199 protein-coding genes and 7 tRNA genes (2 of these 206 running past the window's edge) are annotated in these 230,686 nt (G+C 36.2%); 104 read left to right on the forward strand and 102 right to left on the reverse strand.

Annotated elements, in window-relative coordinates; translation table 11 throughout:
• The 9 genes from ACFSQS_RS06630 to ACFSQS_RS06670 all read right to left on the reverse strand — a co-directional run.
• Positions 1–183 carry the beginning of a VOC family protein gene (locus tag ACFSQS_RS06630; protein ID WP_388015987.1) on the reverse strand. 234 nt of this gene lie to the left of the window's left edge, so the window shows 183 of its 417 coding nt (coding positions 1–183); it begins with the start codon at positions 181–183; its stop codon lies off the left edge, out of view.
• 140 nt (positions 184–323) lie between these two features.
• Positions 324–503, reverse strand: coding sequence for a hypothetical protein (locus ACFSQS_RS06635; RefSeq protein WP_388015990.1), 180 nt, complete (start codon positions 501–503; stop codon positions 324–326).
• Between the two features lie 234 nt (positions 504–737).
• Positions 738–1,505, reverse strand: coding sequence for a pseudouridine synthase (locus ACFSQS_RS06640; RefSeq protein ID WP_388015993.1), 768 nt, complete (start codon positions 1,503–1,505; stop codon positions 738–740).
• Positions 1,506–1,524: 19 nt separating this feature from the next.
• Positions 1,525–2,364, reverse strand: a complete 840-nt coding sequence (locus tag ACFSQS_RS06645; protein ID WP_388015996.1) for an alpha/beta hydrolase — start codon at positions 2,362–2,364, stop codon at positions 1,525–1,527.
• Between the two features lie 184 nt (positions 2,365–2,548).
• Positions 2,549–3,520 (reverse strand): YitT family protein, encoded by a 972-nt coding sequence (locus ACFSQS_RS06650; RefSeq protein WP_388015999.1) that lies wholly within the window; start codon positions 3,518–3,520, stop codon positions 2,549–2,551.
• A 70-nt stretch (positions 3,521–3,590) separates the two neighbouring features.
• Positions 3,591–4,151, reverse strand: a complete 561-nt coding sequence (locus tag ACFSQS_RS06655) for a hypothetical protein (protein WP_388016002.1) — start codon at positions 4,149–4,151, stop codon at positions 3,591–3,593.
• A gap of 68 nt (positions 4,152–4,219) precedes the next feature.
• Positions 4,220–5,761: a helicase HerA-like domain-containing protein gene (locus ACFSQS_RS06660; protein ID WP_388016005.1), complete on the reverse strand. Its 1,542-nt coding sequence runs from the start codon at positions 5,759–5,761 to the stop codon at positions 4,220–4,222.
• Between the two features lie 72 nt (positions 5,762–5,833).
• Entirely contained in the window at positions 5,834–6,562 is a 729-nt protein-coding gene (locus ACFSQS_RS06665; RefSeq protein ID WP_388016008.1) for a hypothetical protein, read from the reverse strand.
• Between the two features lie 49 nt (positions 6,563–6,611).
• Positions 6,612–7,385: a hypothetical protein gene (locus ACFSQS_RS06670; RefSeq protein ID WP_388016011.1), complete on the reverse strand. Its 774-nt coding sequence runs from the start codon at positions 7,383–7,385 to the stop codon at positions 6,612–6,614.
• A gap of 132 nt (positions 7,386–7,517) precedes the next feature.
• On the opposite strand from ACFSQS_RS06670, the gene ACFSQS_RS06675 reads away from it, so the two are divergent.
• Entirely contained in the window at positions 7,518–8,147 is a 630-nt protein-coding gene (locus ACFSQS_RS06675) for a 7-carboxy-7-deazaguanine synthase QueE (protein ID WP_388016014.1), read from the forward strand.
• Between the two features lie 105 nt (positions 8,148–8,252).
• Here ACFSQS_RS06675 and ACFSQS_RS06680 read toward each other — a convergent pair whose 3' ends face one another.
• Positions 8,253–8,798, reverse strand: a complete 546-nt coding sequence (locus ACFSQS_RS06680; protein ID WP_388016017.1) for a DUF2911 domain-containing protein — start codon at positions 8,796–8,798, stop codon at positions 8,253–8,255.
• 251 nt (positions 8,799–9,049) lie between these two features.
• On the opposite strand from ACFSQS_RS06680, the gene asnB (ACFSQS_RS06685) reads away from it, so the two are divergent.
• Complete coding sequence (gene asnB, locus ACFSQS_RS06685) at positions 9,050–10,714, forward strand: asparagine synthase B (RefSeq protein WP_388016020.1); 1,665 nt, start codon at positions 9,050–9,052, stop codon at positions 10,712–10,714.
• 311 nt (positions 10,715–11,025) lie between these two features.
• On the opposite strand, the gene ACFSQS_RS06690 is transcribed toward asnB (ACFSQS_RS06685), so the two are convergent.
• The 4 genes from ACFSQS_RS06690 to ACFSQS_RS06705 form a co-directional block, all read right to left on the reverse strand.
• Positions 11,026–11,658, reverse strand: coding sequence for a response regulator (locus tag ACFSQS_RS06690; RefSeq protein WP_388016023.1), 633 nt, complete (start codon positions 11,656–11,658; stop codon positions 11,026–11,028).
• The gene (locus ACFSQS_RS06695; protein WP_388016026.1) at positions 11,651–13,612 is read right to left on the reverse strand and encodes a tetratricopeptide repeat-containing sensor histidine kinase; all 1,962 of its coding nucleotides are present in this window, start codon (positions 13,610–13,612) and stop codon (positions 11,651–11,653) included. Before ACFSQS_RS06695 ends, ACFSQS_RS06690 begins: the two co-directional genes overlap by 8 nt.
• Positions 13,613–13,817: 205 nt before the next feature.
• Positions 13,818–16,223, reverse strand: coding sequence for a T9SS type A sorting domain-containing protein (locus ACFSQS_RS06700; RefSeq protein ID WP_388016029.1), 2,406 nt, complete (start codon positions 16,221–16,223; stop codon positions 13,818–13,820).
• Positions 16,224–16,272: 49 nt separating this feature from the next.
• Positions 16,273–18,831, reverse strand: a complete 2,559-nt coding sequence (locus ACFSQS_RS06705) for a T9SS type A sorting domain-containing protein (RefSeq protein WP_388016032.1) — start codon at positions 18,829–18,831, stop codon at positions 16,273–16,275.
• A 463-nt stretch (positions 18,832–19,294) separates the two neighbouring features.
• Here ACFSQS_RS06705 and ACFSQS_RS06710 point away from each other — a divergent pair, with 463 nt between their 5' ends.
• The 16 genes from ACFSQS_RS06710 (at position 19,295) to secDF (ending at position 35,801) form a co-directional block, all read left to right on the forward strand.
• Positions 19,295–21,238: a tetratricopeptide repeat-containing sensor histidine kinase gene (locus ACFSQS_RS06710; RefSeq protein ID WP_388016035.1), complete on the forward strand. Its 1,944-nt coding sequence runs from the start codon at positions 19,295–19,297 to the stop codon at positions 21,236–21,238.
• Positions 21,238–21,981: a LytR/AlgR family response regulator transcription factor gene (locus ACFSQS_RS06715; protein ID WP_388016038.1), complete on the forward strand. Its 744-nt coding sequence runs from the start codon at positions 21,238–21,240 to the stop codon at positions 21,979–21,981. Before ACFSQS_RS06710 ends, ACFSQS_RS06715 begins: the two co-directional genes overlap by 1 nt.
• 173 nt (positions 21,982–22,154) lie before the next feature.
• Positions 22,155–22,913, forward strand: a complete 759-nt coding sequence (locus ACFSQS_RS06720) for a hypothetical protein (protein ID WP_388016041.1) — start codon at positions 22,155–22,157, stop codon at positions 22,911–22,913.
• 114 nt (positions 22,914–23,027) lie between these two features.
• The gene (locus tag ACFSQS_RS06725) at positions 23,028–23,966 is read left to right on the forward strand and encodes an NAD-dependent epimerase/dehydratase family protein (protein WP_388016043.1); all 939 of its coding nucleotides are present in this window, start codon (positions 23,028–23,030) and stop codon (positions 23,964–23,966) included.
• A 9-nt stretch (positions 23,967–23,975) separates the two neighbouring features.
• Positions 23,976–24,311 carry a hypothetical protein gene (locus tag ACFSQS_RS06730; RefSeq protein WP_388016046.1) on the forward strand — a complete coding sequence of 112 codons (336 nt, stop codon included), beginning with the start codon at positions 23,976–23,978 and terminating at the stop codon, positions 24,309–24,311.
• Between the two features lie 119 nt (positions 24,312–24,430).
• Positions 24,431–25,369, forward strand: a complete 939-nt coding sequence (locus ACFSQS_RS06735) for a nuclear transport factor 2 family protein (RefSeq protein WP_388016049.1) — start codon at positions 24,431–24,433, stop codon at positions 25,367–25,369.
• Between the two features lie 146 nt (positions 25,370–25,515).
• Positions 25,516–25,872, forward strand: coding sequence for a RidA family protein (locus tag ACFSQS_RS06740; protein WP_388016052.1), 357 nt, complete (start codon positions 25,516–25,518; stop codon positions 25,870–25,872).
• A gap of 4 nt (positions 25,873–25,876) precedes the next feature.
• Positions 25,877–26,050 (forward strand): hypothetical protein, encoded by a 174-nt coding sequence (locus ACFSQS_RS06745; RefSeq protein ID WP_388016055.1) that lies wholly within the window; start codon positions 25,877–25,879, stop codon positions 26,048–26,050.
• 20 nt (positions 26,051–26,070) lie between these two features.
• Positions 26,071–26,202, forward strand: coding sequence for a hypothetical protein (locus ACFSQS_RS06750; RefSeq protein WP_388016058.1), 132 nt, complete (start codon positions 26,071–26,073; stop codon positions 26,200–26,202).
• Between the two features lie 126 nt (positions 26,203–26,328).
• Positions 26,329–26,481, forward strand: coding sequence for a nuclear transport factor 2 family protein (locus tag ACFSQS_RS06755; protein ID WP_388016061.1), 153 nt, complete (start codon positions 26,329–26,331; stop codon positions 26,479–26,481).
• A gap of 326 nt (positions 26,482–26,807) precedes the next feature.
• Positions 26,808–27,002: a hypothetical protein gene (locus tag ACFSQS_RS06760; RefSeq protein ID WP_388016064.1), complete on the forward strand. Its 195-nt coding sequence runs from the start codon at positions 26,808–26,810 to the stop codon at positions 27,000–27,002.
• A 510-nt stretch (positions 27,003–27,512) separates the two neighbouring features.
• On the forward strand, positions 27,513–29,462 hold the full coding sequence (gene gyrB / locus ACFSQS_RS06765; RefSeq protein ID WP_388016067.1) for a DNA topoisomerase (ATP-hydrolyzing) subunit B: 1,950 nt from the start codon (positions 27,513–27,515) through the stop codon (positions 29,460–29,462).
• Between the two features lie 152 nt (positions 29,463–29,614).
• Complete coding sequence (locus tag ACFSQS_RS06770; protein WP_388016070.1) at positions 29,615–30,625, forward strand: DUF6588 family protein; 1,011 nt, start codon at positions 29,615–29,617, stop codon at positions 30,623–30,625.
• 231 nt (positions 30,626–30,856) lie between these two features.
• Positions 30,857–31,783, forward strand: coding sequence for a malate dehydrogenase (mdh, locus tag ACFSQS_RS06775; RefSeq protein WP_388016073.1), 927 nt, complete (start codon positions 30,857–30,859; stop codon positions 31,781–31,783).
• A 72-nt stretch (positions 31,784–31,855) separates the two neighbouring features.
• Positions 31,856–32,470 (forward strand): hypothetical protein, encoded by a 615-nt coding sequence (locus tag ACFSQS_RS06780; protein WP_388016076.1) that lies wholly within the window; start codon positions 31,856–31,858, stop codon positions 32,468–32,470.
• 337 nt (positions 32,471–32,807) lie between these two features.
• Positions 32,808–35,801 (forward strand): protein translocase subunit SecDF, encoded by a 2,994-nt coding sequence (gene secDF / locus ACFSQS_RS06785; RefSeq protein WP_388016079.1) that lies wholly within the window; start codon positions 32,808–32,810, stop codon positions 35,799–35,801.
• A 302-nt stretch (positions 35,802–36,103) separates the two neighbouring features.
• Here secDF and ACFSQS_RS06790 read toward each other — a convergent pair whose 3' ends face one another.
• Positions 36,104–37,060 (reverse strand): calcium/sodium antiporter, encoded by a 957-nt coding sequence (locus tag ACFSQS_RS06790; RefSeq protein ID WP_388016082.1) that lies wholly within the window; start codon positions 37,058–37,060, stop codon positions 36,104–36,106.
• 302 nt (positions 37,061–37,362) lie between these two features.
• Here ACFSQS_RS06790 and ACFSQS_RS06795 point away from each other — a divergent pair, with 302 nt between their 5' ends.
• The 5 genes from ACFSQS_RS06795 (at position 37,363) to ACFSQS_RS06815 (ending at position 43,693) form a co-directional block, all read left to right on the forward strand.
• Positions 37,363–37,722 carry a BlaI/MecI/CopY family transcriptional regulator gene (locus ACFSQS_RS06795; protein ID WP_388016085.1) on the forward strand — a complete coding sequence of 120 codons (360 nt, stop codon included), beginning with the start codon at positions 37,363–37,365 and terminating at the stop codon, positions 37,720–37,722.
• Between the two features lie 2 nt (positions 37,723–37,724).
• Complete coding sequence (locus tag ACFSQS_RS06800) at positions 37,725–40,262, forward strand: M56 family metallopeptidase (RefSeq protein ID WP_388016088.1); 2,538 nt, start codon at positions 37,725–37,727, stop codon at positions 40,260–40,262.
• Positions 40,263–40,390: 128 nt separating this feature from the next.
• Entirely contained in the window at positions 40,391–40,612 is a 222-nt protein-coding gene (gene yidD, locus ACFSQS_RS06805; RefSeq protein ID WP_388016091.1) for a membrane protein insertion efficiency factor YidD, read from the forward strand.
• Positions 40,613–40,765: 153 nt separating this feature from the next.
• Positions 40,766–43,060, forward strand: a complete 2,295-nt coding sequence (locus ACFSQS_RS06810; protein WP_388016094.1) for a type IA DNA topoisomerase — start codon at positions 40,766–40,768, stop codon at positions 43,058–43,060.
• Positions 43,061–43,087: 27 nt separating this feature from the next.
• Complete coding sequence (locus ACFSQS_RS06815; protein ID WP_388016097.1) at positions 43,088–43,693, forward strand: DUF1684 domain-containing protein; 606 nt, start codon at positions 43,088–43,090, stop codon at positions 43,691–43,693.
• A 243-nt stretch (positions 43,694–43,936) separates the two neighbouring features.
• Here ACFSQS_RS06815 and ACFSQS_RS06820 read toward each other — a convergent pair whose 3' ends face one another.
• The 5 genes from ACFSQS_RS06820 to ACFSQS_RS06840 all read right to left on the reverse strand — a co-directional run bounded on the left by ACFSQS_RS06820 (position 43,937) and on the right by ACFSQS_RS06840 (position 47,971).
• Positions 43,937–44,398 carry a DUF2335 domain-containing protein gene (locus ACFSQS_RS06820; RefSeq protein ID WP_388016100.1) on the reverse strand — a complete coding sequence of 154 codons (462 nt, stop codon included), beginning with the start codon at positions 44,396–44,398 and terminating at the stop codon, positions 43,937–43,939.
• 1 nt (position 44,399) lies between these two features.
• Positions 44,400–44,624 (reverse strand): hypothetical protein, encoded by a 225-nt coding sequence (locus ACFSQS_RS06825; protein ID WP_117174494.1) that lies wholly within the window; start codon positions 44,622–44,624, stop codon positions 44,400–44,402.
• 379 nt (positions 44,625–45,003) lie between these two features.
• On the reverse strand, positions 45,004–46,422 hold the full coding sequence (gene aspA, locus ACFSQS_RS06830; protein ID WP_388016104.1) for an aspartate ammonia-lyase: 1,419 nt from the start codon (positions 46,420–46,422) through the stop codon (positions 45,004–45,006).
• 146 nt (positions 46,423–46,568) lie between these two features.
• Complete coding sequence (gene crcB, locus ACFSQS_RS06835) at positions 46,569–46,934, reverse strand: fluoride efflux transporter CrcB (protein WP_388016107.1); 366 nt, start codon at positions 46,932–46,934, stop codon at positions 46,569–46,571.
• Between the two features lie 8 nt (positions 46,935–46,942).
• The gene (locus tag ACFSQS_RS06840) at positions 46,943–47,971 is read right to left on the reverse strand and encodes an SRPBCC family protein (RefSeq protein WP_388016110.1); all 1,029 of its coding nucleotides are present in this window, start codon (positions 47,969–47,971) and stop codon (positions 46,943–46,945) included.
• A 177-nt stretch (positions 47,972–48,148) separates the two neighbouring features.
• Between ACFSQS_RS06840 and ACFSQS_RS06845 the strand changes: the two genes are divergently transcribed.
• Positions 48,149–50,188, forward strand: a complete 2,040-nt coding sequence (locus ACFSQS_RS06845; RefSeq protein ID WP_388016113.1) for a dipeptidyl-peptidase 3 family protein — start codon at positions 48,149–48,151, stop codon at positions 50,186–50,188.
• A 248-nt stretch (positions 50,189–50,436) separates the two neighbouring features.
• Here the strand turns inward: ACFSQS_RS06845 and ACFSQS_RS06850 are convergent, their stop codons facing one another.
• From ACFSQS_RS06850 to ACFSQS_RS06875, 6 genes are all read right to left on the reverse strand, one after another.
• The gene (locus ACFSQS_RS06850) at positions 50,437–53,820 is read right to left on the reverse strand and encodes a T9SS type A sorting domain-containing protein (RefSeq protein ID WP_388016116.1); all 3,384 of its coding nucleotides are present in this window, start codon (positions 53,818–53,820) and stop codon (positions 50,437–50,439) included.
• A gap of 142 nt (positions 53,821–53,962) precedes the next feature.
• Positions 53,963–55,531 (reverse strand): T9SS type A sorting domain-containing protein, encoded by a 1,569-nt coding sequence (locus ACFSQS_RS06855; RefSeq protein ID WP_388016119.1) that lies wholly within the window; start codon positions 55,529–55,531, stop codon positions 53,963–53,965.
• A 105-nt stretch (positions 55,532–55,636) separates the two neighbouring features.
• Positions 55,637–56,494, reverse strand: a complete 858-nt coding sequence (locus ACFSQS_RS06860) for a hypothetical protein (RefSeq protein WP_388016122.1) — start codon at positions 56,492–56,494, stop codon at positions 55,637–55,639.
• A gap of 81 nt (positions 56,495–56,575) precedes the next feature.
• Entirely contained in the window at positions 56,576–57,199 is a 624-nt protein-coding gene (locus ACFSQS_RS06865; protein ID WP_388016125.1) for a response regulator, read from the reverse strand.
• Between the two features lie 113 nt (positions 57,200–57,312).
• On the reverse strand, positions 57,313–59,148 hold the full coding sequence (locus ACFSQS_RS06870) for a tetratricopeptide repeat-containing sensor histidine kinase (RefSeq protein ID WP_388016128.1): 1,836 nt from the start codon (positions 59,146–59,148) through the stop codon (positions 57,313–57,315).
• Between the two features lie 34 nt (positions 59,149–59,182).
• A complete protein-coding gene (locus ACFSQS_RS06875) occupies positions 59,183–59,857 on the reverse strand; it encodes a hypothetical protein (RefSeq protein WP_388016131.1) in 675 nt (224 codons plus the stop codon).
• A 410-nt stretch (positions 59,858–60,267) separates the two neighbouring features.
• On the opposite strand from ACFSQS_RS06875, the gene ACFSQS_RS06880 reads away from it, so the two are divergent.
• Positions 60,268–60,654 carry a pyrophosphohydrolase domain-containing protein gene (locus ACFSQS_RS06880; protein WP_388016134.1) on the forward strand — a complete coding sequence of 129 codons (387 nt, stop codon included), beginning with the start codon at positions 60,268–60,270 and terminating at the stop codon, positions 60,652–60,654.
• 154 nt (positions 60,655–60,808) lie between these two features.
• Here the strand turns inward: ACFSQS_RS06880 and ACFSQS_RS06885 are convergent, their stop codons facing one another.
• Positions 60,809–61,873 carry a branched-chain amino acid aminotransferase gene (locus ACFSQS_RS06885; RefSeq protein WP_388016137.1) on the reverse strand — a complete coding sequence of 355 codons (1,065 nt, stop codon included), beginning with the start codon at positions 61,871–61,873 and terminating at the stop codon, positions 60,809–60,811.
• 93 nt (positions 61,874–61,966) lie between these two features.
• Between ACFSQS_RS06885 and ACFSQS_RS06890 the strand changes: the two genes are divergently transcribed.
• From ACFSQS_RS06890 to ACFSQS_RS06900, 3 genes are all read left to right on the forward strand, one after another.
• Positions 61,967–62,470, forward strand: a complete 504-nt coding sequence (locus ACFSQS_RS06890) for a DUF4920 domain-containing protein (RefSeq protein WP_388016140.1) — start codon at positions 61,967–61,969, stop codon at positions 62,468–62,470.
• 1 nt (position 62,471) lies between these two features.
• The gene (mnmD, locus tag ACFSQS_RS06895) at positions 62,472–63,182 is read left to right on the forward strand and encodes a tRNA (5-methylaminomethyl-2-thiouridine)(34)-methyltransferase MnmD (RefSeq protein WP_388016143.1); all 711 of its coding nucleotides are present in this window, start codon (positions 62,472–62,474) and stop codon (positions 63,180–63,182) included.
• 81 nt (positions 63,183–63,263) lie between these two features.
• The gene (locus ACFSQS_RS06900; protein WP_388016146.1) at positions 63,264–64,169 is read left to right on the forward strand and encodes a TIGR01777 family oxidoreductase; all 906 of its coding nucleotides are present in this window, start codon (positions 63,264–63,266) and stop codon (positions 64,167–64,169) included.
• Between the two features lie 227 nt (positions 64,170–64,396).
• Here ACFSQS_RS06900 and ACFSQS_RS06905 read toward each other — a convergent pair whose 3' ends face one another.
• From ACFSQS_RS06905 to pepT, 3 genes are all read right to left on the reverse strand, one after another.
• Positions 64,397–64,621: a hypothetical protein gene (locus ACFSQS_RS06905; RefSeq protein WP_388016149.1), complete on the reverse strand. Its 225-nt coding sequence runs from the start codon at positions 64,619–64,621 to the stop codon at positions 64,397–64,399.
• Positions 64,621–66,168, reverse strand: coding sequence for a tetratricopeptide repeat protein (locus ACFSQS_RS06910; RefSeq protein WP_388016152.1), 1,548 nt, complete (start codon positions 66,166–66,168; stop codon positions 64,621–64,623). The genes ACFSQS_RS06905 and ACFSQS_RS06910 overlap by 1 nt, the downstream gene beginning before the upstream one ends.
• A 111-nt stretch (positions 66,169–66,279) precedes the next feature.
• Positions 66,280–67,518 (reverse strand): peptidase T, encoded by a 1,239-nt coding sequence (pepT, locus tag ACFSQS_RS06915; RefSeq protein WP_388016155.1) that lies wholly within the window; start codon positions 67,516–67,518, stop codon positions 66,280–66,282.
• Between the two features lie 125 nt (positions 67,519–67,643).
• Here pepT and ACFSQS_RS06920 point away from each other — a divergent pair, with 125 nt between their 5' ends.
• Positions 67,644–68,678 carry a quinone-dependent dihydroorotate dehydrogenase gene (locus tag ACFSQS_RS06920; protein ID WP_388016158.1) on the forward strand — a complete coding sequence of 345 codons (1,035 nt, stop codon included), beginning with the start codon at positions 67,644–67,646 and terminating at the stop codon, positions 68,676–68,678.
• Between the two features lie 83 nt (positions 68,679–68,761).
• Here ACFSQS_RS06920 and ACFSQS_RS06925 read toward each other — a convergent pair whose 3' ends face one another.
• Positions 68,762–70,687 carry a M43 family zinc metalloprotease gene (locus tag ACFSQS_RS06925; protein ID WP_388016161.1) on the reverse strand — a complete coding sequence of 642 codons (1,926 nt, stop codon included), beginning with the start codon at positions 70,685–70,687 and terminating at the stop codon, positions 68,762–68,764.
• Between the two features lie 105 nt (positions 70,688–70,792).
• Complete coding sequence (locus ACFSQS_RS06930; protein WP_388016164.1) at positions 70,793–71,752, reverse strand: T9SS type A sorting domain-containing protein; 960 nt, start codon at positions 71,750–71,752, stop codon at positions 70,793–70,795.
• Positions 71,753–71,854: 102 nt separating this feature from the next.
• On the opposite strand from ACFSQS_RS06930, the gene ACFSQS_RS06935 reads away from it, so the two are divergent.
• Positions 71,855–72,718, forward strand: coding sequence for a hydroxymethylglutaryl-CoA lyase (locus ACFSQS_RS06935; protein ID WP_388016167.1), 864 nt, complete (start codon positions 71,855–71,857; stop codon positions 72,716–72,718).
• A gap of 237 nt (positions 72,719–72,955) precedes the next feature.
• On the opposite strand, the gene ACFSQS_RS06940 is transcribed toward ACFSQS_RS06935, so the two are convergent.
• A complete protein-coding gene (locus ACFSQS_RS06940) occupies positions 72,956–75,208 on the reverse strand; it encodes a TonB-dependent receptor family protein (protein ID WP_388016170.1) in 2,253 nt (750 codons plus the stop codon).
• Positions 75,209–75,571: 363 nt separating this feature from the next.
• On the opposite strand from ACFSQS_RS06940, the gene rpsU reads away from it, so the two are divergent.
• The 18 genes from rpsU to ACFSQS_RS07030 all read left to right on the forward strand — a co-directional run bounded on the left by rpsU (position 75,572) and on the right by ACFSQS_RS07030 (position 91,709).
• Positions 75,572–75,766: a 30S ribosomal protein S21 gene (rpsU, locus tag ACFSQS_RS06945; RefSeq protein WP_388016173.1), complete on the forward strand. Its 195-nt coding sequence runs from the start codon at positions 75,572–75,574 to the stop codon at positions 75,764–75,766.
• 243 nt (positions 75,767–76,009) lie between these two features.
• Complete coding sequence (locus ACFSQS_RS06950) at positions 76,010–76,906, forward strand: tyrosine-type recombinase/integrase (protein WP_388016176.1); 897 nt, start codon at positions 76,010–76,012, stop codon at positions 76,904–76,906.
• Positions 76,907–77,005: 99 nt separating this feature from the next.
• Complete coding sequence (gene hpf, locus ACFSQS_RS06955; protein WP_388016179.1) at positions 77,006–77,308, forward strand: ribosome hibernation-promoting factor, HPF/YfiA family; 303 nt, start codon at positions 77,006–77,008, stop codon at positions 77,306–77,308.
• 102 nt (positions 77,309–77,410) lie between these two features.
• A tRNA-Thr gene (locus ACFSQS_RS06960) sits at positions 77,411–77,484 on the forward strand.
• Between the two features lie 242 nt (positions 77,485–77,726).
• Positions 77,727–77,808, forward strand: a tRNA-Tyr gene (locus ACFSQS_RS06965).
• 242 nt (positions 77,809–78,050) lie between these two features.
• Positions 78,051–78,123: transfer RNA gene (locus ACFSQS_RS06970), tRNA-Gly, on the forward strand.
• Between the two features lie 70 nt (positions 78,124–78,193).
• A tRNA-Thr gene (locus ACFSQS_RS06975) sits at positions 78,194–78,265 on the forward strand.
• A gap of 71 nt (positions 78,266–78,336) precedes the next feature.
• Positions 78,337–79,524 (forward strand): elongation factor Tu, encoded by a 1,188-nt coding sequence (gene tuf, locus ACFSQS_RS06980; protein WP_388016182.1) that lies wholly within the window; start codon positions 78,337–78,339, stop codon positions 79,522–79,524.
• Between the two features lie 120 nt (positions 79,525–79,644).
• Positions 79,645–79,717 (forward strand) — tRNA-Trp (locus tag ACFSQS_RS06985).
• A gap of 147 nt (positions 79,718–79,864) precedes the next feature.
• Entirely contained in the window at positions 79,865–80,059 is a 195-nt protein-coding gene (secE, locus tag ACFSQS_RS06990; protein WP_388016185.1) for a preprotein translocase subunit SecE, read from the forward strand.
• A 17-nt stretch (positions 80,060–80,076) separates the two neighbouring features.
• On the forward strand, positions 80,077–80,631 hold the full coding sequence (gene nusG / locus ACFSQS_RS06995; RefSeq protein ID WP_388016188.1) for a transcription termination/antitermination protein NusG: 555 nt from the start codon (positions 80,077–80,079) through the stop codon (positions 80,629–80,631).
• A gap of 74 nt (positions 80,632–80,705) precedes the next feature.
• On the forward strand, positions 80,706–81,143 hold the full coding sequence (gene rplK, locus ACFSQS_RS07000) for a 50S ribosomal protein L11 (RefSeq protein ID WP_388016192.1): 438 nt from the start codon (positions 80,706–80,708) through the stop codon (positions 81,141–81,143).
• A gap of 19 nt (positions 81,144–81,162) precedes the next feature.
• Complete coding sequence (gene rplA, locus ACFSQS_RS07005; RefSeq protein WP_388016195.1) at positions 81,163–81,852, forward strand: 50S ribosomal protein L1; 690 nt, start codon at positions 81,163–81,165, stop codon at positions 81,850–81,852.
• Positions 81,853–81,872: 20 nt separating this feature from the next.
• The gene (rplJ, locus tag ACFSQS_RS07010; RefSeq protein WP_388016198.1) at positions 81,873–82,394 is read left to right on the forward strand and encodes a 50S ribosomal protein L10; all 522 of its coding nucleotides are present in this window, start codon (positions 81,873–81,875) and stop codon (positions 82,392–82,394) included.
• A 64-nt stretch (positions 82,395–82,458) separates the two neighbouring features.
• A complete protein-coding gene (gene rplL / locus ACFSQS_RS07015) occupies positions 82,459–82,833 on the forward strand; it encodes a 50S ribosomal protein L7/L12 (protein WP_388016201.1) in 375 nt (124 codons plus the stop codon).
• 178 nt (positions 82,834–83,011) lie between these two features.
• Positions 83,012–86,824 (forward strand): DNA-directed RNA polymerase subunit beta, encoded by a 3,813-nt coding sequence (gene rpoB / locus ACFSQS_RS07020; RefSeq protein WP_388016204.1) that lies wholly within the window; start codon positions 83,012–83,014, stop codon positions 86,822–86,824.
• A gap of 79 nt (positions 86,825–86,903) precedes the next feature.
• The gene (rpoC, locus tag ACFSQS_RS07025; RefSeq protein WP_388016207.1) at positions 86,904–91,205 is read left to right on the forward strand and encodes a DNA-directed RNA polymerase subunit beta'; all 4,302 of its coding nucleotides are present in this window, start codon (positions 86,904–86,906) and stop codon (positions 91,203–91,205) included.
• A gap of 186 nt (positions 91,206–91,391) precedes the next feature.
• The gene (locus ACFSQS_RS07030; RefSeq protein ID WP_388016210.1) at positions 91,392–91,709 is read left to right on the forward strand and encodes a DUF3467 domain-containing protein; all 318 of its coding nucleotides are present in this window, start codon (positions 91,392–91,394) and stop codon (positions 91,707–91,709) included.
• 168 nt (positions 91,710–91,877) lie between these two features.
• On the opposite strand, the gene ACFSQS_RS07035 is transcribed toward ACFSQS_RS07030, so the two are convergent.
• Entirely contained in the window at positions 91,878–92,105 is a 228-nt protein-coding gene (locus ACFSQS_RS07035; RefSeq protein ID WP_388016212.1) for a (4Fe-4S)-binding protein, read from the reverse strand.
• Positions 92,106–92,239: 134 nt separating this feature from the next.
• Entirely contained in the window at positions 92,240–93,826 is a 1,587-nt protein-coding gene (locus ACFSQS_RS07040; protein WP_388016215.1) for a peptide chain release factor 3, read from the reverse strand.
• A 128-nt stretch (positions 93,827–93,954) separates the two neighbouring features.
• Here ACFSQS_RS07040 and idi point away from each other — a divergent pair, with 128 nt between their 5' ends.
• The 4 genes from idi to ACFSQS_RS07060 all read left to right on the forward strand — a co-directional run bounded on the left by idi (position 93,955) and on the right by ACFSQS_RS07060 (position 95,425).
• Positions 93,955–94,494 (forward strand): isopentenyl-diphosphate Delta-isomerase, encoded by a 540-nt coding sequence (gene idi / locus ACFSQS_RS07045; RefSeq protein WP_388016218.1) that lies wholly within the window; start codon positions 93,955–93,957, stop codon positions 94,492–94,494.
• Positions 94,478–94,888: a 6-pyruvoyl trahydropterin synthase family protein gene (locus ACFSQS_RS07050; protein ID WP_388016221.1), complete on the forward strand. Its 411-nt coding sequence runs from the start codon at positions 94,478–94,480 to the stop codon at positions 94,886–94,888. Before idi ends, ACFSQS_RS07050 begins: the two co-directional genes overlap by 17 nt.
• Before the next feature lie 132 nt (positions 94,889–95,020).
• A complete protein-coding gene (locus tag ACFSQS_RS07055; protein WP_388016224.1) occupies positions 95,021–95,290 on the forward strand; it encodes a hypothetical protein in 270 nt (89 codons plus the stop codon).
• A 61-nt stretch (positions 95,291–95,351) separates the two neighbouring features.
• Positions 95,352–95,425 (forward strand) — tRNA-Thr (locus ACFSQS_RS07060).
• A gap of 148 nt (positions 95,426–95,573) precedes the next feature.
• On the opposite strand, the gene ACFSQS_RS07065 is transcribed toward ACFSQS_RS07060, so the two are convergent.
• Positions 95,574–96,281, reverse strand: a complete 708-nt coding sequence (locus tag ACFSQS_RS07065) for a DUF4369 domain-containing protein (protein WP_388016227.1) — start codon at positions 96,279–96,281, stop codon at positions 95,574–95,576.
• Positions 96,282–96,881: 600 nt separating this feature from the next.
• On the opposite strand from ACFSQS_RS07065, the gene ACFSQS_RS07070 reads away from it, so the two are divergent.
• On the forward strand, positions 96,882–97,547 hold the full coding sequence (locus ACFSQS_RS07070) for a M15 family metallopeptidase (protein WP_388016230.1): 666 nt from the start codon (positions 96,882–96,884) through the stop codon (positions 97,545–97,547).
• Between the two features lie 58 nt (positions 97,548–97,605).
• Here the strand turns inward: ACFSQS_RS07070 and ACFSQS_RS07075 are convergent, their stop codons facing one another.
• A complete protein-coding gene (locus tag ACFSQS_RS07075; protein WP_388016233.1) occupies positions 97,606–97,956 on the reverse strand; it encodes a DUF6249 domain-containing protein in 351 nt (116 codons plus the stop codon).
• A gap of 142 nt (positions 97,957–98,098) precedes the next feature.
• Between ACFSQS_RS07075 and ACFSQS_RS07080 the strand changes: the two genes are divergently transcribed.
• Both ACFSQS_RS07080 and ACFSQS_RS07085 read left to right on the forward strand, forming a co-directional pair.
• Positions 98,099–98,689 (forward strand): RNA polymerase sigma factor, encoded by a 591-nt coding sequence (locus ACFSQS_RS07080; RefSeq protein ID WP_388016236.1) that lies wholly within the window; start codon positions 98,099–98,101, stop codon positions 98,687–98,689.
• A complete protein-coding gene (locus ACFSQS_RS07085; RefSeq protein ID WP_388016239.1) occupies positions 98,670–99,083 on the forward strand; it encodes a hypothetical protein in 414 nt (137 codons plus the stop codon). Before ACFSQS_RS07080 ends, ACFSQS_RS07085 begins: the two co-directional genes overlap by 20 nt.
• Before the next feature lie 66 nt (positions 99,084–99,149).
• Here ACFSQS_RS07085 and ACFSQS_RS07090 read toward each other — a convergent pair whose 3' ends face one another.
• The 6 genes from ACFSQS_RS07090 to ACFSQS_RS07115 all read right to left on the reverse strand — a co-directional run bounded on the left by ACFSQS_RS07090 (position 99,150) and on the right by ACFSQS_RS07115 (position 104,503).
• Positions 99,150–100,391, reverse strand: coding sequence for a DEAD/DEAH box helicase (locus tag ACFSQS_RS07090; RefSeq protein WP_388016242.1), 1,242 nt, complete (start codon positions 100,389–100,391; stop codon positions 99,150–99,152).
• A gap of 32 nt (positions 100,392–100,423) precedes the next feature.
• Positions 100,424–100,804: a hypothetical protein gene (locus tag ACFSQS_RS07095; RefSeq protein ID WP_388016245.1), complete on the reverse strand. Its 381-nt coding sequence runs from the start codon at positions 100,802–100,804 to the stop codon at positions 100,424–100,426.
• Positions 100,805–100,955: 151 nt separating this feature from the next.
• Positions 100,956–101,591 (reverse strand): MOSC domain-containing protein, encoded by a 636-nt coding sequence (locus ACFSQS_RS07100; protein WP_388016248.1) that lies wholly within the window; start codon positions 101,589–101,591, stop codon positions 100,956–100,958.
• A gap of 31 nt (positions 101,592–101,622) precedes the next feature.
• Positions 101,623–102,618 carry a UDP-3-O-(3-hydroxymyristoyl)glucosamine N-acyltransferase gene (gene lpxD, locus ACFSQS_RS07105; RefSeq protein WP_388016251.1) on the reverse strand — a complete coding sequence of 332 codons (996 nt, stop codon included), beginning with the start codon at positions 102,616–102,618 and terminating at the stop codon, positions 101,623–101,625.
• Between the two features lie 62 nt (positions 102,619–102,680).
• The gene (locus ACFSQS_RS07110; protein ID WP_388016254.1) at positions 102,681–103,853 is read right to left on the reverse strand and encodes an LETM1-related biofilm-associated protein; all 1,173 of its coding nucleotides are present in this window, start codon (positions 103,851–103,853) and stop codon (positions 102,681–102,683) included.
• A gap of 74 nt (positions 103,854–103,927) precedes the next feature.
• Positions 103,928–104,503, reverse strand: a complete 576-nt coding sequence (locus ACFSQS_RS07115; RefSeq protein WP_388016257.1) for a superoxide dismutase family protein — start codon at positions 104,501–104,503, stop codon at positions 103,928–103,930.
• 123 nt (positions 104,504–104,626) lie between these two features.
• Between ACFSQS_RS07115 and hemN the strand changes: the two genes are divergently transcribed.
• Entirely contained in the window at positions 104,627–105,991 is a 1,365-nt protein-coding gene (gene hemN / locus ACFSQS_RS07120) for an oxygen-independent coproporphyrinogen III oxidase (protein WP_388016260.1), read from the forward strand.
• Between the two features lie 83 nt (positions 105,992–106,074).
• Positions 106,075–106,908: a universal stress protein gene (locus ACFSQS_RS07125; protein ID WP_388016263.1), complete on the forward strand. Its 834-nt coding sequence runs from the start codon at positions 106,075–106,077 to the stop codon at positions 106,906–106,908.
• A gap of 89 nt (positions 106,909–106,997) precedes the next feature.
• Here the strand turns inward: ACFSQS_RS07125 and ACFSQS_RS07130 are convergent, their stop codons facing one another.
• The 8 genes from ACFSQS_RS07130 to ACFSQS_RS07165 form a co-directional block, all read right to left on the reverse strand.
• A complete protein-coding gene (locus ACFSQS_RS07130) occupies positions 106,998–107,699 on the reverse strand; it encodes a sulfite exporter TauE/SafE family protein (RefSeq protein ID WP_388016266.1) in 702 nt (233 codons plus the stop codon).
• 11 nt (positions 107,700–107,710) lie between these two features.
• The gene (locus tag ACFSQS_RS07135) at positions 107,711–108,157 is read right to left on the reverse strand and encodes a FixH family protein (protein ID WP_388016269.1); all 447 of its coding nucleotides are present in this window, start codon (positions 108,155–108,157) and stop codon (positions 107,711–107,713) included.
• A gap of 99 nt (positions 108,158–108,256) precedes the next feature.
• A complete protein-coding gene (gene ccoG, locus ACFSQS_RS07140) occupies positions 108,257–109,681 on the reverse strand; it encodes a cytochrome c oxidase accessory protein CcoG (RefSeq protein ID WP_388016272.1) in 1,425 nt (474 codons plus the stop codon).
• An 83-nt stretch (positions 109,682–109,764) separates the two neighbouring features.
• Entirely contained in the window at positions 109,765–110,700 is a 936-nt protein-coding gene (locus ACFSQS_RS07145; RefSeq protein ID WP_388016275.1) for a cbb3-type cytochrome c oxidase N-terminal domain-containing protein, read from the reverse strand.
• Positions 110,697–110,882 carry a CcoQ/FixQ family Cbb3-type cytochrome c oxidase assembly chaperone gene (locus tag ACFSQS_RS07150; RefSeq protein ID WP_388016278.1) on the reverse strand — a complete coding sequence of 62 codons (186 nt, stop codon included), beginning with the start codon at positions 110,880–110,882 and terminating at the stop codon, positions 110,697–110,699. The genes ACFSQS_RS07145 and ACFSQS_RS07150 overlap by 4 nt, the downstream gene beginning before the upstream one ends.
• Before the next feature lie 5 nt (positions 110,883–110,887).
• The gene (ccoN, locus tag ACFSQS_RS07155) at positions 110,888–113,062 is read right to left on the reverse strand and encodes a cytochrome-c oxidase, cbb3-type subunit I (protein WP_388016281.1); all 2,175 of its coding nucleotides are present in this window, start codon (positions 113,060–113,062) and stop codon (positions 110,888–110,890) included.
• Positions 113,063–113,067: 5 nt separating this feature from the next.
• Positions 113,068–113,256 (reverse strand): cbb3-type cytochrome oxidase assembly protein CcoS, encoded by a 189-nt coding sequence (gene ccoS, locus ACFSQS_RS07160; RefSeq protein ID WP_388016284.1) that lies wholly within the window; start codon positions 113,254–113,256, stop codon positions 113,068–113,070.
• Positions 113,257–113,579: 323 nt separating this feature from the next.
• Positions 113,580–115,955: a heavy metal translocating P-type ATPase gene (locus tag ACFSQS_RS07165; RefSeq protein WP_388016287.1), complete on the reverse strand. Its 2,376-nt coding sequence runs from the start codon at positions 115,953–115,955 to the stop codon at positions 113,580–113,582.
• Positions 115,956–116,061: 106 nt separating this feature from the next.
• Between ACFSQS_RS07165 and ACFSQS_RS07170 the strand changes: the two genes are divergently transcribed.
• Positions 116,062–116,739: a Crp/Fnr family transcriptional regulator gene (locus ACFSQS_RS07170; protein ID WP_388017215.1), complete on the forward strand. Its 678-nt coding sequence runs from the start codon at positions 116,062–116,064 to the stop codon at positions 116,737–116,739.
• Positions 116,740–116,772: 33 nt separating this feature from the next.
• Here the strand turns inward: ACFSQS_RS07170 and ACFSQS_RS07175 are convergent, their stop codons facing one another.
• The 11 genes from ACFSQS_RS07175 to ACFSQS_RS07225 all read right to left on the reverse strand — a co-directional run bounded on the left by ACFSQS_RS07175 (position 116,773) and on the right by ACFSQS_RS07225 (position 133,146).
• Positions 116,773–118,716, reverse strand: a complete 1,944-nt coding sequence (locus ACFSQS_RS07175) for a S9 family peptidase (RefSeq protein WP_388016290.1) — start codon at positions 118,714–118,716, stop codon at positions 116,773–116,775.
• Positions 118,717–118,718: 2 nt separating this feature from the next.
• Entirely contained in the window at positions 118,719–121,925 is a 3,207-nt protein-coding gene (locus ACFSQS_RS07180; RefSeq protein WP_388016293.1) for a VPS10 domain-containing protein, read from the reverse strand.
• Between the two features lie 62 nt (positions 121,926–121,987).
• A complete protein-coding gene (locus ACFSQS_RS07185; RefSeq protein WP_388016296.1) occupies positions 121,988–122,536 on the reverse strand; it encodes a PepSY domain-containing protein in 549 nt (182 codons plus the stop codon).
• Positions 122,537–122,612: 76 nt separating this feature from the next.
• A complete protein-coding gene (locus ACFSQS_RS07190) occupies positions 122,613–123,185 on the reverse strand; it encodes a YdeI/OmpD-associated family protein (RefSeq protein ID WP_388016299.1) in 573 nt (190 codons plus the stop codon).
• A gap of 5 nt (positions 123,186–123,190) precedes the next feature.
• Entirely contained in the window at positions 123,191–124,843 is a 1,653-nt protein-coding gene (locus tag ACFSQS_RS07195; protein ID WP_388016302.1) for a M1 family metallopeptidase, read from the reverse strand.
• A 47-nt stretch (positions 124,844–124,890) separates the two neighbouring features.
• The gene (locus ACFSQS_RS07200) at positions 124,891–126,240 is read right to left on the reverse strand and encodes a M28 family peptidase (RefSeq protein ID WP_388016305.1); all 1,350 of its coding nucleotides are present in this window, start codon (positions 126,238–126,240) and stop codon (positions 124,891–124,893) included.
• A gap of 124 nt (positions 126,241–126,364) precedes the next feature.
• Complete coding sequence (locus ACFSQS_RS07205; protein WP_153266933.1) at positions 126,365–128,173, reverse strand: acyl-CoA dehydrogenase family protein; 1,809 nt, start codon at positions 128,171–128,173, stop codon at positions 126,365–126,367.
• Between the two features lie 190 nt (positions 128,174–128,363).
• Positions 128,364–129,557, reverse strand: coding sequence for an acetyl-CoA C-acyltransferase (locus tag ACFSQS_RS07210; protein ID WP_388016308.1), 1,194 nt, complete (start codon positions 129,555–129,557; stop codon positions 128,364–128,366).
• Positions 129,558–129,769: 212 nt separating this feature from the next.
• Positions 129,770–130,129 (reverse strand): four helix bundle protein, encoded by a 360-nt coding sequence (locus ACFSQS_RS07215; protein WP_388016311.1) that lies wholly within the window; start codon positions 130,127–130,129, stop codon positions 129,770–129,772.
• Between the two features lie 148 nt (positions 130,130–130,277).
• Positions 130,278–132,686 (reverse strand): 3-hydroxyacyl-CoA dehydrogenase/enoyl-CoA hydratase family protein, encoded by a 2,409-nt coding sequence (locus tag ACFSQS_RS07220; RefSeq protein WP_388016314.1) that lies wholly within the window; start codon positions 132,684–132,686, stop codon positions 130,278–130,280.
• Between the two features lie 10 nt (positions 132,687–132,696).
• Positions 132,697–133,146, reverse strand: coding sequence for a MarR family winged helix-turn-helix transcriptional regulator (locus tag ACFSQS_RS07225; protein WP_388016317.1), 450 nt, complete (start codon positions 133,144–133,146; stop codon positions 132,697–132,699).
• Between the two features lie 156 nt (positions 133,147–133,302).
• On the opposite strand from ACFSQS_RS07225, the gene ACFSQS_RS07230 reads away from it, so the two are divergent.
• On the forward strand, positions 133,303–134,322 hold the full coding sequence (locus tag ACFSQS_RS07230) for a glycosyl hydrolase family 18 protein (RefSeq protein WP_388016320.1): 1,020 nt from the start codon (positions 133,303–133,305) through the stop codon (positions 134,320–134,322).
• A gap of 27 nt (positions 134,323–134,349) precedes the next feature.
• On the opposite strand, the gene ACFSQS_RS07235 is transcribed toward ACFSQS_RS07230, so the two are convergent.
• Positions 134,350–136,113: an AMP-dependent synthetase/ligase gene (locus ACFSQS_RS07235; protein ID WP_388016323.1), complete on the reverse strand. Its 1,764-nt coding sequence runs from the start codon at positions 136,111–136,113 to the stop codon at positions 134,350–134,352.
• 440 nt (positions 136,114–136,553) lie between these two features.
• Here ACFSQS_RS07235 and pflB point away from each other — a divergent pair, with 440 nt between their 5' ends.
• From pflB to ppdK, 3 genes are all read left to right on the forward strand, one after another.
• Entirely contained in the window at positions 136,554–138,779 is a 2,226-nt protein-coding gene (gene pflB, locus ACFSQS_RS07240) for a formate C-acetyltransferase (RefSeq protein WP_388016326.1), read from the forward strand.
• Positions 138,780–138,895: 116 nt separating this feature from the next.
• Complete coding sequence (gene pflA, locus ACFSQS_RS07245) at positions 138,896–139,609, forward strand: pyruvate formate-lyase-activating protein (RefSeq protein ID WP_388017218.1); 714 nt, start codon at positions 138,896–138,898, stop codon at positions 139,607–139,609.
• Positions 139,610–139,964: 355 nt separating this feature from the next.
• A complete protein-coding gene (ppdK, locus tag ACFSQS_RS07250; protein ID WP_388016329.1) occupies positions 139,965–142,694 on the forward strand; it encodes a pyruvate, phosphate dikinase in 2,730 nt (909 codons plus the stop codon).
• A gap of 103 nt (positions 142,695–142,797) precedes the next feature.
• Here ppdK and ACFSQS_RS07255 read toward each other — a convergent pair whose 3' ends face one another.
• The 6 genes from ACFSQS_RS07255 to ACFSQS_RS07280 all read right to left on the reverse strand — a co-directional run bounded on the left by ACFSQS_RS07255 (position 142,798) and on the right by ACFSQS_RS07280 (position 153,478).
• Positions 142,798–144,363, reverse strand: coding sequence for a sulfatase family protein (locus ACFSQS_RS07255; protein WP_388016332.1), 1,566 nt, complete (start codon positions 144,361–144,363; stop codon positions 142,798–142,800).
• A gap of 7 nt (positions 144,364–144,370) precedes the next feature.
• On the reverse strand, positions 144,371–146,215 hold the full coding sequence (locus ACFSQS_RS07260) for a sulfatase-like hydrolase/transferase (protein ID WP_388016335.1): 1,845 nt from the start codon (positions 146,213–146,215) through the stop codon (positions 144,371–144,373).
• A gap of 163 nt (positions 146,216–146,378) precedes the next feature.
• A complete protein-coding gene (gene purL, locus ACFSQS_RS07265; RefSeq protein ID WP_388016338.1) occupies positions 146,379–150,128 on the reverse strand; it encodes a phosphoribosylformylglycinamidine synthase in 3,750 nt (1,249 codons plus the stop codon).
• A 113-nt stretch (positions 150,129–150,241) separates the two neighbouring features.
• Complete coding sequence (locus tag ACFSQS_RS07270; protein WP_388016341.1) at positions 150,242–151,102, reverse strand: fructosamine kinase family protein; 861 nt, start codon at positions 151,100–151,102, stop codon at positions 150,242–150,244.
• An 88-nt stretch (positions 151,103–151,190) separates the two neighbouring features.
• Positions 151,191–152,264 (reverse strand): endonuclease, encoded by a 1,074-nt coding sequence (locus ACFSQS_RS07275; RefSeq protein ID WP_388016344.1) that lies wholly within the window; start codon positions 152,262–152,264, stop codon positions 151,191–151,193.
• Between the two features lie 2 nt (positions 152,265–152,266).
• Entirely contained in the window at positions 152,267–153,478 is a 1,212-nt protein-coding gene (locus ACFSQS_RS07280; protein ID WP_388016347.1) for an RsmB/NOP family class I SAM-dependent RNA methyltransferase, read from the reverse strand.
• Positions 153,479–153,576: 98 nt separating this feature from the next.
• Between ACFSQS_RS07280 and ACFSQS_RS07285 the strand changes: the two genes are divergently transcribed.
• Positions 153,577–154,635 carry a WD40/YVTN/BNR-like repeat-containing protein gene (locus ACFSQS_RS07285; protein ID WP_388016350.1) on the forward strand — a complete coding sequence of 353 codons (1,059 nt, stop codon included), beginning with the start codon at positions 153,577–153,579 and terminating at the stop codon, positions 154,633–154,635.
• Between the two features lie 99 nt (positions 154,636–154,734).
• On the opposite strand, the gene ACFSQS_RS07290 is transcribed toward ACFSQS_RS07285, so the two are convergent.
• Both ACFSQS_RS07290 and ACFSQS_RS07295 read right to left on the reverse strand, forming a co-directional pair.
• A complete protein-coding gene (locus ACFSQS_RS07290) occupies positions 154,735–155,274 on the reverse strand; it encodes a DUF4136 domain-containing protein (protein ID WP_388016353.1) in 540 nt (179 codons plus the stop codon).
• 156 nt (positions 155,275–155,430) lie between these two features.
• A complete protein-coding gene (locus ACFSQS_RS07295; RefSeq protein WP_388016356.1) occupies positions 155,431–155,598 on the reverse strand; it encodes a DUF5522 domain-containing protein in 168 nt (55 codons plus the stop codon).
• A 119-nt stretch (positions 155,599–155,717) separates the two neighbouring features.
• Here ACFSQS_RS07295 and ACFSQS_RS07300 point away from each other — a divergent pair, with 119 nt between their 5' ends.
• From ACFSQS_RS07300 to hemL, 4 genes are read left to right on the forward strand one after another with little or no spacing between them, the layout of a single operon-like run.
• Complete coding sequence (locus ACFSQS_RS07300) at positions 155,718–156,056, forward strand: hypothetical protein (RefSeq protein ID WP_388016359.1); 339 nt, start codon at positions 155,718–155,720, stop codon at positions 156,054–156,056.
• Positions 156,046–156,957 carry a 1-aminocyclopropane-1-carboxylate deaminase/D-cysteine desulfhydrase gene (locus ACFSQS_RS07305; protein WP_388016362.1) on the forward strand — a complete coding sequence of 304 codons (912 nt, stop codon included), beginning with the start codon at positions 156,046–156,048 and terminating at the stop codon, positions 156,955–156,957. The genes ACFSQS_RS07300 and ACFSQS_RS07305 overlap by 11 nt, the downstream gene beginning before the upstream one ends.
• A 4-nt stretch (positions 156,958–156,961) precedes the next feature.
• Positions 156,962–157,774 (forward strand): glucosaminidase domain-containing protein, encoded by an 813-nt coding sequence (locus ACFSQS_RS07310; RefSeq protein ID WP_388016365.1) that lies wholly within the window; start codon positions 156,962–156,964, stop codon positions 157,772–157,774.
• A 4-nt stretch (positions 157,775–157,778) separates the two neighbouring features.
• Positions 157,779–159,065, forward strand: a complete 1,287-nt coding sequence (gene hemL / locus ACFSQS_RS07315) for a glutamate-1-semialdehyde 2,1-aminomutase (protein ID WP_388016368.1) — start codon at positions 157,779–157,781, stop codon at positions 159,063–159,065.
• A gap of 102 nt (positions 159,066–159,167) precedes the next feature.
• Here the strand turns inward: hemL and ACFSQS_RS07320 are convergent, their stop codons facing one another.
• The gene (locus ACFSQS_RS07320; protein WP_388016371.1) at positions 159,168–159,629 is read right to left on the reverse strand and encodes a Spy/CpxP family protein refolding chaperone; all 462 of its coding nucleotides are present in this window, start codon (positions 159,627–159,629) and stop codon (positions 159,168–159,170) included.
• A 75-nt stretch (positions 159,630–159,704) separates the two neighbouring features.
• Positions 159,705–161,219 carry a hypothetical protein gene (locus tag ACFSQS_RS07325; protein ID WP_388016374.1) on the reverse strand — a complete coding sequence of 505 codons (1,515 nt, stop codon included), beginning with the start codon at positions 161,217–161,219 and terminating at the stop codon, positions 159,705–159,707.
• Positions 161,220–161,531: 312 nt separating this feature from the next.
• Between ACFSQS_RS07325 and yiaA the strand changes: the two genes are divergently transcribed.
• The 3 genes from yiaA (at position 161,532) to ACFSQS_RS07340 (ending at position 163,817) form a co-directional block, all read left to right on the forward strand.
• Positions 161,532–162,008 carry an inner membrane protein YiaA gene (yiaA, locus tag ACFSQS_RS07330; RefSeq protein WP_388016376.1) on the forward strand — a complete coding sequence of 159 codons (477 nt, stop codon included), beginning with the start codon at positions 161,532–161,534 and terminating at the stop codon, positions 162,006–162,008.
• A gap of 212 nt (positions 162,009–162,220) precedes the next feature.
• Positions 162,221–162,532 carry a hypothetical protein gene (locus ACFSQS_RS07335; protein WP_388016379.1) on the forward strand — a complete coding sequence of 104 codons (312 nt, stop codon included), beginning with the start codon at positions 162,221–162,223 and terminating at the stop codon, positions 162,530–162,532.
• Positions 162,533–162,542: 10 nt separating this feature from the next.
• Positions 162,543–163,817: a DUF2157 domain-containing protein gene (locus tag ACFSQS_RS07340; protein ID WP_388016382.1), complete on the forward strand. Its 1,275-nt coding sequence runs from the start codon at positions 162,543–162,545 to the stop codon at positions 163,815–163,817.
• A gap of 142 nt (positions 163,818–163,959) precedes the next feature.
• On the opposite strand, the gene ACFSQS_RS07345 is transcribed toward ACFSQS_RS07340, so the two are convergent.
• The 3 genes from ACFSQS_RS07345 to htpG form a co-directional block, all read right to left on the reverse strand.
• Positions 163,960–164,916, reverse strand: a complete 957-nt coding sequence (locus ACFSQS_RS07345; RefSeq protein ID WP_388016385.1) for a transketolase family protein — start codon at positions 164,914–164,916, stop codon at positions 163,960–163,962.
• 36 nt (positions 164,917–164,952) lie between these two features.
• On the reverse strand, positions 164,953–165,798 hold the full coding sequence (locus tag ACFSQS_RS07350; protein WP_388016388.1) for a transketolase: 846 nt from the start codon (positions 165,796–165,798) through the stop codon (positions 164,953–164,955).
• A 267-nt stretch (positions 165,799–166,065) separates the two neighbouring features.
• The gene (htpG, locus tag ACFSQS_RS07355) at positions 166,066–167,976 is read right to left on the reverse strand and encodes a molecular chaperone HtpG (RefSeq protein WP_388016391.1); all 1,911 of its coding nucleotides are present in this window, start codon (positions 167,974–167,976) and stop codon (positions 166,066–166,068) included.
• Between the two features lie 289 nt (positions 167,977–168,265).
• Between htpG and ACFSQS_RS07360 the strand changes: the two genes are divergently transcribed.
• From ACFSQS_RS07360 to lipB, 3 genes are all read left to right on the forward strand, one after another.
• A complete protein-coding gene (locus ACFSQS_RS07360) occupies positions 168,266–169,270 on the forward strand; it encodes a 3-oxoacyl-ACP synthase III family protein (RefSeq protein WP_388016394.1) in 1,005 nt (334 codons plus the stop codon).
• Positions 169,271–169,604: 334 nt separating this feature from the next.
• Positions 169,605–169,763: a YqaE/Pmp3 family membrane protein gene (locus tag ACFSQS_RS07365; RefSeq protein ID WP_388016397.1), complete on the forward strand. Its 159-nt coding sequence runs from the start codon at positions 169,605–169,607 to the stop codon at positions 169,761–169,763.
• Positions 169,764–169,844: 81 nt separating this feature from the next.
• Positions 169,845–170,555 carry a lipoyl(octanoyl) transferase LipB gene (gene lipB / locus ACFSQS_RS07370; RefSeq protein ID WP_388016400.1) on the forward strand — a complete coding sequence of 237 codons (711 nt, stop codon included), beginning with the start codon at positions 169,845–169,847 and terminating at the stop codon, positions 170,553–170,555.
• Positions 170,556–170,581: 26 nt separating this feature from the next.
• Here lipB and ACFSQS_RS07375 read toward each other — a convergent pair whose 3' ends face one another.
• The 8 genes from ACFSQS_RS07375 to rsfS form a co-directional block, all read right to left on the reverse strand.
• Positions 170,582–171,736 carry a hypothetical protein gene (locus ACFSQS_RS07375; RefSeq protein ID WP_388016403.1) on the reverse strand — a complete coding sequence of 385 codons (1,155 nt, stop codon included), beginning with the start codon at positions 171,734–171,736 and terminating at the stop codon, positions 170,582–170,584.
• 313 nt (positions 171,737–172,049) lie between these two features.
• Complete coding sequence (locus ACFSQS_RS07380) at positions 172,050–173,492, reverse strand: sulfatase (protein WP_388016406.1); 1,443 nt, start codon at positions 173,490–173,492, stop codon at positions 172,050–172,052.
• Between the two features lie 227 nt (positions 173,493–173,719).
• On the reverse strand, positions 173,720–173,986 hold the full coding sequence (locus tag ACFSQS_RS07385) for an acyl-CoA-binding protein (RefSeq protein ID WP_388016409.1): 267 nt from the start codon (positions 173,984–173,986) through the stop codon (positions 173,720–173,722).
• Positions 173,979–174,635, reverse strand: coding sequence for a phosphatidylserine decarboxylase family protein (locus ACFSQS_RS07390; RefSeq protein WP_388016412.1), 657 nt, complete (start codon positions 174,633–174,635; stop codon positions 173,979–173,981). Before ACFSQS_RS07390 ends, ACFSQS_RS07385 begins: the two co-directional genes overlap by 8 nt.
• On the reverse strand, positions 174,625–175,446 hold the full coding sequence (locus ACFSQS_RS07395; protein WP_388016415.1) for a phosphatidate cytidylyltransferase: 822 nt from the start codon (positions 175,444–175,446) through the stop codon (positions 174,625–174,627). Before ACFSQS_RS07395 ends, ACFSQS_RS07390 begins: the two co-directional genes overlap by 11 nt.
• Positions 175,447–176,055 carry an LUD domain-containing protein gene (locus ACFSQS_RS07400; protein WP_388016418.1) on the reverse strand — a complete coding sequence of 203 codons (609 nt, stop codon included), beginning with the start codon at positions 176,053–176,055 and terminating at the stop codon, positions 175,447–175,449. It lies immediately after the preceding gene.
• A 117-nt stretch (positions 176,056–176,172) separates the two neighbouring features.
• Entirely contained in the window at positions 176,173–178,137 is a 1,965-nt protein-coding gene (ftsH, locus tag ACFSQS_RS07405; RefSeq protein WP_388016421.1) for an ATP-dependent zinc metalloprotease FtsH, read from the reverse strand.
• Positions 178,138–178,144: 7 nt separating this feature from the next.
• Positions 178,145–178,516, reverse strand: coding sequence for a ribosome silencing factor (gene rsfS / locus ACFSQS_RS07410; RefSeq protein WP_388016424.1), 372 nt, complete (start codon positions 178,514–178,516; stop codon positions 178,145–178,147).
• 93 nt (positions 178,517–178,609) lie between these two features.
• Here rsfS and ACFSQS_RS07415 point away from each other — a divergent pair, with 93 nt between their 5' ends.
• Positions 178,610–179,338 (forward strand): biotin--[acetyl-CoA-carboxylase] ligase, encoded by a 729-nt coding sequence (locus ACFSQS_RS07415; RefSeq protein WP_388016427.1) that lies wholly within the window; start codon positions 178,610–178,612, stop codon positions 179,336–179,338.
• A 28-nt stretch (positions 179,339–179,366) separates the two neighbouring features.
• Here the strand turns inward: ACFSQS_RS07415 and ACFSQS_RS07420 are convergent, their stop codons facing one another.
• Positions 179,367–179,762: an SRPBCC family protein gene (locus ACFSQS_RS07420; protein WP_388016430.1), complete on the reverse strand. Its 396-nt coding sequence runs from the start codon at positions 179,760–179,762 to the stop codon at positions 179,367–179,369.
• A gap of 81 nt (positions 179,763–179,843) precedes the next feature.
• A complete protein-coding gene (gene pyrE, locus ACFSQS_RS07425; RefSeq protein WP_388016433.1) occupies positions 179,844–180,488 on the reverse strand; it encodes an orotate phosphoribosyltransferase in 645 nt (214 codons plus the stop codon).
• A 130-nt stretch (positions 180,489–180,618) separates the two neighbouring features.
• Here pyrE and ACFSQS_RS07430 point away from each other — a divergent pair, with 130 nt between their 5' ends.
• On the forward strand, positions 180,619–181,200 hold the full coding sequence (locus ACFSQS_RS07430; protein WP_388016436.1) for an NUDIX hydrolase: 582 nt from the start codon (positions 180,619–180,621) through the stop codon (positions 181,198–181,200).
• 163 nt (positions 181,201–181,363) lie between these two features.
• Here ACFSQS_RS07430 and ACFSQS_RS07435 read toward each other — a convergent pair whose 3' ends face one another.
• Positions 181,364–182,275, reverse strand: a complete 912-nt coding sequence (locus tag ACFSQS_RS07435; protein WP_388016439.1) for a DUF5655 domain-containing protein — start codon at positions 182,273–182,275, stop codon at positions 181,364–181,366.
• Positions 182,276–182,403: 128 nt separating this feature from the next.
• Positions 182,404–184,137 (reverse strand): M14 family metallopeptidase, encoded by a 1,734-nt coding sequence (locus ACFSQS_RS07440; protein ID WP_388016442.1) that lies wholly within the window; start codon positions 184,135–184,137, stop codon positions 182,404–182,406.
• A gap of 207 nt (positions 184,138–184,344) precedes the next feature.
• Here ACFSQS_RS07440 and ACFSQS_RS07445 point away from each other — a divergent pair, with 207 nt between their 5' ends.
• A complete protein-coding gene (locus tag ACFSQS_RS07445) occupies positions 184,345–184,719 on the forward strand; it encodes a hypothetical protein (RefSeq protein WP_388016445.1) in 375 nt (124 codons plus the stop codon).
• Positions 184,720–184,824: 105 nt separating this feature from the next.
• Positions 184,825–186,471, forward strand: a complete 1,647-nt coding sequence (locus ACFSQS_RS07450; protein ID WP_388016448.1) for a SulP family inorganic anion transporter — start codon at positions 184,825–184,827, stop codon at positions 186,469–186,471.
• Positions 186,472–186,802: 331 nt separating this feature from the next.
• On the opposite strand, the gene coaD is transcribed toward ACFSQS_RS07450, so the two are convergent.
• Both coaD and ACFSQS_RS07460 read right to left on the reverse strand, forming a co-directional pair.
• Complete coding sequence (coaD, locus tag ACFSQS_RS07455; RefSeq protein ID WP_388016451.1) at positions 186,803–187,258, reverse strand: pantetheine-phosphate adenylyltransferase; 456 nt, start codon at positions 187,256–187,258, stop codon at positions 186,803–186,805.
• 98 nt (positions 187,259–187,356) lie between these two features.
• Positions 187,357–188,337 carry a D-alanine--D-alanine ligase gene (locus tag ACFSQS_RS07460; protein ID WP_388016454.1) on the reverse strand — a complete coding sequence of 327 codons (981 nt, stop codon included), beginning with the start codon at positions 188,335–188,337 and terminating at the stop codon, positions 187,357–187,359.
• A gap of 415 nt (positions 188,338–188,752) precedes the next feature.
• Here ACFSQS_RS07460 and ACFSQS_RS07465 point away from each other — a divergent pair, with 415 nt between their 5' ends.
• The gene (locus ACFSQS_RS07465) at positions 188,753–189,313 is read left to right on the forward strand and encodes a PASTA domain-containing protein (RefSeq protein WP_388016457.1); all 561 of its coding nucleotides are present in this window, start codon (positions 188,753–188,755) and stop codon (positions 189,311–189,313) included.
• Between the two features lie 39 nt (positions 189,314–189,352).
• Positions 189,353–190,390, forward strand: a complete 1,038-nt coding sequence (locus ACFSQS_RS07470; protein WP_388016460.1) for an RluA family pseudouridine synthase — start codon at positions 189,353–189,355, stop codon at positions 190,388–190,390.
• A gap of 252 nt (positions 190,391–190,642) precedes the next feature.
• On the opposite strand, the gene ACFSQS_RS07475 is transcribed toward ACFSQS_RS07470, so the two are convergent.
• The gene (locus ACFSQS_RS07475; protein ID WP_388016463.1) at positions 190,643–191,653 is read right to left on the reverse strand and encodes a glutamine synthetase beta-grasp domain-containing protein; all 1,011 of its coding nucleotides are present in this window, start codon (positions 191,651–191,653) and stop codon (positions 190,643–190,645) included.
• A gap of 256 nt (positions 191,654–191,909) precedes the next feature.
• Between ACFSQS_RS07475 and ACFSQS_RS07480 the strand changes: the two genes are divergently transcribed.
• The gene (locus tag ACFSQS_RS07480; RefSeq protein WP_388016466.1) at positions 191,910–194,096 is read left to right on the forward strand and encodes a glutamine synthetase III family protein; all 2,187 of its coding nucleotides are present in this window, start codon (positions 191,910–191,912) and stop codon (positions 194,094–194,096) included.
• Between the two features lie 58 nt (positions 194,097–194,154).
• On the opposite strand, the gene ACFSQS_RS07485 is transcribed toward ACFSQS_RS07480, so the two are convergent.
• Positions 194,155–194,451 (reverse strand): DUF805 domain-containing protein, encoded by a 297-nt coding sequence (locus tag ACFSQS_RS07485; protein WP_388016469.1) that lies wholly within the window; start codon positions 194,449–194,451, stop codon positions 194,155–194,157.
• Between the two features lie 126 nt (positions 194,452–194,577).
• Here ACFSQS_RS07485 and ACFSQS_RS07490 point away from each other — a divergent pair, with 126 nt between their 5' ends.
• Together ACFSQS_RS07490 and ACFSQS_RS07495 are read left to right on the forward strand one after the other, a co-directional pair.
• The gene (locus ACFSQS_RS07490) at positions 194,578–195,081 is read left to right on the forward strand and encodes a metallophosphoesterase family protein (protein ID WP_388016472.1); all 504 of its coding nucleotides are present in this window, start codon (positions 194,578–194,580) and stop codon (positions 195,079–195,081) included.
• A gap of 143 nt (positions 195,082–195,224) precedes the next feature.
• A complete protein-coding gene (locus ACFSQS_RS07495) occupies positions 195,225–195,653 on the forward strand; it encodes an FKBP-type peptidyl-prolyl cis-trans isomerase (RefSeq protein WP_388016475.1) in 429 nt (142 codons plus the stop codon).
• A gap of 254 nt (positions 195,654–195,907) precedes the next feature.
• Here the strand turns inward: ACFSQS_RS07495 and ACFSQS_RS07500 are convergent, their stop codons facing one another.
• A complete protein-coding gene (locus ACFSQS_RS07500) occupies positions 195,908–196,318 on the reverse strand; it encodes a DUF4293 domain-containing protein (RefSeq protein WP_388016478.1) in 411 nt (136 codons plus the stop codon).
• A gap of 197 nt (positions 196,319–196,515) precedes the next feature.
• On the opposite strand from ACFSQS_RS07500, the gene rho reads away from it, so the two are divergent.
• Both rho and ACFSQS_RS07510 read left to right on the forward strand, forming a co-directional pair.
• Positions 196,516–198,153 carry a transcription termination factor Rho gene (gene rho, locus ACFSQS_RS07505; protein WP_388016481.1) on the forward strand — a complete coding sequence of 546 codons (1,638 nt, stop codon included), beginning with the start codon at positions 196,516–196,518 and terminating at the stop codon, positions 198,151–198,153.
• A gap of 319 nt (positions 198,154–198,472) precedes the next feature.
• Positions 198,473–198,901 carry a hypothetical protein gene (locus ACFSQS_RS07510; RefSeq protein ID WP_388016484.1) on the forward strand — a complete coding sequence of 143 codons (429 nt, stop codon included), beginning with the start codon at positions 198,473–198,475 and terminating at the stop codon, positions 198,899–198,901.
• Between the two features lie 18 nt (positions 198,902–198,919).
• On the opposite strand, the gene ACFSQS_RS07515 is transcribed toward ACFSQS_RS07510, so the two are convergent.
• The 4 genes from ACFSQS_RS07515 to proS all read right to left on the reverse strand — a co-directional run bounded on the left by ACFSQS_RS07515 (position 198,920) and on the right by proS (position 201,423).
• Entirely contained in the window at positions 198,920–199,282 is a 363-nt protein-coding gene (locus tag ACFSQS_RS07515) for a hypothetical protein (RefSeq protein ID WP_388016487.1), read from the reverse strand.
• A gap of 158 nt (positions 199,283–199,440) precedes the next feature.
• Entirely contained in the window at positions 199,441–199,692 is a 252-nt protein-coding gene (rpsT, locus tag ACFSQS_RS07520; protein ID WP_388016489.1) for a 30S ribosomal protein S20, read from the reverse strand.
• 29 nt (positions 199,693–199,721) lie between these two features.
• Positions 199,722–199,793: transfer RNA gene (locus ACFSQS_RS07525), tRNA-Glu, on the reverse strand.
• A 151-nt stretch (positions 199,794–199,944) separates the two neighbouring features.
• On the reverse strand, positions 199,945–201,423 hold the full coding sequence (gene proS / locus ACFSQS_RS07530) for a proline--tRNA ligase (protein ID WP_388016492.1): 1,479 nt from the start codon (positions 201,421–201,423) through the stop codon (positions 199,945–199,947).
• Between the two features lie 100 nt (positions 201,424–201,523).
• On the opposite strand from proS, the gene ACFSQS_RS07535 reads away from it, so the two are divergent.
• The 5 genes from ACFSQS_RS07535 to cysS all read left to right on the forward strand — a co-directional run bounded on the left by ACFSQS_RS07535 (position 201,524) and on the right by cysS (position 207,092).
• A complete protein-coding gene (locus ACFSQS_RS07535; protein ID WP_388016495.1) occupies positions 201,524–202,555 on the forward strand; it encodes a hypothetical protein in 1,032 nt (343 codons plus the stop codon).
• Between the two features lie 32 nt (positions 202,556–202,587).
• Positions 202,588–204,117, forward strand: a complete 1,530-nt coding sequence (locus ACFSQS_RS07540; RefSeq protein ID WP_388016498.1) for an OmpP1/FadL family transporter — start codon at positions 202,588–202,590, stop codon at positions 204,115–204,117.
• 317 nt (positions 204,118–204,434) lie between these two features.
• On the forward strand, positions 204,435–205,112 hold the full coding sequence (folE, locus tag ACFSQS_RS07545; protein WP_388016501.1) for a GTP cyclohydrolase I FolE: 678 nt from the start codon (positions 204,435–204,437) through the stop codon (positions 205,110–205,112).
• Positions 205,113–205,199: 87 nt separating this feature from the next.
• Positions 205,200–205,457: a four helix bundle protein gene (locus ACFSQS_RS07550; protein WP_388016504.1), complete on the forward strand. Its 258-nt coding sequence runs from the start codon at positions 205,200–205,202 to the stop codon at positions 205,455–205,457.
• 153 nt (positions 205,458–205,610) lie between these two features.
• Positions 205,611–207,092 (forward strand): cysteine--tRNA ligase, encoded by a 1,482-nt coding sequence (cysS, locus tag ACFSQS_RS07555; protein WP_388016507.1) that lies wholly within the window; start codon positions 205,611–205,613, stop codon positions 207,090–207,092.
• Positions 207,093–207,250: 158 nt separating this feature from the next.
• On the opposite strand, the gene secA is transcribed toward cysS, so the two are convergent.
• The 5 genes from secA to ACFSQS_RS07580 form a co-directional block, all read right to left on the reverse strand.
• Complete coding sequence (gene secA / locus ACFSQS_RS07560; protein WP_388016510.1) at positions 207,251–210,604, reverse strand: preprotein translocase subunit SecA; 3,354 nt, start codon at positions 210,602–210,604, stop codon at positions 207,251–207,253.
• Between the two features lie 174 nt (positions 210,605–210,778).
• On the reverse strand, positions 210,779–211,000 hold the full coding sequence (locus ACFSQS_RS07565) for a DUF2795 domain-containing protein (protein ID WP_019387375.1): 222 nt from the start codon (positions 210,998–211,000) through the stop codon (positions 210,779–210,781).
• A 445-nt stretch (positions 211,001–211,445) separates the two neighbouring features.
• Positions 211,446–212,018 carry a cob(I)yrinic acid a,c-diamide adenosyltransferase gene (locus ACFSQS_RS07570; RefSeq protein ID WP_388017221.1) on the reverse strand — a complete coding sequence of 191 codons (573 nt, stop codon included), beginning with the start codon at positions 212,016–212,018 and terminating at the stop codon, positions 211,446–211,448.
• A gap of 236 nt (positions 212,019–212,254) precedes the next feature.
• Positions 212,255–213,028: an O-methyltransferase gene (locus tag ACFSQS_RS07575; RefSeq protein ID WP_388016513.1), complete on the reverse strand. Its 774-nt coding sequence runs from the start codon at positions 213,026–213,028 to the stop codon at positions 212,255–212,257.
• Positions 213,029–213,166: 138 nt separating this feature from the next.
• Entirely contained in the window at positions 213,167–215,029 is a 1,863-nt protein-coding gene (locus tag ACFSQS_RS07580; protein ID WP_388016516.1) for an ABC-F family ATP-binding cassette domain-containing protein, read from the reverse strand.
• A gap of 106 nt (positions 215,030–215,135) precedes the next feature.
• Here ACFSQS_RS07580 and ACFSQS_RS07585 point away from each other — a divergent pair, with 106 nt between their 5' ends.
• The 15 genes from ACFSQS_RS07585 to asnB (ACFSQS_RS07655) form a co-directional block, all read left to right on the forward strand.
• The gene (locus tag ACFSQS_RS07585) at positions 215,136–215,930 is read left to right on the forward strand and encodes a polysaccharide biosynthesis/export family protein (protein WP_388016519.1); all 795 of its coding nucleotides are present in this window, start codon (positions 215,136–215,138) and stop codon (positions 215,928–215,930) included.
• Positions 215,931–215,932: 2 nt separating this feature from the next.
• Positions 215,933–218,404: a GumC family protein gene (locus ACFSQS_RS07590; protein ID WP_388016522.1), complete on the forward strand. Its 2,472-nt coding sequence runs from the start codon at positions 215,933–215,935 to the stop codon at positions 218,402–218,404.
• A gap of 31 nt (positions 218,405–218,435) precedes the next feature.
• The gene (locus tag ACFSQS_RS07595) at positions 218,436–219,329 is read left to right on the forward strand and encodes an ABC transporter permease (protein ID WP_388016525.1); all 894 of its coding nucleotides are present in this window, start codon (positions 218,436–218,438) and stop codon (positions 219,327–219,329) included.
• A complete protein-coding gene (locus tag ACFSQS_RS07600; protein WP_388016528.1) occupies positions 219,326–220,600 on the forward strand; it encodes an ABC transporter ATP-binding protein in 1,275 nt (424 codons plus the stop codon). The genes ACFSQS_RS07595 and ACFSQS_RS07600 overlap by 4 nt, the downstream gene beginning before the upstream one ends.
• 15 nt (positions 220,601–220,615) lie before the next feature.
• Entirely contained in the window at positions 220,616–221,422 is an 807-nt protein-coding gene (locus tag ACFSQS_RS07605; protein WP_388016531.1) for a polysaccharide pyruvyl transferase family protein, read from the forward strand.
• Positions 221,423–221,478: 56 nt separating this feature from the next.
• A complete protein-coding gene (locus tag ACFSQS_RS07610; RefSeq protein WP_388016534.1) occupies positions 221,479–222,426 on the forward strand; it encodes a glycosyltransferase family 2 protein in 948 nt (315 codons plus the stop codon).
• A gap of 8 nt (positions 222,427–222,434) precedes the next feature.
• A complete protein-coding gene (locus ACFSQS_RS07615; RefSeq protein WP_388016537.1) occupies positions 222,435–223,382 on the forward strand; it encodes a glycosyltransferase family 2 protein in 948 nt (315 codons plus the stop codon).
• Between the two features lie 38 nt (positions 223,383–223,420).
• On the forward strand, positions 223,421–224,674 hold the full coding sequence (locus ACFSQS_RS07620) for a UDP-glycosyltransferase (RefSeq protein ID WP_388016540.1): 1,254 nt from the start codon (positions 223,421–223,423) through the stop codon (positions 224,672–224,674).
• Entirely contained in the window at positions 224,674–225,804 is a 1,131-nt protein-coding gene (locus tag ACFSQS_RS07625) for a glycosyltransferase family 4 protein (RefSeq protein WP_388016543.1), read from the forward strand. The genes ACFSQS_RS07620 and ACFSQS_RS07625 overlap by 1 nt, the downstream gene beginning before the upstream one ends.
• The gene (locus tag ACFSQS_RS07630; protein WP_388016546.1) at positions 225,804–226,886 is read left to right on the forward strand and encodes a glycosyltransferase family 2 protein; all 1,083 of its coding nucleotides are present in this window, start codon (positions 225,804–225,806) and stop codon (positions 226,884–226,886) included. The genes ACFSQS_RS07625 and ACFSQS_RS07630 overlap by 1 nt, the downstream gene beginning before the upstream one ends.
• Before the next feature lie 63 nt (positions 226,887–226,949).
• Positions 226,950–227,957, forward strand: a complete 1,008-nt coding sequence (locus ACFSQS_RS07635) for an N-acetylneuraminate synthase family protein (RefSeq protein ID WP_388016549.1) — start codon at positions 226,950–226,952, stop codon at positions 227,955–227,957.
• Positions 227,954–228,580, forward strand: a complete 627-nt coding sequence (locus tag ACFSQS_RS07640; protein WP_388016552.1) for a hypothetical protein — start codon at positions 227,954–227,956, stop codon at positions 228,578–228,580. Before ACFSQS_RS07635 ends, ACFSQS_RS07640 begins: the two co-directional genes overlap by 4 nt.
• Before the next feature lie 2 nt (positions 228,581–228,582).
• Positions 228,583–229,737 (forward strand): UDP-N-acetylglucosamine 2-epimerase, encoded by a 1,155-nt coding sequence (neuC, locus tag ACFSQS_RS07645; RefSeq protein ID WP_388016555.1) that lies wholly within the window; start codon positions 228,583–228,585, stop codon positions 229,735–229,737.
• Between the two features lies 1 nt (position 229,738).
• The gene (locus ACFSQS_RS07650) at positions 229,739–230,437 is read left to right on the forward strand and encodes an acylneuraminate cytidylyltransferase family protein (RefSeq protein ID WP_388016558.1); all 699 of its coding nucleotides are present in this window, start codon (positions 229,739–229,741) and stop codon (positions 230,435–230,437) included.
• Positions 230,437–230,686, forward strand: the 5' portion of a protein-coding gene (gene asnB / locus ACFSQS_RS07655; protein WP_388016561.1) for an asparagine synthase (glutamine-hydrolyzing). The gene runs 1,457 nt beyond the window's last position; only the first 250 of its 1,707 coding nucleotides appear in the window; the start codon lies at positions 230,437–230,439; its stop codon lies beyond the right edge, outside the window. Before ACFSQS_RS07650 ends, asnB (ACFSQS_RS07655) begins: the two co-directional genes overlap by 1 nt.

Here is a 230,686-nt window from a genome sequence, read left to right on the forward strand (position 1 = left end):
ATTGGTGAGCAAATCACTATCTGTTTTTGGTTTGTAATGAATAACCAATTGATGTCCAAAAAAGTTAAAGTCTATCCAATGGTCGCTGCTTCGCCCTTCTTCACAATTTAAAATATCCCGATAAAACGTTCTGCAAGTTTGTAAATTATAAACGGGAATTGCTAAATGAAAAGGAGTTGGCATATTAACATTTATTTTATAGAGATGTTAAATGTACTGTTATTTCTGGTTTTTCTGTTGTTTAATGGCGTAATAAATGGCAATTCCTATGGCAAAAATAATGGCCACGGCTATGGCTACGATGCTTCCTATATTCATAATATTTAGTTTTTAGCACATTCAATTTTCCAGGTTGGGAATATTACCGATTCGGTTTTATCAACCCATTTATAGCCTAATTTGCTAATGTGGTAAAAGGTCAGTCGGTAAAAACCATCTGTTCCGTTTGGCGCTTTTTGTGCTTTGTAATGTACTATTTTATCATTTATTTTAGGCCTTCCCAAACGGGAAATTTGAAAAAAGGTTTTTTTTGAGGGATACAGGTGCATATACCAGCGGCCGCTAGCTGCAATAAACTGCCTATTGCTACCAGAGTGCGAACCATCTGGTTTAAGCGTTTCAGTTTAACCTTAGCTCATAAAACCGAAATTTGTTATTTAGATTCCCGATTTTTCGGGAATGACTTTAATCGCTTCGTAACAAAGGAAACCCCGAGGCACAATCTTGAGGAATTTTTATTAATCTGTTTTCTTTCTTGAAACTTGCACTTTAGGGTTAAAGGTTTTCTTCGAGTCGCTTATAAGGCTTTGCAATTCGTTAAACTCGTCTTGTGTTAACTCTCTATATTTGCCAACTGGCAAATCGAGTTTAATATTCATAATCCTGATACGTTTAAGGGTTTGTACTTGGTAAGTTAGATACTCGCACATGCGGCGAATTTGCCTATTTAAACCTTGGGTTAAAATAATGCTAAAGGTATGCGAGTTTATTTTTTTTACCACACATTTGTTGGTTGTTTTACCTAAATCTTCAAGATAAATACCACCAGACATTCTATTAATAAAGGTTTGCGATATGGGTTTATCAACTGTTACAATATATTCTTTGTCGTGGTTGTTACTGGCCCTAAGAATTTTGTTTACAATATCGCCATCGTCTGTTAAAAGTATTAAGCCTTCGCTGGGTTTGTCTAGTCTGCCAATAGGGAAAATGCGTTTTGGGTAGTTAATAAAATCAATAATATTATCTTTTTCAACACGCGTATCGGTAGTGCACACAATGCCAACGGGTTTGTTAAAAGCTAAATAAACAAAGTTTTTTTGGTTGTTTTTTATTGCTTTGCCATCAACATGTACTACATCGTTGGGTGCAATTTTTGTTCCTTTTTCTGGTACTTGGCCATTAATGGTAACTCTGCCAGCTTCAATAAGTTTGTCTGCTTCTCTGCGCGAGCAATATCCAGCTTCGCTTAAAAATTTGTTTATACGTTTTAATGCTTCGCTCATGGTGTAAAAGTAAGATTATCTACTGTTTTAAAAATGTAAGTATGTGCTGGTGTACCTCGTCGCTGTTTAGTGCATGTCCGTAACCAACGGTTGGCACCAACTTACTGTTTTTTAGGTTTTCATGGATGGCTTTTGAGTCGTTAAAAGGAATGATACGGTCTTTTTTATCGTGAATTATCAAACCTTCAACTTGTATGGAAACACTATGTTTTGCTGACGAAAATGATTCTGGAGGAGCGCCAAAGCGTTTAATAACCAAATCTTCAAGCGCATTGATTACTTTAGAATTGTAGTTTAATAGATTGGTGTAGTTTTTAAAAATATCCTTAAATTCATTAGGAGCCCCAAGCAATATCATTTTCTTTAAACTTGCCAATTGGTATTTTTTTTGAAAAAAGATCGAAGCCATACCACCTACCGAGTGCCCTATAATTATTTCTGGTTGAAATTTTTTAGAGACCTCGTTTATAAACTCAGCATACAAAATGGCGTTAAAGGTGTCGCCTCCAGAGTTTCCGTGAGCTGGCGCATCTAAAGCAACAATGTTGTAGTGGTGTTTTTGTAACACCGATATAAGGTTTTTCCATCTAGCCGAATTGCTTTCCCAACCATGAGCCAGTAAAATGGTTTTTCCTTTAGCGGCCCATTGGTAGGTTGTTATTTTTAAGCCATCATGCTGCAATTCTAAAGTTTTGGCAGATTTTAAAAACGCCCTTTGGTTTGGGGTTAGCTTACCTTTTCTTGGTGTTGCAAAAAGTGCCATGGCCTTGTTTGCAGCATAGCTTTTTGAGACGTGGCTGCTTGTGTTTATTAGCTTGCCAACTATTTTTGGTAGGGCTTTTTCAATTTTCTTTTTCATGTTTTGCGTCTCTATTTTATAGATTAGCTTTTTTTAAACCACCGTTTACCCTTAAACAATAAATGGCTTTATGTGCTTTGTTTATTTACAATAGGCGTTGGTTGTTTTTACAAGACCCCGTTTATATTTTAAGCTTAAAAAGTGATTTTAAAAACCAAACTATTCGGGTTTGGTTTTTTTAATATTATTTCATTGGTTTCTTCTTAATCATCCCACCTTTTAAATCTTTAACAACGCCCATTATAACAAAGGCTTGTTCGTCTATTTTATCGATTTCGGTTTGTAATTTAGCCAATTCCAATCGGGTTACTATGGTGTAAATAATGTCTTTATCGTAACTTTCTCCATTATTGCCAAAGCCGCCTTTTCCGGCATAAATGGTACAGGCACGCCCTAGTTTTTTTGTAAGCATGAGCCTTAATTCTTCATGTTTATTGGAAATTATGGTTACGCCCACATATTCTTCAACACCATCTACAACAAAATCTACCGTTCTGGCTGCAGCTAAATAGGTTAAAATGGCGTAAAGTGCGGTTTCTAAAGATAAAAAATATGCACCAAAAGAAAATATTACGATGTTAATTAAAAATAGCACATCGCCAATGGTAAGTGATAATTTTCTTCCTAAATAAATTGCTAAAACCTCGGTACCGTCAATAACACTGCCGCCTCGCATAGACATGCCTATGCCCAAGCCTAAAAAGAAACCGCCAAAAACAGCAATAAGTAATTTGTCTTCTGTTATAATAGGATACTCTACAAAATGTGCAACAAGAGCCAGAAGCGTAATAGCGGCCACACTTTTTAAAGCAAATTTAAGGCCTATGGTTTTGGAGGCAAGAAACAGAAAGGGGAGGTTTACCACAACTAATAATATGCCAAAATTTATTGTGGTTATGTGTTCTAAAAGTAGCGACATACCCGTGGCTCCGCCATCTATAAACTTGTTTGGCAGCAAAAAGCCTTTTAGCCCAAACCCTGCGGAAAACACGCCAATTATTATAAAAATGTATTCTTTTATGGCATGCGATAATTCTACCCGCAATTCTTTAACCGTTGGTGCTATATCGCTGTTGTTTGCTGTTTTGGTTTTGTGTTTACCCTCAAGTCTTTTGCGAGCAATGTTTACTAAAAGCTTTGAGATGAAAGGGTTCATGTTTTTTTAGGATTTTAATTTTTTTATTTTGCCCGTTGGCAATTGAAACCATTGGCTCGCTCTGTTGAATTTATATTTTGCTCCAATTTAAGAAAAAATACTTCACTTTGGCATGATCTGGAATATGGGTTGCTTCAATGTTTAAATCCATATCGAAACGCAGGTTTGCAGGCAGCTCTTTTTTATCTATGGTAAAGGCAGCGTTTATGTCGTTTACAGAAACCACGATGGCATTTATTAAATTATCGATTCTGGTAATTTTATAATTGTTGGCAATGTCTTTAAAGGTGCTTAGCGTGGTTATGTTTTTATCGGTTTTATATCGGGCATCGAAAATTTGAACACTTTCGATAACCGAGGTTGAATCTAGAGCTCGTTTTGGTGTTAATGACAAAAGTTTTTTGCCACCTTTTTCAAAAATTTTTATGTCGTTCACATTACCTGTAAATTCATCGCCACTAATAAATTTTACAATAGAATCCTTACTGAAAACTTGTTCTAGATCTTTAACTTGGGTAGAGTCTGTTAATAATCCAATGTGATGTTTGCCAATTTGAAATGGGTCTTGCTCCTTTTTGCAACTGGTTAAAAACAAGGTTAAGATAATGAGGCTAAAAATGGGTTTGTTCATTTGTTTATTTTGATTTGTTTGTTATTGTTATTGTTATTGATGAAGATGACGATATGCTAACCGTTAGGTTATTTTTTAAGGACCTTGGTTAAAATACCAAAAACACTTCTTATAAAAGTAGCGCTTGTAAGTACTTTAACTACGGGATTCATTCGAGTGCTTTTTCGTCTTGTTGATGAGGCACGTTGTTTAGATTCTGCTTTTTTAAGTGCTTCTTTTTCTTGTCTCGCTTTTTCTTTGGCTTCTTCGGCTTCGGCTTGTTTTATTTTTTCGTTAAGCATTTCGTAAGCACTTTCTCTATCAATGGTTTTATTGTATTTTTTTACCAATTTAGATTCAGATAGCAAATGGCTCAATTCGCTATTGGTTAACACATCCATTCTGCTCATGGGTGCGCGCATCATGGTAGCGGCAAGTGGTGTTGGGCGTCCTTTTTCGTCTAAAGCCGAGACCAGAGCTTCGCCAATACCTAATGATGTTAGGACTTCTGTAGTATCGTAATACTCCGAATCCGGGTAGTTTTGAGCGGTTAGTTTAATGGCTTTTCTGTCTTTTGCCGTAAAGGCCCTTAAAGCATGCTGCACTTTTAAACCTAACTGACTTAAAACAGCTTCGGGAACATCGGTTGGGTTTTGGGTTACAAAATACAGCCCGACACCTTTACTGCGAATGAGTTTTACAATGCTTTCAATTTGATTTAAAAGTGCTTTTGAAGCTTCGTTGAATATTAAATGCGCCTCGTCAATAAACATAATAAGTTCTGGCCTGTCGATATCGCCTTGTTCTGGGAAGGTTGAATAAATCTCTGCCAATAAACTCAGCATGAACGTTGAAAATAGCTTAGGTCTGTCCTGTATATCGGTAAGTCTGATGATGTTAATGTAGCCTCTACCGTCATCATCAACTCGTAATAGATCGTCAACTTCAAAAGAGGTTTCGCCAAAAAACAAATCGGCACCTTGTTGTTCCAGCTCTACAACCTTGCGTAAAATAGCACCTGTTGATGCTGTTGATATTCTGCCATAAGCTTCTGTAAATTCTTTTTTACCTTCGTTGGTGGCATATTGCAATATTTTTTTAAAATCCTTTAAATCGAGAATGGGGTATTTATTATCGTCGCAATACTGAAAAATAACAGCCACCACACCAGATTGGGTTTCAGATAAATCTAAAATTCTCGAGAGTAACACAGGACCAAATTCACTTACGGTTGCCCTTAGGCGAACGCCATCTTGTTCAGAAAGGGTTAATATTTCAACGGGAAATGATTTGGCTTCAAACGGCAACCCGATTTTTTCGTGGCGTTCATCAATTTTAGGATGTCCAGGACTTGGTTGTGCCAATCCGCTTAAATCGCCTTTAATGTCCATAAGCAAAACGGGGATGCCCTTATCACTTAAATTTTCGGCTAAAACCTGTAGCGATTTTGTTTTGCCCGTACCCGTAGCTCCAGCAATTAATCCATGGCGGTTCATGGTTTTTAAAGGAATTTTTACATGTGCACCTGTAACGGTTTCGCCATTTAACATGGCAGCTCCAATAGGAATGAAATCGCCTTTAGTGGTGTTGCCTTCGGTTATGTATTTAAAAAAAGTATCCTTGTTACTCATGCTTTAAAAATTTGCATAAAAGTACAGGAAAAATGAAGAAGAAAAAAATAGGGTATTATGTAAAAAACCGAGTTATTTTATCTTTTCAATATAAATATTTGAGGTGCCAACACTCCTTAAACGTGCAGGAGCAGAATTGCCGCCTCTAATGGTTTGTACACTAATGGTTTGTCCAGCAGTTATGTTGAAAACTTCGGTGATATGTAGCGATGCTTCTGTGTTTCCGGTACTATGGTGTCTTACATAGCCTGTATTGGCAATGGCACCGGTTGGTGTACCGTTAATGGCTATTTGGGCCTCAACCGAAACTCGCGTATCATTATTTCCACCTATTGTTGGAACTCTATAAGCAATATTTGCTGTAATTCTATAACGCCCTGTGGTATTTATAGTTAGGGTGTTTCCTGCAACGCTGTATAAACTTGGGTCATCATTCCAATCTAACGCACCAAAAATTTGGATGTTGGTATAAGCTGCAGAGTTTATGTTTGCAGTTGTATTGGTGTTGCTATATTTTACAGAAGCATTATGTGAAATCTTGTTCCATTCAGGAAGAAGTGGTGTGCCAAAATTAAACTGAAACTCATTCAAATCAGTGTTATATACCACTAGTCCATTTGCAGGATTGGTTATTGCATTAATTTGAACGGTTGTAAGTCTGGGGATAAGAACGCCTTTGTCCGTAGATTCAACATCAAGAATGGATGATGTGTCTGGGTTTGTCGTGCCAATACCAACCTGTGCCGTACTGTAGTAATAACTGCCGCATAACAGCAACATTAAAAAAACTGATTTTTTCATTTTGATAGAGAGATTGAGAGAGAGTTATTTTTTGTTATAATAGCTCATTTTATCTGTACGCTTGGTAAATTACAACTATGTTTTCTGTTCGGTGGCTAACGTTTATGGTAAAACCATCACTGTTAAAACTAGTTACCGATGCCGCAGTTAGTCCTAAATTGTCGCCATTTTGGTTGGAATATCTAATGCCAATAGCTTGCGAACTTGATGCGTATCTTGAAATATCGTTAATAGAATTGCCGCTACCACCAATATATATAACCTGTTGGTCAATGCTACCGTAATTAGTGGCGTAACCTTGCATAGAACCAAAAGCGTTTTGTAAAGAGCGGTCATTGTTGCCAACACCGTTGTCGGCATTAATATTATAGCTTTCTACATTGGCATGGGCAGAGAATTTTATTGCTGTTGGCCTAAAAGGCAGACCTGTAATGGTTTGGTGCCCCGTACTGGATATTATAAATTTGCCAATATAGGTTGTAGGCCCTAAATAAGCCCCGGCATCTGTTCCAGGGTTAATTATATTGTCTGCATCAGCACTAACAGAATTAGAGATTAGCGGAACCCAATTTGGTGCATGCGTTGTGCCAGAGTTGTACTCGAACCGGTTTGTTGTAGAATTGTAAATAACCAGGCCATTTGCCGGTGTTGTAACGGCATTTCTTTGTACTGTTGTAAGCCTTGGTATTAGTACGCCTTTATCAGACGATTCAACATCGAGAATAGACGATGCATCAGGGGTTGTGGTACCTATGCCTACTTGTGCGGTACTGTAATAATAACTGCCACAAAGCAGCATTATTGAAAACGCTATTTTTTTCATTCTTTAGAGAGATTGCGGTTAGCAATTTACTTGTAAGCTAGGGATTACAAATATATTGAAGTTTATTTGAATTTCAAAATATAAAATATAAATTCGAGGAATGTGTATATTTGCTCGATGTTATAACTTGTTATGGATAAAGAAACACAATTATTAGTCGATAAGGGCGAAATGCTACCTTTAATGGAAGAGTTTTACACCATTCAAGGCGAGGGTTACCACAAAGGCACCGCGGCATATTTTATTAGAATTGGGGGCTGCGATGTGGGCTGCCATTGGTGCGATGTAAAAGAAAGTTGGAATGCCGATTTGCACCCACCAACCGAGACTAACAAGATTGTAGAAAATGCCAAAAAGTACAGCGATACTATAGTAATAACAGGTGGCGAACCCTTAACTTGGGATATGACGCTTTTAACCAATAAGCTTAAAGCTGAAGGCTTGCAAACACATATTGAAACCTCTGGTGCTTATAAATTAACCGGCACTTGGGATTGGATTTGTTTATCGCCAAAAAAAATAAAATTGCCCACCAACGAAGTTTACGAAAAAGCGCACGAACTAAAAGTGATTGTTTATAATAAAGACGATTTTCGCTTTGCGGAAGAACAAGCAGCTAAAGTAAATAAAGACTGCATTTTATATTTACAGCCCGAGTGGAGCAAACGCGATAAAGTCGTGCCCCAAATTGTTGACTATGTAATGCAAAACCCGAAATGGAAAGTGTCTTTGCAAACGCACAAATATTTGAATATTCCATAATTTCAGTATTCAGTCTTTGGTTTTCGGTCCTAAGTAATCTATAAAAAATGTTCCAACGGTATAAAACTATTGGAACATTTTATTTTGTCTAACGTCTAGCGCGACTTACTTAGTAAAAGGAACAGTTAGCCGTACAGTGCCCCAACCCAAATGCATGTTTACACCATTGTCTGCCTTATCAAAAGCAATTGAGAACGCTTCAATAGATTCTTCTGATGAATTTAAGGGAATCGACAAACGCGCTACATCATTAGCTTCGTTGTAAAAATAAGAACCCCAAACATTTACGTCTGAGCTTATTATCGCAGTACATTCTTCTTCCCCCGGGATTAAATAAAATGTATAAGTACCCGCTTTTACAGGAGTATTTCCTAATTTCATGTCGGTATAAAGTGTTAATTCTGCAGCTTCATTTGCACCCGTTCTCCAAACTTTTCCAATTGGTGCTAAAGTGGCTAAATCTCTACCTTTAAGTTGCGGTCTGCTATAAACAATCTTTATTAATTTGTTAGCGTTTTTATAATCCGTTGGAAATGCCGCAGCATCCATTGGGCTTTTATCTAATTTACTGAATTTTTGGGCATTTACACCTGTTGTTAAAAGCATAACAAAGGCAAAAGCAATGGTTGTGATAAGTGTTGATTTTTTCATAATGATTTTTGAGTTTTAAGAATAATTTAAAGATAATGAGATATTGTCTTAATATTTTTATAAAAGTCGTTTCAGAATGTTAAAGTTTACAATCTTTAAGAATAGCTTTCTAAAATTTAACATTATAGTTTCATATTTATACTAATATTCAATAATTAGTTTTAAATTAAAGCTAATTATTCACTTTGTGTTTTTATAATAAAACTATAATAGCATTTTTGTATCGTTAATTAGAATAAAAGATAAAGATTATGTGTGGAATTGTATGTGCATTCGATTTAAAACAGAAGGCTGAAGATTTAAGACCCCAAATATTAGAAATGTCTAAAACCATTCGCCATCGCGGGCCAGATTGGAGTGGTATTTATAGCAACGATAAAGCTGTTTTAGCACACGAGCGTTTAGCTATTGTAGATCCGGCCTCTGGTAAACAACCTTTATTTAGCGAAGATAAAAAGCTTGTTCTTGCCGCAAATGGCGAAATTTATAACCACCGAGAGTTACGCAAACAGTTTGATGGCAAATACAACTTCCAGACCCAAAGCGATTGCGAAGTTATTTTAGCACTTTACAAAGAAAAAGGGGTTGGTTTTATTGATGAAATGAATGGTATTTTTGGATTCGCCATTTACGATGCAGAAAAAGACGAATACTTTGTGGCAAGAGACCACATGGGTATTATTCCGCTATATATTGGTTGGAATAAAAACGGAACATTTTATGTCGCTTCAGAATTAAAAGCTTTAGAAGGTGTTTGTACTAAAATAGAATTATTTCCTCCAGGACATTATTTATCAAGTAGAGATGGCGAATTTGTAAAATGGTACAACAGAGAATGGACAGAATACGATGCGGTTAAAGAGAACGAAACCAGTATTAAAGAAGTAAAAGAAGCACTTGAGGCTGCGGTGCACAGACAATTAATGAGTGATGTGCCTTATGGTGTATTGTTATCGGGTGGATTGGATTCTTCGGTAACTTCGGCAATAGCAAAAAAATATGCAGAGAAACGTATAGAATCTGATGACACTCAAGCGGCTTGGTGGCCACAATTGCACTCGTTTTCAGTAGGATTGGAAGGCTCACCAGATTTAGCTGCGGCAAAAAAAGTAGCCGATCATATTGGTACCGTGCATCATGAAATAAAATTCACAATCCAAGAAGGTTTGGATGCTATAAAAGACGTGATTTATAACATTGAAACTTACGATATTACTACGATCCGTTCGTCAACTCCCATGTATTTAATGGCAAGGGTCATCAAATCAATGGGTATTAAAATGGTATTGTCCGGCGAAGGCGCCGATGAGATTTTTGGAGGCTATTTATACTTTCATAAAGCACCAAATGCTCAAGAATTTCACGAAGAAACCCTGCGTAAATTAAACAAGTTGCACATGTACGATTGTTTAAGAGCCAACAAAAGTTTAGCCGCTTGGGGAATAGAAGGGCGTGTACCATTTTTAGATAAAGAGTTTATTGATGTGGCCATGCGCATCAACCCAAAAGATAAAATGATTAATGGAGAGCGCATGGAAAAATGGGTGATTCGTAAAGCTTTTGAAGACATGATTCCAGAAAGCGTAGCATGGAGACAGAAAGAACAATTTAGCGATGGCGTTGGCTACAGTTGGATTGATACGTTGAAAGAATTGGTTGAAAAAGAAGTTACTGATGAGCAACTACAAAACGCTTCATTCCGCTTTCCAATTAATACACCTTTAAACAAAGAAGAGTATTATTACAGAACTATTTTTGAAGGGCATTTCCCGAGTGATGCGGCTGCATTAAGTGTTCCGCAAGAAGCAAGTGTAGCTTGTAGCACAGCAACGGCTTTAGAATGGGATGAAGCCTTTAAAAACATGAACGACCCATCGGGTAGAGCCATTGCCAATGTGCATGATGAAGCGTATTGATAAAACAAAAAATTGTAAGCTTAAAAAACGCAATAAGTTTTGATGGTTAAATTGGTATTAATCCCTGTTTTAGCATTCGTATCTATTTGTTAAAAATACGGATAGATTGAAAAGCAGATACTAATCATTTTAAGTAAATATTTTATTAAAGACTTCAAGATCTCGCTTATGCGGGATTTTGTTGTTTTTGTAAAAAAATCAGAAATAAATAATTTTTTAAAACCAAACTATTCTCGTGGCACAACCAACGGGAAGTTTTAGATTAAAGCAATTAGCAAATTAATCTATTTCAATATTTAGCAATATCGTATTCAGTTTAAAAGGCCTTTTGTAAACGCTTCTTTAATAAGCCCCGCGGTATTGCGAACACCAAATTTTTGAAGCAGGTTTTTTCTGTGGCTTTCAACGGTTTTAGTGCTTATAAACAATTTTTCTGCGATTTCGTTATTGGTTAATTCTTCCGAGATGCACTTTAAAATCTCTTGTTCCCTACGAGTCAATTGCGGGATAAACGACAATGTTTGAATTCCAAAACTTTCATTTAGTAGCTTGTCCTTTAATATTTTTGGCAAATAGGAGCTTCCGGAATATACTGTTTTTATGGCTTCTATAAGTTCGTCTTTACTGGTGTTTTTTAATAGATAACCTTTGGCGCCATTGCGCATCATGTTTTTTATAAAACTGGTGTCGTTGTAGTTGGACAATCCTATAATGGCGATTTTTGGGTATGTTTTTGTAATAAAACCACACAATTCAATACCATTGTTTTTTGGCAGGTTTATATCGAGCAATAATACATCTGGAGTTTCTGTAAGTAAATAATCAAGTAGTGCTTTTCCGTTGTTAAACGTATTGGAAACTGTTATGCCAGCACATGCTGCCAACATGGTTTCTATGCCTTTTAGCACCATAGTGTGGTCGTCTAAAATAACTACGTTAATCATCTTTTAAATTTTTGGTGTTAATATCGATGGTAAATGAGGTGCCATTGGAGTTTGTCTCTACAAACAAGTCGGCATTTAAAAATGCAATTCTGGATTCAATATTTTTTAAACCTAGGCCTTTATAGTCTTTTGAGCTGTTAAAACCAATACCATTATCTTCAACGGTAATGTGCATGTTCTCGTTATGTATATTGACCTGAACAAGTGCTTTTGTGGCTTGGGCGTGTTTTACAATATTGGTTACCAATTCTTGTATTATTCTATAAATAGCGGTTTCGGCTTCTTTGCTGAGCTTTACATACGCCCCATAATATTGAAAATTGATTTTAGTTGGATTTGAGTTCGATATTTTTGAGCAAAACTGTTGAAGTGCCTCTATAAGATTAAAGCTTTGCAACGATGGTGGCACTAAGTTTTGTGATATGTGCCGTACCTGTTCGATAACACGGTCCAGCATGTTTATGGCCTCGGTATATTCTTTTTTTTCCTTTTGAATGAATTTATCCTGGTTTACAGAAGTAAACTTGTATTTTATGGCAGATAAATCGCCGTTTATGCCATCGTGTAAATCTTGTGCGATGCGTTTGCGTTCTTTTTCTTCGCCATCAATTAAAGCCTCTAATTTATTAAGTTCTTTTTGTGCTGTTAGCGTTTCAATTCTTTTGTTTTTCAGCTTTTCCTGTTGTTTGTAAAATAGCCAAATGCCAAGGCTTAAAATTAGAAACAGCGAGCCGCCAAGTAAGGCCAAATGAAATTCGCTTTGCTTTTTAAGTATTGTGTTTTCTTTTAGGTTTAATGCTAATTGCTGTCTGGCAATTTCTTCGTCCTTAATTTTGCTTTCGTACTTAATTTGCAGATCGTTAATGCTTTTTAAGTTCTTCTGTTGGTATATGCTGTCTTTGTAAGCTGTGTATTTTTTGTAATGAAATAGTGCTTTTTTGCTGTTTTCGATTTCAGAATAAAGCTTATATAAATTAAACTGAATAGTTTGATTTATAGATTTAGACTCTGGTTTTAACAGAAGGGCTTCTTTAAGATAGTGTTCGCTTTTGCGATAGTCCTTTAGGCACAAATAAGCCTCACCAAGTTTAAAAATGGTTTCAAGCTGTTCTTTCTTAAAACCGTGTTTTAACTGAAGCTTGTTAGCTTTATCCAGGTTTTTTAAAGCATCGTGGCATTGGTTCTTTTTTAACATTAAACTCCCCATATTCACATAATTTATGGCAACGCCCCATACGTTATTTGTTTGGGTGTCTAGCTGCAGGGATTTTTTATGGTTTTTTAACGCTAAATCGTAGTTTCCTTGTAGGCTATATACGTTGGCCAAATTGCTATGGGCATTAGATAGGCTGCTAAGGTTTTTAAGTTCTTCATGGATTTTTATGGCCCTTTTGTAGCTATTTATGGCCTTGGGGTAATCTTTTAGGTTTTTTTGTAAAACGCCTATGGTGTTAGATACAAAACCGATGCTTTTTTTATCGTTCAAATCCTCATAAAATGTTAAAGCCAGATAATACTGTTCCAACCCTTTTTTGTAGTCGCCTTTATCGGAGTAAACCACGCCTTTTTGGTAGGCACTATTTGCAATGTTAAACGTGTCCTTTTGCTGGATTGCATACTGGTAATAAGCGTTTAAATACCGTAGTGCTTTTTCGTATTCGCCATTTTTTCTGTAGAGTACCCCAAACCCGTATTTGGAAATGGCAATGCCTTCTTCATCTTTAATATTGCGGCGTATGGTGTAGGAGGTGTCAAGGTACGATTTGGCCAGATTAAGGTCTATATCTAAATAAGCCCAAGCTACATCATTGTAATTTTTGGCTTTTTCGCTTAGCGTTTTTGCAGTATCTATTACTTTTAAAAGGCTGTCGATTTCGGGCGTTGTTTTTTGTGCATAGGCATATTGAAAGCTATAGATAACCAACAGGAGGCAATATGTTATGGGCAGCTTCATGTAATGCTTGTTTTTTCTAAATCGTGTCGTCTTAAAAACATCCGGTTGATTCAAATATAGCAAATGGTTGTATTGCGAGTGGTCTTTACGTTTAAACCAAAACGTTTTAGACCACCTTCGCAATAACGCTATTAATCAATCTATAAACGGGTTTATCTAAAAATAAGCTTTTTTTTCATAATTAACGTGGCACTTGTACATAGGGTTAGTTTACCACCAATTTTTTAACCACGTTTTTTTCTTCAATGTAAATATTCAATATATAGATGCCAGAGGCTAAATGGCTAATGTTAAACGTATTGTTTTCAGATGAAGGTAAAGGCATTCGCTTTCCTATTAAATTGTATATTTCAATAGAGGTAATGTCTTTTTCTAAAGATGTTTTTATGGTAATGCTGTGCGTTGCGGGATTTGGATATAGTTTTGTTTTGTTTGCAAAATCAAGCTCCGATGTGCTTAATGTTGAGCAGTCTTCACTAAAACTGGTTTGCTCATCGATACCACCGGATAAATTTGCCGTGGCATAGGTTGCATCATCCACTTCAATACACAACAGGTTTTGATTGTTGGTTGTAATGATTTCTTCAAGATTAGCGGTATTACCGATTTTTAAGTTAAGTGTTTCCAGATCGTTGTTGGAAAAGTATATTCCGGTTAGCGCGGTGTTTGCTCTTAAATCGGCATGTTTAATTTTATTGTTACTGCAGTCTAAAAGTTGAATCGCCGTAAAATCTTCAATGCCCGTAAGGTCTGTAATGTTTTGGTTTGTAACCGATAATGCTGTTATCTTGTTAATCTTTTCAGTTATCACATAGTTATCCAATGCACCGGAATCGTATTCCAAATCGATAAGGGCTTGTTCAAAATTATCATCGGGTATGTAGGTCTCATCATAACGGCAATTTTCACTAAAACTGGTATGTGGGTCAATTTGTGTCCAATTGGTTTCAGAGTAGCTTGCATCATCAACTTCTATGCAGTAAAGGTCGGGGTTGTTGAATGCATTAAAAAATTCAAGGTTAATGTTGTTTCCGTTTTTTACATCAAGGCTCGTTAATGCGTTGTTTGCGCAAAGCAACTGTGTTAATGCTGTATTCTTACTTACATCAATACTTGTTAATTGGTTATTGTAACAATCTAAAACGGTTAAAGCGGTATTTTGACTAACATCCATATTGGTCAATTGATTACTGTTACAAGAAAGCGTAGTTAAGGCTGAGAAATCTTCTATTCCGGTGAGGTCTGCAATATTATTGCCAGCAATCTGTAATGAGGTTACTGAGTTTATATTTTCCGTAAACACATAATCGTTTAATGGGCCAGAGTCGAAACCTAGATCGATAAGGGCTTGTTCAAAATTATCATCTGGGACATAGGTTAGGGTGCTGCAATCTTCACTAAAAACGGTCTGTGAATCAATATTGATCCAGTTGGCGGACGAGTAAGCTGCATCATCAACCTCTACACAAAAAAGATCCGGGTTATTGTTAGCGTGAAAGTTATTTAAGTTTGTGTTGTTGCCATTTTTTACATTAAGGTTGGTTAATGAGTTGTTGCGGCAGTTCAAAGTATATAGTGCAGTGTTTTGGGTTACATCTAAACTTTCCAATTGGTTATAACTGCAGTTTAGGTTGCCCAAAGCTGTGTTTTGGCTTACATCTAAGCTTTCTAGTTGGTTATTGCCGCAAAGTAGAACGCGCAAAGCTGTGTTTTGGCTTAGGTTTAAACTCGTTAATTGATTGTCTTGACAGCGAAGAGAGGTTAAAGCCACAAAATCTTCAATACCCGTGAGATCTGATATATTTCTACTTAAAATACTTAAAGATGTAACAGAGTTAATGTTCGAGGTAAGTACATAATCGTCCAACGGCCCAGAATCGTAACCCATATCGATAAGGGCCTGTTCAAAATTATCGTCTGGCACAAAGGTTACTGCATTGCAATCTCCACTAAAAAAGGTGTGGGAATCTATATCTGTCCAATTGTTTGAAGCATAAGCTGGATTGTCTACCTCGATACAGTAAAGGTCTGGGTTGTTAGTGGCGTTAAACAATAAGAAATTGGTGTTGTTGCCGTTTTCTACATTAAGGCTGGTTAATTGGTTGTTATCGCATTTTAAATTGCGTAATGTTATATTTTGACTAACATCTAAACTTTCCAATTGATTGCCTTCACAATATAAAGAATTTAAGCCTGTGTTTGCATTTAAAGATAAACTTCTGATTTGATTGTTTGAGCATTGAAGTGCTCCCAAAAACACGTTTTGGCTCAAATCTATATTGGTTATATCATTATTAGCGAAGGTCAAGGATTCTAAAGCTGTATTTTCACTTACGTCAAGACTTGTAAGTAGATTATTGTTGCAATTGAGAACGGTTAAGGCTTCAAAATCTTCAATACCCGTAAGATCCAAGATATTTTTATTGGAAACATCTAAATTGCTTATGGAATTAATCTCACCTGTAAAAACCCAACCATTAATTGGTACTTCATCATATCCTAAATCAATTAAGGCCTGTTCGAAACGACTGTCGGGGATTGAGGTTAATTGTGCAAAAATAGGGGTGCAGTTTAAGCAGATAATGGAAAATATTAGTATAATGGTTTTCATCTTATTATGATTTATTAGTTTGATTTTGATTGAACTTGAATAGAAGCTATTAGTCAACAATCAGTTTTTTGATAATGGTTTGTTCTTCAATCCTAATGTTCAGCAAATACATGCCTGAAGGCAAATGGCTGATGTTTAATGTGTTGTTTTCAAATGAAGTTAAAGGCATCCGTTTTCCCAACAGGTTATATATTTCAATAACCGTTATGCCTTTTCCCATGGGCGTTTTAATGGTAATATTGTTGGTCGCAGGATTTGGGTACAATTGGAGGGCGTTTGCTATTTCAAAATCTGTTGTGCTTAATGTTGCGCAGTCATCGCTAAATACGGTTTGGGCGTCGATATTAGTCCAATTGGCATCGCTAAAAGCAGCGTTATCTACAGAAATACAGTTGAGATTGGGATTGTTGGTAGCGTTAAAAAACGGATTGCTTATTGCTGTGTTGTTGCCGTTTCTAAGGTCTAAATCTGTGAGCAGATTGGTGTTGCAGTTAACATTTATTAGTCCAGTATTATTTGAAAGATCCAGGTTTGTAATCTGATTATTTTGGCAGGTTAGTGCTTCTAAATCTAAATTATTGGAAAGGTCTAGGCTTGTAAGTTGGTTGTAAAAACAGCCCAATGTTTTTAACGATGTAAGGTTGGAAACATTTAAGCTGGTCAATTGATTGAATCCACATATCAAACTTTCCAAAGCCACAAAATCCTCAATGCCAGTTAAATCTGTAATGCCTAGGTTCTGGATGTTTAAAGACGTTACAGCATTAATAGAGGCAGTTGGTACATAATCGTTTAATGGCGCCGTATCGTAACCCAGGTTTATCAGCGCTTGTTCAAAATTATCGTCAGGAATATACGTTTGTGGTGCGTTGCAATCTGGACTAAAATTGGTCTGTGCATCAATATTGGTCCAATTAGCTTCAGAATACGCTACATCATCAACAGAAATACAGGTGAGGTTTGGATTTGAAGTGGCGTTAAAATCAATTATTACCGTATTATTTCCGTTTCTAACATCCAAATTAGAGAGGTTGTTGTTTTGGCATCGTAAAGTTGTTAGTGCATTGCTGTTCGATACATCAATGGCCGTAATTTGATTGTTGTTGCAGAATAATTTTTCTAGTGTTGTGTTGTTGGTTAGATTCAACACGGACAAGCCGTTGTTTGCGCACCTTAAATCTTTTAAAAGGGTATTGTTCGATACATCCAAAGCAGAAATACTTGGGTTGCTGGTTACCCTTAACTCCTCTAAAGCTGTATTTTTTGATAGATTAAGGTTTGATAAATCGTTGCTATCACAATATAAAACCTTCAAATTAGAGTTACTGTTTAAGTCAAGACTTGTAATGCTATTTGAGTTGCAGTTAAGTTCCTCAAGCAGTAAGTTCTTGCTAACATCTAAAGCGGTAAGGTTGTTTGATGCGCAAATAAGTGTCTTTAGGTTGGTAAGCGTGCTTAGGTTTAAAGTCGCAGATCTTATGCTGTTAATGCTGCAGTTTAATGTTTCAAGAGCTGTAAAATCTGCAATACCGGTAAGGTTGCTTATATTCTTAGCAGAAATATCCAAAGAGGTAATGCCATTAATATTAAAAGTAGGCACTTCGTCGTCCAACGGGCCAGCATCATAGCCTAAATCTATAAGTGCTTGCTCAAAATTATCGTCGGGTACAAAGGTTGTAACATTGCAGTCAAAGAAAAACGCTGTTTGAGAATCAATAGAGAACCAAGTGGTATTGGAATAGCTTTCATCATCCACAGATATACAATTTAAATCAGGGTTGTTTGTGGCGTTAAATTCGTTGTTGGCCATTTCGGTATTATTGCCATTTCTTAAATCTAAACTGGTTAATTGATTATTTTGGCAAAAAATACTGTTTAAGGATGTGTTTGCCGAAAGATCTAAACCTGTAAGGTTGTTGCTGCTGCAATCCATATCGATAAGTTTGGTGTTATTGTTTAAGCTTAGTGTGGTAAGTTGATTGTCTGATAAGCCTACCGTTTCTAAGTTAGGGTTTGTTGTAATGTTTATGGCGCTAATACGATTGTTGTTTGCTAATAGGTAACTTAAATTTGTGCAACCATTGATAAATAAACTGGTAAGCTGATTGTTGCTGCAGTTTAGGTCGGTTAAATAGGTGTAATTGATAAAATTTAGAGACGTTAAATTGTTGCCGTTGCAATTTAATATTTGAAGATTATTATTTGTAGTTAATCTAGTGAGTGAATTATTATTGCAACTCAGGACTTCCAGGGCTGTATTTGCTGAAACATCTAAACTTGTTAAAGCGTTTGCCGTACAAAAAAGGGTTTCCAGCAAGGTGTTTTGGCTCAGATCTAAACTCGTAAGTGCATTGGCATTGCAGTTTAAAGAGGTTAAAGCCGTAAAATCCTCAATTCCTGTAAGGTCCGCAATGCCTTTGTTGAATACGCTTAAGGTCGTAACCACCGAAATATTGCCAGTAAAAACCCAACCGTTAATTGGAGCGGTATCATAACCTAAATCAATTAGTGCCTGTTCGAAATTGGGGTCGGGTATTGTGGTTAGTTGGGCAAAACTATTGGTGTTGCTTAAACAAAAAAGAAAAAATAGTAGTGTAATTTTTTTCATGGTATTGGGTTTTAAAATTTCAGTAAATAGCTATGGTGCTAAATTCAAAATTTGTAAAACACAATGCATCAGTAAGAATATGGGTTTTTAAATATCAGGGAAAACCCTAGTTTTTACATATAAAATCTTTGGTTTTTTTTTCAGAAAAGAATTTAGGGTTTTAACAAATAAATCCGAATTAAATCTCATTATCATAACACTTCATCATTAATTCTGCTGTTAATTTCTAAAGTTCTATAATTATTCTTTAGGTGTTTTTTTGAGTTATGGAAGGAGATTTGTAAAAATTTGAACCGTAAAATGCTTCAATAGTTTCTTGACTCTTATTTAAAGTTTTTTTTGATGGATAGAAACTAATGTTATATTTATTACAAACATTGAATAATTTTAAATAGGTTTTTGCTATTTTTTTATTAAATTTAACCATCTCCAAGTCTTTAATTAATAGCATTAAAAAAGACTTATGATTAAAAAAACACCTTCAACTAGTACATTATTTTTAGTATTTCTACTTTTCTGTTTCCTTAATGCTTCTGCTCAAAACCATTCCAAAAAAACTATTGATAGTCTTTCGCAGGAACTTAATCTTGAGAAAAACCAAGATAAAAAGTTAGAAATCCTTAACGATCTCGTTGATCTCGCTTTTCAATCCGATTTGAATTTAGCTAAACGATATGCTAGAAAGGGTGTCCAATTGGCCGAACAAAGCCAGCATAAAATCTGGCAACCTAAATTTTACGAAATGCAAGGCAGAATGCACGCCAACCTCTTGGAACTAGATTCGGCATCCATCAACTTTGATAAAGCTTTAAAAGGTTATACAGAAATAGATGACAAAAAAGGGCAGGCCACCACCTATTTTAAAATAGGCTGGGTACATAAACGGCAAGGCAATATTGAAGCAGCCTTAAAGGTAGATTTAAAAGCCCTAAAACTCATGGAGTCCATAGATGATAAATTAGGAATTGCTGGTGCCTACAATCGAATTTCGGAAGATCTAACTAAACAAGGCCGACTTGAAGAAGCCTACGAATATGCACTAAAAACCATTACCCTGTGTAAAAAACAAAACTTTAACGAAGAACTAGCTTATGCCTACACCGCTGCTGGAGATACCCAAATAGCTATGGGAAATAGTGAAGCTTCTTTTGGATATTTTGATGAAGCTCTAAATTTGGCAAAATCACTTAATTTTTCCATTTTCGATATTATAAATTTCTCAAATAATCGAGCAAATGCTTTAAAACGTATGGGGAAATACGATGAAGCTAAAGCGGCATACGAAACGGCATTATCTACAGCACAAGATGTAAATTATGGCAATGCCATATATGTAATTACGGCCAATTTAGGCGAAATTAATTTGCTTTTAGGCAATTATGAAGCCGCCTTAAAATATCAGTTGCAAACAGTAGCCACACAAGAATCTCAAGGCGATGTGTCCAATTTAACAGAAAACTACCATCATTTAAGCACTATTTATGAGAAATTAGAGAATTATCCGTTGGCCTTAGAGTTTCAAAAAAAAGCGCTGGTTATGCGCGACAGTACGGCAAAAATAGAAAGCGACAAAACCATGTCTGCTTTAATGACGCAGTTTGAAACCGAAAAAAAAGATCAGACCATTAATGCCCAAAACACCCAAATAGCACAACAACGGAAAACACAAATGCTTTATATTGCCATTGCAACTATTTTTGCTTTGGGCTTATTGGGCATGTTTTTTAGTTTTAAAAATATTAGAAAAAAACGTGAGGCTTTACAAACTTTAAATGAAGCACTCGATGCCAAAAACAGACAGAATGAATTGTTGTTAAAAGAAATTCACCATCGGGTAAAAAATAATTTAGAAATGGTAAAGGGGTTAATAGCCTTACAGTCTGCTCATTTGGAAGATTCGGCAACTAAAGATGCCATGATTGCGAGTCAGAATCGAGTGCAATCCATGGGGATTATTCACCAAAAACTCTATCAAGGTACTAATTTAGGGGCTATAGAAATGAAAGACTACTTCCTAAATTTAGGCGATGGTATTTTAGATTCTTTTAATGCAGAAAATAGGGTGCAAATAGAATGTATCATGGAGCAATTGGAATTGGATGTAGATACAGCTGTTCCCATAGGTTTAATAGTTAACGAGTTGTTAACCAATGCTATAAAGTATGCGTTTCCAAACACAGAAAACGGTATAATATCCATTCAATTAGAGCAACAATCAAATAGCACGCTTCACTTAAAAGTAACCGACAATGGTGTGGGGAAAGTTTTAGGCGGCGTACCAAAAGGCACTGGTTTTGGGTCCCAACTCATTCAGCTATTAACCCAGCAGCTAAATGGCACTATGCAAGAAAATAACGAAAAAGGCACATCGGTTTCATTTCAATTTAAATACCAAAAAGCAGCCTAATGGAGCAACCTGTAAAAATATTAATTGTAGAGGACGAGATGGTTATTGCTGCCAATATTTCATTGCAGCTTACCAATCTTGGTTATGAGGTTACTGGCATTATTCCTCGAGGCGAAGAAGCACTTCTGCATGTAAAACAAAATCAACCAAACATTGTTTTAATGGATATACAGTTAAAAGGCAGGCTTGATGGTGTGGAGACCGTTAAAATGATGCAGCAGGATTTCGATATTCCAATTATATATTTAACGGCAAATGCCGATGACGACAACTTCAACCGTGCCAAAGCAACGCATCCTTATGCTTTTATTTCTAAACCCTTTAAAAAATTAGATTTAAAACGTGCTATAGAGTTAACTATAAATCAGTTTAAAGCTAAAGAAAACAATGGCGATCCGTCTCAAGATATACCTATTTCGCCATTTATTTTGAGCGATTGCATTTTTGTTCGCCATCATGAAAAAATGGTTAAAGTGGATATTAAAGACATACTTTATATTGAAGCAGAGCGTAATTATTGCCGAATTCACTCTAAAGACAAAGAATACCTTTTGGTAATGACGTTAAAGGACATGGATGAAAAATTGCCAAACAAACATTTTATACGTGTGCATCGCTCTTTTATTATAAACCTTTCGCAAATTGACGAAGTTGCCACAAGCCATATTGTTATTGCCAAAAAAGCTATTCCGTTAAGTAAGACTTTAAAAGAAGAATTGCTTAATAGACTGCAAACTATTTAGCAATACGTTTCCTGTTTTTTTATTTATTAGCCTTCGATAAGTAAAACGATTGCTTCGGACAGAATATGTGCTGTTTCGTCCTAAACTGGTTTGTTTTGATGTTGATTATCAGTTATTTAGTTGAAGAATCAATAGTGATTCTTAATTAATTAACCATTTTAACGCTATTAATCATGAAAACCATTAAAACCACCATTTTGTTAGCCGTTCTCTTAATGCTAACACCAATCCTCTCGAATGCACAAAACCAATCGTTTTGGGTTCATGAAGACCAAGTAAAACCATCAAAACAGGCCGAATACGAAAAAGTAACCAAAGACTTTGTAGAGGCTTGTAAAAAACACGAACTAAAAGATGCAAATTGGGCAGCAGCTCGAGTAGATAACGGCACTTATATAAGTATTGTACCCATTGAAAATATGGCCGATTTTGATAAAAACCCACTTGCACCTTTAATGGAGAAAATGGGAGAAGAAAATTTCAGGGCTATTTTTAAACGATTTGATGCCTGTTACGATAAACATGGCGACTATATGGTCCATTTAATAGAAGACCTCTCGTATATGCCAAATGGTTTAATGTCTAATACGCCTGGGAAAGATTACCGCAAATGGCATTACCTTTATGTAACGCCCAGTAATGCGCAAGCACTTCACACAAAAATAAAAGAAATAAAAGCCCTTTATGAGAAAAAAGGTTCTAAGGAATATTTTAGAATGTACCGTAGTGGATTTGGCACCATGGGCGACTATTATCTGGCTTCTGTTTCTGCAAAAGACGAGCAGTCTTACGCAAAAACATCAGACGAAAACGATACGCTTTTAGGTGCAGAGGGTAAAAAATTGTTTTCAGAAATGTTTATCCTTCTCGATAAATACGAGGTAAAAACCGGTAGAATGAGACCAGACCTAGCTTATACAGCAAAACAATAACCAACCAAACCAAAACCTACTGGGGCATTTGTTTCGGTAGGTTTTAAAAAAAATAAAGTTTAATAAATCCCACACCATGGTTGTCGTAATCAAGTCCATAAAAATAAATATATCATGAAAAAAGTTGGCATCATTGGTGGTTCAGGATTTATAGGAAGCCACATTACCAAAATATTTTTAGAACACGGCTTCGAGGTTAAGGCTTCAACAACAGATATTTCTAACGAGAATAAATATAAGCACTTAATGTATTTAAAAAATGCTGAAAACTTACATATCTGCGAGTTAGATGTAACGCACAAACAGCAATTAAGTGAGTTTGTTTCAGATTGCGATATTTTAGTGCATAGTGGCACACCGTTTCAGCTTGACTTTAAAGATGCAAAAACCGAATTGATTGATCCCACCATTAAAGGAACCGAAAATTTCTTAGAGGTAGTTAAGGGGGTTTCAACGGTTAAAAAAGTGGTTGTAATAGCATCGGTTGCGGCATTTAACACCAATTTTCCTTTGCCCCCAAGCGGAAGAAATCAAGCCGATACTTTTAATGAAACCGATACGCCTTTTATGAGTGCAGACAGCCATCCGTATGCCCAGGCAAAATTTATGGCAAACCAAACAGTAAATAATTTTATTGCTAAACATACTCAACTCGATTTCGAAATTACCAGTGTTTCGCCAGTTGCCGTTTTTGGTAAATCGTTGTCGCAAAGAGCAGATTCAACATCAACGGGCTTGCAGTATGTAATAAAAAACAACCTAGTGCCCAATGCCTTCATACAAATGCTTTATGATATTGATGCAGAAATGGCTATTGTTAACGTAAAAGATGTTGGGTATAGTGTTTATAAGGCTGCGACAATTTCCGGATTACACGGTAAAAACTATTTGCTTAGTAGTGAAAGTTACCCCATTTCAGATGTGGGATTAATGCTGAATAATAAAGCATCAAAAAATTCACCTAAAGTCATTTATCAAAATCAAAAGGCAGTACAAGGCTTGGGTGTAACTTTTCAATCAGTAAAACGAACATTACAAGATTATAACTCTTAATTAGTTACCATGAAAAACGAATTAACCAAATGGACAAAAGCAGAGCTCAAAATTTATATTCTGATGCTTTGCGCCAAAATAGACAATGACGAATCTGAAGAAGAAATGGCTTTGATCAAGTCTAAAACAGATCAAGAAACCTTTAATAAGTTGTATAACGAATTTTCTTGTGATGAAGAAGATAGGTGTTTTGAGAAAATTGAAGATGCCATTAACCATCACGAATACTCACCAAAAGAGCTTCAGGAATTAAAACAGGAAATTTTAGAAATCTTTCATTCAGATAAAAAATTCCTAAATAAAGAGCGCTATTTAGAAAAAGTATTTGACAACATTTTATATTAAAAATGATGGAAACCAAAACAATACAACCTTTAGCACAAAACATACAAATGTTCTGAATAAGAAAGGAAACAGAATTATAACTAACCCGTCTGCTTAAGCAGGCATAAATTTAAAACAATATGAAAAAAATAATTTTAATGCTCGTCTTAATGGGCTCAACTATCGCCTTTGCCCAAAAAAAGAACGGAACGGTTTATATAGAACATCCAGCTATAGATGTTGTTGAAACTTACACCAAGGCTTTTGTAAGTGGCGATACCACAAAAATAGCCAGTTTATTAACCAATGATTTTAAAGCTTACAACGGGCTTTCTACCAATCCAAACGCTAAGGGAACAGAAAAAGCAGCCTTTATTAAAGGGGCTTACCGTTGGTTTAACGAGTTGGATTATTTTTCTATAGCCGATTTCCCTGGTGCTTATCCAGATGCTATCCAATATAAAAAAGACAATAAAGACGATGTGGTATGGGTGCAAACCTGGGATATGCTTAAAGGTGTTCATAAAACCACAGGTGTAAAATTTTCATCGCCCATGCATCGGCTTTTTGTGGTGAACAAAGACAACAAAATCCAAACAATTATCAACTATTTTAACCAAAGTATTTTTACCGAATTCAGACAAAGTTTTTCAGACAGAACCAACGGTACCATTTATAATCACCACGATAATATAAATACCATTCGAAAAGCTTTTTATGCCTTCGAAAATTTAGATGTGGACAAATGCATGAGCTACTTTAGCGACGATGCTACATTTTACGATATTAATGATGAATTTGGAGTGGTAAAAAACAAAGCAGAAGCCAAAGCAAGCTGGCAACAATTCTTAAACGATTTTGAAATAAAAAATATGGAGATGGTAGGTTACCCCGATTATCTGGAATACGAGTTGGACAATGGGCGCGAGGTGTTGTCGTGGTGGAATTATCATTTGGTGCGTAAATCGGACAAAAAAGAAATGCAATTGCCTTTACACGCCAGCAGTAGTTTTGATGCCGATGGCAAAATAACCTCCCACATACTCTACTATAGCCAGTCCTTGTTAAATGCTAAATAAAGCTTTGTAATGACTTAATGTAAATTTAATTTAAAACGGCGTAAACAGTTTTTCAAAAAGGATGTATTGTTTCAGCATAAAACAACAAAAAGATGAACATTTAAAACATACTAAAAAAACAGAGATTAATAAATAAGAATATGGTAATGATGAAAACAAAACTTGTATTACTAGGAATTCTTTTAATCACTACAATTTCAGTTTTAAGTTGTAATGAAAAAGTAAAAGAAGTTACACAAGAAGAAAATATTGAGGCCATTGCACATTTTAAAAGCGAAACACCAGAATATTTCCTATTACGGCCAGAAGTAGAAAAAGCCTATGGCTATTCGCATGCGGTAAAAATCGGGAATTCCATTAAAATATCGGGAGCTGTAAGTATGGACGATGAAGGCAACCCAACCGCCATTGGCGATTTGGAACAACAAATGAAAAACTGTTACGCCGATTTAGAAAAAATCTTAAAACATTACCATCTTAAAACATTACCGCTGCACGTTTAACGATGTGGTTAAGGAAGATATTTTTACTACAGATATGCCAAAGTTTTTAGAAGCGGCTGCCTATAGAACTAAAATTTACACCGAACAATTCCCAACAGGTTCTTGGCTTGGCGTAAAAGAATTGGCAATTCCAGAATTTATGATAGAAATTGAACTGGAAGTGCATAAAGCTAATTAATAAATCAACTAAAAAAAATCATGAAAAATAACAAAAACATCCAAATTATTGATAAGATTTATAAAGCATTCGCAGCAGGCGATATACCTACGGTTCTCGGCAATGTGGCCTCCCCCAACATTGAATGGAACGAAGCCGAAGGAAATAGATAAGCAGATGGCAATCCATATCGAGGTCCAGACGCTATTTTAAACGGTGTATTTGCACGTCTTGGAGCCGACCACTAGTATTTTAATTTAGCAGATATCGAACTGCACGATATCAGCAACAATAAAGAGTTGGCTACTTTAAGATATGATGCAAAAAATAAAGCAACAGGCAAAGCCTATAACGCCCAAGCGGCTCATTTATGGGCATTTAATAATGGAAAAGTTATCGCTTTTCAGCAGTATGTGGATACCAAGAAATTGGCTGATGCAGAGCAAAAATAATAGGGTTTAAGAAAATAAAATTTGTAAAAATGAAAGCGCTAAAATTGATTAAAAGAATTAGTTAAAAGTAAGATTTTACGATGTAAACATAAGCTAAAAACAACTAAAGCATTTTTTCAAATAAGAGTTATGGCTTTATTAAACCGCATTAAACATCATAATCATAATAGATGTAGCCTAAAATGCAAATCTAAAGGCCGGCAAGCAGGAAACCGACAAGAGTAGGCTCTAATAAATAAATTCAAAAATTATGAAACAAACCATTGTAACCAGACACAGAGTAGGCAATTTTAACACTTGGTTAAACGGTCTTCAAGACAGACTTGATGCATTCGCACCTGCTATATCCAGCCCTTAAAACCTTTCAGGATACCGACGATCCAAATTCCATAGTATTGATAATGGAAGTTACCGATATGGAAAAATTTAGATCCATTTTAAATAATCCATCACTAAAAGTTAAAAAAGATAAGCACACGGTGTTAGAACCTATAACCGTATCCATGCCGGTTAGCTTTTAAACACAGGCTTTTGTGGTAAAACCAACCCAATATTAATTCGTTTAATCGAAAAAAAAATCCTCGAGGCTCTGTCTTGGGGTTTCCAATATCCATAAGCGTTTAGAGTTGTTTTCCAGATCCTTAATAACTATCGGGACTACCTCCAAGATAGTCCATTTCAAGAAATTTTTATTAAAAGCATTAGGGTTTATCTTCAAAAAAACTAAATTGCGCATAGTGCCAAAGGCAGCCATTATATTAGGCGTAAAAAACACCCTTAAACACGTTTTTGTATATTTTTGGGTTTTAACTCTATATTTAAAATCACCCAAATCAATTTTAATGCACTTTTTAGCTGTTTTAAGGCGTTTTTAGCTTAATTAACAAATTGTTGATAATTATTGCATAAACCCGTTAAAAAGCTTTTAACAGAGTTTATAATTTTGTATCTTTGTTTGTATTCAAGAGGATGCTTTAAAGAGTGTCCTTTTTTGTGAAAAAAATTCAGAACTAGATTTTAAAAAACATAAAATGAGCGAAAACAAAGAAGAATTCAACAAACATAATTATTCGGCAGATAGTATTCAGGCCTTAGAAGGTATGGAGCATGTGCGTATGCGCCCATCTATGTATATCGGCGATGTAGGTATTCGAGGCTTGCACCACTTGGTTTACGAGGTTGTTGACAACTCCATTGATGAAGCTTTGGCAGGCCATTGTAACAATATTACCGTTATTATTAATGAAGATAACTCGATAACTACCGAAGACGACGGTCGTGGAATTCCTGTAGATTTGCATAAAAAAGAAGGCGTATCTGCACTCGAAGTGGTTATGACCAAGATTGGCGCCGGTGGTAAGTTCGACAAGGATTCGTACAAGGTTTCCGGAGGTTTGCACGGGGTTGGAGTTAGCTGTGTTAATGCGCTGTCCCAATCTCTAAAAGCAACGGTTTACCGTGGCGGAAAAATTTACGAGCAAGAATACGAGCGAGGTAAGCCCCTGTACCCCGTTAAGCAAGTGGGCGAAACCGATAAGAGAGGAACCACAGTAACCTTTAAGCCCGATTCTACAATTTTTACCCAAACCTTAGAATATAGCTACGATACCTTGGCCAGTAGATTACGCGAATTAGCGTATCTTAACAAAGGTATAACCATGCACCTAATTGATAAAAGAAACAAAAAAGAAGATGGCGAATTTGAAGGCGAAACTTTTCATTCTAAAGAAGGGCTTAAAGAATTTATAAAATACCTAGATGCCACTCGCGAACCTTTAATGAAAGACGTTATTGCTTTTGAAGGTGAAAAAAACGGAGTGCCAGTCGAGGTGGCCATGGTTTACAATACATCTTATGCAGAGAATTTACACTCTTACGTAAACAACATTAATACACACGAGGGCGGAACGCACTTATCGGGTTTCAGACGCGGCTTAACCCACACCCTTAAAAAATTCGCCGATGGCTCTGGCATGTTAGATAAACTAAAGTTCGATATTGCCGGAGACGATTTCCGCGAGGGCTTAACAGCCATAATTTCGGTAAAAGTACAAGAGCCTCAATTTGAGGGCCAAACAAAAACCAAATTAGGCAACAGAGAAGTATCTGCGTCGGTAAGTCAAGCCGTTTCAGAGATGTTAACCGATTATTTAGAAGAGCATCCAGACGATGCCAAAACCATTGTGCAAAAAGTAATTCTTGCAGCCCAAGCACGTCATGCCGCGCAAAAAGCACGCGAAATGGTACAACGTAAAACCGTAATGAGCATTGGTGGTTTACCCGGAAAACTAAGCGATTGCTCCGAGCAGGACCCTGCAAAATGCGAAGTGTTCTTAGTAGAGGGAGATTCGGCAGGCGGAACCGCAAAACAAGGCCGAGATAGAGCATTTCAAGCCATCCTTCCGCTACGCGGAAAAATACTTAACGTTGAAAAAGCCATGCAGCACAAGGTTTTTGAAAACGAAGAAATTAAAAATATATTCACAGCATTGGGTGTAACAATTGGCACCGAAGAAGACAGTAAAGCCTTAAACCTTTCAAAATTACGTTACCATAAAGTAGTGATAATGTGTGATGCCGATATTGATGGTAGCCATATTGCAACTTTAATATTAACCTTCTTTTTTAGGTATATGAAAGAGCTTATTGAAAAAGGACATATTTATATTGCAACACCACCTTTGTATTTAGTTAAAAAAGGTGCTAAAAAGCAATATGCTTGGTCTGATAAAGAACGCGACGCTATCATAAAAGAGTTTGGAGAAAGTTCAAAAATACAACGCTACAAAGGTCTTGGTGAAATGAATGCAGAACAACTTTGGGATACCACCATGAACCCTGAGTTTAGAACCATGCGCTTAGTGCAAATAGATAACGGTACCGAAGCAGATAGAATTTTCTCAATGTTAATGGGAGACGAAGTGCCGCCACGAAGAGACTTTATTGAAAAAAACGCCCTATATGCCAATATTGATGCGTAATTAGTTAATAGAAATAAATTTTTATTTAATCCTGATATTTTAATGTATCAGGATTTTTTTTATAAAAAATATCGCTTAAGTGTGAAATTTTATCGATTAAATGGTGTTTTTATAAAATCTTTATTACATTTGTCCTAACCAAATTTATTACAATGAAAAAATTAATGCTACTTACGTTGTTTTGTATAACAACTCAAATATCAAAAGCCCAAGAATTAGAAAGTATATTATTGGCCGCAAGAAGCGATGCCAATAAGTTAACAGCAGCTTATGTAAAACCAGCCATGACAGGTTTAATTTATGGAATGAACAGCGGCTGGTACCATACGGCTAAAGTTCATAAAAAATTGGGGTTCGATATTTCTATAGGCTTAAACGCCTCAATGGTTCCTAAGCAAGACGAGCTAATTACTTTTGCCAATTTAGGGCTAAGAAATATTACATCGGCTTCTTCAACTAGCCCCAGTCTTGCAGGCTCTGGAGATGGAGCACAAATGCTTGTAGGCACTACGGTTCAAGGTCAAGCTGTTACCGCTTCTTTTGCAATGCCCTCAGGCATTAAAGACGACCTACCTGTAAATGCGGTGCCAGCCCCTGCTGTTCAAGTAAGCTTGGGCTTGCCTTATAAGTTTGATGTTATGTTGCGTCTAGTGCCAGAAGTAGGTAGCGACGATGTAAAAGGAAAATTATTAGGCCTAGGGCTTAAAAAAGAAATAACAAGTATTTTTGGGCCATTGGATAAATTGCCTTTGCATGTCTCTTTATTAGCAGCATATACTTCAAGCAATGTTAATTACAACATGGACGGAACTTCAATTCCTGGGCAAAACCAATCGGCAAATTTTAAATTAAATTCTTTTACAGCACAAGCCATAGCATCGTTAAACTTCCCAATAATTAACATATATGGAGGTGTAGGTTACAGCGGTGGCAGTTCTACATTGAAAATGCTGGGAACTTATAATTTAGAGTACACGCCCGTAGCAGCAGGCCCAACAATTACAGAGTCCATAACAGACCCGTTAAATCTAGATTTTAAAGCCAGCGGGCTAAGAACAACTTTAGGGCTAAGATTAAGTCTTGGGTTTTTTAAAATTTTTGCAGATTATACACTTCAGGAATACAATACAGCATCGGCAGGAATTGCATTTAGCTTTAGGTAATTTACGTGTTTAAATATTTAGTTCGTTTTAAAGTGCAGGGTATTAGTCCTGCACTTTTCATTTGCCTTAATTTTAAATAATTTATGGTTTAACAACGTATAAATTCATACTTTTGTTAATCAAGTCTTAAGAGTTTTAAAAACAAACAAAAGTCATGTTTTAAATCAATATAAATAATGACTTTTAACTAGAATTTATAACCCATTACAAATCATTTAAAAACATAAATTTATGAAAGTTACAGTAGTAGGAGCAGGTGCAGTAGGCGCAAGTTGTGCAGAATATATTGCGATTAAAAATTTTGCCTCAGAAGTTGTTTTGTTAGACATTAAAGAAGGCTACGCCGAAGGTAAAGCAATGGATTTAATGCAATGTGCATCTTTAAACGCTTTTGATACTAAAATTACAGGCGTTACAAATAATTATGGCAAAACGGCAAACAGCGATATTTGTGTTATTACATCGGGTATTCCGCGTAAACCGGGAATGACTCGCGAAGAATTAATTGGTATTAATGCCGGAATTGTAAAAACAGTAGCATCAAGTTTAATAGAGCATTCTCCTAACACCATTATCATTGTGGTAAGCAACCCAATGGATACCATGACGTATCTGGTTCATAAATCAACAGGTTTGCCAAAAAACAAAATTATAGGAATGGGAGGCGCTCTGGATTCGGCCCGTTTTAAATATAGGTTAGCCGAAGCCATGGAAGCTCCAATTAGCGATATAGACGGCATGGTTATTGGCGGGCATAGCGATACCGGAATGGTGCCATTAACCTCGCATGCTACACGTAACAGTGTAAAAGTATCAGAATTTTTAAGCCTAGACAGATTAAACCAAGTAAAAGAAGATACCAAAGTTGGTGGAGCAACACTAACCAAATTGTTGGGCACCTCTGCTTGGTACGCTCCTGGAGCTGCGGTTTCCGGATTGGTACAAGCCATAGCCTGCGACCAAAAGAAAATGTATCCCTGTTCAACCTTGTTAGATGGTGAATACGGTTTAAACGATTTGTGCATTGGCGTACCCGTAATATTGGGTAAAAACGGTATTGAAAAAATAGTCGATGTTCCCTTAAGCGATGCAGAAAAAGCACACTTACAACAAAGTGCAGAAGGCGTAAAAAAGACTAATGGTTTACTGGATCTGTAAGATTAAGCATTGTAAAATAGATATTTATGTAAAGACTGTAGAAATACAGTCTTTATTTTTTATATTTGGCGCATGAAAGCAAAATGGAGCATTGGTGCTTTAATAATTATACTTAGCCTGTTTGGAGCTTTAACCCAGCAACAGGTACCGTTGGCAAATCAAGAAATTGTCCTTCAATTTACAGATGCTTCCATAACAGCTAAAGCCAGCCAAAACACCATAGCCATTGTAAAAAGGCAACTGCAGGATTTAGGGGTAAGCAATATTCAAATCAAGGAAAAGGAAAGCAGAAAGCTAATTATTACCTATTATAGCGATACCGATATTGAAAGTATAAAGGCAACGTTTTCAAAAGAAAAAAATATCACTTTAGATTATGCTTTTAGCCATCAAAATAAAAACTCTTCAAATCTTCCTTTTGATGAAAATACCGTTAGCTATAATCTCGATATTTACGAAATCCAAAACGGCAGCGGTGCAGAGTGGGATTTAAACGGTATTTCCGTTATTGAGCCTAAACAGGACACCAACAGACTTAGCAAGCCAAACAGCTATGCTTTTTTTAACACCGTAAACATTAACCATAAGGTAAAAAAAAACACTGGTAAAATACATGGCAATGTAGCTATTGCACTGCACAGCACTTCATACAAAATACCACAGGTTAGGGCAGGCCCAATGGTATAAGCCCAAAAAATATTGGTCGAGTTTTAATATTGCGCTTGTTTAAAGTCCTATATTTCTTAATAAACCATAGAAACCGTATAGGTAACAGGTTGTTAAACAAAACCAATTCGCCTTACAAATTATACTAAAAAAGGACTGAATTAGCTAGAATCGACAAAGGGCACCAACAAAAAACATCAAAATTATTAAAACATAAAAATTGTAAGAATCAGCGATAAAATTCTATATTTGCTCGATTTTTAAAATAAATGAATTTTTGGGCAAGGTTAAAAGCCTTGCAAATCATTAAACTTGTTATTCCCGCCAAGGCGGAAAATCAAGACATAAAAAACACAACATGCAAAACAAAGGATTAGTAAAACTGTTTGCGCTTTTATTCGGTTTGGTAAGCATTTATCAATTATCATTCACGTTTAAAGCCAATCAAATTGAGAGTGAAGCCCAGGAAATCGCTATAAATAAAATAGCAGATACAGAGGAGAACTACAGGGCAAAAAGGAGTGCCGAAGAGGCAAATTACCTAGAGTCTAAAGCCACCGATACCGTTTATAATTTATTGGGCGTAGCCAAATTTACTTATAACGAAGTGAAGCAAAAAGCCATGAATCTTGGGTTAGACTTAAAAGGCGGTATTAACGTAATCTTGCAAGTATCGGTTAAAGATATCTTAAAAGGGTTGGCAAACAACACCAAAGACCCTGTTTTCAACAAGGCCCTTGACGATGCTACAGAACTTCAAAAAGATAGCCAAAACACTTATCTGGAAGACTTTTTTATAGCTTTCGATAAAATAAAGGGCGATACAAAACTAGCTTCGCCAGATATATTTTACACCAAAGCCTTAGATGGTGAAATAGATGGCTCTATGAGTGACGACGATGTAAAAGGCATCATTAGAACCAAAATTGACGAATCCATTGTATCGGCTTTCGAGGTACTGCGCAAACGTATCGACGAGTTTGGGGTAACTTCGCCAAACATCCAGCGTTTAGGAAACTCGGGGCGTATTTTGGTAGAATTGCCAGGTGTTAAAGATGTTGAGCGTGCAACGGGATTATTGCAAAGTACCGCACAATTAGAGTTTTGGGATGCTTACAAAGGCGAACAGTTCTTTCCGTTTTTGGTACAGTCCAACGAGGTTTTAAAGGATATTGTTAAAGTTGATGAGGTTGCCGATGATGCAGAATCGCAAGATGAAGAAAACGCCGAAGACTCTCAAATCGATGCCCTTTTGGGAGAGGCCGAAACCGATTCTACTGCGGTTGCCACGGTAAACCCACTATTCGATTTAATTAAAGGCCAAGGCTACCAAGGTGGCCCGGTAATAGCACGTTTTCTGTCAAAAGATAAAGAAACGGTTTTAAATTATTTAAGCTTGCCACAAGTTAGGGCTTTGTTGCCAGCAGAGCAGCGCTACACAAAATTTGCATTTGGCAAACCAGATAAAGATAGCGAACTGGTAGATTTATATGCTTTGGTAGGTAACCGCGAAAACGTACCACCATTAAGTGGCGCAGTTGTTACCGATGCCCGTAACCAATTTGGACCTACTGGAAAATCTGAAGTATCTATGCAAATGAATGCAAAAGGTGCTAAGATTTGGGAAGAAATGACGGGTAAGGCTTACACCCAAGGCAGTCAAATCGCTATTGTATTAGATAACATTGTATATTCTGCCCCTGGCGTAACTACAGGACCAATAGCAGGCGGAAGTTCGTCTATTTCAGGCGATTTCACTTTAAACGAAGCCATAGATTTGGCAAACGTACTTCGTGCGGGTAAATTACCGGCATCGGCAGATATTATTCAAAGTGAAGTTGTTGGTCCCTCATTAGGTCAAGAAGCTATAGATAGTGGCACCAAATCGTTTATGATAGCCTTGGCATTGGTATTGGTTTGGATGTTTTTCTATTACGGAAAAGCCGGCGGTTTTGCAGATATAGCTATGCTATTAAACATCTTATTGATATTTGGTATTTTATCAGGTTTAGGAGCTGTTTTAACATTGCCAGGTATTGCAGGTATTGTATTAACCATTGGTATGTCGGTTGATGCCAACGTACTTATATTTGAGCGTATTCGCGAAGAGTTGGTAAAAGGCAAAGGCCAAAAAGAAGCTATTAAAGATGGGTTTAGCAATGCCTTATCATCTATTTTAGATGCAAACATTACAACCGGTTTAACCGCTTTAATATTGTTTATTTTTGGTACAGGCCCAATCAAAGGGTTTGCAACTACCTTGTTAATTGGTATTGGTACCTCTTTATTTACTGCCATATTCATTACCAGGTTATTAGTGGACTGGTATATAAACAAAGGTGGGAAATTGGATTTCTCAACTGCATTAACCAAAAACCTTTTCAGAAATATCAATATTGAATTCTTAAAGAAGCGTAAAGTTGCCTTTATTATTTCAGGAGTATTTATATTGGTAAGTTTAGGATCGTTATTTACAAACGGATTGGATCAAGGCGTAGATTTTGTTGGAGGAAGAACTTACCAAGTGCGTTTTGCGCAAGATATTAGTGCTACCGAAATTACCGATGTATTATCGCAACCTGAAGTTTTTGGTAGTGCAGACGCAAAAACCTTTGGTGATGCCAATCAGTTAAAAATCACAACAAAATATAAAGTAAACGAAACCGGAGCAGAAGTTGACGAAGAGCTAAGAAAAGCACTCTACACAGCATTAATACCACATTTGGAAGGCGTAACTTACCAAGATTTTATTAGCGATGCCGATACAAAAACAGTTGGATTAATGAAGTATTACAAAGTAAGCCCAACGATTGCCGATGATATTAAACAAGCATCATTTTGGGCCATTTTAGGCTCTTTAATTGTTGTGTTCCTATACATTTTAATGCGATTTAAGAAATGGCAATACTCGCTAGGTGCTGTAGCGGCAGTTTTCCACGATGTGTTAATTGTATTGGGCGTATTCTCGTTAACTTACAAGTTTATGCCGTTTAGTATGGAAATAGACCAAGCCTTTATCGCAGCCATACTTACCGTTATTGGGTACTCTTTAAACGATACGGTGGTAGTGTTCGATAGAATTCGTGAGTTTTTTAACGAGCACAGCTCCTGGAAATTCAATAAAGTAGTAAACGTATCGTTAAGCAGTACATTAAGTAGAACGCTAAATACATCGTTAACCACCTTAGTCGTGTTATTGGCCATCTTTATTTTTGGTGGCGATTCTATTAGAGGCTTTATGTTTGCCTTAATAGTAGGTGTTATTGTGGGTACGTATTCATCGTTGTTTATAGCAACTCCAATAATGTACGATTCTGTAAATAAATTAGAAGGAAAAAAGAAGAAAGACTAACTCAAATTTTTCTTTATGTAAAGAAGCCTATCGTGTTTTAACCGATAGGCTTTTTTTATTTATAATCCCTGGTATATTTCAATAAAAATAATACCAAGAGGCAGTAGTGGTTTAGAGTTGTCGAAATAAAAATATGTTTTGGCACCAGCTACCTTGAATGGGTGAGAAGTAACGAGAACCCATTTAAAGTTTAAAAATTAGTATTCTCGATAAAAATTTAATTATTGTGGTATTACCCAAATAAAGTTAAAAAACTATTATGTTTTGGCTTTGGTGGACTACATAAACTTTTAAGAGTTGTATTAAAACTTACTTTTGGTAAATACTAAAAACATAAATATACCATAGGCAAATACCAGCAAAAAGCCTTTAATTCTGCCAATTTGCATACGCTTTGGTATAAAAATCATGGGCAACAATACAAAAGCGAAACCAAGCATCCAATAAATTTGACTTGCCATTATTTCTGGACTGTCTTTAGGAATAGGAATAGGTTTTACAATGGCAGTTAACCCCAATACAGAACCAATGTTAAAAATATTAGAGCCTATTAAATTGCCAAGAGATAGTGCTTTTTCTTGTTTGGCGGCTGCAATAACCGAAGCCGCTAATTCAGGTACACTGGTGCCAATGGCAATAAGCGATACACCAATAACGGCTTCGCTTACGCCAATTGTGGTTGCAATGTCTTTTGCGCCGTTTACCAGCCATTCGCTACCAAAATAGAGTGCCGTTGCTCCAATTAACAGCCATAAGCCAATTTTAAAATTGGATACAACTGCTAAACTGTCGTCCACATCTTCTACAGCATTGTCTTTTTTTGTGTTTCGTATAAATATGAGCATTAGTACAATAAGACCTGCAAATAAAATAGCGCCTTCGAAGGCCGATAGCAAACTGTCGTTTACTAGAAAATAATATGCTGCTGCAGAAAAAAGCATCATAGCGGGCCAGTTTAGTTTATAAAACGATTTATCTACGGCTATAGAGCCAACCATGGCGGTTATGCCCAATACCAAACCAATGTTGGCAATATTAGAGCCCACCACATTGGTAATGGCTATTGCCGGAGACCCTGAAAGTGCCGCCTGTAAACTTACCAACAGTTCTGGAGCCGAGGTTGCAAAAGAAACCACAGTCATGCCTATTACCATTTTAGAGATGCTAAACTTAAATGATAAGGCTACCGAAGCGCGTACCAAAAACTCGCCGCCCACAACCAACAAAACAAAACCAAGGATAACCAAAAGGATACTCATAAATATTTTTTTTGCGAAGATAATATAACAATTTACGATTTACGATTTTTGATTTATGATTTTTAAAACAGGTTCTGAGAACTTAAAAATTAGTTAAATAACTACTAATGTAGTTGTATAACTATAAAAATAGTTATATATTTGTGTTGCGTTAGGGATAGAACGGCATGTTTGAGCTCGCCGCTCCCGACGCTTCGGGAGAGGAAGCGAGTAGTGATAGCCCGACCCCTTTTTTGGGGAGACGCCCAAATAAAAATCAATACCATTTTCGTTTTCACGGAAATGAAAAACATACCTGTAAAATGCAAAAACTAACAAATAAAGAGGAGGAAATTATGCATATTCTATGGAAGCTCGAAAAGGCTTTTGTAAAAGATGTACTTGCTGAAATTAAAGATGATAAACCGCATTACAACACCTTATCTACCATTATTAGGAATTTAGAAGACAAAGGTTTTGTGGCTTACAATGCTTACGGAAAAACGCATCAATACTACCCAGTTGTTACTAAAGAGGATTATAAAAAACGGTTTATGATGGCGGCCATTGATAATTATTTTAACAACTCGTACAAAAATATGGTATCGTTTTTTGCCAAAGAAGAAAAGATAAGCGTGGATGAGCTTAAAGAGATTATTGCGTTAATTGAAAAACAAAAATAGCCATGGAATATTTACTTAAAGCAAGTGCCCTTATTGCTATTTTTTACCTGTGTTATAAGTTGTTTTTGCAACGCGATACTTTTTTTGAAAGCAACCGTTGGTTTTTATTGATTGGGCTGGTTGCCGCTTTTGCATTGCCTTTTGTAGTCATTCCTATTTATATTGAATACACGCCGATGCCTATCCAAAATTTTGTAATAAATGATGCTTATAGCGTCGTTGAAGCTGCTGAAGACCCTTTTAATTTTTGGCAATTGGGCGCTATTGTATATGTAGTTGGCGTGCTTTTATTTTTCATTCGGTTTTTAGTGCAATTAGGGTCTTTAGCCTTACTTATTGCAAAAAATAATAAGTACAAACAAAACGGATTTACTTTTATTGAAACCCAAACCGAAACACCACCTTTTTCGTTTTTTAAATGGATTGTTTATAACCCAAATACATTTAATAAAGACGAATTACAGCATATTATCGCGCATGAAAAAGTGCATGCAAATCAATACCATTCCATTGATATTTTAATATCGCAAATGGCATCTATCGTGTTTTGGTTTAACCCTATTACGTGGTTTTATAAAAAAGAGTTACAGCAAAATCTGGAGTTTATTGCCGATTATAAAGCGCAAAACCAAAGCTCTTGCAAAAAGAGTTATCAGCATTTATTACTAAAAACAAGTGTGGCTAATCATCACACGGCATTAACCAATAATTTTTATAATTCATTAATCAAAAAACGAATCGTTATGTTACACAAATCAAAATCCAAAAAAATCAATCTTTTAAAATATGCTTTGGTTCTGCCTTTTCTCACCCTGTTTTTAATGGGGTTTAATACGGAAGAGGTTTATGTTGAAAAGGTTTCAGAGAATAATAGCTCAACTAATATTACAAACAAAGTAGAGCAGCAGGAAATCTCTAAAGAGAGTGATAGAATAAAAATTATTTTCAGAAAAAATCTGTCTGATAAAGATTTAAAAAAAATCAAAAAAAAGTTACAGAATATGGATGTCGTTTTTACGTATAGTGAGTTAAAACGAAATACAGAAGGCGAGATTGTAAAAATTATTGCAAAATTTGAAACCGAAGGTGGTAGTTGTATATATAATAGCGATCAATCACCAATCGAACCTTTTTATTATTTCAAGCACGAAGAAACTTGCGGAGTTGGAGGTATTGAATACATAAAAACAGTTAATGATGAATTTGATTTTAAAAACTCCAAAACCTTAGACTTTGGCAGTAGTAAAAACACACATAATTCTAAAACGCAACCCAAGCGAACTACAGCAAAACAAAACCCTAAAAATCAAGAAATTAAACCGTTTAGCGTAACCATTACCAAAAACTTTACCAACAACGATTTTAAAGACGCCATTAAAAGAGGAAAAGAGAAAGGCGTAACGCTAAAATTCAGTAAAATAAAACGGAATACTAAAAATGAAATCATTGGTATTTTTGCAGAATTTAAAACCGAAAACGGATCTGGAAATTACACCATAAATAGTGGTAAGCCTATTCATTCATTTGCTTACGAGCAGGATAACGAAAGTTTTGGTTTTGCTGGTGTATCACAAAATAACGTAAAAGTTAGTGAATATTATGGCAATCTTAAATTTAAAGAAGGCAACAAGGTTATTTCTGCGGATAGCATTATATTCAATAAAAAGCATGTTAACGGCATTTTAGTTTATACAGATTCAATCAAATCAAAATCTAATCCTTGGAAAATATCTGTTGGTAGAAATGTAGCGGATTCTATTAATGCAACACCTTTAAAAACCGTGGTTGGTCATCAAACTTCAAATTCGATAGTTTTTGGCAATTCTTTAAAAGTAAAAAATGGCGTAAAGCCACTTATTCTTTTAGATGATTTAGAAATACCTGAAGAAGACCTGAATGCTATTAATCCTAATGAAATAGAATCAATCACTATACTAAAGGATAAAAAAGCTACCGCATTATACGGCGACAAAGCAAAAAATGGTGTAGTTATAATTGAAAGTAAAAACAATCAAAATTATAAAGTTAAAACAGGAAGGCCTTTGCATGAACCTAAAAACTCTTGGAAAATAGCGTCAAAAAGAAATAATAATGTTGTTTTCGCTACTAAAGACACAATCTATTTTAATGAAAAACCTAGTCTATTACAAGAAATTAAAAATGGTTATAAACATCAACCATTATATATAGTTGACGGAAAGGAAATAAATAAAAAAGAATTCAATTCTATTAATGAACAAAACATTGAATCCATTTCACAACTTAATAGTGAAGATGCAGTAAAAAAATATGGTCAAAAAGGCAAACACGGAGCTATAATACTAACAATAAGAAAGATTAGCTCACCAAAATCTATTGTAAAAATAAAAGATACAGCTTTATACATATTAGACGGCAAAGAAATTAAAAAAGATAAATTTGAAAGTATTGATCCCAACGATATTGAAAGCGTTAATGTCGTTAAAGGTGCTTCAGCCATAAAAAAATACGGCAAAAAAGCCAAAGATGGTGTGATAGAAATTACTATAAAACAAAAATAAAACTAGCTTTTTCGCACCTAATCTTTACCTTGTAATTAGCAGTAATTATTTACAAGGTTTGCCGAGTAAAAATATGTTTATAACTTAGCGTAATTATTCTAGCACGATAATTGCGCTTTGTTTTACTAATGAAAAAACTACTTATTGCACCCTTTTTGTTTTTAATAGCGATATATCAAATGTTTATATCGCCATTAACTCCAGCAACTTGTAGGTTTAACCCAACCTGTTCTCAATACGGTAAGGAAGCCTTAAAGAAACATGGTGTTTTTAAAGGTGGTTGGCTGACCATAAAACGTATATTTAAGTGTCATCCTTGGGGAGATTCTGGTTACGATCCTGTGCCTTAAATAATCGTTTAGAGCGCTTTAAAAAACCAAATAAATAGATTTTTTAAGTCTAATAATAATTGGTTAATAACTCCTAACAAATCCCTTAAATAAACAGTATCAAAATGCTTATTTTGCATCGTTATATTACATCGAAACAATAGAAATTTAAGCATGAAAGTCTGTATTGCCGAAAAACCAAGTGTAGCCCGCGAAATTGCGTCTGTTTTAGGCGCAAATACCAAGCGCGAAGGTTTTTACGAAGGCAATGGCTATGCCGTAACTTATACTTTTGGGCATTTATGCACGCTAAAAGAGCCTAACGATTACAAACCCTATTGGAAAAGCTGGGATTTAAACAATCTGCCCATGCTACCCGAAAAATTCGAAACTAAAGTGGTTGCAAATTCAGGCATACAAAAACAGTTTAAAATTGTAAAAAGTTTATTTGATAAAGCCGATGTAGTTATAAATTGTGGCGATGCGGGGCAAGAAGGCGAACTGATACAACGGTGGGTAATGAACGAAGCAAATTATAAAGGCGAAGTACAGCGTTTATGGATTTCGTCGCTAACCACCGAAGCCATTAAAGAAGGTTTTGAAAACCTAAAACCAGCAACCCAATACGATAATTTATACTACGCAGGATTTTCCAGAGCCATAGGCGATTGGTTGTTGGGCATGAATGCCACCAGGTTATACACCGTAAAACACGGCGGTTATAAACAAGTATTATCGGTTGGTCGTGTGCAAACACCAACCTTGGCCATGGTTGTAAACCGATTTAAAGACATTGAAAACTTTAAGCCACAACCCTATTGGGAGTTACAAACCCTATATCGCGATACGCTTTTTAGTTATGAAGACGGGCGTTTTCTTAAAAAAGAAGACGGCGAAGCTTTAGCCAATAAAGTAAAGGAAAGCGATTTTGAAATTGAGTCTATTACCAAAAAAAAGGGTAAAGAATATGCCCCAAAACTGTTCGATTTAACAGGACTGCAAGTGTATTGCAATACCAAGTTTGGGTTTTCGGCCGATGAAACCTTAAAGATTGTCCAAAAGTTGTACGAGCAAAAAGTAGTAACCTATCCCAGAGTAGATACCACTTTTTTGCCAAACGATGTATATCCAAAGGTTGCTGGGATTCTTCAAAAACTAACCAATTATTCAAAATTAACACAACCGCTTTTAGCTAAAAAAATAAAAAAATCGAGTCGGGTTTTTAACGATAAAAAAGTTACCGATCACCATGCCATTATCCCTACGGGTATTCAAATAAATTTGCAATATAACCAACAACAAGTTTACGATATTATTGTAAAACGATTTATAGCGGTTTTTTATGATGATTGTACGGTATCGAACACAACGGTTTTGGGGAACGCAGCAAAAGTAATTTTTAAAACTACGGGAAAAGAAATTATAGAAAAAGGCTGGCGCATCGTTTTTGAAAACCCGAATGCTAAAGAAAAAGAATCGGGTATTTTGCCAACCTTTACAAAAGGCGAAAAAGGTCCACACGAACCTTCGTTTTTAGAAAAAGAAACCAAACCACCCAAGCAATTTACCGAAGCCTCGTTATTGCGCGCTATGGAAACCGCTGGCAAACAGGTGGACGATGAAGAGTTGCGCGATTTAATGAAAGAAAACGGTATAGGGCGACCATCAACCCGAGCCAATATTATAGAAACACTTTTTAGGCGGCAATACATAAAACGGAATAAAAAACAAGTACTGCCAACGGTAACGGGTATTCAGTTGATAGATACGATTCAAAACAAATTATTAAAATCGGCCGAATTAACAGGCTCCTGGGAAAAGCAATTAAAAGATATTGAAAAAGGTGAGTTTAGCGCAGCCGCTTTTATAAAAAACATGAAGCGTATGGTAGATGCCTTGGTGTACGAAGTACGTAGCGAAACCAAGCGCGCCAACATTTCGCAAGCAATCGTAATAAAAAACAGAGCCAAAAAACCAGCAACCAAAAAGCAAGCCGGAATTACTTCCCAAATTTGTCCTAAATGTAAAAAAGGACAGCTTGTTAAAGGAAAAACCGCCTACGGTTGCAGTGCTTTTAAATCGGGTTGCAACTTTGTACTGCCATTTAAATTCGCCAATAAAAAAGTATCAGAAAAACAATTTATAAGATTACTGGAAAAAGGAAGCACCGTAAATTTAAAAGGCTTTAAAACAGAAGCCGGAACTGTTGAGGGTTTGCTTCGGTTTGATGAGGGTTTCAACTTAAAATTAGAACCTAGATCAACTTCCGCGAAAGCGAAAACAGACGAATTAATTTGTCCGAAATGCAAAAAAGGAACCGTTATAAAAGGTAAAACCGCTTACGGATGCAGTGCTTATAAATTAGGATGCGATTTTAAAATGACTTTTGATGCCGTACGAGCGAAAATAAAAGGGCAAACACCAACAAAAGAATTGGTGCATCGTATTTTAAAAGAGAGTGTGCCTTAGTGAGTTTGATAATTAATTTTTAAATAGATGAAGAAATATATTTTATGGATAATAGTTTGCGTAACATTTTACAGCTGTGCCCAGGGTAAAAAGCCGGTTTTGGGCGAAACCGAACACCAGAAAGCGCAAAACGCTTATTTTAAAGATGCCACAACATCGCCTTTAAAAGATAAAGACAGAAAGCAATTTAAGGGATTGGATTTTTTTAAGTTCGATTCTACTTACGTGGTTACCGCACGTTTTAAAAGAACACCAAACGAACCCATTTTTAAAATGAAAACCACCACAGATAGAACACCAGAATATGTTAAATATGGCGAGCTGAATTTTAATTTAAAAGGAAAAAATTTTAAGCTAAATATTTACCAAAACCAAGGATTGATAGAAACCGAAGGTTACGAAGATTATTTGTTTCTGCCTTTTTTAGATGAAACCAACGGCTTGGAAAGTTATGGTGGCGGACGCTATATTGATGCCAGAATACCCAAAGGCGATACCATAATAATAGATTTTAACAAAGCTTATAACCCATATTGCGCTTATAACGAAAAATATTCTTGCCCCATAGTACCACGTAAAAATTACTTAAAAACAAGCATTGAAGCTGGTGTTAAAGCTTTTGGGAAGTATTGAGGTTTTAGGGGTTCGTTTACCGGTTTAGGCTATGAGCTGTTGCGTGAATTTAGCCAAAACCGTTACAAGTACAAACTGAAATAGGAAAAATCAGAGATTTTTCCGTGTAGGCACAGACCTAGCAATAAATTATTGCCGTTGTTGCCAACTGTACTTTTAAATCAGTTTAGACGTTCATTGACATACTGAAAACTTTGTTTTTTTCGAGGGAAGGCAGATTGCTGACAGTAGGAAGCAAAAGAATTACTCTTTATCTTTAGATTGGAATATTTTACCTAAAACAAAGATACTGGCAAGTCCAATTACTGTTGTAGTTCCTAATGCTATTGCAAGAGTTTCGTGTCCTTCTGTTGCTAAATAAACAGTTGAAGCAATACAAAGAAGGGCTAAAGTAAAACCAAAAATTTGACCACGACCACTTTGTTTTATTTGTTTTTTTATAGCAAAATCTTCTAAATTCATACGATGTTTAGATTGATTTTCTGCCATTTTAACAACTCTTTCAGCACCGTCTTTTACTACATTATTATATTGTTGTAAAACTTCTGGTGAAGGTAATGGTCCACTAAAACTTCTTTTGATAGTAAGAACAGAAATTATTTTTTCCTTTTTCTCTTCAGAAATTTCAGGGTCGTTTAATATTTCTTGTATTTCTTGAGGAATATCATCTTCTTCTTCGTTGATTGGGTCTAAAGCTTCTGACATTTTATTTTAAGGAAAGTTCTTTTTTAACGTTTTTGATAGCTTTTTCAATGTCTTGTCCGACTACTCCCCAATCTGATTGTATAGCTTTAAAATCAGCTTCTAAAGAAGTCTTTGAGGTATTAAACTTATAGTAATTACCAAATACATTAAAAGCACTACCCATTCCAATAAAAAATGAACTTTTAGGGAATAAGAAATCAGTTCTGTACTTACGAATTTTAGTCATTTTTAAAACTATTATTTGTTTATAAGTTTGTTGTATTTGTTAATACAAAGTTACAATATAATAAAATATTATTTATTTAATTATAAGTTAAATTATATGTAAGACTATTTAATACCTCATAAGGTACATTATTTAATTCATATATTAAAACGTTATGTGTTAAAGTATATTATAAATTATATCCGCAAACAAGCAAAAAAAAGCGTCGGAAAAAATAAAGAGATTTCAGTAAGTCAGATTATTGGGTGCGAGTAAATTAGTATTGTTGCCAATGGTTCGCGGATATGCGCCTGTTTCAATGGCTTATATCCGACGGTAAACCAAGATAGCTGAAATTTTTTACAAAGTCAAGTTTTACGGCCAAACTAATGTTATGGCATTACTTATGTAAAGTCGCCGTATATTTAGGATGCATTAAATTATCTGCACTTAAAATTTTATCTAATTCTTCTTCAGAAAGCAGCTCTTTCTCGAGTATCAATTCCCGAATAGATTTTCCGGTAGCAACCGCTTCTTTTCCTATAATATCGCCCATGTGATGACCAATGTACGGGTTTAAGAACGTTATAATTCCTACTGAATTGAACACCATTTGTCTTGTATGTTCTGCATTGGCGGTAATGCCCGAAACGCATTTATTGGCCAATGTTATGCAAGCATTTGATAATAATTCTATAGACTCGAACATGCATTGTGCAATTACAGGTTCCATAACATTTAACTGTAATTGGCCAGCTTCGGCAGCAAAAGATATGGCCACATCGTTACCAATTATTTTGTAGCATACCTGATTTACAACTTCTGGGATTACAGGGTTTACCTTTGCAGGCATTATGGAAGATCCGGCTTGCATTTCTGGTAAGTTAATTTCGTTTAAACCGCAGCGGGGACCAGAGGACAATAATCGTAAATCATTACAAATCTTCGATAATTTTACAGCGGTTCTTTTAAGGCCTCCAGAAATCATAACATAAGCACCACAATCTGAAGTGGCTTCAATTAAATTTTCTGCCTTTACAAAACTGGCCTTTGTGTATTGTTGAAGAAAACCAATGGATAATTCTGTAAAACCTTCGGGTGCATTTACGCCTGTGCCAATGGCTGTAGCTCCTAAATTCACTTCTAAAATAAGATCGCGACAACGTTTCAAGCTTTTGGTTTCTTCTTTTAGATTTGCAGACCAAGCTCCAAACTCATCTCCTAAAGACATGGGTACGGCATCTTGTAACTGTGTTCTGCCCATTTTCAAAACGTTTTTAAAGTCTGCCGCTTTTTTGTCTAATGTTGTAGTTAACACATTTGTTTTTTCCAGTAAGTGATTAATGTAATAATAAATGGCAACCCTAAACCCTGTTGGGTAGGCATCGTTTGTAGATTGCGATCTGTTTACATGGTCGTTGGGGTTTATAATATTATAACTCCCTTTCTCGTATCCTTTTAGCGTTAAAGCAACATTGGCAATAACTTCGTTAGTGTTCATGTTTACCGAGGTTCCAGCGCCACCCTGAAATACATCTGATGGAAAGTACTTAACGTACTTTTCTAGGTTTTCCAGTATTTCATTACAAGCTTCAATAATCATGTCTGCTTTATCTGCTGGAATTGTGCCTATTTCTTTATTTGCAGCTGCACAAGCTTTTTTTGTAATAACCATGCCTTTTATAAAAAAAGGATAATCGCCAATTACAGATTGCGATATTTTAAAATTATTTACGGCGCGTTGGGTATGCACGCCATATAATAAATCGTTGTTTAGTTTTAAATCGCCTAGTAAATCGGTTTCTATTCTTGTTTTCATGAGGTCTTATTTTTTATTATATCTTTTTTAAGATTTTATGGTTTAATTGAAGCTAGCAAAACCCTGTAAATCCTTAACCCAATAATGCGGGTTGTATATTGGTTTTGCAGCTATATTCTTGTAGTATTTAATAATGGGCACATGTATCATTTTACCAAAAAGAGCCCTAAAAAAACGGCCAAAAAGCCTATTGCAAAACTCGCAATCGTGTATAAAGCAAAGCTTGTAAAATCGCCAGATTTTAAAAATACATGGTTTTCGTAAGCAAAAGTAGAAAAGGTTGTAAAGCCACCGCAAAACCCAGTTGCCAAAAGCAAGGTCTGGCTTTGGGATAAGCTGTTGTTTTTTGCGGCCAAACCTAAAATTATACCAATAAGCAAGCTGCCAATAATGTTTGCGGCAAATGTGCCGTAGGGTATTCCTGTTTCGGTGGAGTTTAAATATTTACCAATTATAAAGCGTAACATGCTCCCAAGGCCACCGCCAACAAAAACCAATACTAGTTGCTTCATTTATTTAGTTATTCTTTTATAGGAATATAAATTTCGGTTACCCAATTGGCAGGATTGGGTACATTGTCGGGGTCTGTTTGGTAAATTTCAAAAGGAAACATATCCGATTGCTGTATATTGTTTTCCGCTACATGTTTCTGTGCAGCTTCCCAAGCCTTTGGTAGGTTGGTGTAATTTCCTTTTAAGGTAGTTTTTAATGCTTTGGTTTTGGGCATATAACCACAAAGTACCTTGCTGTCTCCAGTTACCGTAATTTTGTTTTGTACGGGTATTGCCTGACTCATAATAATACCGCTTTCGGCAGCATCCATGTTGTGGTAAATGGTAAAAGGCATGCCTTGTTGTTTAATGGATTGGCTAGCCATAAAACGCATAATGTCTCCGTATTGTTGGCCCATTATTTGGCTAATGTTGGCTCCGGTGGCCGAGGTTGTTTTGTACATGTAAAACCCGCCGCCATATTCGGTAATGCCATCAATGGTTACAGAGTATTTTTTCATGTCTGCATTTATAATGCTATCTAGCTTAAATAGGCCTCTTTCAAAATCTGCTGCTGTGTTTTCTTCAATAGAACCAGCAAATGTGGTGTACATTTTGGTCATAAAATCTTGCTTGCCTGTCATGTTCCAGGTTACTTTGGTGCCGGCATCGGTGTTTTCAAAAAACCAGTTTATATTAGATCGAGACTCGAAAGGTTTAATAAATTCAATATGTTGGCTTATTTTTTTGTCAGTTTCAACAGCAATGGTTTTCATGTTGCCTTCGCCTAAAATTTCACCATTCCAAGCGTAATTACCGTCAACTCCAGATGTTTTTTTGCCAAAATTTAACTCTGCGTTGGGCTCTTTTTCTATCCAAGGCGAAAAATCGGGCCAGTTCTTAAAGTCGTTTACTTTGTTAAAAATCATAGATTTGGGCGCTTTAATAACCGTACTTCTCGAAAAATCGAATTCATTGGGCTGTACAGCAACATAAATGGCCGTTCCTATTATACCTATAAGCAATAAAAACAGGATGTATTTTAGTGTTTTCATCATAAAAAATTATGCTAAATATTAAAATTCAAATATAATCATTTTAATCTTTGATTAATAAATTATTACCTTTACCGCTCTAAAATTTTATATTCGGCAATCGAAATGGTTTTTTTTGAATAATCACTATTTTCTGAATTTAACTTGTCTTACAGTACAGTATATCTAAAATTAATATAAATGAAACTAAAAACAGTATTAAGTATTGCTTTAGCGGCAAGCTTTTTGTTATCCTGCGGAAATAATACATCCAAAAAGCACAGCGATACCCAAAACCAAAAAGAAACCACGGCATTTAATTACACCGTCGAGCAATTTGCCGATATTAAAATATTGCGTTATCAAATCCCCGGTTGGGAGCAACTCACTTTAAAAGAGCAAAAGTTGGTGTATTACTTAACCCAAGCAGGTTTGGCTGGTAGAGATATAATGTGGGACCAGAATTACCGGCACAATCTAAAAATAAGAAATGACTTAGAGCAGGTCTATACCAATTACAATGGCGATAAAACGACTGATAATTGGAAGGCTTTCGAGGTGTATTTAAAACGGGTTTGGTTTAGCAATGGCATTCATCACCACTATTCCAACGCTAAGTTGAAACCCGAATTTTCTTCAGACTATTTAAAAACATTATTAGCTGAAACCAATGTAACTTTAGAAGGTGAAGCTTTTGAAGTTATTTTTAACGATACCGATTCCAAAAAAGTAAATCAAGCCAAGGGAGTTGATAATGTAGCACTTTCGGCAGTTAATTTTTATGGGCAAAATGTAAGCAATGCCGATGTTGAAAGCTTTTATAAGGCTAAAGTGTCGCCAAATCCAGAAAAACCATTGTCCTACGGATTAAATTCCAAGTTGGTAAAAGAAAACGGTGTGCTAAAAGAACGCGTTTATAAATCAGGAGGCCTTTACGGATCTGCTATAGATGAAATTGTTAAATGGCTGGAATTGGCAAAAGGGGTTGCCGAAAATGAAGCACAAGGAAATGCCCTTGGGTTATTGATTGATTATTACAAAACCGGCGATTTGCAAACCTGGGACGATTACAATGTAGCGTGGACAGCAGCTACCCAGGGCAATGTAGATTATATTAACGGTTTTGTTGAAGTGTATAACGACCCATTGGGTTATAGGGGCTCTTATGAAAATATCGTTCAAATAAACGATTTTGATATGTCTCAAAAAATGAAGGTTTTGTCGGACAACGCCCAATGGTTTGAAGATAATTCGCCCTTAATGGAAGCACACAAAAAGAAAAATGTAGTTGGCGTTACCTACAAAGTAGTAAACGTAGCCGGAGAGGCTGGCGACGCCTCACCAAGTACGCCAATAGGTGTAAACCTGCCAAATGCCAATTGGATACGCGCAGCAGTTGGTAGCAAATCGGTGTCTTTGGGCAACATTATAAATGCTTACAACAATGCAGGTAGTACTGGACGATTAAAAGAATTTGTGCACGATGATGAAGAATTAAAATTAGAAGAAGCCCATGGGCAATTAGCCGATAAATTGCATACCGCACTGCACGAAGTTATCGGGCACGCCTCGGGGCAATTGAACCCTGGCGTTGGAGAAACCAAGGAAACCCTTAAAAATTACGCCTCGACACTTGAAGAAGGTCGAGCCGATTTAGTAGCCCTTTATTATCTATATAACCCGAAAATACAAGAATTAGGATTGGTTAAAGATTGGAGAGCCATAGGAAAAGCCGCTTTTGATGGCTATATAAGAAACGGATTGCTAACGCAGTTAATCCGTTTAAATTTAGGCGACGATGTTGAAGAAGCGCACATGCGCAACAGGCAATGGGTATCGGCTTGGGCATACGAAAAAGGAAAAGCCGATAACGTGATTGAAAAGGTAACACGCAACGGCAAAACCTATTTTAATATTAACGATTATAATAAATTGCACGATTTGTTCGGGCAATTATTACGCGAAACACAACGCATAAAATCTGAAGGAGATTATGCTGCCGTAGAAGCTCTGGTTGAAGGTTACGGCGTAAAAGTAGATCAAACCATACACGCCGAAGTATTGGAAAGGAACAAGCAGTTTACATCGGCACCGTACAGCGGCTTTGTTAATCCTGTTTTAGTTGCCCAAAAAAATGAGGCTGAAGAAATTACAGCCATTAAAGTTATCCAACCAGAAACATTTGCCGGCCAGATGTTAGATTATAGCAAAAATTATGGTTTTTTACCAGAAGTGAATTAATTAAGTGTTATTAATAATTCCGATTAAAAACAGAATCTTATTTTTCAAGGTTCTGTTTTTTTGTTTACGCTAAAAGCTAAAAGAATTAAATTAACAATAATAAGTATGGCTATAATTAACAGTATTTTCATGCCTTTAGTTTGTTTGTTATTTAATAGATGCAACTTTTAACAAAAGGTTGCGTTAAATATTAACATTTATTTATATAACAGTTAAAAATGGTTTTTTCCTACTCTAAAATCTTTAATTTAATTCTTTATTATACGCTTAATTATGGTTTTATCAGTTGTTTTTATTTTTAATAGATACATGCCAGAATTTAAGTTGCTAACATCAACTACCGTTATTTCAGATGGTAGTTTTAACTTTAAAACCTGTTTTCCGGCCATATCAAATAGGGTGGCCTGTTCCGCATCCGTATGGTTTAGCTTGATGTTTAAAGTATTTGATACGGGGTTGGGGTAGATTTTTATGGTGTTTATTTCATTTTCATCAACACTTAAACTTCCAATGTTTAGGGTAATGGGCTGTCTTTTTATAATCATGTCCGGCACATCAGCATTTTTTATTTCGCAATGGTAAACACCGCTATCGGTAACTTGGGCGTTAACGATAAGGTATGTATCGCTGTTGGCATTTTCAGTTAACGCCACGCCATCTTTAAACCATTGGTAGTTGTTTGCCGTGAGCGCGGTTTTTTTGGTCATTCCTTTTGCTACCGTTGGTATTTCGGTAAGGGTTAACGTGATGTCGTCGCCTATAGCGGCCGTTGTTTCAACGGGCGGGTCTGTGGTGAATTGCGGGTTAAATCTAAAGTCTGGAATATTGGCTTGGTATGTCGCAAATTCATCAGCTATATCTGTAAATTTAAAGAAATTGTCTTGCATCCAAAGTAGCTCTAGCGGCAATGCTGTTAAGTCGGGGAAATCTCCAGAAAACGCACTGCTATTATATTCTGAACTTGAACCAACAGAGCCTTGTAAATATAAGCGTTTTAACTTTGTAAGGTTTTGAAAAGAAGTTGGGATTGTGCCTGTTAATCCGTTTTGGTTTAGCCAAAGGGTTTCAAGATTTACCAAATTCCCAATTTCAGGAGGGATAGGGCCGGAAAATGTATTTGGTGATAGATCCATGTGAGTTAATTTGATCAGGTTTCCAATTTCTGGAGGGATGTTTCCTGTTAATTGATTTGTAAAAAATCCTAAATATGTTAACTCTGTTAAGTCTCCAATTTCCGGAGGAATACTTCCCGTTAGGTTATTATTACCTAAATTGAGGTTTGTAACACGGTTAGAGCTATCAAGTGTAATGCCATGCCATAATTGCAATGGTTTGGTGTTGTCTAGCCAATTGCTGTTGTCGGTCCAATTATCGCCATTTGTACTGTTGTAAATGGCTACTAATGCATTATAATCCGGATTTTCGTTAGGCGGAATGGTAACTAGGTAAGTACCAAGCCCAAAACTTAAATTAAAGACTAATGTATTATATGCAACACAGTCGTACACACCAAGTTGGCTCGCCGTAATATTCGAGATTCGAAGATTTGGTTGTGTAGGATCTGTAATATTGGGGTATGAATTTATATCGATTGGTGCCCCGTTAAAATACCATTGGTACATGGTGTTTGCTCCCGAAACTATTTCAGAAGAAAAATCTATTGAATCTCCTATACTTATAAATTTAACAGAAACTTCAGAAACTGTAGAATTGATAGGTTTTTGAGGAAAGTACACATAACCAACACCTAATTTATCTTGATAATTGGTGAAAGAGGGTTCTAAATCTGCGAATCGGAAATTGTTTTCACTTATATAAACATAATCAAGGTTTATATTGGATGAAATATCTGGAACAAGTCCCGCTAAATTATTAGCCCAAAGTACAAGGCCGCCAAGTTGGGTTAAGTTGGTTATGGATTGTGGAATGCTTCCTGTAAGATTGTTGATACCAAGTTCTAAGTTGAATAAATTAGAAAAGTTGCCTATTTCATTGGGAATTTCACCTGTTAAATTGTTGTTGTTTAAATATATTGATGTTACCCTAGAGTTGCCATCGCCCAATAATGTGCCTAAACCGTACCACGTATTTATAGGTTCATCGCTTAGCCAATTGGTGTTGTTGGTCCAATTATCACCATCCGTAGCGTTGTAAAAAGCGACCAAAGCATCGTATTCTGGGTGTAAAGCGGGTAGTCTATTGAGCGTAGTAATCCCAGTTCTCATAGTTAACCCAGTAACTAATGTATTAAATGCATAACAAGAATAAACTCCCATCTCGTTTAGCTGTACATTTTCCAATTCCAATGAAGTAGAATTAGCTCCACTTATAGCTTCAGAACCGAAAAACCATTGGTAGTATGTGTTTAAGCCACTTACAGGTGCAGAATTTAGAGTTATATTATCTCCTACATTTAAAGTTTGTTCCACAATGTAGTTCGCTTCTGGATTTTTTTGGGGTGCATAATAAAATTGAGCAATGTTGTTTTGGTATAATGTAAATTCATCCTCAAAATCCCCAAATTGGAAATTGTTGTTATCAAAAGTTAGCACAAACAAGCTCTGCTGGGTAAAATCGGGAATGTTCCCACTTAAGTTATTAGCTCCCAAAGCCAATCTTGTTAAGTTTGGTAATGTGGTTAGCTCGTTGGGTACATTTCCAGATAGGTTGTTTAAAGCGAGGTCTAACCATTCTAAGGTTTGAATATTGCCAAGCGTTGAAGGGATTGCTCCTGTTAAATTGTTCTCTGCCAAATCGAGAAAAGTGAGGTTGGATAGGTTGCTTATCAAATCAGGAATAGTACCATCAATATTATTTTGCCTTAAATTAACACTTGTTACACGCCCATTTGTTTCGGTAATACCGTACCAAGTCGATAGCGGTTTAGTGGTATCGAGCCAATTGGAGTCATTATACCAGCTATTGCCATTTAAAGCATTATACAAAGCAACCAATGCATCATAATCTGGATGATTTTCATAGGTTAAACAATCTGGGTTGCCATCGGCATCCATATCCACATATGCAGGGTCTGCCTGTTGTGCGGTTTCGTAGAACTCTATTTTATCAATTACCATATCTACTGTAGACAATCCGAACTCTAATCTCAATCTGAATTTATTACTTGTATGTGTATTAAAGTTAACATAAAAATTATTGAACGTTAAATAAGACCAATTCGATGTGAAATTATAATGGTTATTGAAATGCCTATATACCCCATTTTCATCAACTAAAACCCATCTTAAGGCATCGCCGTCCACATTTCCAATTCTTTTAACAGGGATTTTAAAATTATACGCTACGCCTTCTTCTAAAATAAATTCTTCGGAAAAAATAACATGGTTTTCAAAAGTACTGGCATTAGGTGCTGTAACGTAAAGTGATTTACTACCGTGCAGAATATTATTTGCGTCTTCATTTAAAGAAAAAAACGATTGATTTTGCGGAATGCTCCATCCTGTGAAATTGGACTCAAAGCTCAAATTACCAATTTTTGAAGAGGCTACGTTTATGCATGGATCGATACAATCTAGTACACCGTCGCCATCTGTATCAATATTTGGACATTGGCTCCAGGAGGCTGTTTGACAAAGAAGGGCAAAACTGAAAAAAAGTAAAAATCGTTTCATAACGAGAGGGTTTTAATAGTTAAAAAATTATTGTTAATAGCTACGGTAAACCTAGTTAAATACTGTGCACAAAAAAATCCCCAGTACTGGGGATTTTGTTAACCTTCGTCGAAAACTTTAACGATTAACGGTAAGTTATGGCTTATTGCTTTATGATGCGTTTTATAGCCATCTCGTTTCCAGACCGTAATTTAAGCAGGTACATGCCTTTTGATAACCCTGAAATGTCAATGGTTTTATTTGGTGATTTAATTTTTGAAATAAGTTTTCCGGTTACATCGATAATCTCAACAGATTCTATTTTTGTTTTCGAAATGATATTTACATGATTTTTAGCAGGGTTTGGGTAAATAGCGGTGCTTAAAACCGCATCAATAGAATTTACGGACAACGTGCTTTTATCCACTTTAAACAACCAATAATCGGTATCTCCAATTGGGGCTTCGGTATTGTCGCCGGATAAATCATCTACCGACGATACAACAACGTAATTGCGATCGTTGGTCTCAACTATTTGCTCGGGATATTCGGTTGAGTTTGTACCATAGGTTTTATCGGCAATAAGGTTTCCGCTGGCATCCAATTCTATCAGCCAAATATCGCTGCTGTTGCTATCTTCGGTTTTATCGCCAGAAATAGGGGATAGTGTTTCTGCAGCAAACACATAACCGCCACTGGTTTTTTCGAATCCATGGGGTGTGTATTCGTCATCCGATCCGCCAATGGTGTTTTGCCATTGTATATCGCCGGTGCTATTTGTTTTTATAAACCAAAGGTCCCAACCGCCATTTGTGTTTTCTGTTTTTTCGCCACCGATATTGGAATCTGAATCTCCAGCTAAAAGGTAACCACCATCTGCGGTAGGTATTAAAGCCGAAAGTGCGGTAACCGAATTTGATGTGCCACCAAAGGATTTTTGCCAATCGATAGTATTGGTGCTACTGACTTTAACCATCCAATAATCTTCATTATTGCTGGAGTTAACGGTTTTGTCGCCAGAAATACCCGATTCGGCGATAACGCCAAGAACATAGCCGCCGTCTGGGGTAAGTACAATGCTCATAACTTCTTCATCGGCATCGCCGCCAAAAGTCTTGTCCCAAAGCAAGGTGCCGGTGCTGGTTATTTTTATGGTCCAGGCATCTGAAAAGCCTCTTGAGTTTTCCGATTTATCGCCAGATATGTTTGAGGCTGAGTCGCCCGTGATAAGCAAATCGCCAGTCGTTGTTTCCTTTATAGCAACACCAAATTCATAATCTGAACCCCCAAAGGTTTTGTCCCAGATTTTAGTGCCGAAACTATTTATTCTAACAATCCAAAAATCGAAATCACCTTTTGAGTTTTCAGATTTATCGCCGGAAATATTAGAGTTGGAGTCGCCCACTATAACAAAATCGCCATTTGCAGTTTCAATAGCCGAAACAGGATAGTCGTTTCCGCTACCACCAAAGGTTTTATCCCATTGTACAATGCCAATGCTGTTGGTTTTAACGATCCAAAAATCGGAGTTGCCTTTTGAGTTTTCAGACTTATCGCCCGATATACCAGACTCTGAGGCGCCCACGATTAAAAAACCGCCATCGGAAGTGTGGATAACATCTTCAACATCATCATAAGTATTGCCACCAATGGTGTTTTGCCAGATTATTTGGGCGTTTGCAGTAAAAACCGTTAAGGATAACAAGGTTAAAAAAAGTAATAATCGCTTCATAATGAGAGGGTTTTATAGATTAATGTTTATAGTTTCTCAAACTTATGAAATGATATAAAGTGAAAAAATCCCCAATATTGGGGATATTTGGATTGTTTGTTAAAATTATTTTTTTAGAATATTCGAAGAAAAACGATAAGTGAACGAAATAAATGGATTAAATCTGTAATATTCAATATTTACAGTAGATTTATCAACTGCTTCGCTAAGTTCTTGACCAACGTTGTATAAGTTGTTTAAACGTTTCTGTTTGTGTAGTGAAATGCCTCCTGTGATAAAAACATTCTGGCCAATATAATAGGAGCCTCCAATAAAAGCTGAAATATTTTCAGTATCAAACCCTATTCCGCCTGTTGGAGCAAATCCGCTATCTTTTTCAAGATTGATAAAAGAAAATTGTATTAGCGGAATAATTTGTAAAATTTCTTGGCTGCCATCCCTTTTTATTTTAAAAAGATCACCATCTTTAACTGTTCTATAGGTATCTTTATTGATTAAAAAGTTTGAAGAAATACCCACAGAAGAAATCCATTTTTTATTTTTCAAACTATTGTAAGTTATTTTAATTTCTCGAACTAATTTGTTGGTTTCAACACTCATTATTTGAACGACAACTTCAAATTTTGTTCTGTTCTTAATTTCAAATTCAAAAAACCTTTCGTACTCAAATTTTATTGTATCAAATTGATTCTCTTTTGTAAATTCATTTTTATCGATTTCTAATGGAGGCTCTACAAAAATAGTTTGCTCCTGTTTTATATTTATATAATGAATATTATTATCAATTTTACCATAAACTTTTAACTTGTACTTTCCTTTTTTTAAAGTTTCTTCAATGTTATTGGCTATATCATTAAGATTGACAGCCAAATTAATGGTCTCATTTTTTTTCTCTTGGATTTTTGATTTTTGCGCATTCGAAATGATGGTCGAGAATAATACAAGAAATAGTAAAGTTTTCATAATGGATTGGTTTTAGTTAATGACTTATCCCAAATATCATGAAATACTAAAAGCCAAACCATCCCCAATACTGGGTAAATCCTAAAACCTGTATTTCTTCTCCAGCGCATAGCGCATCAATTCGCCTTTGCCTTGTAGCCCCAGAATACGCACCATGTTTTTACGGTGGGTATCGACGGTATGTATGCCTATAAACAGTAAATCGGCGATTTCGCGCGAGGTCTTGCCTTGGGCTATAAGCTCTAAAATTTCTATTTGGCGTTTTGTTAAAAGGCCTTTCTTTTTGGTGGGGCTTTCTTTGTTTAAGGCATTGGTGTTAATGTGGGCATCGAAATAATTATCGCCTTTTGAAACTGTTATAATGGCTTGGAGCACTTCTTTTAACGATGAGTTTTTTAAAATATACCCCGATGCGCCGGCATCCATCATTTTCTGTATCGCTTCAATCTGGTCGAACATGGTAAAGGCCAACACGTAAATTTCCGGATACTTTTTTTTAATTTGCCTTGTGGCCTCGATACCATCCATTTTTGGCATCCTAATATCGGTTAAAACCACATTGGGCCGTTTTTTCTCCACAATTACCAAAAGGGCTTCGCCATCGTTGGCTGTTCCCACAATAGATATTCCGTCTTCGTATTCCAAAAGCAGTTTTATGCCATCAATAAGCGATTGGTGGTCTTCGGCTATGGCCAGTCGTATCATTTTGTTGGTTGTTAAGTTTCTATGTTTATAGTTTGTTGCTGGGTTATTCGAAAATTAATGTTTAGCATTTTAAAATTCCAAATTCCAAATTCCAAATTCTTCAATCGTAAATCCTATAAAGGGATATCGATTATTATGGTGGTGCCTTTATTGAGTTCAGATTCTATGGTCATGTTGCCATTTAGGTGCTCTACGCGCTTATCGATACTGCTTATGCCCATACCTTTTTTGGTTTTGGTAATTTGGCTTGGGTTAAAGCCTTTGCCGTTATCTTCTACCATAATGTTTAAGCTCTCGTCGTGGTTGGTAATGTGTATGGTGGCCTCGGTAGCGTTGGCGTGTTTAATAATGTTGGTAATGAGCTCTTGTACAATACGGAAAATGGTAAGCTCCAAACTGTTTTCCAGCCTGTTTTCCAATCCGTGGTCTATAATATCGATAGTGATTTTATTTAAAGCCGAAATCTTATCGGCCATTTCGGTTATGGCTTTTAAAAGGCCTTGTTTGGCGATAACGCCCGAGTTTTTGGCATGGGCAACGCTTCGTACCTTATTATAGGCCTCATCGATAAGTGTATTGGTTTTTGCGTAAAGCTCGGGCGTTTGTTTGTCTTTAAGCGCGTTAAAATGAAGCTTTACGGTTGCCATGAGTCCGCCCAAATCGTCGTGCAGGTCGTTGGCGATGCGCTGGCGTTCTTTTTCTTGGCCTTCTATCATGGCATCGATGCTCAATAGCTCTTGCTCTTTTAAAACGGTGGCCAGTTTTTGGGTTTCCAGGGCTTTTTCCTGTTCGGCGAGTTTTTGTTTTTTGCGGGTGTTTTTTTGGATGAGGAAGGCGGTGATGCCACCAAAGAGCAAAAGTAATGCAGCTATGGTTAAATATGTTTTTTTCTGCTGTTGTTCTTTTTCAACACTAATCTTTAATTCTAAATTCTCTCGTTCTTTTTTTTCAGTTTCATATTTTATATTGTATTCTTCTACCTTTTTAAGCAATTCCAAGCTGTTAATTGAGTCTTTTAAGATTTCGTGTTTTTTACTGTATTCTAAAGCCTTGATGTAATTGTTGTTTTTCTTGTAAAGGTTTGAAAGATCTTCAAAAATATAAGACTGCATTTTTAAATTGTTGGATGCGTCTGCATATTGTTTTGCTTTTTGATAGTATTTAATGCTTAAATCGTGGTTGTTGTTAATACTGCTAATTACCCCTTTGTTAAAGTAAAGACTTGTCAAACCTTGTGTGCTCATATTGTGTTTTAAGGCTTGGTTAAAATATTTTTCAGCCGAATCGATTTCTTTTAATTGGCCTAAATAAATACCGCCTATGTTTTGTAATATTGAACCGCTTATCTTGGAAATAGGCTTAATGCTGAATGCCTTTTTATAATAAAACAATGCCGAATCGATTTGGTTTACAGCACTAAAGTAAGTGCCCAAATTATTGTAATTATAAACCAAGTTAGCAGTATCGTTAAGGTAAGCTAAATTAGGCGTGTTTTTTTTTAGATAATAATAGTTCTTGCCTTGTTTGTTTAGCTGCGCATACGAGGATGCTATTTTTTGATACACTTTGGACTTTAATTGTATTGAACTAAAATCGTCTTTTTCCAAAAATTTTAAAGCCGACAGGAAATAGTATATCGCTGAGTCTTTGTGCGTTTCAAGCAGCCTATGGATATTGCCCAAACAATAATCTAGATTGGCTTTTTCAAAATCGGGTAAATCTGAATAGTTTTTTTTTGATTCGTACAAGTATTTTTTTGAATCCGTTTTGTTAATCCAAAAGGAATTTTTAAACAATTCTATATATATATCGTGATTTTCAACATTTGAGAATGGATGTTTTTTTAAGCTGTTCTCTAAAAGCGTTATTGCTTTTTGGTGCTGTTTTGCTTTATAAAGTACCTTGGCTGAATCTATTGTTTTTTCGAATACCGTTTTTTGTCCGAACATCAAGTTTGAAAAAAAAAGTAGATATATAAATGTTTTAATTTTCAATCTTAGGTAAATTATTTTTATCTGGATCATTAGGTACTTCATTTGTTGTTGTTGCTATACCTGTTCTTTCGTTAAATATTTGGTGGTCATCATCAGTCGTAACTTCAGTCTCTTCGCTAGTAAGCTTTGGTTTTAACTTTATTTTTAAGATTTCTGCTTTATTTCCAGAAATAAAAGATTCAAACGCCTTTTTTGCTTCTTCATGATTTTCAAAATTGGATGGATCCAAATCAAATGAAATTAACTGAGAATTTGGAGAGTCTTCGTACTTAACAATATATATCAGAGTGTTTTTTGTATGCCTTCTTTTTTTTGTAAGATATCTTTTTAATACAATTGATTCAATTTTGCTTTTGAAGGCAACAAAAGTAATTTTGTAACCTAATATTTCTGTACTATCACTATTATATTTTATTTTAACGCTAGTTACATAGTCTAAGGGTTCTAGTTTTTTACTGTTACCCAAATCTGTAATAGTTGCACTAGAAACTTTATGGCTTAATTTAAAATCACCTAAATTTTCCCTTTGTTTTTTTAGTGTATTTAAAATTTCTGTATTCTGCTTTTTAATAAACTCCAAATCCTCTTTGCAGCAATTTTTGCACGACTGCATTGTGGTTAGCATTAAAGACAATAAAAATGCTATATGTAACTTGGTTTTCATGGTGGTTGGTTTTGGTTTAACAAGTGTAAATCTCTAAAAAATAAGATTTTAAAAACATACCCAATACAAGGTATATTCTCCTTTAAGTTAGAGAAACCAAATACTTACAACTCAAAACATCGGCAAAAAGCAAATAAAACCGAAGACGCGTTTTATTTTAAAAAGAATTTAATGGCAGCAATAAACAATATAAACGAAATAAAAGCAAGTAACATCCAAGAGCTACCTTTGTAAAACCGTTTGTGCAGTTTCAAATCTTTACGGTAAGTGTAGCCAATAGTAATAGCAAACGCAATAAAAAACAAAATCCCGAAAACAATTTGACCCGTACTAAACATATCGTTATTTTTATGCAAATTTAATGAAAACAGAGATTCCCAACTGCGTGGGAATGAAAAAAAAGATTATTGATGAAAAATAAAATAGAAGCCGTAAAAGCCTTCCATACCGCTTTTAAAATAGGGCATAGTGAAACGCCTAAAGCCGATTTGGGATTAGCCAAAAACATACTGCGCTACAAATTGATGCGCGAAGAAAACGAAGAATATCTAGAGGCCGCAAACAACAACGATTTGGTTGAAGTTGCCGATGCACTTGGGGATATGCTTTATATTTTATGCGGCACCATTATAGAACACGGTATGCAGCATAAAATTGAAGAAGTATTTGATGAAATTCAAAGAAGCAATATGAGCAAGTTGGGCGAAAACGGAAAACCCATTTACCGTGAAGACGGAAAAGTGCTTAAAGGGCCCAATTATTTTAAACCGAATATTGAAGCTATTTTAAAGAAATAGATATAACGCCTTTTCGACTTTCTGAATTTACTTGTCTAAACTAGTTTCAGTATTTTAGAACCTTAGAAAAAGACATGATTAAAAAAAGAGAAGTTAAAAACACTTCTCTTTTTTTAATTCGTTTGAGTACCGCCTTCCTTTTGGCAGGGGTTTCTTAAACTTTATAACGCCACCCAAACGGGTCTTCACATTTATTGGTTTGTATATCGGTAATACGTTTCTTTAAAAAACCGGCATAGGTGTTTTCTAATTCAGGCAACTCAAAATCTTCATCTTTATAACCAAAACCTGCTATAGGCGAAATAACGGCAGCTGTACCTGCGCCAAACATTTCTTTTAACGAGCCATCTTTTGCAGCAGCAACCACCTCGCTAACTGTTATTTTTTTTACTTCAACATTTAGGCCTTCGGCTTTAGCCAATTCAATAATGCTTTTGCGGGTTATACCATCTAAAATACGGTCGCTTATTGGTGCTGTAATTAAGGTGTCTTTTATCCTAATAAAAATATTCATGGCACCGGCTTCTTCAATAAACTCGTGCGTGTTATCGTCGGTCCAAATTACTTGTTGGTAGCCTTTTTCAATAGCTAGTTGCGTGGGGTAAAATTGTCCGGCATAATTACCGCCCGCTTTAGCAAAACCAACACCGCCGTTGGCAGAGCGCGAGTATTTTTCTTCAATTAAAACCTTTAGTTTACCGGCAAAATAAGCTCCCGAAGGCGCTGTGGAAATTAAAAATTTATATTCGTCTGCTGGCGAAGCATGAAACCCTTTGCCTGTGGCAAAAATAAATGGCCTAATGTACAGCGAGCAGCCTTCTTTTTTTGGTATCCAATCGCTATCAACTTTCAATAAAGCTTTTAAACCTTCCATAAAATACGCTTCAGGTAGCTCTGGTATGGCAAGGCGTTTTGCCGAAATGTTCAAGCGTTTAAAATTATCTAAAGGCCGAAACAATAAAATGTTGCCATCTTCATCTTTATAGGCCTTCATCCCTTCAAAAATAGACTGTCCGTAATGAAAAATCTTAGCAGAAGGATCTAAGGTAATTGGCCCATAAGGCACTACTTTTGGGGCATGCCATTTTCCGTCTTTGTAATCGCACTCCAACATATGGTCTGAAAAAACATGGCCAAATTGCAAATTGTCAAAATCTACATTGTTTATGGTTGTTTGGTCTGTTTTTATAACCTCTATGTCATTGATTAAAGTATTCATAATTTGAGTTGTTTATGGTACAAATTTAAGTAAAACGGAATTAAAAATGATATATTTGTAATAAATCGTTTAAAAACAATATACACATTACAAATGAAACCTATTACCTTATTGATTATTTGCGTTTTTCTGTTAAATTCTTGTAAAAATAAAACCGAAAACCCAGAGCCAAAACCCGTTATAGCCGAAAAAATTAGTTATAAATCTTTTGGAGACAGCATAATTGCAGACGATGCCATTGCAGCAAAATCTATGGCTTCTCATTATAAAACCATGGCTGTTGGGGATAGCATTGATGCTAAAATCACAGCAACCGTTAAAAAAGTTTGTCAAGCAAAAGGCTGTTGGATGACCTTGGATTTGGGCGAGGACGAAGAGGTTATGGTAAAGTTTAAAGATTATGCTATTTTTATGCCAAAAGATATTGGTGGGAAAGAAGTAATTATAAACGGTAAGGCTTATGTAAAAGAAGTATCGGTAGATGAACAGCGCCATTATGCCGAAGACGAAGGGCAATCTGCCGAAGCAATTGCAAGCATTACCAAGCCCAAAAAAACGTATTCTTTTGAAGCCAATGGCGTATTATTAAAACAATAGTTTGCAGCGCGACATTATAATAACTGCCGATGGCTCGTTAACCATTCATTTGCCCGAATGGAACGAGCAATACCACTCTAAACATGGTGCCATTCAAGAGGCTTACCATGTGTTTATAAAACAGGGTTTGCATCATTTATGCCATCCTGAACTTGTTTCTGGGTCTTATCCTGTAAGTCAAAATGAACAAAGTAATAATATATCAATATTAGAAATTGGTTTCGGTACCGGTTTAAACGCTTTTATTACGTTGTTGGAAGCTGAAAAATTGAATATTTCGATTGATTATTATGGAGTTGAAGCATATCCTGTTTTAATGAATGAAATCAATCAACTAAATTATCCACAAGAATTGAATGCTCAAAATGAAGCGTCAACTTTTACTAAACTACATGAAGTTTTTTGGGAAGCACCTCATAAAATCACACCTCATTTTTCAATAACAAAGCAAAACCGGTTTTTCTCAGAAATAAAAGAAAAAGAAAGTTATAACATTATTTACTTTGATGCTTTTGGAGCGCGCGTGCAACCCGAATTATGGACAGAATTAATCTTTAAAAACATGTACAACGCTTTAAAGCAAAATGGTATTTTGGTAACCTATTCTGCAAAAGGCAGTGTAAGGCGAGCCATGGAAAACGTTGGTTTTAAAGTAGAGCGGTTACCTGGGCCACCCGGAAAACGTGAAATGCTGAGAGCTACAAAAAGTTAAAACCCCGTTAAATCTGTTAAACACAATATAAATGTATAGCTATTGGAATTTACATTTTGTAACTTTATGTAAAAAGAAATTATGCGCGTTTTAATAACAGGAGCAACAGGATTGATAGGGCAGGAGATTGTTAAACTTTGCCATAAAAAAAGCATTGCTGTAAACTACTTAACCACAAGTAAATCTAAAATTGTAAAGGTTGAAAACTACCAGGGTTTTTACTGGAATCCTAAAACACAAGCTATTGATGCAAGCTGTTTTAAAGGAGTTGATGCTATTATTCATTTAGCAGGTGCAACCGTTTCAAAACGATGGACACCAGTTTATAAAAGAGAAATTCTTTCCAGTAGAATTGAAGGCACGCAGTTATTGATAAATGCTTTAAAGGGCGAAACACATAGTATAAAACAAGTGGTTTCGGCAAGTGCCATTGGAATATATCCAGATTCTTTAATTCATTATTACGACGAAACTTTTAATGATTTTGATGATTCGTTTTTAAGCAATGTAGTGCAACAATGGGAACACGCTGTTGATGGGTTTTCGCAAGTGGGCATAACCGTATCTAAAGTTAGGATTGGTTTGGTGTTATCAAATAAAGGTGGTGCTTTGCCAGAAATGGTAAAACCCATAAAATTTGGTTTGGGTGCTGCTTTTGGTAGCGGAAAACAATGGCAATCGTGGATACATATTAACGATTTGGCCCGTGTATTTTTATATATTTTAGAAAATAAATTAAGCGGAGTTTATAATGGTGTGGCACCAAACCCAGTGACTAATTTAGAGTTAACCAAAACCATAGCTAAAGTATTGGGTAAACCTTTGTTTTTACCGAACATCCCCAGATTTTTTATGAAACTGGTTTTAGGCGAGATGCATACTTTGCTGTTTGATAGCCAACGGGTAAGCTCTAAAACAATTGAAGATAAAGGCTTCCAGTTTAAAGCGCACCATTTGCAACCAGCTTTAGAGGGGGTGTTGGAGTGAAAAAGGAAGTGTCTTTGAAGGTTCGTTTAACGGTCTTGTATATGGCTCGTAGCGTGCAAATTAGCGATTACTTTTCGGTTAAGCACGAGCCGAATTTTTTAATTTTCTTATTATCTTTTCTTTTCAATAAGCCAAATTAAAAAATTTGGCGGACTTGCAAATTATGCCTTAACTTTGAATTAAGCAACTAACTAGCTATGAGCTATATACGTTGTTAGCAAACGTATTTATTTCCGAAGTATGTCGTTTTCTATTTGCTTTCTTAATTTTGCATTAACGTCTCTAAAGTCAGTTTCGTTTAGATTATATTTCTTTAATTCGTTTTCTAATTTCTCCCAACAATCTCGAACATATTGATGCTTGTCAAAATGTAAAGGTGCTTCTGAAATCATATTTCCAACAAGTGGCTTTAATTCCGACCAATATTTCTTTCTGAATTCCGAATTATCCATTAATTACAATATCTTTTTATTTCTGTGTATGCTTCACTTTTTCCTAATTCTCCTGCTCGTGATAAATCTTTACAACCTAATTCTTTTTCATTAAGTTTTATATGAGATAAACCTTTAATGTAAAGCGTGTTTGCATTTTCTTGAATTTTAATCGCTTTGGTTGCATCATTTATTGCCTTTCCATATTCTCCAGTATTATAATAAATCTCTGCTCTTGTATCCCAAATATACCATTTGCCCTTATCCAACTCAAGTGCTTTTGTTACAAATGGAATTGCTTTCTCAAACTGTTTTAATCCGACATAGGAATAAGCTTTATTATTATAAACTGTTGCTAAATCATAGTTTTGACCTTTTGGATCTCCTTTTGTTATTAATAAATCATAATCGCTTATTGCTCCATAAAAATCGCCAACTTCAGATTTAGCCATAGCTCTGTAAAATAAAAAATCAGGTAATATTTCTTTATTAGTTTTCGCAGATTTGGTAATATCTGAAATTGCTTCACTATAATTTCTTGACAAATAGTTTGCTGTTCCTCTTAATCCATAAAGTAATTCATTTCCTTCGTTACCAATAGATTTATCAATTAATGCAATTCCTTCTTTGTATTTTCCGTTTTGCAGTAATTTGTAAATGGCTTGTAAATCAACGTTTGGTTTTGAATTACCACTTTTATTTAACGGTTTGGTTTCTTGTTTTTGTCCTGAATATGGATTTTTATAATAATTTTTATTCTTTATACTTTCTAAATATTGTTCTGCTGGCTCAAAGTCTTTTACTTTCTTTAGATATTTTTTAGCTTTTTTGTAATCGCCTTTGAAGTAGTAACCTAGTCCGTGAAAATAATTAGTCAAATTATTTGGTGTCCAAATACTTTCTGATGTGTAAATCACATTACTATATTGATTGCTAGACATCATATTTTTATAATATTCAGTCAATTCGTTAAACATATCTTCTCGCCACTCTGATTTTTTACCCATTATTCTGTCACATTTAACAGACATATTATAAGCATCAATTATTCTGTCTTTGTGATAATATGCAACGCTTTTAATTTGATAGGCTAATGCAAAATTTGGTTGAATTTTTAATAAACTATTTGCATCTCCAATTGCGGAATCATAATTACCATTGGATATGTTTTCTGTTGCTCGTTTAGAAATTGTAGTTATAGCTTTTATTTTCAGATTAGTAATATCTGTATTTGAGTAACCACCACTTGCAAAATCAACAAATTTTGGTTTTGCTGTTTTATATCTTGTTCTGTTTGTTGTTGTAGATGAATTTGAAGAATTGTTCGATTTTCTGGCACTTAAACCCATTTGAAAACCACGATTGTAACCATCAGTATAACTATCGGAACTTTCTCCAACTTTCGGAATAGGTGCAATTGGTGGAATTGGGTCAATACAACCAACTCCTTGGTCTTGACAATATCCTTTTTTATATCCTGTATTAAATCCGTTTGTGAATTTATTTTGAGCGAACAAAAAATTCGCTGTAAGAAATAATGTTATGATAAGTAATGTCGTTCGTTTCATATGTTTGCTAATGGTTTGCGGATATGCGCCTGTTTCAATGGCTTATATCCACCGTTAAACGAAGTTAGTTAATTTTTCTGACAAAGTCAAGTCTAAAAAAATAAAAACCATCTACCTCTCAACCGCCGTTAGCTCCGCAATTTTACAAATCACTTCGGTGGCTTTTATCATACTTTCAACGGGCAGGTACTCGTAACGCCCATGAAAATTATGTCCGCCCGCAAAAATATTAGGGCATGGTAATCCCATATAGCTTAGCTGCGAGCCGTCGGTACCACCGCGAATGGCTTTAATTAGCGGCTCAATATCCAATTGTTTCATGGCTTCTTCGGCAATATCAACAATATGCATTACGGGCTCTATTTTTTCTTTCATGTTGTAATATTGGTCTTTTATTTCCACCATAATGGCTTCGGTGCCGTATTGCGAATTAAGCTCGTTTGCCAATTTTTCAAATAAGGCTTTTCGAGCCTCGAATTTTTCTCTGTCGTGGTCGCGAATAATATATTCTAAAACAGTTTCCTCAACTTTCCCGCTCATATTGCTTAAATGGAAAAACCCTTGATAACCTTCAGTGTGTTCGGGGGTTTCTAATCTGGGCAGCGAATTAATAAATTCGGTAGCGATGTACATGGAATTTATGAGTTTACCTTTGGCATATCCGGGATGCACAATTTTTCCTTTCACTTTTACTTTCGCACTGGCGGCATTAAAATTTTCGTATTCCAGTTCGCCAATTTGACTGCCATCCATGGTGTAGGCCCAATCTGCACCAAACTTTTTCACATCAAATTTATGTGCACCACGACCAATTTCTTCATCTGGCGTAAAACCAACGCGTATTTTGCCGTGTTTAATGTCTGGGTTGTTAATTAAATATTCCATGGCCGAAACAATTTCGCAAATACCCGCTTTATCGTCGGCACCCAAAAGCGTTGTGCCATCGGTAGTAATTAAGGTTTGCCCTGTGTATTGGCGCAAATCATCAAAATAATCTGGCGATAATACAATGTTTTCTTCTTTATTTAATAAGATATCGCCACCGTGATAATTCTCAAAAATCTGTGGCTTTACATTGGCACCCGTAAAATCTGGTGAGGTATCAAAATGCGCAATAAACCCTATGGTTGGTACCTCGTGTTCTACATTACTTGGTAGGGTGGCCATAATATAGGCGTTATCGTCAATAGTTACCTCTTGCATACCAATTTCTTTAAGCTCTTTGGCTAATTTGTTGGCTAAATCCCACTGTTTTTTTGTGCTTGGTGTACTGTTTGAATTGGGATCGGATTCGGTATCAATAGTTGCGTAACTAATAAACCGTTTTATAAGGCGTTCTTTTGAAATCATTTTATAGTAGTTTGAGTGAAATAATTAATAGCTCATTATGGGTATAAAGTTACGACTTATAAGTTTTTTAGCTTTTAAATTGCCCATTTTTTTAAATAGAATTACTTTTGCGCAAATATTGACTGATGTACAAATTATTACTGCGCCCGCTATTCTTTTTATTCGACCCCGAAAAGATTCATCATTTTACGTTTTCGTTAATAAAATTCACTTCTAAAATACCTGGATTTGCTTCCATATTTAAAAGTTTGTATGTGGTAAACGATAAACGATTAGAACGAAAATTATTCGGTTTAACTTTTAAAAACCCAGTGGGATTAGCAGCAGGTTTCGATAAAAATGCGGTGCTTTACAACGAGTTGGCAAACTTTGGGTTTGGGTTTATTGAAATTGGTACGGTAACGCCAAAGGCCCAAGCCGGCAACCCCAAAAAACGATTGTTTAGATTGAAAGATGACCAAGGCATTATTAACCGCATGGGTTTTAATAACGAAGGGCTACAAGCTGCAATTACGCAATTAAAAAAAAATAAAGGCAAACTGATTGTTGGCGGAAATATTGGTAAAAACACGCAAACAAAACCTGAGGATTACACCAAGGATTATTTGGAGTGCTTTAATGCCTTGCATCCTTTTGTTGATTATTTTGTGCTAAATGTAAGCTGCCCAAATGTGGGAAGCCATGCCAAGTTAAACGATAAAGATTATTTGGAGGAATTGATAGGTGACGTACAAAAAGCGAATACAGATTTTGAAAACCAAAAACCCATCCTATTAAAAATTGCACCGGATTTAAACGATAATCAGTTGGATGAAATTATTCAATTGGTTGCCGATACCAAACTAGATGGCGTTATTGCCAGCAATACCTCGATGGATAGAAGTAATTTGAAAGCCACTAAAGAACAGTTGGAAACCATTGGAAATGGTGGTTTAAGCGGGCAACCCATAAAAGAAAAAAGTACGCAAACCATTAAATATTTATCTGAAAAAAGCAATAAAGCCTTCCCTATTATTGGTGTTGGCGGTGTACATTCTGCCGAAGATGCGCTCGAAAAAATACGTGCAGGAGCAGATTTAATTCAAGTTTATACGGGCTTTATTTATGAAGGCCCGCGATTGATTAAAGCGATAAACAAAGCGATTTTAAAAGAAAGCTGATTTATTTTTTTCTTTAGGAATTGATGTTTTTGAAACTTACTTTTTTTGGAATTTAGAGTTTTCCTTTTTTGTAATTTCAATATTTATTTGATGATTTTTTTTAGAACCCTTGACTTGCCATCATTTAAAATAAGCAGGTAGGTTCCAGAAGATAAACTGCTCACATCTATGGGGCGATTTGAAACTGTACCAGATAAAAACGTTTGCCCCACTAAATTAGAGATTTCATAGATTGAAACTAGTTCTGTATCATTAGCCTTTATATAAAGCAAATCATTTTTAACAGGGTTTGGATACACTTTAAACATCTCGTCTGATATTGGTATGTAAATGGTTTTAATAAACACATCGTCTATGGCAATATCGCCTTCCCAACTGGAACCTCTAACAGCTCTAAATCTAACTTTTATAGTTTGATTTGTGTACTGTGATAAATCGACAGATTTGGTTAAAAACGCATCACTTTGATTGTTTTGCTGGCTTCCAATAATAGCAGGAATTACATCATTAATATAGCCGGTTTCGGTTTTTAAATCTACGTGCAATGCGCCAATGCCATTTCCAAACATGTGGTAGGCAAATTCAAGTTCAGAGTTTTCTTTATCAATCGTGAAACAAGGCGAAATAAATTCGGTTACATCGCCCGGTTCTGCTCCCGATGCTTCGGCGTAAATGTATTTTCCTAAAATTTCATTGGATGAATTGTCATTATTTGGACCGGTGTTTTCTGTTGCTGTTTCGCCAAAATTAACATGCCAGTTATACCCGTTTTTTGATGCATCTTTGGTAGTCCAACCTTTATCGCCCGCTATCTTAAAATCATCAAAATCTTCGTTTAGCCAATGGGGTTGTGTGCCAACTTTAATATATTGCGAATAGGTTTTACTTATAGATTTCGCTTTGTTTGAAACTCGTAGTGTTACATCGTAAATCCCAGTATTAAAAGTATGTGTTGGGTTTTGGGTAGTATAATCTATTAAGCCATCAGAATTTATATCCCATTCCCATTTGGTTATATTTTTGCAATTGCTTTTAAACTGCACGGTTAAATCTTCGTTACAAGTTTGGCTAACATTAGTTGTGAAATCGGCATTAAACGATGGGCAGGACAAATAGCTTTTGTTTGTTATAAAAAAGGCATACATACGCGCTAATTGTTGCTGAGTAAAATGGGTTCGGCATCCTTTTTTAGCGTACGACATGATGTTTTGTGTGTCTGGATTAAATACATTTCCGTTAGCATCGGTTTCTGTTCCGGTATATTCGCAAAAATTATTTACGTTTTGGTTTGTAAGCATGGGGTCTGCAGGTGTATCGCATATACCATCGCCGGTGGTGTCGCAGTTACTGCCATCTGCCAACTCGGTTGTTAAGCTGTCGTTTTTTGGTCCGTGGGTATGGATTAACGAGAAAAAATGCCCCATTTCGTGCGCCAATGATGAGCTGTTGGTAGCACAATCGTTTTTTATAACAATAATATCTTTTTTTGTTTCATTATTGCTATAACCACAAATGCTTTCGTTGGAAGTGTTTAAAACATAATCCGTAAAATATATATTTATTAATCCGGTAACATTGTTTTTTTCTATAAGGTTTTCTTCATCGTTTTTGCTGTATTGGCATAAGGTATCGCTATCAATATAATTTATTCCATCGCATAAAAAAAATTCCATAAAGGCATCTTTGTAGATGTTGTTTAGATTGGAAATAGCCTCGTTTAATTGAGTAGCACTTATTCCGCCAGAACCATCGGAATGTCTTATAATATGGGCTTTTACAGGAATGGCGTTTACGGTTTTGGCAAAAGTACTGCCTTTGCTGTGTTTAGCATTTAAAAATTCTTGCTCTACCGTTTTAAGCTGAGGCTTTATTTTTTGAAAGTTTTTTAAGTATGCTTCAGAAGTTATAGTGCCACAATTGGTTTCTGCATTTTGACTGTGAAGAATACTGCAAATTGTAAGGCATACAAAAGAAAAAAGATATTTAATTCTTGGGGCTAAAATATTCATTTGGGGCAAACATTTTTTCAAATGTATAGCGATAAGAATATTACAAACAATAAAAACGTTTAAGCGTTAAGTTTTATCGGTTAGATTAAAAAAAACACCTCGTTTTTAGTTAATTACCAACTTTTTGGTGGTGGTGCTATTGGCTGTTTTTATATTTAAAAGATAAACGCCTTTGTTTAAATGTGTTAAATCGATGTTTAATTTCGAGAGCCCTTTTTTAACCGGAATATCTTTAACCAATCGCCCTAAGATATTGTAAATTGAAGCAGATATTAAATCTTTGTTTTTAAGGTTTGAAAGTGTTATTTTTCCTTTTGAAGGGTTTGGATGAATTGATACATTTTCTAAATCGTTAATATTATCAAGACTTAAAGTGGAATCTATGTAATTAAAGGTAACCGTACCAATTCTGTGGCTCATATTGGTGTTCACGCCATCAAAAGGCGCCATGTCTAATAGGCTTGTAATAACGTCCTTCGGATTTGTAGCTGCATTATTTCCAGAATAGCCGTTGCCTTCTTCTGTACCTGCATCGTACGGAAACACATCAACGGTATAAGTGGTTTTCCATCCGTTGTTTATGGCATGGTTTCCGGACCTTAAATTTTCGCTATTAACGGCTATAAACCAATCTGGACTGGGGGCAATCATTGAAGCAAGACTCACGAAAGGATAATCTGAACTTACCTGGATACTTGTTGTAATGGTGCCTTGTGCCGCATTTAAACCGTTGCCAATTATAAATTTATCGGCATCTGTATTTGCGGTTACTTCACTTTCAAAAGCACTAGTGAGACCTTCTTCTGCTATCAATTCTATTCCAGCCGAGGCCGCTGTTCCCATTTCTAATATCGAGTTTGCGGTTTGGTGCGTAGCAATAGCTATGGGCGACCAATGCGGATTGCTTGGTAAGGGGATGCTGCTTATGCCATTAGTGGCATCTGCTGCGGGAGTTTCCCAAAAACTCTCAAAAACAATAGTGTAATTGGCAATACTTTGGGCGTAGAAATTAGGTGTAATAAGTAAGCACAGTACTAAGACTGTATGAGAAGTAAAGTTTTTCATGAGAATTGTAGTTTATTGGTTTTATAATGATTTAAGTCTTATTAAATTACTGCACCTTACAAAATAATAGTATTTTTATCGTCCATTTTTTTTTTGATGTCAATGTCTAAAAAAGTAAAGATAATCGAGTGCCCGCGCGATGCTATGCAGGGTATAAAAACGTTTATTCCAACGGCTAGTAAAGTGCAATACATTCAATCGTTACTGCGCGTGGGTTTCGATACCATAGATTTTGGTAGCTTTGTATCGCCAAAAGCCATACCGCAAATGGTTGATACCGGAGCGGTTTTATCGCAACTCGATTTAAGCAAAACCATTAGTAAATTGTTGGCCATTGTTGTAAACCAAAGAGGAGCTACAGAGGCATCCATCCATAAAGAAATAGATTATTTAGGATACCCGTTTTCAATTTCAGAAAACTTTCAAATGCGGAACACCCATAAAACTATTGCCGAATCTATATTAATTTTAGATGATATTTTAAACCTAGCAGATAAAACCAATAAAGAAGTGGTGGTTTATATTTCTATGGGATTTGGCAACCCTTATGGCGACCCTTGGAATGTTAATATAGTGGGCGAGTGGACGGAGCGTTTACATAAAATGGGGGTAAAGATCTTATCGTTAAGCGATACGGTTGGCACATCGATTCCTGAAAATATTAGCTATTTATTTTCTCATTTAATACCACAGTATCCGCATATAGAATTTGGTGCCCATTTGCACACTACACCAAGCACTTGGTTTGAAAAGGTAGATGCCGCCTACAAAGCGGGATGTTTACGTTTTGATGGTGCCATACAAGGTTTTGGAGGCTGCCCCATGGCCAAAGACGAACTTACAGGCAATATGCCAACCGAGAAACTATTGTCTTACTTTACCTCGCAAAAAAACAATAGTTTAAACGCACTTAGTTTTGAGAGCGCTTACAACGAAGCTTCAAAAATATTTAATAATTATTACTGATTGAAATAAAACGCAGACAAAGGCATAATGGAACATTTTGACCAGAAATTATACAATTTAAAACCCCTGCAATCGAATACACTTTGCAGGGGTTTATTTTATTAAGTTCTTTATTAAACAATAAAACGGTAATGATATGCTATTACAGGCTAAAAGGCGTCAATGCCAAAGCAAGCCTACAGTGGTTTCCGCTATATGTTTTTTAGTTTTAATAGCTTGTAACTTGTAATAGCGTTATTAAAATTTAAACTCAAAACCGCCATAAATTCCAAAGGGGTGTCCAGGTCTTAAACCAGAAGGCGTTCTTGACACCGCATAGGTGTTGTCTAATAAATTCATAAGGTTAGCAGTTAGGTTAAACTGCTTTGCAATGTTGTATTTGCCCGATAAATCCAGGATAAAATAAGAATCTACTTTTTCGTTGCTTGGAATTGCTCCAGTACCGGATTTTGTTCTAAACTCTCCGTTGAACCTTGCATTTAAATTTACTTCAAATTTAGAATGCTCTAATGAAATTGCAGCATTGAATTGATTTTTTGGTATATAAGGCATTTCATCTCCAGAGGTTACAGTGCCCCACAGTCTGTTAGAGCTCCCAAAGTCGTTTAAAAATTCTGAATTAGTATATGTGTAAGCAAAAGAAATTGGTAGGGAAAACGTGCTGTTAGGGTTTGCTAAGTTGTAGTTTAATAATAATTCCAGTCCGTTCACTTTTACTTCGCCTGCATTAAATTGATCTAAAGAACCCGATCCGCCAGATGCTGCAAGGTCGCTGCCTAAAAGGTTGGAATAATCGTTGTAGAAACCAACAATCTCCCCTCTTAGTTTGCCTGTATTAAAACGGGTTCCTAATTCGTAATTTATACTTTCTTCTGCCTTTTCGCCATCTCTATTTCCAGGAGGCGAGAAGCCTTTGTGAACGCCACCAAATACTGAAATATTATTGTTAAACTTATAGTTAGCGCCCATTCCGGGAATAAAAATAGAAACTGTATTTTCCCTGGTTTGTAAATTAGTAGCAGTTCTATTTACATCGTTTTTACCAAAATCTTCTCTGTTTAAAGCGATGTTTTCGTACCTTAAACCAGGTGTAAAGGTCCATTTGTTGTGTTTTAATTTGTAGGTTATAAAAGAAGCTAAAGCTTTTGCACTACTAATTCTATTGGCATCTGTTCCGGGGGTTCCGGCAGTTGTTAAAGTTAAAATTCCAGTATTGGAAATGCTGTAGTTATCTACCCATTGAAACCGGTCTTCTTCATCATAGTGGTACCTTAGGCCAATTTCAATATCGTGAAAAGTATCTCCTTTGTACCAATGGTAATCTAATTTTGTTTGGATACCTTGTGCATAGTATTTTCTGTTGTTTGCTTTAATACCCAATACATCTGCTGCAGAATTTATGCTGCCCGTTACCGTGTTGAAATGTCCCGATAGTGTTGTTGGATCATTTAAAACATTAGCAATAGATTGCTTATCGCCGTTAAAGGTAACATCGTTTAACTTATACCAATTTCTTGCAAAGTTGTTGCGATATAAATTAGTGGTAATTCTGAAGTTTTTAGAAAACTCCAAGTTGTGTGTTAGCACATATTGGGTATGGTCAGTAGTCATTTTATCATGGTTTGAAGCAGGGTATCGAGAAAACGGATTTTTATTGAAATCTTCTTCAGACAAGCCTAAATACGTTTCATTTCCATTTTCATCAGAGTACTGAAACTTGAACTCAATATTTTGTTTTACGGTAGCATTCGCAAACAAATTGGCACTCAATTTTGCAACAACATCATTTTTGTTAAAACCAGTATTTTTTTCGCTAGGTAAAGTTTTAAAACCATCTGAACCATAATTTAAATATTCTACCAAATAGCCAAAGGTTTTGTTTGCCCCACCAATCTTTGCGTGCAGTTGGTTAGAATTAAAACTACCATAACTTGCTCTTATTTTGCCAGAAAATTTGTTTGGTATTTGTGAAGAAACCATGTTAATTGCTCCGCCACTGGTAAAAGGGCCGTATTGTACTTGGCTACTGCCTTTTAAAATTTCTACGGCTTCCATTCTTGCAATAGTAGGAAAATAGTAAGCCGCAGATGCGCTGTAAGGTGCCGGGGCGGTTAAAATACCGTCTTCCATAATGGTAATTTTCGAACTTCTTCCCGGAGATGTACCTCTTAAACTAATGTTTGGTCTTAAACCAAAGCCATCTTCTTGGTACATATTAACGCCAGGTACGATACTTAAAACTTTATGGATATCTGTTGAATTAAATTTTTCGAGTTCTTGAGACGACAGATAAAATGCGGAGCCGGTTCTGTGTTTTGCTACATATTTACTGCCTAATATTTTGTTTGTAGAAATTAATACCTCATCTAATTTTTGAATGGAGTCTAATTGGTTTTTTAAGACTTTACTTTCTTTTTGTTGAGCAGAAATAGTAACCGCAAATAGAGAGGTTAAAACTAATAATTTTGTCTTGATTTTATTTAGTTTCATTATAAATAGGTTTAATTTTTGGGCAAATATAAACCTCAATTTTAAATCAGCAAAGCTTATTTAGAATAAATAAAAATAATTTTTTTAATGATTTGATAATTAATATTTTATAATTAAAATTTTTGCTTATCTTTCTTTTTGGTTTTAAATTATTTTTAGATTTCTTCAATACCTCACAATTAAAATCGTCTGGTAATGTGGTTTAATATTCGTCTATAAACGCAATTAAATTTTTTTGTTTGTTGAGATGAATAATGCTAAGAAAACGGCTTAGAAAAATACCATTTTATACGCTTGGAAATTCTAAATTACTTTTTATATTTGCACCCTTAAAAATTCTAAAAGAGAGGAGGTTAAGATACTATGTTAATAATACCGGTAAAAGAAGGAGAAAATATAGATAGAGCGCTAAAGCGTTATAAACGTAAATTTGTAAGAACAACCATTAAGAACCAATTGCAAGATCGCAAACAGTTTAACAAGCCATCCGTTTTACGAAGAGCTCAAATACAAAAGGCGCAGTACATCCAGCGCTTAAGAGACGCAGAAGAGGTATAGTACCTGTCGCTTAATAAATTTAATCCCGCAAAAAAGCGGGATTTTTTTTGTCTAATATTTATTCTACGCACATATTGCAGTGCAAGCTTAATAAATAGGCTTTGTTTAAGGTTGTAAACAGCGGTAACGGCTTTTGTTAATCTGGGTTAAATACGGTTTGTGCCTGCGAATTAACCAAAGTGCAAATCATATATCTGTTTCAAAAAAAATTGTATCTTGAACACAGAATTTTGAATATATTATATGTCCTTTAAATCATTCGCAGATTATTTATTGTTGGAAAAAAACTATTCGGCATTAACCGTAAAAGCTTATCTAAACGATTTAGAAACTTTTTCAGCATTCATAACAACCGAATACGGTACCAATTCCATCAATCAAGTTAATTACCCGCAAATAAGGCATTGGATAGTTTCTATGGTAGAAAGCAAACTGTCAAACATAAGTATAAACCGAAAAATATCGGCATTAAACACCTATTATAAGTTTCTTTTAAAAATTGGTGCAATTAAAACCAATCCGCTTTACAAGCACAAAGCTTTAAAAACAAGCAAAAAAATCCAAGTCCCTTTTTCAGAAGATGAGGTAAAGGCGGTTTTAAACAATCTGCATTTCGATAAGGATTTTGAAGGCATTCGCAACAAGCTAATTATAGAATTGTTTTACACAACCGGAATACGGCGTATTGAGCTAGTGCAGCTCAAGCTTGCACATGTAGATCTGGCAAACAAAACCTTAAAAGTATTGGGCAAAAGAAATAAAGAGCGCTTCGTACCGTTATTAAACTCTGTAGCGCAGACCTTAAGTAATTATATAATTTCAAGAAGCAACTTAGAACAAATCACAGATAACGATATGCTGTTTTTAACGAAAAAAGGAATTAAAATATACGAAACACTTGTTTACAGAATAATAAATGAGTATTTTAGTTTGGCATCTTCAAAGGTTAAAAAGAGCCCGCATATATTGCGGCACTCCTTTGCAACCCATTTGCTTAACCAAGGTGCTAGTTTAAATGCAGTAAAAGAACTCCTGGGGCATTCCAGTTTAGCAGCAACACAAGTTTACACGCACAACAGTATAAAAGAGCTTAAAAAAACACATATTAATGCACACCCAAGAAGCGAAACCAAAAAATAAAAGTATGTAATGAGCCAAAAGAAACCTTTTAGAACCAACTAATTAAACCAAGTACAGGCCATTTGCATCTAGCCAATTATTAACCTAAAAAAATAACAGATGAAAGTAAACACACAATCAGTTAATTTCAACGCAGACCAAAAATTAATAGATTTTATCCAAAGACGAATGGATAAGTTAGACATGTATTATGATAAAGTTATAAAATCTGATGTTTATTTAAAAGTAGAAAACACAAGTGGTAAAGAAAATAAAATATTTGAAGCCAAGGTAAGCGTGCCCGGAGACAGTTTTGTGGTAAAAAAGCAATGTAAAAGTTTTGAAGAAGGTGCAGATATGGCAATTTCGTCCTTAGAAAGGCAGCTAAAAAAGCGAAAAGAAAAATTAAGAGCACATTTATGAAAAAAATTTATGAAAAAATGTTTTGAATAAAAAAATAAATCTATACATTTGCAGTCCGTTAGAAATAGCGGGCTTTTTTTATGCTAAAAAAGTGTAAAAAACGCCGATGTAGCTCAGCTGGCTAGAGCAGCTGATTTGTAATCAGCAGGTCGTGGGTTCGAGTCCCTCCATCGGCTCTAAAATATTGAAATGCGAGCAGGAAGTTGAAAAAAGTATAGTGTATATTTTTTTTACTTGAGAAGAGATGTTTATTCTGAGCGTAGTCGAGGGAAGTCCTTTATCGGCTTTTTGATTTCTGCGAAAGCAGAAAGCACGAATAGGAAAAGCAATAACTGCTTAGAAGGTGTTCTTAAAAAAAAATATTGATAGTAGCATTTTAAATTCAGTTTTTTTGAATTTTTTAAAATGTAAATAGATTGGGGAGATACTCAAGCGGCCAACGAGGGCAGACTGTAAATCTGCTGACTATGTCTTCGCAGGTTCGAATCCTGCTCTCCCCACAATTTTGAGCGTAACGCTAAAAGAGCGCCTTAAAGGTGTTTCCGAGGCTTCGGGGTTGCTCCCCCGGTAACGATTTTTGCGCAGTCGAAAATTAAGAAATCCAAAAGTAAAGCAAGTTTATAGATTTGCTGTTTTTTTTTTGGAACCGTTCATGTAAGTAATGGGTATAATTTGATTAGATTCTTAAATCAATCTACAGGTTTTTCGAAATTTGGTTTTGTTGGGGTTTTTTCAAAAAATTGCGAGAGTAGCTCAGTTGGTAGAGCGTCAGCCTTCCAAGCTGAATGTCGCCGGTTCGAACCCGGTCTCTCGCTCTATAAATTTACGAATTACTAAATGCGATTCACGAATCGTAAATCTTGAATCGGCAATCGTAAATAAATTGCCGGTGTAGCTCAGGGGTAGAGCGTTTCCTTGGTAAGGAAGAGGTCACGAGTTCAAATCTCGTCATTGGCTCTATATTAAGGAGTATAGCAAAGAATACACTAATATTATTATATAACTAAGATTAAAATTATTTAAAAAACATGGCAAAGGCAACTTTCGATCGTTCAAAACCACACTTAAATATTGGTACAATTGGACACGTAGATCACGGTAAAACAACTTTAACTGCTGCTATTACTAAAGTATTAGCTGATGCAGGTTTCTCAGAAGCAAGATCATTCGATCAAATTGATAATGCACCAGAAGAAAAAGAAAGAGGTATTACAATTAATACATCTCATGTAGAATATCAAACAGAAAATCGTCATTATGCACACGTTGACTGTCCAGGTCACGCCGATTACGTTAAGAACATGGTAACTGGTGCGGCACAGATGGATGGTGCTATCTTAGTTGTTGCTGCAACAGATGGTCCAATGCCGCAAACTCGTGAGCACATCTTATTAGGGCGTCAAGTAGGTATTCCTCGTATCGTTGTTTTCTTAAACAAAGTAGATATGGTTGATGACGAAGAGCTTTTAGAGCTTGTAGATATGGAGGTAAGAGACTTGTTGAACTTTTACGAGTACGATGGCGATAACGGGCCTGTAGTGTCTGGTTCTGCTTTAGGCGCACTTAACGGTGAGCAAAAATGGGTTGATACAGTATTGGAGTTAATGAAAGCTTGTGATGAGTGGATTGAAGAGCCAGTACGTGATATGGATAAGCCTTTCTTAATGCCTATTGAAGATGTATTCTCAATTACTGGGCGTGGTACTGTTGCCACAGGCCGTATTGAAACTGGTGTAGCTAACACTGGTGATCCTGTTGAGATTATTGGTATGGGAGCTGAAAAGTTAACATCTACCATTACAGGTATCGAGATGTTCCGTCAAATTCTAGATAGAGGTGAAGCTGGAGATAACGCAGGTATCTTATTAAGAGGTATTGAGAAAACTCAAATCTCAAGAGGTATGGTAATCTGTAAACCAGGTTCTGTAACACCACACGCTAAATTTAAAGCAGAGGTTTATATCCTTAAAAAAGAAGAAGGTGGACGTCACACACCATTCCACAACAACTACCGTCCACAGTTCTACGTACGTACAACAGACGTAACAGGAAACATTGCGCTTCCAGACGGTGTTGAAATGGTAATGCCCGGAGATAACTTAACTATTACTGTTGAGTTGATTAACACTATTGCAATGAACGTAGGTTTGCGTTTCGCTATCCGTGAAGGCGGTAGAACAGTAGGTGCAGGACAAGTAACAGAAATTTTAGACTAAACATTAGTTTAATAAATATAGAGCTTAAGGTATTCCGATTTATTCGGAATGCCTTTTGAATTATATTTAAGGGTTTAGCTCGTCCCAATAGCTATCGGGAACTAGTTAAATGTCCAAAACACGGGTTTAGCTCAGTTGGTAGAGCACTGGTCTCCAAAACCAGGTGTCGGGAGTTCGAGTCTCTCAACCCGTGCTAAGCAAAAGCAGTGTGGCAAGAAGCAAAACCTGCCATATTTGGTAAAGGTGACTTTAAGTCCAAAGCGGCGCACCTTAAATTAAATTTGAGTGTGCAAACAAAACAATTGAAAACATTTCAATTTACATTAAAAGAAATTATAAAATGGCTGGAATTGTAACTTATATAAGAGAATCGTTCGGAGAACTAAAAAACAATGTATCGTGGCCTACTTGGGCAGAAGCACAGAGTTTAACGGTTTTGGTAGCTGTGTTTTCTATTATATTTTCTCTTGCTATTTGGGGTGTAGATACTGTATTTAGCAAAGTTATTACAGCTTACTTTCAATGGATTAAATAACGATAAAAGGAAAATTTATGTCTGAAGTAAGCGAAAAAAAATGGTACGTTGTACGTGCAGTTAGTGGTCAAGAAAACAAAATAAAAACCTATATCGAAAACGAGATTGCTCGATTAGGCCTTCAAGATTATGTTGACCAAGTATTGGTACCAACCGAAAGAGTAGTACAAATTCGGAACGGAAAAAAAATACACAAAGAAAAAGTGTTTTTCCCGGGTTACATTATGATACAAGCTAATTTAACAGGCGAAGTTCCCCACATTATAAGATCGGTTACCAATGTTATTGGTTTTTTAGGTGAAACAAAAGGAGGCGATCCGGTACCGCTTAGGCAGTCTGAAGTAAACAGAATGTTAGGTAAGGTTGACGAGTTGGCCGTAGAGGAAACCGCTCACGTTGCCATTCCATACACTAAAGGCGAAACCGTAAAAGTTATTGATGGCCCATTCAATGGATTTGATGGTACCATAGAAAATATAAACGAAGAAAAGCGTAAACTTGAAGTCATGGTAAAGATTTTTGGAAGAAAAACCCCATTGGAATTAAGTTATATGCAAGTTGAAAAAGTATAAACAGTGTTACATTCAGATAGATGAAACTTTCGCTTCCATAAGAAAGATATCATCGTAAAATTAAATTATTAAAAATGGCAAAAGAATTAGGTAAAGTAGTTAAGTTACAAGTTCGGGGAGGTGCTGCGAATCCGTCGCCACCGGTTGGACCCGCTTTAGGAGCTGCTGGTGTTAACATCATGGAGTTCTGTAAGCAATTCAATGCCAGAACCCAAGATAAGCCAGGTAAAGTATTACCCGTGGTTATATCTGTTTACAAAGACAAATCGTTCGACTTTGTAATCAAAACTCCACCAGCAGCAGTTCAATTAATGGAAGCTGCAAAAGTGAAGAAAGGGTCTGGAGAGCCAAACCGAAAAAAAGTAGCTAAAGTTTCTTGGGATCAGATTAAAACCATCGCAGAAGACAAAATGGTAGATTTAAATGCATTTACCGTAGAATCTGCAATGAAAATGGTTGCTGGTACCGCAAGATCAATGGGTATAACCGTAACAGGGCAATTCCCTAATTAATCTATTAAAGACATTTAAAATGGCAAGATTAACAAAAAAGCAAAAAGAAGCTGCAGCAAAAATAGAAAAAGGGAGAATTTACTCGCTTGATGAAGCATCTGCATTAGTAAAAGAAATTACTAATACAAAATTTGATGCCTCAGTTGATATAGCTGTACGTTTAGGAGTAGATCCTCGTAAAGCAAACCAGATGGTAAGAGGGGTTGTATCCCTTCCTCATGGTACAGGTAAAGATGTAAAAGTTCTAGCATTGGTTACACCAGACAAAGAAGCCGAAGCCAAAGAAGCAGGTGCAGATTACGTAGGTTTAGACGAATACCTTGATAAAATCAAAGGTGGTTGGACCGATGTAGATGTAATTATCACCATGCCTAGTGTAATGGGTAAGCTAGGGCCTTTAGGCCGTGTATTAGGCCCTCGTGGTTTAATGCCAAACCCAAAAACAGGTACGGTAACTATGGATGTTGCCAAAGCGGTAACTGAGGTAAAAGCTGGTAAAATCGATTTTAAAGTAGATAAAACCGGTATTGTACACGCCGCTATCGGAAAAGCATCATTCAGTGCCGATAAAATTGCTGGAAACGCAAACGAATTATTAACAACATTAATTAAACTAAAACCAACAACTGCAAAAGGGATTTACGTAAAAAGCATATTCATGTCTTCTACCATGAGCCCTAGTATAGCTGTTGATCCTAAAATTGGTTAATTAAGTTAACACTTTAAATTATGACAAGAGAAGAAAAATCACAAGTAATTGAGGAATTAACTGCACAATTAACCAACAATGCAAATATCTATTTAACAGATATTTCTGGATTAAACGCAGGTATAACCACAGATTTACGTCGTGCTGCTTTTAAAGCAAACGTGCAAATGGCAGTTGTAAAAAATACATTACTTGAAAAAGCAATGGAAGCTTCAGATAGAGATTTTGGAGACCTTCCATCGGTATTAAAAGGAAATACATCGGTAATGTATTCTGAAACTGGAAACGCTCCAGCTAAATTAATTAAAACCTTCCGTAAAAAATCTGACAAACCTTTATTAAAAGGTGCTTTTATTGAGGAAGCGGTTTATTTAGGCGACGATCAACTAGATATGTTAGTTGATATCAAATCTAAAGAAGAATTAATTGGAGAAATAGTAGGTTTACTACAATCTCCTGCTAAAAATGTTGTGTCTGCGCTTAAATCGGGCGGGGCAACAATTGCCGGAGTTATTAAAACCCTATCCGAAAAAGAAGGATAGTATTAACAAGTACGCACTTATTACAAATATATTATTATTACAAAATTATTAAAACGATAGAAAAATGGCAGATTTAAAAGATTTCGCAGAACAATTAGTTAACCTTACGGTAAAAGAAGTAAATGAGTTAGCAACTATATTAAAAGATGAGTATGGTATCGAGCCTGCTGCTGCTGCTGCAGTTGCTGTTGCTGGTCCTGCTGGTGGTGGTGAAGCTGAAGAAGCTCAAACTGAATTTGATGTAATCCTTAAAGCCGCTGGCGGTTCTAAATTAGCAGTTGTAAAATTAGTTAAGGAATTAACGGGTCTTGGTTTAAAAGAAGCCAAAGGTTTAGTTGACGATGCACCAAGTGCAATTAAAGAAGCAGTTACCAAAGACGAAGCTGAAGCCCTAAAAGCTCAGTTAGAAGAAGCAGGAGCCGAGGTTGAGCTTAAGTAAGCTTAACATCTCAAAAACACAAAGGTTTAGGTCTGGAGCATACGCTTTGAGGCCTAAACCATTTTGCGTATATAATCTATACCAAAAAAACCTCTAAAACAACCCAACTGGTTGCAGGTTGTTTTTCCAGTGTTTAAAAGCACTATCACTATTTTTTTAATCATAATTCCGTCCATTGATGTTATCAACACAAGCTGAAAGATTAAATTTCTCGTCTATTGTTAATAGAACAGAATATCCAGATTTCTTAGATATTCAGATAAAATCCTTCCAGGATTTTTTCCAGTTAGAAACAAAATCAGAAGAAAGAGGAGATGAAGGTCTTTACAATACCTTTATGGAAAACTTTCCAATTACAGATTCTCGTAATCAATTTGTCCTAGAATTTTTAGATTACTTCGTAGATCCACCAAGATATGCCATAGAAGAGTGTATTGAGCGTGGGCTTACCTACAGCGTACCGCTAAAAGCAAGGTTAAAGTTATATTGTACAGACCCCGAGCACGAAGATTTCGAAACCATAGTCCAAGATGTATATTTAGGTACCATACCTTACATGACTCCATCTGGTACGTTTTGTATTAATGGCGCAGAACGTGTTGTGGTATCGCAATTACACCGTTCACCTGGTGTGTTCTTTGGGCAATCTTTCCATGCCAACGGAACAAAATTATATTCGGCAAGGGTAATCCCTTTCAAAGGCTCTTGGATTGAATTTGCTACAGACATCAACCAAGTGATGTACGCATACATTGATAGAAAGAAAAAATTACCAGTAACAACATTATTCAGAGCCATCGGTTTTGAACGCGATAAGGATATTCTAGAGATTTTCGATCTAGCCGAAGAAGTAAAAGTCTCTAAAACCGGACTAAAAAAATATTTAGGACGCAAGCTTGCAGCACGTGTACTTAATACATGGCACGAAGATTTTGTTGACGAAGATACCGGAGAGGTTGTATCTATCGAACGTAACGAGATCGTGCTTGATCGTGATACGGTTCTAGATAAAGAAAACATTGAAGAAATTCTTGAAGTCGATGTAAAAACCATCCTGTTACATAAAGAAACATCAGAACAGGGCGATTATGCCATAATTCACAACACGCTTCAAAAAGACCCCACAAACTCCGAGAAAGAAGCCGTTGAACATATTTACAGACAATTGCGTAATGCCGAACCACCAGACGAGGAAACGGCACGCGGTATTATAGATAAATTGTTCTTTAGCGACCAACGATACTCTTTAGGAGAGGTAGGCCGTTACAGAATGAACAAAAAACTAGGTCTAGATATTGGTATGGACAAGCAAGTGCTTACCAAGGAAGATATCATTACCATTATAAAATATTTAATCGAGCTTATCAACTCCAAAGCAGAGATTGACGATATCGATCACCTATCAAACCGTCGCGTACGTACTGTTGGCGAGCAACTATCTCAACAATTTGGTGTTGGTTTGGCTCGTATGGCACGTACCATACGTGAGCGTATGAACGTTCGCGATAACGAGGTCTTTACACCAATAGATTTAATTAACGCAAAGACACTATCGTCTGTAATTAATTCTTTCTTTGGAACAAACCAGTTGTCTCAGTTTATGGATCAAACCAATCCATTAGCCGAAATTACACATAAACGCCGTTTATCTGCACTAGGCCCAGGAGGTTTATCACGAGAAAGAGCAGGCTTCGAGGTGCGCGATGTACACTACACGCATTACGGAAGACTTTGCCCTATTGAAACACCAGAGGGACCAAATATTGGACTTATATCTTCACTTTCTGTATTTGCAAAAGTGAATTCTATGGGATTCATAGAAACTCCATATAGAAAAGTTACCGATGGGGTAGTTGATATTAAAAACGAGCCAACCTATTTAAGTGCTGAAGAAGAAGAAGAAAAACTAATAGCGCAGGCAACCGTAAAAGTTGACGAAAAAGGAACCATACTACACGATAAGGTAATTGCAAGAATGGAGGGCGATTTCCCTGTAATAGAGCCCAACGAATTACATTATACCGATGTGGCACCAAACCAAATTTCGTCTATTTCGGCATCTTTAATACCCTTTTTAGAGCACGATGATGCCAACAGAGCCTTGATGGGATCAAACATGATGCGCCAAGCTGTACCTTTATTACGAGTAGATGCACCAATAGTTGGCACAGGTTTAGAACGCCAAGTCGCTTCAGATTCCCGTGTATTAATTAATGCCGAAGGCAATGGAGAAGTACTTTATGTTGATGCCAACGAAATTCAAATCAAATACGAACGTACCGAAGATGAAGCTAAAGTAAGCTTCGATAGCGACATTAAAACATACGAATTAGTAAAATTCAGAAAAACAAACCAAGGGACCTCTATAAACCTAAAGCCAATTGTGGTTAAAGGCGACAAAGTTACCAAAGGCCAAGTTTTATGCGAAGGATACGCTACACAAAAAGGAGAACTAGCTTTAGGGAGAAACATGAAAGTGGCCTTTATGCCATGGAAAGGTTACAATTTTGAGGATGCCATCGTGATTTCAGAAAAAGTAGTTCGCGAAGATATTTTTACATCGATACACATAGACGAGTACTCTTTAGAAGTTAGAGATACCAAATTAGGCAACGAAGAGTTAACCAACGACATCCCTAACGTTTCTGAAGAAGCTACCAAAGATTTAGATGAAAATGGTATGATCCGCGTTGGAGCCGAAGTTAAACCTGGTGATATCCTTATTGGTAAAATTACACCTAAAGGAGAGTCTGATCCAACACCGGAAGAAAAACTATTGCGTGCCATATTTGGCGATAAAGCGGGCGATGTTAAAGATGCCTCTTTAAAAGCCTCGCCATCTTTAAACGGTGTAGTAATAGAAAAGAAATTATTTGCCAGAGCAGTAAAAGATAAACGTAAACGCGCTCAAGATAAAGACGATATTTTACAATTAGAAGGTATTTATGATGCTAAATTTGATGCTCTAAAAGAAGTTTTAATAGAAAAACTATTTGCCATTGTAAATGGAAAAACAGCACAAGGTATTTTTAACGACCTAGGTGAAGAAGTGTTGCCAAAAGGCAAAAAATTCACACTTAAAATGTTAAATGCCGTGGACGACTATGCCCACTTGGTATCTGGAAAATGGACCACAGACGAGCACACAAACAAACTTGTTGCAGACTTAATCCATAACTACAAAATTAAGGAAAACGATTTGCAAGGTGCTTTGCGTCGCGAGAAATTCACCATATCTGTAGGAGACGAGCTACCTGCTGGCATCATTAAATTGGCTAAAGTTTACATTGCCAAAAAGCGCAAGCTTAAGGTAGGCGATAAAATGGCAGGACGCCATGGTAACAAAGGTATAGTAGCACGTATTGTGCGTCAAGAAGATATGCCGTTCCTTGAAGACGGAACACCAGTTGATATAGTATTAAACCCTCTTGGTGTACCATCGCGAATGAATATTGGTCAGATTTACGAAACCGTTTTGGGTTGGGCTGGTCAGAAATTAGGTCAAACTTATGCAACACCAATTTTTGATGGAGCAGAGATTGACCAAATTAACGAACTAACCGATGAAGCTGGAATTCCACGTTACGGACATACTTATTTATACGATGGTGGAACAGGACAACGTTTCGATCAGCCAGCAACCGTTGGTGTGATTTATATGCTAAAACTTGGGCATATGGTTGACGATAAAATGCACGCACGTTCTATAGGACCTTACTCATTAATTACACAACAACCGCTTGGTGGTAAAGCACAATTTGGTGGTCAGCGTTTTGGTGAGATGGAAGTTTGGGCACTTGAAGCTTATGGCGCATCAAGTACCTTACGGGAAATTTTAACTGTAAAATCTGATGATGTTATTGGTCGAGCCAAAACTTACGAAGCAATTGTAAAAGGCGAACCCATGCCAGATCCAGGATTACCAGAATCATTCAACGTACTTATGCACGAATTGAAAGGTTTAGGATTAGACATCAGATTAGAAGAGTAAATTTTAATAGTCTCCAGTAAGCAGTAGGCAGTTAGCAGTAACTGAGTACTGAGAACTGAAGACTGAAGACTAAAAAAACATGGCAAGAAAACAAGATAAACATACAGTAAAGAGATTTAATAAAATCTCCATTGGTTTAGCATCACCAGAATCTATTTTAGCAGAATCTAGAGGAGAGGTTTTAAAACCAGAAACTATCAATTATCGAACTCACAAACCAGAACGAGATGGTTTGTTCTGCGAGCGTATTTTTGGCCCCGTAAAGGACTACGAATGTGCTTGTGGTAAATATAAAAGAATCCGTTACAAGGGTATAGTTTGCGACCGTTGTGGTGTAGAAGTAACCGAAAAGAAAGTGCGTCGCGATAGAGTAGGGCATATTAACTTAGTTGTTCCTGTAGCTCATATCTGGTACTTCCGTTCGTTACCAAACAAAATAGGGTATTTATTGGGTTTACCATCTAAGAAATTAGATATGATTATTTACTACGAACGTTACGTAGTCATCCAACCCGGTAATGCAAAAAACGAAGAAGGCGAGCCGTTGCAAAAAATGGATTTCCTTACAGAAGAAGAATACCTTAACATTTTAGAAGAGCTTCCTCAAGAAAATCAATATTTAGATGATTCTGATCCTGAGAAATTTATTGCTAAAATGGGAGCAGAGTGTTTAATTGAGTTATTGGCAAGAATAGATTTAGAAGCGTTGTCTTACGAATTGCGCCATAAAGCTAACACTGAAACCTCTAAACAACGTAAAACCGAAGCCTTAAAACGTTTACAAGTTGTTGAGGCTTTACGCGAATCTAACAATAACAGAGAAAATCGTCCAGAATGGATGATTATGAAGGTGGTGCCCATTATTCCACCAGAATTACGTCCGTTGGTGCCTTTAGATGGTGGTCGTTTTGCAACATCTGATTTAAATGATCTTTACCGTCGTGTTATAATCCGTAACAACCGTCTTAAAAGACTGGTTGAAATCAAAGCACCAGAAGTTATTTTACGTAACGAAAAACGTATGTTACAAGAATCTGTAGATTCTCTGTTCGATAACACACGTAAATCATCAGCAGTAAAAACAGATTCTAACAGACCCTTAAAATCATTATCCGATTCATTAAAAGGTAAACAAGGGCGTTTCCGTCAAAACCTTTTAGGTAAACGTGTAGATTATTCGGCACGTTCGGTAATTGTTGTAGGGCCAGAATTAAAATTATTTGAATGCGGATTGCCAAAAAATATGGCAGCAGAGTTATACAAACCTTTCGTAATCAGAAAATTAATTGAAAGAGGCATTGTAAAAACAGTAAAATCTGCAAAGAAAATTATAGATAAAAGAGAGCCCGTAGTTTGGGATATTTTAGAAAATGTTTTAAAAGGACATCCCGTACTTTTAAACCGTGCTCCTACATTACACCGTTTGGGTATTCAAGCTTTTCAACCAAAATTAATTGAAGGAAAAGCCATACAGTTGCACCCCTTGGTGTGTACAGCATTTAATGCCGATTTTGATGGCGACCAAATGGCGGTACACCTACCCTTAGGGCCAGAAGCTATTTTAGAATGCCAGTTGTTAATGTTGGCATCGCACAATATATTAAACCCCGCAAATGGTTCGCCGGTAACCGTACCTTCTCAAGATATGGTACTTGGCCTGTATTACATGACCAAGTTGCGCAAATCTACCCCAGAAGTACCAATAAAGGGCGAAGGCCTAACATTCTATTCTCCAGAAGAAGTTGTTATAGCTTTTAACGAGAAACGTGTAGATTTGAATGCTGGAATAAAAGTACGCACCATAGATATTAATGAAGATGGTAAGCTAGATAAAATGATTGTAGAAACCACAGTTGGAAGAGTGCTATTTAACCAGCACGTACCACAAGCGGCCGGATACATAAATCAAGTACTTACCAAAAAATCGTTAAGAGATATTATCGGTAATATCCTTAAAGTAACATCGGTTCCCGAAACCGCAGACTTCTTAGATGCCATTAGAACTTTAGGATTCAAATTTGCATTCCAAGGTGGTTTATCATTCAGTTTAGGCGATATTATTATTCCACCTGAAAAACAAGGTATGATAGATAAAGCCAATGGTTTAGTTGATGGTATTACAGGCAACTACAACATGGGGCTTATTACCAATAACGAGCGTTACAACCAAGTTATTGACATCTGGACATCTACAAATGCAGAGTTAACAGAATTATCAATGAAACGTATTCGCGAAGACCAACAAGGATTCAACTCGGTATTTATGATGCTGGATTCTGGAGCACGTGGATCTAAAGAACAAATCCGTCAGCTAACCGGTATGCGCGGATTAATGGCGAAACCAAAAAAATCCAATGCAGGTGGAGGCGAAATTATCGAAAACCCGATTCTTTCAAACTTTAAAGAAGGACTTTCAATATTAGAATACTTTATCTCTACTCACGGTGCACGTAAAGGACTTGCAGATACCGCACTTAAAACTGCCGATGCAGGTTACCTAACACGCCGTTTGGTTGATGTGTCTCAAGATGTTATAATTAACACAGAAGATTGCGGTACTTTGAGAGGTGTCGAGGTTGAACCTTTAAAGAAAAATGATGAAGTTGTTGAAACTTTAGAAGAAAGAATAGTAGGTCGTGTATCTTTAAACGATGTTTACAACCCGTTAACAGACGAGTTGCTGGTAGCTGCTGGCCAACTTATTGAAGATGATATTGCAAAAGCTATTGAAGCATCACCTATAGATTCTCTAGAAGTGCGTTCTGCATTAAGTTGCGAGGCCCTAAAAGGCATTTGTGCTAAATGTTACGGCCGTAACTTGGCCACAGGCAAAATGGTACAACGCGGTGAAGCCGTAGGTGTTGTTGCAGCACAGTCTATTGGAGAACCCGGTACGCAGTTAACCCTTCGTACATTCCACGTGGGTGGTATTGCGGGCAACATTTCAGAAGACAGTAAATTAGCCGTTAAATTCGACGGTGTTGCCGAAATAGAAGATTTAAAAACCGTTAAAGGACAAGATAACGAAGGTAACGAAGTGGATATTGTGATATCCCGTACTTCAGAGCTTAAACTAACAGACAAGAAAACAGGTATTGTTTTAAGCACAAACAACATTCCTTACGGTTCAACCATTCATGTTAAAAACGGACAAGAACTGAGCAAAGGCGATGTGGTTTGTATGTGGGATCCTTATAATGGTGTTATTATTTCTGAATTTGCTGGTAAAGTGAGATATGAAAATATTGAACAAGGCGTTACCTACCAAGTTGAGATTGACGAACAAACCGGTTTCCAAGAAAAAGTAATAGCAGAATCTAGAAATAAGAAATTAATTCCTACACTTCATATTGAAGACGGAAAAGGTGAAACCATTCGTTCATACAATTTACCTGTAGGCGCTCACTTAATGATAGACGATGGCGAAAAAATTAGTATTGGTAAAATATTAGTTAAAATACCTCGTAAATCTGCAAAAGCTGGAGATATTACAGGTGGTTTACCACGTGTAACCGAGCTGTTCGAAGCCCGTAACCCTTCAAACCCAGCAGTAGTAAGTGCTATTGATGGCGTGGTATCTTTTGGCAAAATCAAGCGTGGTAACCGCGAGATTATCGTAGAATCTAAATTAGGCGATGTTAAAAAATACCTGGTTAAGCTCTCCAATCAAATTCTAGTACAGGAAAACGATTATGTAAAAGCAGGTATGCCACTATCAGACGGTTCTATAACACCAAACGATATTTTAAATATCAAAGGGCCTTCGGCAGTGCAACAATACTTAGTTAACGAAGTACAAGAAGTATATCGTTTACAAGGTGTGAAAATTAACGATAAGCACTTCGAGGTTGTAGTAAGACAGATGATGCGTAAAGTTAGAATAATTGATTCTGGCGATACTATTTTCTTAGAAGATCAACTGGCTCATAAAGCAGATTTCATTAAAGAAAACGATGAAATCTTCGGAATGAAAGTGATTGAAGACGCAGGAGACTCTACAAACCTTAAAGCTGGACAAATAATTTCACCGCGCGAGTTAAGAGACGAGAACTCTATTTTACGTCGCGAAGACAAAAACCTTGTAGTGGCAAGAGATGCGCAACCCGCAACCGCAACACCAATATTACAAGGTATTACAAGAGCATCGTTGCAAACAAAGTCGTTTATATCTGCGGCATCGTTCCAAGAAACCACCAAGGTTCTTAACGAAGCGGCCGTTGCAGGTAAAGTTGATGCTCTAGAAGGGCTTAAAGAAAATGTAATTGTAGGTCATAGAATTCCAGCAGGAACAGGAATGCGAAACTATAAGGACATTATTGTAGGGTCTAAAGAAGAGTTTGACGAAATGATGCAAGTAAAAAAAGAGTTAAATTATAATTAAATGAAACTCAGGTTTTGTAAGCTTAGGCGAAGCAAAACCTGCTAGTTGAATTTATCCCAACGCAGGTTGGGATCTTTTTAAAAGATAATAAAAAGTCCTGCTAAAATATAGTAGGACTTTTTTACTTTAATAACAATATATAAATAAGACTTCCGCTTTCGAGGAAGTGAAAAAATAAAATTTTCAATGGCTGAAGAAAAAGATAAGCAAAAACAAGGTCAAATAAATATTGAGTTAGACGAAAAGGTGGCAGAAGGTACATATTCTAACCTTGCTATAATAAACCATTCGGTATCCGAGTTTGTTGTAGATTTTGTTAATATTATGCCTGGTGTACCTAAAAACAAGGTGAAATCCAGAATTATTTTAACACCACAACATGCCAAACGTTTGTTAAAAGCCTTAGGTGATAACATTAACAGATTTGAAAACGCTCATGGCGAAATTAAAGACTATGAGCAACCACCAATACCGTTAAATTTTGGGCCAACGGGACAAGCATAAAATAAAAGAGGCTCTGAATAAACCAAGGCTTAGCGTTATGTTTTGCAAAACCAGAAAATTATTCTAGCTTTTTTTAGATACAGGCTACGTCTTAGGTTGTGCTTAAGCGTGGCGAAATGTAAATCCAGACAAGTAGTATGCAAGATGCTGCTTATTTTGGTTTTGGCACTAAGCTACTTCTTTCTTTAAATGAAATTGTAAAGCACCGGAAGGGCAGCGCTTTATTTGGTTTATGATGCGTTCGGTTTCTGAGCCTTCTAAATTAATCCAAGGAATAACCGATGTTCTAAAAACATCCGATAATCCATTGGCACATTTTTCGGCATGTATGCAAACACAGGGTTCGTAGGTAACCGTAATGTCATTGTTGCTGTATTCATTTTTGTAAGATTCCATAGATTTTCACGTTTTGGGTTATGAATTTCTAATAATTATTTTCTGAAGAGGGAATCGCTAAATATTAAATTCTCGGAATGGATAGGCTAATTTTATCAATATGTGAATAGAATCAAAAAATATTCGTTTATTTGTTAAAATTCAGAGGTGAAATGAAATTTTATATTCGGATACTTTTGTTGTGTCATCTGTAATGAAAAAGCCGAATCTGCTAAAAACACCAATTGGTTTTGCTTGTCTTTGGCCAAAAAACGCTGTTTTACCCTAACAAATTCTTTGTACTCGTCGCTATTCGAATTTTCCGGATCTACCCAGCAGGCCTTAAATACATTTAAGTTTTCGTAGGTACATTTTGCACCGTATTCGTGCTCTAACCTGTATTGTATCACCTCGTATTGCAGTGCACCTACGGTGCCAATTACTTTTCTGCCGTTAAGCTCTAAAGTAAATAATTGCGCCACACCTTCGTCCATTAATTGATCGATACCTTTGTAAAGCTGTTTAGATTTTAAGGGGTCGGCGTTATTGATGTACCTAAAATACTCGGGCGAAAAACTTGGAATACCTTTATAATTAATGTTTTCGCCTTCAGTTAAAGTGTCTCCAATTTTAAAATTCCCGGTATCGTGCAAGCCAACAATATCACCAGGATAAGAGATATCTACAATTTCCTTTTTCTCTGCAAAAAATGCGTTGGGACTGGAGAATTTCATTTTTTTCTTGTTCCTAACATGCAAATAAGGTTTGTTTCTTTCAAATTTACCCGACACAATTTTAACAAAGGCCAAACGGTCGCGATGGTTGGGATCCATGTTGGCGTGAATTTTAAAAACAAAACCAGAAAATTTATCTTCATCAGGTTTAACCATGCGTTCTTCACTTTGTTTTGCTCTTGGTTTTGGGGCAATGTCCACAAAACAATCCAATAGTTCGCGCACCCCAAAATTGTTAAGAGCCGAACCAAAGAATACGGGCTGCAGGTTTCCTTGTAAATATTCGTCTTTATTAAAGTTTGGGTAAATACCGTCAACCAATTCAATTTCCTCGCGTAAAGTATTGGCGGCCTTTTGGCCCACTAAGGAGTCTAATTCAGCAGAGGACAAATCTGAAATCTCAACCGTTTCCTCAATATCCTTTCTGCTATCACCGCTAAACAAATTAATGTTTTTCTCCCAAATATTGTAAATGCCTTTAAAATCGTAGCCCATCCCAATTGGGAAACTTAAGGGCACTACCCGAAGTCGCAGTTTTTGTTCAATTTCATCTAAAAGGTCAAACGCATCTTTCCCTTCTCTATCCATTTTATTTATAAACACAATCATGGGAATGTTGCGCATACGGCATACTTCAACCAGTTTTTCGGTTTGCTCTTCAACACCTTTTGCCACATCAATAACCACAATTACGCTGTCAACGGCAGTTAAAGTCCTAAAGGTGTCTTCGGCAAAATCCTTGTGGCCTGGGGTATCTAGAATATTAATTTTAATGCCGTTATACTCAAAGGCTAAAACAGAAGTAGCAACAGAGATACCACGTTGGCGCTCAATTTCCATAAAATCGCTCGTCGCCCCTTTTTTAATTTTGTTGCTTTTTACGGCGCCCGCTTCTTGAATGGCGCCACCAAACAGCAATAATTTTTCGGTTAAGGTGGTTTTACCAGCATCTGGATGCGATATAATCCCGAAGGTTCGCCTACGTTCAATTTCTTTTAAAAAACTCATATAAATACTATAAATGGGTTGCAAATATACTATTAATAGTATCAATAAAAATAATTGTAATCCTGCTCTTTTTTATTTTATGAAATCATTAGCGAAATTTAAAAAATTACTTGGTATTTTTGTTAGATATGAAAGAAGAACAGGTAATACTAGTAAACGAAAAAGACGAACAAATTGGTTTGATGCCTAAAATGGAAGCGCACGTAAAAGCGTTATTACATCGTGCATTTTCAGTATTTATTTTTAATGATAAAAACGAACTCATGCTACAGCAACGCGCCCTGCACAAATACCACACGCCTGGGCTTTGGACCAACACCTGCTGTAGCCACCAGCGAGATGGCGAAAGCAACATTGAAGCAGGAAAGCGCCGCTTATTTGAAGAAATGGGCTTTGTAACAGAGCTAAAGGAAACCACATCGTTTATTTATAAAGCCCCTTTTGATAATGGTTTGACCGAACACGAATTAGACCATATTATGGTAGGCCACTACAACAAAAAACCAAACATTAACCCAGACGAAGTGGCATCGTGGAAATGGATGCCATTGGAAGAGGTTAAAACCGATATAGCAATGCAACCAGAGCTTTATACAGCATGGTTTAAAATTATTTTCAGTAAATTTTACGAACACATAAACGTTGAAAATTATGAAAGTAACAGTTAGTAGAAAAGCACATTTTAATGCTGCTCATAGATTATACAATGCCGATTGGACAGATGCTCGAAACGCCACCGTTTTTGGTAAATGTGCAAACCCTAATTACCACGGCCATAATTACGAGTTAATTGTTTCGGTTAAAGGCGAAATACATCCTGAAACAGGCTTTGTTATGGATATGAAAATTTTAAAGCATATAATACAAACCGAGGTTGAAGAACAATTCGATCATAAAAATTTAAATGAAGAGGTACAGGAGTTTAAAACACTAAACCCAACGGCCGAAAATATTGCCGTGGTTATTTACAATAAAATAAAACCAAGAATAGAATCTCAACTAGATTTAGAAATTACACTTTACGAAACACCGCGTAACTTTGTAACCTACTCTGGAGAATAGTATTTGTACAACCTGATTTTGTTATAAAACAATATATTTTATCCATAAAAAACACCTTTATTTTATAACGCGTTATTAAGCACTAATGTTTAATAATTTGCTTATTTTTGCACTTAAATTAAATTAGAAATTATGGCAAATGTTAGAAACCTAAAGAAAGATATAAACTATGTTTTGGGCGATATTATCGAAGCGGTTTATGTTTGGGAATACGAAAACACAGATAAAGACACCAAAACAAGCGAAGCGATTATTGACGAAGCAATTGAAACCTTTGACAGCTTAATAGCCAAAGTAAATGCTAAAGATGTTGAAAACCCAAAAGCACACTTTAAGGCTATTAATGCAGAGCTAGAAGAAAAAGGGCGAGCATTAATTGAAAAGATCAATAAACTCGGATAAATTTTTATCGGCACATTTGTAAAATTTGTTATAAATTTTATATTTGCAGCCGAAAAAATACGCCGATGTAGCTCAGCTGGCTAGAGCAGCTGATTTGTAATCAGCAGGTCGTGGGTTCGAGTCCCTCCATCGGCTCTAAAATATTTGAAAACGCAAAGGCAATTCCCATACAGGTTTAATCAATTAATTTAAAACGAGAAGTTTATCCTGAGCGCAGTCGAAGGGAGTCCCTCCATCGGCTCTCAAAAAAAAGTCTTTAGAAATCTAAAGACTTTTTTTTGAGCTATTTTTTGTTAGTATTCGATTTTTTTATTCCATCGATAAAAATCTGTAATTCCTTTCCGTATTTTGAATTTTTAACCTTTGGTGTTAAAGCTTTGTTTATGGTGTCCAGAAAATTAATACGGGCGTTGTAAATTTCGGTTAGCGCCAGGTAAGGTGCTACTTCGCTGTCTTTATTGTTTAAGGCAAAGTTAACCGTGTACAAATACTTTCGTTTTAATAAGCCGTTGTTTTCAGTTTCAATGGCATTGAGTTTTGCGGTATCCCCACTTTTTTGAGCTTCAAATTTTTCTACTATTAAATCTAAATTCCTCTCATTTAACCTAGAAATCATCGCTTTATATTCTTCCCATTTGCTGTGTTGGGCAGAACCTTTAATTTTGGCGTCAAACACAAAGTTTTTCAATGTGGTATTAATTTCTGTAATTCCCTTGTCTGCAAAAAAAGCTATCGCCTCGTCTTGGTTGCTGTTTTTGTTTAAAAACAAATAATACATTTCAGGTGAATCTAATGGAGTAACTAACTCAAACTCTGCATTTCCGTTTACAATAACAGAATCTAGCGTTACTAATGTAGTGTCTTTTATTTTTTTTAGGTAAACGGTTCCTTTTTTCAAGCCCTTAATATTTGCTTTAACAATTAAGTCTGGTTGTTCTTTTGCACACCCAAGAATTAAAATAAGCAAGGCTAAAATTGGCAGTTTCTTCATGTTTTTTTTAGATTTTTTTTTTGTGCTAGCAAATATCTTATAATTATATTTTAAATACTAGTGGCGCATAAAAATTTATGGCATTTAAATAATTGTTAAAAATAAGTTAATATCTGTTTTAAAATTTTTTTGGCATAAATATTGCTAATTAAAGAATTGTATATGCATTTTATATAATGGTTTATCGAGTGGTTACTTTAAACTTAAAAATGCAAATCATATTTTTGGTTGGTTAGTTAGTAAAAAAGCACCTTAATAAAGGTGCTTTTTTTATATGTATTTATGTTTTTTATCGATGAAATGCGTCTTTTCATCTTATAATGTTAAAATTATATGTATTTCGTCGATTTATTAAGTTTTTTGCCGATGTTATATTGTTAATAATTATATATTTGATGTGTACTAAATAAGATACTTTTTAGTTCAATGGATTAATTAATTAATATTTGCATTATGTTGTTGATATAGAGACCCTAAATCTACTACGTAATTAAAAAAAAGCAAATTGAAAAGAAACCGAGTTTGAGGGAACTCGGTTTTTTTGTGCTTCAATTTTAAGTATAAATTTATTTTGTATAAATTAGCTTATAATCATTCTCTATGAAATTTTTTTCAACCCTATTTTTATTACTAATTAGTTTTTTGTCTTTTGCACAATTGCCCGAAGGATTTACCTATGTAAAAGATAGTATCCCTGATTTAGATGTGGAATTAAGATACAACACATCAAATAATTTTGTTGGTAAACGTGTTGATGGTTATCATTCAAATAAGCTTATTTTAACCAAACAAGCAGCTCAGGCTTTAAAGATGGTTCAAGAAGAATTACAACGTAAAAACCTATGCTTAAAAGTTTACGATGGTTACAGACCGCAACAAGCTGTAAATCATTTTGTACGATGGGCTAAAATTTTAAATGACACCATTAATAAATCTGTTTTTTATCCGAAGGTTAAAAAAAGAAATCTATTTAAAGCGGGATATATTGCAAGTAAATCTGGGCATAGTAGAGGCAGTACAGTTGATTTAACAATTATTGACAGCAATACAGGAAAGCCTTTAGATATGGGGAGTGTGTATGATTTTTTCGGACAAGAATCTTGGGTTAATTATAATGGTATTACCAAAAAGCAAAAAGAAAACCGGCGGCTTTTGCAAACCGTTATGTTAAAACACGGGTTTAGAAACTACCCAAAGGAATGGTGGCATTTTACCTTGAGAAACGAACCGTTTCCTAAAACGTATTTTGATTTTCCTATTGAATAAAAAAAGCGATTCAATTATATTTTGAAACGCTTTTTCTTTTTTTGATTGATGAGTTTTATTATTCTTTATCTACATGCTTTTTTGTTTGCGTAAAACCGATGTACAATCCAATGCCAGCCATAAAGAAAATAAGTGCTGGATATATAGCATCCTCATCTAAAGTTGTATAGCTTTCTAAAATGGAAGCAATAAAAACTCCTAAACCAATTCCCATTAATAAAAAAGCTAAATTAATTACTATAACTTTCCATGATGAGCCAGTTCGTTTGCTAAAACTAAAAATACTTGCGTCTGCACCTTTTTCTATAAGTGCTAAACGCTCTTTGTTTCTTGTTGATAAGTATAAATAAAATATTCCAAAAATGGCTAAGAACAAACTTATTGGGATAATTACTTCTGTTGCGTGCATAATGTTTCGTTTTTAATTGATTAATTTTAATGTGTTCATAGCTTATGACGATTCGTTTTTAATTTAGGTTACAGTTTTTTTAATAAATATTTTTTTCAGAGATGTGTAACCTAAAACAAAATATTGTCGTCTTACTTAAATAATGACCACCAACAACGATCAATATTATATCAGCCAAATTATAAATGGCGACACTAATGCATTTTCTGTTTTAGTAGATCGTTATAAAGACTTGGTGTTTACTTTAGCGTTGCGTATGCTTAAAAATAGGGAAGAAGCCGAAGAGGTTTCGCAAGACACCTTTATTAAAACCTATAAAGCGTTGCATAAATTTAAGGGCGATTCTAAATTTTCAACATGGATTTATAAAGTTACTTACAATACCTGTTTAGATAGATTGAAGAAGAATAAAAAGCATTTTAACGATGTTGCTATTGATGAATTTACCGAGCATCAAATAAAAACAATTGATAATGCTTTAGATAGAATGGAGCAACAAGAGCATAATAAAATCATACAAGATTGCTTAACTTTGTTACCAAATGATGATAGTTTTTTACTGACATTATATTATTTTGAAGCACATTCTTTAGAAGAGATTTCTAAAATAGTTGGTATCACAGCTAATCATGTAAAAGTGAAGATTTTTAGAAGTCGGAAAAAATTAGCGACTATTTTGAAAAGTAGATTAGAACCAGAAATAATTGAATATTATGAAAGAGAACGACAATAAACACTTAGATAATTTTACTAAAAAGATTGTTAAAAAGGCTGCTTTAGAAAGTCCTTCAATTCATTTTACTTCAGAAATAATGTCTCAAGTATCGGCATTAAATGATAAAAGTATTACGGTTTATAAACCTTTAATATCAAAAAAAGTTTGGGCTTTAATTACTCTAAGTTTTGTGGTGCTTTGTGTTTATTTAATTTTAGGAACAGAAACAAAACAAGAGAGTTGGTTTAGTACTTTAAATTTTAGTGCTTTATCAAGCAGCAAATTTACAAATGCTTTATCTGGTTTTACAATGTCTAAAACTTTAATGTATGCTATTGTGTTTTTCGGGTTGATGTTTTGTATTCAAATACCATTTCTTAAAAATCATTTTGATAAACGATTCGAAGTATAGTTGAATTAATTGTTTTTTATCTTTATTCTAACATCTAACAGCGAAGTGGTCTTGGTTCTTTTTTAATTAATACCAACGTTTCTTTTTCTTTTTTGAAGCTTCACTTTTACGTCCTTTTTTGTGCTTGCTTCCTGTTTTTTTCGATTTGTGGATAATTGGTTTCGCCTTTGGGTCTAACGGATATGGATGATTTTCTTCAGTAGGTATTTGAACATTTATTAATTGCTGAATTTTTTGCACATAACTTTTTTCATCAGCAGAACACAACGCATAAGATATACCTGTTTGTCCTGCGCGCCCCGTTCTTCCTATTCTATGCACATAAGTTTCTGGTACGTTTGGCATATCAAAATTTACAACAGCATCCAATTCATTGATATCAATACCGCGTGCCGCAACATCGGTTGCTATTAAAATATTTACATACCCGTTTTTAAACTTTTTTAAAGCCTCTTGCCTTAAATTCTGTGCTTTATCGCCATGAATGGTTTCAACTTTATAACCATTTTTTATAAGCGTTTGCTCTAATTTATCAACCCCAAATTTGGTGCGTCTAAAAATAAGAATATTGCCTTTTATGGTGTTTCGGAGTAAATGTAAACACAATTCAATTTTATTGCGCTTTGGTACATAATATAAAACCTGACTCACATTTTTTGCAGCCGACGAGATTGGGGACACTTCAACACGCTCGGGCGATTTTAAAATAGTATTGGCAAGCTGCTCCACTTTATAAGGTATTGTTGCTGAAAACAATAATATCTGTTTTTCCTCAGGACACAAACGCTCAATCTTTTTAACATCATCAATAAAACCCATGTCGAGCATTAAGTCGGCTTCATCTAAAACTAAGGTTTCAACATAATCTAAATTAACAATGTCCTGTTTATGCAAATCCAGCAATCGCCCCGGTGTGGCAATAAGAATGTCAACGCCCTTTTTTAATACATCTTTTTGAGGCTCGATAGACGTGCCGCCATAAATTACCGTAGAGCGTAAATTGGTGTTTTTGCCATAAACCTTAAAATTTTCATTGATTTGAATGGCTAACTCTCTTGTTGGACTTACAATAAGCGCTCTAATTTTTTTGCCTTTTTTGGGCGCATCTTGTTTATCAAACAACAATTGTAAAATGGGTAGGGCAAAAGCAGCTGTTTTTCCTGTGCCGGTTTGTGCAGAGGTAATCACATCTTTTTTATTTAAAACAAGTGGAATGGTACGTTCTTGTACCAAAGTGGGATTGTCGTAACCAGCTTCGGCAATGGCTCTTAAAAGTGGTTTGTTAAGTTTTAAATCTTTAAATGACATTTATAATTATTTGCAGCAAAGATAGGTGAAATTTAAGCGATGGCTTTTTTTATTTTCATGACATTCCACGCGCTATTTACCGCAATTAATTTGGTTGGTTTTAAGCGGTAATCGCCTAAAAAATCCCAATCAAATTCTTTGTGTAGTTCTGATATCTCTTTTTTTGTAGTGCCATTTGGGTAAAACACCCATATAATTGAGTTGTCTGATATTCTTGGAAACAGGGTAAGCATTTCATTAATAAAAGCTTCTTTGGTTTGCGTAAATACCAAAGCGCATTCTACATAAGATGTTGTAACTATAGATCCGGAATACGCAATGTCATCAAATGCATTGGCAAAAGATTCTGGTTTGTTTAAGATATAAACATCATTGTGTTTATCGAGCTTTAGTTTTTTAATTAAATTCCGCATAGCTTAAAGATACAAAAAATCGGAATAATTGAGTTATGTATTTGTTTAGCTTTTTTTTTGGGGATGGCTAAAACGGGAGATGGCTATTGCTTTTACAAACTATTTTATAATAGAGCTAAAACCCTGTTACCGAAATCGGGATTAATGTGGGTTAATTTACAAATAACGCTAATTTTTCTCTTTTGCTTTGTGGCAAAGCTTCATTTATAATTGCTAATTTTAGTAGTGTTTCGTTTTTTTCTTTGGCATGGATTAACTTAAAAAGCTGTGCAGTTGTTAAGCTGTTTTTTGCTTGTTGCTCAAGCTTAAATTTATCGCCATTGGTAACAAAGCCTTCCTTTAGGACACGAACATAGGTTCCAGGAAAACCATGATTTATAAATTGTTTTAAAACATGTTGTGTTCCAAACTTTACACCAAATTTAAAACAAGGTTCTCTGGGTTGTGTTATTTGAACTAAAGCGTCTCCAATTTTAAAAATATCGCCAATAAAAAGTTTGTTTTCATCTAAATCTGTTACGGTCAAATTTTCACCGAACATGCCATAATTCCAACTTAAATTTGTGTATAGTTTTTTCCAATAGCCGTAGTGGTTTTTAGAAAATAAATAGCAGGCTTTGTAAATGCCACCGTGTACTTTTCTATCTGAAATTACATCGCCCTTTACAGCTTCTTTTTCTAAATAAATTGGGGTATTGGTTGGTGTTTTATAGATGCCAGTTTGGAATTTTTTTCCGCTCCAAACAATGGTGGTTGGTTTTGCTATGTTGGTGGAAGTGATTTTCAAAACAACAAAAAAGTTAAATTGCACGTTTTTTTTATTGGTTTTTCATAAAACGCCTAACAGCAACCCATTGTTTTAGCATATCCCGGGCATTTTGTGCAGGGTACCCTAAAACGGTTTCTCCAGCTTTTACATTATTCATAACACCAGATCCGGCGCCAACGGTGGCACCAGACTCAATTGTGGTGTGGTCTTTAATAGAGGCGCTTCCGCCAATAATAACACCATCGCCAAGGGTTACAGATCCAGCTAAACCACTGTGTCCTGCCATTATACAAAACTGCCCCATTACGCTATTGTGGGCAATTTGCACAAGATTGTCTATTTTACAGCCGTTGCCAATAATGGTAGAGCTAAATTTAGCCCTATCTACACAGGAGTTGGCGCCAATTTCTACATAATCGCCAATAATTACATTACCGATTTGAGGGATTTTTACCAGCCCTTTGCCGTTGTCGCTTGGGCGATATCCAAAGCCATCGGCTCCAATACTTACATTGGTATGAAAAATACAGTAGCTGCCAATAATGCAGCGTTCTCTAATTACAGTACCAGACCACACGATGGAATTATTGCCAATAGTGGTTTCATCAAAAACACAAACATTTGGGTATAAAATAACATGGTTTCCTAGAACAACGTTTTTACCAACATAACAGTTAGCACCAATTTTACAACTGTTGCCAATGGTTGCAGTTTTATCAATTACTGCTGTTGGATGGATATCGGTTTCAAACCCTGGTGTTTCCGGATTGAATAATTCTAACAATTTGGCCATGGCTAAATCTGCATTTTTTACTTTAATTAAGGCACGATTATCGCTTGGTTCAACGGTTAAATTATTATTTATAATAGCTGCACAAGCTTTAGATTCTGCCCAGAGTTTAGCATATTTATTGCTTCCTATAAAGGTAATGTGGTTGCATTTTGCGTTTAGCAATTCTTCTGGCCCATCAATGTGTTGGTCTGTGTGTCCTATTAATTCGCCTTTTAAAATGTTGTTAATATCTGTAATCGTGTAAGCTGCCATTTGTAGTTTTGTTGGTTAGATAGTTGTAAATCTAACCGAAATAAAACAAAAAACACGTCTTTTTACTCTTCAATTCTATTTTCATCAAACGCCGATGGTAATAATTTTGGTATAAATTTAACCACTAAGGGTAGCAATAAAGCACCGCCGGGAAGCAAAAAAATGGCAAGACTAGGTATGGATTTAAAAATATCTATTAGTTGCTCTTGTACTTTTTTTTGCTCTTCTTTGTTTAAATCCCTAATGGTAGATTGAGAAATAAGTACCATAAGTTCTTTGCTGTCTTTAAGTTCTTGGTACAAGCGTTTACTGTTTCTAGAAATTAACTTGGTTACCATTTTGCTGGAGTTGTCGTAAAAACTCTTAACTATGTTTTTAGAGCTTAACAGCGCAATATTGTCTTTGTTTATGGTGTAAAATTGATTGACTGATTTAATGGATTGATTTACCTTTTTTGGGCTTATATTTAAGTCTTTACCTAATTTAACAAGGAATTGTTGCTCGGTTTTATCGATGGTGCAATCGCTCCAAGTAGCCATACAAGCTAAATCTAAAATATACTGTTTTTCTTGAGGTGTTTTTAAAATACCAATAGCATCATTATAAGATATGTGCGCGTTGTTTTGGTACCTTAATGAAGACTCGAAAAGCTTTATCAAACTTTCGTCGTATTGATTTATTGTGGTTTTGGATTTTAAAACATTTAATGATATGGCTTCTATGGCAGCCTCTAAATTTTTTATGTAATCTATAGAAACACACCCCTTGTTTAAAAACTCTTGATAGGCCAACACATCAACAAACAACAAGGCGTTAATAATAAAATAGTTGAAATTTTTAGTAAAGATGTTAGCGTCTATTTGAATACGCTTATGAAATATTTTTTCTAGTTGTTCGCTTGATTTTTTACCGCCTATAAGATCTTGGAAAAACGAGATTTTAAGTTCGTTGATGCTAGTGTAAAAACGAATGGCACTACCAATAAATGAAACATTGGAGTTGGATTTTTTATGTGTATGCAACAGGCTAATGCATAAATTGGTTTTGCACAACTCGTCTTCGGTAAGATCGGTTTTTTTTATGGCTTGTAATACTACGCTTAAATTGCTACCGTAAATAAAGCCACTATCTCTTAAGGCAGTATAAAACGTTTCTTCGTTATGCTTTAAAATAGAATTGTTTTTTGCTATTTCTTGCAGCAATTTCTTTACCCAACCTTGAGCTGACGGATTCATAAAAACTAGAGTTTAGCGTTTTTTAAAACAAAAAGCGGCTTGCAAAGGCATTTTTTAAAAAGACCGGCTTTATTTTATTCTATAATACCCGCGCAACTTACTCTTGCACCTGCGGCACCCGATGGCTGCGACGTAAAATCGTCTGCTCCGGCATGTACAATAAGGGATTTGCCAATAATGTTTTTGGTGTTATCTTCGCAACCTATGCACCATTGGTCTGTAGAGAAAGTAACGGTGCCGTTACCGTTTGCGTCGGCAGTAAAATTGCCAATATCGCCTTTGTGATAACCTGTGGCATCGCCCCATTTCCCATGGGGTTGTGCGGTAGGGTTCCAGTATCCGCCAGCAGAGGTGCCATCATCCGAAGTACAATCGGCCTTTTCATGAATGTGTATGGCGTGGGTACCAGGTTTTAAGCCCTCAATAATAGCAGTTAGGGTTACTGTACCGTTTTCTTCGTTAAAAACGGCGTTACCAGAAACATTGCTGTTGCTTTTTGCTTGCAAAGCTATTTTAAGTTTTTTTGGCTTAACGGTTTTTTCTTCTTTTACAACAGTTTTATCTTCAGGGTTTACGGTATTTTTTTTATCATTTTTACATGTAAAAAAGCTTAATGTTAAAGCTAGAAATAGGATGCTTGCTTTTTTCATTTTATAAAATTTTTTATTTATCCGAAAGTTAAGTTAATAATTAGCTAATTGCAAATATTCTAAATGACATAAATCATATTTTAAATTTGAGTAGTTTTGTAGCTTTGTTAAACAAATTAAGGTATGATAAGCAAATTAGTAAATAAATACAATATTGCTGGGCCACGGTACACAAGTTATCCAACGGTGCCTTATTGGGATAATGATACGTTTTCGTTGGAAAAATGGAAAACGTCTTTAGCGACTTCGTTTAATGAAAGCAATTCTAAAGAAGGTTTAAGCCTTTATATACATTTGCCTTTTTGCGAAAGTCTGTGCACCTTTTGCGGGTGTAACAAGCGTATTACAAAACAGCATACTGTAGAGTCGCCTTATATAAAAGCCGTTTTAAAAGAGTGGTATTTGTATTTAGAATTGTTTGACGAAAAGCCAATAATTAAAGAAATGCATCTTGGTGGTGGTACACCAACTTTTTTTAGTCCAGATAATTTAAAACTTTTGATTAATGGGATTTTAAAGGATTCTGAATTAGCCCAAAATTACGAGTTTAGTTTTGAAGGCCATCCCAATAACACCACCCAAGAACACCTGCAAGCGCTTTTCGATGTTGGGTTTAGGCGGGTAAGTTATGGCGTGCAAGATTATAACGAAACCGTACAAAAAGCCATACACAGAATTCAACCTTTTGAAAACGTAAAACGTGCTACAGCATTGGCACGAGAGATAGGGTACACATCGGTTGGGCACGATATTATTTTTGGTTTACCGTTTCAAACTCTAGAGCACGTAAAAGAAACCATATTAAAAACCAAAGCCTTACTACCAGATAGGTTGGCATTTTACAGTTATGCCCATGTGCCTTGGATAAAAGGCAACGGGCAACGCGGTTTTAAAGATACCGATTTGCCAGCGGCAGAATTAAAACGAGCGCAATACGAATTGGGCAAAGAATTGCTTGCTCAAGCCGGTTACCACGAAATAGGAATGGACCATTTTGCATTGCCCTCAGATAGCCTTTACAAATCGATGCAAAACGGTAGTCTGCACAGGAACTTTATGGGCTATACAGCATCTAAAACACAGGCTATGGTTGGTTTGGGTGTGTCTTCAATTAGCGATAGTTGGTATGGTTTTTCTCAAAACGAAAAGCGCATTGAAGACTATTACGAGTTGCTAAAGCAAAACAAAATACCAGTTTTTAGAGGGCATATTTTAAACGAGGAAGACTTGATTATAAGAAAGCACATACTTAATTTAATGTGCCAGTTTAAAACCAAATGGGCGCCAGATTATCTCTATTTTAAAGAACTGCCTGATGCGCTTTTGCAATTACAGGAAATGGAAGACGATGGCCTGCTAACCATAAGCTCCAATAGTATTGAAGTTACAAAAAAAGGACAAGCATTTGTTAGAAATATCTGTATGGCGTTCGATGTGCTATTACAACGAAAACAACCCGATGTGCAGTTGTTTTCCATGACGGTTTAATAGAAAAGAATACCTCGGTTTTTTCGAGTTGCGAATAAAAAATATCATTCCTGAAAAATCTGGAATATTAAAAAAAAAGACTTATGAAAAAAATTATTGTACCTATAGATTTTTCAGAACATTCAGAGTTTGCTTTAAAAGCAGCAGCTAAATTGGCTAAAAAAAACCAAGCCGAAATTTATGCTTTACACATGCTAGAGCTATCTGATGCGATACTTGCCAAAACGCCAGATTCTATTCACCCAGAAGCTTTGTTCTTTTTGAAATTGGCCGAAAAAAAATTCAACGAATTTTTAGATAAAGATTATTTAAAAGATATAAAAACCGTTCCTGTAGTCAAGCATTTTAAAGTTTTTAGCGAAGTAAACTATGTGGCAGAAAAGCACAACGCAGACCTTATTGTTATGGGTTCTCATGGCACTAGCGGCGTAAGAGAATTATTGGTAGGCTCTAACACAGAACGCGTGGTTCGCAATGCGAATGTCCCGGTATTGGTTGTAAAAAACGATTTAGACAGGATAGATTTTAAGCAGGTTGCATTTGCCTGCGATTTTTCTGAAGAATCTATAAACAGCTATTTAAAAGCCACAAGGTTATTTGACGAAATGGGAACCAAAATGCACATGGTTTACGTGAATCTGCCCAACGACAGATTTAAAAGCTCTTTGGAAATTGAGCATCTAGTGGTTAATTTTTTTACTAAAGCCCATGGTAATCTAGATCGCATAAAAGATGTGCATTACGTATCTGATTACACCGTTGAAGATGGTATTTTAAATTTTTCAACAAAAATAGGAGCAGACTTAATTGCCGTAGCCACCCATGGCAGAAAAGGCTTGTCTCATTTCTTTCAGGGCAGTGTGGGAGAAGATGTTGCAAACCATTCCACTTTACCTGTTATTACTTTTAAAATATAATTAGAATTTTTTTAGTAATAATTCTTTTTAGAAGAAAATGGGGCTGTTAACATTTTAGCTACTCTTTTTTAAAATTCATTTTAACATGGTTAATGGCACCCAATAGCACTTGAAACCGTTTCGGTAATTGGAGCAGGAGAGAGGTACGGAATACCTAAACCTAAACCTCTAATAATAAATAGCAAACCTATTACAACAACAAAAACAGGAATCACTTTTTGTATGCGCTGTTTAACAGAGGTGTTTAAAAATTTTCCTAAATAAATGGCTGATGTCATTAACGGAACGGTGCCTAAACCAAACAACAGCATGTACAAACTACCTTGCAAAGCATTAGCTGTTGTAATAGAGGCAAAAACTGCCATATAAACTAATCCGCAAGGTAAAAATCCGTTTAAAAAACCAATGGTTAAAAAGGTATCGGCGGTTTTCTTTTTTAAGGCTTTGCCTAAGGCCGATTTTACTTTAGAAATGATATTATAAACAGGTTTGGAGAAGTTATATTTATTAAACGTTTGCACGGGAATTAGCACGATAACAATCATTAAAGCACCTATTACAATAGATAGTTGTTGTTGCAGCCCAAAAATATAAAGGCTTTTGCCAACCAACCCAAAAACCAATCCTATTATGGAGTATGCCAATAATCTACCAAAATGATAGAGTGAAATTTGTATAACTTTTTTAGTAGAATTACTCCGGTTAACGGGTAACATAAACGCAATAGGGCCGCACATACCAATACAATGAAAACTTCCTAAAAGACCCAATATAAGTGCAGACCAAAGCATGGTTTTGTAGTTTAATACACAATTTCTTTTTTGTAGAGAAACGATTTTCCGTTATATTGCCAATCTACTTTAATGTTCCAACGACCATCCAACAAACGCTTGTCAGGTATGAGCAAATTATGGTTAGACAGTGATATAACGGTATCAAAGTCAAATTGTTTGTTAGATGGTCTATATAGGAACACTTTTCCGGTTATATTTTCAGCTTTTAATGTTTCAGGAAACATGATAACAATGCCATTGTCTGTCTTTTTCCAATCTACATTGGTTGCTAAGGCATTTGCGTTTTTTTGTTTTTCAATATCTTTTTGAACCTTAAGTTCTTGTTTATAATAATCTTCAGTAACTAAATCGTGGTAATATTTTTCATCTGTGTGCATGGTAATAATAAAGTACATGATAAAGCTTATAAAGCCTATAAACGCTAATACTATTCCTGTTCCCCAATTAATTTTCATAATCTTATCTTCCTGCGAAAGCAGGAATCTCTTTTAATTAATTTTTATTTTTTCAATTGAGTGGACTGCCTACAGAAGACTGAACACTGCTAACTTGTTTTATTTATAACTTCTTGGTGCTAAAAAGTTTACCGTTGTGCTTTCAATTAGCATATCGCCACTATAAACATCGATTGTTAACTTGTTTTTATCGCCTTTTAGGTCGTTTTTATCAATTTCAACAAACAGGGTGCCTTCGGCTAAGCCCTGTTCGGGAACCACAAAATTATTAGTAGCCGAAACTAATTTTATTTCGCCATTATATTTTCTGAGCTTAAAGCTTATATTACCAATTTCATTGGAGGTTTTATTAACTAATTTATAGGTAAATACATTGCTAATAATGTTACCTTCCTTATGCTCGTAGAGTTGCCCGGGCAAGCGTAATATTCTGGCTTCAACATCGTTACGTAAGGATAGCATTCCTATTAAGACACCTATTAAAATAGTGAGTACGGCTATGTAGCCTTTCATTCTGGCGGTAAGCTTAAATTTTTCTTTTTTCTCTATTTCATTTTCGCTGGCATATCTAATTAAGCCTTTTGGCAGGTTAATGCTTTCCATAATATGGTCGCATTCGTCAATACAAGCGGTACAGTTTACGCATTCTAATTGTGTGCCGTTTCTAATATCTATTCCTGTTGGGCAAACGTGTACACATTGTAGGCAATCTATACAATCGCCATGGCCTAGGGCGTTGCGGTCTTCGTTTTTTCTAAATTTTTTTCTGCCTTTTTCGCCTTCGCCACGTTTATAATCGTAAGCTACAACTATAGATTTGTTATCTAGTAAAACCCCTTGCAGTCTACCGTAAGGACAAGCAATAATGCAGACTTGCTCTCTAAACCAAGCAAATACAAAATAAAATACCGCAGTAAAAATTAATAGCGGGAATAAGGTGCCCAAGTGCTCTAAGGGGCCGTCTTTAATGTATTTTATGAGCCGATCGCTGCCTATTAGATAAGCCAAAAATATATTGGCTATTAAAAAGGAAATAGCTAAAAATATAAACCATTTTAAAATGCGCTTTCTTATTTTTTCGGCATTCCATTTTTGTTTGTCTAATTTGCGTTGTTTGTTACGGTCGCCATCAATCCAATATTCAATTCTACGAAAAACCATTTCCATAAAGATGGTTTGCGGGCATATCCACCCACAAAAAATTCGTCCAAATCCAACGGTAAAAAGGGCAATAAAAATAACCCCGATTAACATGGAGATAACAAATAGATGAAAGTCTTGCGGCCAAAACGGAAATCCAAAAATGTTATAGCGGCGTTCTAAGATGTTAAACATTAAAAACTGGTTGCCGTTAATTTTTACAAATGGTGCCGCAAATAAAAAGGCCAGTAAAATATAGCTAACTATTTTGCGGTTTCTGTAAAAACGGCCACTTGGTTTTTTTGGATAAACCCACGCACGTTTACCTTCATCGGTTAGTGTGCCAATGGTGTCTCTAAATGATTCGTTTTTTGGAGCTTTCAAGGTTGATGTTTTTTATTGATCCCTGAGGTTTTAAAACCTTAAGAGAGACTTGGGTTTTTATGGCCAATTGGGCATTGCATAGTTTATTGCACTTGTGTTGAATCACTAGGGGTTTCTTGTGTTTCAGTTGTAGCTTTTGGATTATTGGGGTCTATCCAAATATCGCCCTCGGGTGCTTTAGGTTCTGCGGGCGAGGTGCCTTGAAATTGTAAAACATAACTTGATACCTGGGCAATTTCCAAAGGCTTTAAACTTTGTTTCCAAGCAATCATGCCTTTTCCGGCTCGCCCACCTTCAGATACGGTTTTAAACACATTTTTAATGCCACCGCCTGATATCCAATGTTCGTCGGCTAGGTTTGGGCCAATACCGCCACCTCCATCGGCTTTATGGCAGGCTATACAGTTAACTTCGTAAATGGTTTTCCCCGCATTTAAATCGGAGGCCTCGGTTAACAGCTCGACAGTATTAATATCGACTAGGTTTTTGGCTGTTTTTTTATAGGCTTCAATATCTATCTTGGCCTGTGCTAATTTAGCTTCTAGTTCCTGGTATTGGTTTTCGCCGTTAAACACGTGGTATCTTGCCAAATATACTGCAGCAAATACTATGGTTGCATAAAACCCCCATATCCACCAAGGCGGAAGGTTGTTATCTAGTTCTTTTATGCCATCATAGTTATGGTCTAAAATAATTTCGTGTTCTTCTTTAATGGGTTTTTGACCCAATAATTTTTTGTAGAGATTATTTATCCACTTAAATTCTGGTGCTTTACTTCGTTTTGCATCGTATCTTGCTTTGCCTGCTTCATCTAGACTTTGATACAGAATATTATCTACCGAAGCCACAATAGATTCAATGCCAATAAGCACCAATAGTACTAATAATAAAAACAGTAGTACTATGGGTTGTTCCATAAATGCTGGTTTGTCGCCAGAGTCGATAAAATATTCTACAAGTCCGAAGATTATAAAAAATACAACAGGAACTCTAACCCAAGATGGTATTAAATTTTTCATAGTTCAGTTTGGTTTTGGTTATCTAAAGGTAAGTTGCTTACTTTTTTTATATAGTCTTTTTTTGCGGTAAATACCCACCAAAACAGGACTACAAAAAAGATGAAAAATATAAGTAAGGAAATAATTGGGTATATTTCTATGCCTGCAATACTTTCCATATGGTTTTTAACAAATTTTAGCATGATGTTTAATTTTGAGCGGTTTCTACATTAATATCTGTTCCCAAGCGCTGTAAGTAAGCTATTAGGGCTACTATTTCGCGATTGCGCATTTCTACAAAATCTTCGCCACCTGAAGCTTTGTCGGCTTCGTAAGTTTTTGCAAAATCTGGGTCGGTATAAAGGTTTTTTTCAATTTGGGTACCTTGTTCTAACATGTGTTCTTGGGCGTTCGCAATATCTTCATCTGTATAAGGAACGCCAAGTTTTACCATGGTTTTCATTTTGGTTTCTGTGTTGGATTTATCGAGCTCATTTCTAATTAGCCACTGGTACGCTGGCATTATGGAGCCAGAAGATGTGGTTTGCGGATCGTACATATGGCTTAAGTGCCAGTTGTCTGAGTATTTGCCACCAACACGATGTAAATCTGGGCCTGTACGTTTACTTCCCCAAAGGAACGGATGGTCGTAAACAAATTCTCCGGCTTTTGAGTATTCGCCATAGCGTTCTACTTCACTTCTAAACGGGCGAATCATTTGCGAGTGGCAGCCCACACAACCTTCGCGGATGTATATGTCGCGGCCTTCAAGTTCTAGTGGCGTATAGGGTTGCACACTGCTTATGGTTGGAATGTTAGATTCTACCATTATGGTTGGTACAATTTGAACAATGCCACCAATTAAAATAGCTACAGTAGCCAATATGGTTAATTGTATGGGTTTACGCTCTAACCAGGTGTGCCAGCCTTCGCCTGCTGTACGGTGTTTTGATACGTTTTGTAGTGCAGCAGCTTCGGCCAATTCGTCTTCTACTTTACTGCCATTTTTAATGGTTACAATAATATTGTAAACAAGAATTAGCATACCTACAATAAACAGGGTTCCTCCAATGGCACGCATCCAGTACATGGGTATGATTTCTGAAACTGTTTCTAGGAAATTACCGTAAACTAAGGTGCCATCAGGATTAAATTGTTTCCACATACTGGCCTGAGTAAAGCCGGCAACGTACATAGGTAAGGCGTACATAATTATACCTAAAGTGCCAATCCAAAAGTGTAAATTGGCCAAGGGGATAGAGTGTAATTTTGTTTTAAATAGTTTTGGTACCAAGTAATAAATCATTCCAAAGGTTAAAAACCCGTTCCAAGCCAATGCACCAACGTGAACGTGGGCAATAATCCAGTCGGTAAAGTGTCCTATGGCATTAACGTTTTTTAAAGATAGCATAGGGCCTTCAAAAGTAGCCATACCATACCCCGTAATGGCCACGACCATAAATTTTAAAACAGGGTCTGTTCTAACTTTATCCCATGCTCCACGTAGTGTTAACAATCCGTTTATCATACCGCCCCAAGATGGCATTAATAGCATCACAGAAAATGCAACACCAAGGTTTTGGGCCCACTCTGGTAATGCCGTGTATAATAAATGATGAGGTCCTGCCCAGATATATATAAAGATTAACGACCAGAAGTGAACAATAGACAATCTGTACGAGTAAACCGGTCTGTTTGCCGCTTTAGGAACAAAATAATACATTAATCCTAAAAACGGTGTGGTTAAAAAGAACGCTACCGCATTATGCCCGTACCACCATTGTACCAAGGCATCTTGTACACCTGCGTACACCGAGTAGCTTTTCATGGCGCTAACAGGTAATGCTAAACTATTAAAAATATGGAGCACCGCAACTGTTACAAATGTGGCAATATAAAACCAAATGGCAACGTATAAATGGCGCTGTCTTCTTTTTAAAATAGTGCCAATTAAATTCCAGCCAAAAACCACCCAAATAAGTGCAATGGCAATATCGAAAGGCCACTCTAATTCGGCATATTCTTTTGATGTTGTATAGCCCAAAGGTAGGGTAATGGCGGCACCAACAATAATAAGTTGCCATCCCCAAAAGTTTATTTTACTTAAAGCATCGCTAAACATTCTTGCCTTTAGCAAACGCTGTGTGGAGTAATAAACACCTGCAAAAATAGCATTACCCACAAAGGCAAAAATAACCGCATTGGTATGTAATGGCCTTAAGCGACCAAAGCTTAACCACGAAATGTCGTCGGTTAGGTTAGGGTATAAAAACATGAATGCTAGTAATAAACCTACTAGCATTCCCACAACTCCCCAAAGCATGGTTGCATAAAGGAAATTTTTAACGATCTTGTTATCGTAATGAAACTGTTGTACTTCCATAATAATTAATTGGTCTTTTTGGTTTTTAACGTTGGTTTAGGTTGTTCTTTTACAAGTTCGTCTTCAAAAAGCATGCGAACAGAAGGTGTGTAGCTGTCATCAAATTGCCCTTTTTTTACCGCGTAAATAAATGCCGCAAAAAACACGATAGCAACAACAATGCTGATGCTTAATAAAATATATATAACACTCATACCTATTTGAAGTTATGTTTCAAAATTAATTTTTAACACTTTTTAAAAACATGATTTTTGTCATGTTTCTTTCACTTTTTATTTGGGCGTTACCCTTTCGGGTCGGGCTTTTCGCTATATCTTTTTTGTGCTAAACTTGTTTCAGTATCTTAACAAGTTTGTTTTGCATATTTTAATATATACCACAAAACAAACTTATAGTTAAGCACAAAAAAGGATGCCGCTACAATCCCTAACGCGCTCATTTGCCAAATCTGGTTTTTTATCGCAGCCTCTGTTAGCTTTTGTTAAAACCTTAATGAGGCTTCGTAATGCATGATAATCTATTTTAATTTTCGCCCCAAAACATTGGTGCAAATCGTTGTAAAAACTACAATGCTTATAGAACTTAAAGGCATTAATATAGCCGCCACAACCGGAGATAATTTACCAGTAACAGCAAAATATAGCCCTACAATATTATAAATAAACGACAATATAAAACTCCATTTTATAATTTTTATGGCCGATTTAGATAGTTTTATAAAGTTAAACAATTGATTAAACTTTGAAGCATCTAAAATAGCATCGCAAGCAGGCGAAAATACGTTTACGTTTTCAGAAATGGCAATGCCCACATCGCTTTGCGCCAAGGCACCGGCATCGTTTAGCCCATCGCCAATCATTAAAACTTTTGCCCCTTCGGTTTGGTGGTATTTTATGTACTCTAATTTATCTTCTGGTTTTTGGTTGAACAACAATTTGGTTTTTGTTGGCAATATTTTTTTTAAATGATCCTCTTCACCAGCATTATCGCCAGAGAGAATCACAAGATCGTAGTCTTTTTTTAAGGTGTTGAATAACTGAGACAAGCCTTTTCTGTAGGCATTGTAAAAGGTAAATTTTCCTTTGTAATTATTGTTTGTGCTAACGTGTACTGCTGTGTTTAATGTTGCGGTATCTGTGGCAAAACCAACAAAAGGCGCAGAGCCTACTTTAATATGTTCTTGGTTGTATTTTGCTTCAATACCTTTGCCTAAGTGTTCCTTAAAAGTATCTAACGATACTATGTTATGTTCGCTTAAAATATTGTATAACGACCGGCTTAACGGATGATTAGACCCTCGCAACGTGCTTTTTAAAAGCGATTCTTCAGTTAATGAAAGTGCTTCGCCTTCATAATTAACAGACGTTTCTTTGTTTACTGTTATCGTTCCGGTTTTATCAAAAATAATGGTATTTATTTTTGCTAATTGTTCTATAACATTGGTGTTTTTTAAATAGAATTTCTTTTTCCCTAAAATACGTAAAATATTTCCAAAAGTAAAAGGCGCAGACAATGCAATGGCACAGGGGCAAGCAATAATTAAAACCGATGTAAAAACGTTTAGGGCTTTGCTGGAATCTGCCATTAGCCAATACGAGGTTGCTACCAGGGCAATTAATAAAATAGCGATTGTAAAACGTTTGCTTATGCTGTTTGTAATATCTGTAAATGCTAAGGTTTTATCGGTTTTAAACACATCGTTACTCCAAAGTTGGGTAAGGTAACTTTGCTCAACCGATTTTAAAACATCAACCTCAATCGTGCCATTAAGTTGTTTACCGCCAGCAAAAAGTTTATCGCCAGATTTTTTAGAAACCGTTTTAGATTCGCCCGTAACAAAACTGTAGTCAATCCGCGCGTTTCCTTTTATTAAAATACAATCTACCGGGATTAACTCTTCGTTTCTAATAAGCAAGCGGTCGCCTTTTTCAATGTCGTAAACTTGGGTCGATTCTTCTTTGCCTTCGTGAGTTATCTTTGTAATTCCTATGGGGAAATACGATTTGTAATCGCGCTCAAAAGATAAAAACGAATAGGTTTTTTGCTGAAAAAACTTCCCTAAAAGCATAAAGAAAATAAACCCTGTTAAGCTATCGAAAAAGCCAGAGCCTATGTCGAGTATTATTTCTGCAGTACTTCTTAAAAACAAAACCGAAGCCCCAAGTGCTATGGGCACATCGATATTTAAAATTTTAGAACGAAGCCCTTTGTATGCCGAAATAAAATACCCTTGAGCCGAATAAAAAACCACCGGCAGTGAAAAGGCGAACATGAGCCATCTAAAAAGGTGCTTGTATTGTTCTATCCAAAATTCGCCCACTTCAAAATACTCTGGGAAAGACAAAAACATAACGTTGCCAAAAGCGAAACCTGCAACCCCTAATTTGTAAATAAGCGACCTATCGATTTCTTTTTTACCAACGCTGTAATCGTCTAAGCTTATATAGGGCTCGTAACCAATGCTGCTAATTAGCGTAACCAGTTTTTTTAAGCTTATGGTTTTGGGGTTATAAGTAATTCTAACGCTTTTTTTTCCAAAATTAACCAAAGATGAGCTTACCGAAGCATTCAGTTTATTCAAGTTTTCCAGAACCCAAATGCAGGAACTGCAATGAATGTTTGGAATGTACAAATTAACTATCTGCGTATCGCCATCGTTAAATTCCAATAATTGCTCAATAATTTTCGGGTTTTCTAAAAAATTGTATTTGCCCTCAACATCTTTTGGTGTGCTGCCGGGAGCTTGTTGTAAATCGTAATAACAGGTTAAATTATTTGTAGAAAAAATGTCGTAAACCGTTTTGCAACCATTACAGCAAAAGGATTTGTTGTCAAAAGTAATATTAGAGAAAGTAGCATCTAAACCACAATGAAAACATGTGTTTTTATTCATTTAATTTGCTCATTTATACCTTTTGTAAAGGTGTAAAGTTAGTGGAAATTTTAATATGATATTTGTCATGTTTTCATTATTTTTACACAAATATGAAATATTTTATATGGGCAAGTGCGAACAGTGTATCATAAAGCAATTTAACTCGCTTAAGGCATTAACAACAAGCGAGTTGGTGCGAATTTCTGGTTGTAAAACATCTATGAAGATTAAAAAGGGCGATGTTATTTTTGAAGAAGGTGAAACCATAAATGGTGTGTATTGTGTAAAAGATGGTATATGTAAATTATCAAAATTAAGTGCCAACGGCAAAGACCAAATTGTTAAAATGGTTGTTAAAGGGCAACTGTTGGGCCAGCGCTCACTTATCTCAGACGAAAGTTCTAATCTGCAAGCGGTAGCCTTAAACGATATGGAAGTTTGTTTTATTCCTAAAAGTGAAATTATTAACGATTTACAAAACAACTCAAAATTTTCGTTTGAAGTTTTAAAAGAAATGGCCAACGATTTAAAGGAAGCAGACGATGTTATTGTTAATATGGCACAAAAATCTGTGAGAGAACGATTGGCAGAAGCCTTAATTTATATTCACGATAGTTTTGGTACTAACCCCGATGGCACATTAAGTGTTTTACTCTCCAGGGAAGATTTTGCAAATATTGTGGGTACAGCTACCGAATCGGCCATTAGGGTGCTCTCACAATTTAAACGGGAAGGCTTAATTGCCACCATAGGCAAACAAATTAAAATTGAGGATATTGATGGGTTAAAACGTGTGGAATAAAAAAACGCTCTGAAAATTTTCAGAGCGTTTTTTTTAGGGTGTTTCTGCTTCAATTTCCTTTGATGGCATTTCGCCATCAATAGGCTTGTTTTCTTTCTTAAGATACGTATCTAAAAACTTAAGGATACTGCTGTAAGCTTCAATTTGGTTTTCTTTTTTAACAAAACCGTGGCCTTCATCTTCAAATAAAATATATTCTACGGGCACACCGTTTTTGCGAACACCTTCAACAATCTCATCAGATTCTACTTGTAAAACCCTCGGGTCTTTTGCGCCTTGTAGCACAATTAAAGGTTTGGTTACTTTATCGGTATGGAATAAAGGCGAAATTCTGCGTAATCTAACAGAATCTGCTGTATGCGGATTTCCCAATTCTTTATAAAGCGCATCTTTAAACGACTCCCACCATGGCGGAATACTTTTAAGCGTACGTATCCAGTTTGTAACGCCAAATATATTAACGCCCACGGCAAACTCTTCTGGGGTGTAGGTTAATGCAGCCATCGTCATATAACCACCGTACGAACCTCCCATGATACCAATTTTGTTGGCATCTATTTCTGGTTGGGCGGCTAACCAATTTTTACCTTCAATACAGTCTTGTAAATCTTTTTCGCCATGGTTTAAGTCGTCCATTTGAAAAAATGTTTTTCCATAACCGCTACTTCCGCGATTGTTTACGGCTAGTACAGCATAACCATGATTGACCAGATACTGGGTTAACGAGCTAAAATTTTGTCTGCTTTGACCGCCAGGACCGCCATGAACCAAAACCAAAGCAGGAACCTTATGGTTTGCCGATGCTTGATGCGGTAAATAATAAATAGCCGGAATTTCTACACCATCAAAAGACTTATATCTTATCACTTTAGCTGTAACCAAATGGTTGGCATCAATGTCTTTGTTTAGTACATCGGTAAGTTGGATGAGTACTTTGGTTTCGAGATTATAGCTAAATAAATTTGACGGACTGTTAGAGCCACCAACATACATACGCATCATGGTTTCGTCTCTGGAAAAGCCAACACTAGTTACGCTACCGTTTTTAAAATCTGGTAGTTCTAGGTTTTTTCCCGTTGCCATTTCCTTAATTTCTATGGTGTTTTTGGCATCTTCGTTTATAAAACTTACCATATATTTTTCGTTGTGGGTAAAATAGATGCCGTTTATATCCCAAGATTTCTCCATTACTTTTTCTTTTTCGCCAGTGGCGATATTGTATTTCATGACATACGAAAACTCCGAGCCATCGTCGGTTGTGTAATAAAGCGTTTCATTATCTAAAGTGAAATCCTGTACGGCATTTGAACTTTGGTTTTCGTTTATTTTCTTAAGCGATTTGTCGGTTCTGTTAAAAATAAAAATATCGCTATCGTTGGTGTTTATCGTTTTGCTTAGCGCGAATAAACTTTTGTCGCTTGAAATGGCATTGATGTTATAGCCTTTATCATTTTGATAAATTAACTTAGAAGACATGTTGCTAATATCCATTTCGTAAACATCCATAAAGCGCTTGTCTCTTTTGTTAGAGCCGTAAGCAAAACTTTTACCGTCGTGTGCCCATCCGTAAAATAAAGCCCTTGCGCCTTTGTCGGGTGTAAGTTCTGTTATTGTGCCATCGGTATCGCGCATATAAATATGGTAAATTTCATCGCCATTGCCATCGGCTCTGTAAAGCATGCGCTCATCGTTTGGGAAATATGAAATGGCAAAAACGGATGAAGAATCTGATGCTGTAATGGGCGTAAACTCACCACCGGTTGCAGGTACGGTGTACATGTTGTAAATACCAGACCGATTGCTGGAAAAGAGTAATTTTGAATTGTCTGGAGAAAAACTCCCACCGCTAACAGCTTCGTTGTCCATAAACTGTTCTATGGTGTATTGCTTTAAATTTAAAGCAACTTCTTTTGTTTCATGGTCTTTTTTGCAGCCAACAAATAAAACTAAAAGGATTAGGCTTAGTAATTTATTCATAACTAATTTAATTTAAATGATTTAGTGGTTTTAAATGGCGATAAGTTAATGGTTTCCATTGATTCTTTATAAGTTTTCCAATCGTTATTAAAAAAGGTGTTGGTTTTAGCTAGGCCATTCTTTAAAGCGTTTTTGGCATGTTCGATTAATGTGTTTTCGGTTGAGGTTAGCCCATTTTGCCTTGACCTCACATAAGCATTTGCCAAACGGATGCGTTGATTAATGTTAACTTCCGGATTGCGTGTAATGCCTTGGCGTTTATCTTCTTTTCCCAAATATAAAGCAATTAAATCATCTATTTTTTTTATAATGTCTTTTGAAGCTTTTATTTCATTTTTATATTTTTCTTTGTCTAAATTTTTAAGGTCGGATTGATATTTTTTTGAAACATTTTTGCTTTCAACCAATTGTTTAACAGCATCTGCCATAAGTTGAGATAGACTTTCAATATCTTTTGAAACTTTATAAATTTCGTCGATACTGCTTTGGGTTATGTTTAGGCGCGGATCGCTTTTTACAGTAATCATTTCCTCTGAAGTTTGATCTCCAAAGTGCATCACAATTTTATAAATACTAGGTTTTACTTGTACGCCACCGTTTTCGCTTTTACTTTTTCTAATGGTTCTCGATGGTCTGTCGGGACCTTTTTCGTCCATATTCCAAGTCCATTTATGAATACCGGTTTCTTTCGGTGCTTTTTGTTTTAAAGTCCGGATTAAACGCTTGCCGTCGTAAATTTTCATGGTTATAGAGTCCCACTTGATTTTGGTTTCTTCTTTTTTAGATGAATCGTTATCTTTTTTATCATCATCTTTTTCTTCGTTAGAAGCTTGTTTGTCATCAACTGATATGTAATATGATATTTGTGCGCCTCGTTTTCTGTTTTGGGCATTGTAGAGCGCATCTGCACCAAATCGGCTTCCCGTGGGTTGTTGATAGGCTGCTTGATAGGAGATTGGAGGCGAGAAAAGTTCTAGCTTTTTACTTAAAAGTTGCTTGTTTTTTGCCAGGTCTCGTAGTGGGCGAATATCGTCTAAAACCCATGCAGCACGACCAAAAGTGCCTATTATTAAATCGTGCTCGCGCGGATGGATTACTAAATCCTTTACTGATACGGTTGGAAAACCCGCAGTCCATTTTGTCCATGTTTCTCCAGCGTTTAATGAAATATATAAACCGTCATCGGTTCCTAAAAACATGAGGTTTGGTTCTTCGATATCTTCAACAATTGCTAGTGTGTAGCTTTTAACATCGTTGGCATTAACAATGCGTTTCCATGTTTTGCCATAATCTTTGGTGCGATAAGCATACGGTGTATAATTAAATCGCCTGTAATCGTTGGCGATTAAAAGGGCTTCGCCTTTGTTTTTGTTTGAAGCTTTTATTTGCGCAATCCAACTTCCTGCGGGTAAATTTTTTATGTTTTTGGTAACTTCGGTATAGCTTTGTCCTCCATTTTGGGTAATGTGTACCCGACCATCATCTGTACCAATCCAAAGCATATCTTTTTCAATAGGCGATGGTTCAATCACTAAAATGGTACAGTAGTTTTCGGCACCGGTGGCATCCATGGTTAATCCGCCGCTTTCACTTTGTTTTAGTTTTTCAGGATTGTTGGTGGTTAAATCGTTTGAAATGAGTTTCCACGTTAAGCCTTTATCCGTCGATTTATGAACAAACTGACTCCCGAAATATAAGGTGTTATTATCAAAAGGATCAATATTTATGGCCGCATTCCAATTAAATCTAAGTTTAACATCGGCATCCGGATGCGTTGGCCTAACTGTGTAATTGTTACCTGTTTCGGCATCATAACGACTTACATATCCTTGTTGGCTCATTGACCACCCAAAGCGCGAATCTTCTTTATCCGGCACCACATCAAAACCGTCGCCAAAACTAATTTCTTGCCAATAACTGTTGCGAATGCCTTGTGCTTTCCATACATAGGCGGGGCCTTTCCACGATCCATTGTCCTGCATGCCACCATAAACATTGTACGGAATATCGTTATCAATATTTATATGATAAAATTGAGCGACAGGCAGATTGCCAATAAACCGCCACGATTTACCACCATCTCTTGTAATGTTAAGTCCGCCATCATTCCCATCAATTATAAAATTACCGTTTTTGGGATGAATCCACCACGCGTGATGGTCTGGATGCACGCCATTATTTACATAGTACGCAGGCATGAGTTGTGTGAAATTCTTGCCACCATCTTCTGAAACATTAACGTAAGTGTAAATGGAATACACACGATTTTCGTTTTGCGGATCGACATAAATTTCAGAATAATAAAACGGACGATCGCCAATATCGTTTTTATCGTTTATTTTTTTCCATTTAAAACCGCCATCCTCACTTTTGTAAAGCGCATTTTTTTTGGCTTCAACCAAAGCATAAATTATATTGGGCTTGTTTGCGGCTATGGCTATGCCCATGCGTCCTAAGTTTCCTTTAGGCAAACCGTCTTGGTCTGTGATTTTTCTCCAAGTTTTTCCGCCATCGTGCGTTATGTGCAAACCAGAGCCTTCTCCACCCGAATTAAAAAACCAAGGGTCGCGTTTATGTTCCCAAAGAGCAGCAATTAATTTGTTGGGGTTTGTAGGATCCATTACCAAATCTGCAGCACCGGTTTTGTTGTTTGCAAAAAGGATTTTGTTCCAAGTTTCGCCACCATCGGTTGTTTTAAAAACACCACGTTCTGGATGTTCGCCCCACGGCGAGCCAATTGCGGCAACATAAACCGTATTCGCGTTTGTGGGGTCGATAATAACACGATGAATATGGCGTGTGTTTTCCAGCCCCATAGATTTCCAAGATTTGCCACCATCGAGCGAACGGTAAATGCCATAACCACCGTTTAGGCTATTTCGCGGGTTTCCCTCACCAGTACCTACCCAAATTACACTCGGATTGGATTGTTGAACGGCTACAGCACCAACGGAAGCTGTTACTTCGTTATCAAAAATAGGATTCCAGGTAATGCCACCGGAAGTTGATTTCCAAAGACCGCCAGAAGCAGTGCCAACATACATGATATCTGGGTTTTTATGGACTACATCTATGGCGGTAACACGACCGGACATACCGCCGGGACCGATGTTTCTGGGTGCCATGTTTTTTACTAGGTCTATTGAGAAATCTTGAGCAGAAAAACTAGAAAAGCACAATAGTGCCACTAGAGTAATGAGTTTTTTCATTTTACATTTGGTTTAAGTTTTAAAGTTAATAAAAACCAACTGTATATGCTCTAAACTTACTGCTAGCTTTTTATTTTTTTTATTTGACGGGGTTTTAACCATAACCAAAAACCACTAAACGACAGCAGTATTAGCGCCAATGAGGTTGCCGTAGAATATATCAGTTTTAATGGTTTGGATTGGTTTTTAAAAAGGTAATCTAAAATGGAACCTTCATGAATCATCTCGATAATATCTGCTGTTCGTTGTTTTTCAGAAATAATTTGACCCGAGTAGCAGTCTATTTGTAATTCTGTAAAATGATTTTCAAAACGTACTTTGGCTGTGCCCTTATTGGGCCGATAATCAATTCTGTTGATTTCAGACGATAGATTCATTTTTTCAATATATGCAACCGCATTTTTTTTAATGACATCTAAAGAAATTAAATCCCGATTATTGGCAAAAGATTTTTGGGTGCTGGGTTTAAATTGAAGTTGGTCCTTCCAAGCAAGAAGCAAACCTGTAGCTCCCATTATAAACATAAACACAACAAACGGTACCGCAACAAACCGATGCAGTTTTCGGTAAATTCTAGATTGTTTTGCTAATGTTTTGGTTTTTGCTTTCAAAAAAACAGGAGATTTAAAGCTGCCGAAAATAAGAAATTAAAACACGTTTATTCTTAAAGAGTTGTTAAGAAACTTATTACCAACCGCCTCTATCTTTAATATTTGATTCGCAAAGTCGTATAATTTCTGCTATGCGTTTTTCTCTTGTAGCCTCTCTTTTCGCTTGGTTTAACCAATACAAATACCCCTTTCTGTAAGACGGTGCAAAGTTTTTGTAATGGTTAAACGCTTGTTTGTTTTTATTGAATGCGTTTTGAAGTTCTTTTGGAATCACCTCATTTTCAACATCATCTAAGGCCGTCCATGACCCATTTTGTTTTGCGATTTTAATTATTTCAAGACCGCTTTGATGCATTAAATTTGAAGCCTTCAACTCAATAATATATCTTTTGTTTAAAGCGCTCCATACACTTTTTTGGTTTCGTGGTGTAAAGTATTGTCGCCGTTTTCCGTTGCCCAAACTTTTTACGGTTGAGTCGATCCAACCATAACAAAGCGCCACTTTAACGGCGTCTTCCCACCGCATTGAGGCTTCTTTGTTTTCAACTTTATAAAAAATAAGATACACGCCTTTTACCGAGCTATGGTTTTGGTGTAACCATTCGCGCCATTCGGTATCGGTTTTAAAATAAAGCTCGGGGAGTTTCATGGAGATTAAAGCTTTTTTGCATTAACGTAAAAATTTCTATTCACTATTAAAGGCGGGTTACTAGTCTTTAAACGCTTTGTTTTCCAATCTGCTTTCGGAAATAACCATTGCTGCTCATTTTCTATTTCTACTTGAATGGGCATATCAAAACCATCAACAATATTTATCCAACGGTATTTTAGTGCTTTATTGTTAATCTCATATTCTAAAGTTGGTATTTTCGTGGTTCTTAAATATTGATTAAAAAATTCGGTTAAATCAATGCTGGTTTCTTTAGATAGAAAATCTTCTATTTGTTGCGTGGTTACCGTTTGATGGTAGAACGTTACGTTCATTTTACGTAAAATTTGTCTCCATTTTTCATCATCTTCAATAAGTTGGCGCAAGGTATGCAACATGTTGGCGCCTTTGTAATACATGTCTGTGCCCGATCCTTTTTTGTTAACACCGTAAAATTTCCCGATGATGGGTTTGTCGTTAACAATGTTTTTTCGGGTGCCGATGACGTAATCTGCCGAGGCTTCCTTTCCGTAGTAATAATCCAGAAACAGGTTTTCTGAATAGGCTGTAAAGCTTTCGTGAATCCACATATCGGCAATGTCTTTATTGGTAATGCTGTTGGCAAACCATTCGTGGCCGGCTTCGTGGATAATGATAAAATCGAATTTTAAACCCCAACCGGTTCCCGACAAATCGTTGCCCAAATAGCCTTTTTTGTACTGATTGCCGTAGGTTACAGAGCTTTGGTGCTCCATGCCCAAATAGGGCACTTCAACCAGTTTAAAGCTATCGGCATAAAAGGGGTATTGCCCAAACCAATGCTCGAAGGCTTCCATCATTTTCGGGGCATCTTTAAAATGAGTTTTGGCTTTTTCAAGGTTATCGCGCAGCACGTAATAATCCATGTCCAAGTTGCCTGCCATACCATCGTAAACCTCTGAAAAGTTAACGTAATCGCCAATATTCATATTAACACCGTAATTATTGATTGGGTTTTTTACAAACCAATGGTAGGTTTTGGTATCGCCAATTTGCTCGATTTTACGCAATCTGCCATTAGAGATATTCATTAATTTTGAAGGCACGTTAACGCTAATGAGCATGCTATCAACCTCATCGTACATGTGGTCTTTATTTGGCCACCAAACACTCGCGCCCAAACCTTGGCAGGATGTGGCAATAAAATGGTTGCCATTGTTGTCTTTTTTCCAAGAAACACCACCATCCCATGGGGCACGAATAGCTTCCTTTGGTACGCCTTCGTAATACACGGTTACACTATTAATACCGCCTATGTTTTGATTGTCGATTAGTGTGATAAAATGCGCGTTTCCGTCGTGTTTTATGTTTAAATCTTTTCCGTTTTGAGTGGCTTTTGTGAGTTTTAAAGGTGGTTGCAAATCGATTTGCATCACGGAATGATTCTTCAAAACTTTATATTGAACGGTGTTTTTTCCTTTAATGGATTTTTCATCGGGATTTAATTTTATATCTAAATGATAATAGGTTAAATCCCACCAAGAACGTTCGGGAGTAATGCTTCCGCGTAAGGTATCTTGCCTTGTAAATTGTTGTTTTTCTGATGATGCGTCTTGTGCTTCAATTGAAACAAACGAAACTATTAATAAGATTATTAATAAACGGAAGCCGTAATTCATGAGTTTAAATTTTGCTTAAAATTAATTAAAAAGAAGTTTAAACGAGTTCAATCTCTAAATATTTTGTTTGGAAAAACCACTACGCTTTCAAAACCGTTTTCTCCAACCGATGCGATACCAAAAAAGTAATTGTCAATCACTATCCCATTTAAAGTAAATTCTGAAACATCTCCAACATAACGGCTGTAATCCCAAGTAGGCGATGTGGTTTCTCGCCAATAAATTTTATAACCTATGGCGCCATCAACCTTATCCCATTTAAACTTTACCGATGGCTGTACAATACCGCCAATGGCCACATTGTTTGGTTGCGGAGGTGCAGCGGCTAAACTCGCCATATTTATGGCGTTTACCGCAGTTAGTTTTTTGGCATAATCAAAATTAACATGCTCGATAACATCGCCATATTTTATGCCGTTTTCTTCGCGAATATCTTGATGCTGTTGGGTGTAGTTTTCGTGTGCTTCCATAATTCTTATCCCCGCAAAACCCAAGTCGTTAAAAGGTCTGTGATGTCCGCCCCTGCCAAATCTATCCAATCGATAAACCATCATCGGGTTCATTTCCGGCATGTAGGTTTTTGTGGTTTTATGTATGTATCTCGCCAATTGGCGTGAAATACCATCGACTTCGCCACCGTAAAAACGGCGTAATTGCCGTTCTCTTTCGGTTTCTGTTGGAGGCACAGGTTCGGAGAAAATTCTAAATGTTCTATTATCGATTACACCATCAACACCTTTAATGTTTCCAATCATATCATTATTTAAAACGCCAATAATATTCCAGCCTTTTTCTTGCGCATATTTTGCTAATCCTGCACCACCAAAAAGCCCTTGTTCTTCGCCAGAAAGTCCGACATAAATAATGCTATTTTCAAATTTATATTTAGATAAAACCCGAGCCGCTTCAATGGTGCCTGCCATACCAGAGGCATTGTCGTTTGCTCCGGGCGCATCGGTAGTAAAATCCATAGTATCACTGGCGCGCGAATCAATATCACCACTCATAATAATATAACGATTTGGGTATTTTGTGCCTTTTTGAATGGCCACAACATTAACAACCCAAGCATCGTGCGGCACTCTGCGATTTCCTTCTTTTGTAACAAAATCCTTTTGGTAAAAAACCTCTAAACAATGGTTGCAATCTTTTGAAATGGACTGGAATTCAGATTTAATCCAACGTCTTGCTGCACCAATACCTCGTGTGTTTGAAAGCGTGTCGCTAAAGGTGTTTCGAGTGCCAAAATCGGCTAGGGTTTGGATATCTTTTTGAATACGTTCTGCTGAAACAGCTTCAATAATATCGTAAATTTTTTGATGGGTTTGCGAAAAAGAAGTAAATGCAATTAAGCAAAAACTGAAGTAAGTAACTAATTTTAGAATGTGTTTGTGCATAATTAAAATTGAAAATTATTTGTTTTAATATGGAGATTAAAGATAGTAAAATAAAAAACGCCTCAGAACATTGGTCCCGAAGCGCTTTTAACATTTGAGTTAGTCACGATATGTTTTTAGTAAACTAAAAACAATATTTATTTTCAGCCTTTACTTTTTCGGCTATCTCAATACGCAAATCTACAATATCTGGGTAGTTTTGGTATTTTGTAAAACGTTTAAGACCCATGAGCATCATGCGTTGTTCATCACCTTCAGCAAAAGAAATAATGCTTTCTTTTCCTTTTTCTTCAATAATATCTACCGCTTGGTATAGATATAATTTAGACATGGCAATTTGAACCGACTGCGAAGCTTCGCCAAAACGCTTAACATTCTTTTCGGTTCTTAAAATCGCCGATTCTGCCATATAGATTTCAATTAAAATATCTGCAGCTGCGATTAATAATTGTTGGTGTTCTTCAAGTTGAGGTCCAAATTTTTGAACGGCACCACCAGCAACCATCAAGAAGGTTTTTTTCAACTTCTTAATCATTTCTTTTTCTTCTGAAAATAACTCAGAATAATCTGGGGTTTCAAACGATGGTATGCCCATTAATTCTTCTTGCACTTTTTGAGCAGGACCTAATAAATCTACATGGCCTTTCATCGCTTTTTTCACTAGCATACCCACACATAACATGCGGTTAATTTCGTTTGTGCCTTCGTAAATTCGTGTAATCCTAGCGTCTCTCCAAGCGGCTTCCATAGGTGTGTCTTCAGAAAAGCCCATGCCTCCAAAAATTTGAATACCTTCATCTGCGGCATTTTGTATGTCTTCAGAAACGGCCACTTTAAGTATGGAGCACTCAATGGCGTATTCTTCGACGCCTTTTAATTCGGCTTCTTGGTGAGAATTTCCGGCAGCTTCTCGCAATGCAATGCGGTCTTCAATGTTTTTGGCCGCTCTATAGGTTGCAGATTCGCCTACGTAAGCATTCGTTGCCATTTCGGCTAATTTGGTTTTTATAGCACCAAAATTTGCGATAGGGGTGTTGAATTGCTTGCGTTCGTTGGCGTATTGTACTCCAGTTGTTAAGATACGACGTTGAGAATCTAAACAGGCCGCAGCCAATTTAATACGACCCACGTTTAATGCATTCATGGCTATTTTAAAACCTTCACCACGTCCTGCCAGCATGTTTTCTGCGGGAATAACAGTATCATTAAAGAATACTTGACGTGTTGATGAGGCGCGAATACCTAATTTGTGCTCTTCTTCACCCATAGTGATACCATTCGGGTTGTTTTTGTCGTATTCTACAATAAATCCTGTGATGTTTTTATCGTCTTCAATTCGCGCAAAAACAATCATGACGCTACAAAAACCGGCGTTTGAAATCCACATTTTTTGTCCGTTAATCTTATACGTCTTACCATCTGCAGATAACTCGGCTGTAGTTTTCCCAGAATTCGCATCAGATCCCGCACCTGGTTCGGTTAAGCAATAGGCACCAAACCACTCGCCAGAGGCCAATTTTGGAACGTATTTTTTCTTTTGTTCCTCTGTACCATAGAGTGTGATAGGTAAGGTTCCAATACCAGTATGCGCACCAAAGGCCGTACTAAATGAACCTGTTCCAGACGAGATATAATCGCAGGTTAATACGGTAGATACAAAGCCCATGCCTAGACCGCCATAGGCTTCAGGTACAGCTACACTTAAAAAACCCATGTCACCAGCTTTACGCATCACCTCTTCTGTTAATGCATAGTCTTTTGCTTCAAATCGTGCTTTATGGGGTATGATTTCTCGGTCGTTAAATTCTATAACCGATGCTTTCATCATGTTTTGCTCTTCGGTAAAATCTTCCGGAGTAAAAATGTCTTCGCAGTTGGTTTCTTTTACAAGAAATTGTCCGCCTCGTAATAAATCTTTTTCTTTTGATTCCATTTATTCTTAGTATTAAGTATGCAGTACAAAGTATTAAGATTTTCCAGCTGAAAAGTTATTGTCTTTGTACTTAAATACAAGTTGCGTTGTTATTTTATTAATTCTTTTTCCTCAATATTTATATTTAGTATCATGTATAAATTTCAAGTACGAAGTTCTTAATACTTCATACTAAAAATCTTAATTCTGTTTATTTCAAAAATTCAAATATCCCACAGGCGCCTTGACCCGTACCCACACACATGGTTACAGCACCATATTTGCCTTGCATGTTTTGTTTGCGCATTTCATCAAAGAGTTGCACCGATAATTTAGTGCCGGTACAGCCTAGTGGATGTCCTAATGCAATAGCACCACCATTTACGTTTATAATATCTGGGTTTAGGTTTAACTCGCGAATAACTGCTAAAGACTGAGATGCGAAGGCTTCATTTAATTCTATAAGAGATAAGTCCTCTTGTTTTAAACCCGCTTGTTTTAATGCTTTTGGGATGGCTTTTACTGGGCCAATACCCATGATTCTTGGTTCTACGCCTGCTGCAGCATAACTGACCAAACGTGCAATGGGTTCAAGATTTAATTCTTTAACCATGTCTTCACTCATAATCATAACAAAGGCAGCACCATCACTCATTTGCGACGAGTTTCCTGCGGTTACACTACCGCCTGCAGCAAATACTGGTCGTAGTTTTGCCAAAGCTTCCAGACTGGTTCCGGCACGAGGGCCTTCGTCTTTAGTAACGGTGTAAGACCTTGTTGCTTTTTTTCCGTTGGAATCAATATAGGTTTCATCTACTGTAATCGGTACAATTTGCTCTTGAAAACGATTTTCAGCTTGCGCTCTCAACGCTTTCATGTGCGAATGGTAAGCAAACTCATCTTGGTCTTCACGGGAGACTTTAAATTGCTTAGCAACGGCTTCAGCCGTATTTCCCATGCCCCAATAATAGTCTTCGTGTCCCGCTTTTACGGTATCGTAGTTTAATTCTGGTTTAAAGCCTGTCATAGGTACGGCACTCATGCTTTCGGCACCGCCTGCTATAATACAGTCGGCCATCCCAGCTTGTATTTTTGCTGTGGCAATGCCTATGGTTTCGATACCCGATGCACAAAAACGATTCACGGTTACTCCAGGAACATCCACACTATCTAATCCAATTAATGAAATAAATCGTGCCATATTTAAGCCCTGTGCACCTTCTGGCATGGCGTTTCCAACAATAACGTCGTCAATACGTTTTTTGTCTAAATTAGGAAGTTGAGTCATCATGTGCTGAATGGTTTCAGCAGCTAGTTCGTCTGTTCTTTTAAAACGGAACACGCCTTTTGGCGCTTTACCAACTGCGGTTCTGTATGCTTTTACGATGTATGCTGTTTTGTTCATAGTTTTTGTTATTGGAGTCTAGAATCTAGATGACTAGAAATTAGACTTATTCTCTTTTTATTTATTTTAATGAGTCTAGATTACTGGAAGTCAGGCTGTTTTTTTTTTTTATTATCATTCTGTTTTTTTGTCTAGTTTCTAATAGTCTACGTTCTAATAGTCTAGTTTCATATAGTCTATGTTCTAATAGTCTAAACTCTAGTGTCTATTAATTAGTCACCCAAATTATCAATAAACTTTCCTAATATTTTTTGAATTTGTAATACTTTATTTTCTAATTCTTCAAACGTATTTTTGTCTAAATAGCCTTCATTATAAGAAACAATTAATTGTGTTTCCCATTCAAAAGCAGAACCAAGACTATTTTCAAGATATTTTTTAAAATGTCTTTCGGTACTTTTGCTAGAACCTTCCGAAATGTTTGAAGGAATAGAAACAACACATCTGTTCATTTGACTAATAAGATTATATCTTTCAAAATCAGGGAAAGTTCTAGTTAATCTATAATTATCTTTCACAAGGGAAATTCCATCTTGCCATACTTTTAATTTTTTGAAATTGTGTCGTCCCATAGATTTTTTTAGATTATAGACAACTAGAAACTAGACTGATATTTTATTATTTGTTTGTCTAAGTTCTGTTCATCTAGACTCTAACTGTTTAGTTGTGTAGACTCTAGCTATCTAGATTCTAGTTATCTAGACTCTAGCTGTCTTAAGTCTAATTCCTCAACGGTTTCCCTTTAGTCAACATATGCTGAATCCTCTCCAAAGTCTTACGCTCTGTACACAAACTTAAAAACGCCTCACGTTCCAAATCCAATAAATACTGCTCTGTGACTAAGCTGGGTTCAGATAAATCGCCACCTGCCATAACGTAGGCTAGTTTGTTTGCTATTTTCATATCATGTTCCGAAATATAATTACTGTCTTGCATGGCATCGGTTCCTACTAAGAACATTCCTAAGGCTTGTTTACCAAGTACCTTAACATCTTTGCGTTTTAACGGTTGCGTGTAACCCATATCGGCCATAAGTTTTGCATGTTGTTTGGCAACGGCAATTTGGCGGTCTTTATTAACAACAACGATATCTTTTCCTTTTTGAAGGATGCCTAAATCGAATGCTTCGTAAGCCGAAGTGGCTACTTTTGCCATACCTATGGTTAGGAAGTACTCTTGAAGCACATTTAACTTGACATCGCCTTTTTTGAAGGTATCAGACGCTCTTAAAGCCATTTCTTTAGAACCTCCACCACCAGGAATCACACCAACACCAAACTCAACCAATCCGATATAGGTTTCTGCTGCTGCCACTATTTTATCGGCGTGCATGGATAATTCACAGCCACCACCAAGGGTCATCCCGTGTGGTGCGGCAACGGTTGGAATGGCGGAATAGCGCATGCGCATCATCGTGTCTTGGAAGTATTTGATGGCCATGTTTAACTCATCATATTCTTGTTCGACAGCCATCATGAAAATCATACCGATATTGGCACCAACCGAGAAGTTTGCGGCTTGATTACCAACTACCAAACCTGCGAAATCTTTCTCGGCCAAATCAATCGCTTTATTTAGTCCGGCTAATACGTCGCCACCAATAGTGTTCATTTTCGATTGGAACTCACAGTTTAATATGCCATCGCCTAAATCTTCAATTACAACTCCTGAGTTTTTAAATACTTCAGCTGTTTTTCTGATATTATCTAAGATGATGAAACTGTCTTGACCTGGTATTTTTTCTTGTTTTTTCGAAGGAATATCATACGCATACGTTGCACCCTCTTTAACGGTATAGAAGGATGTACTCCCGGTGGCTAACATCTCGTTTACCCAAGCGTTAGGTTCTAAGCCTTCGGCGCGCATCATTTCGATGCCTTTTTCCACACCAATGGCATCCCAAATTTGAAAAGGACCGTGTTCCCAGCCAAAACCAGCTTTCATGGCATCGTCAATCTTGTATAAATCGTCTGAAATTTCAGGAATACGATTGGAGACGTAAGCAAATAATGCCGCGAAACTTTTACGGTAAAATTCACCTGCTTTATCTTTTCCATTTACTAGAATTTTAAAACGGTCAACCACTCTGTCTACAGTTTTTGTTAACTCTAAAGTGGCGAATTTAGCGCGTTTGGCAGAACGGTATTCTAAAGTGTTTAAGTCTAGTGATAAAATCTCTGAAGTACCATCGTCTTTTTTAATTTTCTTGTAAAACCCTTGTCCGGTTTTACTTCCTAGCCATTTGTTTTCCATCATGGTGTTGATGAAATCTGGTAATTCAAACAACTCTAAACGCTCGTCGTTCGGACAGTTTTCTCTAATCCCGTTGGCCACGTGAACTAGCGTATCTAAGCCAACCACATCGACCGTTCTGAAGGTTGCCGATTTAGGACGACCAATTACGGGGCCAGATAATTTATCGACCTCTTCAATGGTTAAATCTAAATCTTTAACGGCGTGAAATAAACTTTGAATACTAAAAATTCCGATTCGGTTTCCAATAAAAGCAGGAGTATCTTTAGCTACTACCGATGTTTTTCCTAAGAATTTTTCCCCATATTCATTTAAGAAATCTAAAACAGCTTGATCTGTTTTTGGGCCAGGAATAATTTCAAATAATTTTAAGTAACGCGCAGGATTGAAGAAGTGCGTGCCACAGAAATGCTTCTGGAAATCGTCACTTCGTCCTTCGCTCATAAACTTAATAGGAATCCCAGAAGTGTTCGAAGTAATTAGAGTCCCAGGTGTTCTGTGTTTTTCTAACTTTTCAAAAACTTGCTGTTTAATGTCTAGTCTTTCGACTACAACTTCCATAATCCAATCGACATCTTTTACTTTGGCGATATCGTCTTCAAGATTTCCTGTAGTGATTCGGTTGGCGAAAGAAGGATGATAGAGTGGTGCAGGCTTCGATTTTATAGCGGCCGCTAAAGCATCGTTAACGAGTCTGTTTCTAACTACTTTGTCTTCCAAGGTTAAGCCTTTAGCTTTTTCTTTATCGGTAAGTTCTCTAGGTACAATGTCTAATAATAAGACATCAACCCCAATATTGGCAAAATGGCAAGCGATGCCGCTTCCCATAATTCCAGATCCAATAATTGCTATTTTTTTTATTCTTCGTTTGCTCATGGTATTTTAACTACTTAGCGTTGTTTTGATTGTATATTTTTTTGTTGGTTACCATAGAATTAATGAGTTCGGCAACCTCGTAAAAACTATTTAGTTTTTCTTCACAAATGTTTTTTTTAATAGTTTCGTTAAAGGTGAGCACTTTCTCTTTGGAAAAGTCTCTTTTTTCCCTGCCAAATTCGGTTAAGTGGATAAGTACGCTGCGGCCATCGTTAGGGTTTGATTTCCGTTCAATTAAGCCACGCGCCTCCATGGATTTAAGTATTCTTGATAAACTTGTGGCTTCCATTCCCATTTTTGGTCCCAATGCTGTTGAAGGTGTACCGTCAATAGGGTCTATACTTAACAATGTAAAGGCAACTGCCATGGTGGCATCAAATTTTGAGGCTTCTTCGTTGTACATTTTTTGAACGGATAACCACGTGGTTCTTAATACGTAATCAATAGTTTTTTCTTTCATTTGCGAGAGGTTGGTGGCTCAAATATATAAAAATTTACTATGCACGCATAATAAATTAAGTAAAAAATAATCCTATTGTTTTAAAAAAATAGGTTTTAATGTTTTTATGTAATTAAATAATATCTTTGGTTTGAATGTATTCTGAAAAAAACTTGAATGAAAAATAGCACATTATTTTTTTGTATATCGTTTTTTTTGATTGTCTCTTGTAGTAAAGATGATTTACCTGTAGATGAAGATTTGCCAACACAGAACAAAACAGCGATGGTAGTTGGTTATTTACCATATTACCGATTTGCTTTAAGCGATAAAATTGAATATTGTAAGCTTACCCATTTGAATTTAGCATTTGCAAATCCTGATAGTAACGGTAATATTATTATGGAGTCTATTACCAAAGTAATGGCTGATGCCAAAAAAGCAAATCCAAACATAGTTATTAGCATTTCTTTGGCTGGTGGTGCCTTAACTGCAGTGCAGGCCACTAATTGGTCCAATTTAATTGATGTTCCGGCTAACCGACCTGCGTTTATTGAAAAACTTGTAAGCTATGTGCTTGATAATAATTTAGATGGTGTTGATGTAGATTTAGAGTGGAGCCATGTTACCTCTGGTTACAGTGATTTTGTAATAGAATTAGGTGCTGCACTAAATGCGCACAATAAATTAATAACAGCTGCTTTTCCGCAAACACGGTACAGTAATGTTACCGATGCCGCATTACAGGTTTTCGATGTTATAAATATTATGTCCTACGACGCTACGGGGCCATGGCTGCCATCGTTTCCGGGGCAGCACAGTTCGTTGAATTTTTCAAAAGAAGGCATTGGTTTCTGGAATAATACCGTTGGCATATCTGCAGAAAAACTAACTTTGGGCGTTCCGTTTTACGGTTATAACTTTGTAGATTCTGCAACAGTTAACTCGGTTACTTACAACCAAATGGTTAGAGATCATGTTAATAATGCCAATTTAGATCAAGTAGGAACTGCTTTTTATAATGGGATACCAACCATTAAATCTAAAGTTAATTTAGCTTATGATAGAGAGATTGGTGGCGTTATGATTTGGGAGCTTGGGCAAGATTCTTTTGATGCCTACTCGCTTTTAAAAACAATACACAATGAATATACACAATTGGGAGTAAAAACCAGCGGGCTATGTGGGAATGATTGATGTATCATAGTTTTTTTAAAATTAAGATCAATAAATTTTCTCAATCAAATCTTTATAAATTTCCTTGATTACTTTTCGTTTCATTTTCATGGTCGGGGTTAAGTGGCCAGCATCTATGGTCCAGACATTGGGTGTAATTTCAAACTTTTTTATCTGTTCCCATTTGGCAAAATGTGTATTGGCTTGGTCTATTTCTTCTTGAATACGCTTAATAAGTTTACTGTTTGTTATAATGTCTTGGGTAGAAGTAAACGTAATGTTATGCCGTTTTGCCCAGGCTTCAGCAAATTCAAAATTCAACTGTATTAACGCTGCTGGCATTTTTTCGCCTTCACCAATAACCATAATCTGTTCGATAAAACGCGATTGTTTAAATTGGTTTTCAATTAAAGCCGGAGCCACATATTTGCCACCAGAGGTTTTAAACATTTCTTTTTTGCGGTCGGTAATTTTCAAGAAGCCTTTGTGGTCTATTTCACCAATATCGCCCGTATGAAAATAATCGCCTGTCATTACTTCGGCTGTTTTTTTTGCATCTTTGTAGTAGCCCATCATCACATTGGGGCCTTTAACCAATATCTCGCCATCTTCAGCTATTTTAACTTCAACATTATCAATTACCTTTCCAACGGTTCCAATTTTAAATCCGCCATCGCGCTGGTCGTTTACCGAAATTACCGGCGAGGTTTCGGTTAATCCGTAACCTTCCATAATAGGCATTTCGGCAGCGGCGAATATGCGCGTTAACCGCGGTTGCAATGCAGCACTGCCAGATACCATTAAATCTAAATTGCCACCAAGGCCAGCTTTCCATTTACTGAAAATGAGTTTTCTGGCCAGTTTAAGTTGTGTTTCGTACCACCAACCGTTTTTTCCGTAGGGCTCATACTTTAATCCTACTTTAACGGCCCAAAAGAAAAGCATTTTTTTTATGCCCGATAAGTCGGCGCCCTTGGCTATAATTTTATCATATACTTTCTCGTATAGTCGCGGTACGGCAGTCATTACATTGGGCTTGATTTCTTTAAGGTTATCGCCCATTGCTTCAATAGATTCGGCAAAATAAATTTCTACGCCACAGTATTGGTATAAATAAAGAATCATGCGTTCAAAAACATGGCAAACTGGTAAAAAGCTAAGCGATTTGGAGGCGCCATAATCAAAAGGAACGCGTTTTTCGCTATCCAGAACATTAGATACTAAATTGTTGTGTGATAGCATAACGCCTTTGGGTTTTCCGGTGGTTCCAGAGGTATAAATTAAAGTAGCCAAATCGTTGGGTTTAACGGCATTTTTTCTGGTTTCAACCTCGTTTTGGTTGGTGTTGTCTTCACCTAGTTTTAAAACGTCGTTCCAATTGTTTTCTCCAGGAACATCATCAAAAGTATATACGTTTTTAAGTTTTGTTTTACCTTTAATGGCGTTTATTTTTTTTATGATTTCGGCATCAGATACAAAGCAGTATGTAGCTTCAGAATGATTTAAAATATACTCGTAATCCTCTGCAGAAATAGTTGGGTAAATAGGTACGTTTTGTGCACCCGTTTGTAAAACACCAATATCCAGAATGTTCCACTCGGTCCTGTTGGTCGAGGAAATTACAGCAATTTTATCGTTTGCTTTAACCCCTAAACGCAATAAGCCCCTACTTATGGCATTGGCTTTATCAATGTATTCTTGTGATGAAATTGAAACCCATTTACCCCTGTGTTTGCTGGTAAATGCCTTCTTTAAAGCGTATGTTTCTTGTTGGTGGTAAGGAAAATCGAAAATTCGTGTAATCGCTATCATTTGCTGTTTTTACTTAGTATTGCAAAGTATGAAATTAAAAGTGATTTTCAAATAAGATGCTTAAAATGGATTTTATATAAATTTACAATCCCTGTTTTTATATAAATCGCATTTAATTTGAAATAAATCGATAAAAAATCAAAAATCAAGTCTAATTTTTAAAACTATTGCGAATATTGCAAATATCACTCTGTTTTTTGTATTAATAATGATGAAAAACCCAGCATACATTGATGTATCTTTTAAGATTGCGGTAAAACACTGTTTTTTTTGTTTTTAAAACTTGTAATTTCAAACGTTTTCGTAAACATAAACCGTTTAACAACGCTGTTTTTAAGGCATTTAATGACAAAAGTCAGTTTTCTAGCTAACCGTTGTTTTTACCTTTGGGAAATCATAAACAAACAATGATTTTTTCAAAATATTAATACGATAAAACAATGGAAGTAAAACAATTTAAAAACGGAATTTGGACTGAGAAAGTCAACGTAAGAGATTTTGTTATAAATAACATTACCCCCTATCACGGCACCCACGAGTTTTTGGTAGGCCCAAGTGCAAAAACCCTAAAATTATGGGACGTTTGTAAAGCAGCCACCAAAGAAGAAAGGCAAAACAATGGGGTGCGCTGTGTAGATACCCAGACCATTTCTACGGTTAGTGCTTTTAACGCTGGCTACATTGATAAAGAAAACGAAGTGATTGTTGGTTTACAAACCGACGAATTATTAAAAAGAACCATGAAGCCTTTTGGAGGGTTTAAAGTGGTACAAAAAGCATTAGCAGAACAAGGCGCTAAACCAAACGAAGCCATTACCAAATTGTTTTCAAAATACGTTAAAACCCACAACGATGGTGTTTTTGATGCTTACACCACCGAGATTAAAAAATACCGCTCTTTAGGATTTTTAACGGGTCTGCCAGACAATTATGCCAGAGGTAGAATTATTGGTGATTACCGTCGTATAGCACTTTACGGTATCAATTTTTTAATTGAAGCTAAAACAGAAGATTTAGAAAACATTACAGGCCCAATGACCGAAGCTGTTATTCGTTTACGCGAAGAGGTTTCTGAGCAAATAAAAGCACTAAAAGAAATGATTGCTTTGGGCGCAAAATATAATTTAGATTTAAGGCGACCAGCAGAAAACGCACAAGAAGCAGTGCAATGGACTTACATGGCGTATTTAGCTGCCGTAAAAGAGCAAGATGGTGCGGCCATGTCTTTAGGAAATGTTTCAACTTTTCTTGATATTTATATTGAAAACGATTTACAAGACGGTGTAATTACCGAAGAAGAAGCTCAAGAATACATCGATCAATTTGTAATGAAATTACGCATGGTGCGCCATTTAAGAATGGGTGCTTACGACGAGATATTCGCAGGCGACCCTACTTGGGTAACCGAGGCTATTGGTGGTATGTTTGAAGACGGAAGAACCAAGGTAACAAAAACATCATTCCGTTTCTTAAACACACTGTATAACTTAGGGCCATCGCCAGAACCAAATATGACGATTCTTTGGTCTGAAGATTTACCACAAAACTTTAAAGATTATTGTGCTAAAGTTTCAATTGATACCTCTTCAATTCAGTTTGAGAATGACACGCTAATGCTTAAAAGTAGAGGTTCAGACGATTATGGTATTGCTTGTTGTGTGTCGTACCAAGAGTTAGGAAAATCTATTCAGTTTTTTGGTGCACGTACCAACCTCGCTAAAACCTTATTGTTAGCCGTTAATGGCGGGCGCTGCGAAGAAACTGGAGTGCAAATGGTAGATGGCATTGAGCCTTGTGACTGTGAGTATTTAGATTTCGACAAAGTAATGGCTAACTTTAAAATAGCCATGAAGGAAGTGGCACGTGTGTATAACGATTCTATGAATATTATCCACTACATGCACGATAAATATTACTACGAAAAAGCTCAAATGGCTTTAATAGATACCAACCCTAAAATTGATATTGCTTATGGTATAGCAGGTTTGTCAATAGTAGCAGATTCACTTTCGGCTATCAAATACGCTAAAGTAAAACCCATTAGAGACGAAGATGGTTTAACGGTTGATTTTAAAATAGAAGGCGAATTCCCTTGCTATGGAAATGACGACGATAGGGTAGATGCCCTGGCCGCCCAAGCTGTTACCGATTTTAACAACGAATTAAACCAACTCCCAGTTTATAAAAACGCAAAACCAACCATGTCTGTGTTAACCATAACATCAAACGTGGCTTACGGTAAAAAAACAGGAGCAACACCAGACGGCAGGGCTAAAGGCGTACCCTTTGCACCAGGAGCTAACCCTATGCACGGGCGCGATTCTAACGGGGCGATTGCATCGTTAAATTCGGTTGCTAAAATTGATTATGAAGATTCTCAAGATGGTATATCAAACACTTTTTCTATCGTACCAAAATCCTTAGGGGCCAATAAAAAAGATCAAATAGAAAATTTAGCAACTGTACTCGATGCTTATTTTTCAAGAAATGCACAGCACATTAACGTAAATGTTTTGAATAAGGAAACCTTGTTGGATGCCATGGAGCACCCAGAAGAATATCCACAATTAACCATTCGTGTGTCAGGTTACGCTGTAAATTTTGTAAGATTAACCAAAGAGCAGCAACTAGAAGTTATTACGCGTTCTTTCCACGAGTCTATGTAATTTATTGTTAATATTTTGAAAAGCACCTGAATAATGAGTTAGTCAATTTTATTTAGGTGCTTCATTAAAAATTCACGATTATCAAAACAGCCGAAAACATATTAAGGGTACATTCCATCGAATCTTTTGGAACGCACGATGGCCCGGGCATACGCTTTATTGTATTCCTTCAAGGATGCAAATTAAAATGCTTGTATTGCCATAATCCAGACTCCATTGAAACCTCTGGAGGTAAAGCATATCATATTGAAGAGTTGGTACAAATGGCACTTAAAATGAAACCTTACTTCGGAAAAAAAGGAGGCGTTACCGTTTCTGGTGGCGAACCTTTGTTGCAAGCCAAAGCATTAATTCCTTTTTTTAAAAGATTGAAAGAAGAAGGCATACACACCAACATTGATACCAACGGCAGGATATTAAATCATTTTTCAAAAGAATTGTTGGACGATTATGCCGATTTAATCATGTTGGACATCAAGCACATGACAGAAGCAGGCTACATCACATTAACAGGAATGCCCAATAAAGAAATCGCTTTTAACCTAGCAAAACACAGGGAAGAATCGGGTAAAAAAATGTGGTTGCGCTATGTGTTGATTCCAGAAATTACCAGCACCCCAGAAATTTTACACGCCTTGGGCAAGCATTTCAAAGCTTATAAAACTATTGAAAAAATAGAAATCCAGCCCTACCATAAATTAGGCATCCATAAATGGGAAGCCTTAGGTTGGGAGTATCAACTTAAAGATGCTCGCGAAAATACCGAAGAAGAATTACAAACAGCGTCTAGCATACTAAAAAACTACTTTAAAGACGTAAAAATTAATTAAAGTTCCTTTGCTGTACTTTGGTAATTTTCATAAAAGCACTTCAAAAAATATAAAGCGAATAGGCTATTTTTAATGGTTAAAAAGCGTCATGCTGCCTTTATGCATAATGTGTTAATTATTTAATAAAGAATAAAACCAATAGCTTTTATGGGGTTAATAGGCAAACTACATATAAAAACCCATTGCCGTATTGTTAATAAAACAAAGGATTATTGCCGCTAAAATGTAGATAATTTAAAATAAGGCCTGTTTTTTTAACGATAACATGATTTATATCATAAATAATCTTTTCTAGATCATTTATTTTTGGCTATCCTTAATCTATAAAACCAAAGGATCCTAAAAGTAATAACTTATGAAAACACTTGAAAACGTTAAGCCTAGGGTTTACAGTTTTGGAGACAAACAGGCCGACGGCAACAGCGCCATGAAAAACTTATTGGGAGGTAAAGGCGCTAATTTAGCAGAAATGAGTGCCTTGGGCATTCCCGTGCCGCCGGGGTTTACAATTACAACCGAGGTTTGTACAGAATATAAAGCATTAGGCCAGTACACCGTTATCCAAATGATTAAAGAAGAAGTAGAGCAATCTATCGCAAATATTGAATCTTTTATGGGAACGAAATTTGGAGATATGCACAACCCTTTATTGGTTTCGGTTCGCTCCGGGGCTAGAGTTTCCATGCCAGGTATGATGGATACGGTTTTAAACCTGGGCATGAATGATGAGGTTGTACTCGGATTAGCCAAAAAAACCAACAACGAACAATTTGCTTGGGATTCGTACCGCCGTTTCATCCAAATGTACGGCGGTGTGGTATTGGGCATGAAACCAGCCTCTAAAGACGATATCGACCCTTTCGAGGAAATCATGGAGCATCTAAAAGAAAAAAGAGGTATCGAACTAGATAACGAATTTACAGTTCAAGATTTAAAAGATCTGGTTTACGACTTTAAGTCTGCCGTAAAAAAACGTACGGGACAAGATTTTCCAACAAATCCATGGGATCAGCTTTGGGGTGCCGTTATAGCAGTATTTAATAGCTGGAACGGCGATAGGGCAGTCTATTATAGAAACATGAATGGCTATCCTGCAGAATGGGGTACCGCAGTAAACGTGCAAGCCATGGTATATGGTAATATGGGCGATAATTCAGGTACAGGCGTATGTTTTACTCGAGATGCAGGTACTGGCGAAAACGTGTTTAATGGCGAGTATTTAATTAATGCACAGGGCGAAGATGTGGTTGCAGGAGTAAGAACACCACAGCAAATTACCAAACTGGGATCGCAACGATGGGCAAAATTAGCCAAAGTTGAAGAAGACCAAAGGGCTATAAAATACCCTTCTTTAGAAGAATTGATGCCCAATATTTTCGAAGAATTAAACACTTACCAAGATACACTTGAAAAGCATTATCGAGATATGCAAGATATGGAGTTTACTATTCAAGACGGAAAGCTGTGGATATTGCAAACCAGAAACGGAAAGCGAACAGGTGCAGCTATGGTTAAAATCGCCATGGATTTGTTAAAAGAAGGGATGATTAACGAAAAAGAAGCACTGCTTGCAATAGAGCCCAATAAACTTGACGAACTTTTGCATCCCGTTTTCGATCCCAAAGCACTTAAAACGGCATCGGTTATCGCCCAAGGTTTACCCGCATCGCCTGGTGCGGCAACAGGCAGAATTGTTTTTTTTGCAGACGAAGCCAAAAAATACAAAAACAGCATTCTGGTAAGAATTGAAACCTCTCCCGAAGATTTGGAAGGCATGAATATTGCCAAAGGTATTTTAACCGCCCGTGGGGGCATGACCTCGCACGCAGCAGTAGTGGCACGAGGCATGGGCAAATGTTGTATTTCTGGTGCGGGAGCGTTAAAAATAAACTATAAGAAAAGAATCCTTAACGTTGGGGAAACCGTATATCAAGAAGGAGATTGGATCTCATTAAATGGTTCTACAGGTAATATTATTGAAGGTAAAGTGGCAACGATCGAACCCGAACTAAGTGGCGAATTTGCTGAACTTATGAAACTGTCTGATAAATACGGTGTAATGAAAGTTAGAACCAATGCCGATAGCCCAAAAGATGCCAAAATAGCACGTAATTTTGGAGCCCAAGGCATTGGCTTAACCAGAACCGAGCACATGTTTTTTGAGCAAGACCGAATTAAGGCCATGCGGGAAATGATTCTTGCCGATACCGTAAAAGGCAGAAAACAAGCTTTAAAAGAACTGTTGCCCATGCAGCGGGCAGATTTTGAGGGCATTTTCGAAGCTATGGATGGTTTGGCAGTAACCATTCGTTTGCTAGACCCGCCATTGCATGAGTTTGTACCGCACCAATTGGCAACCCAAAAAGAACTGGCCGAAGAGATGCATATTTCGCTGCAAGCCGTTAAAAACAAAGTGGCTGAATTGGAAGAGTTTAACCCTATGCTGGGGCATCGCGGTTGCAGATTGGGCAATACCTACCCAGAAATTACAGAAATGCAAACACGTGCCATTGTTGAGGCCGCCCTAAATTTAAAGGCAAAAGGCGTTATTTGTAAACCCGAAATTATGGTGCCACTTATTGGTACGGTTAAAGAGTTTGAATTTCAAGAACAAATTATTAGAAGTACGGCTAATGCAATTTTTAAGGAACGAAATGATAGTATAGAGTACCTGGTAGGAACCATGATTGAAATACCAAGAGCCGCTTTAATGGCAGATAAAATAGCCGAAAAAGCTGATTTCTTCTCTTTTGGTACTAACGATTTAACACAATTAACATTTGGCTATTCTAGAGACGATGCTGGTAGGTTTTTACCAATTTATATCCAGAAAGGTATTTTAAAAAATGATCCTTTCGAGATTTTGGATCAAGAAGGTGTTGGGCAGCTCGTTAAAATAGGAACCGAGCGAGGTAGAAGCACAAAACCCGATTTAAAAGTGGGTATTTGTGGCGAACATGGCGGAGAACCCAGTTCTGTAGAGTTTTGTTACAACACAGGGATAGACTATGTAAGCTGCTCACCTTTTAGAGTGCCAATAGCACGTTTGGTGTCGGCACAAGCCGCTATAAAGACAACATTGTAAAATTTTCGTTTTTCATTTTAAAACCCCCAAAGCTAAACTGTTTGCTTTAGGGGTTTGTTATTTATTGAGTTTGCAAATCAAAGTATTATAAAACAAATAGGTTTCAATTCCAATGGGTTTTAAAAATGCTTTGAAGTTGCGTATATTGCCCATCGGTATCTCCATAAGCTTGTCGTTGTTTTTTTAATTCAACTTTCATATTCTTTATAATTTCTGAATAAGTAGCGTCGTTATAGGCATTGTAGTTTTCGTTAGGGTCTTTTTCCAAATCGTAAAACTCCCAAGCTGGGGGTGTACTTTCTTTTGATGAACCTGTCATATCTAAAGAATGTCCATAAAAAAAGGCAAGTTTGTAACGTTTGTTTCTAATGCCAAAATGTGCGGGCCTAATGTAGTGGTTAGTCCAATATCTATAATAAGCCGAGGTCCTCCAATCCTTGGGAGTTTCGCCTTTAAGATTTTTACGAAAACTATTACCTTGAAAAGATTTTGGTTTTTTAATGCCGGCATAATCTGCAAACAATGCTGGGAAATCGATGTTTAAAATAATATCATCCAATCGTTTTCCTGCTGCAATTTCTTTAGGGTAACGAATTACAAAAGGCATTCTTAGCGATTCATCATAAATTAATCGTTTATCAAAAAAACCGTGTTCACCCAAAAAGTAACCTTGGTCTGCGGTATAAATAACAACAGTGTTTTCGGCTAAATTTGAGGCTTCCAAATAGTCTAAAATTTTCCCAATATTATCGTCAATCGCAGCGCCAGAACGCATAAAATCTTTTACAAATTTTTGATAGGTTGCTTTACGCGCAGAAATGCTATCCATTTCATTTGTGTAAAACGGTAGCCCCGGATATTTGCACCACCAATTGTCAGGGTCGTTCGAGGCTTGTTCGTATCGCCATGCTAAATTCTCTAATTTTTGACCAACAAATGAGCGTCCGGTAGTTTCTGGAGAAAAGTCGAATAATGAGGCTGGTTCTGGTATTTCAACATCCTTATACAAATTTTTATAACGCTCAGGGAAATCAAAAGGTTCGTGGGTTGCCTTAAAATGCGTCATGAGCATAAAGGGTTTGTTTTGGTCTCTTTTGCTTAACCAATCTATAGATAATTGCGTAATCACATCGGTTGAGAACCCTTTATGCACATCCCATGCTTCTTTAGGTTTATGAAAGTTTTCTGCAGTTCTTAAAATAGGATCCCAATATCGCCCTTGGTCGTGCAAAATGTTGTAATAATCAAATCCCGAAGGTTCTTTTTTTAAATGCCATTTCCCGATAATAGCGGTTTGGTAACCGTTGTTTTTTAATACTTTGGCAATGTTTAAGCTATCGGGTTGCAGCGCATCGCTTAAGGTATAAACCCCATTTTTGTTGCTTAATTGCCCAGTAAGAATACTGGCTCTACTGGGTACGCAAATAGAGTTGGTGCAAAAGGCATTGTTTAAAACCATACCTTCATTGGCCAGTCGATCTATGTTTTTGTTCTGCACATATTCTTTTAAAATGCCACCATAAACTCCCCATGCTTGCGAGGTATGGTCGTCAGACATGATGAAAATAATATTGGGCTTTATGGTAGTTTGTTTCTCTTCGGATTTACAACTAATTAGAAAAAAGATTCCAACAAATACTATTGTGATATTGCGTATGTTTTTTTGCATTTTTAAGCTATTTAATTATGATTTCATCAATAAAAATCCATCCAGAGTTACTAGCCCCTTCATGCCCTTCAGGAATATTTTTAATACCTTTTATGTTTACTTTTATAAACTGAGCGTTTTGTTTAGTTTGAATTGTAAGGGTGTCGATAAAATTATGTTTAGTGTTGATTTTTGTTGAAGTTTCAGATTGAATAGTATTGCTGAATGTTAGTCCATCATTTGAAAAACTAATCTCAAATAGCTTTGGACTAAATACCCAATTTGATGGATTGTGCAAATAACCAATTGTTATTTCTGAAATCGATTTCATTTCATTCAAATCTAAAATAAACTCCAAATCTTTTCCTTCTTGCCCAATCCATTGCCCAGAGCTGTAATCAACATAGCCTCGTTTCCCGTCAATTAAAACTTCAATGTTTTTATATCGGTTATTAAGTTTTTTAACAGCTTTAATTTTACCGTGTTTTCCTAAATGATTTATGGGTTTTGTTTTTTTGGGAATGTCGGTTTCATAACCGTGTTCCCAAGCTAAATATTTTGCTTTAAGTGCTTCAACAATTTCTGGATGCTTATCTGCAAGGTTTTTCATTTCTGAAACATCTTCACTTAAATCGGATAAAAATAAAGCATCATTTTCTAAATCTAATTTTCCTTTATTTGAGGTGTCTTTTGGGTAACCCATAAGTTTCCAATTACCATTTCTAACGGCCCATTGGTTACCGTATTTCCAAAAAGCACCTGTTCTTTCTGAAGCGGTATTTGGTGTTTTAATCATTTCAGACATATCCAAGCCATCAATGTGTTTTGGTAAGTTAAAATGGCAAAGTTTAGCCAATGTTGGCAACCAATCTATATTTACAAAAAATTCATCATTTACAATGTTTTCCGGCAAATTGTTTTTCCAACTAATAATGGTAGGTAATCTAATGCCGCCTTCAAACAAACTGCTTTTTGCACCTCGATACGGGCCAGAATTTCCGCCGCCATTAAAGGCGCGCGTTTCAGTTGAATAACCATTATCGGATTGATAAACAATAATAGTGTTGTCTCGTATTCCGAGTGCTTCCAGTTTATCCATTAAAAACCCAATACGCTCGTCTATTGTTGAAATAAACGCCGCATAATCGCCTCTGGGTTTTTTTGCACTTTTGTAATACTCTCTCCATTTTTTAGTAGGCTGATAGGGGTAATGTGGCATGTTGATGGCGTAGTACATAAAGAAAGGATTTTCTTTGTTGTCTTCAACATATTTTAAAGCTTTATTTGATGCCAAGTCTGGGAAATATTGCCCATCGTAAAATACTTCTTTGCCATTTTCATATAAATCGTGCACATTGGGTCCGGCCCAAAAAAAGTAATGAGAGTAGTTGTCTATACAGCCTCTTAAATGCCCGAAAGAATAATCGAAACCTTGTGCGTTTGGCGAGGTTTCTGCGCTCATTCCTAAATGCCATTTGCCAATATGCCCAGTTTTATAACCGTTATCTTTAAATAATTCGGCAAGCGTGTATTGCTCGTTTGGCATGCCATGAGAATTTGGTACATGCGAGGTGTTGCCATTAACGCCTGCATTTTGGGGGTATTTACCTGTTAACAAAGCGGCTCTAGATGGTGCGCAAACAGGTGCGGCCACATAAGCTTGTGTAAAGCGCGTGCCTTGTTTTGCAAGTTTATCGATATTAGGAGTGTAAATATCGGTTGCGCCGTAGCACCCCAAATCTACAGCGCCTTGGTCATCGGTATAAATAACAATTACGTTTGGCTTATTTTGGGCAAAGCAGTGTAAACTAATAAATAATATAAACAGATTTATATGTTTTGTATTTAGAAGAGAAAAGAAATTAGTACGCATAGTTTTAAGGATAATCCTTTAAAGTTAAAAATATTATAAACCATTTGAAGTTTTTTAGACTAATAACTTGCATTTTACTACAAAAAACAGGATTATTGAAACCATAAAAAAAGCTCCTAAAGTTATTTTTACTAAAGGAGCTTTTATAAATTAAGATTAATTTCTATTTATTTTCAATCCACTTTCTGGCATTTACAAAAGCCTCTAACCATGGCGATACTTGGTCTTTTCTATCTTTAGGGTAATGTGCCCAATTCCATTGAAACGTTGAGCGCTCAATATGTGGCATGGTTACTAAATGACGCCCGGTTTTATCGCACATCATGGCCGTATTAAAATCTGATCCATTAGGATTGTGCGGATATTCGGCATAACCATATTTTGCTACAATGTTGTATTTATCTTCTGGATAGGGCAAATCAAACCTGCCTTCGCCATGCGAAATCCAGACGCCTAAAGTGGTTCCTGAAAGTGTGGAGAGCATTACCGAATTATTTTCTTGAATTTTTACTGAAGTAAACGCACTTTCGTGTTTATGCGAATCGTTATAAGTCAGTTTTCCATGGGTTTCGTGCTCCGGATTTACCAAATCCAATTCCATCCAAAGTTGTGCACCGTTACAGATACCTACAGATAAAGTGTCTTTTCTTTCAAAGAATTTTTTAAGGGCTGTATTTGCTTTTTCGTTATATTTAAAAGCCCCAGCCCAACCTTTGGCAGAACCTAAAACATCAGAGTTTGAAAAACCGCCAACAGCACCAATAAACTGAATGTCTTCAAGGGTTTCGCGACCCGAAATTAAATCGGTCATGTGCACATCTTTAACATCAAAACCGGCGAGATACATGGCGTTTGCCATTTCGCGCTCGGAGTTTGAACCTTTCTCGCGTAATATAGCGGCTTTAGGTCGTTTGCCGTTATTGCGAGGAGTTTGCGATGTGGCAATCTCTTTATTTGATGCAATGACATCGTTTAGTTTGCCTGTAAAATGTTTTGGGAATGTATATTGTAATGGCTGGTTTTTATAGTTGTTAAATCTATCTTCAGCCAAATTATTTGCGGTTTGTTTTTTGTCGAGCAGGAAAGAGGTTTTGTACCAAACATCGCGTAAGCGAGATACTGTCATGGTAAAAACTTCAGCTTGATTGATAATGCTTAAAACATCAGAATCGGTTACTTTTCCTATGTTATGAAATTTAATATGTGCATCAGTTAAAACGGTTTCAATTGAAGCATCTTTAGCTTGAAATACTATTCCTGAGTTTTCAGCAAATAAAATTTTAAAGGAATCTTTTTCATTTAAGGCAGAAAGATCTAATTCTGCTCCAATATTGGTATTGGCGAAACACATTTCCAATAATGTTGTAATTAATCCGCCAGAAGCTACATCGTGTCCGGCAACAATTTGCTCGTCTTTTATTAATTGTTGAATGGTGTTAAATACATTTTTAACATAAGAGGCATCTTTTATATTGGGCGTTTCGTTTCCTATTTTATTTAAGATTTGCGCAAATGAGCTTCCGCCCAATTTAAAGTTGTCTTGCGATAGATTAATATAATATATAGTGCTTGCTATCGAAGTTTCTGGGTTTTGAAAAACGGGCTCGACAATTTTGTTAATATCGTTACAATTTGCTGCGGCAGAAACGATAACCGTACCAGGAGAAATCACTTCATCATTCGGGTATTTTTGCTTCATGGACAAGGAGTCTTTCCCTGTTGGAACATTGATGCCTAAATCGATTGCAAACTCAGAAATGGCTTGTACGGCTTCGTATAATCGTGCATCTTCACCTTCGTTTTTACAAGGCCACATCCAGTTTGCAGAGAGCGAAACCGATTGTAAACCGTCTTTTAAAGGAGCCCAAACAATATTGGTTAAGGCTTCGGTAATCGAGTTTCTGCTTCCGGCTACTGGGTTTATTAAGCCAGAAATAGGCGAGTGCCCAATAGAAGTTGCAATGCCTTCTTTTCCTTTGTAATCTAATGCCATTACACCAACATTGTTTAAGGGCAATTGTAATGGGCCAACGCATTGTTGTTTGGCTACTTTACCGCCAACACAACGGTCCACTTTATTGGTTAGCCAATCTTTACATGCTACAGCTTCGAGTTGTAAGAGTTGGTCTAAATAAATGTAGAAATTATCAGAATTATAAGTAACATCGCTGTAATTTCTTTTTATGGTTTTGTCGGTCATTATGGTTTTTGGAGAGCTTCCAAACATATCTTCCATAGCTAAATCCATGGGTTTGTTGCCTTTGGTTTTAGATTGAAAGGTAAAGCGGTTGTCTCCCGTAACATCGCCAACGGTGTACATCGGCGAACGCTCGCGTTCAGCTATTTTTTGAAGTGTATCTATATGTTTTTCGGAAATTACCAAGCCCATGCGTTCCTGAGATTCGTTTCCTATAATTTCTTTATCAGAAAGCGTTGGGTCGCCAACGGGTAATTTGTCTAAATCTATTTTTCCACCGGTGTCTTCAACTAATTCAGATAAGCAGTTTAAGTGTCCGCCAGCACCATGATCGTGAATGGAAACAATAAAATTCTCATCGCTTTCAACCATTCCACGAATAGCGTTGGCAGCACGTTTTTGCATTTCTGGGTTTGAGCGTTGTACCGCATTGAGTTCAATGCCAGATTCAAATTCGCCTGTGTCTGCTGATGATACTGCAGCGCCACCCATACCTATGCGGTAGTTTTCACCTCCAAGAATAACAATTTTATCACCTTGTTTTGGTGTGTCTTTTATGGCCTGATCTGTTTTTCCGTAGCCAATACCACCAGCTTGCATAATGACTTTATCGAAACCAAGTTTACGAGGATGAGATTCTTCACTATCGTTCTGAACGGCATCGTTGTTTTCGTCATGCTCAAAAGTTAAAACGGAACCACAAATAAGGGGTTGGCCGAATTTATTCCCAAAATCGGATGCGCCGTTTGAAGCTTTTATTAAAATATCGATTGGTGTTTGGTACAGCCATTTACGCGCTTCAAATTTTTGTTCCCAGGGTCTATCCTTTTCTAACCGTGAATATGAGGTCATGTAAACCGCTGTTCCTGCTAATGGTAACGAGCCTTTTCCGCCAGCAAGTCTGTCTCTAATTTCGCCACCAGAGCCTGTTGCAGCGCCATTAAAAGGCTCAACGGTTGTTGGGAAATTATGGGTTTCCGCTTTAAGCGAGATAACAGAATCAAAATTTTGAGTGGTGTAATAATCCGGGACATCGGCACGTTTTGGCGCAAATTGCTCTACTTTTGGGCCTTTTATAAAAGCAACATTGTCTTTGTATGCCGAAACAATATCGTTCGGGTTTTGTTTTGAGGTTTCTTTAATAAGCTTAAAAAGTGACGTTGGTTTTTCTTCGCCATCGATAATAAAAGTGCCATTGAAAATTTTATGACGACAATGTTCTGAGTTGACTTGCGAGAACCCAAACACTTCAGAATCGGTTAATGGCCTGCCAATTTTTTTGGCGACACCTTTTAGGTAATCTATTTCTTCATCACTTAAGGCCAGACCTTCTTGTTTATTGTAAGCGGCAATATCTTCAATATTTAAAATGGGTTCTGGATGAATATTAATGGTAAAGGAGTCTTGATTCAAACCGTCGAATTTTTCTGAAATCATGGGGTCGAAATCCTTAAAATCTTTGGTAACCGCTGTAAATTCTTCAATTCTGACGATGCCAGAAATTCCCATATTTTGGGTAATTTCAACCGCATTGGTACTCCAAGGTGTAATCATGGCAGCGCGGGGGCCAACAAAAAAAGCATCTAACGATGCTTGTTCTATTTTGGGCTGGTTGCCAAATAACCACTCTAATTTTAAGATGGTTTGGGCAGATAATTCTTTTGTTGTTTGAACAGCAAATACCTTGCTGTTTGCGTTTCCAAAGAAATGAATCATTATGTTTTAGTTTACATGTTTAAAGAAAGTGCAAAAATACATTTTTTCGGCTATAATGAGCATTTATTTTTTGGCAAACAAAACGGCTTGTTAACAGCGTTTTTAACAGTTGTCTAAAAGTGTTTTGCCAAAATGGAAGTTACCGCGCCGTAATACGAACTGCCAAATAAGTTTAAGTGTACTAGCAAATAGTAAAGCTGATAGATTTCTATTCTGGCCGCTGTATGTTGGTTTTGTGGAAATTGCGAATGGTAGGCTTTGTAAAACGATTCTCCAAAGCCACCAAAAAGTTTGCTCATGGCAATATCTACCTCGCTATGCCCGTAATACATTGCAGGATCTATTAAATATGGTAGGCCATTATTTGAAATTAAATAATTGCCATACCATAAATCGCCATGCAATAACGATGGTTTTATGTTTTTTAAAAGTGGTTTTAAATGTGATTTAATGGTTTCATTGGAAGGACATTCATAATTTGAAAGCAAGTTTTTTTGTTGTGCTAATTTAAGTTGGGGTAGCAAACGCTCATAGGTGTAAAAATCTAGCCAGTTTTTATGTTGTTGGTTGCTTTGTGGTAAACTGCCAATAAAATTATCTTGGTTTAAACCAAAACTGTTGGAAGTGCATTGGTGCAATTTTGCTAATTGCTCTCCGAAGTTTTTAAAATCTTTTTCTGAGGGTGTTTTAGGTTCTACATATTCCATCAGTAAAAATGCAGCTTGTTTTAAAATGCCACAAGCGATAACTTTTGGAGTCGCAACGGATTGTGAGCCTTTTATGTTTTCTAAACCTAATTTTTCGGCTTTAAACATGTTGTAAGCGTTGGCGTTCGAATTTGTTTTTAAAAAATAATGGCCAATTTCCGTTTCAATTTTAAATGCTCGGGAAATATCGCCACCAGAAACCGTTATAACGTTTTTAACCTTGGCACTTAAAATATCCTCGATATGTTTAATGTAAAACGAATCCACTTTTTTTAGCTTGTGTTGTAAAAATAAGAAAAGGTCATCAAAATTATGGACGACCTTTAAAGTGTTAATTGCTATGTGGTTAACGGGTTTATTGCTTAACTAGCTTTTTTGTGGTAGAACCGTTTTTAGATGACAGTTTAACGAGGTAAACGCCTTTAGCTAAGCTGGAAACATTTATGGTTTTGTTATGGGCATCAACTTTGTTAGTCAAAACTCTTTTGCCCAAAACATTGTAAATTTCTATGCTTAGTGATGTTTTTGTTTTAATGTTTAAATAATCGTTTTTTAAAGGGTTTGGGTAGATTTTTACCGATGATAGGGGATATTCATTAATAGATAGCAGATTCCAACGATCTTCTGCTGCATTTTGTCCGGCAGGAATTCCCCATATCATATTGGCAAGATAGGGTTGGTCTATAAACGGGTTTCTGTTGCCTTGAGAATAGGTGTCTCCACTGGTATGGTATGTGTTTCTAGCATCTTCATAGGCAGAAACTTTGTCTGCTTCGTTCCAATATAATAGTAGGTCGATCATGTTTGAATCTAAAGCATTTGTATTTCCGTTAGAAACATTTGAAGGTAAACATTGGCTATCATATCTCAGGTACATATACATTATAACCCTAGCAACATCGCCTCTCCATTCATCGCCTGGATACCAATCCGTACCTCCGTTAACGGTTTTAGAATTTCCAGAACCTGCTGCAAATTTTTTATTACCTCTCTGTCCGTTCCGTTGCACATCTGATGCTCTTAAATTGTGGGCATCGCTATAAGATGTCATATTCTTTCCTCCCGTTTCTAGCTTGGGAGTACCTAAAGAATTTGGATAGGTGTGCTCTCTGTTCCAATCTCCAACACTACCGCCGTTATTGTTTACGTCTCTGTATAAATCATTTGTAACATCTCCATCAGTTCCATTTTCCCAACCATATATTAACAGCACGTTGGAATTATTCATGGGGTCTAAATCAGTGTTTTGGCATGCCTCCCAAATATAGTTTAAAGGGTTTGTATGTGTTGAGATGATTCTTGTAGCTAATGCATCTTTTAAATCTGACCCCGATAAATTATCAAAATCGATCCCATTATAATACGCTTGCTGCGGAAAAGCGTAAAAACTGATTGATATTAGTAATAATAATGTGTAAAAATGTTTCATGTTTAATTTTTTTCTAAGAGTGCCATATAAAAGCCATCAAACCCCGATTGGTGTGCCATCACTTTTTTGTCTTTTACAAATGTAAAACTTTTTCCAGCATCGGATGTTAAGAATTTATCAACTTGTTTCTGGTTTTCAGATGGTAACACAGAGCAGGTTGCGTAAACCAATTTCCCGCCAGCTTTAACCATTTTAGAATATTGCTGTAAAATATCTTGCTGTGTGGTTTTTATTTTTTCGATAAAATCGGGTTGCAATTTCCATTTAGCATCGGGGTTTCTTCGCAGTACGCCCAGGCCAGAACATGGTGCATCAATTAAAACACGATCGGCTTTATCGTATAGTTTTTTAATAACTTTGGTAGAATCGATTGTGCGGTTTTCAATATTGTGTGCCCCGTTTCGTTTGGCGCGTCGTTTTAGTTCGTTAAGCTTGTTTTCGTAAATATCCATAGCAATAATTTGCCCTTTATTTTCCATTAAGGCTGCAATGTGCAAGGTTTTACCGCCTGCGCCCGCGCAAGCATCAACCACCCGCATACCGGGTTTTACGTTTAAAAACTCAGCGACCAATTGCGACGAGGCGTCTTGCACCTCGAACCAACCTTTTTTAAAGGCTTCGGCAGAGAAAACATTGGTGCGTTCTTTTAATTTTAAAGCATATGGATAGCCTTTTAAAGTTTCGGTTTCAATATCAGAATCAAATAAAACTTCTTGTAATTTTTCTTTGGTAGTTTTTAAAGTGTTTACTCTTAAAATAACATCGGCTTGTTGGTTTAAAGCGTTAATTTCTTTAGTCCAAACGGTTTTTCCTAATTCTTGTTCGCCTATTTCATCCATCCAATCTGGAATAGACTCCTTGAATTTCCTAATTTTCGATAGTTCATCAAAACGCCCTTTTATTTTGCGCAATGGTGTGCCTTCAAAATATTTCCAATCGGGTAATTTTATGCCTTTTAAGGTAGCCCAAACGGCAAACATACGCCATAGGTTATTACGGTCAAACGGCTCTTTTACATCGGCAATTTCGGCGTACAAGCGTTTCCAGCGTACGATGTCGTAAGTGGTTTCGGCAACAAAAGCCCTGTCGCGTGCGCCCCAACGTTTATCGCGTTTTAATAGTTGTTGAATCACTTTATCGGCATACTTGCCTTCGTTAAAAATTAGGGTTAAACCATCAATAACCGCAAAACATAAATTTCTGTGTAATCGCATTGTAAAATATTAAGCATGCAAAGGTACGTTAAAAGTTTATTTGTTTGTGTGTTGATTTATTTATTCGTTTATTTGAGTGTAATAGTAAATTTATACTCATGAATCGATTGGCTCCCATTATTGTTTTTTTTGTTTTGTTTTCTTGTGGAAAAAAGCAGGGTAAGTTTGTGCCTAAAAATATATCTTCAGTTGAAATTAATCATCTTTTGGAAGATTCTTTGTTGAATGTTAGGGCGATAGAAATTACGGTTGATAATAATGTCTTTTTTCTTACATCCAAAGGTTTTGGCGGTCTTGTATATTATAGCGATTACGATGATGAATTGGAAATTGTGTATCCAATACCTATAGCTCATGATAGTGTTAAGAATAATTTTAGGGCATTTGCATCAACTAATAAAAATGGATTTGGTATCACTATTGGATCTCCTGCTAGATTATATAAAATTAAGAATGACGAAAAGGTTGTTGTTTACCAAGAAAACCACCCTAAAATATTTTACAATTCCATGGATTTTTGGAACGATAACGAGGGTATTGCCATTGGCGATTCAACCGATGGCTGTTTAAGCATTATCATTACACGAAATGGCGGAAATACTTGGACTAAATTATCTTGCGAAGATTTACCAAAAGCTTCAGAAAACGAAGGCGCTTTTGCTGCAAGCGATACAAACATTGCCATTGTAGGCGATAAAACTTGGGTAGCTACAACTGCCGGTCGTGTGTATTTTTCACCCGACAAAGGGAAGACATGGGCCGTTTTTGATACGCCAATCGTCAAAGAAAAAGAAACCGAGGGTATTTATTCCATAGATTTTTACGATGAACTCAACGGCTTTGCTATTGGGGGCGATTATACCAAACCAGAGCATAATACTGCCAATAAAATAAGAACTATTGATGGCGGTAAAACTTGGCAATTGGTAGCGCAAAACCAAAACCCAGGTTACAGAAGCTGCGTGCAATATATACCAAATGGAAAAGGAAAAGAGCTAGTAGCCGTTGGGTTTAAAGGAATAGATTACAGTAACGACACCGGAAACTCTTGGAAACATTTAAGCGACGAAGGTTTTTACACCATCAGGTTTTTAAACGATAGTGTGGCTTATGCCGCTGGCGCAGGCAGGATTTCTAAATTAACCTTTAGGGAATAATGTTACACAAATAAAAATAAAAAAATACCTTAACAGATAAGGGTTAAGGCATAATTTTAAAGGATAAGATATGTTGTTTTAGTCTATAATTATTTTGAATTACTGAACAGCACCCGGCGGATATTTCTCCATAATTTTAGCAACAAACTCTTTGATGCGAGCGTCTTTTTTCTCCATGTTTTGCGATAAATAACCGGTGCCCATACCTTGCCAAACCAGTTCTTTTTTGCTGGCATCTATTAAATCTATGTACAAAACACCTTCGGTAGATCGCGATACAGAATTATAACTGTTCCAATACCAAGGATGCCAGCCCCAGCCATAGCCGTAAGGGCCAAAACCGTTGTTGTAAACGTTAATTTTTTCGCGAGATTTTGTGAACAAGCTAACCAGCAAATCTGGATTTTCAGATTTTGTAAAGCCTTTTGCTAAAAGCTCGGACTCGATAGCACGTAGAATTCTGCGTTTGTCTAAATCGCTAATTTCAGCTTTATCGATACCTGTTTTGTAAAACGCAAAGGTTTTGTATGCGCTAAAGTTTGCATTTTTATCATAATCTGTTGCTACTCTAACCGAGCTGCATGCCGATACCAAAAATAACAATGCTAAAAATAGTAATGGTTTAAAAAGTTTTTTCATAGCCTTAATGTTTAGTTTTTTTCTTCTATCTAAAATACAAAAAATCATTAAAAAAGCATTTGTTTTTAGGTAATATTAACATCAATAATCGTACCAAGAGTAATAAAACCAAGTGGTTGTAGTTCTTGGTTTTTTCTGCAATATTAAGGGGTTTGTTTATTTTCCAGACCTTAGCGCAGTGCTGGTGCTGTAGCCATAAGGGCAATGTCTGCAACCGCTTTGGCAACAATAGCCGCGTTTTAAAAGGTATTGCTCGGTAAAACAGCGGTAACCTTCGGGCGTTAGGTAATAGTCGCCTTCTTCAATAGGGATAATTTTCTTCATTATATTGCAAATATAGTATATATTGGAAAACCATGCCTTGGCTGTTTTGGCCAAAATTTATAATTATTTGCCAGCATTGCAAGCGTGGATATTGGATTGATTTTTGATTACATTGATTTATGATTTTCATTTCGAAGTACTTAGTGCCTAAAGGCTATACGGGTTTAACCATTTTTCCTTTTGTGTTTTTAAAATTAAGTCGGTATAAAACGAATTATGTTTTAATTAACCACGAGAAAATTCATTTAAAACAACAGTTGGAAATGCTGCTCGTTCCTTTTTATTTGGTTTATGGGTTTGAATTTTTATTTCGATTAATTCAATATAAAAAATGGCATTTGGCTTATCGAAACATATCTTTTGAACGTGAAGCTTACGCCAACGAATTGAATTTAGATTATTTAAAACAACGCTTTTTTTGGGGATTTTTAAAGTATATTCGCAAGCATGATTTTTAAGCTCGAAAATAGTATTAACCAGCCTATTGTTTTGCAAAAAAACAAAGCGGTTGAGTTGTTTTTAAAACGCGAGGATAACATTCATCCTTTTGTGTCTGGAAATAAATACCGAAAGTTAAAATACAATCTTATCGAAGCCAAAAATAACGGCTTTAAAACGTTGCTTACTTTTGGTGGCGCCTATTCAAACCATATTGCAGCCGTGGCCTCTGCTGGACAAATCCATGGGTTTAACACCATTGGTGTTATTAGGGGAAACGAATTGTTCGAAAAAATTAAAAGCAACCCTACCTTAAGTTTTGCGAAACAATGCGGTATGCAATTTAAGTTTGTATCTCGAGAGGCTTATCGCTATAAAGCATCCAAATTATTTATCGATAATTTAAAAGAAGAATTTGGCGATTTTTATTTGGTGCCCGAGGGCGGTACAAATACTTTGGCTATTAAAGGCTGCGAAGAGATATTAAGCGAAGCGGATAAAAATTTCGATTTTATATGCACTGCCGTTGGTACGGGAGGCACCGTTTCTGGACTTATTAGTGCTTCTAAACCTAATCAAAAAGTTTTAGGGTTTTCGGCTCTAAAAGGTGATTTTTTACAACAAGATATTAGTAAATTTGTAGCCAAAACCAATTGGGAGCTTATTTCTGATTATCATTTTGGAGGCTATGCTAAAATAAATGAAGATTTAATTAGTTTTATAAATGATTTTAAAAAAGATTATCAAATACCTTTAGACCCGGTTTATACCGGAAAAATGATGTTTGGGATTTCCGATTTAATCGAAAAAGGGTATTTTCCAAAAGGATCGAAAATATTGGCCATTCATACAGGAGGTTTACAAGGTATCGCTGGAATGAATGCTGTTTTAAAAAAGAAAAACTTACAAATTATTCAATAAAAAAATGAAACGATTACTTGTAATATGCTGTGTAATGGCGATGGTTTTAAGCTGTCGTTCTAAAAAAACTGTGGTAACGAAAAAGCAAAAAACCAATACCGAGCAGGTTAATACTAAAGAGAAAACCACCAAAACCGATGATAAAATTACGGTTACTGCACCAAAAGTTTATGCAAATAAAGTTGAAGAATATATAGATACCTATAAAGGTATTGCCCAAAACGAAATGAAACTTTACCACATTCCTGCAAGTATTACCTTGGCGCAGGGTATTTTAGAATCGGGTTCTGGTTATGGGCGGCTTTCTGTAAAAGCCAACAATCATTTTGGTATTAAATGCCACGGGTGGACAGGTAAAAAGATTTATCACGACGACGATGAAAAGCAAGAATGTTTCAGAAAATACAAAGATGCCAAATACTCTTTTAGAGACCGTTCGCTGTTTTTAACAGGGCGAAAACGATACGCTAAACTTTTTAAGTTAAAACCAGAAGATTACAAAGGTTGGGCAAAAGGGTTGAAAGCCGCAGGGTACGCCACCGATAGAAAATATCCACAAAAATTAATTAGTTTAATAGAGCGTTACAAATTATACCAATACGATAAAGAAGTGTTGGGAGATGCTTATGTAAAATCCCAAACGCCAGCTTTAAGCAACGCTGTAACTTATACGGTAGTAAAGGGCGATACGCTATATTCCATCTCAAGAAAATACAATATTACGGTTAAAGAACTTCAAAAAATAAATGGTTTAAACAATAACACCATTAGTATTGGGCAGGCTTTAATTGTTAAACCTTCATCTAAAAATCAATAAAAACATGATTTACAAACGCAGCAGCGCCTTATTTGCGCAAGCCGAAACCGTTATTCCCGGTGGTGTAAATTCTCCGGTACGTGCTTTTAAAGCCGTTGGCGGAAAACCTATTTTTGTAAAAGAAGCCAAAGGGGCATATTTATATGACGAAGATGGCAACCGATTGATAGATTACATAAATTCTTGGGGTCCCATGATTTTGGGGCATGCCCACGAACCTGTTGTAAATGCGGTAATCGATAAGGCCAAAAAAGGAACCTCGTTTGGCATGCCCACAGAAATTGAGACCAAAATCGCTGAACTGGCCGTTTCCATGGTGCCCAATATCGATAAAATACGGTTTGTAAACTCAGGTACCGAGGCCTGTATGAGTGCAGTACGTTTGGCTCGAGGCTTTACCGGAAAAGACAAAATTGTAAAATTTGCAGGCTGCTACCATGGGCATTCCGATTCGTTTTTAATTCAAGCGGGTAGTGGTGCTGTAACTTTTGGCACGCCCAACAGCCCGGGAGTAACAAAAGGAACTGCTAAAGATACTTTGCTTGCGCGTTATAACGATATTGAAAATGTTGCCCAATTAATTGAAGCCAATAAAAATGAAATTGCTTGTATTATTATAGAACCTGTTGCTGGTAATATGGGCTGTATTCCGCCAAATAAAGGGTTTTTGCAAGCCTTGAGAAACTTATGCGATGTCCATAATATATTGTTGGTTTTTGATGAGGTGATGACGGGTTTCCGATTAGCAAAAGGCGGTGCGCAAGAACTGTTTTCTATTAATGCCGATATTGTTTGCTTTGGGAAAGTGATTGGAGGCGGATTGCCCGTTGGTGCTTTTGCAGCTCGGAATGAGATTATGAATTATTTAGCCCCATTGGGACCTGTGTATCAAGCAGGGACTTTAAGTGGGAATCCGTTAGCTATGGCGGCTGGATTGGCCATGTTAAAAGAACTGAATGCCGATACCAGAATTTTTAAGAGATTAGCCGAAAAAACAGCGTATTTACATAAAGGTATTTCTAAGGTTTTAAATGATAATAAGGTTGTGCATACCATTAATAGAGTGGGCTCGATGATTTCTGTACATTTTGATGAAACCGAAGTTGTAGATTTTCAAACCGCTGCCAAAGGCAATAACGATACCTTTAAAAAGTTTTTCCACGGCTTGCTTAACGAGGGGGTTTACATTGCGCCCAGTGCTTTTGAAACCTGGTTTATTACAGATGCCTTAACTTATAAGGATTTGGATTTTACTATTGAAGCTGTTGGTAGGGTTGCGAAAATGTTATAATTCAAATCAACTTTTAATACCAATTAAAAAAACAAAACGCACCCCAAAAATCGAGATGCGTTTTTCATCAATCAAACTATAATTAACTAACCAACCAAAAAATCAATGTTGTTTTTTCTTGCCGTAACCTTTTTTACGGTGTTTGTTTTTGTGCATTTTTTTTGCTTGCCCTTTTTCCCACTTCTTATATTGCTCGTCGTTTAATATGTCTTTCATTTTTGCTTTCATCGCTATTTGATGGTCTAATCTAGCATTCATCATCGCATAACGCTCCTCTTTTGATGGTTTTTCGGCATTGACACTTTCTTTTTTGGCTTTGCGGGCCTCCATCATCGCTTTTCTTTTTGTGGCGTTTTCTAAATTTAGTTTTTGTATTTTTTCTTGCTGCGATTTGGTTAAATCTAGGTGCAATGTCATTTTTTTTGTTTGTAATGTTGCCATTTCTTCTACAGAAAGATCCATCATTTTTGCTCCTCTCTCTTTGTTTTGGTATCCTTTTTTGCCGTCTTGAGCTGTTGCTTGAAGCGCAAATAAAGCAAGAGCAATTATTGCTAATTTTTTCATTTTTATTTTGTTTTAAGTTATTTGTTGTTAGGACTTATACAAAACAGAAAGGTTTAATGTGTTATTCAATTTTAACTAGGTGTTAACGTTTTTAATATTATCAATTAGTGTTAAAGTGGTAGTGTAAAGGCTTTGGTTTTCCATTTTGCTTTTTAACCACGCGTAAAAACTCATTACAAAAATGTCTTCTCGGGTTTTGTCAATCCATTCAAAAGCGTTTTCAACTTTATTTTTAAAAGCTTCTGAAGTTGTTTTTTCTGGGTTTTTATAGCAATCTTCAACCAAAGTTAAATAAGTTAGTGCGCGTTGTTGGTTAATTTCTTTTAAATAGTTGCTGTGGCTTCTTTTAAAACTTAATAATCTGGACTCTACTAAATCTATGTTTTTTAATTCGATATGTAATAAAATTTCAATTAAGTGCTTTTTAATTACCCATTCTTTTCCGGCTTTATCGGTGTACCAACTATCTGTGTGGTAGAATTTTGAAAACAGTGTATATGCTTTTTTTAAATCGTTTTTTTGAAAATAAAACATGGTTAAACTCAACCTAATATCTAAAATGGTTTCAATGTCATTATGTTTAATGGTGCTATATGGTTTTAATAAGTTTATAGCTTCATTTTGTTTGTTGGTGTAATTAAAATTTAGGCTTAAAAGTAAATGGTATTTAAGTTTAAAGGTGTTGTAGTGTTTATTTCGTTTTTCTTTCATCTGTTCGTGCATTAGGTTTAAATAATGCAAAGACGTATTGAATTTTTTATTTCGGAACAAAGTATTTGCTAAAAAATAAAGTATTTGAATGTGATAAAACAGTTGCTTTTCTATGTCTTTATGCTTAATTAAAGATTTATAAGTGTTAATTAAAAAAGGCTCGATTTTTAAATAATCGTTGGTTGCAAAAGCCGAAAAACTAGTAATAGCTACAAGCTGATACAACGATTTAAACGACATAGAATCGTTAACACTAATATTGTGCTCCTTTAACGTATGGTTTAAAAGGGTTTGGAAATCTACAATATTACCTTTATGGGTTGTGTTATTTAGCGTTTGTCTGATTTTTGCGTAAACGATATTGAGCTGATCTTCTAATTGATGGTTTTTTTGATTGCTTTTGAATTTTGAAATGATTTTGTTAATATCTACCGAAGGGTTGCCATAAGCGTATTGAATTTTGGTATGGTAAATCTCATTAAGCAACGAAAACAAATAATGCTCTGTGGCTAAAATTTCGGCTTTATCTAAAATTTTATAAGCAACTTTATATTGTTTGTACTGCAAACAAGTGCGCGATGCCAATATGTATTTAATAATTTGCATATCCACCGCTTTTTCGTCTTGTAAACTTGCATTGGCAATAAAATCGATTATAGATTGGTACAGACGTTTTCTTAAAGCATGATATGCCCCTTTTTTATGATTGCCGTAGAGTTTAAAACAAAGGTCGTTCGAGTTTAAATTGTTGTTAAGCAAATGCTTAAATAACTGAATGTTTTTAGTGTCGCTACGTTTGTTCTTTTTTTCTAAATAGTTTATAAAACGCTGTTGGTCTTCATTGGAAAAAGTAGATATAATAGTGTTTAAATCATTCATTTAATCGTCATTAAAATATATTAAATATCTATAAATATATAGATTTTATTATAAATTATAAATAATATATCGTCAGTTTTAGTTAAATATTATGTTTCGCAATTCCCGGAGGTTTCGCAGTTTTGCACTGTATCAGTTAGTAATTGAAATTGCTGTAAAATAAAATGATTATTTTTTGCTTTATACAAAAAGAAAAGAGAGCCATTGCAGTAGCTACAGCGGGCTTTTATTTTGAATTAGAAAGTTAAAAAATGGCTTTTTATAGCGGTAATTTTAGTTGGTAAATCATATTTAATCATTAAAACAAAAATTATGAATTATGAAACAACGGTGTCTTTAGACGAAAAATCTAAAACTTCTGAGACTAAAAAAAAACTTGAAATTTACGACCAAAAACCAACTCCAGCATTTATAGGCGCCTCGTGGTCGGCATTATTAATAGGTATGACCTCGTATTGCATTGGTTTATGGAATGCCAACATGCAACTTAACGAAAAAGGCTATTATTTTACTATATTATTGTTTGGGCTGTTCTCGGTAATTTCTGTGCAAAAAGCGGTGCGCGATAAATTAGAGGACATTCCCGTTACCGATATTTATTACAGTATTAGTTGGTTTACAACCGTGGCATCTATAGTGCTGTTGGTTATCGGTCTTTGGAACGCCGATTTAATGTTAAGCGAAAAAGGCTTTTACGCTATGTCTTTTTTGTTGAGTTTGTTCGCTGCTATTGCGGTACAAAAAAACATACGGGATGTGCAGTATATAGATAGAAGTTGTGCTGAATAAAAACAATAAGCGTCTATATTTACAACAAATAAAAAAAGCCTGTTTATTATGGAATGGCAATTTTTCCAGACCTGTAAGGTTTTCAATCCCGAAGCTTTGGGAACAACAGGTGTTTTAAATCAATACTAAAACAACAACGGTTTGTTTTGATGGTTGGTTAATTAACCCAAAACCTCGTGGTTGTTGGCTGCGGGGTTTTAAAAAACAAAAAAATGGATAAAATTTACAATAAAGAAAAGATTGTTTTTTACCTAAGCATAGCTACGTCCCTGTTTCTGCTTTTTATTTATCTTAACTCAACGGTTTTTAAAATGGATTTTGTGTTAATAGGGGTTTTTCAAGAAATGCTTACAATTCCAAGTGTTTTAGTGCAGCCCATATTATTGTTTTTATCTTTAAGATTGTATATTAGAATGCAATTAAAAGTAAAATCGTTTGCATTTTGTACTTTAATCGTATCTTTAATTACCATGTTTTTAGCTTGGGGTAGTTTAATTAAGGCTTTATGGCCATTGGTGTTTTAAATAAACAGGTATGCAATCAAAAATTAAAAACCAAATAGAAGAGCTTGTTGAAGCACAAGTTATTTCAACCAAAGTTGCCATAAACATCGAGAATTATTATAAATCTAAAAAAGTAGATTCCCCAAACCGGTTATTTACTGTTTTTGCAGTTCTAGGCTCCACTTTGGTTGGCCTTGGCGTTGTTTTGATTTTGGCCCATAATTGGGACCATTTTTCAAAAAGCATAAAAACCGGGTTTGCATTTGCCCCATTAATTATCGGGCAGTTTTTTGTGGGCTACTCCATTTTAAAAAAGAAAAGCGTAACATGGAAAGAGGCTTCGGGCGTATTCCTGTTTTTCGCAGTTGGCGCAAGTTTGGCATTAATAAGCCAGATATATAATATTCCCGGAAATTTTAGCAGTTATATGTTAACTTGGGTTTTGCTTTGCACGCCATTAATTTATCTTTTAAAATCAAACGCATTAGCAATTTTACATATTGTTTTTGCAACAAATTACGCCTGCGCTTTTGGATATTTTGATGGTAACCAAACACCATGGATATACTTATTGTTGGTAACAGTGTTAATGCCATACTATTATAAATTACTAAAAGTAAGTAAAGCCCATAACATCACATCCATTTTTAACTGGCTATTGCCTTTAAGTGCCGTAATTGTATTGGGGGCTTTTGTAGAAAAAAACGGGGAATACGGGTTTTTAATGTATGTTGTTTTATTCGGATTGCTTTACAATATTGGTAAGATACCGTTTTTTAACAACCAAAAACTAAGACGAAATGGTTATTTGATTTTGGGCTCTTTGGGTACAATTTACATGTTGTTATTAACAAGTTTTGAGTGGCTGTGGCAAGATATTTTAACACACGATTTTGTATTTGGCACTCAAGAATTTTATGTGTCAATCGTGCTTTTTTTAATAACAATAACTGTTTTAATATATTCGTTTTCAAAAAAATGGGTTAAAAATTTCAACCTGTTTCAATTTGTGTTTATCATTTTTACGGCCATCTTTTTTGTGGGGCTGTTGGGTAACTTCATTTCAATTATATTAATCAATATACTTATTTTAGCTTTAGGAATCATTGCCATAAAAATTGGTGCCGATAAATTCCATTTCGGAATTTTAAATTACGGATTGTTAATAATAACCGCGCTTGTTGTGTGCCGTTTTTTTGATACGAATATGAGTTTTGTTATTCGCGGAATACTATTTGTAAGTGTTGGCGTTGGTTTCTTTTTAACTAATTATTTGATGCTGAAAAGGCAAAAAAACAAAGCATAAACCAAACAAATCTGTTGATGTTTTGTAAATAAGATTTGTTGTGGCAAATTCTAGCTAATAGGGTGGTTTATGTAAAAAAAATAGGCGCTTTAAAGTTGCTAAACAGCAACTTTAAAGCGCCTATTTTAAAAAGATTTAGCGTTTATTGTTTTCTTTGAATAACAGTTTTCGCTTTTTCTACAATAGAGGTGCTGTTTAAACCGTATTTTTCCATGAGTTGGGCAGGGGTTCCAGACTCTCCAAAAGTATCATTTGTTGCTACAAATTCTTGTGGTGTTGGTTTGTGTAAAGCTAGAGTTCTTGCTACGCTCTCACCTAATCCTCCTAAAATGTTATGCTCTTCTGCAGTAACGACACAACCTGTTTTGGCAACCGAATTTAAAATAGCTTGTTCATCAAGTGGTTTTATGGTGTGAATGTTTATTACTTCGGCAGATATGCCTTTTTGGTGCAGTGCTTTCGAGGCTTCCAAGGCTTCCCAAACTAAATGTCCAGTGGCCACAATCGTAACATCGGTACCCTCGGTTAATGTGATTGCTTTTCCTATTTCAAATTTCTGGTCTTCTGGTGTAAATACAGGTACTGCTGGTCTTCCAAAACGTAAATATACTGGACCTTCGTGTTCTGCAATCGCGATTGTTGCCGCCTTAGTTTGGTTGTAATCACAAGTGTTTATAACGGTCATGCCTGGAAGCATTTTCATTAATCCAATATCTTCAAGAATTTGATGTGTTGCACCGTCTTCTCCTAAAGTTAATCCAGCATGAGATGCGCATATTTTTACGTTCTTATTCGAATAAGCTATAGATTGGCGTATTTGATCGTAAACACGACCTGTAGAAAAGTTTGCGAAAGTGCCTGTAAACGGGATTTTTCCGCCTATGGTAAGACCAGCGGCAATAGACATCATGTTGGCTTCGGCAATACCAATTTGAAAGAAACGCTCTGGGTTTTCTTCAATGAATTTATCCATTTTTAAAGACCCAATTAAATCGGCACAAAGGGCAACAACATTAGGATTGGTTCTACCAAGCTCTGTTAATCCAGCGCCAAAACCACTTCGAGTATCTTTTTTTTCTGTGTATGTATATGTTTTCATAAGTTTAAAATCGTAATTCGTAAAATCTGAATTTGGTTAATAATCGCCTAGAGTTTCTGGGTTTTGAGCTAACGCCGTAGCTAATTGCTCGTCGTTTGGCGCTTTACCATGCCAAGCATGGGTGTGCATCATAAAATCTACGCCATTACCCATAACGGTTTTTAGCAGGACACAAACTGGTTTTCCTTTACCTGTTTCAGCTTTAGCATCTGCCATACCTTTTAAAATAGCTTCAATATTATTACCTTCTTCAATTTCAATTACAATCCAATCAAAAGCTTCAAATTTAGCTTTAATACTTCCCATGGGTAAAACATCGTCTGTTGCGCCATCAATTTGCTTTCCATTTAAATCGATTGTGGAAATTAAATTGTCAACCTTTTTACCAGAAGCATACATAATCGCTTCCCAATTTTGGCCTTCTTGCAATTCGCCATCGCCGTGTAAAGAATACACTAAATGCTTGTCGTTATTAAGTTTTTTGGCTTGAGCGGCACCAATAGCAACACTCATGCCTTGACCTAATGAACCAGAGGCAATACGAACTCCTGGTAAGCCTTCGTGCGTGGTTGGATGCCCTTGTAAACGGGAATTAATTAATCTAAAGGTGTTTAATTCATCGACTGAAAAATAACCTGTTCTTGCCAATACACTATAGTAAACTGGAGAGATATGGCCGTTTGATAAAAAGAAAAGGTCTTCACCAATACCATCCATTTCAAAATGGTCTTTTGTATCCATAATCTCTTTATAAAGTGCTACAAAAAATTCAGCACATCCTAATGAACCTCCTGGATGACCAGAATTTACTTTGTGCACCATGCGTAAAATATCTCTACGAACCTGTGTTGTTAAATCTTCTAATTGTTGTGTGTTTGGCATGTTTTAATTATTAGTTTTTTTGCGCGACAAAAATAATCTTTTAAATAGCCTTAACAAAATTGAAATGCCCCAATTATTAACCAATCATCAAGATTTTCTAACAATTATAAGATTATTTTAATTTATTGGCAGTTAGTTTTGTATGAGTTAAACTCATTAGTTTTTTTTATTCAGGTGTATTCTGAACCTGCAACAAAAAAAGGCTGCCTTTTCAGACAGCCTCATTTTTTAATATAAATAGGTATATTTTCCTTTTGGAAAGAAGATTTACTTTATCATCTCGTAACTGCGCTTAATAAAGTTAGTGAGCTCTTCGCCTTTAAGCAAACCTTGAGATAGTCTGGCCAAGTCTAAGCTTTGGTTTATTAAACGCTCTTGCTTCTTTTTTGTTTTGGTGCCCAAAATTTCGCCAACTAATGCAGAGTTTGTGTTTACAACCAAATTGTACATTTCTGGCATGTTGCCAAACATGTTCATTCCGCCACCGCCAGTAGCTTGCATCTCTTTCATGCGTCGCATAAATTCGGGTTGAGTTATTATAAAAGGGGCCGCATCGCTATCCATGGGTTCTAATTGCACCGTAAATTTTTCAGAAGGTATTACCTCTTTTAAAAGCGTGTCTAATTTCTTGGTTTGATCGTCATCTAATTTAGAAATTTTAGTGTCGTCTTTTTGGATTAATTTATCGATGTGGTCGGCATCAACACGGGCAAAAGAAATCTTGTCTTTTGTGGTTTCCAGCTTTTGCATAAGATGCGAAACTATTGGCGAGTCTAATAGCAAGACTTGGTAACCTTTGGCTTTGGCAGCCTCTATATAACTGTGTTGTTCGTCTTTATTTGATGCATAAAGGATAACCAGTTTATCGTCTTTATCGGTTTGTTTTGCCTTGATTTTGTTGTAAAGCTCTTCGTAGGTATAATAGGTGCCATCAACGGTTGGGTATAGCGCAAAGGCATCGGCTTTTTCAAAGAATTTTTCTTCAGAAAGCATCCCATATTCAATCACTATTTTAATGTCGTTCCATTTTGCTTCAAAATCCTCACGATTGTTATTAAACAGCGATTTTAATTTATCGGCAACCTTTCTGGTGATATACGATGAGATTTTTTTAACGGCGCCATCGGCCTGTAAATACGAGCGCGAAACGTTTAAAGGAATGTCTGGGGAATCTATAACACCGCGCAGCATGGTTAAAAATTCTGGTACAATGCCTTCAACATTATCGGTTACAAAAACCTGGTTTTGGTACAGTTGGATCCTGTCTTTCTGGATGTTTATATCCTGTCCCATTTTTGGGAAATACAAAATACCGGTTAAATTAAACGGATAATCTACATTTAAGTGGATGTTAAACAGAGGTTCTTCGAATTGCATAGGGTACAATTCGCGATAAAAACCACTGTAATCTTCTTCTTTTAGTTCAGAAGGTTGTTTGGTCCATGCTGGGTTGGGGTTGTTAATAATATTATCAACCGTAATTTGTTTGTGGGGTTCGGTGGTTTCCTTACCGTCTTTGTCTGTTGTGGTTTTTGGTGTAAAATCGGGGTCGTTTATTTGCTTGGTTCCGAATTTAATAGGAATGGGCATAAACTTGTTGTACTTTAATAAGAGTTCGCTAATACGCGTTTCTTCTAAAAATTCAGTCGAATCTTCTGCAATATGAAGGATGATTTCTGTACCGCGATCTGTTTTGTCTGCAGTTTCTAAAGTGAATTCTGGCGAGCCATCACAGGTCCAATGTGCAGCAGGTTCATCTTTGTAAGATTTTGTGATAATCTCTACTTTTTCGGCCACCATAAATGCGGAATAAAAACCTAAACCAAAATGACCGATAATACCTGAATCTTTAGCAGAATCTTTGTATTTATCTAAAAACTCCTCAGCTCCAGAAAAGGCTACTTGGTTAATGTATTTTTCAACCTCATCGGCAGTCATTCCTAGGCCTTGGTCTATAATATGTAGCTTTTTGCCTTCTTTGTCGATTTTTACCTCAATTTGCGGATTGCCATATTCAACCTTGGCATCGCCAACATTAGTTAAGTGTTTTAATTTTAATGTGGCATCTGTAGCATTGCTAACAAGCTCTCGTAAAAAGATTTCATGATCGCTGTATAAGAATTTTTTAATGAGAGGAAAGATGTTCTCTACCGATACATTAATATTTCCTTTTGTCATAATAAATTATAATTTTTTATTTTCCAAAAAGATGGAAAACTGTTTATACTTTTTTTATTTATTGAGTTTAGCTAGTCAAAAAAAATACCAAGCCTTAAAACATGACAAACTGACACGGTTTCTTCTTTGGGACAAAGGCAAATTTCAAAAAAAATATAAAGTACGATTTTGTTGATATTTGGAATATGGATTTTTAAAATTTTGGAATTTGATAGTATTATTTTGTACTTTGGTTATTCGTTTAAAGAGATTCCCGTTTTAATGGGAATGACAAAAAAAGATCATTTATATGTACAATTCAAAAATAATAGGCTTAGGCAAATACCTTCCCGAACATGTTGTAACAAACAACGATTTATCTAAAATGATGGATACCAACGATGCCTGGATACAAGAACGCACAGGCATAAAAGAACGCCGCTGGATAAAAGAAGGGACAGAAGATACATCGGCAGTTATGGGTGCAAAAGCATCAGAAATGGCAATTGAGCGTTCTGGATTGACTAAAGATGACATTGATTTTGTTGTGTTTGCCACCATGACACCAGATTATTATTTTCCGGGTTGCGGTGTGCAAATTCAAGAATTATTAGGCCTAAAAAATGTGGGAGCTATTGATATTAGAAACCAATGTTCGGGCTTTGTGTATGCCATTTCGGTAGCCGACCAATTTATAAAAACAGGCATGTACAATAACATATTGGTAGTAGGTTCAGAATACCATTCCAATGGGCTCGATAAAACCACTCGAGGCCGTGGCGTTACGGTTATTTTTGGAGACGGGGCAGGCGCTTGCGTGCTATCTAGAGAAGAAGATACCACAAAAGGCATACGCTCTACCCACTTGCATAGCGAGGGCAAATATGCCGATAAACTTATTGTAGAATCGCCAAGTATCAAGCATTGGGTGCCACAAATTTTAGAAGCCAAAGAAGAAGATTTGTCATACTTCCCTTATATGGATGGCACTTTTGTTTTTAAGCATGCCGTAGTGCGGTTTAGCGAGGTTATTTTAGAAGGTCTGCAAAAAAACGGATTGAAAAAAGAAGACATAGATATGCTAATTCCACACCAAGCCAATTTGCGCATCGCTCAATTTATTCAAAAAAAGTTTGCGTTAAAAGACGATCAGGTATTCAATAACATACAAAAATACGGTAACACCACGGCGGCATCGGTAATTATCGCGTTAACAGAAGCTTGGGAAGAAGGTAAAATTAAAACAGGCGATAATGTAGTATTAGCCGCATTTGGTAGCGGATTTACATGGGCCAGTGCCATTATAAAATGGTAAACCAATAAAAATTTCAAACATTTTTGCGTTACCCGAAAAGGGTCGGGCTTTCCAATACAATCTTTTTGCTCGTGCCTCACAAAAAGGATTTCCGTTACAATCCCTAACGCGGGCTAACCTGAGAGTGGCAGTGCCTAACCTGCAACAAAAAGCCTACTTACACAGATTGTTAAAAGCTTTGTAAATTTTAAACATTAACTGTAACAAAAATAAATACAATAACGTCGAATAAAAAAACAAGTCGTCTTCACGTTAACCGGTAGGTGGCATGTATAAAATTATAAAAAAAACATATTTTAGCGTTTTTCAACAGTTTAAAAATACAACAAAAAACATGAGTTTCTGGAGAGTTTTACTGTCTATTATTTGTCCGCCACTAGCCGTTTTAGACAAAGGTTGTGGCTCCATTTTAATTACTTTTATATTATGGCTTTGTGGCTGGGTACCAGGTGTTATCGCTGCATTGGTTATTATTAATAATCCAAACCGTTAGTTTTCAGTTGGCAGTTGGTTTTATATTTCAGCTCTCAGCTTTCTGTTATTTTTCATGTAAAATATCGTAATTTTGCTGGCTATGAACAAAACAATAGAACTGCAAGATTTAGGCTATAAAGACTATAAGCAAACTTGGGATTATCAAGAGCAATTGTTTAAAGGCATTGTAGATACCAAAATTAAAAATAGACGAGAAGATGCTAATTTGCAAACCCATAACTATTTTTTGTTTGTAGAGCACCCACATGTTTATACTTTGGGCAAAAGTGGCGACTTGTCTAACTTGCTTTTAAACGAAACGCAACTTGCCGAAAAAGGCGCCACCTTTTATAAAATTAATCGTGGTGGAGATATAACCTATCACGGGCCTGGACAAGTGGTTGGCTACCCTATTTTAGATTTAGAAAACTTTTTTACCGACATCCATAAATACCTGCGTTTTTTAGAAGAAATGATAATTTTAACACTAGCGGAATACGGTTTAAAAGCCGAACGAAGCCCAGGCGAAACAGGGGTTTGGTTAGATGTTGGTACACCCTTTGCCCGTAAAATTTGTGCCATGGGCGTGCGTGCAAGCCGTTGGGTAACCATGCATGGTTTTGCGCTAAACGTAAATGCAAATTTGGGCTATTTTGATAACATTATTCCCTGCGGTATTCGAGGAAAAGCAGTAACCTCTTTAAATGTTGAGCTTGGTGTAAAAGAAGTCTCAACGGATGAGGTAAAAGAAAAGCTATTAAAACACTTTGCAACGCTTTTTCAAGCAGAGTTTTTCAATAAACAGAATTAGTTTCTAATTAATTGCCCCCTCAGTATTTATTTTTTTATGCTCTTTTCGTAATCCTTGGCTTTTTGTTGCATCAGTTTTAGTTCTTCTGGAAATAGCTCATTTAACTTATCGAAATATTTTTTATAAGAAAGTATTGTAGAGTCCCTGTTCAATCTGTTAATGGTTTCGTAAGAGGGCGCCCCCGATTCGCTTTTAAGTATCTTATCGAAAACGGTTTTGGCATCTTTTATTGCTTTATCCTTTTGCTCATCGTCTTCAGCTCTTATATAATCCATCATAAAAATTTCAAGCTTTAGGGCAAGTGCGCTGCCGTACCCTTGAATGAGTTCTAAAGATTTGTCAAGGTAAATTAGGGCTTGGGCTCTTTGCATTAGGGAGTTAAAGTTATGATAATCGTAAAGCCCCGTAAGTGCTGCGTTAACGTAAGAAGATGATTTAAATTTTATTTTCCCCTCGTATTTGTTTATTAAATCGGTTACCTCGTTATAATTTTTGTAATCGTAATAGATTAGGGTTAGTAAATCTACAATGTCTGGAAGGAGATCTTCTCTTTTTTTATCCTCAACATCTTTTAATAAGGTTGTTAACCGTTTTAGGGTAGTAGCATAATCATATTTTCTTTCTCTAAGCATTTTTTGGAGGGATTCAAACTCAATGTTTATAAGGTAATCTTCAGCTTTTGTAATTTGCGATTTAGATTGCAAGAGCTGATTTTCAACTTGCTTTATGTTTTCAGCATTGCTTTTAAACTGCAGCTCCAATTTTTCCATTAATTGCTTTTCAATGTCTTTTAATCGGGAGTTGATAATCCCTTCAAAAAACTCTCTGGTTTCTACGGTTTTAGAGTTTAAGTCTGCGCTAATCTGCGCCAAAACCTGTTCTTTTAAAATGTTTCTCGATCTGTTGGATTGAATTATCGATAACGCACTCATAATACCAATTATAGCCACTAAAAAACCAATTAGGTTGTTTATTCTTTTGTTTATGGTAGCAGAAATTTTGCTTTGAATGTCGTTTTCAAAATTGGTTAAAGGAATACGTATATATTCATTTTCGCCAATAACCTCCTTAACTTTTTCAGTGATTAGTTCTTCGGTAACCACAAAAGTGGAATCTACGGTTTGGCAGTACGATTTAAACCCAAAGATTATGCAGGCGATGGTAATTAGTTTTAATTTCATGATTTTTAGTTATTTTGGTTAATAAAGAAAACAGTCTCAAATGCGGTTGTTTACACGACAGTTTTAAAATGGCACATGAAACGTGTTCGCGTTTAAAAAAAGAATCTGTTTTTAGTTGCTAAAAATCAGTAGGTTAACCAATTTAGTTAATATTTGTAACATATACAAATGCGGTATGCAAAAGTTTAGGTGTATGTGTTTTACTAAAGCAGTATTAAGATTTTATATAACGGCTGTTTTTTGGTTTAGTTAGAGGCTTTTTTTTGGAGGACCGTTTTCTAAATTAGTAAAACCCTTGTTCTCGAGATTGGTTTTATTGGTTGGTGGTATATTCTATACCCAAATCGTTTGTTCTAACAGCTTTTAGTTTTTTGTTGAGTTTCTTTTTAAAACGCGAAATAATAGGTGCGTTTTTTGGGTTTGAAGCTAAATTGGTAAATTGTTCGGGGTCTTTTTCCATATTATACAATTCAATGCCTGCCGAGGCATCTTCGTTATATTGAATGTATGCCCACTTTTTGGTTCTGAGCAAAAAGCTGTTTCCGCCTTGCGATACGCTAAAACCCATGTTCCTGACTTTCTTTTTGGGCTTATTCAAGGTTTTTATCAGGCTTTTGCCCTGTAAGTGTTTTGAGGGTTTTAAGCCTGCCAATACTGCTGTTGTTGGGTATAAATCCAATAATTCTACAAAAGTGTGGCATACCGCAGCCTTTTTTCCGGGTACTTTAATGATTAAAGGTACCCGAACAGATTCTTCGTGCAAGCTCACTTTCATCCAGAAATTATGCTCGCCCAAATGAAAACCGTGATCTGAGGTGAAAATTACAATGGTATTGTTTTCTAGCCCCTCTTCTTTAAGTGTTTTAAGTACTTTGCCAACTTGGGCATCCATATACGATACCGATGCGTAATAGGCTGCTATTGCCTTTTTTTCTTGCTCTAAACTCATTTTGGCATTAATACTTGTTACGTAGTTTATGCCTCGTTTTGGAATATCGTCCCAGTCTCCATCTACTTTTTTTGGTAGTGTTATGTTGTTAAACGGGTACGCTTTGAAATAGGGTTTTGGGGCAACAAAGGGTACGTGAGGCCTTACAAAGCCTACTGCTAAAAAAAAAGGTTTGTTTTTATGTTTTCTAATTAGCTCTGAAGCTTTTTTGGCTGTTTTTCCGTCGGCGTGCACTAAATCGTCGCCTTCAGCTTTTACAATGGTCATTACGTTTCCGCCTTTTCTTTCAATGGTTCCATCAGGATTTCCTTGAACCAATTGGGCATCACCTTTGGCTTTCCATTCGGGGCCTTGGCTGTTAAAACGTTCTGTCCAAGAGGCTTCATCATCTTGTCCGTTCGCTCCTGTTTCTATATCAATTGGGACGCCCATGTGGTAAATTTTGCTTACCCGTGCGGTATAATAACCGTTGTCTTTAAATAGCTGTGGCCATGTTTTTCTTTTGTGCCCAATGTTTTTTCTGCCGCTTACATAGCCAAAAGTCTTGGTGGCATTGGGATAGTAACCCGACATAAGAGATGCTCGTGATGGCCCACAAACCGGGTATTGCGTATAGGCCTTGGTGTAACGAATACCTTCTGAGGCTAATTTATCGATGTTTGGCGTGTGGCAAGCTTTGTTTTTGTATGATGAGACTGCGGTTGCCGTTAAATCATCTGAAATAATAAATAAAATATTTGGTTTTTTTTCTTGAGAAAACAGACTAATATTTACTAATAAAATCGTAATGTAAATAAAAGATTTCATGTGGTGTTTACTCCTGTTTGTAGCGGGTTTTATTTTAAACCAATTATAGTTTTAACAGATTTAAGATACGGTTATTGATTGTCCGTAATTTGTCATAAATTTAAAAATTCAATGATTTTGTCATTCCGTGGAAACGAGGAATCCCTTTGATTATTAAAGATTCTTCACTTTGTTCTGAATGACAAAAACATCAATATGCATGATTACGGATATTCAGTACGGTTATTTTATTTTCTGTATAAAAAATAGTTGTTCACCAAGTTTATATATTCTTGTTTGGCTTCGTCTTCGGTAATATTATCAATTTGAAAAAGCGCATTGGTTTTAAAAGCGTTGATTATGGGTTTTTTGCTTTTAGGCTTACCATAGTCGTTGGTTGCTCTTTTATAGTATGCATAGAGTTTTAAGAGCGTATCGGCAGGAAATGGATCTGTATGGGCATTTACTCGGGCAACCGCTTCTTTAAATTCTATGTCTAGTTCTTTGTTACTCATTAACTTCTGCAATAATACTTTCTCCACCGCGTACTTTTTGGTTAAGCTTTACTTTTATTTTTGTGTTTAGGGGTAGAAACAAATCAACTCTAGATCCAAATTTAATAAATCCAGAATCTGCACCTTGAACGGCTTTGTGGTTTTGTTTTGCATAATTAACAATGCGTTTGGCCAAGGCGCCTGCAATTTGTCTATATAGCACTTTTCCGTAGGTTTGGTTTTCTATAACAACGGTTGTGCGCTCGTTTTCCTCACTTGCTTTAGGGTGCCATGCCACTAAGTATTTGCCTTTATGGTATTTGCTAAAAAGAATTTGTCCGCCAATAGGATAACGAGTAACATGTACGTTTATTGGGGACATAAATACGCTTACCTGCAGGCGTTTTTCTTTAAAATATTCTTTTTCAAACACTTCTTCGATAACCACAACTTTGCCGTCAACAGGAGAAACCACATGTTTGTCGCTTAAAGCAGTAATTCGTTTTGGGTTTCTGAAAAACTGAAGAATCAATATAAAGAATCCAAGCAATAGAATTAAAATAAGCGTTCGCAACCACTGTAGGCTTATAAAACTATCTACCAACAAAAATGCCGCAACAATAATTACTAGTGTTACAAATATAATTTTATGACCCTCTTTATGAAACATATTGTAAAATTCTTAAAAATAAATATATAAATGGCGCAGCAAAAATAATACTATCTAATCGATCTAGCAACCCGCCGTGTCCAGGCATAATAATGCCGCTGTCTTTTACGCTGGCCTGCCGTTTAAATTTCGATTCTATTAAATCTCCTAAAGTACCGAAAACACTAATTATAATACTTAATATCAACCAATTTGTAAAGCTTAACGTTTGGGTAAAGGTAGCAATAAAATAGCTTGAAATGCACGAAAAAAACAAACCGCCCAAAAAGCCTTCAACGGTTTTTTTTGGCGAAATTTTTTCGAATAGTTTTTGTTTTCCAAAGTTTTTACCCACCAAATAGGCAAAAGAGTCGTTTACCCAAACCAAGATAAAAGACCCCAATAAAATGTTTGGGTTATAAGGGGTTTGGTAATTAGCTATTAGTACCAAGAATACGAAAGCACTAGAAATATAAAAGGTTGATAGTATAAAACGTTTAGTGATAAACAGTGGTATTTTTTTTGTTGAGAACAAATCCTTAATTAAAAACAGCTGTACAAAAATACTAATTACCGTTAATATTTGCGTGGCTTCGTCTAGACCCATGTTGGTGTTTAGCAAGAGTTGCCAAGAGCCAAATACGGAATAAAGTAGGATAAAGATAAAGTAAGGGACAATGCTTTTAAGTTGAATGAGCTTTTGGAATTCGCCTAGGCAAATCAATCCAAAAACAAAAAACAGTACCATTACCGCATAGGCATTAAATAAGCAGCCAATTAATAACAAAACATAAATTAAACCCGATAAGGCTCGTATTAAGGTTTCCTTCATCTATAAGTCTTCTAAGAGGAGTAAGTATAGGTTTTTTGCGCTACTGCCATAACTTAAAAAATCTTTGTCTTCATCAGATTTAAAGTGTTTTATGGTGGTAATGTTTGTGGGGATTTTTTGCTTGTTTTTAGATTTTATACCCCGTAAGCCTTCTCCAATATTTTCTACTATTTGGCTAGTGGTTGCAAAAACAACAAAGTTTACAGGTAGCTCTGGTAATTTTTTTTCGAAAATTTGTTTTGAGGAAATTAGTATGGATCCATCGTTGGCTATAAGGTTTTCGCAGGTGGTTAGAAAAAAGGCAGACTCGCTTATTAATGTGGTGTCTTGTAAGTTAGGGTTCTTGAATTGGTCTTTAAGGTTTTTGTCTAGTAGGAGTGCCTTTTTATCGTTCCATTGGTTTTCGTCTATAATGTACTGCAGGTTTTGCAGTATTTCGTTTAAGTCTTCGCAGTACAGAAACTTGCCGCCATTAGCCTTAAAGTTTATGGTAAACCTCTCGTCTATTGGCAGTTTTATTTCGGGCATGTATTTGCCTCTTTCGTTCGATTTTAGTTCATCCTGCGAACTACTAGATTTTGAACCAAAAATTTTTCTAAAAAGACTCATTTAGATTGTTGCTATTAACTCAATTTCATGGGTTTTTATCAAATATAAAAAATCTTAAATTAAACGTGGGCCTAATTTAAGATTTTTACTAAAAGCTTAACATATTTTAAAGTAAACTTATTCTTCTTCTTCTTTGGTTTGTTTTTCTACTTTGGTTTCATCATTACTGTTTTCAAAAGGGCGCTTACCAAATATTTTTTCAAGATTATCTTTGAAAATCACTTCTTTTTCAAGGAGAACTTCGGCAAGTTCTGTTAATTTGTCCTTATTGTCTTCAAGTAGTTTTAGGGCTCGTTGATACTGTTCTTCGATAATGGCTGAGATTTCTTTATCTATTAGTTCTGCGGTTTGTTCGCTATAGGGTTTTGTAAAGCCATATTCGTTTTGTCCTGAGGAATCGTAATAGGTTAAATTGCCTATTTTATCGCTAAGGCCGTAAACCGTTACCATTGCTCTTGCTTGTTTGGTAACTTTTTCCAGATCGCTTAGGGCGCCAGTAGATATTTTGTTGAAAATTACTTTTTCGGCCGCTCTACCTCCAAGTGCGGCACACATTTCGTCTAGCATTTGCTCTGGGCGTACTATTAAACGTTCTTCTGGTAGGTACCAGGCGGCACCTAATGAGCGGCCTCGGGGAACAATGGTAACTTTTACCAATGGCGCAGCATGTTCAAGCATCCAGCTTACTACGGCGTGTCCAGCTTCGTGGAAGGCTACGGCTTTTTTCTCGCTAGGGGTAATGATTTTGTTTTTCTTTTCCAGGCCACCAATTATTCTGTCAACAGCATCTAGGAAATCTTGTTTGTCAACTGCTTTTTTACCGTTTCTAGCGGCAATTAAAGCGGCTTCGTTACAAACGTTTGCTATATCTGCGCCAGAGAACCCTGGGGTTTGTTTAGATAAGAAATCCAAATCTAGGTTTTCTGCTTTTTTTAAGGGGCGCAGATGCACTTCGAAAATTTCTTTGCGTTCGCGTACGTCTGGTAGATCTACATATATCTGTCTATCAAAACGTCCGGCGCGCATTAAGGCTTTGTCTAAAATATCGGCTCTGTTGGTTGCGGCCAGTACAATTACGTTTGTGTTGGTGCCAAAACCATCCATTTCGGTAAGTAGTTGGTTTAGGGTGTTTTCGCGCTCGTCGTTACTACCAGACATGGCGTTTTTGCCTCGGGCACGACCAATGGCATCAATTTCATCAATAAATATAATAGATGGCGATTTTTCTTTGGCTTGTTTAAATAAATCGCGCACTCGCGAAGCTCCAACGCCAACAAACATCTCTACAAAATCTGAACCCGATAATGAGAAAAACGGTACTTTTGCCTCTCCCGCAACGGCTTTTGCCAATAGGGTCTTTCCGGTTCCTGGAGGGCCAACAAGCAATGCGCCTTTGGGTATTTTACCTCCTAATGTGGTATATTTTTCGGGGAATTTTAAAAAGTCAACGATTTCTTGTACTTCTTCTTTGGCACCTTCTAATCCAGCAACATCTTTAAAGCTTGTTTTAACTTCGGTGTTTTGGTCGAATAGTTTAGCTTTCGATTTACCGATGTTGAAAATTTGCCCGCCGGCGCCACCGCCAGCACCTCCAGACATACGGCGCATTATAAAAATCCAAACGCCAATTAGCAAAACAAACGGTAGGATACCAATTAAAAAATCGCTTAGGTTACTGGTTTCTGTATCAAACTTTACAATTGGTTTGTTTGCAAGGTCTTTGGTGGCTTCGTTTAAATCATTTTCGAAATTTTGAAGATCGCCAAATTCAAATTTATAGTTTGGTAAACGCGTTGCTGATGGGATAAAGGTTTGTGGCTTAGAGTTTTTGTGAACCTCTTTTGCCATGGCCTCTGCGGTTAAATACACTTTTGCAACCCGTGTGTTTTTTACGATGTCTATTTTTTCTACATCGCCATTTTCTAAATATCTAAAAAAATCTGCTGGTGTGGTTGAGCTGCCTTCTTGATAACTGCCTCCAAATAGTTGAAATCCTAAAAAAATCGCTAATACAATTCCGTAAATCCAATACGGGCTAAATTTAGGCTTTTTCTCTTTTGTATTTTTTTTGTCGTTTGCCATGTGTGTTTTAGTAACTGGTTTCTATTACTGTTGTTTTTGCATCGCCCCAAAGGCTTTCAATATCATAATACGCTCTAACGTGTTTTTGAAAAACGTGCACAACAATATTTACATAATCTATTAATACCCATTCAAGGTTGTCTAGTCCCTCTGTATGCCATGGGTTGTCTTTAAGTTCTTTGCTAACCTTTTTTTGTATTGAATTGACTATGGCGTTTACTTGTGTGTTTGAAGTGCCTTCGCAGATTATAAAGTAATCACAAACCGTGTTTTCAATTGCTCTTAAATCTAGTATGTTTATCTCTTTGCCTTTAACATCTTCAATGCCGCTTATTATTGCAGATATTAATTGGTCTGGGCTTGTTTTTTGTTTCGCCATTAATTTTATTTAATTTGTGCAAAGTTATTATTTTTTTAGTTCTTTATACTTTAAAATAATCATAAGATTTTAAAGCTTTAAAACTACTTGTAAATGCATATAATCAAACTTGATGCCATCGACTCTACAAACTCGTTTTTAAAAGAAATGATTTATGCACAAGAGGTCGCCGATTATACTATTGTAGTTGCCCAACACCAAACCAATGGCCGTGGGCAAATGGGAACGACTTGGGATTCTGATAGGGGTAAGAACCTCATGTTTAGCATGTTTAAGGATTTAAGTGCATATGTTGTAGAATTTCCTTTTTATATTAGTATGGCTGTTTCTTTGGCTATTTTTAAAACCTTAAAGGCTTTATGCATACCTCATTTAAGTATTAAATGGCCTAACGACATTTTGTCAGCAGACAAGAAGATTTGTGGTATTTTAATAGAGAATGTCATAAAAAACAAACTTAACTCTACGGTAATCGGTATTGGTGTAAATGTAAACCAAACCGAATTTAAAAACCTTCCCAAGGCTTCTTCGTTAAAAAACATTACTGGTATGCACTATGATTTAGACGAGATTCTGCAAACCATTATCAAGCACACCAAGGCGTATTCTTTACTTTTACAGCAGGGAAACCATGAGGTTGTAAAAAACGAATATGAAGCTAATTTGTTTAGAAAAAACAAGCCTTCAACATTTAAAAACGCTAAAGGCGATTTGTTTTCGGGTTTTATTATCGGGGTTACCAAATACGGTAAACTGCAGGTGCTTTTAGAAGACGAAATAGTAAAAAAATACGATCTTAAGGAAATTACACTAATGTACTAAGCAGCTTTTTGGGCTTGGTACCCCAAGTTTAAATGGCTTTAGGGATGTTGGTAGCTAGGGTTTCTATAAATTTGCTTATCGGGCCTTTTATCATCATAGCCATCATGGTATTAAAGCTGCCCGTAAATTCCAGATGTACTTCGCTGGAGTTGTTCCCGGTATCGGTTATGTTTCCAATAAGCGAAAAATCCAATTTGCCACCGGCAGCACCCAGCACAATTTTATTTGGTGCCATGGCTTCTTTCTTTTTTAGTATGATTTCTGGCATGCCTTTTAAAGCAAAAAGAAATTTATCGCTGTCTAGAACTTCAAATTTACTAATGTTATCGGGCATAAGGGATTCGAAGTTTTTTATGTCCGACAAAAAATCAAAAACCTCCTGTGGGGATTTGCCAACGTTAATTCTTGGTGATTCTAAATTCATAATGATTGTTAAGATGTTATTTGTTGAGGCGTTTAGTTGTACGTGATGATAGCTTTAAAGCTAAACAGGGTAATTGTGTTGTCAATTAGGGTTCCATGCACTGGGGTTGCTGTTCCATTCAGAAAGGGTTTCCAGTTCTTTTTCAGAAATATAATTGGTTTCTAAGGCCTGTTCGAGCAAGCTTTGGTAGTTGCTAAGGGTATGGAGGTTTATGTTTTCTTTTTTAAAGTTCTCGGTAGCCACATCAAAGCCGTATGTAAAGATGGCTACCATACCTTTTACGTTAATGTTGGCGTCTTTTAAAGCTTTTACGGCATTTAAACTGCTTTGGCCGGTGCTAATCAGGTCTTCAACAACCACAACATTTTGTCCGCTTTCAATAAAGCCTTCAATTTGGTTTTTGCGCCCGTGCCCTTTTGCATCTGGACGTACGTAAATAAAAGGCAGGCCTAAATATTCTGCAACTAAAATGCCAATGCCAATAGCGCCTGTGGCAACACCCGCGATGGCATCGGGCTTGCCGTAATGTTGTTCGATTTGTTTGGCCATGACTTCGCGAATGTAGTTGCGAATGGGCGGAAACGATAATACAATTCTGTTGTCGCAATAAATGGGCGATTTCCAGCCAGAGGCCCAAGTAAACGGATCTTTTGGGCTTAGTTTTATAGCATTAACTTGTAATAAAACCTCGGCGGTCTTTCTAGCGGTGTGTTTGTTAAAAATCATAGCCGCAAAATTACACATAAATTTATTTTTTTTTGAACTGAACTGTAATGAATAAAATTATTTTTTTTAACACTGGCCAAAATGTGTTGAAAAATGATATTTTTACCAAAACAAAATTAAGCAAAGCTTTATGCACAGAATTTTTGTTAACGATAAACCTATAATTTTAACAACTGTAGTTGAGAAGGAAGATGGCTTTAAAAACTATTTGCTAAAAACTGTAGATATGGCTAAAGTTATAAGAAAACTTAACAGGACAAAGCTTAAAGAGGTTAGGCTTATCGGGAAAAAGAAAAAAAAGCTGCTGGAGAGGTTTCTTAAAAAGTTGCCCAATGTTGTTGCCGGTGGCGGAAAAGTGTATAACGACAATGGTGAAATTTTGTTTATTTACAGAAACGATAAATGGGATTTGCCCAAAGGAAAAATTGAAGGAAACGAAACCATTGAAAGAACCGCCATTAGGGAAGTTACCGAAGAAACGGGCGTTAGCGGGCTTGAAATTACAAAGCCCTTGGAAACAACCTACCATATTTTTAAGCGCAACGGTCGATACAAAATAAAAATAACGTATTGGTTTGAAATGAAAACGAGTTTTAAAGGCAATTTATACGCCCAGGAAAACGAAGGCATTACTAAAGTGGAATGGCTTGATAAAGCGCAAACCAAAAAAGCATTGGAGAATAGTTATGCTAATATTAAGGCTTTGGTTTAGGGGGTAAAGGTTTGTTTAACGGCTCTGTGTAAGGCTTGTTGCGTTTGGTTTAGCGTAAAGTAAGCAAATAATCACTGATTAGAAAATTCGCTAGCCCCGATGCTTCGGGGTTCGTAAACAGGCTCTTATCAGGCAATTAATTTTATACGCTGTTGGCATTTTGTTATTTTTTATTCTTTTTCAGAGATTGTTTAATCAGACTCATAATATATTCTATGTCCTCATCATTACTAAATTGTAATTGATAATCTCCATTTCCATAATGTCCAATTTCCGAAACATCTCTAGTTAATTTTTTTGAATCTTCTAATTCTCCTTTTTTAAGGTTAATATGAAGTTTAAGGGCATTCTTTTGTACTTGAACGTCAACAACGTTTGTTCCTGAAACATAAGCTATATATTTTTTTTTTGGTTTAACTTCTAAATCACCTAAATTTAAAAGAGCGTTTTTTACTTTTTCATAAAGTTCTTTTGTCTCTTCGGTTGCTCTTTCCAAATGTTCAGATTCAGAGTAAACCTTTATTTCTTTGGCAATTTTGTCAATTGTTTCATCCGTTTTGGAAATCGTTTTAATACTTTCTTGAGCACCAGCTTTCTGTATTTGTTCAAATGAAACAGTTTCGTTTTCAAATCTTTTCACTTCCCACAATTCAATCGGCAAATCTTTGAAATTAATTGCCTCACGTTGATAATTAGTAAACTTTGGAGAAACAAAAAGTACTCTGGATTGAGACCAATCAACATCAGTCCTTTTCAGCGTTCTATTCTGACTTTCGTTAAATTCAAGAATAAAATCCGCTTTGTTATTTAACATTAATGACAGATAAGCATAACCTTGGTCAATTACACTAAAGTTCTTGTCTCGTTTGTATTCGATTATTACAAAAGCATTCGCTTCTAAGTCAAAAGCAAGAGTGTCAATTCGAAAACTATTCAGAGCAAATTCCGATTTCACAAATTCAAGTCCCAAAATTGTTTTCAGATTATGTTCTGTTATATCTTGGATTTCTTTTTCGAGACGAAATGGTTTCTCTTTAATGTACTTTAAGGATTTTTCTATTTTGTATAATGCCATTTATATTCTCGGTTTTTTAATGAATGCCAATGCTAAGATAAACATCAGTTTTAATGAATTTTATCGATAGTTAAACGAAGGTATCGTTTTTTTTTTTTTTTTCTGACAAAGACAATTTTTTATTATACTCAATTAGCAACCCTATAAACCGGATACTGCAAATGCGCCTTTTCGTAGTTATCACTTTGTTTGTGCAACCAATCTAATTGGGCGTACCAATTATTTGCAAAGGCTTTATCGTTTTGTTTTTTAGCCTCAAACTCCATTTTTAATTTTTTATTATTATTTATTAATTCTACAGCTTTGTCTTCCCAAACATAAGGCGAGAAACCTTCTTTTTGTTGTAAAATGGTATCGAAAAAATTCCAGTTAAAAAACGAATCGTGGGCTTGTGGCTCCAGGGTTTCTATAATATATTTAAAAGAAGGCTGATTGGTTTTTATATAATAATCGCCTTTTCTAAATGTTATGTTTTCCGTGTTTGAAATTACCGAAACGTTGTAATGTGGATAATGCCCTTCGTAAGGGTGTTGCCTGGTTTTATAATCTTTAATTTTATAGCTTTCAACAGTTAGCGTGGTTTCATTTTTAAATACCTGAAATTCAACAGCATTCAATTTTAACAACGCGATAACACGATGCCAACTTTGTGGAATAATATAAGCTGTGGGGATTTTAATTTCCAAAGTTGGTTTAAAATAATTTTGGTAAATAAGGTCTTTGGTAAACGGTTTGTTTCTATTGTATTTTAAGCGTTCAAATCCGGTAATTTCACTTTTAGTGTTTTCGGCCTCAAAACCTTTAAAGTTTATAGTTGATGTTTTTGTGGTATCAATTTGCCAATGTAGTGCATACATTTTTTTAGGATGGATGGTATTGGCTTTTTTACGCAATACCGCAATTTTATCGCCTTGTTCTTCGGTAATTTCAATCATGCTTTTCATTAATTCGTAAGTGCCCTCAACACGTTGTTTGTAGGGTTTTAACATGTGCGTTTCTACCATCATTCCCAAGGTGTTAAACAGCGTTGTATAGCCCGTTGAGTACCGCGGATAATCCATAAACTGAGAAAATCCTTTATCTGGAACGCGATTAAAAACATTAACGTATGGCGTAATATCCCAATCTTTTTTTGCTAATTTTTCCTCTAATTCGGGCATCATTTCTGAGTATATAAAATAACCCAAATCGCCACCAAGTTTGTTGTGCTGCGTAAACAAATGGGTAAGCGTGTACTGGTAATCGGCACCGTTGCTAACATGATTGTCTATAAAAACATCGGGCTTTGCCAAATGGAAAATCTTAGCAAAGGTTTGGGCATTTTTAGTGTCGCATTTTATAAAGTCGCGGTTTAAGTCGTAGTTTCTGGCATTGCCCCTAAACCCGTAATCTTTTGGGCCATTTTGGTTGGTTCTCGTTGTAGAGTTTCTGTTTAAACTACCACCAACATTATAAATAGGAATGGTAACAATTACCGTGTTTTTGGGTGTCTCGATAGTGCCGTTTGCCAAATCCCTAAATAGCATCATGGTAGCATCTATACCATCAGGTTCTCCCGGATGGATGCCGTTGTTTATTAAAAGGATGCGTTTGTTTTTTCGAATTTCAGAAAAATCGAATAGAGATTCGGCATTAAAAGTAACGATGTGCAAAGGTAAGCCTGCATCGGTTTCGCCCATGGTTTTTATTGAAATTTCTGGATAGGCCTCGGCTAAATCATTATAATACGTTATGGTTTGCTTGTAAGTTGCGGTTTCTAAACCCCCAGATTTTTCAAAGTGCGTTTTAAAATCATAATCAGGTTTTGTTTTAGGGGCATTGCAGGACACCAATAAAAACAAAAAAAATATTATTATTCTCATTGTTATGGGGTTTTTGGTTAAAATTATTTGGTAAAAATTCGTTTTATTTAAAAAATATGTAAATCTACAATTTTATTGTAATTATAAATTATTTGGTAAATTAAACTTTAATAAAAAATAATAACTTAGTGTGTTGTATTTTGCTACGACTTTTAAGGGCAACCTGTTGTTTTTAAGTTTTGTAGATCTCTCGTAATAATAAAAAATATGAAGGTTTGTAATCTGTCTTTTGGCAAAATAGTTGTTTTAAATAAAAATTTAGCCGAAGTTATTGTTAACGAAGGGGTCCATTTTAACGAAGCTATGGTTGATGAATACCATAATTTTTTATTGTCTAATTTAAGCAAGCCTTTTGCTTTGCTCGTTAACAAAAAACATTCTTATTCTTATGCTTTCGAGGCCCAAAAGCAGATTTCGTCTTTAAGTGGTATTCAAGCCATTGCTGTAGTTGTCTTTACAAGCGCTAGCTTAATGGCCACTAAAACTTTAATGAACGTTAACAGGACCGAAACCAGCAACATTAAAATATTTCAAGACCGAGACAAAGCTCTACTTTGGTTAATCGAAGAAATAAACTCTTAACTCTCCTCAAACGTTATAGTAGTCGATTTTTAAAAAAATATAACTGCAAGCACTTGTGCATTTGCAGATTAAGCCTAAATTTGCCACTTCTTAAAACAAACCGTTATGACTGAGTTTATTAGAAAGATAGTGCCAAACGCCAAAGACGATGTGCTTGCAGGAATAACAACCTCTTTTGCCATGGTGCCCGAGGTTGTGGCCTTTGCTTTTGTAGCGCAAATTGATCCTTTGGTTGCGCTTTCGGGTGCTTTTATGATAGGTTTGATTACCGCAATCTTTGGTGGAAGACCGGGTTTAATTTCTGGTGCGGCCGGAGCTGTAGCCGTTATTTTCGTTACCATGATTTCAGAAGGGCACACCAAAGGGATGCTTTTCGATCAGCCTATAGAAAACATGGGCTTCTTCTATTTATTCGCCTGTGTAATTTTAATGGGTGTTATTCAAATCTTAGCAGGTGTTTTTAAGTTGGGTAAGTTTGTAAGGCTTATTCCGCACCCCGTAATGATGGGCTTTGTTAACGGTTTGGCCATCATTATTTTCTGGGCTCAGGTAAAAATGTTTTCACATAAATCGCTAGTGGTTTCTAGCGATGGTGTAAAAGAATACGTTGCTACCTTTATGACCGGTACCGAATTGTACACCATGATTGCTTTGGTGGCCTTAACCATGGCCATAATTTGGTTTTTACCCAAATTAACAAAAAAGTTACCTGCATCGTTAACCGCAATCCTAGTAACCACCTTTATAGTGGTATTTACAGGTTTAGAGGTAACCACCGTAGGATCGTATATTATTGAAGGCGGCGGAACAGGGCTAAAAGGCGAGTTTCCAACCCCAAATGTAGAGCTATGGCAAAATTTGCCCATTAATCTCGACACCTTTTCTTTTATTTTGCCCTATGCCTTTCTTGCCGCATCGGTTGGATTGATAGAGTCTTTAATGACCATGAATTTGGTAGATGAATTAACAGAAACCAGAGGCGACGGAAACCGCGAATGTATAGCGCAAGGTGCCGGAAACATAGTAAGCGGACTTTTTGGAGGTACAGGTGGTTGTGGAATGATTGGCCAAACGGTAATTAACATTAAAGCAGGCGGAAGAGGACGACTGTCTGGGATAATGATGGCCGTTTCCCTACTTACATTTATCTTGTTTACAGACAAATTAATAGAACAAGTCCCTATAGCGGCCCTTATAGGCGTTATGTTTGTAATGGTAATACAAACCTTTGCATGGTCCAGTTTTAGGATTTTAGGGAAAATACCAAAATCTGATGCCTTTGTATTAATTACGGTGTCGGCGGTAACCGTTATTTTCGATCTGGCCATCGCTGTATTTGTTGGTGTTATTATCTCAGCATTAACTTTTTCTTGGGAAAACGCAAAACGCATCCGCGCACGCAAGCATACCCAAGAAGACGGTACAAGAACCTACGAAATTTGGGGTCCTCTGTTTTTTGGCTCTATAACCGCGTTCAACGAAAAATTCGATATAAAAAACGACCCCGAACATGTTGAGGTAGATTTTATTGAATCTCGTGTAAGCGATCACTCTGCCATAGAAGCCATATACAATTTGGTTAATAAATACGAAGCCGCAGGAAAATCAATAAAACTAAAACATTTAAGCGAAGACTGTAAAATACTGCTTTACAAATCAAACCCTAAATTTAGAGAAGTGGTTGTTGAGGCTATCGACGATCCGCGCTACCATCTGGTTGAAAACCCCGAAGCATTCGCCAAAGGGCTTTAATAAACATATATTTAATATTATAATGTGGTAGGGCTTTCCGCTATATCTTTTTAAAGTATTTTTGAATGGGCGAAGGGCATGGCAATCTGCCAAACTTTAGCCAGCTCAATCTTTAATTTTTTTTGGTTTTAAAAAGGATGCTCCCGAAGCCTCGTTACAATCTTTAACGCAGCAGTTCGTGAAAAGCAGTTTTAAATTGGTAAACCTGTTAATGTGCTAACTGCAAAAGCTTGAGCTTGTTATTAATGCCTGGGGTTAAATGTTGCTGTAATAGTAAATTTAAAAGAGGGCAACCTGTCTGCTTACCAATATTGCAAGTGCAAAGTCATTGCTATTTTACCCTAACCGTGCTTGGTACTAACTTGGTGTAATCGCCATTATTCCTAAGTACATCGCGCACAATAGAAGATGCGATATACGATGTTTTTGCCGAGGTTAGTAAAAACACCGTTTCAATGGGCGCTAAATCTCTATTGGTATGGGCAATGGCTTTTTCAAATTCAAAATCTGCAGGATTGCGAAGTCCGCGTAAAATAAATTCCGCTTCAACTTTTTCACAAAAATCTACGGTTAACCCTTGGTAAGTCATCACCTTAATTTTGGGCTCGTTAGCAAAAGTATCTTCAATAAATGTTTTACGTTCTTCTAACGAGAACATATATTTTTTATCGGCATTTATGCCAATGGCTACAATTATTTCGTCAAAAAGCGTAATGCCTCTTTTAATAATATCGTAGTGTCCTAATGTAATGGGATCAAAAGACCCTGGAAATATAGCGCGTTTCATAAGCCCCTCTTAATCTCCCCAAAGGGGAGAAATTAATATATTGTAAATATAAGCTTCTTAAATTTATTATTCACAATTGTTTCCCTCCTTTGGAGGGATTAAGGGAGGCTTTTCAAAGCCTCTTCAATGGCATTGTCAAATAAATCTGCTAAGGGTATTCCGGCAGCTTTTGCCTGTTGCGGCAATATGCTTTCTCGGGTTAAACCCGGAATGGTGTTTACTTCCAACAAATGTGGCTCGCCGTTTTTAAAAATAAATTCGCTTCGGCTAAAGCCTTTCATCTTTAAAATTGTATATACTTTTTTGGCAATGGCATTTACCTTTTCATCTTGTTCTTTGCTTAATGGGGCGGGTGTAATCTCTTGCGATTTGCCTAAATATTTGGCTTCGTAATCAAAAAAATCGTTTTCGGTTACTATCTCGGTAATGGGCAGTACTTTGGTTTCTCCTTTATACTTGATAACGCCAACCGATACTTCGGTGCCATCTAAAAAGGCTTCGATAATAATCTCGTTGTCTTCTTTAAACGCTACTTCAATGGCGTTTTGCAAATCTTCTTTTTTATGTACTTTGGTAATGCCAAAACTACTGCCCGCTTTGTTGGCTTTTACAAAACAAGGCAAACCCACTTTGGCAATTATTTTGTCTTCATTTATAACATCACCTAGGTTTATGTAAAAGGATTCGGCAGTTTTTATGCCATAAGGTTTTAATGCGCTAAGGCAATCGCGTTTGTTGAAGGTTAAGGCTGCTTGGTACATGCCACAACTGGTATGTGGCATGTTTATTAACTTAAAATAGCCTTGCATAAAACCATCTTCTCCGGGCGACCCGTGAATGGCGTTGAACACACAATCGAAAACAATTTTTTTATTTTTAACGGTAACCGAAAAATCGTTTTTATCTATAGGGAATTCGTTGTTGTTTTTATCAACATAAACCCATTTATCTTTAAAAATATGTATGCGGTATGGGTTATATTTAGACTTATTTAAAGTTTCAAAAACCACGTTTCCGCTTTTTAATGAGATTTTGTATTCGCTGGAATAACCTCCCATAATGATGGCAATATTTTTCATAAATATTTTTTTGTGATTCCCTTGAAGAAGGGGGCTCATCCATTTTTTATTTCCTCCTTTCGTCTTGGCTCAAGATAAACTTCGGCGGAAACCTCTTTTTTATTTTTTTTAAATCTACCATATAATACAAAACTAGTTTTAAATTTTAATTTTAGTACTGCTGCGCGTTAGGGATTGAGGCATTTGTTGAAGCTCCCCGACGCAGAAGGGAGCGACTGCCGAAAGCCCGACCTCCCGAAGTTTCGGGAGTGTAACGCCAAAAATATTTAAGCTATAGACCAAATTATTGTTTGTTTGCAATCTAAAAACCTACAATAAAACGTAAGTATTAATAGTTAAGCTAAAATATCATATATATTGCAAAAGAAAAAACAGTTACGTTTTTATATATTTGCCGTATCGAAAATTACAGCACATGAGCATTATTAAATTTCTTGTTAGCAAAACTTTTTTTAAACAGATTTTATTGGCGATAGTGGCTTTGGTGGTATTTTGCTTTTTAATGTTGCAATGGTTAAAGTCTTCTACAAACCATGGTGATTTTGAAACCGTACCTGATTTAAAAGGGAAATCTATAAGTGTTGCCGAAATTGAGTTAAATGAAAACAATTTAGTGATGCAAATACAGGATTCGGCAAATTTTAATCCAGATTACCCAAAATTTTCGGTAATAGAGCAGGAACCTCCGGTTGGTGCTAAAGTAAAAAAGAACAGAAAAATATACCTAACGCTAAACCCTTCGGGTTACCGAAAAGTAAGAGTGCCCAATTTATTAGAGAGTACTTTACGGCAAGCCAAACCAACCTTGGAAGCCCTAGATTTTAAGGTGGGTAAGCTTACTTATGTAGATAATATTGGTAAAGATGTCGTGCTGAAAATGCAGCATAAAGGTAAAACTATAAAAGCTGGAGATATGTTGCCGAAAACCGAAAAGATAGATTTGGTTTTAGGCAATGGCAACCGGCCAACAAACTAAGGTCAAGCAACATACGCCAATACGCATTCATTAAACACAATGGAAAACCATACACCACAATTGCCAGACGAGGATAATTTATACGAGCATCATGCTTTTACCGTAGATAAAGGGCAAGCACCCTTGCGTATAGATAAATACTTAATGAATTTTGTTGAAAACGCCACAAGAAACAAAATTCAAGCTGCTGCTAGAAACGGTAGTGTATTTGTTAACAATACGCCGGTTAAACCCAATTACAAAGTTAAGCCTTTTGATGTAGTAAGGGTGTTGTTTGCACATCCACCATTTGAGAATTTATTGGTAGGCGAAAATATGCCGTTGGATGTGGTTTATGAAGACGATACGCTACTGGTAGTAAACAAGCCAGCAGGCATGGTGGTGCATCCCGGTCACGGCAATTACTCGGGCACACTTATAAATGGATTGATTTACAGATTCGATAATTTACCGAACAATTCCAGCGAACGCCCAGGTTTGGTACACAGAATTGATAAAGATACCAGCGGCCTTTTGGTGGTTGCCAAAACAGAAAAAGCCATGGCACATTTATCGTTACAATTTGCCGAAAAAACTAGCGAACGCGAATATGTTGCCATTGTTTGGGGCAATATGCAAGAAAACGAAGGGACTATTGAAGGTAACATTGGGCGACACCCCAAAAACCGATTGCAAAACACTGTTTTTCTTGATGATGAAGCAGATAAAGGCAAACCAGCCGTAACACACTACAAGGTTTTAGAGCGTTTAGGCTACGTAACTTTGGTGTCGTGTAAGTTAGAAACGGGCAGGACGCACCAAATACGTGTACACATGAAATATATTGGGCATACTTTGTTTAACGATGCGCGCTACGGTGGCGATAAAATATTAAAAGGTACCACATTTACCAAGTATAAACAGTTTGTAGATAATTGTTTTAAGGTGTTGCCAAGGCAAGCGCTGCATGCCAAAACCTTAGGCTTTAAACACCCTAAAACGGGAGAGTTTATGCGTTTTGACAGCCCAATCCCTAACGATATGCAACAGTGTATTGAAAAATGGAAAACCTACTCTAAGCACCAAGAAATACAATAACCTCTTTAATAATTGCAAGTTGTTTTTGCAGCCACGTAAAATTGCCGATTTCGTATTGAATAAACTAATAAATTTAAGCTAACCTAGATAAAACCACTTTTTTTACGATATGGATTTTTTGTTTGAAATTTAAAAAAGAGCATTGGTTTTTTGGGTAATAAAAAGAACACAAAGAAGAGCAAAATCCAAAAAACGCTCAAAAAACAAATTTCAAGCGCTTTTTTATGAACAAAAAATGTTAACCTATAATAATTATATTTTAGCAGATTTAACGGTTCTAATAATTCTCTCGGCAATTTTATAAGGGTCTCCGTTTGATGCGGGACGCCTATCTTCTAGCCAGCCTTTCCAGCCATTTTCAACAGTAATAATTGGTATTCTAATTGATGCACCTCTGTCTGAAACACCAAAGCTAAAGTCTGATACATGAGCGGTTTCATGTAGTCCTGTTAAGCGTTCATCGTTAAATTCGCCGTAAACTTCTATATGTTCGTCGGTAACGGGTCTAAACGCTTCGCATATTTTTTTGTAAATTTCTTCAGAGCCGCAAGTTCTTAAAGTTGTGTTTGAGAAATTGGCGTGCATACCAGAACCATTCCAGTCACCTTTTACGGGTTTGGGGTGGTATTCAATATAATAGCCATATTTTTCGGTTAATCTATCTAATAAGTAACGCGCAATCCAAATTTCGTCTCCCGCTTTTTTCGCGCCTTTAGAAAATAATTGAAACTCCCATTGTCCTGGAGCAACTTCTTGGTTAATGCCTTCAAAATTTAAACCGGCATCAATGCATAAATCGGCATGTTCTTCAACAAGATCCCTGCCCCAAGTGTAGCGTCCACCAACAGAGCAGTAATATTTGCCTTGTGGCCCGGGGAAACCGCCACGGGGAAAGCCTAAGGGCAAATCGGTTTTGGCATCCATTAAAAAATACTCTTGCTCGAAACCAAACCAAAAGTCGTTATCGTCATCATCAATCTTAGCCCTAGCGTTAGAGGGGTGCGGTGTTCCGTCTGCGCTTAAAACCTCGCACATTATCAGGTAGCCGTTTTTTCTTGTTGGGTCTGGATAAATAGCTACGGGTTTCAACAAACAATCTGAAGCTCCTCCAGAGGCTTGTTCGGTAGAACTGCCATCAAAAGACCAAATTGCGCAATCTTCTAATTTGCCGTTAAAATCTTCAACAACTTTAGTTTTGCTTCTCATGTTTTGGGTAGGTTCATGGCCGTCTAGCCATATATACTCTAATTTAGATTTTGCCATAATAATTAGTTTAGTTAAAAAAACAATATCACAAATATAATATTTATTGTGTTATTGGTTTGTTTTGCAGGGGTGTTTTGGTTTTTTTACACTTTATTTTTGTTTAACCCCTATTTTTTTAGGGTTTATTTTGGTGTATGTGCACATTTTTAAAAAATAATCGAAAAATTAATAATAATAATTTTTTTTTCGCCTATGTGGATTTTGCGCTTTATTTTTGCTCCTAAATTTGTTGTAACACTTAAAATAATATAAAATGTCAACTTTAAGATTCCATGCCATAAAAAAATCGCTTTCTTCAAAACCTGTTCCGGTTGAAGAAAAAGAACGTCGTTCAGACATATTTGGCAAAAATGTATTTAACGAAAATACCATGCGTCAATATCTTACAAAAGATGCTTTTATTGGCGTTATGAATGCGATTAAATATGGTAAAAAAATAGATAGAACCATTGCAGATCAGGTTTCTTCTTCAATGAAAGAGTGGGCATTGTCTAAAGGTGTTACACATTATACCCACTGGTTTCAGCCATTAACAGGTACAACTGCAGAAAAGCACGATGCTTTTTTTGAGACGATAGGAGAAGGCGTGTCCATCGAAAAATTTGGTGGTAGCGAGTTGGTACAGCAAGAGCCCGATGCCTCAAGTTTTCCAAGCGGTGGTATTCGCAATACCTTCGAAGCACGTGGCTATACAGCTTGGGATCCTACCTCGCCCGCATTTATTTACGGTACTACATTATGTGTACCCACCATTTTTGTGGCTTACACGGGTGAAGCTTTAGATTATAAAACCCCTTTGTTAAAAGCATTGAATGCCGTAGATGAGGCCGCAACTGCAGTTTGTAAATACTTTGACAAAAACGTAAAAAAGGTAAGCTCGTCTTTAGGATGGGAGCAAGAATACTTTTTAATTGATAAAACATTGGCGGCAACACGACCAGACATAACCTTAACAGGCAGAACACTGTTAGGGCACTCTGCAGCAAAAGGCCAGCAGTTGGACGACCACTATTTTGGCTCCATTCCCAGTAGGGCATTAAGCTTTATGCGCGAGTTGGAAACAGAATGTATGCTTTTGGGAATTCCTGCAAAAACAAGACATAACGAAGTCGCTCCAAACCAGTTTGAACTGGCACCAATTTTTGAAGAAGCAAACCTCGCAGTCGATCATAATTCCTTACTTATGGATATTATGGGACGTGTAGCGTCTCGCCACAATTTTAAAGTGCTGTTTCACGAAAAACCCTTTGCAGGCATTAATGGCTCTGGTAAGCACAACAACTGGTCGCTATCTACAGATACGGGTGTTAATTTGCTGGCTCCGGGTAAAACACCCATGAGCAACTTACAGTTTTTAACCTTTTTTATAAATACTATAAAAGCAGTTAACAAGCACGAAGCGCTTTTAAGAGCTACCATAGCATCTGCTAGTAACGACCACAGATTGGGGGCTAACGAAGCGCCGCCTGCCATTATCTCGGTATTTATTGGCGAACAGCTCACAAAGGTTTTAGAAGAATTGGAAGGCGTTACCAAAGGTAAATTATCACCACAAGAAAAAACCCAACTAAAACTAAATGTGGTGGGCAAGATCCCTGATGTTATGCTAGACAACACAGACAGAAACCGTACATCGCCCTTTGCCTTTACAGGAAATAAATTTGAGTTTAGGGCAGTGGGCTCTACAGCTAATTGTGGCGACCCAATGACGGTTTTAAACACAATAGTCGCAAAACAACTAAAAGATTTTAAAGTAGAAGTCGATAAACTTATAGACGATAAAGGCTTAAAAAAAGACGAAGCCGTTTTTAATGTTTTGCGAGAATACATAAAAGATTCCAAACGCATTCTTTTTGAAGGTAATGGTTACGGAGAGGCTTGGGAAAAAGAAGCCAAAAAAAGAGGGCTTAGCAACAATAAAACGACACCCGATGCATTAAAGGCCAAAGTATCTAAAGAAAGTGTTGCATTGTTTGAAGAAATGAAAGTAATGAGTAAGGTTGAAACCCAAGCACGCTACGAGATAGAAATAGAAACCTACATCATGAAAATCCAAATTGAAGGTCGTGTTTTGGGTGATATTGCACGTAATCACATTGTGCCAACAGCCGTAAAATACCAAAATACCCTAATAGAAAACGTTAAGGGGCTCAAAGAAATATTCGGCTCAGAATTTAAAGAGGTTTCCAAAGAGCAAATCAACTTAATCAAGCAAATTTCAAACCACATAGAAACCATAAATGCGAAGGTTACCAAAATGATAAACGAAAGGAAAAAAGCCAATGCCATAGCACATGTCGAGGATAAAGCCCATGCCTATTGCTTTAACGTAAAGCCTTTGTTTGAAGAAATTCGCTACCACTGCGATAAATTGGAGCTACTTGTAGATGATGAGCTTTGGCCGCTAACTAAATACAGGGAATTGTTGTTTACAAGATAATATTTTTCATAAAAAACTACCTTTTATAAGGTTTGACCATGTTTTTGTTATAAACAATTTATTGTGGTTTAGAGGGCGAAGAAGCCAGAATTAAATTTACAAACGGTATTAAAAATAGCCATTTGTTAATTTTTGCATCATTCAGCCTTCTAAACCCTATAGTTATAAAAGGTATTAGTAGCACTATTCTAATAACTAAAGCAATATTGTCGTTAATATTATACAAACCTCTTAAAAAACCAAACATTGGGCTTATTAAGAACGTATAAAACAAAAAAAAGTACCAAAACTCCTTAATACTAGCCTTAGTACTAATATCAAAGTATTTTTTAAAAGGGGTAATTAAATATTTCATAATTTAAATAAAATAGCTTCTAAGTTAAACTTGATATTTTAGATTAAAAACATTAAAACCATTGTTTTACTACAAATAAAACCAAATATCAATAACTTTACAAGCCAACTTTACAGGCAATGCCAAATGACAAAAATACTTTTGCTTTCTGATACCCACAGCTATATAGACAACGCTATTTTAAAATACGTAAAACAAGCCGATGAAGTATGGCACGCCGGCGATATTGGCGATTTAAAAGTAACCGATGCCATAAAAAAACTAAAACCCTTACGAGCGGTTTTTGGTAATATTGACCATGCCAAAGCCCGAACAGAGTTTCCAGAGCACAACCGTTTTATGTGCGAAGGTGTCGATGTTTGGATAACCCACATTGGCGGTTACCCAAACGCCTACAATGTAAGGGTGCGCGATGCCATAAAGCAGAACCCGCCTAAATTGTTTATCTGTGGGCATTCGCATATTTTAAAGGTAATGCCCGATAAAAAATTGGGTTTGCTGCACATGAATCCCGGTGCTGCAGGAAAACACGGTTTTCATAAAACGCGTACCATGTTGCGTTTTACTATAGACGGAGAAAAGATTGATAATTTAGAGCTTATAGAGTTTTCAAAACAAAACCAATATTAAGGTACCGAACATATTATTGCCTATCCGATTTTTTAATGCAGCTTTTGTTAATTTTTTGCTAAACTACAGTATTTGTCCTCAAATTTATTGGCTATCGTTTCTTAAATTGTAGCTTTGCAGCAATTGAAAAAAGCAAATATATTATGAGTCAAGTAAAAGAAAATGATACCGTTAGAGTACATTACACAGGAAAATTGAGCAATGGTCAAATTTTTGACAGCTCGTTGGAAAGAGAGCCCCTAGAGGTAACTCTAGGACAAGGGATGTTAATTCCTGGTTTTGAGAAGGGTATTGTTTCTATGGAGTTAAACGAGAAAAAAACCATTACCATTCCTGCGGCTGAAGCTTATGGTGATGTACAAAAAGAGATGTTCCATAAAGTTGAGAAAAATCAACTACCGCAAGACATTAACCCTGAAGTTGGTATGGGATTAGCTTCTAAAAACCCTGATGGTTCAGAAGTGCAATTTCGTGTGGCAGAGGTTAACGACGATCATATTATTGTTGATGCTAACCATCCGCTAGCGGGACAGGATTTAACTTTTGATCTTGAGCTTGTTGAGATAAAATAACCATTCGTTTTAGCAAAAAATCAAAAAGCTTAGATATTAAATCTAGGCTTTTTTTATACACATAATCAAACCAAAACAAGCCTTAACTAAATACATCCCAGAGGGAAGAGCCTCAATGTTACGGCAAAATTCATGTAATTTATTTTGTGTAAAGTTGGTATTTCCATCCTTTGGAGGCATTAAGGCAGGCATAAAAAAACCCAAAGCTTTCACTTTGGGTTTTAACGCACTAATACTACTAAGATATTAGGTTTTTATCGTAATCGATCTACAGATTTTACAAGATCTTCATCCTTCTTAATGGCTTTGTTGGCTAATGCCAAAAACACGATAGAAACGATAGGAAGAAGCATCCCAATACCTTTCTTAGAAACCGCCGTTTCTCCAGATACACTTAGAGATTGATATACAAAAAATCCTAGTAAAAAAAAGTTTAATATTATGTTTAGGCGCCCCAGAGTAAATTGAGACTTCCTGTTTTTGTATCTAAATATAGCTATTATCGATAAAAATGCCGAAGCCAAAAATGCTGCGAGCACATAGGCTGCATGGGTTGCGAAAACTTTAGAGCAGTTGGGTGCGGTCCATAGTTCAAACACAAAAATCAATCCCGCAGAAACGCCTGCGGCAATTAAAAGGTATAGGGTTTGTACGCGTTGTAGCATGGTTATCATTAAAACTAGACCGCAAAAATAACAGTTTCTTTTAAAAATAAACCCTAAAAATTAAAATAAAGTTGTATAATTGCACTAATGATTCCCAACAGCCACAATTGCAGGTTGTTATTTCTTCAAAATTAAAGAAATCATTTTCAGAATACTATCAAAAATTATATTCAACATATTTATTCAATTCAACATCAATGTTTGAAATTTCACAATTAAAAGAAAAGAAACTCCCAGAACTACAGGAGATTGCTAAAAAATTGAACGTCCCAAAATACCGTTCGCTAAAAAAACTAGATTTGGTTTACCAAATACTCGACCAACAAGCCGCAAATCCAAAAGCGGTAACCGCTGCCATAGAGTCCAAAGAGGCTGTGGAGGCAAACCCCGAAAGCAAGCCTGTTAAAAAAGCCAGAAAACGGGTGCAAAAACCTGTTAAAAATGAAACTGCAAAACACCAAGAAAAAACTGAAGACGCAAGTAAAGCCCCAGACATTCAACCTGCTGAGGTAACGGTAGAAAAGAAAGAAGAACGCAAACCGGCACATAAACCAAGCCCAAGACCCGCCAACGATAACAAAAAGGACAGCCAGCAAAAACAACAGCAAAAAAGAGAAAGCAACCCGCAGCACAAAAACCAGCACAAAAACCAGAAAAACGGCAATATAGACAAAGGAAACAAAGATAGCAGAAACCGCTACAGGGAGCCGGATTTTGAATTCGATGCCATTATAGAAAGCGAAGGGGTTTTAGATATTATGCAAGATGGCTATGGGTTTTTACGCTCATCAGATTATAACTATTTATCATCGCCAGACGATATATATGTATCGCAATCGCAAATCCGTTTATTCGGTTTAAAAACCGGCGATACCGTTTTAGGGCATGTACGCCCGCCAAAAGAAGGCGAAAAATATTTCCCCTTGATAAAGGTTAGTAAAATAAACGGGCAAAACCCAAATGTGGTACGCGACCGTGTGTCTTTCGAGCATTTAACGCCATTGTTTCCACAGGAAAAATTTAATATAGCCGAAAAACAAGCCACAATTTCTACCAGAATTATGGATTTGTTTGCCCCAATAGGCAAAGGCCAACGCGGTATGATTGTGTCGCAACCCAAAACGGGTAAAACCATGTTGTTAAAAGATGTGGCCAATGCCATAGCGGCAAATCACCCAGAAGTTTACCAAATGATTTTGTTGATTGATGAACGCCCCGAAGAAGTTACCGATATGCAACGAAACGTTCGTGGCGAAGTAATCGCTTCAACCTTCGATAAAGAAGCGCACGAGCACGTAAAAATCGCAAACATTGTTTTAGAAAAAGCAAAACGATTGGTAGAATGTGGGCACGATGTGGTTATTCTTTTAGATTCCATTACACGTTTGGCCAGAGCTTACAATACCGTACAACCCGCCTCCGGAAAAATACTAAGTGGAGGGGTAGATGCCAATGCACTGCACAAACCAAAACGCTTCTTTGGCGCAGCAAGAAACATAGAAAACGGCGGATCGCTAACCATTATAGCCACCGCACTTACCGAAACAGGCTCTAAAATGGACGAGGTTATTTTTGAAGAATTTAAAGGTACCGGCAATATGGAGCTGCAATTGGACAGAAAAATATCAAATCGTAGAATATTCCCTGCTATCGATTTAACATCATCAAGCACACGTCGCGACGATATCCTGTTAGACGAAAACACCATACAGCGCATGTGGGTAATGCGCAAATACCTAGCAGACATGAACCCTGTTGAAGCCATGGAGTTTATTAACGAACGTTTCAAACAAACCAGAAACAACGAAGAATTTTTAATTTCCATGAACGGATAACTTAAACACATATAACAGACTAACTCAAATTCAAAAAAACCTTAGCACAAAAGTGTTAAGGTTTTTTTAGCTATTACTTCTAATGATTCCGTTTTTTACTAAAATTATATCCAGAATTTGGGCGTTACCCCGAAAAAAATCGGGGTCGCGCTTTCACTACTCGCTCCCTCTCCCGAAGCGTCGGGATCGGGAAGCTCAAACAAACCGTTCAATCGCTAACGCGGGGTAGCAACCAATTATAATGTTTTTAATAACAATTCAAAATCAACATTAAAATATTAAATGTATTATCTTATCGCAATCAACTCACCAAAACAACATGAAAAAAAACATATTCATTCTCACCATCCTTTTTGGTTTAAACGCCGTTAGCCAAAATTTAGAATGTCAAGATTTTAAAAACGGAACATTTATAATGACTATTGAGAAGCCATTACCGTCTCTAACAAAAATCACTCGACGAGGCAACAATCAGACCGAAGCTTTATTGGAAAAGCCAAAAGAATTAGAATACATGAACATACCCAATAAGGCACATATTACACTTAATTGGATAGACGACTGTACCTATATTGGAAAATATAATTCAGCAAAAACCAAACTTCTGGAATACCAAAAGTTTATAAACCATAACGGTGGTATTTTAGTTGAAAAAATTAAAATTGAAGGCAAGTGCTTTTTCTATCGTTCCACATTAAAGCTTAAAGACGAATCCATAATCATAGATGGTAAAATATGTAAGGAGTAAAAAAGTACTGCCTTAAAATCAATACCTGTTCAAAAGATCTCTGTATTCCTTTAAGTCCGCAATGTTAGCTTTATTGTTAAGGTTCCTGATAAGCGATATTAAATATTTTAAGCTTTCAACAGGAGAAATGGCATCATTGGTTTCAACATTACCATCTTCATCAAAAGGTTCGTCGTTTGGAATAGGTATAAGAAACGAGTTATTTGCTTCAATATGTTCGTAAGAAAGCCTAAGTACTTTTACAACTAGCGGAACTTGTTCCTCTAAAGCATAAGATCTTAAAGTTTTAATATCCTCTATTAATGTGCCTGATTCAAAACCCGTTTTATCAAGGTCTTTTAGGATTTTATCGATTATTGAAATGGCGTTTTTGTTTTCCAAAAGATTATAATTATTAGGATTGATTAAGTTTAAATGAGTTCAATTGCAAATTTATATTTTTAAATGCTTTTACACTACACTGGTGTTAAAAAAAAGCATAAAAAAAAGCTTCCCATTTTTGAGAAGCTTTTAAATGTATTATAAAACCTTAAATCTAATTAAAGTGCAGCAACGTGTTTTGCCAAACCAGACTTTAAGTTAGCTGCTTTATTTGCGTGTATAACGTTTTTCTTTGCTAATTTATCTAGCATAGATACTACAGTAGGAAACATACTTTCAGCTTCTTTCTTGTCTGTTAACTCACGTAGCTTTTTAATGGCGTTACGTGTAGTTTTGTGCTGGTATCTGTTAAGTAAACGCTTGGATTCGTTACTTCTAATTCTTTTTAATGCTGACTTATGATTTGCCATTTTGTTTTTTTCTATATATTAAAAAATTGTAGCCCGTAGGGGAATCGAACCCCTCTTACCAGGATGAAAACCTGGCGTCCTAGCCGATAGACGAACGGGCCATTTGTTTTTGAGTGCGCAAATATAAATACTAAAACTTAAACTTGCAAAAACTTTTCAAATAACTCACAATGTTTTCTCATTGCGGATGCAAAAATACAACTATTTTCCACTCTTGCAATACCTATCTAAACTTTTTTTTAAAAAATTTGTTTAATACGCTTTTGCGAACAATACTCTGCGTTTTGAAGGCTTTCCGCTATACACACAAACACCAGTTTCTTCCTTGGCGTCTAAAGGAATACATCTTATGGTCGCTTTTGTAAGTTCTTTTATTTTGTCTTCTGTTTCTGATGTGCCGTCCCAGTGAGCAGAAATAAATCCTGTTTTTGTTTCTAAAACCGTTTTAAAATCTTCAAATGTATCTACCTCAGTGGTGTGGGTGTTTCTAAAATTCAAAGCTTTGTTAAATAAACTCTCTTGAATTTCGGTCATTAAACTTTCAACGGTTTTCGTTAGCTTATTTAATTCAACCGTTTCTTTTGTTAAAGTATCTCGTCGTGCTAACTCAACAGTTCCGTTTTCTAAATCTCGTGCCCCAATAGCAAGTCGAACGGGAACGCCTTGTAATTCGTGCTGTGCGAATTTAGCGCCTGGTCTGTGTGTGGTTCTGTTGTCGTATTTTACTGTTATGCCTTTTTTGCGTAAATCGCTCATAATACCGTTTACCACATTGGTAATGGCTTTTAATTGTTCTTCACTTTTGTAAATGGGCACAATTACGACTTGGTTTGGTGCTAAACTTGGGGGTAATACCAATCCGTTATCATCACTGTGGGTCATAATTAAAGCACCCATTAATCGAGTAGATACGCCCCATGAGGTCGCCCAAACATGGTCTTGCTTACCTTCTTTGTTTACATATTTAACATCAAAGGCTTTGGCGAAATTCTGACCTAAAAAATGAGATGTTCCGGCTTGTAGAGCTTTTCCGTCTTGCATTAGAGCTTCAATACAAAAGGTTTCAACCGCACCGGCAAAGCGTTCGCTTTCGGTTTTTAAACCTTGAACAACGGGAATTGCCATAAATTTCTCTACAAAAGTTGCATATACGTTATTCATTAATGCGGCCTCATCTAAGGCTTCTTGTTTGGTTTCGTGGGCGGTATGGCCTTCTTGCCATAAAAATTCTGCGGTGCGTAAAAATAAGCGCGTTCGCATTTCCCAGCGTACCACATTGGCCCACTGGTTTACCAATATGGGCAAATCTCTGTAAGATTGAATCCAGCCTCTGTAGGTGTTCCAGATTATAGCTTCGCTGGTTGGCCTTACAATAAGTTCTTCTTCTAGTTTGGCTTCAGGATCTACTCTTAGTTTGCCTGGTTTGTCGGGGTCGTTCTGTAATCTGTAATGGGTTACAATAGCACATTCTTTTGCAAAACCTTCGGCGTTTTTTTCTTCGGCTTCAAATAAACTTTTTGGTACGAACAAGGGGAAATATGCATTTTGATGTCCTGTTTCTTTAAACATTTTATCTAATTCTGCTTGCATTTTCTCCCAAATTGCATACCCGTAGGGCTTAATTACCATACAGCCTCTAACTGCCGAATTCTCTGCTAAATCAGCCTTAACAACCAGTTCGTTATACCATTTTGAGTAATCTGCTGCTCTACTAGTTAATTTTTTGCTCATATTATTGTTTTGGCACAAATATTGTGATTATGTTAAATAAAAGAAATAGTTCGGCAAAACTAACTATTTTTGTTATGTTCAACAATAAAATTCTGGAGATATGCAATTTAATAACTACTTAAAAAGAAAAATGCCATTTATAGCAATATTGGGTTTGCTGTTTGGTTTATCGTCGTGTGGTTCTTATCATTATGTTGGCGTTGACAACGATGGTATTTATGGTGCTTCCAAACAACCTGCGCAACAAGAGCAGCCTGCTGTAGTTGTTAATGAAAATCCGCAAAATAACTACTATCAAAATTATTTTAAAACCAAAGCTTTAGAGTACGAAAATATGGCCGATGATGCGGTTTTTACAGATATCGACTCTTATGTTGGTGATAATTATACCGAAAACGATTCTATTAACAACAGCTACCAAGGTTATGCGGGTTGGGGACAGGACCAGAGTGAAATATCTATAAACATTTATCCCAGCTATGGGTATAATTATTGGTGGCACAGACCCTATTATAACCATTGGGGGTTTTACGGTTGGAATCGTTACGCTTACTATGATTCTTTTTGGTATCCTTCTTTTTATGGCGGTGGCTTTTATGGTGGTTTTTACAATAGTTGGGCTTACAATCCTTATAGATATAGATATGGTTATTACGGCTATCCATACAGATACAACAGATACTACGGAAACAACCGTTATTACAACCGCGGTTTAGCTTACAATGCTAGCAGACGTGGTAGTTTAGCAAGTCGCTCAAGCGGTGTAAACTCAACAAATTCAAGATATTATACTTCAAGAAGAAGTAGCTCAAGCGCAACAATAAACAGAAACCGTTCTACAAATTCGCGTGTTGGTACCAATGTGGTTAGACGACGTTCTACGGCAGCTCCCGCTAGAAACTCAACAACAAGATCGTCCACTCCTTCGGTTCGAAGAAACAGAACCGCAACCAGACCTTCAAGTACTTATAATTCTGGAACTACCAGAAGAAGCTCCAGCTCGTCCCCAACCATAAGAAGATCGTCTTCGAGTAGCAGAAGTTCAGGCACAACCACAAGGTCTTCTTCAAGCAGCAGAAGTTCGAGTGGTACAAGTAGAAGTTCTGGTTCTTCAAGAGGAAGACGCGGATAAAATTCAACAAAAAAAGAAAAAGTTAATAAGATATGAAAAAGTTAAATTTACTATTCATAGGCATCCTATCTATGTCTTCAATATACGCTCAAGATATAACAGATGCTTTACGCTATTCGCAAGATAATATACAGGGAACCGCTCGTTTTAGAGCATTAAGCGGCGCTTTTGGTGCGCTTGGTGGCGATATGAGTGCCGTAAGCTTAAACCCCGCAGGAGCTGCGGTTTTTAGCCAAAGCCATGCGTCGTTTACATTATCTACTTTAGAAACCTCAAATAACACGCAATATTTTAATGGCTCCGGAAGTACTAATGATTCTAATTTCGACATTAATCAAGGTGGTGCATCATTTGTTTTTGCAAGTAATAATAATACACCTTGGAGAAAATTCACTTTTGGAATAGCTTACGAAAAAACAAATAATTTTAATGATAATTGGTTTGCCTTCGGAACAAATACCAACAACCAATCTATAGATTTGTATTTTTTAAATTATGCAGATGGTTTAAGGTTAGATGAAATTTCGGCTTTAGATGGCGAATCGCTTACCGATGCCTATGCAGATATTGGTAATGTTTATGGGTTTGCAAACCAGCAAGCCTTTTTAGGGTTTGAGTCTTTTATTTTAGAACCCGATGATATTAACAACGATGCTAATACGCTTTATTCTTCAAATTTAGCAAACGGCAATTTCAATCACGATTACACCTATTCATCAACTGGTTATAACGGTAAAGTTTCTTTTAATATGGCAGCGCAATATAAAGATAATTTGTATTTAGGGTTAAACTTAAATTCTCACTTTATAGATTATCAACGCTCTACTTTATTGTCTGAAGAGAATGTAAATGCAGGGTCTATTATAAATTATATTGAGTTTGAAAACACATTATCTACTTCAGGAAATGGGTTCTCTTTTCAGCTTGGCGGTATTTTAAAACTAAGCCCAGAATTTAGAGTTGGATTAACTTACGATTCTCCAACATGGTACACCATCGAGGAAGAAACTACTCAATATTTATATACTGAAAGTGATAACGGATTTGATGATTCCGGAAATTTTGATGCCATTGAAGTTAACCCACAAATAGTTAACATTTACCCACAATACAAACTGCAAACACCTTCAAAAATCACAGGTAGTTTAGCTTATGTTTTTGGTACACAGGGTTTAATAAGTTTCGATTATTCGCGAAAAGATTACAGTAGTACAAAGTTTAAACCAGAGAATGATTACACCAACGTAAACAACAACATTAGCAACATGCTAACAGATGCTTCAACATACAGGCTGGGTGGCGAGTACAAACACAAACAGTTTAGTTTTAGAGGGGGTTATCGCTTTGAGGAAAGCCCTTATAAAAACGGCGTAAACGTTGGCGATTTAACAGGCTATTCTTTTGGCGTTGGTTATAACTTTGGCAACACAAAATTAGATGTTACTTTCGATCAATCTAACAGAACAAACGAAACCCAACTTTACAGCGTTGGTTTAACAGATGCTGCTGTTATTGATAGTACAAATTCTAACCTCACGCTTTCGTTAAGTTTCAATATTTAAAACATTACAATAAATATCCTAAAAAGCTTGAATTTTAATATTCAAGCTTTTTTGTTTTTATGTAATTAAGCAGGTAAAAGATAGACAAACACTAAGTATAATTGTTTGTTAAGTTAAATTATAACAAAACAGAATTACTTATCTTTGCAAACTTGAAATAAGACTTTTTTTTGACTGATGAAACGAACATTAATAAATTTTAAAAAGAATACTTCCCAAATGGGTTTTTTAAAATTTTTAATGAGAGGACGCTGTGATTGCACACGTTCTCATTTTTTTAATTAGTTGATTGTTATAGAATTAAAAAAAATAAACGGGTGAAAATTGAAAATAAAATAGAAGAATTCGAATCTTTAGGAAACGACCACATCGGAACGTCATCAAATACGCCATTGCGCCATGATGCTTTTAAACTTTCAAACGAAGAGAAAATAGATATCATTAAAGACGACGTGCGCCATATTATGGAAACCTTGGGCCTAGATTTAACCGACGATAGTTTAAACGGCACACCAAATCGCGTAGCAAAAATGTTTGTTAAAGAGATTTTTGGAGGGCTGGATCCCAAGAAAAAACCAAGCGCATCAACCTTCGAAAACAAATATAAATACGGCGAAATGCTGGTTGAAAAAAACATCACGGTTTATTCAACCTGCGAGCATCATCTATTACCAATCGTGGGGAAAGCACACATTGCATACATATCAAACGGCACCGTTGTTGGCTTATCTAAAATGAATCGTATTGTCGATTATTTTGCAAAACGCCCGCAAGTTCAAGAGCGCTTAACCATTCAAATTGTAAAAGAATTGCAAGAGGTTTTAAACACCAAAGATGTTGCTTGCGTTATCGACGCCAAACATTTATGCGTAAACTCCAGAGGGATCCGCGATATTGAAAGCAGCACGGTAACCTCAGAATTTGGAGGCAAATTTAAACAAGAGGCAACGCGCAGAGAATTTTTAGATTACATTAAGTTAGACACGAAGTTTTAATGTGTTATTTGTTTAGTCGTTAAGACGTAAAGTCGAATTGAACTATCTGCTTTACAACTAAACGACAAACAACTAAACGATAAAAAAATGCATGTATATTCTTTTGAAAAATTAGAGGTTTGGAAAGAAGCAACTCAATTGGCTGTTAAAACTTATAAAGTAACAGATTTATATCCTTCAGAAGAAAAATTTGGTTTAATTTCTCAAACGAGACGATGCTCTGTCTCAGTTTCATCAAATATTGCCGAAGGAACAGCGAGATTAACAAATAAAGATAAAGCTCTTTTTTTTATGACTATGGCATACAGTTCTGCTCTCGAATTATTAAATCAAGCAATAATTTAAAAAGAATTGGAATTTATTTCAGAAGAAAACTATAAAACTATTAGATTTGAAGTTGAATCGATAACCAATAAAAACAACGCATTACTAAATCATTTCCTAAAAACGTAAGGCAATCGATTTAACAGCAAACAACTAAACAAATACCAGCCAGCAATGCAACTTTACAAAAACCAACAAATAAAACTATACAACACACTTTCAGGCAAAAAAGAAATATTCAAACCTATTAACGAGGGTTACGTTGGCATGTATGTTTGCGGCCCAACGGTTTACAGTAATGTGCATTTGGGCAATGTAAGAACTTTTATGTCGTTTGATATGGTTTTTAGGTACCTAAAGCATTTGGGCTACAAAGTACGTTATGTACGTAATATTACCGATGCGGGCCATTTGGAAAATGATGCAGATGAAGGCGAAGATAAAATCACGAAAAAAGCACGTTTAGAACAAATTGAACCTATGGAAGTGGTGCAACGTTACACCGTCGATTTCCATAATATACTTAGTACACTAAACTTTTTGCCACCAAGTATCGAGCCAACAGCAACGGGCCATATTATCGAGCAAATCGAGCTTATTGAAAAGATTTTAAAAAACGGATTTGCTTACCAAATAAACGGATCTGTGTATTTTGATGTCCATAAATACAACCAAACCAACGATTACGGTATTTTAAGCAAACGCAAACTCGAAGATTTAATTCATAATACCCGCGAATTAGATGGGCAAAGCGATAAAAAAAATCCGCAAGATTTTGCCCTTTGGAAAAAAGCCGAACCACAGCACATTATGCGTTGGCCCTCGCCTTGGAGCGATGGATTCCCGGGCTGGCACCTAGAGTGTACCGCAATGAGCACCAAATATTTGGGCGATCAGTTCGATATTCACGGTGGTGGGATGGATTTAAAATTCCCGCACCACGAATGTGAAATTGCTCAAAATGAAGCAGCAAAAGGAAAAAGTCCAGTTAATTATTGGATGCATGCCAATATGCTGGAAATGAACGGGCAACGTATGTCTAAATCCACAGGAAATACCATAAACCCAGATGAGTTGCTTTCCGGAAATAACAATATTTTTAGTAAAGCTTACGCACCTAGCGTTATTCGTTTTTTTAATGCACAATCGTCTTATCGAAGTGTTTTAGATTTAACCGATGCTGGTTTGTTGGCCAGCGAAAAAGGGTTTTTTAGATTAATGGATGCCGTAAATTTGTTAGAGGATTTAAAAGCTTCTGAAACGTCCTCGATAGACATTTACGCTTGGAAGCAGCAATGCTATGATGCGATGAACGACGATTTTAATACACCAATTTTAATTGCCCATTTATTTGAAGCCACCAAATACATCAATCAAATAAAAGAAGGCACTGAAACCTTAAATGCTGAAGATTTGTCTGTTTTAATAGAAACCGTTAACGCTTTTGTGTTTGATGTTTTAGGATTAGAAAACAAGGCGAAAAGCGATTCCGGAACCGATAAGCTTTCTGGTGCTATCGATTTGTTGATTAAATTACGACAAGACGCCAGAGCCAATAAAGATTTTGCAATGTCTGATAAAATTCGCGATGAATTGGCGGCAATTGGCATCCAGCTAAAAGACGGAAAAGACGGGACAACGTTTTCTGTAAACTAACGTATTTGCTTATTTCTTACATAATAGCTTAGTTGCTCATGCAATTAAAAACAAAAAATCCCGATAAGTTTTCTTTCGGGATTTTTTAGCTCTAGTTTATTATAAATCTAGCTTTTTCAAATCATTAAGCAATGGCAGTTTATAGTAAAACTTAGTTGTTAATCTTCAACCAAAACCCAGTCGCCTTTGGCTATTAAAGGTTCGGCTTGTTTATACTTTAAGGTTTTGTTTTCGCCATTTAAAACGTGCTTAATGGTAACCCGATCGTTACGCCCAATTTTTGGTCGGTCGCGTACAATGGTTTCAACCACTTCATGTTGGCGTTGCGTGTTGCCAGCCGCCCTGTTTTGTGCAGAACGCTCGTCTAAATTAGGAATCTCGTCTTTTTGGATATTCAGTTTTTCCTTTTTGCGCGCTCGCGCTTCTTGAATGGTGTCTTGGGTTTCTTGAGGCAATTCCCCTTTAAACAAAAATGAAATCACTTCTTTGTTCACTTGGTCAATCATTGCTTTAAACAACTCGAACGCTTCAAATTTGTAAATCAACAAGGGATCTTTTTGCTCGTGAACCGCCAATTGTACCGATTGTTTTAACTCGTCCATTTTACGTAAATGGGTTTTCCAAGCATCGTCTATAATGGCAAGTGTAATGTTCTTTTCAAAATCGGTAATCAATTGTTTTCCGCCAGATTCGTAGGCTTTCTCCAAATCGGTTACCACGTTTAAGCTCTTTACCCCATCGGTAAAGGGAACCACGATACGTTTGAATTTATCGCGCTGCGTTTCATATACGTTTTTAATTACAGGGAAAGCAATATCGGCATTTCGAGCCATTTTTTCCTTGTAACCATCAAAAGCGGCATTGTATATTTTCGAGGTAATTTCTTGTGCTGTAAGCTTCCCGAAGTCTTCTTCAGAAATAGGCGAACTCATTGAAAAATATCGAATCAATTCAAACTCAAAATTCTTGTAATCGTTGGCGCCTTTATTGGTTTCGGCAATACCTTCCGAGGTATCAAAAATCATATTGGCTAAATCTACGCGCAATCGCTCGCCATGTAATGCATGACGACGACGCTTGTAAACCACTTCGCGTTGCGCATTCATAACATCATCGTATTCCAATAATCGTTTACGGACGCCAAAGTTATTTTCCTCAACTTTTTTCTGGGCGCGCTCAATGGATTTTGAAATCATGGAATGCTGAATAACTTCGCCTTCTTTTAATCCCATTCTATCCATCATTTTGGCAATACGCTCGCTACCAAACAAACGCATTAAATTATCTTCCAACGATACGTAAAACTGCGAACTTCCCGGGTCTCCTTGTCGTCCGGCTCGACCACGCAACTGCCTGTCCACACGACGCGAATCGTGGCGTTCGGTACCCACAATGGCTAAACCGCCAGCAGCTTTAACTTCATCACTAAGCTTAATATCGGTACCACGGCCAGCCATATTGGTGGCTATGGTTACTTGCCCTGATCTGCCGGCTTCATCTACAATTTCGGCCTCTTTTTTATGCTGTTTCGCATTTAATACATTGTGAGATATTTTGCGAATACTTAACATTTTGCCAAGTAATTCGGAAATTTCAACCGATGTGGTTCCAATTAAAACCGGACGACCGGCTTCAGATAATTTGGTAACATCGTCAATAACTGCATTGTATTTTTCGCGTTTGGTTTTGTAAACTAAATCTTCTTTATCGTCTCTGGCAATGGGTCTGTTTGTTGGAATTTCAACCACATCCAGTTTGTATATTTCCCAGAATTCGCCAGCTTCTGTAACGGCAGTACCCGTCATCCCCGACAGTTTACGGTACATTCTAAAATAATTTTGAAGCGTTACCGTAGCAAAGGTTTGGGTGGCATCTTCAATTTTAACGTTTTCTTTGGCTTCAATGGCTTGGTGCAATCCGTCAGAATAACGACGGCCATCCATAATACGTCCCGTTTGCTCGTCAACAATCATCACTTTATTGTCCATCACCACATATTGGGTGTCTTTTTCAAATAAAGCATAAGCTTTTAAAAGCTGGTTTAAGGTGTGGATACGTTCCGATTTCACACCAAATTCCTTAAATAAGTCTTCTTTAAGATTGGCTTCTTCTTCGGCCGAAAGGCCTTGTTCTTCAATTTTAGCAATTTCGATACCTATTTCGGGCATCACGAAAAAATCCGGATTGTCTTTGCCCGAAAGGAATTCAATACCTTTATCGGTAAGTTCGATTTGATTGTTTTTTTCTTCGATAACATAGTACAATTCGGCATCAACCTTAGGCATTTCGCGGTTGTTGTCCTGCATGTAAAAGTTTTCGGTTTTTTGAAGCAATTGTTTTACACCTTCTTCAGATAAAAACTTTATGAGTGCTTTGTTTTTAGGAATGCCGCGATACACACGAAGCAGTTGAAAACCACCTTCTTTGGTATCGCCTGCTTTGATAAGCTTTTTAGCTTCGGCCAAAACGCCCGTTAAATATTTGCGTTGTACCGAAACAATATCGTCAACTTTGGGTTTAAGTTCGTTAAATTCGTGGTGTTCACCTTGCGGAATGGGGCCAGAAATAATCAATGGTGTTCGCGCATCATCGACCAAAACCGAATCTACCTCATCTACAATGGCGTAGTGGTGCGGTCGCTGAACCAAATCGTCTGGCGAGTGCGCCATGTTATCACGTAAATAATCGAAACCAAACTCGTTGTTGGTGCCGTAAGTAATGTCGGCGTTGTAGGCTTTAATACGCGCTGCTGAGTTTGGTTGGTGGTAGTCAATACAATCTACGCTTAACCCGTGGAACTCAAAAATAGGAGCCATCCACGCGCTGTCTCGTTTTGCCAAATAATCGTTTACCGTTACCAAATGCACGCCTTTACCGGTAAGCGCATTTAAATAAACAGGTAATGTGGCCACTAAGGTTTTACCTTCACCGGTTTGCATTTCGGCAATTTTACCTTGGTGCAGTGCCACACCACCAATTAGCTGCACATCGTAGTGCACCATATCCCAGGTAATGGGTTTTCCGGCGGCATCCCAGGAGTTTGCCCAAATGGCATGGTCGCCATCAAGTGTTACATAGGTTTTGTCGCCCGATAACGATCTGTCAAACTCATTGGCTTTAACTCTAATGTTCGTATTGTCCACAAAGCGTTTTGCGGTTTCTTTAACCACGGCAAAAGCTTCGGGAAGAATATTGTTTAAGGTGTTTTCAACGGCTTGGTAAGCTTCGTCTTCAATTTTATCGACTTCTTGGTAAATGTCTTCACGTCTGTCAATATCTTCGGTAGCTTCGGCTTCTTTTAAAAGGGTTTCTTTTCGCTCATTAAAGGGTTTGCGTGTTTCGGCAATAATACCTTTAAATTCGGCTGTTTTGGCTCTTAGTTCGTCGTGCGATAAAGTTTCCAAAGCGGCTTCAAAAGTTTTAACTTGTTCAACTATGGGCATTAAAGCTTTTACATCTTGTTTGGATTTATCGCCAACAAAAATTTTTAGTACAGAATCTAAAAAACTCATGGGTGTATGTTTTATGTTCACGCTAAGGCAGTGCTAAGCGTAACTAGTTATATGTATTTTTTGTTGATGCTTTTTTTAAAAGCACTCAAAGATACATTATGTTATTATTTTATAAAGATTCAGAATAAAAAAAAAGCCTCAAATCGAGACTTTTTAACTTATCTTTGTGTTTTATTAATATTCATCTTCATTCCAAAGGTAATCTTCGTCGGTTGGGTAATCAGACCAGATTTCCTCAATCGAATCGTACGAGTCGCCTTCGTCTTCAATTGACTGTAAGTTTTCAACAACTTCCAACGGTGCACCAGTTCTAATAGCGTAATCTATCAATTCATCTTTGGTTGCTGGCCAAGGTGCATCACTTAAATACGATGCTAATTCTAAAGTCCAATACATGTTTTATGCGTTTAATTTTTTGCAAAAATAAATTTTTAGTTTAAACACGCAAGGAAAAAATGATTTATTTCATTATTATTTTTAAGAACGTTTCCGGTCTGCATTTTAAACAGGTAAAATTTACCGATGCGGTGTTAATAAAATAAGCAAATTTCAAGAAGTTTTTGGGCGTTACCCCTAAAAAGGGGTCGGGCTTTACGCTATATCTTTTTAAAACGTCATTGCAAGGACGAAGGACGTGGCAATCTGCCAAATTCAAGTACTCAAACAATTTTTTATTTCCTTCAAGTTTTAAAAAGGATGCCGCTGCAATCCCTAACGCTGATAACGTACCCTTAGGAAATTACTTGTCATTACGAGGAGCTTTTACGAGGTGGTAATCTTTTGCAATTTAAAAGATTGCCACATTACGCAAAAAAGCGCAATTCGCAATAACGAATTTAGTTTAATGTTTCTCAGGAATCCACTTCACCTCATTTGCTTGTAAGTCAAACGACAACTTTCGTGCCAACACAAACAAATAGTCAGAAAGCCGGTTTAGGTAGGTTAGGGCATTGGCCTGGAAAGGTTCCAAATCGTTAAGAGCCGATGCCAAACGTTCGGCCCTACGGCACACACAACGTGCAATATGACAGAATGACACCGTTTGGTGCCCACCCGGAAGCACAAAATGCGTCATTGGTGGCAACGCCTCGTTCATGGTGTCCATTTCCTGTTCTAAGCGTTTAATGTTTTCTGCGGTAATCTTTTCAATATTCAAGCGTTCTTTACCGCTTTTTAAAATGGCTTTTTCGGGGTCGGTGGCCAAAATTGCGCCAATGGTAAATAATCTGTCTTGAATGTGCATCAATACGGCTTTGTAGTGCTGATTGATAGCTTGATCGCGAATCAAGCCCAAATGCGAGTTGAGTTCATCAACCGTTCCGTAGCTTTCAATACGAATATGGTGTTTGGGTACGCGCGTACCGCCAAATAATGCCGTGGTGCCTTTATCGCCTGTTTTGGTGTAAATCTTCATACTTGCAAGTTCAAAATTTAAAATTGAAAATTCAAGGTTTTTTGCCACTAATTCACGAATGTTTTTGTTTTGTCATTCCTGCGTAGGCAGGAATCTACTTTGGAGTTTAAATCATTTTTTTAATTACAACAATTCATTTATAAAAATACACAATAAATAAATGAAAAGTTTGATTGTGGATTCCTGCCTGCGCAGGAATGACAGCTAAACGACTTAACAACTTCATAGCAAACAAACTAAACCCTAATTACAAAATGCTCTTTAACCTGCTCTTTCCTAAAAAAAACAAATCCCCAGAAAAAGGTGTCAATGGTTACCTTAACTTTTGGGTGCTGTTTTATGGTTTCCCAGGCTTCGGTCATGTTTTTGCTCCAATAAATATCGTCGAAAATAAAAACAGAATCGTTGTTTGCGGTTTTAAGTAGAGTTTCAAAATAATTTAGGGTGGCTTCTTTTTGGTGGTTGCCGTCAAAGAAAATGAAATCGTATTTGTTTGATGCCATTGCTTTTGTTGCGTTATCAAAATTATCAGTAATAAGCTTGATGTGGTTTAGGTTGTGTTTTTCAAAATTGGCTTTCGTAAAATTTGAAATATTGAGACAACCTTCAATGCTTGTTATGTTTGCTTTGGGGTTGGCCAGATGCATCGCTTGTGTGGCTATGCCCAACGATGTACCTAATTCCAAAGTGTTTTCAAATTTAAAATAGCGAAAAAGCCTATGCAAGAGTTTTGCTCTTTTATATGTGGTGCCCGCATTTTTTGCCATATCGCTAACACTTCTTTGCGTGTGTTTTAAAACTCGCGAGCCCGCTCCTAAATCGGTTACTTTAATGTTGGTTTTGGTTTTTAGGAGTGCTTTTCTGTAGTTTAAAATGTTATTGTACGCAGGGTAATTGGTGGTATCATAAAAGCATTTGGTTACCAAATTATAAACAAAAGGCGAATGCACACCGTGTTGGTTGCTGGATTTTAAAAGGAATTTTATGTATTGGATAATTTGGTAAAGCATTAATTTGGGTTGAAAAGTACAAAGTTAAAAAGTTGAAAGACTTATATTGTAATTATGTGATTTCTCACGATGTTCGAAATGACAAACTTACTTTTTTATTTCTAACTGAATACTGCGACTAAAAACTGCAAACTATTTTCATTCTTCAAGTTTTGATGACAATTCAAACCAGCGTTGCTCTTTGGCTTCAATAGCGTCTATGATTTTTTGAAGCTCGCCGGACAGTTTGTTGATTTCATCTTGCGTTAAATCGGGGTTATTGAATTTGTTTTCCAGTTCTTTTTTATCAAAGGCTAATGCGTTAAGTTTGCTCTCGATGTTTTTAAGTTCCTTTTCTTCGTTGTAAGATAGTTTGGAAGCTTCATTTTGTTTCCAAGCATTTTTATCTTTTTTATCTTCGGTGGTTTTAGAAATTGCAGGTTGGCTATCTTCGTAAACGCGGTAATCGGTATAATTTCCTGGAAAATCTTCTATATGTCCATCGCCTTTAAAAACAAAAAGGTGATCGACTACTTTATCCATAAAATACCTATCGTGCGAAACTACGATAATGCAACCCGGAAAATCCAAAAGAAAACTCTCAAGCACATTTAGCGTAACAATATCCAAATCGTTTGTGGGCTCATCGAGGATTAAAAAATTAGGGTTCTGAATTAAAACCGTACATAAATACAGGCGTTTGCGTTCGCCACCACTTAGTTTTTCAACAAAATCGTATTGCTTTTTTCGGCTAAATAAAAAACGTTCTAAAAGCTGTTGCGCACTAATTTGCCGGCCTTTTTTTAGCGGAATGTAATCTCCAAATTCACGGATTACATCAATAACCTTTTGTTCGGGTTTTATGGTGATGCCGCTTTGTGTGTAATAGCCAAATTTTACCGTGTCGCCTTTTACAACTTTACCGGAATCTGGCTGTGCGGTTTGGGTTAAAATATTTAAAAACGTGGTTTTTCCGGTGCCGTTTTTGCCAATAATGCCAACGCGTTCGCCTTTTTTAAAGGTGTATTCAAATTTATCGAGAATGGTTTTGTCTTTAAATGCTTTCGATACGTTATGGAATTCTAGAATTTTACTGCCCAAGCGCTCCATATTGAGCTCTAGCTGTACTTCGTGGTCGTTTCTGCGTTGGTGGGCGCGGTGTTTAATGTCGGCAAAATCATCGATTCTGGATTTCGATTTTGTGGTTCGTGCTTTAGGTTGGCGGCGCATCCAATTCAGCTCTTTTTTAAAGAGTTGTTTGGCTTTTCCGGTTTCAACAGCCTCACGCTCAATTCGGGCATCGCGTTTTTCTAAATAATACGAATAGTTGCCCTTGTAGCTGTACAGTTGCCCTTCGTCTAATTCTATAATTTCGTTGCACACGCGCTCTAAAAAATAACGGTCGTGCGTAACCATAAAAAGCGTGAGGTTTTCTTTGGCAAAAAAATCTTCGAGCCATTCAATCATCTCTAAATCCAAATGGTTGGTGGGCTCGTCTAAAATCAACAAATCGGGTTTGTTAATTAAAGCATTGGCTAAAGCTAAACGTTTTTTTTGTCCACCGGAAAGGGCATTTACTTTTTGGCTTAGATCGTCTAGTTTTAATTTAAAAAGAATTTGTTTGTAAAGGGTTTCAAAATCCCACGCTTGGTGTTGCTCCATGGCATCAAATGCGCTTTGATAGGCTTCGGTATCATCTGGTTTTAACAGTGCTTTTTCGTAATTAGATATTATTTTTAATGTGGGGTTTTCGCTAGCTAGTATGGTTTCTTCAACAGTTAAATTGTCATCAAATTTAGGGTCTTGCGAGAGGAATGAAACTTTTACGTCTTTTCTGTAAATAATATTGCCTGAGTCTGGTTGGTCATCGCCCGAAAGGATGTTCAAAATAGAAGTTTTTCCTGTGCCGTTTTTGGCAACGAAAGCTATTTTTTGATCTTTATGGATGCTAAAAGACAGGTTTTTAAAAAGCGTTAACTCGCCGTAAGATTTCGATATGTTTTCTACTGTTAAATAATTCAAGAGGAAAATTTTTTTGCAAATAACGGATAAAAAACCAAAAATACCGATATATGTTTTGTTGTTCAAGACGAAAAGTTATATTTGTTGGATATCAACGCGCCTCAGTATGACAAGATTTTTTTTAATAGCCTTACTAATAATGGCTTCTGTTACAGTGTCCTGCGTTCCTTACAAAGACACGCTTTACCTTCAAAATAAAAATGCTGCAACAGATTCAACCCAAATAATTGTTGAAAAACAAAAGCCGTATCGGGTACAAATAAACGATATTTTAAATATCAGGATTAAGGCCGCAAAGCAAGAAACGGTTAAGATTTTTAACCCTATTGGAGAAGGCGATTTGAATGCCAGTAGTGAAGAACGCGCTTATTTTGATGGTTTTACGGTAGATTTACATGGCAATATATTGATGCCTAAATTGGGCGAAATTAATGTGTTGGGTTTTACAACTGATGAAATAAAGCAAATTATTGAAAAAAAACTACTAGAAACCGAGTATAAAGCCGCCAACGATATTTTTGTAACCGTAAAGCTAACCGGTTTGCAATACACGGTAACAGGCGAAGTGGGTAGTACAGGCACCAAAACCATTTTTAAAGAACGGGTTAATATTTTTGAAGCTCTAGCAAATTCTGGCGATATACCAGATACGGGCGACAAGAAAGATGTGCTGATTATTAGGCAATTTCCGCAAGGGCAGAAAATTTTCCATCTGGATTTAACCGATGCCAATGTAATGAAATCGCCATATTATTACATAAAGCCCAACGATATGATTTACGTGAAACCCTTAAAACAGAAATCTTGGGGAACCGGTACGAACGCCATCCAGAATATTGGGGCTATTGCTACCGTTTTATCATTAATTACAACAACTATTTTACTTTTAGATAGGATTTAGCCATGGCTTACGACGATATAGAAGATATTGAATATGCAGAACAAAAGAGCCTTAATTTCGATTTAAGAGGTTTTCTTTTTAAACTGTTAAAATTCTGGAAATTATTTATAATTGCAATAGCCATAGGCTTGTTTGTAGCCTATTCTGTTAATGATAGAAAGCAGAATATATACAGATTAAGCTCGTTAATATCTTTAGAAAACGACCAAAACCCTTTTTTTGCCGCAAACACCAGTATTTCGTTTAATTGGGGTGGTGTTTCTGGTAAGGTGGGTAAAACCATTATAGCATTAAAAACAAGAAACCATAATGAACTGGTTATCGATTCGTTACAGTTTTACATTCAATATTTAAAAGAAGGAAAATACAGAAAAGAAGATATTTATAAAAAAGCCCCTTTTTACATTCACATAGATAAAAATAAAGGACAATTACTTGGAAAACCAATTGGTATAAAGTTTATTGACAATACCCAATACGAGCTTTTTGTAGATTTTGAAAACGATAAGTTTACAGCTCAAAAATACAGCGATAAAACCTTGCACGGCATAGCGGTTCCAAAAGGCAAGTTTGCCAAAACCTATAAAGTAGGCGAACCTGTAGATTTGCCCTTTGCAAAATTTACTTTGCGCATAAAAGACGAGGCGCCAATTGCCCCAAATTCAGAATATTTTATAAAGTTTTTAAATTTTGATGGCGTTGTAAACAGCTTTAAAGGTCAGGTTGCCGTAACGCCTTACAGCAAAACATCGTCTTCAATACTTAGACTGTCGTTAACAGGAAACAACAAGCAAAAAATAGTCGATTACTTAAATGCCACCACAGCCATTTTAAGCAGAACAGACCTTGAACGTAAAAACCAATACGCTACAAACACCATTAAATTTATAGATAGCAGCTTAAGCATTGTAAATACCGAGCTAAAAGCCATTACAGACACCATGAATGCTTTTAGAAAGCAAACCAAGATGTTTAATGTAGATGAGGAGCTTTTACAAATTTCTGAAAAAATAAGCGAATTAGAATCGCGCGAAGAAGAAAACCAATCTAAATTACAGTATTTAAGTATTCTTGCAGATTATTTAAAAACCAAAACAGATTACACTAAAATAGCCGCGCCAACATCTGTAGGGATTGAAGAAGAGAACATAGCAGCCAGTGTAAGTAAAATTACGGCATTGGCCATACAGAGGCAGGAACTTGAGCAATTGGTGCAAGAAGGGTCTTCTTCTTTACAGGAATTGGACGGAAGCATTGATGCCGAGAAGAATGTGTTGATGGAAACCATTGCCTCAACAAAAAAAACCATTAACATTCAGCTAAACCGCGTTAGGCAAACAAAAGCTAATTTGGAAAACAGATTAAACGATTTACCTGAAGACCAACAGCAGTTTTTAAAAATACAGCGCAACTTAAATATAAGTCAAGAAGCCTACAATGTTTACATGGGCAAACGAAGCGAAGCCGCTATTGTAAAAGCTGCTAATATTTCAGATATTTCAGTAATTGAAGCTGCCAAAGACGTTGGTGGCGGTTTGATAGGGCCAAATAAGAATTTGAATTATATGATGGCCTTATTAGTTGGTTTCTTTGGGCCATTTGCCTTTGTTTTTATTCTGTTTTTGCTTGATAACACCATTCATGGCGCCGATGAAGTGAAACGATTATCAAAAATCCCCATACTAGGTTTAGTTGGTAAATTCGTGCACGATAATAGCTTAGTGGTTTATGAAAAACCAAAATCGGCAGTCGCCGAATCCTTTAGGGCCATTCGTTCCAGCTTGCAGTTTTTCTATAAAAAAACCGATAAAAAAGGCGGGCGTACCATTATGTTAACCTCTTCGGTAAGTGGCGAGGGCAAAACATTTTGCTCTATTAATATTGCCAGTGCCTATGCTTTATCGGGTAAAAAAACGATTCTTTTAGGGTTGGATTTGCGCAAGCCTAAAATTTTTGGCGATTTTAATATAGACAACAACACCGGAATCGTTAACTATTTTATAGGTGATAAAAGTTTGGAAGAGGTAACCTTTAAAAGCCATATTGAGAACTTAGATGTGATTACTTCGGGGCCCATTCCGCCAAATCCTTCAGAATTATTGATGAGCGATGCCATGACCGAGCTTATTGAAGAATTAAGGAAAACCTACGATATGATTGTACTCGATTCGCCACCATTAGGTTTGGTTACCGATGCTTTGGAGCTTTCGCAATTTGCTGACGCCTCATTATTTGTAATTAGATTGAATTACACTAAAAAGGGGATGTTAGAACTGGTAAATGCCAAGCATAAAACAGGTGAGTTGAAGAATGTTAGTTATGTGCTGAATTTCTATAAGCACAACAAAAGCCACGGCTACGGCTACGGCTATGGCTATAGTTATGGTTATGGGGTTTACGGAAATGCCTATCATGAAAACACAAAAAAGAAAACGTTTTTAGATAAAGTTAAAAACTGGCTTAAAATAGGATAAAGACTAAAATTAACAGAAAAGAAAACGAAAATTGAATACAACAAAAGACGATAGTTGGTTATATACTATATCTCCTAAAAAAAGTTTGATTCATTTGAATTTCAAGGAGATTTGGCAATACAGGGACTTACTGTTTTTGTTTGTTAAAAGAGATATTATAACCTTATACAAACAAACCATTTTGGGGCCTTTGTGGTATTTTATCCAACCATTATTTACCTCTATTATTTTCACTTTGGTATTTAATAATATTGCTGATATTAAAGTAGGCAATGGTATTCCTGCATTTCTTTTTAATTTAGCAGGAATCACTTCTTGGAATTATTTTAGCGAATGTATTAAGGGCACAAGCGATACTTTTAAGAAAAACCAAAACATATTCGGAAAAGTATATTTCCCAAGGGTAATTATGCCCATGTCTACGGTAGTTTCAAATCTAATAAAGTTGGGTATTCAGCTTTTAGTATTCGTTTGCTTTTATATGTATTTTGTTTTTTTTACTGACAAAGCAAGCCATAGTTTGCCACAGATAGAATTAATTTTACTGCCCATTTTAATACTTTTAATGGGGTTTTTAGGTTTAGGATTAGGAATGATAATTTCATCGATGACCACTAAATACCGCGATTTATCCTTTCTCGTTGCTTTTGGCGTTCAACTCCTCATGTACGGTTCAGCGGTTATGTACCCCTTGTCTTTAATTAAAGAAAAGGTGGCAGAAGGCAGTATATCTAATTTTGCAGGAATGTTGATTGAATACAACCCCATGACGATTATTATAGAATTATTTAGATATATAACTTTAGGTGTTGGCGATTTTTCTGTGCTCAAAATAGGTTTTGCGCTTTTGCTTAGTATTGTAATATTTTTTTTAGGATTGATTGTTTTTAACAAAACAGAAAAAAACTTTATCGATACCGTATGACCGATAATCAAATCATATTAAAAGTAGATAATATTTCCAAGCAATACCGTTTGGGTTTGATTGGTACAGGTACTATTAGTCATGATCTCAATCGTTGGTGGAGCAAAATTAGAGGGAAGGGCGATCCTTATTTAAAAGTAGGCGATATTAACGACAGAAAGGTAAAAAGCGAATCAGATTATGTTTGGGCACTTCGCAATATAGATTTTGAAGTTACTAAAGGTGAGGTTTTAGGCATTATAGGAAAAAATGGAGCGGGTAAATCAACACTATTAAAAATACTTTCAAAAGTTACAGGGCCAACCCAAGGGGAAATAAAAACAAAAGGTAGAATAGCTTCTTTATTAGAGGTGGGTACTGGTTTTCATCCCGAAATGACAGGTCTCGAAAACATTTTTTTAAATGGTGCTATTTTAGGAATGACCAAAAAGGAGATAAAATCTAAAATAGATGAAATAATAGATTTTTCTGGATGCCAAAAATATATCGACACACCCGTAAAGCGATATTCTTCGGGAATGCGTGTGAGATTAGCATTTGCCGTAGCGGCACATTTAGAGCCCGATATTCTAGTAATTGATGAGGTTTTGGCAGTTGGCGATGCCGAATTCCAAAAAAAAGCCATTGGGAAAATGCAAGATATTAGTAAGGGCGAAGGCCGTACTATTCTTTTTGTAAGTCATGATATGGCTGCCGTTAAAAGTTTATGTACAAGAGGCATCCTTTTGGAAAACGGACAGATTTCTTTTGAAGGCACCATTGAAGACACCGTTGAATATTATTTAAAAGAGAGCTATAATAAAAACTCAAATACCGGTTTGATTGAGTTTCCGGAAAATAATAAATCAACTCAAATTAAGAGCTTGGAAATTCTAAGAACAGATAAATCAAAAACAAGTGTATTTTTAATGGGAGAACCTATTGTGTTTAAAATTAATGTGCGTAACAAAGCCGTTTTAAACCGAATAAAAGCTAGTGTGGTAATTACATCGGCAAATGGCGTTAAGGTTACCGCTTTAAGGTCGCACGAAATGACTCAGCATTATTTTTCAAAGGATACGGATTTTTCTATTTCGGTAAAACTAAAAGATGTTAATTTAATGCCCAATAGCTATTTTGTTACGCTTGCACTTTTAGAGAATAATTACGACATTGAGGTTATTCAACAATGTACTTCGTTTTCGGTTATAGCAAACGATATTTATAAAACGGGAAAAATTCCAAAGGGAAAGTTCCTTACCTTTTCTAGAGCAGAATGGAGTTTTGAATAGAACAATTAAAGTGTTATGGCTATTAGATTATATAGATGGAAAGGAAAAAGACAAGATAATCTTGAAAATTACGGCGACTTATTGTCCTTGTATTTAGCTAAGAAACTATCTAATAAAAAAATTATCCCAATAAAACATCCCAGTAAAGGTTTTCAAAAATATTTTTTCAAAAATTACTTAAGTATTGGGAGCATAATTTCCTCGGCAACCGAAAAATCACTGGTTTGGGGAAGCGGCATTATTAAAGCAGATGAAAACATTCGTAAAGCCAATTTTTTAGCAGTAAGAGGCCCACGAACAAGAAAACGTATTTTAGAATTAGGCTATGACTGTCCCGAAACTTATGGCGATCCAGCTATTTTGTTACCCAATTTTTATAACCCTACGGTTCAGAAAAAGTATAAAATAGGAATCATACCGCATTATGTTGACTTTAAAGAGGTTGCTGCTGTTTTTAAGGAAAGCAAAATTACTAAGGTTATAAATTTAATGACCAATTCCATAGAGCATACAACTCAAGAAATTTTAAAATGCGAACACATCATATCTTCGTCTTTGCATGGGGTTATAATAGCACAGGCATATAGAATACCATCACTTTGGGTTAAATTTTCGAATAAACTTTTTGGTGATAATATTAAGTTTTACGATTATTATGAATCAATGGGTATTAACTTTACAAAAGAGTTTTTTATAGTGCCAAAAGATCTATCAATAAAAAAAATAGAGGAACTTTTAGAAACCAACAAAGAAGTTTTGTTGCAAGATGAAAAAATATTAGAGTTGAGAAAAAACGAGCTGTTAAAAAGCTGCCCATTTTAAAATAACAGTATTTGTATGTTATTAAAAAAAAGTATTTCCGAATTAATATTTAGTCAATGAGTTTTTCAATATCTGTTGTTATTCCAGTCTTTAACGGCGAGCGTTTCATTAAAAAAGCCATCAATTCGGCAATAAGCCAACCTGAAGTTTCAGAAATTGTCGTGGTTAATGATGGCAGTATTGACAATACATTAGATATTGTTGAACAAATGCAGCAGCAATACCCAGTGATCAAAATTTATCACCATAAAAACAAATTAAACAAAGGGCGCTCGGCCAGTAGAAATTTAGGTATAACAAACGCCACAGGACATTACATCGCTTTTTTGGATGCCGACGATTTTTATCTGGATAACCGATTCAAAAACGATATAGAAATTTTTGAAAACAGTGTTAATATTGATGGTGTTTACAATGCCATAGGTGCTTTTTTTTACAGGGAACCATCAAATTTCGAACAGAACAAACTCAAACTAACCACAGTTTCAGAACCAATAAATCCTGATGATTTATTTGAGGCTTTAACATCTTATAAAAAAGGTTATTTTTCAATTGATGGATTAACGGTTAAAAAATCGGTTTTTAATACCGTAGGCTATTTTACTGAATCGTTACAAGTTGCCGAGGACACCGAAATGATCTACAAACTCGCATTGAAACATCAATTAAAATCAGGAATAATAGATAGGCCGGTGGCAATGCGCGGTGTACACGACGCCAATGTTTTCAATAATAAAAAGGTTTATGGCACCTTTACAACAAAAATGTTCGAATCACTTTTTGTTTGGGCAAACAAAGAACACATTTCCGTAAAAAAAATGGACAGCTTGCTCAACTTGTTATGGATACATAAATTTAAAGAAGAAAACGGATTATTACAGTATATAACGTATTGGTTTGCTTTATTTTTTAACAAACCAAAATATTTGTTTTCCATTTTGAGTATCAAATACTTTCCGGTAATAAGGCTTAGAAAAAAACTTTTCCCGATTATTTATAAATAAATTATTGCATGAAAATATCAGTGATTATACCAACATTTAACCGGGGGAACCTAATCGGCGATACCTTACAAAGTATATTAAATCAAACCTATCCAAATTGGGAATGTATTGTGGTCGATGACGGGTCAACAGACAATACCAACCAAGTTGTTAATAGTTTTATTGCCAAGGACGCCCGTTTTTCTTTTTATAAAAGGCCAGAAAACAGACTAAAAGGCGCCAATGCTTGTCGTAATTTTGGATTTGAAAAAAGTAAAGGAGACATTATAAACTGGTTGGATAGCGACGATTTATTTGCTTCAAATCATTTTGAAATTCATTTAGAACAACATAAAAGCAACGAGGTTGATTGCGTAGTGTCCAAAGCAAAAACATTCGAATTAAACCCAGAAGAAACTAGCGGTTTTTGGTCCAATATTATTCCAAAAAACGAGCCATGGAAAGATATGATTTGTGGCGTAATAAGTTGGGCAACACCAACGGTTACTTGGAAAAGAAATTCTTTAGAAAGTAAACCTTTTTGCGAAAAACTGCAAAGTTCGCAAGAATGGTTTTTTCACACCTCAATGCTGCTCAATAATGTTTCATTTAAAACAATCGATATCAATACCATCTTTGTTAGACGCCACGAAGAAAGAATAGGAAAAAGTGAAAGCCCTCAAAAATTTTTGTCCAGATTTAGCTCAAGGTTAACGATATATAAATCTTTAAAAAGTGATAAGAAACTAAATAATCATTTAGAATTCCATTTGTTTCGAGTGATGTTAAATACATTAAAAAAATCCGCTTTTCACGGATACTTAAGTAATGTGTTTTTAATGTCGTTTCCATTATTAAGGTATGGGATAAATTCGATATATTGGAAACCCTTATACAGGGCCATTCTATTTGGGACACCTGTGTACTTTATTTTTAAAAAGGGAGAAACTTTTTTTAAACTTGAAGAACACGTTTAAAATTTAATAGTAATCAATATTTGAATATAAAGTATAAAATGAAAGTGCTGGTTTTATGTGAATCCCTGGACGAAAACGATAGTAGCGGCACCAAAGGACGTGTGGGTTTGCTGAAAAGTTTTGTAAAAGCTGGATTTAGCGTAACCGCATTGCACTATTCTCAAAAAGACTTAGAAATTGAAGGTGTTGAATGCATTTTGGTAAAAGAAAATAAAGCAAGTTTGTTATTTGTTTTAAGTAGAGTTCAACGCTTGGTTTTTAGATGGTTTAAAATTAATATTAGCCCTACTGTCGATAAATTATTTGGTTTTTCTTTTGGTTTTTTTAGCGATGCTAAAAGTTTATCTAAAGCCGTTAAAAAGTTTAAACCAGATGATTTTCAAATGATTTGGACATTAAGTAAAGGCGATAGTTACAGGTCTCATAAAGCGGTATTAACATTGCCCCAATGGCATAAAAAATGGTATGCATATGTGCACGATCCTTACCCTCAACAACTATATCCGCGCCCGTATAATTTTGTGCCCCACGGTTACAGAAAAAAACGCTATTTTTTCAGGGCTATTACTCAAAAAGCTAAGCGTATAGTGTTTCCAAGCTTATTGCTCAAGGAGTGGATGCAAAGCTATTTTGTGGATGTAAAAGGTAAAAGTTTGATTATCCCACATCAACTCAGAAGCATTCCTTTCTCTAAAGAAGATTTGCCCAACTATTACAATACAGATAAATTTAATTTGCTGCATGCCGGTAGTTTACTGGATTTAAGAGACCCGAATCCCATAATAGAAGCTTATAAAGAATTTTTAAACAAAGTTCCAAAAGCAAAAAATGATTCTTCTTTATTGTTCATAGGAAAAGCATCCGTTTTTACCGGTTATTTATTAAAACAGCAATCACAAATTCCACAAATATATTTAAGTAAAGATTATGTGCCTTTTAAAAGCGTTTATGCAATGCAACAATTGGCATCAATAAATATAATTTTGGAAGCAAAATCAGAAATCAGTCCGTTTTTACCAGGAAAGTTTCCACATTGTGCTGCATCCAATGCCCCCATATTTTTAATTGGTCCATATTATAGTGAGTGTAAACGAATTTTAGGCGAAACGTATCCGTATCAATTTGATTTTGATGATGTTGATAAGCTTGCAAATGCTATGATAGATACTTATAAGATTTGGCAAGATGATAAAGAAATGCTAAAACTTAATCGAAAAGATTTAATCCAGTATTTATCGGCAAATCACCTTAAAAAAGTTATAGATGAAACCTCTGAAAATTTAGTTGTTTAATGAAGATTCTTATAGTTTCAATGCGCTCAATTCATACCATAAGGTGGGTGTCTCAATTAAAAGATAATGGGCACGAGGTATTTTATTTCGATATATTAAACGGAGGTTATATAAAAGCATGGGATTGGGTAGAGCAGCATACCAATTGGCGCTATAAGTTTGGAAATTTTAAAGGGCGGGTATTTTTAAAAAAGCATTTTCCAAAAATTCACAAGCTTTTTGAAAATAATGCAGAAAAAGAATTTGAAATTGTTTTAGATAAATTCAAACCCGATGTGGTGCATAGCTTTGTAATGTATAGTTGTTGCGTGCCTATTTTAAAAAATATGCAGAAACATAAATATATTAAGTGGATATACTCGGCTTGGGGTAACGATTTGTATTTTTATCAAACCGTTCCTAAATATAAAAACGACATTGTTAAAACCTTGCCAAGGATAAATTATATGTTTGCAGATTGTAATCGTGATCTTAATTTAGCCAAGGTTTTAGGTTTTGAAGGCGAAACTTTGGGTAGTTTTCCCGGAGGCGGAGGTTATAATTTATCGGATTATAATCCATATATAAAAGCACTTAATAATAGAAATATTATTTTAATAAAGGGTTACGAGCAACGTTTTGGAAAATGTTCGGTAGTGCTAAATGCGATCTCAAAAATAATTAAAAATTTAACTGATTATAAAGTAGTTGTTTTTGGTGCTGATTTAGAGTTGAAACAGTATTTAACCAAACATACGATAAGTGATAAAATTCAAATTTTAGATTATATGCCACACAAAAAGGTTCTGGAATTAATGGGGAAATCCATCATTTATATAGGAAACAGTGTTTCTGATGGGATGCCAAATACCTTGCTCGAAGCCATTATAATGGGCGCATTCCCAATACAATCAAATCCTGGGGGCGCCACTGCCGAAATTATAAAGCATCAGGAAAACGGATTGTTAATTGGCGATGCCGAAAACACAGATCTAATTCAAGAATTAATTTTGCAAGCCATCAACAGTAAAAAAATGATTGAAAATGCATTTAATCATAATCAAAAACTAAAACATAATTTAGATTTTAAGGTGATTCAAAAACAAGTATTGCAAGCCTATAATCAAGTTGAAAATGAATTGACAAAATAATGTTAGAAATTATTTTTCCATATCGAAATCGAGGTATTGAACGCGTAAAGAAATCGTTAGATGCTTTGGCTAATCAAACCAATAAAAATTTTTCAGTCCATTTTGTCGATTATGGATCCGATATCGAAACCGCTAAACAAGTTGAGGTATTAATACAGAATTACAGCTTTGCAAAGTATCAATATCATCCAACCAACTTTCAGCCATGGAATAAATCCAGGGCTTTAAATACCGTTATTAAGCAACTAAAAGCAGGGTTTTGTTTTGTGGCAGATATCGATATGATTTTTCATCCCGAATTTGTTGCTCGTGCCATCACACTTCAAAAAGAAAATACAGCTACTTATTTTAAAGTGGGTTTTCTATCTGAAAACGAAACCAAATACACAAAACAATTCAATGCTTATTCCATAAATTTTGAAAGCACCCACGAAGCAACCGGCTTAACCATGTTTCCTGTAAAAGCATTGCATAAAATAAAAGGGTTCGATGAGTATTATCATTTTTGGGGTGCCGAAGACACCGATGTACATCTGCGTTTAAAAAACGATGGGTGTGAGATTGTTTTTTACGAAAAAGAAATTTTGCTATTGCACCAATGGCATAAAAGTTATCGAAGCAAAGAAACTAAAAAACTAACTTCAGATTTGCAGTTAAGCAATATCGTAAGGCTTAACCATCAGCACTTAAAGCACGCGGGTTTAAATAACACAACTATTGTAAATATAGAAAGATGGGGTGAACCGTTATCGCAAGAAGGTTATCAATTGTTGGAGAGCTTTTCTGGTAAATCAAAAATCATTTTAAATAAAAAAGAAACCATCAATCATTTATTGTTTTGCGAACTGCCAAAAGTCGATAAAACCATCACGCGTTTTATTATTGAAACTGATGATTTTCAGAATTCACTAAAGTATAAAATTAAAAAATTATTGGAAAAAAAAGTACCAAACTACTACACCTTAAAAGCGGTTAACGATAAGTTGCTATTGCATATAATTTCCTTTTACAGAAACTATAATTACAACTGCAAAGTTATTGAATCTGCCCATAAAATTGAACTAACCATTTGTAAACCTTGAACTTTTTTAATGGTTTTTAAGTAAGCGTTTGTACCGTAAAACCACATTAAATATTATATTTGGATGATGGGAGTTTTTACAATAGCAGAAATTGGTCAAGCTCATAACGGGAGCATAGAAAAGCTACATAAATACATTGATGAAGTAGCAAAAACAAGGGTTGATGCCATAAAGTTTCAGACCCATATCGCCGATGCCGAAAGCAGCATTTATGAACCTTTTAGGGTAAAGTTTACCAATGAATACGCCACGAGATTCGACTATTGGAAAGCCATGGAGTTTTCTGAAGAACAATGGATTGAAATAGGAAAGCACTGTAAAAAAGAAGGTTTAACCTTTATTAGCAGTCCGTTTAGCAATGCCGCCGTAGATGTGTTGGAGCGAGCCGAAATAGAGCAGTACAAAATTGGGAGTGGAGAAATTACTAATTTTTTACTATTAAAAAAGGTGGTTGATACAGGAAAACCAATTATCATTTCAAGTGGCATGAGTTCGATTGAAGAGTTAAATAAAACGGTTGGTTTTTTAAAAAAACACGATGCCAATTTTTCTATTTTGCAATGCTCAACAAGCTATCCAACTACCCCTAAAAACTACGGATTAAATGTAATTAACGAACTAAAAGGACTTTACGGTGTACCCGTTGGGTTTTCTGATCATTCTGCAAAAATAGCAACTGGAATAGCTGCTGTGGCTTTAGGTGCAGAAATTTTAGAGTTTCACGTGGTTTTTAATAGAGATGAATTTGGGCCAGATGTTACCTCCTCGTTAACCATTGATGAAGCTACCGAATTGGTTAAAAGCGTCAAGCAAATTCACGAAGCATTAAAACATCCTGTTGATAAAAAAGATAATAGCGCTTTTGCGGATTTAAAGCAAATTTTTGAAAAATCGCTGGCGGTAAACAAAGATTTAAAAAAAGGGCATATTATTACGTTTAACGATTTAGAAGCCAAAAAACCAAAAGGCTATGGCATCGATGCCTCAAAATATAAGTTGGTTTTAGGAAAAAAGATTAATAAAAATTTAAACCAATGGGATTTTTTAAATAAAACCGATGTAATCCTATGAATCTAAAACAAATTGCCCAAAACACTTATTTAGAGTTTTCCAATTACGAAGGAAGCCAACATATTGCCAGTGAGTTTTCAATTTTTAAAACCTTGGAAATTATTAAAAAAAACAATGTCAAAAACATTTTAGAAGTTGGCTTGGGCATTGGCACAATACCAAGCGCAGTAAGCACTTGTTTTGGTAACAACATCAATTACACGGGAACCGAGGCAAACCCTTTTTGTTTGGAAAGTCTAAAGCGCAATTTAAGCTTTAAAAATATTAAAGTATATTCAAGTTTAAATCAGATTGACTTAAGCCAAAAACAAGAATTGGTTATTGTTGATGGAAAAGATGTGGAGCTAGGTAAAGTGTCAAAATTAATTTCAGAACATGGAATCATTATGATTGAAGGCGACCGAAAAAACCAACAAAATAAAATATATAGCATGTTTCCCAAAGCGCTTTTTGTACATTTAATAAGTAGTAAAAAAAACCATCCCAAAGGTGTTTTTGATAACAATAGTTGGCAAGGTGGAATAAAAGTTTTTTTTATTAATCCAACACTAAAACAAAAATTATATTGGTTTAAAGAAAAAATGAACACAAAACGGGTTTACCTAAACAGAAAATACCTTTAAAAATGAATCGTAAAATATGTGCAGTAATTACAGCACGACCATCATATAGCCGAGTAAAAACAGCATTACAGGCAATTAAAGACCACACTAAGTTGGAGTTACAATTAGTGGTTGCAGGCTCAGCATTGCTAGACAGATACGGCAACACCATAGATTTTATCGAAAAAGATGGTTTTACCATTAACGAAAAAGTCTTTATGGTTTTAGAGGGCGAAAATAAAACAGCCATGGCAAAAACCACGGGTTTAGGTGTTATGGAGCTCGCCAATGTGTTTTACAATTTGCAGCCCGATGCGGTCTTAACCATTGCCGATCGTTTTGAAACCATCGCCACTTCAATCGCTGCGGCCTATCAAAACATCCCTTTAGTACATTTGCAAGGTGGAGAGGTAACGGGTAATATCGATGAGAAAGTACGGCATGCCAATACAAAATTAGCCGATATTCATTTAGTGGCTTCAGAAGATGCAAAAAAACGCGTAGAGAAAATGGGCGAAAATCCAAATTGTGTTTTCAATACCGGTTGCCCATCCTTAGATATTGCTGCCCAAGTTTTAAAGGCCCCAAAACTGGATTTTAACCCAATTGAAAAATACGGTGGCGTTGGCGGCAATATTTCTGCAAAGGGCGATTATTTAGTGGTTATGCAACACCCGGTTACCAACGAGTATAAAGCCGCTAGGGAAAATGTTTTGAAAACCTTAAGGGTTATTGACGATTTAAATATACCAACCTTTTGGTTTTGGCCTAATGTAGATGCCGGAGCAGACGGGACATCAAATGGCATCCGGTCTTATCGTGAAATCAATAAACCCAAAAACATCCATTTTTTTAAAAATATGGAATCTGTAGATTTTTTAAAACTGCTCGTCAACAGTAAATGCCTCGTTGGAAATAGCAGTGTGGGCATTCGGGAATGTTCGTTTTTAGGTGTACCTGTGGTTAATATCGGCACCCGACAAAACCGACGATTGCGAGGCGAAAATGTTATCGATATAGATTATAATGAAGATGCGATTAAAAACGCGATAAAATTACAATTAGCCAATCCAAAGAAGACTAAAAGCAATATTTACGGAAATGGAGATAGCGGTAAGAAAATAGCTGAGGTTTTAGCGAATACAGACCTGAACTTTCATAAAACCATCATGTATTAAAATGAAAATATTAGGGCTCATACCAGCACGGGGTGGCAGTAAAGGTATTCCGAACAAAAATCGAAAGGTTTTAAACGGAAAACCCTTGTTGCAATATACAATTGAGGCTGCTTTAGGCTCTAAATTACTCAACCGGGTTGTGTTTTCTTCTGAAGATGAAACGCTTATCAAATTAGCTAAATCGTTGGGGGCGGAGGTGCCTTTTGTGCGTCCTTCAAATTTATCAAATGATAATTCCGGTACGTTAGAAGTGGTGCAACACGCCATAAAAAACCTTAAAGAAAACGGTGATGATTTTGATGCCGTTTGCCTGCTTCAGGTAACCAATCCGTTTAGGACTTCAGAGTTTATTGATGAGGCCATAAAAAAATTTAAAACTTCTGGTGCAGACACGCTGCTTTCGGTTTTAAAAGTACCGCATGAATACAATCCGCATTGGACGTTTAAAGTGTCTGAATCGGGACATTTAAAATTGGCTACGGGAGAAAAACAAATCATAAAAAGACGTCAAGATTTACCCGATGTCTACTATCGAGATGGTGCCATTTATTTAATGAAAACAGATACCATTTTAAACCAAAACACACTTTACGGAAAAACGATTAGCTATATAGAATCCAACCCCAAACGCCATATAAATATTGATACAGCCAAAGATTGGGAAAAAGCAGTAGAATTGTCAAAAAAACTTAACCTATAATGTGTGGAATAGCGGGAATTATTGGGCAAAAAGCTTCCGAAGGGAGTTTGCAAAAAATGCTTTTGGCACAACGGCACCGTGGTCCTGATTTTATAGGAACGTTCTTAAAAAATGATGTGGCATTGGGGCATAATAGGCTCTCGATAATCGATACCTCTCCCAATGCGAATCAACCCTTTATTTCAAATTGCAAAAGATATATTTTATGCTTTAATGGCGAAATATATAATTATCTCGAATTAAAAAACG

Source organism: Gelatiniphilus marinus, assembly GCF_042684345.1.
GTDB classification, from domain to species: Bacteria; Bacteroidota; Bacteroidia; order Flavobacteriales; family Flavobacteriaceae; genus Gelatiniphilus; species Gelatiniphilus marinus.

What these genes read in the sequence shown, in the direction of transcription:
- ACFSQS_RS06640 (WP_388015993.1), bottom strand. Translation starts at nt 1,505, where the DNA reads ATGAGCGAAGCATTAAAACGTATAAACAAATTTTTAAGCGAAGCTGGA.
- ACFSQS_RS06645 (WP_388015996.1), bottom strand. Translation starts at nt 2,364, where the DNA reads ATGAAAAAGAAAATTGAAAAAGCCCTACCAAAAATAGTTGGCAAGCTA.
- ACFSQS_RS06650 (WP_388015999.1), bottom strand. Translation starts at nt 3,520, where the DNA reads ATGAACCCTTTCATCTCAAAGCTTTTAGTAAACATTGCTCGCAAAAGA.
- ACFSQS_RS06655 (WP_388016002.1), bottom strand. Translation starts at nt 4,151, where the DNA reads ATGAACAAACCCATTTTTAGCCTCATTATCTTAACCTTGTTTTTAACC.
- ACFSQS_RS06660 (WP_388016005.1), bottom strand. Translation starts at nt 5,761, where the DNA reads ATGAGTAACAAGGATACTTTTTTTAAATACATAACCGAAGGCAACACC.
- ACFSQS_RS06665 (WP_388016008.1), bottom strand. Translation starts at nt 6,562, where the DNA reads ATGAAAAAATCAGTTTTTTTAATGTTGCTGTTATGCGGCAGTTATTAC.
- ACFSQS_RS06670 (WP_388016011.1), bottom strand. Translation starts at nt 7,385, where the DNA reads ATGAAAAAAATAGCGTTTTCAATAATGCTGCTTTGTGGCAGTTATTAT.
- ACFSQS_RS06675 (WP_388016014.1), top strand. Translation starts at nt 7,518, where the DNA reads ATGGATAAAGAAACACAATTATTAGTCGATAAGGGCGAAATGCTACCT.
- ACFSQS_RS06680 (WP_388016017.1), bottom strand. Translation starts at nt 8,798, where the DNA reads ATGAAAAAATCAACACTTATCACAACCATTGCTTTTGCCTTTGTTATG.
- asnB (WP_388016020.1), top strand. Translation starts at nt 9,050, where the DNA reads ATGTGTGGAATTGTATGTGCATTCGATTTAAAACAGAAGGCTGAAGAT.
- ACFSQS_RS06690 (WP_388016023.1), bottom strand. Translation starts at nt 11,658, where the DNA reads ATGATTAACGTAGTTATTTTAGACGACCACACTATGGTGCTAAAAGGC.
- ACFSQS_RS06695 (WP_388016026.1), bottom strand. Translation starts at nt 13,612, where the DNA reads ATGAAGCTGCCCATAACATATTGCCTCCTGTTGGTTATCTATAGCTTT.
- ACFSQS_RS06700 (WP_388016029.1), bottom strand. Translation starts at nt 16,223, where the DNA reads ATGAAAACCATTATACTAATATTTTCCATTATCTGCTTAAACTGCACC.
- ACFSQS_RS06705 (WP_388016032.1), bottom strand. Translation starts at nt 18,831, where the DNA reads ATGAAAAAAATTACACTACTATTTTTTCTTTTTTGTTTAAGCAACACC.
- ACFSQS_RS06710 (WP_388016035.1), top strand. Translation starts at nt 19,295, where the DNA reads ATGATTAAAAAAACACCTTCAACTAGTACATTATTTTTAGTATTTCTA.
- ACFSQS_RS06715 (WP_388016038.1), top strand. Translation starts at nt 21,238, where the DNA reads ATGGAGCAACCTGTAAAAATATTAATTGTAGAGGACGAGATGGTTATT.
- ACFSQS_RS06720 (WP_388016041.1), top strand. Translation starts at nt 22,155, where the DNA reads ATGAAAACCATTAAAACCACCATTTTGTTAGCCGTTCTCTTAATGCTA.
- ACFSQS_RS06725 (WP_388016043.1), top strand. Translation starts at nt 23,028, where the DNA reads ATGAAAAAAGTTGGCATCATTGGTGGTTCAGGATTTATAGGAAGCCAC.
- ACFSQS_RS06730 (WP_388016046.1), top strand. Translation starts at nt 23,976, where the DNA reads ATGAAAAACGAATTAACCAAATGGACAAAAGCAGAGCTCAAAATTTAT.
- ACFSQS_RS06735 (WP_388016049.1), top strand. Translation starts at nt 24,431, where the DNA reads ATGAAAAAAATAATTTTAATGCTCGTCTTAATGGGCTCAACTATCGCC.
- ACFSQS_RS06740 (WP_388016052.1), top strand. Translation starts at nt 25,516, where the DNA reads ATGATGAAAACAAAACTTGTATTACTAGGAATTCTTTTAATCACTACA.
- ACFSQS_RS06750 (WP_388016058.1), top strand. Translation starts at nt 26,071, where the DNA reads ATGAAAAATAACAAAAACATCCAAATTATTGATAAGATTTATAAAGCA.
- ACFSQS_RS06760 (WP_388016064.1), top strand. Translation starts at nt 26,808, where the DNA reads ATGCATTCGCACCTGCTATATCCAGCCCTTAAAACCTTTCAGGATACC.
- gyrB (WP_388016067.1), top strand. Translation starts at nt 27,513, where the DNA reads ATGAGCGAAAACAAAGAAGAATTCAACAAACATAATTATTCGGCAGAT.
- ACFSQS_RS06770 (WP_388016070.1), top strand. Translation starts at nt 29,615, where the DNA reads ATGAAAAAATTAATGCTACTTACGTTGTTTTGTATAACAACTCAAATA.
- mdh (WP_388016073.1), top strand. Translation starts at nt 30,857, where the DNA reads ATGAAAGTTACAGTAGTAGGAGCAGGTGCAGTAGGCGCAAGTTGTGCA.
- ACFSQS_RS06780 (WP_388016076.1), top strand. Translation starts at nt 31,856, where the DNA reads ATGAAAGCAAAATGGAGCATTGGTGCTTTAATAATTATACTTAGCCTG.
- secDF (WP_388016079.1), top strand. Translation starts at nt 32,808, where the DNA reads ATGCAAAACAAAGGATTAGTAAAACTGTTTGCGCTTTTATTCGGTTTG.
- ACFSQS_RS06790 (WP_388016082.1), bottom strand. Translation starts at nt 37,060, where the DNA reads ATGAGTATCCTTTTGGTTATCCTTGGTTTTGTTTTGTTGGTTGTGGGC.
- ACFSQS_RS06795 (WP_388016085.1), top strand. Translation starts at nt 37,363, where the DNA reads ATGCAAAAACTAACAAATAAAGAGGAGGAAATTATGCATATTCTATGG.
- ACFSQS_RS06800 (WP_388016088.1), top strand. Translation starts at nt 37,725, where the DNA reads ATGGAATATTTACTTAAAGCAAGTGCCCTTATTGCTATTTTTTACCTG.
- yidD (WP_388016091.1), top strand. Translation starts at nt 40,391, where the DNA reads ATGAAAAAACTACTTATTGCACCCTTTTTGTTTTTAATAGCGATATAT.
- ACFSQS_RS06810 (WP_388016094.1), top strand. Translation starts at nt 40,766, where the DNA reads ATGAAAGTCTGTATTGCCGAAAAACCAAGTGTAGCCCGCGAAATTGCG.
- ACFSQS_RS06815 (WP_388016097.1), top strand. Translation starts at nt 43,088, where the DNA reads ATGAAGAAATATATTTTATGGATAATAGTTTGCGTAACATTTTACAGC.
- ACFSQS_RS06820 (WP_388016100.1), bottom strand. Translation starts at nt 44,398, where the DNA reads ATGTCAGAAGCTTTAGACCCAATCAACGAAGAAGAAGATGATATTCCT.
- ACFSQS_RS06825 (WP_117174494.1), bottom strand. Translation starts at nt 44,624, where the DNA reads ATGACTAAAATTCGTAAGTACAGAACTGATTTCTTATTCCCTAAAAGT.
- aspA (WP_388016104.1), bottom strand. Translation starts at nt 46,422, where the DNA reads ATGAAAACAAGAATAGAAACCGATTTACTAGGCGATTTAAAACTAAAC.
- crcB (WP_388016107.1), bottom strand. Translation starts at nt 46,934, where the DNA reads ATGAAGCAACTAGTATTGGTTTTTGTTGGCGGTGGCCTTGGGAGCATG.
- ACFSQS_RS06840 (WP_388016110.1), bottom strand. Translation starts at nt 47,971, where the DNA reads ATGATGAAAACACTAAAATACATCCTGTTTTTATTGCTTATAGGTATA.
- ACFSQS_RS06845 (WP_388016113.1), top strand. Translation starts at nt 48,149, where the DNA reads ATGAAACTAAAAACAGTATTAAGTATTGCTTTAGCGGCAAGCTTTTTG.
- ACFSQS_RS06850 (WP_388016116.1), bottom strand. Translation starts at nt 53,820, where the DNA reads ATGAAACGATTTTTACTTTTTTTCAGTTTTGCCCTTCTTTGTCAAACA.
- ACFSQS_RS06855 (WP_388016119.1), bottom strand. Translation starts at nt 55,531, where the DNA reads ATGAAGCGATTATTACTTTTTTTAACCTTGTTATCCTTAACGGTTTTT.
- ACFSQS_RS06860 (WP_388016122.1), bottom strand. Translation starts at nt 56,494, where the DNA reads ATGAAAACTTTACTATTTCTTGTATTATTCTCGACCATCATTTCGAAT.
- ACFSQS_RS06865 (WP_388016125.1), bottom strand. Translation starts at nt 57,199, where the DNA reads ATGATACGACTGGCCATAGCCGAAGACCACCAATCGCTTATTGATGGC.
- ACFSQS_RS06870 (WP_388016128.1), bottom strand. Translation starts at nt 59,148, where the DNA reads ATGTTCGGACAAAAAACGGTATTCGAAAAAACAATAGATTCAGCCAAG.
- ACFSQS_RS06875 (WP_388016131.1), bottom strand. Translation starts at nt 59,857, where the DNA reads ATGAAAACCAAGTTACATATAGCATTTTTATTGTCTTTAATGCTAACC.
- ACFSQS_RS06880 (WP_388016134.1), top strand. Translation starts at nt 60,268, where the DNA reads ATGAAAAATAAAATAGAAGCCGTAAAAGCCTTCCATACCGCTTTTAAA.
- ACFSQS_RS06885 (WP_388016137.1), bottom strand. Translation starts at nt 61,873, where the DNA reads ATGAATACTTTAATCAATGACATAGAGGTTATAAAAACAGACCAAACA.
- ACFSQS_RS06890 (WP_388016140.1), top strand. Translation starts at nt 61,967, where the DNA reads ATGAAACCTATTACCTTATTGATTATTTGCGTTTTTCTGTTAAATTCT.
- ACFSQS_RS06900 (WP_388016146.1), top strand. Translation starts at nt 63,264, where the DNA reads ATGCGCGTTTTAATAACAGGAGCAACAGGATTGATAGGGCAGGAGATT.
- ACFSQS_RS06905 (WP_388016149.1), bottom strand. Translation starts at nt 64,621, where the DNA reads ATGGATAATTCGGAATTCAGAAAGAAATATTGGTCGGAATTAAAGCCA.
- ACFSQS_RS06910 (WP_388016152.1), bottom strand. Translation starts at nt 66,168, where the DNA reads ATGAAACGAACGACATTACTTATCATAACATTATTTCTTACAGCGAAT.
- pepT (WP_388016155.1), bottom strand. Translation starts at nt 67,518, where the DNA reads ATGATTTCAAAAGAACGCCTTATAAAACGGTTTATTAGTTACGCAACT.
- ACFSQS_RS06920 (WP_388016158.1), top strand. Translation starts at nt 67,644, where the DNA reads ATGTACAAATTATTACTGCGCCCGCTATTCTTTTTATTCGACCCCGAA.
- ACFSQS_RS06925 (WP_388016161.1), bottom strand. Translation starts at nt 70,687, where the DNA reads ATGAATATTTTAGCCCCAAGAATTAAATATCTTTTTTCTTTTGTATGC.
- ACFSQS_RS06930 (WP_388016164.1), bottom strand. Translation starts at nt 71,752, where the DNA reads ATGAAAAACTTTACTTCTCATACAGTCTTAGTACTGTGCTTACTTATT.
- ACFSQS_RS06935 (WP_388016167.1), top strand. Translation starts at nt 71,855, where the DNA reads ATGTCTAAAAAAGTAAAGATAATCGAGTGCCCGCGCGATGCTATGCAG.
- ACFSQS_RS06940 (WP_388016170.1), bottom strand. Translation starts at nt 75,208, where the DNA reads ATGAAACTAAATAAAATCAAGACAAAATTATTAGTTTTAACCTCTCTA.
- rpsU (WP_388016173.1), top strand. Translation starts at nt 75,572, where the DNA reads ATGTTAATAATACCGGTAAAAGAAGGAGAAAATATAGATAGAGCGCTA.
- ACFSQS_RS06950 (WP_388016176.1), top strand. Translation starts at nt 76,010, where the DNA reads ATGTCCTTTAAATCATTCGCAGATTATTTATTGTTGGAAAAAAACTAT.
- hpf (WP_388016179.1), top strand. Translation starts at nt 77,006, where the DNA reads ATGAAAGTAAACACACAATCAGTTAATTTCAACGCAGACCAAAAATTA.
- tuf (WP_388016182.1), top strand. Translation starts at nt 78,337, where the DNA reads ATGGCAAAGGCAACTTTCGATCGTTCAAAACCACACTTAAATATTGGT.
- secE (WP_388016185.1), top strand. Translation starts at nt 79,865, where the DNA reads ATGGCTGGAATTGTAACTTATATAAGAGAATCGTTCGGAGAACTAAAA.
- nusG (WP_388016188.1), top strand. Translation starts at nt 80,077, where the DNA reads ATGTCTGAAGTAAGCGAAAAAAAATGGTACGTTGTACGTGCAGTTAGT.
- rplK (WP_388016192.1), top strand. Translation starts at nt 80,706, where the DNA reads ATGGCAAAAGAATTAGGTAAAGTAGTTAAGTTACAAGTTCGGGGAGGT.
- rplA (WP_388016195.1), top strand. Translation starts at nt 81,163, where the DNA reads ATGGCAAGATTAACAAAAAAGCAAAAAGAAGCTGCAGCAAAAATAGAA.
- rplJ (WP_388016198.1), top strand. Translation starts at nt 81,873, where the DNA reads ATGACAAGAGAAGAAAAATCACAAGTAATTGAGGAATTAACTGCACAA.
- rplL (WP_388016201.1), top strand. Translation starts at nt 82,459, where the DNA reads ATGGCAGATTTAAAAGATTTCGCAGAACAATTAGTTAACCTTACGGTA.
- rpoB (WP_388016204.1), top strand. Translation starts at nt 83,012, where the DNA reads ATGTTATCAACACAAGCTGAAAGATTAAATTTCTCGTCTATTGTTAAT.
- rpoC (WP_388016207.1), top strand. Translation starts at nt 86,904, where the DNA reads ATGGCAAGAAAACAAGATAAACATACAGTAAAGAGATTTAATAAAATC.
- ACFSQS_RS07030 (WP_388016210.1), top strand. Translation starts at nt 91,392, where the DNA reads ATGGCTGAAGAAAAAGATAAGCAAAAACAAGGTCAAATAAATATTGAG.
- ACFSQS_RS07035 (WP_388016212.1), bottom strand. Translation starts at nt 92,105, where the DNA reads ATGGAATCTTACAAAAATGAATACAGCAACAATGACATTACGGTTACC.
- ACFSQS_RS07040 (WP_388016215.1), bottom strand. Translation starts at nt 93,826, where the DNA reads ATGAGTTTTTTAAAAGAAATTGAACGTAGGCGAACCTTCGGGATTATA.
- idi (WP_388016218.1), top strand. Translation starts at nt 93,955, where the DNA reads ATGAAAGAAGAACAGGTAATACTAGTAAACGAAAAAGACGAACAAATT.
- ACFSQS_RS07050 (WP_388016221.1), top strand. Translation starts at nt 94,478, where the DNA reads ATGAAAGTAACAGTTAGTAGAAAAGCACATTTTAATGCTGCTCATAGA.
- ACFSQS_RS07055 (WP_388016224.1), top strand. Translation starts at nt 95,021, where the DNA reads ATGGCAAATGTTAGAAACCTAAAGAAAGATATAAACTATGTTTTGGGC.
- ACFSQS_RS07065 (WP_388016227.1), bottom strand. Translation starts at nt 96,281, where the DNA reads ATGAAGAAACTGCCAATTTTAGCCTTGCTTATTTTAATTCTTGGGTGT.
- ACFSQS_RS07070 (WP_388016230.1), top strand. Translation starts at nt 96,882, where the DNA reads ATGAAATTTTTTTCAACCCTATTTTTATTACTAATTAGTTTTTTGTCT.
- ACFSQS_RS07075 (WP_388016233.1), bottom strand. Translation starts at nt 97,956, where the DNA reads ATGCACGCAACAGAAGTAATTATCCCAATAAGTTTGTTCTTAGCCATT.
- ACFSQS_RS07080 (WP_388016236.1), top strand. Translation starts at nt 98,099, where the DNA reads ATGACCACCAACAACGATCAATATTATATCAGCCAAATTATAAATGGC.
- ACFSQS_RS07085 (WP_388016239.1), top strand. Translation starts at nt 98,670, where the DNA reads ATGAAAGAGAACGACAATAAACACTTAGATAATTTTACTAAAAAGATT.
- ACFSQS_RS07090 (WP_388016242.1), bottom strand. Translation starts at nt 100,391, where the DNA reads ATGTCATTTAAAGATTTAAAACTTAACAAACCACTTTTAAGAGCCATT.
- ACFSQS_RS07095 (WP_388016245.1), bottom strand. Translation starts at nt 100,804, where the DNA reads ATGCGGAATTTAATTAAAAAACTAAAGCTCGATAAACACAATGATGTT.
- lpxD (WP_388016251.1), bottom strand. Translation starts at nt 102,618, where the DNA reads ATGGCAGCTTACACGATTACAGATATTAACAACATTTTAAAAGGCGAA.
- ACFSQS_RS07110 (WP_388016254.1), bottom strand. Translation starts at nt 103,853, where the DNA reads ATGAATCCGTCAGCTCAAGGTTGGGTAAAGAAATTGCTGCAAGAAATA.
- ACFSQS_RS07115 (WP_388016257.1), bottom strand. Translation starts at nt 104,503, where the DNA reads ATGAAAAAAGCAAGCATCCTATTTCTAGCTTTAACATTAAGCTTTTTT.
- hemN (WP_388016260.1), top strand. Translation starts at nt 104,627, where the DNA reads ATGATAAGCAAATTAGTAAATAAATACAATATTGCTGGGCCACGGTAC.
- ACFSQS_RS07125 (WP_388016263.1), top strand. Translation starts at nt 106,075, where the DNA reads ATGAAAAAAATTATTGTACCTATAGATTTTTCAGAACATTCAGAGTTT.
- ACFSQS_RS07130 (WP_388016266.1), bottom strand. Translation starts at nt 107,699, where the DNA reads ATGCTTTGGTCTGCACTTATATTGGGTCTTTTAGGAAGTTTTCATTGT.
- ACFSQS_RS07135 (WP_388016269.1), bottom strand. Translation starts at nt 108,157, where the DNA reads ATGAAAATTAATTGGGGAACAGGAATAGTATTAGCGTTTATAGGCTTT.
- ACFSQS_RS07145 (WP_388016275.1), bottom strand. Translation starts at nt 110,700, where the DNA reads ATGAAAAATTTAATACCATCTTGGGTTAGAGTTCCTGTTGTATTTTTT.
- ACFSQS_RS07150 (WP_388016278.1), bottom strand. Translation starts at nt 110,882, where the DNA reads ATGCTAAAATTTGTTAAAAACCATATGGAAAGTATTGCAGGCATAGAA.
- ccoN (WP_388016281.1), bottom strand. Translation starts at nt 113,062, where the DNA reads ATGGAAGTACAACAGTTTCATTACGATAACAAGATCGTTAAAAATTTC.
- ccoS (WP_388016284.1), bottom strand. Translation starts at nt 113,256, where the DNA reads ATGAGTGTTATATATATTTTATTAAGCATCAGCATTGTTGTTGCTATC.
- ACFSQS_RS07165 (WP_388016287.1), bottom strand. Translation starts at nt 115,955, where the DNA reads ATGAATAAAAACACATGTTTTCATTGTGGTTTAGATGCTACTTTCTCT.
- ACFSQS_RS07170 (WP_388017215.1), top strand. Translation starts at nt 116,062, where the DNA reads ATGGGCAAGTGCGAACAGTGTATCATAAAGCAATTTAACTCGCTTAAG.
- ACFSQS_RS07175 (WP_388016290.1), bottom strand. Translation starts at nt 118,716, where the DNA reads ATGAATAAATTACTAAGCCTAATCCTTTTAGTTTTATTTGTTGGCTGC.
- ACFSQS_RS07180 (WP_388016293.1), bottom strand. Translation starts at nt 121,925, where the DNA reads ATGAAAAAACTCATTACTCTAGTGGCACTATTGTGCTTTTCTAGTTTT.
- ACFSQS_RS07190 (WP_388016299.1), bottom strand. Translation starts at nt 123,185, where the DNA reads ATGAAACTCCCCGAGCTTTATTTTAAAACCGATACCGAATGGCGCGAA.
- ACFSQS_RS07195 (WP_388016302.1), bottom strand. Translation starts at nt 124,843, where the DNA reads ATGAATTACGGCTTCCGTTTATTAATAATCTTATTAATAGTTTCGTTT.
- ACFSQS_RS07200 (WP_388016305.1), bottom strand. Translation starts at nt 126,240, where the DNA reads ATGCACAAACACATTCTAAAATTAGTTACTTACTTCAGTTTTTGCTTA.
- ACFSQS_RS07205 (WP_153266933.1), bottom strand. Translation starts at nt 128,173, where the DNA reads ATGGAATCAAAAGAAAAAGATTTATTACGAGGCGGACAATTTCTTGTA.
- ACFSQS_RS07210 (WP_388016308.1), bottom strand. Translation starts at nt 129,557, where the DNA reads ATGAACAAAACAGCATACATCGTAAAAGCATACAGAACCGCAGTTGGT.
- ACFSQS_RS07215 (WP_388016311.1), bottom strand. Translation starts at nt 130,129, where the DNA reads ATGGGACGACACAATTTCAAAAAATTAAAAGTATGGCAAGATGGAATT.
- ACFSQS_RS07220 (WP_388016314.1), bottom strand. Translation starts at nt 132,686, where the DNA reads ATGAGCAAACGAAGAATAAAAAAAATAGCAATTATTGGATCTGGAATT.
- ACFSQS_RS07225 (WP_388016317.1), bottom strand. Translation starts at nt 133,146, where the DNA reads ATGAAAGAAAAAACTATTGATTACGTATTAAGAACCACGTGGTTATCC.
- ACFSQS_RS07230 (WP_388016320.1), top strand. Translation starts at nt 133,303, where the DNA reads ATGAAAAATAGCACATTATTTTTTTGTATATCGTTTTTTTTGATTGTC.
- ACFSQS_RS07235 (WP_388016323.1), bottom strand. Translation starts at nt 136,113, where the DNA reads ATGATAGCGATTACACGAATTTTCGATTTTCCTTACCACCAACAAGAA.
- pflB (WP_388016326.1), top strand. Translation starts at nt 136,554, where the DNA reads ATGGAAGTAAAACAATTTAAAAACGGAATTTGGACTGAGAAAGTCAAC.
- ppdK (WP_388016329.1), top strand. Translation starts at nt 139,965, where the DNA reads ATGAAAACACTTGAAAACGTTAAGCCTAGGGTTTACAGTTTTGGAGAC.
- ACFSQS_RS07255 (WP_388016332.1), bottom strand. Translation starts at nt 144,363, where the DNA reads ATGCAAAAAAACATACGCAATATCACAATAGTATTTGTTGGAATCTTT.
- ACFSQS_RS07260 (WP_388016335.1), bottom strand. Translation starts at nt 146,215, where the DNA reads ATGCGTACTAATTTCTTTTCTCTTCTAAATACAAAACATATAAATCTG.
- purL (WP_388016338.1), bottom strand. Translation starts at nt 150,128, where the DNA reads ATGATTCATTTCTTTGGAAACGCAAACAGCAAGGTATTTGCTGTTCAA.
- ACFSQS_RS07275 (WP_388016344.1), bottom strand. Translation starts at nt 152,264, where the DNA reads ATGAAACATTTTTACACATTATTATTACTAATATCAATCAGTTTTTAC.
- ACFSQS_RS07280 (WP_388016347.1), bottom strand. Translation starts at nt 153,478, where the DNA reads ATGCGATTACACAGAAATTTATGTTTTGCGGTTATTGATGGTTTAACC.
- ACFSQS_RS07285 (WP_388016350.1), top strand. Translation starts at nt 153,577, where the DNA reads ATGAATCGATTGGCTCCCATTATTGTTTTTTTTGTTTTGTTTTCTTGT.
- ACFSQS_RS07290 (WP_388016353.1), bottom strand. Translation starts at nt 155,274, where the DNA reads ATGAAAAAACTTTTTAAACCATTACTATTTTTAGCATTGTTATTTTTG.
- ACFSQS_RS07295 (WP_388016356.1), bottom strand. Translation starts at nt 155,598, where the DNA reads ATGAAGAAAATTATCCCTATTGAAGAAGGCGACTATTACCTAACGCCC.
- ACFSQS_RS07300 (WP_388016359.1), top strand. Translation starts at nt 155,718, where the DNA reads ATGATTTTCATTTCGAAGTACTTAGTGCCTAAAGGCTATACGGGTTTA.
- ACFSQS_RS07305 (WP_388016362.1), top strand. Translation starts at nt 156,046, where the DNA reads ATGATTTTTAAGCTCGAAAATAGTATTAACCAGCCTATTGTTTTGCAA.
- ACFSQS_RS07310 (WP_388016365.1), top strand. Translation starts at nt 156,962, where the DNA reads ATGAAACGATTACTTGTAATATGCTGTGTAATGGCGATGGTTTTAAGC.
- hemL (WP_388016368.1), top strand. Translation starts at nt 157,779, where the DNA reads ATGATTTACAAACGCAGCAGCGCCTTATTTGCGCAAGCCGAAACCGTT.
- ACFSQS_RS07320 (WP_388016371.1), bottom strand. Translation starts at nt 159,629, where the DNA reads ATGAAAAAATTAGCAATAATTGCTCTTGCTTTATTTGCGCTTCAAGCA.
- ACFSQS_RS07325 (WP_388016374.1), bottom strand. Translation starts at nt 161,219, where the DNA reads ATGAATGATTTAAACACTATTATATCTACTTTTTCCAATGAAGACCAA.
- yiaA (WP_388016376.1), top strand. Translation starts at nt 161,532, where the DNA reads ATGAATTATGAAACAACGGTGTCTTTAGACGAAAAATCTAAAACTTCT.
- ACFSQS_RS07335 (WP_388016379.1), top strand. Translation starts at nt 162,221, where the DNA reads ATGGATAAAATTTACAATAAAGAAAAGATTGTTTTTTACCTAAGCATA.
- ACFSQS_RS07340 (WP_388016382.1), top strand. Translation starts at nt 162,543, where the DNA reads ATGCAATCAAAAATTAAAAACCAAATAGAAGAGCTTGTTGAAGCACAA.
- ACFSQS_RS07345 (WP_388016385.1), bottom strand. Translation starts at nt 164,916, where the DNA reads ATGAAAACATATACATACACAGAAAAAAAAGATACTCGAAGTGGTTTT.
- ACFSQS_RS07350 (WP_388016388.1), bottom strand. Translation starts at nt 165,798, where the DNA reads ATGCCAAACACACAACAATTAGAAGATTTAACAACACAGGTTCGTAGA.
- htpG (WP_388016391.1), bottom strand. Translation starts at nt 167,976, where the DNA reads ATGACAAAAGGAAATATTAATGTATCGGTAGAGAACATCTTTCCTCTC.
- ACFSQS_RS07360 (WP_388016394.1), top strand. Translation starts at nt 168,266, where the DNA reads ATGTACAATTCAAAAATAATAGGCTTAGGCAAATACCTTCCCGAACAT.
- ACFSQS_RS07365 (WP_388016397.1), top strand. Translation starts at nt 169,605, where the DNA reads ATGAGTTTCTGGAGAGTTTTACTGTCTATTATTTGTCCGCCACTAGCC.
- lipB (WP_388016400.1), top strand. Translation starts at nt 169,845, where the DNA reads ATGAACAAAACAATAGAACTGCAAGATTTAGGCTATAAAGACTATAAG.
- ACFSQS_RS07375 (WP_388016403.1), bottom strand. Translation starts at nt 171,736, where the DNA reads ATGAAATTAAAACTAATTACCATCGCCTGCATAATCTTTGGGTTTAAA.
- ACFSQS_RS07380 (WP_388016406.1), bottom strand. Translation starts at nt 173,492, where the DNA reads ATGAAATCTTTTATTTACATTACGATTTTATTAGTAAATATTAGTCTG.
- ACFSQS_RS07385 (WP_388016409.1), bottom strand. Translation starts at nt 173,986, where the DNA reads ATGAGTAACAAAGAACTAGACATAGAATTTAAAGAAGCGGTTGCCCGA.
- ACFSQS_RS07390 (WP_388016412.1), bottom strand. Translation starts at nt 174,635, where the DNA reads ATGTTTCATAAAGAGGGTCATAAAATTATATTTGTAACACTAGTAATT.
- ACFSQS_RS07395 (WP_388016415.1), bottom strand. Translation starts at nt 175,446, where the DNA reads ATGAAGGAAACCTTAATACGAGCCTTATCGGGTTTAATTTATGTTTTG.
- ACFSQS_RS07400 (WP_388016418.1), bottom strand. Translation starts at nt 176,055, where the DNA reads ATGAGTCTTTTTAGAAAAATTTTTGGTTCAAAATCTAGTAGTTCGCAG.
- ftsH (WP_388016421.1), bottom strand. Translation starts at nt 178,137, where the DNA reads ATGGCAAACGACAAAAAAAATACAAAAGAGAAAAAGCCTAAATTTAGC.
- rsfS (WP_388016424.1), bottom strand. Translation starts at nt 178,516, where the DNA reads ATGGCGAAACAAAAAACAAGCCCAGACCAATTAATATCTGCAATAATA.
- ACFSQS_RS07415 (WP_388016427.1), top strand. Translation starts at nt 178,610, where the DNA reads ATGCATATAATCAAACTTGATGCCATCGACTCTACAAACTCGTTTTTA.
- ACFSQS_RS07420 (WP_388016430.1), bottom strand. Translation starts at nt 179,762, where the DNA reads ATGAATTTAGAATCACCAAGAATTAACGTTGGCAAATCCCCACAGGAG.
- pyrE (WP_388016433.1), bottom strand. Translation starts at nt 180,488, where the DNA reads ATGATTTTTAACAAACACACCGCTAGAAAGACCGCCGAGGTTTTATTA.
- ACFSQS_RS07430 (WP_388016436.1), top strand. Translation starts at nt 180,619, where the DNA reads ATGCACAGAATTTTTGTTAACGATAAACCTATAATTTTAACAACTGTA.
- ACFSQS_RS07435 (WP_388016439.1), bottom strand. Translation starts at nt 182,275, where the DNA reads ATGGCATTATACAAAATAGAAAAATCCTTAAAGTACATTAAAGAGAAA.
- ACFSQS_RS07440 (WP_388016442.1), bottom strand. Translation starts at nt 184,137, where the DNA reads ATGAGAATAATAATATTTTTTTTGTTTTTATTGGTGTCCTGCAATGCC.
- ACFSQS_RS07445 (WP_388016445.1), top strand. Translation starts at nt 184,345, where the DNA reads ATGAAGGTTTGTAATCTGTCTTTTGGCAAAATAGTTGTTTTAAATAAA.
- ACFSQS_RS07450 (WP_388016448.1), top strand. Translation starts at nt 184,825, where the DNA reads ATGACTGAGTTTATTAGAAAGATAGTGCCAAACGCCAAAGACGATGTG.
- coaD (WP_388016451.1), bottom strand. Translation starts at nt 187,258, where the DNA reads ATGAAACGCGCTATATTTCCAGGGTCTTTTGATCCCATTACATTAGGA.
- ACFSQS_RS07460 (WP_388016454.1), bottom strand. Translation starts at nt 188,337, where the DNA reads ATGAAAAATATTGCCATCATTATGGGAGGTTATTCCAGCGAATACAAA.
- ACFSQS_RS07465 (WP_388016457.1), top strand. Translation starts at nt 188,753, where the DNA reads ATGAGCATTATTAAATTTCTTGTTAGCAAAACTTTTTTTAAACAGATT.
- ACFSQS_RS07470 (WP_388016460.1), top strand. Translation starts at nt 189,353, where the DNA reads ATGGAAAACCATACACCACAATTGCCAGACGAGGATAATTTATACGAG.
- ACFSQS_RS07475 (WP_388016463.1), bottom strand. Translation starts at nt 191,653, where the DNA reads ATGGCAAAATCTAAATTAGAGTATATATGGCTAGACGGCCATGAACCT.
- ACFSQS_RS07480 (WP_388016466.1), top strand. Translation starts at nt 191,910, where the DNA reads ATGTCAACTTTAAGATTCCATGCCATAAAAAAATCGCTTTCTTCAAAA.
- ACFSQS_RS07485 (WP_388016469.1), bottom strand. Translation starts at nt 194,451, where the DNA reads ATGAAATATTTAATTACCCCTTTTAAAAAATACTTTGATATTAGTACT.
- ACFSQS_RS07490 (WP_388016472.1), top strand. Translation starts at nt 194,578, where the DNA reads ATGACAAAAATACTTTTGCTTTCTGATACCCACAGCTATATAGACAAC.
- ACFSQS_RS07495 (WP_388016475.1), top strand. Translation starts at nt 195,225, where the DNA reads ATGAGTCAAGTAAAAGAAAATGATACCGTTAGAGTACATTACACAGGA.
- ACFSQS_RS07500 (WP_388016478.1), bottom strand. Translation starts at nt 196,318, where the DNA reads ATGCTACAACGCGTACAAACCCTATACCTTTTAATTGCCGCAGGCGTT.
- rho (WP_388016481.1), top strand. Translation starts at nt 196,516, where the DNA reads ATGTTTGAAATTTCACAATTAAAAGAAAAGAAACTCCCAGAACTACAG.
- ACFSQS_RS07510 (WP_388016484.1), top strand. Translation starts at nt 198,473, where the DNA reads ATGAAAAAAAACATATTCATTCTCACCATCCTTTTTGGTTTAAACGCC.
- rpsT (WP_388016489.1), bottom strand. Translation starts at nt 199,692, where the DNA reads ATGGCAAATCATAAGTCAGCATTAAAAAGAATTAGAAGTAACGAATCC.
- proS (WP_388016492.1), bottom strand. Translation starts at nt 201,423, where the DNA reads ATGAGCAAAAAATTAACTAGTAGAGCAGCAGATTACTCAAAATGGTAT.
- ACFSQS_RS07535 (WP_388016495.1), top strand. Translation starts at nt 201,524, where the DNA reads ATGCAATTTAATAACTACTTAAAAAGAAAAATGCCATTTATAGCAATA.
- ACFSQS_RS07540 (WP_388016498.1), top strand. Translation starts at nt 202,588, where the DNA reads ATGAAAAAGTTAAATTTACTATTCATAGGCATCCTATCTATGTCTTCA.
- ACFSQS_RS07550 (WP_388016504.1), top strand. Translation starts at nt 205,200, where the DNA reads ATGCATGTATATTCTTTTGAAAAATTAGAGGTTTGGAAAGAAGCAACT.
- cysS (WP_388016507.1), top strand. Translation starts at nt 205,611, where the DNA reads ATGCAACTTTACAAAAACCAACAAATAAAACTATACAACACACTTTCA.
- secA (WP_388016510.1), bottom strand. Translation starts at nt 210,604, where the DNA reads ATGAGTTTTTTAGATTCTGTACTAAAAATTTTTGTTGGCGATAAATCC.
- ACFSQS_RS07565 (WP_019387375.1), bottom strand. Translation starts at nt 211,000, where the DNA reads ATGTATTGGACTTTAGAATTAGCATCGTATTTAAGTGATGCACCTTGG.
- ACFSQS_RS07570 (WP_388017221.1), bottom strand. Translation starts at nt 212,018, where the DNA reads ATGAAGATTTACACCAAAACAGGCGATAAAGGCACCACGGCATTATTT.
- ACFSQS_RS07575 (WP_388016513.1), bottom strand. Translation starts at nt 213,028, where the DNA reads ATGCTTTACCAAATTATCCAATACATAAAATTCCTTTTAAAATCCAGC.
- ACFSQS_RS07585 (WP_388016519.1), top strand. Translation starts at nt 215,136, where the DNA reads ATGACAAGATTTTTTTTAATAGCCTTACTAATAATGGCTTCTGTTACA.
- ACFSQS_RS07590 (WP_388016522.1), top strand. Translation starts at nt 215,933, where the DNA reads ATGGCTTACGACGATATAGAAGATATTGAATATGCAGAACAAAAGAGC.
- ACFSQS_RS07600 (WP_388016528.1), top strand. Translation starts at nt 219,326, where the DNA reads ATGACCGATAATCAAATCATATTAAAAGTAGATAATATTTCCAAGCAA.
- ACFSQS_RS07605 (WP_388016531.1), top strand. Translation starts at nt 220,616, where the DNA reads ATGGCTATTAGATTATATAGATGGAAAGGAAAAAGACAAGATAATCTT.
- ACFSQS_RS07610 (WP_388016534.1), top strand. Translation starts at nt 221,479, where the DNA reads ATGAGTTTTTCAATATCTGTTGTTATTCCAGTCTTTAACGGCGAGCGT.
- ACFSQS_RS07615 (WP_388016537.1), top strand. Translation starts at nt 222,435, where the DNA reads ATGAAAATATCAGTGATTATACCAACATTTAACCGGGGGAACCTAATC.
- ACFSQS_RS07620 (WP_388016540.1), top strand. Translation starts at nt 223,421, where the DNA reads ATGAAAGTGCTGGTTTTATGTGAATCCCTGGACGAAAACGATAGTAGC.
- ACFSQS_RS07625 (WP_388016543.1), top strand. Translation starts at nt 224,674, where the DNA reads ATGAAGATTCTTATAGTTTCAATGCGCTCAATTCATACCATAAGGTGG.
- ACFSQS_RS07630 (WP_388016546.1), top strand. Translation starts at nt 225,804, where the DNA reads ATGTTAGAAATTATTTTTCCATATCGAAATCGAGGTATTGAACGCGTA.
- ACFSQS_RS07635 (WP_388016549.1), top strand. Translation starts at nt 226,950, where the DNA reads ATGATGGGAGTTTTTACAATAGCAGAAATTGGTCAAGCTCATAACGGG.
- ACFSQS_RS07640 (WP_388016552.1), top strand. Translation starts at nt 227,954, where the DNA reads ATGAATCTAAAACAAATTGCCCAAAACACTTATTTAGAGTTTTCCAAT.
- neuC (WP_388016555.1), top strand. Translation starts at nt 228,583, where the DNA reads ATGAATCGTAAAATATGTGCAGTAATTACAGCACGACCATCATATAGC.
- ACFSQS_RS07650 (WP_388016558.1), top strand. Translation starts at nt 229,739, where the DNA reads ATGAAAATATTAGGGCTCATACCAGCACGGGGTGGCAGTAAAGGTATT.